The following is a 227,801-nucleotide window of genomic DNA, read 5'->3' as shown; positions in this document are numbered from 1 at the left end:
GTGACCTTGCGGGACTCCCGGTCGATGGTCGCGGCCCTGCGGCCGATCCGGAGGTCGACGAGGGCGTCGTCCGGGTAGTCGTTACCCGCGAGCGCAAGCTCCTTGGGATCCCACGCCCCCACGTAGGAAGACAGTCCCACCCGGTCGTACGCGGGGAGAGGCTCCTCGCAGAGCACCGTCACCGACCAGTCGTCCGACTCGTCGCGTGCCCGCAACGCCTCGACGAATCGATGTCCGACCATTCCGTGCCCGATGACCACTGCTGACTTGCGGCTCATGCCGTCGCTCCTTCTAGCTGAATTACTCGAGTTCGTGCGGTACTGCCGGAGGTCACGCCGAGACGGACACCTTTTCGTCGTCGCCGTCGGTGACGGGGAGACCACGGGTGACGGACGGGCGGCGCAGGAAGACGAACCAGGTGACGAGGATGCAGGCGAGGTAGAAGGCGAGGAACACCCAGAACGCCATGGTCGCCGACTTCGCGGTGCCGCCGTAGGACGCGCGGAGCACCAGGTTGATTCCGACGCCGCCGAGGCCGCCGATGGCGCCGGCGAATCCGATGAGGGCACCGGACATCGCCCGCGACCACGCCGCCTTGGCCTCTCGGCTGACGCCTTCGAGCCCCTGCGCCTTGGCCTCGAAGATCGACGGGATCATCTTGTAGACCGAGCCGTTGCCGATGCCGGCCAGCAGGATCAGGGTGATGAAGCCGAACACGAACGCCACCAGTACTCCTGCGGTGGCCGCGCCGGGCGTGCCGTCGTCGACGGTGCCCGCGGTCACCAGCACTGCGGCGGCGAGCGCCATGGCGACGAACGTGTACAGCGTGATCTTGCCGCCGCCGATGCGGTCGGCGAGCTTGCCGCCCATCGGGCGGGCGATGGAGCCGAGCAGCGGTCCGATGAAGGCGATCTGCGCGGCGTGCAGTGCGGCCGCGGCGGGCGTGGCGCCACCGGCGAGGAAGTTGATCTGCAGCACCTGGCCGAACGCGAAGCTGAATCCGATGAACGATCCGAACGTGCCGATGTAGAGGAAGGCGATGACCCACGAGTCGGAGAACTTCAGCGCCTTGGCCATCGCCCGGAGATCGGACTTCTGGTTGCCGAGGTTGTCCATGAACAGGGCCGCTCCGACCGCGGCGACGGCGATGAAGACCAGGTAGACGGCGCACACGATCCAGGGGTCCGTGTTGCCCACGGTGGCGATCACGAGCAGACCGACGACCTGGATCACCGGGACACCGATGTTGCCGCCGCCCGCGTTGAGACCGAGTGCCCAGCCCTTGAGCCGCTGCGGGTAGAACGCGTTGATGTTCGTCATCGACGAGGCGAAGTTGCCGCCGCCGACGCCGGCGAGTGCCGCGACGAGGATGAACGTCGTGTACGACGCCCCCGGGTTCATCATCAGGTAGAGGGTGAACAGCGTCGGGACGAACAGGACGAGGGCGCTGAAGACGGTCCAGTTGCGGCCACCGAAGCGGGCCGTCGCGACCGTGTACGGGATCCGCAGGATCGAGCCGACGAGAGTGGGGACGGCGACGAGGAAGAACTTGCCCGCCGCGTCGATCCCGAAGACGTCGGTCGGCATGAACAGCACCATGACGGACCAGATCGACCAGACGGAGAAGCCGACGTGCTCAGCGACTACCGACCAGATCAGGTTCCGCTTGGCGATGTCCTTGCCGCCCGCCTCCCAGGCGTCGACGTCTTCCGCGTCCCAGTGCTCGATGTAGTGCTTCTTCACCCGGGCCTCCTCGTTGTGTGGGAGACCCAAAGGTAGAAAACCGGTGTTGCGGCGGTGCTGCGGTCGGTGACCGCAACGTCAACTGATCCTCACTTTTCAACTGGGGCGATGTGAGGTTTCCTGCATGTTTCCTAGACGTGTCGAAGAGCGTCCACAGGCTCCGATTCGACGTGCCAGCTGTCCTCGAGCATCCGCGGCTTGCACGCCTGGAACGCCGCTATGAGCAGGATCACCACGCCGAACGTCAGGAATGCGAACGATACGGTCCATCCGCCGGAGGCGTCGTGGAACACCCCGAACAGCAGCGGTCCCAGGCACGCGACGGCGTAGCCCACCCCCTGGGTGAAACCGGACAGCGTCGCCGAGCCGAGGTGGCTGCGCGTGCGGAGATTGATGAGCGTCAGAGACATGGGGAACGTGCTCGGTCCGAGACCGAGCAGCACGATCCACAGGATCGGTGCGCTCATCGGGGCGAACAGCAGTCCGCTGAAGGCGACCAGGTAGCAGATCGCGCATCCGATCACGATCGGGAACGGGTTGCGCATGCGGGCGCACAGCGTGGGGGCGCCGAACGCGGCGACGAGACCCATGAACGAGAACAGTCCCACCATGGCGCCGCCGAACGCCTCGCTCGCCCCGGCGTCGGAGAGGATGTCGGGAATCCAGGTGAACATCGAGTACGTGATCATCGACGTCATTCCGAACATGCCGGCCATCCCCCAGCCGACGGGCGACCGCCAGGCCTTCCCGTGCGGGCGATCGGCCTGCACACCCGCGGGCGGTTCCGCCGCGACGACCACGGTGCGACGTCGTTCCCGGGCGAGCAGGAGGATCCACGGCAGCGCCGCGGCGAAGCCGAGGAACGCCCAGACTCCGATCGAGAACCGCCAACCGAACGCCTCGGCGAGTGGGACGGCCACGAAGGCCGGCGCGATGGTGCCGATCTGCACCCCGACGATGTACACCGAACTCATCACGGCCAGCCGGTCGGAGAAGTACCGCTTGACCAGCGGCGGAATCACCACGTTGCCGATTCCCATGCCGGCCAGCGCGAGCGCCGACAACGCCAGCAACGACCAGGTGTCGCTCATCAGCGCCCTCGTGAGCATGCCGACTCCGGCCATCACCATCGCCACCAGCGCGGTCCGCTCCAGACCCCACCGCTTGGCGATGAGCGGCGTTCCCAGGCCGAACAGCGCGAACATCGCCGTCGGCACCATCCCGAACACTCCCACCACGGTGGGCGAGAATCCGATGTCCTCCCGGATCTGCGAGGCCAGCGGGGTGAACGAGGTCACCGCAAGTCTCAGTACGAGAGCCGACATGGCGATCGCGCAGAAGACGAGGAGGCGGCCGCGTAGAAGAGTCACGAGAGAAATCATAGGATGACAGGATGACCTTTGGAAAACCCGTGCGCCGCTCGAGTCTCATCTCACAGGTGACCGAGCAGCTGCGCGACGAGATCTGCAGTGGACGGTGGGCGGTGGGCGCGAAGATCCCCACCGAGCCGGCGCTGTCCGAACTCACCGGAACGGGACGCAACACCGTCCGTGAGGCAGTGCAGGCCCTCGTCCACACAGGGCTGCTGGAACGGCGGCAGGGATCGGGCACGTACGTCGTCGCGACCTCCGACGTCGGCGGCACGCTCGGCAAGTACTTCGCAGGCGCGCACGAGCGCGACGTCACGGAACTGCGGCAGGCACTCGACGTCACCGCGGCCGCCCTCGCCGCCCGGCGACGCACCCCGGACGACATCACCCGACTGCAGAGCCTGCTCGACGAGCGGTTCCGATGCTGGGCCGAGTCCGACACCGAGGCCGCCGTCGAGGCCGACGTCACCCTGCACCGCGCGATCGTCGAGGCGAGCCACAACGCCGTGTACCTCGAGTTCTACGACTCGCTGTTGCCGTCGATCGCCCAGACCGTCGACCGGCACGTGCACGCGACGGGGGCCGGATTCCACGACGAGCACCGGCACCTGATCCAGGCGATCGTCGACGGCGACGAGTCCGCGGCGACCACCGCCGCTCGCGACCTGTTCGCCGAACTGCTCACCAGCTAGAGCAGAAGGCGCACCACGTCGGCGGTGCGGGCGAGTCCGGGGAACGCCTCCGCGGTCGACCGCGGGTGCAGCACGTGGACGGCGAGCCGGAACAGGACCGCCCGCAGCAGCATCTGCGGCCACTCGGGCAGGTCTTCCCACCGCCCGATGAGGGCCTCGTCGGCCCCGCCCCAGGAGATGGCGTCCACCACCGCCACCGCCGCCGCCCAGGACGCCGGGCGCCAGTACGGCGTGATGTCGGTGATCCCCGGCGCCAACGCACCGGCGAACAGAACGGTGCCGAACAGGTCGCCGTGGACAAGCTGATCCGGGCACGTGACGGGCTTGCGCAGCGTCGCCAGCCCGGTGATCAGCTCGAGACTCTTGCGGCCGTCCGGGGACGGGGTCTCGAGCTGTTCGGCACCCTTCGCACTGCGCAGCGGGATCTTCTCCCACGCCGCCCGGTCCGCCGCCACGAACACGTCGACCTCCGCCCACGGCGCGACCGGGGGCTGCACCAGGAACCGGGGACGGTCGAGTTGCGAGGTGGCGGCGTGCAGCCGCCCCGACATCGACACGACCTCGTCGTGACGCGGTTCGGGTGTGCCCTCGATGAACGTGTCGGCGCGCCACCCGGACACCACGTACCTGCCGTCGGTGGAGCGCACGGGACGGGCGAGCCGCACGCCTTCCACCTCGAGCGTCTCGCGGACCTTGGCGGACCACGCGGCGCGCGCGTGGTCGGCGACGGCTGACAGGACTACGTCTCCACAGAGCCACCCGCCGTCCCAGTCCGCACCGAGTGGGATGGGCTCGACTTCCCGGAGGCCGAACGTGGAGCACACGTGCTGAGGGGGTTGGCCGGTGCTCACGTACTCAACGCTACCGCCGGGTGGGCCGGTGACAGCGCAAGGCGCGCTGGCCCGGCGACGTCAATCACGCCACCACCGGGCCGGCCGACGGGCAGGGGTCAGTAGACGGGCAGGCTCGTGTCCACCTGCTTCGCCCACGCGATCACGCCGCCCTGCAGATGGGTCGCGTCGGAGAACCCGGCCTTCTTCAGCGCGGCCAGCGCTTCCGCGGACCGGACGCCGGTCTTGCAGTGCAGCACGATCGGCTTGTTCTGCGGGAGCTCCGACAGCGCCTCCCCCGACAGGATGCGGTCCTTGGGGATCAGCACCGCACCGGGCAGGTGGACGATGTCCCATTCGACGGGCTCGCGCACGTCGATCAGTTCGATCTCCTTGCCGGAGTCGAGGAGGTCGCGCAGCTCCGTGGCCGTGATCGTCGAACCGGCCGCCGCGGCCTGCCCCTCGTCCGACACCACCCCGCAGAACGCGTCGTAGTCGATCAGTTCGGTGACGGGAGTCCGCGCCGGATCCCGGCGCAACGCGATGGTGCGGTACGTCATGTCGAGCGCGTCGTAGACCATCAGCCGTCCGAGCAGCGATTCGCCGATGCCGGTGATCAGCTTGACCGCCTCGGTGGCCATGATCGAGCCGATCGACGCGCACAGCACACCGAGCACGCCGCCCTCGGCGCACGACGGCACCATCCCCGGCGGGGGCGCCTCCGGGTACAGGTCGCGGTAGTTGAGTCCGCGGCCGTTCGGCGCGTCCTCCCAGAACACGGACGCCTGGCCTTCGAAGCGGTAGATCGAGCCCCACACGTACGGCTTGTGCGCGAGGACGGCAGCGTCGTTGACGAGGTACCGGGTGGCGAAGTTGTCGGTGCCGTCGAGGATCAGGTCGTACTGCTCGAACAGTTCGACGGCGTTGTCGGGCTCGAGCCGGAACTCGTGCAACCGGACGTCGACGTTGTCGTTGATCTCGCGGATCGAGTCGAGCGCACTCTCCCCCTTGGGGCGGCCGACGTCGGAGCGTCCGTGGATCACCTGGCGTTGCAGATTCGACATGTCGACCTCGTCGAACTCGACGATGCCGAGCGTCCCGACCCCCGCGGCGGCGAGGTACAGCAGCGCCGGTGAGCCGAGGCCGCCCGCGCCGATGACGAGGACCTTCGCGTTCTTCAGACGCTTCTGGCCGGCCATGCCGACGTCGGGAATGATCAGGTGCCTGCTGTACCGCGCCACCTCGTCGCGGGAAAGTTCGGCGTCCGGTTCCACCAGCGGCGGCAGCGCCTCGGTGGTCTTCACAGAACGGTCAAGCGACACGGCCCACTCCTGACGATTGCGCGACGGCTTCCGATGTGTCGGACAGCATTGACTTCAACGCCCCGACAAGGTCCATTCTTCCCCTCCCGCCCGCAGTCGCGCGGGACCGGTCCAGACTCATGCCCGTGGGAAGGGCCAGGGATTGAAATGGCAGGTCAGCCCATTCATCGGCACGACACCCTCGGGGTCGAGCTGGGCGATGTCGTTGTTGGCCGTCCCGAACGTCTGCTGCATCATCACCGGCGCGAGGCCGCCCTCGGTCTCGCACGGCTGATGGTCCTGATAGCCGATGGCGTGCCCGACCTCGTGGTTGATCTGGTACTGCCGGTACGACCCGATGTCGCCCTGGAACGCGATGGCGCCGCGCACCCAGCGCGGCTCGTTGAGGACGACACGGTCGATGCCCGGGTTGTAACAGGACACCTCCAACTGGATGTCGTAGCCACACGCCTCGCGAATGGTCATCTGCGACGTCAGCGACACCCGGAAGTCGGGATCCCCCTGGTCGACGCGCCGGAACGCGAAACGTGGGTCCTTCGTCCAGCTCTTCGGATTCGACAGCGTCTGGTCGACCATCCGGCCGAACGACTCGTCGCCGCCGAATCCGGACGTGTCGACGCCGTCCTCGATCTCGACGCTGTACGTGAATTCGCGTTCGGTCCCCTGCCCGACCTTGGTCCCGTTGCCGGGAACCACGTGCCAGGTGCCGGCGCCCACCGCCGTGAACGGACCGCCCTCGGGCAACGCGCCCGAGGGAAGTTCGGCGGCGAAGTTTCCGTCGGCCTCCGGCGGGACCCCGATGACGCTGGAACCGTCGGTGTCGCGGGACAGGGTGCCGAATCCGGGGGAATCGGTCTCCGCTGTCGTCTCGCCGCCGCCGGTGTCCCGGACCGCGTCGAACACGACGAGCACGGTGACCACCAGCAGGATCGGAATCGCGTACGCCCGCCAGCCGTAGGTGGAGACGAACCGGCCGACCCGGCTCTGCTTCCGGGCCTGCCGTTCGGGGCGCGGGTTGCGGGGACGGCCGACGTCGCGGCTGGTCGGGTCCCATTGCGCGCGGAGCGGCTGATGCGACTGCGCCTCCGGTGCCGACTGGGAGGCGCGGGGACCGACGTCACGTTGGTCGATGCTTCGCGGTCGTCGCTCCCCGTCCTCGGAACTCTGGGGAGCCCGGCCGCGAACACGCGGTCCTCCTCGGTCAGTCACGCAGCCCAGAATCTCACAGTCCGGCACCGCCTCGTCCCAGTGCACCGTCCCCAGGTCATTCGGCGTGTCACGGGAACGCGACCCGCAACGTCGCGGCTACCCGGGTCACCAGGTGCCCCGAACCCCTGGGGTACCCCAGTTACCGGGCAGGCAATATCCTTGACCGGGCGAGTCCTGCGAGTCCACCATGAACGGTTCACTACGCGCGGGTATCGTTCACACAGTTACACAGAATGTGACGCGGAATACTTGTGCAGATTGGAAGCGCTATGACTGAACTCGCGGATCGGACGAACTCCGATCGCGATGCCAACACCGGAAAGGGCACCGGGGCCCGTCGCAGCACGCGACTCCCCCGCGACGCCCGGCGACTGCAGCTACTCGCCGCAGCCAGCGAGGTCTTCGTCACACGCGGATACCACGCTGCCGGTATGGACGAGATCGCCGAGTGCGCCGGTGTGAGCAAGCCCGTCCTCTACCAGCACTTCCCCGGCAAGCTCGAGCTGTACGTGGCCGTGCTGCAGAGCTATGTCGACAGCCTGATCTCGGGTGTCCGGCAGGCGCTGCGCTCCACCACCGACAACAAGCAGCGTGTCCGCGCCGCGGTGCAGGCGTTCTTCGACTTCGTCGACAACGACTCGCAGGGCTTCCGGCTCGTGTTCGAGTCCGACCTCATGGGTGAGCCGCAGGTGCAGAGCCGCGTCGAGCAGGCCACCGAGGCGTGCGTCGACGCCGTGTTCGACCTCGTCAGCCACGACTCCGGTCTCGACCCCTACCGGGCCCGCATCCTCGCCGTCGGCCTCGTCGGCGCCAGCCAGTTCACCGCGCGGTACTGGCTCGAGGCGGCGCGCCCGATCCCGAAGGAAGAAGCGGTCGACACGACGGTCACGCTCGCGTGGGGCGGTCTGTCCCGCGTGCCGCTGCATCCCGAACAGCGCTGATATCCCACGAGAAAGGGCCCGCAGTCGATTCGACTGCGGGCCCTTTCCCGTGTGTTCACGTGGTCGGAGCGACTCCGACTGCGTTCACTTCGTCGGTGCGAACCCGACCTTGCGGATATCGGACGGGCCGATCTCCACGTAGGCGATCTTGCTGGACTGGATGAGGTACTTACGCCCCTTGTCGTCTTCCAGAGACAAGATCCCGTCGCCACCGGTGAGGGCGCCCGAGACCAATGTCTCGACCTCGTCCGGGGTCTGCTCGCTGCTGACGATGAGCTCACGCGGGCTGTCGATTACACCGATCTTGACCTCCACGGTCAACCTCCGAACTCTCCGAGAAACATCAGCTGTCCTGGCCAGGCTAATGCAGTGGCCGCCGCCGGTGCGCGTCTGTGGGCTGTGCCCTGAGCGAACACGCCCGACGGCGGTGCCGTCCAGACCAGGCCCGACGGCGTGCCGTCTAGACGAGCCCCAGCACGGCCATGCGTTCGGCGTGCATCTCCTGCATGCGGTCGAACAGTGCGACGACGCCGTTGAGGTCGCCGGACGCGGAAATGACGAGTTCGGTCAGCGCCTCCCGCTGCGCCAGGACGAACTGCGCCTGGGTGATGGCCTCGCCGAGCAGTCGCCTGCCCCACAGCATGAGGCGGTCCTTGTCGCGGTTGCTGGCCTTGATCGCCTGCTGCACCTCATGGACGACGAACTCGGAGTGGCCGGTCTGCGAGAGCACCTCCTCGATGGTCCGCGAGACCTCGGCGGGCATCGAGTGGCCGATCTCGCGGTAGAAGTCGGCAGCGATCCCGTCGCCGACGTACGCCTTCACCAGTGCCTCGAGCCACGTCGAGGGGGTGGTGGACGCGTGGTAGTTGTCGAGGGCGCGGACGAACGGATCCATCGCCTCGAAGATGTCGAAGCCGAGTGCGGTCAGCGCCTTCTCGAGCATCTCGAAGTGGCCCATCTCGGCGGCCGCCATGCTTGCGAGCGCCACTTTGCCCTGCAGGGTCCGCGCCATCTGCGCGTCCTCGGACAGCCGGTAGAACGCGGAGATCTCGCCGTATGCGAGGACCGCGAAGAGTTCACTGACACCGGGGTGATCAGCGGGAATAGTGGAATCAGTGGATGCAGGGGTGTTGGGCTCCATGGCGCCACAGCCTAGTGCGTCGGGCAGTGATGTTTGCCATGCGTAACCAGTTGTGGAGCGTTCTCCGGCTACAATGAACGTGGGCAACCGCTCGTCACCACGTTCGTCTCCATAGAGAACGCGGTTCGAGTGATGATCTATCACGATCCGATCGGCGGTTCCCACCGATAATGTGCGCGCACCTGATCGACGGTCCCAGCCGCGCCTCGCCGAAATCGTCGATTTCTGCGCTGAGGCAGAGGCAGGATCGACTCGGAAGAGGACATCGACGAGCGTCGACTGGGAAATCGGGCCGACCAGCGGCCTGGCCCTTACCTCGTGCGTGCGTGCAGCTACGAGGAAGGCCAGACCCCTGAGCAAGATCACTGTCGACCATGAAGACGACGCCACCGAGACCACGCTGTCGGCGCAACTCGACTCCACGCACGTCGCCCCCACTTTCGCCGAACTCGGAGTTCGCGACGAGATCGTCCGCGCTCTCGACGAGATCGGCATCGAGCGGACGTTCGCCATCCAGGAGCTGACGCTCCCCCTCGCCCTCGCCGGCGACGACCTGATCGGTCAGGCCCGCACGGGCATGGGCAAGACTTTCGGTTTCGGCGTCCCGCTGCTCCACCGCATCTCCACCGGCACCACCGGGACGGCCGCACTCGACGGCACTCCCCGCGCGCTGGTCATCGTCCCGACCCGCGAGCTGTGCATCCAGGTCACCAAGGACCTCGAGGGTGCCGCGAAGTACCTGAAGGGCGAGAAGAACAAGCCGCTCGAGGTCCTCGCCATCTACGGTGGCCGCCCGTACGAGACCCAGATCGCGACGCTCCAGAAGGGCGCCGACGTCGTCGTGGGCACCCCCGGCCGTCTGCTCGACCTCGCCAACCAGGGTCATCTGATCCTCGGCAAGGTGGAGGTGCTCGTTCTCGACGAGGCCGACGAGATGCTCGACCTCGGCTTCCTGCCCGACATCGAGCGCATTCTGAACATGGTGCCGGACAAGCGCCAGACGATGCTGTTCTCGGCGACCATGCCGGGACCGATCATCACGCTCGCCCGCACGTTCCTCACCCAGCCGACGCACATCCGCGCCGAGCAGGCCGACGACTCGGCGGTCCACGACCGCACGAGCCAGCACATCTACCGGGCGCACGCGCTCGACAAGGCGGAGATGGTGGCCCGCGTGCTGCAGGCCGACGGCCGCGGCGCGACGATGATCTTCACCCGCACCAAGCGGACCGCGCAGAAGGTGTCGGACGAACTCGCCGAGCGCGGTTTCGCCGTCGGTTCCGTGCACGGCGACCTCAACCAGGTTGCCCGAGAGAAGGCCCTCAAGGCGTTCCGGTCCGGCAAGATCGACGTGCTCGTCGCGACGGACGTCGCGGCCCGCGGTATCGACATCGACGACGTCACCCACGTCATCAACTACCAGTGCCCCGAGGACGAGAAGACGTATGTCCACCGGATCGGCCGCACCGGTCGCGCGGGCCGCACCGGCATCGCCGTGACGCTCGTGGACTGGGACGACATCCCCCGCTGGCAGCTCATCGACAAGGCTCTCGGCCTCGGTATCCCGGATCCGGTCGAGACGTACTCGAGTTCCCCGCACCTGTACGAGGAACTGTCGATCCCGGCCGAGGCGACCGGCACGATCAAGCGCCCCCGGGTCGAGAAGGCCGCGCCCGCGCAGAGCGAGAACACCGATACCGAGCAGGGCGAGAAGGCCGAGCGCACGGAGCGTCCGGCACGCACCCGCACCCGTCGCCGCACGCGTGGTGGCCGTCCCGCGGATTCCGTGGGCCCCAAGTCGCCGGAGCCGACGGCACCCGAGTCCGCAGCGCCGAGCACGGACGCCGACGGCGAGGGTTCCAAGCCCCGCCGGCGCCGGCGCCGCCGGACCACGAAGGTCGGCGCCGCCGCGACGAACGCGGAGTAACCAACCACCGTGCTCGCACCTGAGCGGCGCTCGCGCGCCGATCTCGTCGTCGCTGCCGGAATCGCCGTCGCGGTCGTGGTCGCCCTCACCGTGGTGTGGTTCCGCAGCGATGCCCGGGGCACCACCTCGGTCACCGCCGCCGAGCCGCCGCCCGCGCTCGTCACGGCCCTGACGGTCCCGGAGACACTGAGCCCGATCTGGGACTCCGCCAGTTCCGCCACCACCGCGCCTCTCGTCGTCGGCGGTGCCGTCGTCACCGCCGAGGGCGGCGACGTCGTGGGCCGGGACCGGATGTCGGGTACCGAGCTGTGGCGGTACGAGCGTGACCTCGACCTGTGTGGTGTGACGGCGTCGTGGGAGAAGGTCGTGGCCGTCTACCGCGACGACCGCGGATGCTCCCAGGTCACCGAACTCGACGGCGGCACCGGTGAGCGTTTGGCGCAGCGGAACAGCGACGCCGATCCCGCGGTGACGCTGACGGCCGACGGAACCTATGTGGCGTCCCTCGGCGACCGCCGTCTGGAACTGTGGCGCTCCGACCTCGTGCGCACCGTCGAGTACGGGCGGGTGGACGCGCCGGTGAACCCCAAGAAGCAGCCCCGCAGCGGATGCACGCTGATCGACGCCGGTTCGAGCAGCAGCAAGCTGTCCGTGCTCGAGCGCTGCCCCGGCGAGGTGGCCGATCGGCTGACGGTCATGAATCCCTCGCCGAAGGACAATCAGGAACCCGAGGAGTACGGGTCCAGCGTCCTGGCGGGTGTCGACGCCGGCGTCCAGGGTGCGCGGATCCTCGGGGTGTCGGGCGAGACCACGGCCGTCTATCTGCCCGCGGGCAGGACGACCGGACCACGGATCGGCTTGTTCGACGGCACCGGCAACGCCGTGTCCGAATACGCGCTCGCCCTGAAGATCGGACCGGATCCGGTCACGTCGGCGAGCAGTTCGATCGTCACCTGGTGGACCGGTTCGGATGTCGTCGCGCTCGGCGCGTCCGATCTCGTTCCCCGCTGGACCTTCCCCGGCGCTCTCGGCCCGGGCGCCGTGATGGCCGGGAACCTGCTGGTTCCGGTGGAATCCGGGATCGCCGTGCTCGATCTGTCGAACGGCGCGTTGCTGCGCACGATCCCCGTCGCGCGGGATACCACGACCGGGCCGATCACCACGACCGTGGCGGGCGACGTCGTGCTCGAACAGCGCGGCGACGGTGTGGCGGCGCTGCGCTGAGCTCGTCGCTCAGGCGGGTTCGGCGAACACCACGAGGTAGCCGTCGAGATCGCGGAGCCAGATCTCGCGATGTCCTGCATTGGGATTGACGTGCACGTCCGTGACCACGTCGGCTGCCGCCTTCCGCACCCGCGCGACGGTGCCGTCGAAGTCGGTCGTCTCGAACCAGATCGCCACTCCGTTTCCCCGCGCAAGCGACGGATCTCCGATGGTGCCGTGGTGGTGGCCCTCGTCGAGTCGGTGCAGTTGCAGGATCATGTGCCCGTCGACGATGAGTTGCTCGTAGTCCTGTCCACCGTGGCCGCTGCGCGCGTTCAGGACCTTCCGGTACCACTCGCCTGCCCGTTGGACGTCGTCGACGGCGAGGAGCGGCTGAGCGCGCATCGTCAGGGTGTTGTTCCGAGGCGTGTCCGTCATGGGCCCGACGTTAGCGCCGGGCACCGCGCCGCACTTGGACGAATGGGCACACCGCTCTCCCGTCAGCGGAAGGTGGCGCGGTACGCGGAAGGTGAGACGCCGACGGTGCGCGCGAGGTGTTGCCGCAAGGAGGTCGCGGTGCCGAATCCCGCGGCCCCGGCCACGTCGTCCACCGGCAGGTCGGTGTTCTCCAGCAGTTCACGGGCGCGGATGATCCGCTGCTCGAGAATCCACTGCGTCGGCGACATCCCCGTCTCGGCGCGGAATCGCCGGGTGAACGTGCGCACGCTCATCGACTCCCCCGCGGCCAGTTCCCGCAGCGACAGCGGCTGATCGAGCCGGGCCAGCGCCCGAGCCCGCGCTCCCGACGTCGACGCACCGTCGGCCTCCGGGACGGGCGTGGTGACGAACTGCGCCTGGCCGCCGCTGCGATGAGGCGGCACGACCGTTCCGCGCGCCACCTCGTTGGCCACCGACGCACCGTGGTCGACACGAATCATGTACAGGCACAGATCGATTCCGGAGGCGACGCCGGCGGCGGTGAGTACGGGGCCGTCGTGGGTGTAGAGCACGCCGGGGTCCAGGTGCACGTCCGGGTAGAGCCTCCGGAACGCGTCCGCCGACTTCCAGTGCGTCGTGGCACGCCGGTTCTCCAGCAGGCCGGCGGCCGCGAGGACGAACGAACCCGTGCAGATCGAGGCCACCCGGGTGCCCGGCCGGATGTGTGCGAAGGCGTCCGCGAGGTGGCGGGGCAGCCCGCCGTCCGCCGGCGGGTCGTAATCCTGGTCGGATGCCGGGACGACGACCGTGTCGGCGGTGCCGAGCAGCGCCGGGCCGTGCTCGACCGACAGCGTCACGTCGGTGTCGGTCCGGACGGGGCCGGGAGCGAGGGCGCACGTGAGGACCTCGTACAGCGGTTCGCCGTCCCGCGATCGCGCTTCGCCGAACAGTCGGTGGACGATTCCGAACTCGATCGGGAGCAGGCCGTCGCGCACGAACACGACGACGCGATGCCGTCGCCCGGCCCGTTCGTCTGCCGTTGTGGACATGGCCCGATTATTTCACATAGTGTCTCACCGGCCACTGGTGCGGCGACGTACGCGGATCCATGATCGGAAGGGTCGAAGGCGACCGAGCGAAAGGTGGACCATGAAGATCCTGTGGGTATCGGCACATCCCGAACCGAAGTCCCTGAACGCGGCACTGCGCAGTGATGCCCTCGTGGCTCTGCGCGGCGCCGGCCACGAGATCCGGACCTCCGACCTGTACGAGATGCGATGGAACCCCGTCGTGACCGCGGACGACTTCGCGCACGATCCGACCGGCCGCCTCCTGGTCGGGGCGCGGTCCGGGCGGGCACTGGCCGAGGGCACCCTGGCTCCCGACATCCTCGCCGAGCAGCGCAAACTCGGGTGGGCCGACGCGGTGATAGTGCAGTTCCCGCTGTGGTGGTACGGCATGCCCGCGATCCTCAAGGGCTGGTTCGACCGGGTGTTCGTCGAAGGCTACGGATACGGGATGCGCCGAGAGGACGGTTCCACCCGGCGGTACGGCGAGGGGACCCTGGCCGGCAAGCGGGCGATGACCGTCGTCAGTTTCGGCGGCAGCGCCGACAGCGCGGGCCCACGCGGAATCAACGGCCCGATGGACGAGGTCCTGTTCCCCATCCACCACGGAATCTTCTGGTACACGGGGATGTCCGTGCTGCCGCCCGTCCTGATCGACAGCGCGGACCGGTTGCCCGCCGAGCACTACCCCGGCGTCGCGGCCCGCCTGATCGAGCGCCTGTCCGGCCTGTTCACCGACACGCCGCTGCCCTTCCGCTCACAGAACGGCGGCGACTACGACGACCGGTTCGTGCTCCGCGAGGACCGGGCACCCGGCGTCACGGGACTGCGCGCCCACTACGCCGACGCGGAATCCGGGACGTGCGGACCGGAGGCCGAACTCCCCACCCACTGCGCGGTGTAACGTGTTCTAATTCACGGCATGGCAACCTACGTGATCACCGGCGCGGCCTCGGGCATCGGGGCGGCGAGTCGCCGCACCCTCGAGGCCGGCGGCCACACCGTCATCGGCGTCGACCTCGCACACACCGACGTGACAGCCGACCTGTCGACCCCCGGCGGCCGGGCCGCGGCGGCCGCCGCCGTGACCGAAAGGAGCGGCGGCGTCGTGGACGGCCTCGTCTGCTGCGCCGGACTCGGATCGCTGTCCCACGTCCCCGGCGGCAAGCTGATCGCCGTCAACTATTTCGGGGCCGTGGAACTCGTGATGTCCCTGAAGCCCGCGCTCGAACGCGCCGACGGCGCCTCGGTGGTAGTGATCTCGTCGAGCAGCACCACCACCCAGCCCGGAGTTCCCGAAGATCTGGTGACCGCGTGCCTGCGCGGCGACGAGGCGGAGGCGGTGCGGATCGGCGACGAGGTGACCGCCATCCCCGCGTACCCGGCGTCCAAGCTGGCGCTGGCCTGGTGGATCAGGCGAGAAGCGGTGCGGCCCGACTGGATCGGCAACGGAATTCGACTCAACGCGATCGCGCCGGGCATGATCGACACGCCGATGACCAACGGGGACGACCTCGACCCCGAACTGGCGAAGGCCCTCGACTTCTATCCGGTGCCGCTCGGCAGACGCGGCCGCCCGGACGAGATCGCCGCACTCGTCGAATTCCTGCTCGGACCGGGGTCGACACTGTTCTGCGGAAGCGTCGTGTTCGCCGACGGAGGCACGGATGCCCAACTACGCCAACAGGATTGGCCCGCCGCGTGGAATCCCACGCCGGACGAACTTACTCGGCACTTCCAGGCGAAAACGTAGCGAGTTCGGATCCCGCCCAGTGCTTGGCGAGGTTCTCGGCGAGGTCCCGGTACGCCTGGGCACCCTTATTCTTGCGCCCCGCCAGGACCGTGGCACCCGACGCCGTCGCCTCCGCGAACCGCACCGTCCGCGGGATCGGCGGCGCGAGGACCGGCAGGTTGTAGCGATCGGACACATCGGACAGCACGTCCCGGCTGTGGGTCGTGCGCGCGTCGTACAGCGTCGGCAGCGCGCCGAGCAGCACCAGGTCGGGGTTGGTGATCTGTTGCACCTCGGTGACCGTCCGCAACAACTGCCCCACACCACGGTGGGCGAGCGTCTCGCACTGCAGCGGCACCAGTACCGACTGCGCCGCCGTGAGCCCGTTGAGCGTGAGCACACCGAGCGACGGCGGACAGTCGATGATGACCGTGTCGTAGTCGTCCAGCAGCGGCGCCAGAGCGCGCTTGAGCGCGAACTCACGACCGGGACGCATGAGCAGCAACGCTTCCGCGCCCGCGAGGTCGATCGTCGCGGGCAGGAGCGCGACCCCGTCCTCGGTGTCGATCACCGCTTCGCGCGCCCCCAGATCACCCGTCAGCACCTCGTGGACGGAGGCGTCCAGGCGGTCCGGGTTGTGCCCCAGGGAGAAGGTCAGGCACCCCTGCGGGTCGAGATCCACCACCAGAACCTTCTGGCCCAGCCCGACGAGCGCTGCGCCGAGAGAGGCGACCGTGGTGGTCTTCGCGACCCCACCCTTCTGATTTGCCACTGCAAGAACCGTTGTCACGGCTCGATCCTTACCTACTTCGCTGCCGGAGGCGAGCCATACACGCAGATTGACTGACATGATGGATGGATGCCACCCAGTGATTCGCCGCGCGGCCGCCGGATCGTCCTCCTCCGGCACGGCGAAACGGAATGGGCCCGTTGGGGCAAACACACCGGCCGGACCGACGTCCACCTCACCGAACTGGGTGAAGCCCAGGCGCGGCAGGTGGGCCCGGCAATGGATGCCCTCGCCCTGCGCGACCCCCTCGTCATCGTCAGCCCGCGGCAACGCGCCCAGGAGACGGCGCAGCTGGCGGGTTTGAAAATTCAGCGCACCTGGGACGCGCTCGCCGAATGGGACTACGGCATCTACGAAGGCATGACGACGCCCGAGATCAGGCAGCAGGTGCCGGACTGGACCGTGTGGACGCACCCGTGTCCGCGCGGCGAACAGGCCGAGCAGGTACATACCCGCTGCGACCTCGTCCTGTCCGTCGCGCATTCCCAACTCGTCGACCGCGACGTGATCCTCGTCGGGCACGGCCACTTCTCCCGCGCGCTCATCGCCCGCTGGGCGGAGCTTCCCATCAGCGAGGGGCGACGGTTCGCCATGTCACCCGGCGCGTACTCCGTCCTCGGCTTCGAGCACGGGGCGCAACAGGTGGTCAGCCACAACGTGACGACGGAAGGTGCCCGATGATCAGACGCGCTGTACCCGAGGACGTCTCCGCGATCACCGCGATGATCTACGAACTGGCCGAACACCAGCGGGCCCGCGACAAGTGCACCGTCACCGACGACCAGATAGACGACGCCCTGTTCGGTCCGCAGCCGTCCACGTTCGCCCACGTCGCGACGAACGACGACGACCGGGTCGTCGGGATCGCGGTGTGGTTCCGGAACTTCTCCACCTGGGACGGAACGCACGGCATCTACCTCGAGGACCTGTTCGTCAGCCCGTCCGAACGCGGTTCCGGTCACGGCAAGGCTCTGCTCGCCACGCTCGCGAAGGAGTGCGTCGACAACGGCTACACGCGGCTGTCGTGGTCGGTGGTCAACTGGAACAAGCCGTCGATCGCGTTCTACGAGTCCCTCGACGCGCACCCGCAGGACGAGTGGACCACGTACCGGCTCACCGGGGATCCGCTCGGCCGCCTCGCGTCCGAGGTGAGTTAGCGCTCCGCGCGAGGTGAGTCAGCGCTCCGACGGGTTGTCGGCGTCGGCTTCCTCGCCGTACTCGGCCGCCATCCATTTCGACGTCGGGCTGCTGAACAGGCACCCGAGGGCTCCCACCACGACGACGCCGAGCAGCACACCGAAGAACGGCTGGTGCGAATCGGTGAGCAGCGACCACGCCACGGGAAGCAGAAGCAGTTGGGCGACGATCGCGATCGCCCGCCCCCAGCGCCTGCCGAAGATCAGGGCGAGCCCGGCAGCGAGCACGGCGCCACCGAGAATGGCGAACCAGGCCGCGGTGCCGTATCCGCTGCTGACGCTCTGGTCGTGCCCGAGCAGCCCCCGGACGACCAGCACCACGGCGACACCGACCGCCACCGCGCCCTCGAGCGACACCAGGGCGCCCGCCGCGCGGACCGTGGTGGGCGTGGACTTGCTGAGAGACGGCTTCGGCACGTCGGCCAGCCTAGAACACCCAGCCGCCGGCGGCCTCGGACGGTGACTCGTGCCGCCCCGGCTAGGCTTGGGCCCCGTGCGCGCGCTGCTGATCGTCAACCCCAATGCCACATCGACGACCCCGGCCGGGCGGGACCTGCTCGCGCACGCGCTGTCGAGCCGGGTGCGGTTGACAGTCGCGCACACGACGCACCGTGGGCACGCCGCCGAACTGGCGCAGCAGGCCTGCATCGACGGGATGGGCCTGATCATCGTCCACGGCGGCGACGGCACCGTGAACGAGGTGGTCAACGGGCTGCTCGGCACCCCGGACCCGAAGTCGATGAGCGCGGTGACGGTGGGGCCGATCCCCCCGATCGCCGTCGTCCCCGGCGGGTCGGCGAACGTGTTCGCCCGCTCGCTCGGCATCGCGCCCGACCCGGTGGACGCCACCAACCAGCTCATCGATCTCCTCTCCAACAGGCAGCGTCGCCGGATCGGACTCGCCCACTGCGACCACCGCTGGTTCACGTTCAACGCGGGCGTCGGCTGGGACGCCCAGGTGTGTGAGGCCGTCGACATGCACCGCAAGAACGGGCGCCCCGCCACACCGGCGCAATACGTCCGCGCGGCGGTGCGCGTGTTCTTCCGGTCGAAGTACGCGGAGCCGACCCTCACCGTCGAGGTTCCCGACCGCGATCCGGTCGAGGGCGTTCATTACGCCTTCGTGTCGAACGCGAGTCCCTGGACGTATCTGAACAAGCGGGAAGTCCACACCAATCCCGACACCACTTACGACACCGGCCTCGGTGTGTTCGCGATGCGGTCCACCGCGATCCTCACCACCCTGCGGGTGGCCCGCCAACTGCTGTCGCCCGGCACCCGCCCGAAGGCGAAGAAACTCGTCCGGGTCGACGACGTTCCGTGCGTGCGGATCTCCGCGTCGGAGCCGATCGGACTGCAGATGGACGGCGACTACATCGGACTTCGGAACGTAGTGGAGTTCGTTTCGGTGCCCGACGCGCTGGATGTCGTCGCGCCGCCGCGACCCTGAGCAATTCTCGAGAATCCCCGTTTTCACCTAGCGGGAAGCACCGGCGCAGGGTAAAAAGGACGGCGCGCCTCGAAGGGCAGCCTAACTACGTGAGCTCCCCCACGGTGCGGCGGTTTTCTATTGACATCCCGCCAGTTCGTGAAAGCATTCACAAGCAACAGTGCGGAAACATTCTCTACGCACACATGAACTCATGAAGACGAAACGGTGCACGACGCACCCAGTTAAGGAGCAGAAGGATGGACTGGCGCCACAAGGCAATCTGTCGCGACGAAGACCCCGAGTTGTTCTTCCCTGTGGGCAACAGCGGTCCGGCTCTCGCGCAGATTGCTGATGCCAAGGTTGTCTGCAACCGCTGCCCGGTGACCGCCGATTGCCTCTCGTGGGCACTCGAGTCGGGCCAGGACGCCGGTGTGTGGGGCGGCATGAGCGAAGACGAGCGTCGCGCACTCAAGCGCCGCAACGCTCGGACGCGTGCCCGCACCACCGTCTGATACTTCAGAAGGAGACGGGCCCGGCACCACATGGTGCCGGGCCTTTTGCTTGCCCGCCGGTCAGTACCGCGGTCCACGACGGCCCAGCGGTACGCGTAACACGGCATCCGTTCCACCCTCCGCCCCCGGGTGCAGCCCGAGCGAACCGTTCAGCTCGGCGGCCACCAGGGTCCGGACGATCTGCAGACCGAGCCGGTCGGACCGCTCGAGGCTGAAACCGGGCGGCAATCCCCTGCCGTTGTCGTGGATCACGACGTCCAGCCAGCGCGCCGACCGCTCAGCCTTCATGGTGACCGTGCCGGCCGCGCCCGGCTCGAAGGCGTGCTCGATCGCGTTCTGCACGAGTTCGGTCAGAACCATCACCAGCGGGGTGGCCCGCTCCGCGGAGAACACCCCGAAGCTGCCCTCCCGGCGGACCTTGATCGGCGTGCTCACCGTCGCCACGTCGGACAGGATCGGCACGAGCCGGTCGACGACCTCGTCGAGGTCCACCTCCTCGTCCACCGACATCGACAGCGTGTCGTGCACGAGGGCGATCGACGTGACACGTCGCACCGATTCGCTGAGCGCCTGACGGGCCTCCTCGTTGTTGGTACGGCGGGCCTGCAGCCGCAGCAGCGCCGCCACGGTCTGCAGATTGTTCTTCACCCTGTGGTGGATCTCGCGGATCGTCGCATCCTTGCTGAGCAGGGCACGATCCCGCCTCTTCACCTCCGTGACGTCCCGCACGACGACGGCGGCGCCGACCCGCTTCCCGCCGGGCTTGAGAACCAGGGCCCGCAGCAGGACGGTCGCTCCCCTGGCCTCGATCTCCATCCGGCGACCCGGCTTGTCGGCGATCGTGTCGCGGATGTACCCGGCGACCTCCTGCGACTCGAACGGATCCGTCACGAGTGATCGCGTGGTGGCGGCGAGGTTCTGGCCGATCAGGTCCGAGCTCAGACCCATCCGGTGGTACGCAGACAGCGCGTTGGGACTGGCGTAGACGACGCTGCCGTCGGTGTCCAGGCGGATGAAGCCGTCGCCGGCGCGGGGGCTCGAGTTGGTGTCCGAGCGGGCCTCACGGATCGGGAACGTGCCGTCGCTGATCATCTGGCACAGGTCCTCGGCGCAGTCGAGATACGCGACCTCGAGCGGACTCTGCGCCCGCTGGTGCGACAGGTTGGTGTCGCGGCTCAGGACGGCGATCACCTCGCCGTTCCACCGGACGGGGACCGCTTCGCCGCGGGGCGGCAAACCCGCGTGCCCGCCGCCGTCCTCGGGGCGCACGACGTTGCCCTCGAGCAACGCCTGCAGCACCTGCGGGTGTTCCGACTCAGACACGACTGTCCCGACGACGTCCTCCGGGAACGCGGTCGACGCAGTGGTGGGCCTGCAGTGCGCGACGCAGATCACGGTGCCGGCCGGGTTGGTGGCCGCGGAGTCCGCGCCGACCCACAGCAGAACGTCCGCGAAGGAGAGGTCGGCGAGCAACTGCCATTCGCCGACGACGCGCTGGAGGTGGTCGACGGCCTCGCCGGGCAGGTCGGTGTGTTCGGCGAGGAGATCGCTCAGGGTCGACATCGTGGGGTGTGTCAGTCAGCTCAGGAGATGACTGCGATGAGGTCACCCTGCTGGATCACGTCCCCGACCTTGACGTCCACCGAGGTAACCGTGCCGGGCTCTTCGGCGATGACGGGGATTTCCATCTTCATCGACTCGAGGATGACGAGGGTGTCGCCTTCCTTCACCTCGTCACCCGCGCTCACCACAACCTGATACACCGTCGAAACCATTTCGGCGCGCACGTCTTCTGCCATTGTGATCCTTCACTCCCGGGTGTCGAGAAAGCCCTGTTGCAAGGACACCCAACCACACGTGGAAGACTGTGGTGAAAAGAAGGGAGATCTACTCATGGGTAAGCGTGGTCGTAAGAAGCGCAGTCGCAAGGGCAACGCCGCAAACCACGGCAAGCGTCCCAACGCCTGACGCGCCGTAGAACGCACCAGGGGCCGGAAAGCAGCGATGCTTTCCGGCCCCTGATTGCTGTTCTGGCGGGTTACGACTCGGGTTCGGTATTCGTGATGAGGATCGTCCGCCGCAACTCGATGGAGAGCCTCTGACGCAGGCTCTCCGGTGCGTGCTCGCCGCCGCACTTGCGGTTCACGAGGCTCTTGACCTTCTCCTCGATCCCGTACGCCTCGAGGCACGACCCGCACTCGTCGAGGTGCCGCTGCAGCCGCGCCCGCGAGGCCTCGTCGCATTCGCTGTCCAGCATCAGCCAGACGTCCGCGATGACGGCGGAGCAGTCGAGCTGCTCGAATTCGTCCTGCTCGCTCACCGAGAAACCTCCTGCTCCGCACTCACTACACTGTCGCCGGCCACGTCGGTGCCGCCACGGTTGAAGCCTCGTTCGCGTGCGACGTCGGCGAGCAGACCCCGGAGCTGCTTGCGCCCGCGGTGCAGTCGCGACATCACGGTCCCGATCGGGGTGCCCATGATCTCGGCGATCTCCTTGTAGGGGAAGCCCTCGACATCGGCGTAGTAGACGGCCATCCGGAACTCCTCCGGCAACGCCTGAAGGGCTTCCTTGATGTCGTCGTCGGGAAGCGCGTCCAGTGCCTCGACCTCGGCGGACCGCAGCCCGGTCGACGAATGCTCCGCCGTCGCCGCCAGCTGCCAGTCGGTGATCTCGTCGGTCGGGTACTGCGCGGGCTGGCGCTGCTTCTTGCGGTACGAGTTGATGTACGTGTTCGTGAGAATCCGGTACAGCCACGCCTTGAGGTTGGTGCCCTCACGGAACGAACGGAACGCCGTGTAGGCCTTCACGTACGTTTCCTGCACGAGGTCCTCGGCGTCCGCCGGGTTCCGGGTCATCCTCAGAGCAGCGCCGTACAGCTGATCCAGAAGTGGGAGCGCATCCCTTTCGAAACGCGCGATCAACTCGTCCTGAGGCTCGGCCTTCTCTGCCGTCGGACGGTCATGTTCCTGCACGCTGATCCCTTCGGTCGCCGTGGGCGTCAACGTTACCGCCAACTGCAGACGCGACGTGGGCTCGATTACCGAGGACATCACGATACGGACCACTCCCTTCGATGTACGGGTCTTCTGCAGGTACCAACACGACTCCCGCCCGTGGTGTTCCCGCACCGCGTGGCAGAGTGTTCGTCCATGGCCGGAACTGCCACTCCCGCGACGAAACTGCTCGTCACACAGCGCATCGACCACACCGTGCACAGCTATGCGCACGACGAGCGGGCGGAGTCGTACGGTTCGGAGGCCGTCGACGCGCTGGGCGAGACGGTCGGCGTCACCGCTCATCAGGTGTTCAAGACGCTCGTGATCAAACTCGACACGGGCAAACTGGCGGTGGCGGTCCTGCCGGTGCCGGAGAAGCTGTCCCTGAAGGCGGCGGCCGCGGCGCTGGGCGCGGGCAAGGCCGTGATGGCGGACCGCACCGAGGCCGAGCGCTCCACCGGGTACGTGTTCGGCGGTATCTCCCCGCTCGGACAGCGGAAGGCACTTCCGACGGTCGTGGACGCGTCGGCGCTCGACTGGGACCGGGTGCTGTGCAGCGCGGGCAGGCGCGGACTCGAGATCGAACTCGCACCCGCCGATCTGGTGCGGCTCAGCGGAGCCGTCACCGCGGCGGTCACAGCAAGCTGATCTGCTCCCCCACCTGCGCGTCGTCGCACCCTGCGGCGTCGGGGTCGAGGAGTTCCGGACCGTTGTTCTTCACGCTGTTGACCAGCGTGGACACCCGCCGGACGGTGATGTCGGCGATGGCGTCGGGTGACACCTCCAGCAGGTCCGTGGACGCGGGGTGCTCGGGGTCGAGCCAGGCGGCCCAGCGGTCGCGGGGCATCACGAGCGGCATCCGGTCGTGCACGTTCTCGAGCTGGGCGGCGGAGTCGACCGTGATGATGCTGCAGCTCAGGACGGGAGGCGACTCCTCGACCGCGGGATCGTGCCAGACGGACCACAGCCCGGCCATGTACAGGCGCGAACCGTCCTCCGGCGACATGTAGTACGGAATCTTCCTCGCCTTGCCCGCCTTCTTCCCGGCGGCCGCCGGCTCGGTCTCGGTCTGCCACTCGTACCAGCCGTCCATCGGCACGAGGCAGCGCTTGTACTTGAACGAGGTCCGGAACGCGGGTTTGTTGTCGACCGAATCCGCGCGGGCATTGAACAGCACCGGGCCCTTGCCGAGTTCCTTCGTCCAGGACGGCACGAGACCCCACCGCATCCGCCGGATCCGCCGGGCGTCGTGCCGGTCGACCACCGTGAGGACCTGCGTGGTGGGCGCCACGTTGAAGTCGGGCGGACTCTCCTCCTCGCCCGCCTCGTTGATCGCGTCGAGGTCGGCCGCGAGTGTCGCCGGATTCGCAGTGGTCGCATACCTGCCGCACATGCCCACCAGAGTGGCACGAACCACCGACACCCGCGACACGCCGCCCACCCCGCCCGGCCACCCGCCCGATAGGCGAAGATGGAGACCGTGAGCCTGAGCCTGTGGAACGCCCCCCGTGCCGAAGCGCCCGTCGTCGCGACGGTCGCCCTCCCCGGATCGAAGTCGATCACCAATCGCGCGCTGATCCTCGCCGCACTCGCGGACGGTCCGTCCACCCTCACCGGGGCACTGCGCAGCCGGGACACCGACCTCATGATCGACGCGCTCCGGACGCTGGGAATCGGCATCGAGACGGCCGGCGACGACACGACGCTGCGGGTCACCCCCGGACCCCTCCGGGGCGGTGCGGTCGACTGCGGCCTGGCAGGCACCGTCATGCGGTTCCTTCCGCCGGTCGCGGCGCTCGCCGACGGAACGGTCGACTTCGACGGCGACGAACAGGCGCGCACCCGCCCCCTCGACACGATCCTGAACGCGCTGCGCGGTCTCGGCGCGGACATCGACGGCGACTCCCTGCCGTTCACCGTCCGCGGCGCGGGCTCCCTGCGCGGTGGCCGCGTGACGATCGACGCGTCCGGTTCTTCGCAGTTCGTGTCCGGGCTGCTGCTGTCGGCGGCCGCGTTCGACGAGGGCGTCACGGTCCATCACGACGGCAAGACGGTCCCGTCCATGCCGCACATCGACATGACGGTCGAGATGCTGCGCGAGTCCGGTGTCGAGGTCTCCACTCCGGCGACGGGCGGGGAGGCCGACACGTGGCGGGTGAGCCCCGGTCCGGTGCGGGCCGTCGACAGGGTGATCGAGCCCGATCTGTCGAATGCCACCGCCTTCCTCGCCGCCGCCGCCGTCACCGGCGGTGAGGTGACCGTTCCGCTGTGGCCTGCCGAGACGACGCAGCCCGGCGACGCGATCCGCGAGATCCTGCTCGCGATGGGCGCCGACGTCCGGCGGGACGGGGCGAACCTCACCGTCCGCGGCCCACAGCAGCTGACCGGCATCGACATCGACCTGCACGACGTCGGCGAACTCACCCCGACCGTCGCGGCGCTCGCCGCACTCGCGGACGGCCCGTCCCACCTGCGCGGCATCGCGCATCTGCGCGGACACGAGACCGACCGGCTGGCCGCGCTCGCACACGAGATCAACTCACTCGGCGGAAACGTCACCGAAACCGAGGACGGCCTCACCATCGTCCCCACCGACCTGCATGGCGGAACGTGGCGTTCCTACGCCGACCACCGGATGGCGACGGCGGGAGCCATCGTCGGCCTGCGGGTCGACGGCATCGAGATCGAGGACATCGGCACCACGGCCAAGACGCTGCCCGGTTTCGAGAACCTGTGGGCCACAATGCTGTCCGCGGCTGCGGGCACCGGTCGGAAGGCGAGCTTCTGAGCCGCAGGCAGTACGACGAGTCCGACGTCCGGGTGCGCCCGGGCCGAGGAACGCGCCCGCGCACGAAAACCCGGCCGGAGCACCTCGCCGCGGAGTCGGCGATGGTCGTCGCCGTCGACCGCGGCCGGTGGGGTTGCGTTCTGGGCGGCGACCCCGAGCGTCCCCTCGTCACCATGCGCGCCCGCGAACTGGGCCGCACCCCCATCGTGGTGGGCGACGAGGTGAGCGTCGTCGGCGATCTGTCCGGCAAACCCGACACCCTGGCGCGGATCGTGCGGGTGGCCGAGCGCGCCACCGTGCTGCGGCGCACCGCCGACGACACCGACCCCTACGAGCGGATCGTGGTGGCCAACGCGCAGCAGTTGCTGATCGTCGTGGCGCTCGCCGACCCGCCGCCGCGGACGGGATTCGTCGAACGCGCGCTCGTGGCAGCGTACGCGGGCGGGCTGAGCCCCGTCGTGTGCCTGACGAAGAGCGACCTCGAACCGCCCGAGGAGTTCGCGAGCACGTTCGCCGACCTCGACGTCCCCGTGGTCGTGGCGGGCCGCGACGATCCGGTCGACGAGGTCCTGTCGATGCTGTCCGGCAGGCTCACCGCACTGATCGGGCATTCGGGGGTCGGGAAGTCGACTCTCGTCAACCGCCTCGTGCCCGACGCCGACCGGGCCGTCGGCGTGGTGTCCGGCGTGGGCAAGGGCCGGCACACGTCCACGCAATCGGTCGCGCTGCCGCTCCCGTCGGGCGGCTGGGTGATCGACACCCCCGGCATCCGGTCGTTCGGGCTGGCCCACATCTCCCCGGAGAACGTGGTGGCCGCGTTCTCCGACCTGGCCGCGGCCATCGAGGACTGCCCGCGGGGGTGTACTCACCTCGGCCCGCCCGCGGATCCGGAATGCGCGCTCGACCACCTCGAGGGCAAGGCCGCCAAACGCGTCGACGCGGTCCGTCACCTCCTCACGGCCATCGCGTCCAACGAGGCCTGGTGAGGGACGAACCGCGCCGTGGCGGAACTCTCTAGCGGGAAAGCAGCGCGCGCAGACCGCCACGCTTGCGGGTGCGCTTGATCGCGGAACCCAGCCCCTGACGGCGGCCGGTCACGGGATCGATTGTCGCCGTGGTGTTTCCACCGAACTTGCGCTCCGACGCCGTTTCCGGGGCGTCGTCCGCGGTCGCCTTGAGGTACTTGTTCGGCAACGACAGCTTGGCGATGGTGCGCCACGACTTCGCGTACTGCACCAGGAACGGGCCTGTCGTGTACGGCAGGTCGTACTTCTCGCACAGCTCCCGCACCCGCACGGCGATCTCCGCGTACCGATTGCTCGGCAGGTCGGGGAACAGGTGGTGCTCGATCTGGTAGCTCAGGTTGCCGGACATGAAGTCCATCAGCCTGCCGCCGTCGATGTTCGCGCTACCGAGCATCTGCCGGAGGTACCACTGCGCGGGCGTCTCCTTGTCGATGTCGGCCTTGGTGAACTTCTCGGCGCCGTCCGGGAAGTGCCCGCAGAAGATGATCGCGTTGGTCCACACGTTGCGGATCATGTTCGCGGCGATGTTGGCGGTGAGCGTGCTCTTCCACGCAGGACCGGTGACCGCAGGGTGGATCACATAGTCCTTGAGGATCTGCTTGCCGACCTTCTCGCCGACCTCGCGGAGCTTGCGCTGGGTTTCCTCGCTCGGCACGCGCCCCTTGGCGACCTTGCCGAGCTCGAGGTGCTGCGCCGCGATGCCGTACTCGAAGAACAGCGCGAGCAGGGTGTTGTAGAGGAGATTGCCGGTATTGAACGGCTTCCACCGCTGGTCACGCGTGACGCGCAGCAGTCCGTATCCCACGTCGTCGTCCATGCCGAGGACGTTGGTGTACTTGTGGTGAATGTAGTTGTGCGTCTGCTTCCAGTGAGCGGACGGTCCCGTCACGTCCCACTCCCACGAGGTGGAGTGGATCTCGGGATCGTTCATCCAGTCCCACTGGCCGTGCATGACGTTGTGGCCGAGTTCCATGTTCTCGATGATCTTCGAGAGCGAGAGCAGGGCCGTGCCCGCCAGCCAGGCGGGACGCCGCTTGCTCGCGAACAGCATTGCGCGGCCACTGATCTCGAGTCCACGCTGCAGCCTGATGGTGTTCCGGACGTAGCGCGCGTCGCGCTCCCCGCGAGATTCTTCGATATCGCGGCGGATCGCATCCAACTCGCGCCCGAGCGCCTCGACATCGGCTTCGGTGAGATGTGCGTATTCCTTGACATCTGCAATCGCCATGGGGGACCTCCTCCTGGCTGGGTCGACAGTTCACACCGGATAGGCGCTGACATGACCTACCGTACCGTAAGTTACGGCACCGTAGGTTACTTGAGTGTAGGTGTGAGTGAAATCACCGACGACGGCGCGAGATCTTGGCCTCCGCGTGGGCGCGCAGCGCCGACAGCAGACCCCGGCGCTGCCCCGTGACGGGATCGGTGCGCAGCGTCTCGACCATCGCGGCACCCGCGTCGCGGGCATCGCGGAACTTCCGCTCCGAGGACGTCTCGGGGGCGTCGTCCGCCGTCGCGCGCAGGAAGCGGTCGGGCAGGGCGAGTTTGTGGATCGTGCGCAGGGCCAGCAGGTACTGCTTGGCGAGCGACCCCGTGGTGTACGGGAGGTCGTACTTCTCGCACAGCGCCCGCACCTTCACGGCGATCTCCGGATACCGGTTGCTCGGGAGATCGGGAAACAGATGATGCTCGATCTGGTAGCTGAGATTCCCGCTCATGAAACCCATGATCTTGCCGGAGTCGAAGTTGGCGCTGCCGAGCATCTGCCGGAGATACCACTCGTGCCGGGTCTCGTTCTCGTATTCGTCCACGGTGAACTTCTCGGCACCGTCCGGGAAATGCCCGCAGAAGATCACCACGTACGCCCACAGGTTCCGCACGAGATTCGCTGTCGTGTTCGCCGTCAGCGTCGACTTCCACGCCGGCCCCGCGAGCACCGGGAACAGGAGAAAGTCCTTGCCGACCTGACGGAAGATCTTGCGGGCGAAATCCTTGTTGGCCTGCGAGTTGAGCTGCCCCTTCTCGGCGCCCTCCAACTCGGCCGCGAACGTGAGGTCGTGGAGCGCGATCCCCCACTCGAACGTGGCAGCCAGGACGATGTTGGCGAACGGCTGCAGAAGATTGATCGGCCGCCACTCCTCGTCGCGGGTCATCCGGAGGATGCCGAAACCGACGTCGGAATCCATTCCCACGATGTTGGTGAACGTGTGGTGGGAGTAGTTGTGGGCCCGCTTCCAATGCTCCGAGGGGCCCGTTTGATCCCATTCCCACGACATCGAGTGGATCTCCGGATCGTTCATCCAGTCCCACTGGCCGTGCATCACGTTGTGGCCGAGTTCCATGTTCTCGATGATCTTCGAGAGGGAGAGCATCGCGGTGCCCGCGAGCCAGGCCGGCCTGTACCTGCTGCCGAACAGCGCGAGCCGGCCACCGAGTTCCAGCAGTCGTTGCGCCCTGATGGCCCGGCGGATGTATCGGGCGTCACGGACGCCGCGCGAATCCTCCACGTCGAGCCGGATCGCATCCAACTCACGTCCGAGCGATTCGATGTCCGCTTCGGTCAGATGCGCGAACTCTTTGATGTCGGTGATCGCCACCGTGCTCCTCCGTCTGGTGAGAGTCCGAGAATAGCGGAGTCAGGTGAACAACACGCTCACGCTCATGCGTCGAGCGTGCAGTCCCCTGCCGCCGCCGAGATACAAGTCTGGACTCGGTCACCTTCGGCGTGCTGCTTGCCGGACCTCAGGTCGATGGCGTGCCCGGCGAGAATCGGCACGACACAGGTCTGGCAGATCCCCATCCGGCAGCCGAACGGCATCAGTGCCCCGACCTGCTCACCTGCCTCGAGGAGAGTGGTGGCACCGTCGATCGTGACGGTCTTGTCGGCCTTGGCGAACGTCACCGTTCCACCCTCGCCGGACGTGTCCGCGCGGGAGACGGCGAAACGCTCGAGGTGCAGCTTGTCCTCGATGTTCTCGTCGCGCCACAGCGTCTCGATCTCGTCGAGCATCGGCAGCGGCCCACAGGCCCACGTCTGCCGTTCGCGCCAGTCCGGGCACACCTCGTCGAGCGAGGACAACGCGAACTTGCCCTGGCTGCGGGTGAGCTGGATCTTGCACCGGAAGTCGTCGTGCTCCTCGTGGAGCTGGGTGAGTTCGTCGGCGAACATCACGTCGGCATCGGTGGGCGCCGAGTGGACGTGGAAGACGTCGGGAAGCTGGCCGCGCCGGTTCATCGTGCGCAGCATCGCCATGACGGGAGTGATGCCACTGCCCGCGGTGAGGAACAGGATGCGCTGCGGCGGCGGATCGGGCAGCGCGAAGTTGCCCGTGGGCGTCGCGAGCCGGACGATCGTTCCCGACGGCACACCGTTGACGAGGTGACTCGACAGAAATCCCTCGGGCATAGCCTTGACGGCGATGGAGATGAGTTTGTCGTCCCAGTTCGGGGGCGAGGTGAGGGAGTACGAACGCCAGTGCCAGCGTCCGTCGATGTGCAGGCCGATGCCGATGTACTGGCCGGGCTCGTAGTCGAAGTCGAATCCCCAGCCCGGCTTGATGACGATCGTGGCGGAGTCCGCCGTCTCCGCGCGCACCTCCACGATCTGTCCGCGCAGTTCGCGGGCCGACCACAGCGGGTTGGCCAGGTGCAGGTAGTCGTCGGGGAGCAACGGCGTCGTCAGACGTGCCGCCGCACCGCGCAACCAATTGAGCTTGGACCGCTTGGCGGGCACGACCGCTGCTGCGGGCGCCTCGATCCAATCCTTCAGACCCATCCGACCTCCACCTTTTCCGTCACGACCTACGCTACCGTAGGTTTTTAAGTTACGGTACCGTAGGTTACCCCAAGGTAAGAGGACGTACCGGTCAGAGCAGTTCGAGCAGGAACGGAAGCTCCTGAGTGGCGTACCACGCCAGTACGTGATCCTCGGCGTCACCGAGAACGAACTCGGCGTCCGGATCCCCGAGATCCGCCTCGTCGATCGCCGACACGGCCCGTTCGATGTCGGGCTCGGCCTCCGCGAGGTCTACGTGTACCGATGCGACCCGGCCGATCGTCACCGGACCGGGCAACCGCACCACGGCGTCGTCGAGGTCCGGGCGGGGTGTCACGTCGTCGATGTCCGCGGCGACCACCGCTCGGCGGAAGCGGACCCCGTCGCTCCCGCTCTCCCCCACCCGGCCCGCGATCAGACGCAGCGACGCCCGGGCGGCCTCGGCCATCGCGACCTCGGCCAGTTCGTCCTCGTCGCCCGAGGAGTACGCCTCGCGGAGCGTGGCGGTGACGGCGAAGGCGGTCCGGCTCATCGGATCGAACTCCTGGTCGGCGACGAGCCGCTGGAGGATCTCGATCGTCGCGGGAACGTACACCCTCGTCATGCGTCACCCGTCATTCGCACCGCGGACTTCTCACCGGCTGGCATCCAACAACTCCTCGAGAGATTCGTACAGCAGCGCCGCCACCACGTCCACGTCGGCCATGGCGTCACGGTCTGCATTCAAACCGTAGTAGACGTTGCCGTCGTAGGACGTGAGGCCGATGCTCAGAGTCTGGTTTTTCAGCAGGGGCGACACCGGATACATCTCGAGCATCCGCGCTCCCCCGACGTACAGCGGCATCTGCGGTCCCGGCGCATTGGTGATCATCAGGTTGAACATGCGCTGCGAGAAACTGCTCGCGACACGGGCACTCATCGCGTGCAGCGTGGCGGGCGCGAACCCCGACAACCGCACCAGGGTCTCCGCGGTGACCCGCTGACTCTGCTTCGCGTGCGCCTCCATGGCGTGCGCCACGTGCGACAGCCGCACCACCGCGTTCGGTTCCCCGACCGGCAGGTCGATGAGGAAGGACGACACCATGCTCCGCGGGTCCGCCCACTCGCCGCGGCGGGACGCCTCGTCGTCGGCGTCGGGGTCCGTCGCGTACACGGACATCGGGACCATGGCCCGGACCGTGGTCGACTCGGCCACCGGTTCGCCGCGGGACAGCAGCCAGTACCGCATCGCGCCCGACACGACGGCGAGGATGACGTCGTTGACCTCGCACCCGTACTGTGCGCGGATCTTCCGGTAGTCGCCCAGTTCGGTCTTGACCACCGCGAAGCGCCGGTTGCGGGAGATCGTCGCATTGAGCGGACTCGACGGCGCCACCTGCGTCGCGGTGCGGACCACGGCGGCGAGCTTGCCGACGGTGCGCACGGTCTCACCGAGCGCAGACGCCATGTCACCCAACGTCATCCGCAGCGCCGCCAGACCCTCCCCCGGCCTCGACACCAACTCCGCCAGCGCCCCCGCGATGAGAGTGGACTCACTGGGGGCGGGGCTCGGCATCCACAGTTCCTCCGCCATCGGCCGCCGGGTCTTCGCCGGGTCCAGGATCACCTGACCGATCTCGAGCGCCGTCTCGCCGTCGACCAGCGAGGAATGCGACTTCGTGAAGATCGCGAAGCGGTTGTTCGACAGCCCCTCCACCAGGTACATCTCCCACAGCGGCCGCGTGTTGTCGAGGGGCCGGGACGTGAGCCGTGCGACCAGGTCGTGCAACTGGGCGTCCGATCCGGGCTTCGGCAGCGCCGACCGCCGGACGTGGTACTCGATGTCGAAGTCCTGATCGTCCACCCACACCGGACGCGACAGTCCCAGCGCCACCTCCCGCACCTTCTGCCGGTAGCGCGGCACCAGGCTCAGCCGTTCCTCGACGAGGCTCAGCAATTCCTCGTAGGACAACCCGTTTCGCGGCTTCCGGAAGATCGCCAGCGATCCCACGTGCATCGGCGTACTGCTCGCCTCGAGAAAGTAGAACGATGCATCCTGCGTAGTCAGTCTCGTCACCATGTCGGCGCCTGTCCCCCTTGCATCCCGTCTCGATCCACCTCGAGAAGTATCGCTATCTCGTCCGCCGTGGCCGCGCCGTCGACGTGGTGGATGCCCACCATCCCGACGGCCACCGCACCCCGGACGTTGACCGGCAGGTCGTCGACGAAGATACAGTCGCCCGGGTCCAGACCGAGCGCGTCGGCCGCCAGCCGGTAGATCCGCGGATCAGGTTTGGCGACACCGACATCCCCGGACAGCACGACCTGATCGACCAGCCGGCCGTCGCCGAGTTCCCGCAACCACTGCGCGCCGGGACCGCCGGGATCGTTGCTGAGGATCGCGGTCCGCACACCACGGGTCCGGGCACCGGCGAGGACGGACGACAGGCCGTCCATGTCCGAACCGGGACCCGCGAGAACGCCGCCGAAGTCCAATATCAATCCCCGCACGTCCCCACCCTATGGGCCACTCCACGGTTCGGCGACACGACGACGGGATCCGTGCGATCATGACCGCTACGACGGCCGTCTCATGCCGAAACCGGGGGGTAAGAAATGAGTGAGTCCTACACGTTCCTGTCGCGGGTGCCGCGCTTCGAGCCGGCGGCCGGCGACGACGCCGAGCCGATCCTGCCGGGGCGTTCGGGGGCACGGCACACGCGCGGGCGCGGCAGACATCGGTCGTCGCCCCACTCGGGGGCGTCGCCGCGCAGCGCCGCGACGCAGCCGGGAACGCTGCTGCTTCCGTCGCCGGACGTTCAGCGGTTCACGGAGCAGGCGTTCCGCCTCGTCCTCGAGGTGCTGGATCGGCGCCGCAACGTCCGGCAACTGCGGCCGCTGGTGACGCCGTCGCTCGTCGACGTCGTGCGCACACACGCGCTCACCGAGTCGCCTGCCCGGCGACTCGGTGTCGCGACACTGGTCCGCGTGCACCTGCGCGCGGTGGAGCCCTGCGCGTTCGAGGCGTTCGGCACCTACGGCCGAGGACCCCGGATCTTCGTGATCGCAGCCCGTGTCGAACAGCAGTCCGACACGGGCTGGACCGTCACCTCGCTGGTGATCGGCTGATCGGCTCGCCTGTGATCAGCGCTTGCGCTTGGTCCGCGGGGCCTTCTTGCTCTTCGACTGCGACCGCGCCGCCTCCCGCCGCTGGCGACGGGTTCCGGCGTCGGCGGCATCGTCCGATTCGGCCGCTCCGCGGCGGCTGAGCTGGGCGTTGCCGTCCTCTGCAGGCCCGGAGTATGTGAGCCCGCGGGGCTCGCCGTCGTCCAGTCCCTTCGCGCGGAGGGCGGACGGTGCCGCCGTGCCCTGCGCCTGCTGCGCCGCCTCCTGGGTGGGTAGCGGTCGCGGCGCCGCCGGAGCGGGTGCGGCCGACGCCGTCGCTGCCGCGGAAGCCGCGGTGACGCTGACGCCCGGGGCCTGCGCCGCCTGCGGGGCGGCCGCCTCGACCTGGAGGTTGAACAGGAATCCGACCGACTCCTCCTTCAGACCCTCGAGCATGCCGCCGAACATGTCGAAACCTTCGCGCTGGTACTCGACGAGTGGATCGCGCTGGGCCATCGCCCGCAGGCCGATACCCTCCTTGAGGTAGTCCATCTCGTAGAGGTGCTCACGCCACTTCCGGTCGAGGACGCTCAGCAGGACCCGGCGCTCGAGTTCGCGCATCGATCCCTCGCCGGCGACGCCGTCGATCTCGGCCTCACGCCGGGCATAGGCGTCGTGCGCGTCCTTCAGCAGGGTCTCGCGAAGTTCGTCGGCGGTGATGTCCTTCGTCTCGTCGTCGCCGTCGCCGACCAGTTCCTTGTAGTCGACACCGATCGGGTACAGCGTCTTGAGCGCCGTCCACAGTTGCTCGAGATCCCAGTCCTCGACATAGCCCTCCGCGGTGGCGCCGTCGACGTAGGCGGTGACCACGTCGGTAATCATCTTCTCGACCTGGCCCTCCATGTCCTTGCCTTCGAGGATCTGACGGCGCTCGTTGTAGATGACCGTGCGCTGCTGGTTCATCACCTCGTCGTACTTGAGGACGTTCTTGCGGATCTCGAAGTTCTGCTGCTCCACCTGCGTCTGAGCGCTCTTGATGGCCTTCGAGACCATCTTCGCCTCGATCGGAACGTCGTCGGGCAGGTTGAGCCGGGTCATGATCGATTCCAGCGCCGCACCGTTGAACCGGCGCATCAACTCGTCGCCGAGGGACAGGTAGAACCGCGACTCACCCGGGTCGCCCTGACGGCCGGACCGGCCGCGCAACTGGTTGTCGATGCGCCGGGACTCGTGCCGCTCGGTGCCGAGGACGTACAGCCCGCCCGCCTCGCGCACCTTGTCGGCGTCGGCCTTCACCTCGGCCTTGACCTGGTCGAGGACGTCGTCCCACGCCGCCTCGTAGTCGTCGGGGGTGTGGACGGGGTCGAGTCCCTGCTTGCGCAGCGCGATGTCCGCGATGATGTCGGGATTGCCGCCGAGCACGACGTCGGTACCACGACCGGCCATGTTGGTGGCCACGGTGACCGCGCCCGACCGGCCGGCCTCGGCGATGATCTGAGCTTCCTGCTCGTGGAACTTCGCGTTCAGCACGTTGTGCGCCACACCGCGCTTGGTGAACTGCTTCGACAGGTACTCGGACCGCTCGACGCTGGTCGTGCCGATGAGGACCGGCTGGCCCTTCTCGTGCCGCTCCACCACGTCGTCGACGACGGCGTCGAACTTGGCTTCCTCGGTCTTGTAGATCAGGTCGCCGTTGTCGACGCGGACCATCGGCCGGTTGGTGGGAATCGGGATGACGCCGAGGTTGTAGATCTGGTGCAGCTCGGCGGCCTCGGTCTCGGCCGTACCCGTCATGCCCGACAGCTTGTCGTACAGCCGGAAGTAGTTCTGCAGCGTGATCGTGGCGAGGGTCTGGTTCTCGGCCTTGATCTCGACCTTCTCCTTGGCCTCGATCGCCTGGTGCATGCCCTCGTTGTAGCGGCGGCCGACGAGGACGCGGCCGGTGAACTCGTCGACGATGATCACTTCGCCGTCGCGGACGATGTAGTCCTTGTCCTTCGTGTACAGCTCCTTGGCCTTGATGGCGTTGTTCAGGTAGCTCACGAGCGGCGAGTTGGCGGCCTCGTACAGGTTGTCGATACCGAGCTGGTCCTCGACGAGCTCGACGCCGGCCTCGTGGACGCCGATGGTGCGCTTGCGGATGTCGACCTCGTAGTGGACGTCGCGCTTGAGCAGCGGCGCGATACGCGCGAACTCCGCGTACCACTTGCTCGACGCGTCGGCGGGGCCGGAGATGATGAGGGGGGTCCGGGCCTCGTCGATGAGGATGGAGTCGACCTCGTCGACGACAGCGAAGCTGTGCCCGCGCTGGACCAGGTCGTCCAGGGAGTGCGTCATGTTGTCGCGCAGGTAGTCGAACCCGAACTCGTTGTTGGTGCCGTATGTGATGTCCGCCGCATACGCCGCGCGACGCTCGGCGGGCGACATACCGGACAGGATCACGCTGGTGTCGAGTCCGAGGAAGCGGTGGACGCGGCCCATCCACTCGGAGTCGCGCTTGGCGAGGTAGTCGTTGACCGTGACGACGTGCACGCCGTCCCCGGCGATCGCGTTGAGATACGCGGGCAACACGCAGGTCAGGGTCTTGCCCTCACCGGTCTTCATCTCGGCGATGTTGCCGAAGTGGAGGGCGGCGCCGCCCATGATCTGCACGTGGAAGTGCCGCTGGTCGATGACCCGCCAGGACGCCTCGCGGGCGACGGCGAACGCCTCGGGCAGCAGCTCGTCGAGCGTCTCGCCGTCACGGTAGCGGGCGCGGAACTCCTCGGTCTTCGCGCGGAGTTGCTCGTCGGTCAGGTCTTCGACCTCGGGCGACAGCGAGGAAACGTGGTCGGCGATGTGCTTGAGCCGCTTGACCATGCGACCTTCACCAACACGGAGCAGCTTCGATAGCGACAGCGACGGCACAGTCTTGTTCGTCCTCAATCTTCGGCAGTGGATGGGTGACACACAAAATCCGGCCGGAGGTCCGAGAACCCCGGCCGGATTCCATGGTAGGCGCTTCCGCGATCGGACGAGTAGACCGACCGCTCGGATCGTCAGGCGGAACGGGAGTGCGTCACGCCAGGCGGATCAATCCGTAGTCGAACGCGTGCCGCCGGTAGACGACGGACGCCTTGTCCGACTCCTTGTCGTGGAACAGGAAGAAATCGTGTCCTACCAGCTCCATCTCGTACAAAGCGTCGTCGATGGTCATCGGCGTGGCCGTGTGTTCCTTGGTCCGCACGACGTGACCCGGTGTGTGTTCTTCCGACACCTGACCGTCCAGGGAGATGTCAGGACTGATGCCGAGACTGTCGTCCTCGGCGAGTGCGGCGGTGGCTTCCGCCACCGACACCGGGGTCTTTTCCCCGTAATGGACCTTCTTCCGGTCCTTGGTGCGGCGGAGCCTGCTCTCGAGCTTGGCGGTCACCGACTCGAATGCTGCGTAGAAACTGTCGGCGCATGCCTCGGCTCGGGCTACCGGCCCCTTGCCTCGGGCAGTGATCTCGACGCGCTGGCAGTTCTTCCTCTGGCGTCGATTGGGTTCGTGTTGAAGTTCGACATCGAACAGAAATATGGAGGGATCGAAGCGCTCGAGGCGCGACAGCTTCTCGGAGACGTACACGCGGAAGTGGTCGGGTACCTCGACGTTGCGTCCCTTGACGACGATCTCGGCGGTGGGGGTATCCGTCTTCTCTTGTGCTTCCGTAGTGCGGTCGTCGACGAAAACCGAGGCTTGCGAAGGGGTCGTCACTCGTACCTCCCGATTACGGCCCCGCCCCTTGATGGGCGGCGGCGAGTTTGAGCAATGCCGGAAGGGGGTCCGCCCGGCACCAGGTTCGAAGTTCCACCTCCTACCTGTGTTTTCGGGTGTGTCCGCGACGCTAGTACGTAACGCGCGCGAGTGCCACTGTTCGGCAGAATTTCATCCAACACCTGCCACGACGACCACCGCACTCACCCGGATACCCACCTTCGACAGCACCCGGACCGACTCGGTCGCGGTCGCGCCGGTGGTCGACACGTCGTCCAGCAGCACCACTGAAACCTGTTGCAGTGAGGACGATTCCGACTCGAGCCGTCGCGCGAATGCAGCGCCGCTGCGCGTCAGCCGGACGCCACCCTCTAGGTTTACTCGACGTTGATCTGCGTTCAGTCCGACCGAATCACGCACGGCGCGCCGCATCACGAGTGCAGGACACACGCGCCTCTCCCCCACCGCGGCGACGGCGATCCGGGTGACGGGGTCGCCACCGCGTGCGCGGGCCGCCCGCGGGCGCGTCGGAGCCGGCACGAGAACCACCGGAGCGACGTCCGGCGGGTCGAGTTCACCCCACTGTTGCAGACGGCTCAGAGCGCCCGCGACCCCGGATCCGAGCGGCGCGGCGAGATCGCGCCGGCCACGCTCCTTCACGGCGATGACGGCCCTGCGGCGGGCACCCGAGTACGGCCCGAGCGCCCACACCCCGACGCCGGGATCCACGCGCGGCCGGAGCAGCACGGGATCGTCGGCCACCTCCGCGGCGCAGCGGACACACCACTGGGTGCCCGGCACCCCGCAGCCGCCGCACTCGGCGGGCAGGATCAGGTCGAGCAGGGTCCGGAGACCGGGCAGGGCGCGCATGCGGGCAGTATCCGGGCCCGCACCGACAGCCTCAGCCCGGCAGGACCGGGATCGCCTTCACACCCGTCAGCCCGGGGACCTCCCGCCAGTACCGGTCGCCGGCCGGATCGTTGTTGTTCAACTGGAACACCGCCCGGGAGTCGGCGACGAACTCCGTGGTCGTCGACGCGTCCACGGCCACCACCGGCGCGGTCAGGTTGCGGCTCGGCAGCGCGTCCATCCGCGAACCGTCGACGGCCACCTGTACCACCGGGATGTCCGACGCCGCACGCGCGACGACGATCGTGTCGCTCGTGCTCCAGTCCAGGGACAGCGCCGGGCTGCCCAGTCCGATCGCGACCGCACGGGGATTCGTCAACGCGTACTGACCACCCGGCATCTGGGTGACGATAGCGAGATAGACCTTGCCGTCGACGATCAGTGCCGCACGCACCCCGTCGCGGGACAGGCGCAACTCGGTGATCGTGGCGCCCAGTGCGGTGACGGCGCCGGCGTCGACGTTGACCACCGACGTCCGGCCGGTGCCGGGCTCGCGCAACACCCGAATGACCGTGTTGCCGTTGACCGCTGCCCAGATCGCCGAGTTGTCGGGTGCCCACGTGGGGCGGGTGATCGCGCCGCCCTCGAGCACCGATGCGGCACCGTCCTCGTACGCCCCGACCATCAGCGAACTCGCGGGTTCCGGCGCGGGACGCCCGGTGTCGGCGACGGCGGCGACCAGCTTCCCGTCCTGCGACAACGCGAGCGAACGCATGTTGCGGGCCGAACCGAAGTACCCGGGCACCGGGGTGACACCGGTCTCGGTGACGCTCACCATCGACCCCTCGCGCAGCGCGTGCAGGCCCACGGTGGCGCTGGACGTCGCGAACGGGTTCATGGACGCGACATCGGCGGTGGTCCACCCGTTCGGGAACCGCTCGTCGAACGGCTCGCCGTCGGCGAGCAGCACGTAGGGGCCCGAGATCTCCGCGTTGGCCAGCGTCCAGATCACCTGCGCCGCGAACAGCTGCTTCTGCTGCGCGTCCATCGGCGGCACGCCGGCGAAGTCGATCCGGATCCCGCCGAGACCCACCCCGACCTGCGCGGTGCGGCCGTCGGCCTTCGTGATCGGGCCGCGCACCGAGACCCCGTTACCGAGTTCGTTGCGCACGGCGGGGGCGAGCGCGACCTTGGGCCCGTCGATCAGCAGACCGATCAGCTGCGACGCCATCTGGTCCTGGGCGCCCGACACCCAGCGCGGGTCCGGCACGACCGTCGTCCCGGCCGGGTCGAGGAAGTACAGTGACTTGCGCTGGTAGGTGTTCAGGAACTGCGCCCGGTCGAGGATCACGCCCGCGGGGAGTTCGGAGATCCGCCATTCACCGCCCTGCAGCTCGAGACTGATCTTCGTCTCGAAGCTGCCCTCTTCCGCCACATACAGCCCGCCGGGCTCGAGCTGACCCACCTTGTTGGCGCGGATCGTGTACGTCGCCTGGTCGGCCGACCGGGTCTCCGGGAGGACGTCGACCTTGTCGACGATGGTGGCGCTGGCCGCGTCGTCCCACCGGCCGGACACACCGGGCGTGAGGAACTGGCGGGCCGCGATGTGCCGGTCGGTCGGATCGGTGCTGGCCTTGAAGAAGTCGCGCAGCAGCAGGTCGGGTTCGCGTCCCGGTGCCGGTGCCGCGACACTCGAACCCGGTGAGTCACGGCTGATCGTGCCGATCGCCTGCGGGGTGGACGAATCCGGAAGGCTCGCGCACCCGCTGACGGTCACGAGCACCGCAAGGACGATCGCACCGCACACCGACCGCAACAGCAGGGCGGATCGCCGGGCGGGCGTCACAGGTCCGACTCCGGCACGTGGGCACCGTCGCGGTCGCCGACGTGCGCACGCTCACGCTTCTGGGGAACCGTGTGGGACTCCTCGACCGCCGCCTCCGGGCTCTCGTTGCGCACCGGCAACGTGTCGTCGCCCGGAACCGGCTGCCCTTGAACGTATTTCGCGGTCCCCGGTTTCAGAGGCAGCGGGCTCGACACGACCTTGCGTCCCCGCACCCGGGGCAGCGTCAACCGGAAGCAGGCGCCCTGGCCGGGTTCACCCCAGGCCTCCAGCCTGCCGTCGTGGAGATTCGCGTCCTCCACGCTGATCGCGAGTCCGAGGCCGGTACCGCCCGACCGTCGCACGCGCGACGGATCGGACCGCCAGAACCTGTTGAACACCAGCTTCTCCTCGCCAGGCCGCAGGCCCACGCCCTGGTCGCGCACGATGAACGCCGCAGCGCTGTCGTCGGCGCGCACGCGCAGCAGCACCGGTTTGCCCTCTCCGTGGTCGATCGCGTTCGCCAGCAGGTTCCGCAGGATGCGCTCCACGCGACGCGGGTCCACCTCGGCCATCACCGCCTGGTCGGGCAGGTCCACGATCAGTTCGGTCCCGCTCTCGCGCGCGAGGTGCCGGACGGTCGAGATCGCCGCGCGCGCACACATCCGGACGTCGAGTTGCTCGGCGGCCAGTTCCGCGACGCCGGCGTCGTGCCTGCTGATCTCGAGGAGGTCGGCCAGCAGCCCCTCGAACCGGTCGAGTTCCGCGACCAGCAACTCCGAGGACCGCCGCAGCACGGGGTCGAGGTCGTCGCTGCCGTCGTGGATGAGATCGGCCGCCATCCGCACCGTCGTCAGCGGTGTCCGCAGCTCGTGGCTCACGTCGGAGGTGAATCGCTTCTGGAGGTTTCCGAACTCCTCGAGCTGGGTGATCTGCTTGGACAGACTCTCCGCCATCTCGTTGAACGACATCGCCAGCCGGGCCATGTCGTCCTCACCGCGCACGGGCATGCGTTCCTTCAACCGGCCGTCCGCGAAACGCACCGCGATCCGTGACGCCGACCGGATGGGCAGGACCACCTGCCGGGCGACGAGGAGCGCGATGGCTGCGAGCAGCACGGCGAGGACGGCGCCACCCACCAGCAGCGTGCCGCGGACCAGCGACAGGCTGCGGTCCTCACTGGCCAGCGGGAACACCAGGTACAGCTCGAGCGTGGAGATCGCCGACGCGGTCGGGCTCCCGACGATCAGCGCCGGCCCCGAATAGCCTTCCGGATCGTTCACGGTAGCGAATTGGTACGCCACCTGACCGGCCTGGACGAACGCCCGCAGCGATTCCGGGATCTGGTCCGCCGGACCACTCGACGTCGGCGCGCGCGGGCCGTCACCGGGCACGATCAGCACCGGGTCGAACGTGCCCGCCGAGCCCGACGCCTGCCCGGCGTCGGGCTCGCGGTTCGTCAGGGCGGCCCTGGCGCCGTCGAGCTGCGTGGTGGGCGAACTACTGTCGTCCGCGCCTGCCAGCTGCCCCTCCACCGTGCTCCGCGCACGGTCCATCTCCTCGGTGGCCGCATTGATCTTCGTCTCGAGCAGACGGTCGGTGATCTGACTCGTCAGCACGACGCCGAGCACGACGATGACGATGAGCGACAACGTCAACGTCGAGACGACGACTCGCAGCTGCAGCGAACGACGCCACGTGTGCGCAAGGGTATTGCTCAGTGAGTGACCCCACCGAAGGATCGGCGAAACGCGTCGGTTGACACGACGCCGCCATCGGGAAACACCTGTCACGGCGGTCCGGCCTTGTAGCCGACCCCCCTGACCGTCAAAACCACTTCGGGATTCTCGGGATCAGTCTCGACCTTGGCACGCAGACGCTGCACGTGCACGTTGACGAGTCGGGTGTCGGCCGCATGTCGGTAACCCCACACCTGCTCGAGCAGCACCTCACGGGTGAACACCTGTCGCGGCTTGCGCGCCAGCGCCACCAGCAGGTCGAACTCGAGGGGGGTGAGGGAGATCAGTTCTTCGCCCCGGCTCACCTTGTGGGCGGGGACGTCGATGACGATGTCGGCGATGCTGAGCAGCTCGGCCGGCTCGTCCTCGGTCCGGCGAAGCCGAGCCCGGACCCGAGCCACCAGCTCCTTGGGTTTGAACGGCTTCATGATGTAGTCGTCCGCGCCGGATTCCAATCCGAGGACCACGTCGACGGTGTCCGTCTTCGCGGTCAGCATCACGATGGGAACACCGGAATCGGCCCGCAGGACACGGCACACGTCGATGCCGTTCATGCCGGGCAGCATCAGGTCGAGCAGCACCAGGTCGGGGCGTGTCTCCCGGACCGCGGTGAGCGCCTGGGTCCCGTCCCCCACCACATACGGATCGAATCCTTCGCCGCGGAGCACGATCGTGAGCATCTCCGCGAGCGCAGTGTCGTCGTCGACAACCAGAATCCTTGGCTTCATGTCCCTATCGTTGCATCTTCGGAGGCCGTAACAGCCCGTTCGCCGTTACGGCGTGCCGTGTTCTTTCTCGTCACGGCGTGCCGTGTCGTCACTCAAGAGTGCCAGGTTTTCGGCGAGCGTGACCGGATCGGTGTCCGGGGTGAGCACCCACCACGGCGAAATCCAGTCCTTCACGGCCAGCTCGCGGTACACCTCACCGGTGCGTTCCTGCAGGCCGCGGTCGCGTTCGTAGAAGTCGAGGGACCGGCTGGCATCCGCCGATTCGCGGCCACGGGCGCGTTCCGCGGCGAGCGCCACGGGGACGTCCAGATACAGCTGCAGGTCGGGTCGGGGCAGCCCCAGCCGCTCGAATTCGAGGTTCTCCACCCAGCCCACGAACTCCCCGTCCGCAGCCTGGTGCAACCGGGCCGCGCCGTACGCCGCGTTGGACGCCACGTAACGGTCGAGGATCACCAGGTCGTGGCCGGCGAGCAGTGCGGACAGCTCGCCGACGGCACCGGACCGGTCCAGGGCGAACATGACGGCCATCGCGTGCACGGACTCGGCGAGGTCCCCGTGCGCGCCCTTGAGCGCCTCGGACGCCAGATCGGCGTGCACGGACCTGCCGTACCGCGGAAAGTCGAGGGTGCCGACCGTCAGACCCCGTTCGGCGAGGCGAGTCACGACGGCTCCGACCAGTGTTCGCTTGCCCGCGCCGTCCAGGCCTTCCAGCGCAATCAGTGTTCCCACGGGGAGCAAGGCTATCCCCCGGCCCGCACGCGACGGACCGGGGGACGCCGCGGCCTCTAGTACCGGTAGTGCTCGGGCTTGAACGGGCCCTCGACGTCGACGCCGATGTACTCCGCCTGCTCCTTGGTGAGCTTGGTGAGCGTGCCACCGAGGGCCTCGACGTGGATCTTCGCGACCTTCTCGTCGAGGTGCTTCGGGAGGCGGTACACCTCGTTGTCGTACTCTTCCGGCTTCGTCCACAGCTCGATCTGGGCGATCACCTGGTTGGAGAAGCTGTTGCTCATCACGAACGAGGGGTGGCCGGTCGCGTTGCCGAGGTTCAGCAGGCGGCCCTCGGACAGCACGATGATCGAGTGGCCGTCCTTGAACCGGAACTCGTCCACCTGCGGCTTGATGTTGATGCGGGTGATCTCACCGGACCGCTCGAGGCCGGCCATGTCGATCTCGTTGTCGAAGTGACCGATGTTGCCCAGGATGGCCTGGTGCTTCATCTGCTTCATGTGATCGAACGTGATGATGTCCTTGTTGCCCGTGGACGTGATGATGATGTCGGCCCAGCCGATGGCCTGCTCGACCGTCTTCACCTCGAAGCCGTCCATCAGTGCCTGCAGCGCGTTGATGGGGTCGACCTCGGTGACCGCGACGCGGGCACCCTGTCCGCGCAGCGCCTCGGCACAACCCTTGCCGACGTCGCCGTAACCGCAGACGAGTGCGGCCTTGCCGCCGATCAGCACGTCGGTGCCGCGGTTGATGCCGTCGAGCAGCGAGTGGCGGGTGCCGTACTTGTTGTCGAACTTGCTCTTGGTGACCGAGTCGTTGACGTTGATCGCAGGGAAGACGAGCTCACCGGCAGCAGCGACCTGGTACAGACGCAGGACACCGGTCGTGGTCTCCTCGGTGACGCCCTGGACCGACTCCGCGACCTTCGTCCACTTGGTCTTGTCCGCTTCGAGGGACTGACGCAGCAGGGCGAGGAACACCTTGTACTCGTCGGAGTCCTGGTCGTCGTCGGTGGGCGGCACGACGCCCGCCTTCTCGAACTGCGCGCCCTTGAGGACGAGCATCGTGGCGTCGCCGCCGTCGTCGAGGATCATGTTCGCGGGCTTGTCGGCGTCCGGCCAGGTGAGCATCTGCTCGGCGGCCCACCAGTACTCCTCGAGCGACTCGCCCTTCCACGCGAACACCGGGGTGCCCTGCGGCTCCTCCGGCGTGCCGTGCGGGCCGACGACGATCGCGGCGGCGGCGTGATCCTGCGTCGAGAAGATGTTGCACGAGGCCCAGCGGACCTCGGCGCCCAGCGCGGTGAGCGTCTCGATGAGCACGGCCGTCTGGATGGTCATGTGCAGCGAACCGGAGATGCGAGCGCCCTTGAGCGGCAGCACCTCTGCGTACTCGCGGCGGAGCGCCATCAGTCCCGGCATCTCGTGCTCGGCGAGCCGGATCTCCTTGCGGCCGAACTCGGCGAGCGAAAGGTCCGCCACCTTGAAATCGATCCCGTTACGGCTCTCGGCCACGGGCGTGGTTGAAACTGAGGTCGTCATCTGCCTCTCCTGGTTGACTGCTGTTTCGGTCAAGGCTATCGGTACTGCGGCCCGGCGGTCACACTCACGTGACACGGCGCGACCGGGCGATCACTGCCGATCGGCTCCACCGACGGCCTCGTCCACGAAAGGCCCCAGAAGAGCGCCCAGATCCTCGGCGACGTTGGCCTCGGATTCGGGAGGCATCGAGATGTAACTCATAGCGAGACGCACGATGGCGCGGCTGAGGATCCCCGCGTCCGACGGGTTCGCCCGCACCCAGCCCCGCTGGAACACCTCGGCGAGCCGCGTCGACGCCCGCTCGATGATCGGCGCGCTCTCGGTCGTGATCAGCCGCAGCAGGTCGGGCTTGGTCTCGCCGCGCAGAAGTGACTGCACCAGAGGGTCGGACAGGCTGGCCGCGAAGAACGCGGTGAAACCGGCGAGCAGCGCGGCGCGGCCCTGCCCGACGTTCGTCACCAGCGCCTCGTCGACCGCGTCGACCAGTTCGTCGGCGAGCCGGAGGGCGTACGCCTCCGCCAGGCCCTGCCGGGACTTGAACTCGTTGTAGAGCGTCTGCCTGCTCACCCCGGCGCCGGCCGCGACATCCGACATCGTGATGTCGGACCAGTCCTTCTCGAAGAGGAGATCCCGCATCGCGTCCAGCACCGACTGACGCAGCAGCAGCCGCGCAGCCTCCTGATAGGGCACCCGGACACGCGACGAAGTCATGGCGACGACCTTAGTGCCCCGCTTTCGCCGCACCGTAATCCGGGCGGCTCCGCTCGTCCGGGGAGTCGTCCCAACGAATTACGGCGCCGCGCCGGCGCGAGGCGCCGAATTCTACTGCACCCCAGCCGGACAACCTTCAGCGCCTCAGACCTCGCCGCGGCTGCGCCGCTCCATCATGGAGTGACGGCGGCTGTAGGCGAAGTAGATGATCACACCGATCACCATCCACACGACGAACCGGATCCACGTCTCGACGGACAGGTTGACCATCAGCCACAGGCAGGCGAGAACCGCGAGGATGGGCACCACCGGCACGAACGGGACCCGGAATCCGCGGGGCAGGTCCGGGCGGGTGCGACGCAGCACGATCACACCGATCGACACGAGGACGAACGCGAACAGCGTTCCGATGTTCACCATCTCCTCGAGGGTGCCGATCGGGAAGACACCCGCCAGCACGGCCACGACGACACCGACGAGCACGGTGATCCGAACGGGGGTGCCGTGCTTGCCGGTCGGCGCCAGCCGCCTCGGCATCAGCCCGTCCCGGGACATGGCGAACAGCACACGGGTCTGCCCGAGCATCAGCACCATCACCACGGTGGTCAGGCCGGCCAGTGCACCGAACGAGATCAGGTTCTTCGCCCACGTGATCCCGTGGATGCCGAAGGCGGTGGCCAGATTGGAACTGTCCCCGGCCAATTCGTGGTAGTCGACCATGCCGGTGAGCACCAGCGTCACCGCCACGTACAGGATCGTCACGATCAGCAGCGATCCCAGGATTCCGCGGGGCAGCGCCTTCTGCGGATCCTTCGTCTCCTCGGCGGTGGTGGCGACGATGTCGAACCCGATGAACGCGAAGAACACCAGGCTGGCCGCCGCGAGCAGCCCGTACCAGCCGAACGTGCTGCCGCCCGCGCCCGTGACGTAGGAGAACAGGGACTGGTGGATGCCCTCGCCCGTGCTGCCCGCCTCGGACGGCGGAATGTACGGCGAGTAGTTGTCGGGGTCGATGTAGAACGCGCCGACGACCACGACGACCAGGACGACGGCCACCTTGATCGAGGTGATCACGAGTGAGACGCGCGACGACAGCTTGGTGCCCGTCGCCAGCACGACGGTGATGATCGCGACGATGAGGACCGCACCCCAGTCGAATTTGACGGAGCCGATCTGCGCGATCGGCGAATGGTTGCCGATCACCTCACCGAGATAGAGCGACCAGCCTTTCGCCACGACCGACGCGGCGAGCGCGAATTCGAGGATGAGGTCCCAGCCGATGATCCACGCGACCAGTTCACCGAACGTCGCATAGGAGAACGTGTACGCGCTGCCCGCGACCGGAACGGTCGAGGCGAACTCCGCGTAGCAGAGCGCGGCGAGGCCGCACGCGATGGCGGCGATGACGAACGCAGCCGACACGGAGGGACCCGCGACGTTGCCCGCGGTGCGCGCGGTGAGCGTGAAGATGCCGGCACCGATGACGACGGCGACACCGAACACGGTCAGGTCCCACGCCGTCAGATCCTTGCGGAGTTTGGTTTCCGGTTCGTCGGTGTCACGGATCGACTGCTCGATCGACTTGGTGCGGAACAATCCGGTCGGCCTGCCGCCGATATCCGGTCCTCCGCTGCCTTTGTCCTGGATGGCCACATCAGCCTCCTCAATCGAAAGTTGCCGTTCAGCCTATGCCTTCGGTCGCCCGGAACAGGTCGGGTTCGATGTAGATGCGGCGAGCCGCCGGGACGGCGCCCCGCACCCGCGCCTCGGCCTCGTCGATGGCCTCGGCGATCGCACCGATGTTCGAACCGGGGGCCATCGCCACTTTCGCCGCCACGAGGATTTCCTCGGGCCCGAGGTACTGCGTCTTGCAGTGGATGACGCGCTCGATCTTCTCGCCGTCGGCGAGGGCGGCGAGAATTTTCGCCTCCTCGTCGGCGGTGGCGCCTTCACCGATCAGCAGGCTCTGCATCTCGACGATGAGGATGATCGCGATGACGCCGAGCAAGGCGCCGATGCAGAGGGTGCCGACCCCGTCCCACACCGGATCGCCGGTGAGCATCGTCAGTCCGACACCGCCGAGCGCGAGGACGAGACCGACCAGTGCGCCGGTGTCCTCGAGCAGCACGACGGGTAGTTCCGGGCTGCGCGACGTGCGGATGAATCCCCACCAGCTCGCCTGCCCCTTGAGCGGACGCGACTCCCGCATGGCGGTGAGGAAGCTGAACCCCTCGAGCGCGATGGCGATCACCAGGATGACCACCGCCACGAGTGGCGACGACAGTTCCTCGGGATGCTGGATCTTGTGGATGCCCTCGTAGATCGCGAACAGCGAACCGAGGCTGAACAACACGAGCGCGACGACGAAGGAGTAGAAGTAGCGGCTGCGCCCGTAACCGAACTGGTGCAGATCGTCGGCGGCGCGTTCGGCCTTCTTCTGGCCGAGCAGGAGCAATCCCTGATTGGAGGTATCGGCCACCGAGTGCACGGATTCCGCCAGCATGGACGACGAGCCGGTGATCAGGAAGCCGGCGAACTTGGCCACCGCGATACCGGCATTGGCGCCGAGCGCGGCGAGAATCGCCTTCTTTCCCCCATGAGCCGACAACTGACTCCTCCTCTCGGTCGCACACGACCCTCACGGCGGGCCGCGGAGGCCTTCCCGGATCGCAGGGCGCTCACAGGCTACGCGATCGGGGAGCCGACCCTCGCACTGAACAACTGGGCGCACTCGGTGCCTGCCGTCACCACCACTTCGGGGTCCTCGGCCGCGATCCAGACGGCGTTTCCCTGGGAGAGTTCGAGGCCGTCGGTTCCACACCGCAGCTCCACCGAACCCGAGGTGCACAGCAGAATGTGCGGCCCCTCCGAATCGAGCCGGTGCTCCGCCGGGCCGTCCGGTGACAGGTCGATCCGCGCGAGGACGAATTCCGGCGCAGGCGTCGAGTACACGAATTCGCCACCGCCAGGACGCACCTGCGCCTCCAGGATGGGAATATCGACGGTGTCGAAGTCGAGGACCCGCAGCAACTCCGGAACGTCCACGTGCTTCGGCGTCAGTCCCCCGCGCAGCACGTTGTCGGAGTTGGCCATGATCTCGACCGCCATCCCGTGCAGGTAGGCGTGGAGGTTGCCGGCATCGAGGTACAGACCCTGCCCCGGTTCGAGGGTGACCCGGTTCAGCAGGAGCGCGGCGAGCACACCCGCATCCCCCGGGTACACCTCGCTCAGTTCGAGGGCAGTGCGGACCTCGGCCGCGAATTCACCGTCCCTGGTGTTCGACAGGTAGTCGACGCATCCGTCGAGCACCCTCGGCATCAGCGCACCGAGCACGGGCTGCGGCAACGTGATCCACGTGGTGAACAGCGCGCGGAGTCCGTCCGAGTCGGGTTGGCCGGCGATCAGGCCGGCGTAGGGCTGCAGTTCCGGAACGGCGATCGCCTCGAGCAGTTTGACCGTGCGCTGGGGGTCGCGGAAACCGGCGAGCGCGTGGAACCTGCTGAGGGCCACGACGAGTTCGGGTTTGTGGCTGGCGTCCTTGTAGTTGCGCACGGAGGACTCGAGGGGGATTCCCACCTCGTTCTCCCGGGCGAATCCCTCCCACGCCTGCTCGGCGCTCGGATGCGCCTGCAACGACAGCGGTTCCTCCGACGCGAGCAGCTTCAGGAGGAACGGGAGGCGTTCGCCGAACGCCTCGACACTCCGCTTGCCGAGCTGGCGTTCGGGCTCCGAGTGCACCAGATCGAGAAGAGACCGGGGCCCCTCGTCGGTGATGACACGGGCCGGGTCACCGGGGTGCGCGCCCAGCCACAGTTCCGCCTCCGGATGTGCCGTGGGAACCGGAAGTCCGCGCAGCTGTGCGATGGCGGTGCGCGATCCCCACGCGTAGGACCGGAGTGCACCTTCGAGTCGGTGCACTAGATACCGCCGATCAGCTGTAGATACGCGGCCGTCATGTCGAGCCTGCCGACCAGGACCGCCGCCTGTTCCAATTCGGGGCGCTGCGAGGGGACCGGCCCCTCGTCGGACGACGCGACGACGAGGTCGACGTCGCCGAGGACCGCGATCCGGCGTTCGACGAGCATCCGATCGGCATCGGCCGACAGCACGAATGTGCGGACCGGGCTCGCCGGCGGCGGACCGTCCAGTTCGGGATCGTGGAAGATCGAGTCGTGCGCGGAAAGCGCCTGGTCGACGCGGAACGTGCCCGCCGCACTCAGCACGTCCGGAAGCTCCGACGCCGTCGCCACGCGCCCGGCGTGCAGCAGCGCCTCGGCGCCGTGGCGGGCCAGCTCCACCGTGCTCTCCGTGTCTCCCGTGAGCACGATGCGGCGTCCCTGCATGCGGGAGGCCAGTGATTTCGCGGGGTTGTGGAACACCTCGCTGTCCGGCCGGTCGCGGAGCGCCTCACCGTCGACCGCGTCGGCGAGTTGCTCGAGGTCGGGAACCTCGTCGCCCCAGCGTTCCGAACCGACCACCCGCAGGACGGCCAGCAGAACCGCGAAATACCGCAGCAGACCGTGCCGGGTCAGTGCCCGGACCCGCGGCGCGAACATGACCACGCGGCCCGCCCCTGCCGCCTGTAAAGGTCCCTCGTCCGGTGCCGCGACCACCACTTCGGCGCCGCGGCGCACCGCCGCGTCGATTGCCTGCACGAGCCTGGGGTCGCCCGCGTCGTCGCCGGCCACCACGACCACGTCGAGCGGGCCCACCCAGACGGGCGTCCGGGTGGCGCGCACCAGCGGGAATCCGATCCGTTCGGCGAGGACCGCCGTCAGGATCCCGGCCCCGCGGCTGGCCCGCCCCGCGCCGGTGACCACCACCACGCTGCGCGGACGCAGCCCCTGCAGTCGTTCGAGAGCCCCTTCCTCGACAGCGGACCGGGTGGCCCTGATCTGGGCACCCCCCATTGCGGCGGAACGTAGTACGCCCTCGGTGTCGGCGGAAACCAGTGCGTCCCCGTCGTCCAGATCGAGCAGGGGCGTCGGCGCTGTCATGACACCGCACCCCCTTTCCTCATCAGTGCAAGCCACATTCGCAGCACGAGCAGAACCTTGTTATTCCAACTATGGCAGTCAGGCTCGGACGATGCCCAATATCTCGGTAACGAGTGCATCTACGTCTGCCGTCGTGGGCGCTTCGACGTTGAGTCGCAGCAGCGGTTCGGTGTTGGAGGCGCGCAGGTTGAACCATGAGTCGCCGTTCAACTCGACCGTGACCCCGTCGAGCCGGTCGACGCCCGCGGTGCGATCGGCGAACGCCGCCACCACCGCGTCGGTCCGCTCGGCGGCGTCCGCGACCGTCGAATTGATCTCCCCCGACGCCGCGTACCGCTCGTACTTGGCCATCAGTTCGGACAGAGGATGGTCCTGCTCCCCCAGCGCCGCGAGGACATGCAGCCCGGCGAGCATGCCGGAGTCGGCGCCCCAGAAATCGCGGAAGTAGTAGTGCGCGGAGTGCTCGCCACCGAAGATCGCGCCCGTCTCGGCCATCTGCTGCTTGATGAACGAATGCCCGACCCGGGTGCGCACCGGGTGTCCACCCAGTTCGGTGACCAGTTCCGGCACGGCGCGGGAGGTGATCAGGTTGTGGATGACGGTGGCGCCCGGCTCCTTGGCCAGCTCACGCTCGGCGACGAGGGCCGTCACCGCGGACGGCGACACCGGGTTGCCGAGCTCGTCGACCACGAAGCAGCGGTCGGCGTCGCCGTCGAAGGCCAGACCGATGTCGGCACCGGTCTCCCGGACATACCGCTGCAGGTCCACCAGGTTCGCCGGGTCGAGCGGATTCGCCTCGTGGTTCGGGAACGTGCCGTCAAGCTCGAAGTACAGCGGCTGCAGTTTCACCGGCATCGGCTCGAACACCGCGGGGACGGTGTGCCCGCCCATGCCGTTGCCCGCGTCCACGGCCACCGTCAGCGGCCGGAGGTCGGACAGGTTCACCAGGCCGCGGACGAAACTCGCGTACTGATCGAGCACGTCCTCCTCGGACACCTCGCCCACGGCGCCGTCGTACTCGGGAACCCCGTCGACCACCTCCGCGGCGATCGCGGCGAGGCCCGTCTCCTGCCCCACCGGCTTGGCGCCCGCGCGGCAGAGCTTGATGCCGTTGTACTTCGCCGGATTGTGGCTCGCGGTGAACATCGCACCGGGGCAGTCGAACAGTCCCGAAGCGAAATACAGCTGATCGGTGGACGCGAGTCCGATGAGCACGACGTCCAGGCCCTGCGCGGTGACACCGTCGGCGAACGCGCGGGCGAGTTCCGGGGACGACGCACGCATGTCGTAACCGATCACGACCTTCGTGGCGCTCTCCTCGCGGACGAGTCGTGCGAATGCGCCACCCACGTCCTGCACGAACGCGGCGTCGATGAGTTCACCGACGACACCCCGCACGTCGTAAGCCTTGATCACGGCATGTACGGACTCGGCTGATCGCGCCACTTCTGTTTTCTCCTTTACGAGCACCAGTGCTGGCGCAAGCCTAATGCCTGCCCGTCGCGGGCACGGCACGCAACGGACCGCAGGCCCGGGACGAGCTGGGACGTCAGTTGGCAGGGTCGGGAAGAACCCGCAGGTGGCCACGCCGCCCAGTACGGGCCGGGCCGGGCGAGGTGCCGGTTTCGGCGCGCTCCTCGGTGGACACGGCCCGCTCGGACCGTCCGCGATCGCCGAGGCCCGCCTCCCGCACGGCCTCCGCCAGCGCGGTCAGATCGTCCTCGTCCGGGGTGCTCGACGAAAATCCACCCTCGTACCGAACCAGTTCCCAGCCCTTGGGTGCAGTGATCCTCGACGCGTGCGTTTCGCACAGATCCCACGAGTGCGGTTCGTCGACTGTCGCGAGAGGGCCGACGACGGCGGTGGAGTCCGAGTAGACGTACGTGAGCGTCGCGACAGCGGGGTTCTTGCACCCGGGGCGGCAGCATCGACGCAGAGATCTCACAGCTAGAAAGCCTAGCCCCACGAAGGCCCCACACCTACTCGGACACACCGACAGTGTCCGGCTGTCGTAATGTCCACTCCATGTCCAGAGCACGACGCAGGCGTCCCGTCACCACCCGATCCGTCGACCGACGGGGACGTGGGATCCGCGGGTCCGTGTTCCCGCCCGACGCGCCGGCGCGACGCAGCCGCGCGGAGAAATTCGATCTCGTGGTTCTGGAGGCGTTCGCGCCGATCGACTCACGCTGGCGTGAACGCCTCACGAAGTTGGACATCGCCGTCGACGAAGTCCCGAAGATTCATGCGCTCGACCCGGATTCGGTCAACTGGCCCGCCGAGGTCGTGGCGGACGGGCCCGTGCCACTGTCCCGGTTGATCCCGGCAGGCATCGACCGGCACGGATCCACGACGCGGGCGCGAGTCGTCCTGTTCCGGCGACCGCTGGAACAACGCGCCAAGGATCCGGACGATCTCACCGACCTGGTGCACGATGTGCTCGTACAGCAGGTGAGTACATACCTCGGAGTCGAACCCGAGGTCATCGACCCGGACTTGCCGGGCGATGAGGACTGACTAGACGATCCCCCGCTTCAGGCGCCGGCGCTCACGCTCCGACAGGCCACCCCAGATACCGAACCGCTCGTCGTTGGCCAGTGCGTAGTCGAGGCATTCGTCCCGCACCTCACAGCCGAGGCAGATGCGCTTCGCTTCCCTGGTGGATCCTCCCTTTTCGGGGAAGAAGGCCTCAGGGTCGGTCTGCGCGCACAGCGCGCGTTCCTGCCACTGGTCCTCGATGGTGTCGAACAGTTCGTCGAAACCGGTCACCAGACTCAACGCCGGGCGGGGGCCCGCCGTCTCGACTTCCTGCGCGACGAGTTCCGGCACAGGAATTTCTTTCACACTGCTTTCTTGCACACTGATTTGTTCAACGCTGATTTGTTGCACACCGTCTTCTTGCACACAGACTTCTTGAACACAGACGCCGTCCGCTGCGCCTGCTTCGGAATTGGTCTGCGGTTCGTCGCTTACTGTGCTCCAGCGAGTCTCCGACTCGAGCTGCTCATTGGGCATCGTTCCGCCTCCTCACCTGTGATAGCGCAGAAAATTTCGATTGATCATGTACCCCGAACCGAACACCCCTGCCACCCCGTTCGAACATCCGTTCGAATTGATCCCCGCTGCAAGTGATTCCACGCCCGCAACGTTGGAATGACATATTTGTGATTAGACACGCCCAGCGTGTCGCGGTCAAGCTAACCGCAAAAAGTCGATTACTATTTCGCGCCCTCGAATCACCCTGGGGAAGCAGCCCACCGGACGCCGGCGGCCACCGCCTAGGCTTACACCGTGAACGTGACTGTATTGGTTGGCGGGGTCGGTGGGGCCCGGTTCCTGCAAGGGGTGCGGCGGTTTCTCGGCGTTGATGCACCGGATGGTGCGGGTTCGTCGCATCGGATCACGGCGGTGGTCAATGTCGGTGACGATGTGTGGATGCACGGGTTGCGGATCTGCCCGGACCTGGACACCTGCATGTACACCCTCGGCGACGGTATCGACCCGGTCCGGGGGTGGGGTCATGCCGGTGAAACCTGGAATGCGAAGGAGGAACTCGCCGCGTACGGGGCGAAGCCGGAGTGGTTCGGGCTCGGGGACCGGGACATCGCGACCCACCTGATCCGCACCCAGATGCTGCGGACGGGGTATCCGTTGTCGGCGGTCACCGAGGCGCTCTGCAACCGCTGGCAGCCGGGTGTGACGTTGCTGCCGGTCACCGACGATCGTAGTGAAACTCACGTGGTGATCACCGACCCGGAGGACGGGGAGCAGCGGGCGATCCACTTCCAGGAGTGGTGGGTTCGGCACCGCGCGCAGGTCCCGACGCACAGTTTCGCGCACATCGGCGCCGAGCAGGCGGCCCCCGCCCCGGGGGTGCTGGAGGCGATCGAGGGCGCCGACATCGTGTTGCTGGCGCCGTCGAATCCGGTGGTCAGCGTCGGCGCGATCCTGGCGGTGCCGGGGATCCGGGGGGCGCTGCGCACCACCACCGCGAAGGTGGTCGGGGTGTCCCCGATCATCGGCGGGAAACCGTTGCGCGGCATGGCCGACGAATGTTTGGACGTGATCGGGGTGGACACCTCGGCGGAGGCGATCGGGCGCTGGTACGGGGCGCGCAGCGGGACGGGGATCCTCGACGGGTGGCTGGTCCACGACACCGACACCGCCGACGTCCCCGGGGTGGCGGTGCGGGCGGTGCCGCTGCTGATGAGCGACCCGGACGCGACCGCCGCGATGGTGCAGGCGGCCCTGGACGTGGCCGGGGTGACGCTGTGAGCGCACCGACCGGCGGGGAACGGGTCGATCACGCGCCGGGCGGGGCGATCGAGATCCTGCCGGTGACCGGGTTGCCGGAGTTCCGGCCCGGCGACGACCTGGCCGCCGCCATTATTGCGGCGGCCCCGTGGCTGCGGGGCGGTGACGTGCTGGTGGTGACCAGCAAGGTGTTCTCGAAGGTCGAGGGCCGGATCGTGACCTCCCCCACCGATCCGGAGGAGCGGGACGCGGCCCGCCGGCGGCTGGTAGAGCAGGAAGCGGTCCGGGTCGTCGCCCGGAAGGGCCGGACGTTGATCACCGAGAACCGGTTGGGGATCGTGCAGGCCGCGTCCGGGATCGACGGTTCGAATGTGGAGGGCTCGGAACTGGCGTTGCTGCCGGAGGATCCGGACGGCAGCGCCCAAAGGTTGCGGGACGCGATCGGGGTGGCGCTCGGCGTCTCGGTGGCGGTGGTGGTCACCGACACGATGGGGCGGGCGTGGCGCAACGGGCAGATCGACGCCGCGATCGGTGCGGCCGGGGTGCCGGTGCTGCACGGGTACGCCGGGGCCCGGGACTCGCAGGGCAACGAACTCATGGTGACGGAGGTCGCGGTGGCCGACGAGATCGCCGCGGCCGGGGATCTGGTGAAGGGCAAGCTCGGTGGGGTGCCGGTCGCGGTCGTGCGGGGTCTGGGCCTGGTCGACGACGGGTCCCGGGCGCGGGATCTGATCCGGGCCGGTGAGGAGGACCTGTTCTGGCTCGGTACCGCCGAGTCGATGGAGCGGGGGCGGGCGGAGGCGGTGCTGCTGCGCCGCTCGGTCCGGGACTTCGCCGACGATCCGGTCGACCCGGGTGCGGTGCGGGCGTCGATCGCCGAGGCACTGACCGCCCCGGCGCCGCATCACACCCGGCCGGTGCGGTTCGTGTGGGTCCGCACCCGCACCGTCCGCGAGGAGTTGCTGACCGCGATGCGGGAGCGGTGGCAGGCCGACCTGACCGCCGACGGCATGAACGTGGAGGCGGTGGCGGCGCGGGTGGCGCGGGGGAACATCCTGTTCGACGCGCCGGAGGTGATCGTCCCGTTCTGCGTGCCCGACGGTGCGCACCCCTATCCCGACCCGCGTCGGCGGGCGGCGGAGGCGACGATGTTCACCGTCGCGGTCGGTGCGGCCGTGCAGGGGCTGCTGGTGTCGTTGGCGACCAAGGGAATCGGCAGCTGCTGGATCGGTTCGACGATCTTCGCCGCCGACACCGTGCGCGGTGTCCTCGACCTGCCCGACGACTGGGAACCGCTCGGCGCGATCGCCGTCGGCTACCCCCTCGAACCACTCACACCCCGCAGGCCCGTCGACCCCGGCGACGCCCTCATCGAGAAATGACCCCCACACGATGAGCGCCGAATCACTGCACCGCACCGCGACTGCCGCACTCGAGGGCTGGAAGACGCTCGACGAGAACGACGAATCGTTGCGGCACACCATGCTTGCGTTCCTCGCATCCGCGCCGCTCGGGTGCCTACGCGAATACGCGCCCGGGCACATCACGGCCTCCTCCCTCGTCCTGGACGAGGGAGGATGTCACGTGCTGCTCACCCTGCATCCCCGGGTCGGCCGGTGGATCCAATTGGGTGGGCACTGTGAGCCTTCCGACGACACCGTCGTCGACGCCGCACTGCGGGAGGCGTGCGAGGAATCGGGGATTCCCGACCTGCGGATCGACCCCGAACTGCTGTCGGCGCACACCCACCCGATCACGTGCTCACTCGGGCAGCCCACCCGGCACCTGGATCTCCGGTTCCTCGTGCGTGCGCGTGCCGGCGCCCACATCGTGCGAAGCTCCGAATCGACGGATCTGCGCTGGTGGCCGGTGGACGCACTGCCTCCGAACGCGGAGAAGTCCACGATCGACCACCTCGTGCACCTGGCCGGACTGCGCTAGGGGCGCTGCACCTCTCACACGTCCGTGCTGAACCGCACCCCGCCGTCGGGCAGCGTCACGCCCGGCCACACCCGGGCCCCGCGCAGCAGTTCGCATCGGGCACCGATATCGGCCCCGTCACCGATCACCGCGTCCCGCACGAGGGCCCGCGGACCGATGCGCGCACCGAATCCGATGATGGACCGTTCGACGGTCGCACCGGCCTCCACGACGGCACCGTCGAAGAGCACCGCGCCGTCGAGTCGTGCGCCCGCACCCACCTCGGCGCCGCGGCCGACGACGGTGCCGCCGATCAGCAGTGCGCCGGGGGCGACGCCCGCACCCGGATGGACGAGCGATTCGCCGCGGGGACCGTCGAGCGCCGGCGAGGGAGCGATGCCGCGCACCAGATCCGCCGAACCGCGCACGAAGTCCTCGGGAGTGCCCATGTCGCGCCAATACGACGAGTCCACGTGTCCGTAGACGCGGGCGTCACCGGCGAGCAGCGACGGGAACACCTCACGCTCCACCGACACCGGACGGCCCTCGGGAATCTGTTCGATGATCTCGCGCTTGAAGACGTAGCAGCCGGCGTTGATCTGGTCGGTCGGCGGATCCTGCGTCTTCTCCAGGAAGGCGGTCACCCGGCCGTCGGAATCGGTGGGCACACAGCCGAACGCCCGCGGATCGCCCACCCGCACGAGGTGCAGCGTGACGTCGGCCTCGCGCGTCCGGTGCGTGTCGAGGATCGCTCCCAGATCGGTGCCGCCGAGGACGTCGCCGTTGAAGACCATCGCGTGGTCCCCGCGTAACTTCGGCAGAACGTTGCGGATGCCGCCACCGGTGCCGAGCGGTTCGGTCTCGGTGACGTAGTCGATCTCCAGTCCCAGCTTGGAACCGTCCCCGAAGTACTCCTCGAAGACCTCCGCCTTGAAGGACGTGCCGAGCACGACGTGCTTGATCCCGGCCGCCTCGATCCGCGCCAGCAGATGCTGGAGAAACGGCAGACCCGCCGTGGGCAGCATCGGCTTGGGCGCCGACAACGTCAGAGGGCGAAGCCTCGTTCCCTTACCGCCGACCAGCACCACGGCATCGGTCGTCTTCTCAATTGCCATCTGTCTTTCCCCCCTCGTTATGGTTTCTGCGTCGTTCCCGGACCGCGGCAGCCACGGCGATCTTCGACCGCACCGCCAATCCTCCCCGAAGTGCCCACCGCAGCGGCGCCTGCCACCAATGGGGATGGCGATCGGCCTGGAACCGGTACGCACTCTGATGGTGGGCGGGCAGCATCAGTTCCGGATGCTTGCCCGCGGCGTGCCCCTTCGCGTGGGTGACCTCGGCCGAGGGCACGTAGACGTTGAGCCACCCCGCCTTGCCCAGGCGGTCGCCGAGGTCGACGTCCTCCATGTACATGAAGTAGCGGGAATCGAAGCCGTTGATCGAGTCGAAGGCGACGCGCCGCATCAGCAGGCACGAACCGGACAACCAGCCGACGGACCGCTCGCTGACGGACTCATTCTCCTGGCGGTAACCGGCAGTCCACGGGTTGGACGGCCACACCGTGCCCAGCACCGCATGTCCGGCACCCGACACGAGGTCGGGGACCTGGCGCGCCGACGGGTAGATGCTTCCGTCGGGTTCCAGAACGAGAGGTCCGAGCGCCCCCGCCCGCGGCCAGCGCTCGGCGGCCGCGAGGAGAACGTCGATCGATCCGGGCGCCCAGCGAACATCCGGATTGGCGATGACGACGAACTCGATGTCCTCGTCGATCTCCGCCACAGCCCTGTTGATGGCACCGCCGTAGCCGATGTTCCCGCCGGTGCGCAGCAGGCGCACGTGCTCGTGGGCCGCGTCCGCGGCCTCGGGGGCGCCGTCCGTCGAACCGTTGTCGGCCATCACGACCTGCGGATCTTCTTTCGTCGCCTCGGCGAGAGTGCCCAGGAATTGCTCCAGATGCTCACCTGGCGAATAGGTCACCGTCACCACGGCCAGCTTCGAACTCACGCGGGCAAGCGTAGCCGTTGAAAGGGGGTCCCTCTCACACCGCGGCATGCAGAGCGGCGCGCAACGCGTCTCGCCACGGCCGCAACGGGGTCAGCCCGGCGTCGGCCCACGCGCGGCCGGACAGCACCGAGAACGCCGGTCGCGGGGCGGGGCGCACGAACTGGGCACTCGTGCACGGGTGCACGCGCTGCGGGTCGGCACCCGCCTCCTCGAACACGGCGCGCGCCAGGTCGAACCAACTCGCCCGGCCCGAGTTGGTGGCGTGCAGCACCGATGCGTCGATGTCGCTGCGCCCGGCCAGTTCGAGCAGCCCGTCGGCCAGGTCGCCGGCGAATGTGGGCGAGCCCACCTGGTCGTCGACGACGTCGACCGTGTCACGTTCGCGCTCGAGTCGGCGCATGGTGGAGACGAAATCGGAACCCACCCCGCTGTACACCCAGGCGGTGCGCACCACGTGCGCGGACGGAAGCGCAGCGTGGACGGCGCGCTCGCCGGCCAGTTTGGTGCGTCCGTAGGCCGTCGCGGGACCGGTCGGGGCGTCCACCTCGTACGGCGTGTCGCCGTCCCCGGCGAACACGTAGTCGGTGGAGACGTGGATCAGCCGGGCACCCACCCGGGCGCACGCCGCCGCCAGGTTCGCGGGACCGTCCTCGTTCACCGCCCGCGCGGTGTCCTCGTCCGACTCCGCCGCGTCGACCGCGGTGTACGCGGCGCAGTTGATCACCACCGAACCGGCCTCGACCTGGGCGAGCACCGCGTCATGGTCGGTGATGTCGAGCTCGTCCGACCCCACACCCCGGGCCGGAATCCCACTTGCCTCGGCTCGTCGGAGGAGGTGTCCACCCAGCTGCCCCCGGGCGCCGGTCACAAGGATGTTCGTCACGGCGCCCAGTCTGGCACGCCGATCCACGCCTCCCTGCTCCAGCCGCGGCGACCAGTAGCCTGGTTTCCGTGTCACACGAGCAACCCGCACCAGACGCACCCCCGAGCACCGCTCGGCGGCCGATCCACATCGCTGTCGCGGTGCTGTCGGTGCTCGCACTCGTCGTCACGGGATTCGCGTGGCGGAGCATCGACTCGCTGCGCAACAATCTGGCAACCGCGGGGGGTCTCGGACTCGGCGGAAGCGCCGACGGCGCCGTCGACATCCTCATGGTCGGCACCGACAGCCGCACCGACGCCCACGGCAACCCCCTCTCCCAGGAGGAACTCGACTCGCTGCGCGCCGGCGAGGAAGTGGCGTCCAACACCGACACCATCGTCCTCATCCGCGTCCCGAACGACGGCAGTTCCGCCACCGCCATCTCCATCCCCCGCGACTCCTACGTCGACGTGCCGGGCATCGGCATGTCGAAGATCAACGCCGCCTACGGGGCCACCAAGGAAACCGAGAGGCTTAAGCTCGTCGAGGACGGAGCCACCGACAAGGAGGCCGAGGAGGAGTCGACGAAGGCAGGCCGCGAGGCCCTCATCCAATCGGTGGCAGACCTCACGGGCATCACCGTCGACCACTACGCCGAGGTCGGGCTGCTCGGGTTCGTCCTCCTCACCAACGCGGTCGGCGGCGTCGACGTCTGCCTCAACGAACCGGTGGACGAGGACATGTCGGGCGCCCACTTCCCCGCCGGTGAGCAGTCGCTGAAGGGTGCGGACGCACTGAGCTTCGTCCGCCAGCGCCACGACCTTCCCCGCGGCGACCTCGACCGCATCGTGCGCCAGCAGGTGTTCATGGCGTCCCTCGTCGGCAAGGTGCTGTCCGCGAAGACCCTCAGCGACCCGGGCAAGCTGAACGAACTCAGCGGCGCGGTGCAACGCTCGGTCGTGCTCGACGACGACTGGGACATCATCGAATTCGCCACCCAACTGCAGGACCTCGCCGGCGGCAAGGTGCAGTTCGAGACCATTCCGGTCGCGGACCTCAACGGCATGACCGACTACGGCGAGTCCATCGTGGAGGTCAAGCCGAAGGACGTGAAGAAGTACGTGGCCGGTCTCGTCGGCGAGGAGCCCGCCGACTCGGAGGACACCACCACCACCACCAAGTCCGAGACGCCCGACATCGACACCTCCACCGTCACCGTCGACGTCGCGAACTCGAGCGACGTCGGGGGTCTCGCGAACGGTGTGGCCGACGCCTTGACGTCGCTCGGCTACGGCCAGGGTGAGATCGGTAACTACACCGGCAAAGCGGTGAGCGAGACCACCGTCTTCGCGCATTCCGCGGACGACGACAGCGCCAAGGCGGTCGCGGCCGCACTCGGCGGGCTCCCCACCGACACCGACTCGACGCTGCCCGAAGGCTCGGTCCGGGTGGTGCTGGCCGGTGACTATCAGGGGCCGACGTCCGCCGAGACCATCAGCACCACCTCGTCGTCCGAGTCCTCGGAGACAGGCCTCGAGCCCGTGTCCACGGGAGGAACGACCCCCACCCCGGCACCGCCCGGCCCGCCCATCGATGCCGGCTCGTCGGGCCCGCGTTGTGTGAACTAGAAAACGAGAGACGGACTGTGTCCATGAACCATGCGTCCCGCACGCTGACCGACGCCCTGCTCGACCCGATCCTGAAGAACGACCCGGCCGGACCGCGCGTCACGTTCTACGACGACGCGACGGGCGAACGGGTCGAACTCTCGGCCCTCACCCTCGCCAACTGGGCGGCCAAGACCGCCAACCTGCTGCGCGACGAATTCGCCGTCGAGCCCGGCGCCCGCGTCGCCGTGCTCCTGCCCGCGCACTGGCAGACCGCCGCGGTACTCCTCGGCGTCTGGTGGGCCGGCGCCGACGTCGTACTCGAACCCGACGCGGACGCCGAGATCGCCCTCGTCTCCGCTGCGCACCTGAGCGACGTCGAGGACGTCCCGGAGGTCGCGGCGCTGTCGCTGGACGCGTTCGGCCGCCCCGTTCCCGACCTTCCTGTCGGCATCACCGACTACGCCACCTCGGTGCGCGTTCACGGCGACCAGTTCCGGCCGACGGTCGCGGGACCCGCACTCGCAGGCAAGAGTGTCGACGACGTTCTCGCCGCGGCACTGGCCTCCGCCGAGACGCATGGGATCACCGGCTCCGACCGGGTGCTGTCCGTCGAGGCGTGGGACTCCCCCGACGCCCTGATCGACGGTCTGGTGGCCGTTTTCGCGGCCGGCGCGTCACTGGTGCAGGTCACCAACCCCGACACCGCGGCTCAGGCGAGGCGCGTGGACACCGAGAAGATCACCCGTCAGCTGTCCCGGTAGCCACCGTCCGCGAGGCCCGCGGCGATCTCGAACCTGTTCCGGGCACCGCGGTGTCTCGACTCCTCGAACAGGTACCGCAGCGCGAAGGTCCATCCGTACGTCGCCCACTGGTCGGCGTGGACCGCTTCGTGTCGCAGCAACGATCTCGCCGGTTCCTTGCCGGTGAGAAACGCACCGCCGATGGTCGTCCCGCCGCGCGCGTACCCACCGCGCATGCCGCTGCACACGAACAGGCCGAACTCGTCGTCGAACGCAATGCGCGCACCCCACAGCCGGGCATACGCCAACGCCAGCCGGGTGATCGCCGCCGACTGTGGATTCCCCCGCGAAGCGCGGATCATCGGCACCCCGTGGCTACGTTTCATGTGCGCAGGATAAGCGCTCGCGGCAGGGTTCATCCACAACCTCACGCCGCGGGAATCCCGCGCAGCACCATCGCCTCCCGGTGCCGGAGCGGCCGCTGGCTACGGCTCTACCGCCGCGACCTCGCACCGCGTTCGGTGTCGACGGCGACTCTGCTTCCGACGGTGTCCCCCGCCCAGGCGCTCTTCGACTGCGCCGTCGTCATGCCCGAGCGAGATGTCGCATCACTCGTCGACGCCGAGCTGAATCGAAGCGTCGATCCCGACGAGTTCCGTGACCTCTGCCTCACCCACCGCGGTCGGCATGGGACGCCCGCAGCGCAGCGACTCCTGCGGCACGCTTCCCTCCGCGCGGCGTCGGAACCCGAGCGCGTACTCGGCCGCGAGCTCAGCCTTCGCGGATTCGCACTCGCACCCAACCTGCCGATCGGTCCGTACGTGGGTGATTTCGTGGACGAACGTGCGCGGATCGTCGTCGAGGTCGACGGCCGCGAATTCCACAGTGAGCCCGACGTGTTCAGAGACGACCGTCGGCGTCAGAATTGGCTCGTCCGGGAGGGGTGGATGGTGCTCCGCTTCGCGGCCTACGACGTGCTTGCCCATCCCGATACGATCGCCGACGAGATTACCGCCGCCGTGAACTGAGCCGCCACTCGTTGGACTCCGAGGACTGTTCCGGCCCCGAGAGAGCGAAGAGTGGCGGCTCAGTACGAAATCAGCCCAGCAGTTTGTCGCGGAGGGCCTGATCCTTGCCCAGGACCATCTTCTCGAGCCCGTCCTGGAATGAAACCATCTGCTGCTGCAGGGCGGGGTCGGCGGCACCGAGGATGCGGACGGCGAGGAGGCCGGCGTTGCGGGCGCCGCCGATGGACACGGTCGCGACGGGGACGCCTGCGGGCATCTGCACGATCGAGAGCAGTGAGTCCATGCCGTCGAGGTACTTCAGCGGGACGGGTACACCGATGACGGGCAGCGGGGTGGCCGATGCGACCATGCCCGGCAGATGGGCGGCGCCACCGGCGCCGGCGATGATCACCTGGATGCCGCGGCCTGCGGCGTCCTTCGCGTAGTCGAGCATGCGCTGCGGTGTGCGGTGCGCGGAGACGACACCGACCTCGAAGCGCACCCCGAATTCGGCGAGCGCCTCGGCGGCGGCCTCCATGGTGGGCCAGTCGGAGTCGCTGCCCATGATGAGCCCGACCTGTGCGCCCTGCCGTGCTGCCGTGTCACTCACCGTGTACATCCCATCCGTCGGTCCATTCAGCGTGCGAGAGCCAGTGTGCGGCGCGTTCGGCCCGCTCACGGACGCGTGCCACGTATTCGCGGTCGTCGATCGAGCCCGGCCCGCCGACGATGTTCACGTGACCGATCTTCCGGTCCTCACGTTCACCCTTGCCGTACAGGTGGATCTTCGCGTCGGGCATCCGCGCGAAGAGGTGGTGGACGCGTTCGTCCATGCTCATCTCGGGCGCGGTCGGCGCGCCGAGGACGTTCGCCATCACGGTGATCGGTGCGAGGGGTGTGGTGTCGCCGAGCGGGTAGTCGAGGACGGCGCGCAGGTGCTGCTCGAACTGTGAGGTGCGGGCGCCGTCCATGGTCCAGTGACCGGAGTTGTGCGGACGCATCGCGAGTTCGTTGACGACGAGCGTGCCGTCGGTGGTCTCGAACAGTTCGACGGCCATGGCTCCGACCACACCGAGTTCGGACGCGACGCGGAGCGCCAGTTCCTCGGCGGCCTCGGCGACCGAGTCGGGCAGCGCGGGGGCGGGGGCGAGGACCACGGCGCACTGTCCGTGGCGCTGCACGGTCTCCACCACCGGCCACGTGGCGCCCTGGCCGAACGGTGACCGCGCCACCATCGCGGACAGCTCACGCCGCATCTCGACCTTCTCCTCGACCAGGAGGGAGACCCCCTTGTCGAGTTGCTGGGTGACGATGCGCTCGGCCTCGTCGGAATCGTCGGTGATCCACACACCGCGGCCGTCGTATCCGCCGCGGACGGCCTTGATGACGACGGGCCAGCCGTGTTCGGCGCCGAACTTGACGACGTCCTCGGCCCAGGTAACCTCCGCGAACGCCGGGACCGGTGCGCCGAGTTCGCCGAGCTTGCGGCGCATCGCGAGTTTGTCCTGCGCGTAGATGAGCGCCGTCGGCGGCGGCTGCACGTTGACGCCCTCGGCGACGAGGACGTCGAGGTGCTCGGTGGGCACATGCTCGTGGTCGAAGGTCAGCGCGTGTGACCCGACCGCGGCCCTGCGGAGCGCGTCGAGGTCGGTGTGGCTCCCGAGGACGACGTCGGGGCTCACCTGCGCTGCGGGTTCGTCGGCGGTGCCGGAGAGCACCCGCAGTGTCTGGCCGAGCGCGATTGCGGCCTGGTGGGTCATTCGCGCGAGTTGGCCGCCACCGATCATCGTCACGACGGGTTGCCCGGCGGTCAGATCGCGGGGTGTCGTGGGACGCGGTGTGGAGTCAGAGTTGCCGGTCACGGGTCACTAGTTTGTCACGTCCGGTGCCGGGTTCCGCCGCCGAGGTCGCCGGGCCGGAGTTTCTGTGATTCTCCTGATGATCTCGCCGCCAATTGGTGGTATCCGGTCCGACTTTCGTAAACTCATCCGTTGTGTCATTTGTCGACGGCGTCCTTGCACGCGTTCCCCAGCCTTTCCGGGCTCTCGCGTTGCGCCATCACGAACTGATCAAGTTCGCGATTGTGGGCGGCACCACCATGATCTTCGACCTCGCGATCTTCTATTCGCTGAGCCTCACGATCCTCGAAGAGAAGCCGGTGGTCGCCAAGGTTCTGTCCGGAATTCTCGCGACGGTCCTGAGCTACATCCTCAACCGCGAATGGTCGTTCAAGAACCGCGGCGGACGGGAACGCCATCACGAGGCCCTGCTGTTCTTCACGATCAGCGGAGTGGGTGTACTCCTCGCCGCCGCGCCCCTGTGGATCGCCAACAACGTGTTCGACATCCGCGAGACGCAGGACAACCTGACCACGCTGGTGATCGTCGACTTCGTGCTCAACTACATCATCGGCAACCTGCTGCAGATGGTGTTCCGTTTCTGGGCCCTGCGACGGTTCGCGTTCCCCGACGAGAACGTGCATCTCATCGATCCGGATCTCGTCGACCCGGATCTCGTCGACGAGGCCGCCGAGGAAGAAATCGGCCAACCCTGACCGTCAGCGCGGTTCCCGGATCCCGGTGACCCGCGTCGGCACGTGCTCGCGGGCGATGGGAACGAAGATCGCGAACAGGGCCGGACGGCGACGCTGCAGTTCCAGCCGGCCACCGTCGGCCTCGATGAGCGCACGGGCCAGCGCCAGGCCCACACCGGTCGAACCGGCCCCCGAGAAGCCGCGGTCGAAGATGTGCGGCGCGAGGTCGTTGCTGACGCCGACACCCTCGTCCGACACCTCCACGCACACCATTGCCTCGCGCGGCGACAATTCCTTGCCCGGCGCCCTCTGATTCTGTCCCTGGATCAGGCGCACCGAGACCGTGCACGTCCCCGCCCCGTGCATGAGCGCGTTGTCGACGAGGACCGCCACGGCCTCGCGGAGCCGGGAACCGGTAGTCGACGCCATCACGTTCGTGTCTCCGCGCAGCAGCAACTCGCGGTCGACGTCCTCGAACGGCCGTTTCCAATCCGCGATGACCACGCTGAGCTCCCGGATCACCGACACCTGGGTCTCGGTGCCGCTGCTGCGGGAGGAGCGGACCAGTTCGTCGATCGCGACGGTCAGCCGGTCCACCTGCGCCATCGCCTCGTCGGCCTCGACGACGACGGCCGGATCCGGGTGCACGGACAACTCGTCGAGCCGGAGGCGGACGGCCGTGAGTCGGCTGCGGAGCTGATGGGAGACGTCGGCGACGAGTGCGTGCTCGCGCTGCAACCGTCCCGCGATCTCCACGGTCGCCGAGTCGAGGACGTCGGAGACGCGGTCGAGTTCGGGGATGCCGTGGCGCCGGACGTCCGGCCGGAAGTCGCCCTCCGCGAGCCGGGCCGCCCGGTTCGCGACGTCCCGCAGCGGGTCGGCGAGCCGCTTCGCCGTGACGTACGCCACGACGGTGCCTGCGGCGATGGACACGAGCACCAGGAGCGCGACGGCACCGACGGCCTGGCGTTGCTGGGTGCGCATCTCGTCGGACGGCACCTCGAGGCGGAGCGAACCGGACGTGCCCATCGCGAGAGATTCCACGAGCGGCGACTGCACGGACGATTCGCCGATGTCCACCCGCGCGGCGCCGTCGTCGATCGTCGGATATACCACGACCAGGCGGCCCCCGGCGGGCGTCAGCAGTCGCAGGGAGTTCGTGTCGAGGTCGCCTTCGACGACGCCGTTGACGCCCTCCTGCGTGATGATCTCCGTCGCCATGCGATCCAGCCGGACCTGCAGGTCGCTCCGGTTGAAGTCCTCGACCCACAACCAGGCCGTGTAGATCAGCGGCACACCGAGCAGCAGCGCCGTGAGGATCACGACTGCGAGGATCGACTGGAGAATTCTGCGGCGCACTACCCCGCCTAGTCGGTGTTGATGCGGAAACCGACGCCGCGGACCGTCGCGATGCGACGCTCGGCGGCGGGGCCCTCGTCGCCGATCTTCCGGCGAAGCCACGACATGTGCATGTCGAGGGTCTTCGAGCCACGCAGTTCCACGTCGCCCCACACTTCCGCGAGGATGGTGTCGCGCGACACCACCTGTCCCGCGTGTTCGAGCAGCACCCGCAGAAGCTCGTACTCCTTGTTGGCGAGGGCGATCTCGGTTCCGTTCACGAGCACCCGGCGGGCCGCCGGCTCGAGCCGGATGCCCCCGACCTCGACGACGGAATCCTCGCCGCCGCCGCGACGGCGCAGCAGGGCACGCACCCGGGCCATCAACTCCGCCAACCGGAACGGCTTGCCCACGTAGTCGTCGGCTCCGGCGTCGAGTCCGACGACGAAGTCGACCTCGTCGGTGCGCGCGGTGAGCATGAGCACCGCCAGTTCCGAACTGTGGGCACGCACTTGCCTGCACACCTCGAGCCCGTCCATCCCCGGGAGTCCGAGGTCCAGGATCAGCAGGTCGTAGGCCCCGTCGAGCGCCTGCTCCAGCGCTGCCGGGCCGGTCTGCTCGATGGTGACGTCGTATCCTTCCCGGCCCAGTGCCCGCGACAGCGGGGCGGCGATGGCTTCGTCATCTTCGGCAAGCAATACAGCAGTCACCTCCACAGCGTACGGAGGTGCGGAGAAGGCCGTGACCGGTTACCAGCCTTTGCCGGTGTCGGCGTCACCGCGCGGGTCTTCCCGCTCCCGTTCGCGGTGGAGATCCATCGCGTCGAACACCTGGTGGTAGAGCAGCGAGTGGACGCGCTGAACGTCGGGGATGTCGTCGAATTCCAGCGGGTCGTCGGAAGAGGACACGATGACCAGCGTTCCGGTGCGGAGCATCCTGTCGAGGAGGCCGTGCCGGAACTGCACGTTGCTGATGCGTCCCATCGGAATGTCGATCCCCGTGTGCGTCATCACACCCTGGCGGATGAGGACGCGTCGGTCGGTGACGATGAAATGGGTGAACTTCCAGCTGAGAAACGGCGCGACGCAGCGCCATCCGACGAGTCCCAGCCACAGCACGAGGACGACGACGAGCACGACGGTGAGTGCGGAGCCGTCGAGTTTGTTCTCGGCGAAGCCCGCCGCGAAACCCGCGACCGCGGTCGCCAGCAGAAAGGTGACGGCGGGGAGCAGCAGCATCTTCCAGTGCGGATGGCGGTGAAGCAGTAGTTCCTCGTCCTCGGCGAGCGCGTCCTCCGGATATCCCATGCGAAGAGTGTGCGCCTAACGCATGCGGCTGAGCACGATCGGGGTGATCACGATGATGATGCCGTACAGCACCATCCACACGCCGACCACGATCACGAACACCTCGAGCGACAGTTCGGGCTGCAGGAGCACGAATGCCCCGGCGACCACGCTGATCACTCCGAGCACGATGGTGAGGCCACGGTTCGCGACCGAACCGGAGGCGCCCTCGACGATGTCGAGGACACCCCGGAACACCCACCACGCACCGATGAGGAGCGCGATGATGACGACGGTCTGGAGCGGGCTCCTCAGGACGAGGAACGCGAGAAGAATTGCCAGGGCGCCGGATACGCCCACGAGGGTGCGCGCGCCTCCACTGGCCTCGACGTCGGCGAACGCCCGGATGATCTGGACGATCCCGAATCCGAAGAACTGGATGGCGATCAGGACGGCCAGCACCGTGAGGGTCACGTGCGGCCACACGAGCACGGCGATGCCCAGGCCCAGGGTGAGCAGACCGAGCACCACCGTGAGACCGGTCAACGTGCGCCGGGCTGCGGTGACGGAGGACTCCGGAATTGAGGTACTCATGTACCACAGTGTGGCACTACTCGGTGCGCACGGGGCGTAAATGTGTGATGTCACCTGCGGCGACGGCGACCGTGCCGGGCTGTCCGTCGGGGGCGATCACGACCCGGCCCTCGGTGTCGACGTCCGTTGCGATGCCGATCAGTTCACGCCCGCCGGGCAGTTCGGCGCGCACCCGCTGGCCGAGTGTGCCGCAGCGCTCACGGTAGGCCGCGGCGAGTTCCGTGACGTCCCAGTTCGCGTCGTGCCACTGCTGCCAGCGATCGGCCATGGCACGCAGCACTGCCCGCACCAGGGTGTCGCGGTCACTGACCTCGGCGCCCTCGAGGACGAGCGACGTCGCGTGCTCGACGGGCAGTTCGTCTCTGGTGAGGCTCACGTTGAGTCCGATCCCCACGACTACCGCGGGATCCGGTGCCGTGGCGGACACCTCGGCGAGGATGCCGGCGACCTTGCGTCCGTCGATGAGCACATCGTTGGGCCACTTCAGTTCCGCCGGCACCTTGGCGGTGGCGCGCAGCGCGTCGACGACGGCGACGCCGGTCAGCAGCGGCAGCCACCCCATGTCCTGGACGCGCATCCCCGGCATCGTCAGCAACGCCGAGACGGCGATCTGCGCCTGCGGCGGGCTCACCCAGGCGCGGGAGTGGCGGCCCCGGCCGCTGCCCTGGAACTCGGCGAGCAGCACGTGGCGGTCGCAGTCCGACGTCGCGGCGCGCGCGAGAAGGTCCGCGTTGGTGGACCCGGTCTCCTGCACCACGTCGAGCCGAGACCAGAACTTGCGGGTGTCGCTGTCGTCGTCACCGCGGACGAGCGCCGCCCGCAGATTGTCGGCGTTGAGAGGGGGTCGGTTCAGGTCGGTCCACATCACCACAGCCTAGGACGAGCAGGAAAAGGTACTGGTCAGTAGCCGGGTCCGGGCAACCCGCCGCCTGACCACCTCCCTTGGCAGAAGCTCGCCGGCTCTCGTTAAGCTGACCTGTCATGACCACTGTTCAGGAGCCGAGCGCGGCGGAGTCGGCGAGTACGCCCGATATTCACACGACGGCGGGAAAGCTCGCCGACCTGCGTAATCGTCAGGCCGAGGCGCAGCACCCGAGCGGTGAAGCCGCGGTCGACAAGGTCCACGCCAAGGGCAAGCTCACCGCCCGCGAACGCATCACCGCGTTGTTGGACGAGGGCTCCTTCGTCGAACTCGACGCCCTCGCCCGCCACCGCAGCGTGAACTTCGGCCTCGCCGACAACCGCCCCGTCGGCGACGGCGTCGTCACCGGCTACGGCACCGTCGACGGCCGCGACGTCTGCGTCTTCTCGCAGGACGCCACCGTCTTCGGCGGCTCCCTCGGCGAAATCTACGGCGAAAAAATCGTCAAGGTCATGGACCTCGCCCTCAAAACCGGGCGCCCCCTGATCGGCATCAACGAAGGCGCCGGCGCCCGCATCCAGGAAGGCGTCGTCTCCCTCGGCCTCTACGGCGAAATCTTCCACCGCAACGTCCAGGCCTCCGGCGTCATCCCCCAGATCTCGCTGATCATGGGCCCCGCCGCCGGCGGCCACGTCTACTCCCCCGCCCTGACCGACTTCGTCGTCATGGTCGACCAGACCTCCCAGATGTTCGTCACCGGCCCCGACGTCATCAAGACCGTCACCGGCGAAGACGTCACCATGGAAGACCTGGGTGGCGCGCACACCCACATGGTCAAATCCGGCGTCGCCCACTACGTCGCCTCCGGCGAACAGGACGCCCTCGACTACGTCAAGGACCTCCTCTCCTACCTGCCCAGCAACAATCAGGCCGCCGCCCCCCGGATGCTGCCCACCGACCCGATCACCGGCGCCATCGAGGACTCCCTCACCGCCGAGGACCTCGAACTCGACACCCTGATCCCGGACTCGGCGAACCAGCCCTACGACATGCACGAGGTCATCCGCCGCATCCTCGACGACGACGAATTCCTCGAGGTCCAGGCCGAACGCGCCGGCAACATCGTCGTCGGCTTCGGCCGCGTCGACGGCCGCTCCGTCGGGATCGTCGCGAACCAGCCCACCGTCTTCGCCGGCTGCCTCGACATCGACGCCTCCGAAAAAGCCGCCCGCTTCGTGCGCACCTGCGACGCGTTCAACGTCCCGATCATCACCCTCGTCGACGTCCCGGGGTTCCTGCCCGGCACCGACCAGGAATACAACGGCATCATCCGCCGCGGCGCGAAACTGCTCTACGCCTACGGTGAGGCCACCGTCGGCAAGATCACCGTCATCACCCGCAAGGCCTACGGCGGCGCCTACGACGTGATGGGCTCCAAGCACATGGGCGCCGACGTCAACCTGGCCTGGCCCACCGCCCAGATCGCCGTGATGGGCGCCTCCGGCGCCGTCGGGTTCGTCTACCGCAAACGCCTGCTCGAGGCCGCCAAAAACGGCGACGACGTCGACGCCCTGCGTCTGCAACTGCAACAGGAATACGAGGACACCCTCGTCAACCCGTACGTCGCCGCCGAACGCGGCTACGTCGACGCCGTCATCCCCCCGTCCCACACCCGCGGACAGATCGTGGCCGCCCTGCGCCTGCTCGAACGCAAAATGGTCACCCTCCCGCCCAAGAAGCATGGGAACATCCCGCTATGAGTGTCGGCGAATCATTGGACAGAGTGACGGATCTCCCCGAGGACGACATGCGCACCGAGACCGGTCCGGATGCGTCGTCGTCCCTCAACGGGTCCGCAGCGAACACGACGCTCCCGGACAGCACGGCCACCGACCTGCCCGCTGACGTGGACGGTGCAGCCGATGCGGCCCGCGAGCCGTTCCTGAAGGTGGTCAAGGGGTCCCCGTCCGACGGGGAGATCGCAGCACTCGTCGCGGTGCTGTCCGCGGTCGCCGCCGCAGGCAGCGGCGATCCCGACTCGGGCATCCCGCCCGAGTCCTGGGGTGCCCCCACCCGGATGCACCGGAGCATCGCCCCGTTCTCGCCGTACGCGTTCCCGAACGTGTCGGCGTACCGGCGTTGATCCGGGCCTCGTGACGTCCTTCGTTCTCGCCTCGGCGTCCCCGGCGCGGCTGGCTGTGCTGCGCAGCGCCGGGGTGGAACCGGTGGTGCGCGTCTCCGGAGTCGACGAGGACGCCCTCATCGCGGCACTCGGTGCCGACGCCGCCCCCGAGCACGTCGTCACCGAACTGGCCCGCGCCAAGGCGAAGGATGTCCTCCCCGTTCTCGCACGGGACGGGATCTCGGATGCCGTCATCGTGGGATGCGACTCCATGCTGCTGATCGACGGCGCCCTGCAGGGCAAGCCCGGGAGCGTCGACGTCGCGCGCGAGCGCTGGTCGTCGATGGCCGGCCGTAGCGCGACCCTGCTCACCGGGCACAGCGTCCTGCGGATCGCCGAGGGCGCGGTGGTGGGTGACGCACACGATCACAGCGCCACCGTGGTCCATTTCGCAAGCCCACCGGACGCCGATCTGGAGGCCTACCTGGCGACCGGGGAACCGCTCCAGGTCGCGGGTGCGTTCACCCTCGACAGCCTCGGCGGATGGTTCGTGGACCGTATCGAGGGCGACCCGTCCAGCGTGATCGGGATCGGTCTGCCACTCGTCCGGAGGTTGCTCGCGGACGTCGGCGTCGGCATCGCCGAGTTGTGGGCGACGTCAGGCCGCGGCGACTGACCGGTCGTCGACCAGCTGGTTCCGGCGCGGCAGGGTCAGCGACGCCAGCCCGATGGCCGCGGCGACCGCCGCGATGATCCAGAGGATGCGGCGTTCCGCCTGCAGGAACGCCTCGCCTGCCGCACTGCGGGTCGATTCCCGGGCCGCGACCACCGCGGAGTCGGCGATCTGCTGCTGGGCAGCACCGAGCGGGGCCCCTCCCGATACCGGTGAACGGCACTCGTCGGGCACCTTCATCGGGGACGTGGACCCGAGTTGTTCCGACGCGCAGCGCACGAACGTCTCCTCCGCACGCGGGATCAGCCCCGGCGGCACACCGACCTCGGCGAGCTGAGCGGTGAGCGCCGGCCGCTCGGCCTGCACCGCGTCCGCCGACTGCGTCGCGACGAGGTTGAAGAACACCACGCCGATCACCGCGAGCCCGATCGAACTGCCCACCTGCTGGACCGTCGGCAGCAGCCCGGACACCGAACCCGCGTTCTCCGGTCGCACGGTCGCGAGGATCGCCGTCTGGAGCGGCGCCACGAACAATCCGAGCCCGGCTCCCCCGATGAAAAGGGGCCCGGCCAGCGCCGACCACCTCGGGTCGGTGCCCTCGTGCTGCAGTTGCGCCGCCAGCACGACGAGGGAGCCTGCGAAGAGCACCATCCCCGACGGCAGGACGAGGTTGCCGATGCGCCGGTAGACGGCCGCGGAGGCCAGTGCGGCGAGACCGGTGCCGAGCGCCCACGGCAGCGTCATCATCCCAGCCCGCAGCGGTGAGAACCCGAACCCGAACTGCAGGGTGAGGGAGATGGTGAAGATCAGTGACGTGAGCGTGCCGAAGAACACGAACGCGATGGCGGCGCCCAGCGAAAACGCGCGGTCGGTGAACAACTCCAGGCGCAGGACGGGGTCGCCGCTGCGGCGCCCGAGCCGCCACTCGTAGACGACGAAGGCGATCAGCACCGGCACCGAGCACAGCAGCATCACCACGATCGACGTCGGCCAGCCCCGTTCGCGTCCTTCCGCGAGCGGAAAGATCAGGAGGAACAGCCCGACCGCCGACAGCACGACGCCGCCCAGGTCGAGTTGGCGAACACCGTCCGGCTTCGCGTCGACGAGATAGAAGTAGCCGAGGACCAGGGCGGCGAGACCGAGCGGGAGGTTGACGAAGAAGATGAGCCGCCAGCCCCAGCCGAAGAGGTCCCACTGGATGAGAAGTCCGCCGACGAGCGGGCCGCAGATCGTGGCGAGCCCGATGGTCGCGCCGTAGATCCCGAACACCCGCGGGTGGGCGCGTTTCGGGAAGAGTCCCGAGATGATGGCGAACGTCTGCGCCGACATCGACCCCGCCGCGAGTCCCTGCAGCGCCCGCGACACGACGAGAGCGGTCGGCGTCTGGGCGAGCCCGCAGAGCAGTGAGGCGACAACGAAGACGGCCAGTGCGGTGAGGAAGACGCGTCGCCGGCCGAGGAGATCCCCCAGTCGCGCCGCTGTGATCAGCGAACACGCAAAGGACAGCGTGTAGACGCTCACCATCAGCAACTGCGCCGACACCGAGGCGCCGAGATCGACCGCGATGCTCGGCAGCGCGACGTTGACGATGGTCGCGTCCAGGAGTTGCATGAACACGGCGGCGAGACTGGTGGCCAAACCCAGCCAAGGGACCCACCGACCGAGTTCGCCCCGATAGAGTGCGGCACGCTGCGTCACAGGCATCCGGACAGGCTAGCGGCTCGAACCTCACGGGTTGCTGTGAGGTTGTTCCGAAGTTGCTGCATGCTACGCGAAGAACTTGCAGCGTAGAACCCCTTTGCCCGACACTTGACTAAACTGGGACCGGCCTGTAATCAGTCTCATACTTCTTTACCTCTCGCGGTAAGGCACTCGGTGCCGCATCCTGTTGCGAGAAGGCCGTGCCACACCCGACCGATCTCGCAACCTCGATTCGACACCAGGAGCCGCTCGATGGACTTGAACTTGATCACCCACTGGAAGCCGGAACCTGGGCGGGTCGTCGAGTGGAAAGTCACGGACGCGAGTGCACGTGCGGCTGCCGAAGCTCCGGTGGATCCGGCTCTGCCGACGACGATGCAGGAGCGGCACCTGCGGCGGGCCCGGCTGGCGGCGAACAACGGCGAAACTCAGTCGCCGTGGATCGGCATCGCGTTCGACTTCCCGGGCAGGCTCGACCGCGCGGCGATGACCCGGACCCTCGAGCGCTACGTGCTGCGGCACGACACGCTGCACAGCTGGTTCTCGTTCGAGCACGCGGACGCCGACCCCACGGACACCGGCAACGCGGTTCGGCGGCACGTCGTGCCCGCCGACGCCATCGCGCTCACGGCACACGAGGGCGAGACGCTCACCACCCCCAAACAGGTCCGTGACCACATCGCCGCGCGCTTCGCGAACGACACGAGCGCGCTGGCATGGCCCGCGTTCGTCTTCGGTGTGGTGGAGCACTACGACGCGGAGGCGCCCCGGACCGAGGACAGCTTCACCCTGTTCCACGCCGTCGATCACGCGCACACCGACATGCAGTCGATGATTCTCACGTTCGCCGAGACGCGGATCATCTACCAGGCCGAACTCGACGGCGCCGCGCCCGAACTTCCCGATCCGGGGAGCTACGTGGAATACAGCAGGCAGGAACGGGAGAAGGCGGCGACGCTGACACTCGCGTCCCCCGAGGTGCACGGCTGGATCGGTCACCTCACACGCAACGGGGGCAGCTTTCCGAGCTTTCCGCTCGACCTCGGGGCGTCCGACGCACCCAAGCCGGCCATCGGCAGCCGGTTCGACCTCGCCGACGCCGACGAGTGCGAGCGGTTCGGCGCCGTGTGCAAGGCACACGGTTCCAACTTCATCGGCGGGGTGTTCGCGGCCCTCGCCATCACCGAACACGAATTGGTCGGACGCGACCGCTACATGGCGCTCTCCCCCGTCACCACCCGCAACGACCCGCAGTTCTACTGGTCCCAGGGGTGGTTCATCAATCTCATCCCGGTCGGATTCGCCCTGGACGAGGCCGCGACGTTCACCGGGCTCGCCGGGCGCGCGCAGGACGCCTACCGTTCGGGGAAGGCTCTCGGTGAGGTGTCCGTGCAGCAGGTGATCGACACCGTTCTCGCCGAGGCGGGCCCCGCGGCGACGTCGCAGCACACCACGCTCGCACCGCCGCCGATCGTGTCGTACATCGACGGGCGGCGATTGCCGCAGACCGAGAGTTTCGTGTCGGCCCGGGCGACCGGCATCGTCGGCGGCAAGGCCACCCAGATCGCGTCGATCTGGATCAACCGCGTTTTCGAGGGCACGTGGATGGCCATCTCGCATCCGGACACGGAGGAGGCGCACCGGTCGGTGACCGTGTATGCCGAACGGTTGTCGACGATCATGAAAACCGTGGCCCACGAGGGCGATTACACGGTGACGCCGTTCGCGCCGGTGGCCGCGGAATCCGTGACTGCCGCAGGGGTGGAGTAGTGCACGTCACGTCGATCGACCGGTACATGCTCGAACCCGGCCTGGTGACGGAGTGGTCCGTCGCGCCGGGTGAGGTGTCGGCCTCGGCGGTGCCGCCGTCGTACAACCAGCAGTTCCACCTCGACACCGCCCGCACGCACGGGGTCGGCCGAAGTGTGTGGATGGCAGCGGCTTTCGACCTCCCCGGCCGACTCGACCGGGACGCGCTCGCGCAGGCACTGGTGCATTTCGTCCGGCGTCACGACACGCTGCAGACCGGCTTCGACGTGAGCCCGGACGCGATGGCCCGGGTGGATCTCGACCCCGACGACATCACCGTCGTCGCGTCCGAGTCCTCGCTGACGACGTCACCGCACGAACTCCGCGACCATCTGCGGTACCGGTTCACCGAGGCGTGCGATCCGCTGACGTTCCCCGCCTACCTGTTCGCGACCATCGAGCGCGACTCGCACTACACCGTGGTCAGTGCGTTCGATCACACGCTCGTCGACGGGTATTCGCTCGTCATCGCGCTGGGCGAACTCCGGCAGATCTATCAGCGAATCATCGGGCTCGGCCGCTCGGGTGTGCTCACCGAGGCGGAACTGACGGAGGAACTCGGCGATCCGGGGAGCTTCCTTCGGTACTGCGAACTCGAGGCCGAGGCGCCGGTCACCGAGATCGGCGACCCCCGGGTGCGGGAATGGGCCCGCTTCTACCAGCGCTGCGGCGGCACCGCGCCCAGTTTCCCGCTCGATCTGGGCGTCGAGGCCGGCAGGCCCGCCCCGCAGGGCGCCGATGTGCGTCCCCTCCTCGACGCCGCGGGCACCGACCGGTTCGAGGAGATCTGCCTGGATTCCGGGGGAAGTCTGTTCACGGGGACGCTCACCGCGATGGGTCTGGCCGTGCACTCGATCAACGGCGCCGACCGGATGCCGTTGCAGTTTCCGCTGCACATCCGCCAGGACCCGCAGTGGGCCAACGCGATCGGGTGGCTCACGACGAGCGCGCCGCTGACCGTCGAACTGACCCCCGACTGCGACTTCCAGTCCTCGCTGGCGCACACCCACGCCTCGTTCCGCACGGCGCTCACGCTCAAGGGCGTGTCGATGGCCCAGGTGCGGGAGGCGCTCGGTGACGGATATCGCCGCACCCGCACCGATGTGTTCATGGTCTCGTACATCGACTACCGCAAGCTGCCGGGCACCGACGACCACGACGAATTGAACGCCCACCACATCAGCAACGTGACGGTCGCGGACGACGCCCAGTTCTGGATCTCACGCACCCAGCGGGGTCTCGCGCTGCGGTCGCGGTTCCCCGAGACGCCGACGGCGCGGCGTGCGGTCACGGAGTTCCTGGTGCGGCTGCGGGAGATCATGCACGACGTCTGCGAGAACGGTGTCACTCCCATCGCGGAACTCACCAGTCAGCTGAACCTGGAGGGCACTCCGGTCGTCTGACCGCGGGAGGGCTCGAACAGTTGTCGCCGCATCCCGACGGCGATCCTGGCCGCCTCGTTCTTGGCCTGCTGCGCGACGTCGCCGACGAACAGTTCGTCGACGCTGGACGTCCACAGCTCGACCCAGCGGTCGAAGTGCCGGCCGGTGAATCCGTGCCTGCCGTGCAGCGCCCGGTGCACGGCGCCGACGCTGCCGCGGTAGACGCCGGTGCGCAGCAGGATCGTCTCCCAGAAGTCGCACATGACGGGCAGGTGGTCGTCCAGGCCGATCACGGCGAGCGTCTCGAAGGCTGGTTCGAGGACCGGGTCGGCGAATGCCCGGCCGTAGAAGTGGCGGAGCAGCAGTTCCAGGTCGGCGCGCGTCGCGATGTCGGGCATGGGGCCTCCGTTCGGGTGCGAATCTACGCGCCCGCGCTCACCGTCCTCACCGTGCGCGGAAGGTAAGTGTGAACGCCGGTCGGAAGAACTTCCGGCGTCCGCCTAGAATTGATCCGTCCCCGTCGCATCTGCCCCAGGAGCCCACTCGTGCCCGTAGCGCCAGATCCCACCCAGTCCTTCGCCGAGTACGCCAATCCCGGTCGGCTCGTGTCGACGGAGTGGCTGTCCGCGAATCTGGGCACACCCGGCCTCAAGGTCGTGGAGTCGGACGAGGACGTGCTCCTCTACGACGTCGGTCACATTCCCGGCGCCGTCAAGGTCGACTGGCACCTCGACCTCAACGACCCGGTGACGCGCGACTACATCAACGGGGAGCAGTTCGCCGAGCTGATGAGCCGCAAGGGCATCAGCCGCGACGACACCGTCGTGATCTACGGCGACAAGAGCAACTGGTGGGCGGCGTACGCCCTGTGGGTGTTCACGCTGTTCGGACACGAGGACGTCCGCCTCCTCGACGGCGGCCGCGACGCGTGGATCGCCGAGAACCGGGACACCGCGTTCGACGTCCCCGAGACCTCCCCCACCGACTACCCGGTGGTCGAGCGCAACGACGCCCCGATCCGCGCGTTCAAGGACGACGTGCTCGATCACCTCGGCAAGGGACCGCTGATCGACGTGCGGTCGCCGCAGGAGTACACCGGCGAACGCACCCACATGCCCGACTACCCGGAAGAAGGCGCACTCCGCGGCGGCCACATCCCGAGCGCGCAGAGCATTCCCTGGGCCAAGGCCGCCGCACCCGACAGCCGTTTCCGTTCGCGCGGTGAACTGAACGAGATCTACGGCGGGGTGTCCGCCGACGACGACATCGTGGCGTACTGCCGGATCGGTGAACGTTCCAGCCACACCTGGTTCGTCCTCACCCACCTGCTCGGTTACCCCAACGTCCGCAACTACGACGGTTCGTGGACGGAATGGGGCAACATGGTTCGCGTTCCGATCGTCAGGGGTGAAGAGCCGGGAGATGTTCCCGGCGCAACGTCATGACCGAACTACCCGATTCGCTTGCCGAGATCGTCGACGACTTCGCCGCCGTCGACGGCTCGGACAAGCTGCAGTTGCTGCTGGAGTTCAGCCGCGAATTGGCGCCGCTGCCTGCCGAACTCGAGCAGGACGCGATGGAACCGGTGCCCGAGTGCCAGTCGCCGCTGTTCCTGTCGGTCGACGACTCCGATCCGGAGCACGTGCGACTGCACTTCAGCGCGCCCGCGGAGGCACCGACCACGCGGGGTTTCGCGTCGATCCTGCACCAGGGCCTCGATGGGCACAGTGCCGTCACCATCCTCGGCATTCCGGACGATTTCTACTCCGCGCTCGGGCTCGCCGACGCCGTCAGTCCGCTGCGGCTGCGCGGCATGTCGGCGATGCTCGCGCGAATCAAGCGGCATCTCCGCGGCTAGGCAGGGTCTGAACACATACCGATGGAATTCACCGAACTTGCCGACTACCCCGTTCCGGTGGGTGCGCTCACCGAATGGCTGCCGTGCGCCCGCTCGGAGTGGGTGGACGACCCCCGTCCTGCGTCGTACATCCACGAGGCACATCTGCGCCGGTGCGCCGACGCCGACGGTCGCGAATCCTGGCTGGGCACCGCATTCGAGATCCACGGAACGCTGAACGTCACCGCGTTCCGTACCGCGCTGGAGAAGTGGACCGATCGTCACGAGGTGCTGCGCTCGCACACGACGTTCGACACGGAGACCGAGCGGGTCTGCAGGCGGACCGTGCCGCAGGGCGGGCTGCACGTGGGGGTCGTCAGCCACGGTTACGACGCCGCCGGTGGCGACAACTTCGCGCACCTGCAGCAACTGTTCGACGAGTACGCCTCGCCGCACAGTTGGCCGTCGTACGTCTTCGCGACGCTCGAGACCGTGCAGCGCGACCGGTTCACCGTGTTCTTCGCGGCGGATCACTCGATCATCGACGGGTTCTCCATCGTGCTCGTCGCCCACGAGTTGACCGCCCTGTACGAGGAGGCGCTGTCCGGTCGCACGGCCAACCTGTTCCCCGTCGGCAGCTACATCGACTTCGGCCGCGAGGAGCGCGAGATCTCCACCGACGCCGAGGTCAAGCGGGAGGCGCTCGACGTGTGGCGGTCCGCACTCGAGGGGCCGGGACTCCCCGAGTTCCCCCTCGAAGTCGGCCCGCGCACGACGTACGCGCAGCAGAACCTGTCCGCCTGGATACTCGACGCCGATCAGGCCGCGGCGTTCAACTCGGCGTGCCGGGAGGCGGATGTGGGGTTCTTCCCCGGCCTGCTCGCGTGCCTCGGCCTGGCCGGTGCGGAAGTAACGGGCGATGACCGCTTCCGGACCGTTACCCCGGTGCATACCCGGCACTCCCCGCAGTGGGCGTCCGCGCTGGGCTGGTTCGTGGGGCTGAGCCCGATCGACTTCGAGGTGACGTCGGACGATTTCGCCGCCGTCGCCCGCGAGGCCGCGGACAGCGTGGCCCGGACCAAACCGATCTCGGTGGTGCCGTTCGACCAGATCGAGAAGGAACTCGACATCCCCATCCGGCCGCGTTTCGTCGTCTCTTACATGGACGTCCGGTTCGTGCCCGAAGCGGGCCGCTGGCACGAACGTAACGCCCGGGCGCTGCGGAGCCGGCAGTACACGCACGACGTGTACGCGTGGATCAACCGCACCCCCCGCGGCGTCAATCTGGCGGTCCGATATCCGGGCAACGACATCGCCGCCGCGAGCGTCCACACGTGGGTCGCGAGCCTCCGCCGGCAACTGGAACAGGTTTCAACCAGCTACCCTTCGGTAGGGTTGCGCAGCGTCGGACAGGCCTGACGGCAATATTCGGTCCGGTGGCAACACCGATCGGTTCGGTGCCTAGACTCCGAAGAGATGCCGTAACCCACCGCCGGTGAACACCCCCGGGGACCACCGCGGTGACAGACCATGCGAACCACAGGAGGCTCAGTGCCCAGTCATGCCAGCGCGCACATCACGAAGGTGCTCGTCGCGAACCGCGGTGAGATCGCAGTGCGGGTGATCCGGGCCGCCGCCGACGCCGGCCTGGCCAGCGTCGCCGTCTACGCCGAACCCGACGCCGACGCCCCGTTCGTGCGCCTGGCCGACGAAGCCTTCGCCCTCGGCGGACAGACCTCCGCCGAGTCCTACCTGGTGTTCGACAAAATTTTGGACGCCGCCGCCAAATCCGGTGCCGACGCCATCCACCCCGGCTACGGCTTCCTCTCCGAGAACGCCGACTTCGCCCAGGCCGTGCTCGACGCCGGCCTGATCTGGATCGGCCCGTCCCCGCAGTCGATCCGCGACCTCGGCGACAAGGTCACCGCCCGCCACATCGCCGAAAAGGCGAAGGCCCCGATGGCCGCCGGCACCAAGGACCCCGTCAAGAACGCCGACGAGGTCGTCGCCTTCGCCAAGGAATACGGCGTCCCCGTCGCCATCAAGGCCGCCTTCGGCGGCGGCGGGCGCGGCATGAAGGTCGCCCACACCATCGAGGAAATCCCCGAACTGTTCGACTCCGCCACCCGCGAGGCCGTCGCCGCGTTCGGCCGCGGCGAATGCTTCGTCGAACAGTATCTGGACAAGGCCCGGCACGTCGAAGCGCAGGTCATCGCCGACCAGCACGGCAACGTCATCGTCGCCGGCACCCGCGACTGCTCCCTGCAGCGCCGCTTCCAGAAACTCGTCGAGGAGGCCCCCGCCCCGTTCCTCACCGACGACCAGCGCGCCCGGATCCACTCCTCCGCGAAGGCCATCTGCAAAGAGGCCGGATACTACGGCGCCGGCACCGTCGAATACCTCGTCCAGGGCGACACCGTCTCCTTCCTCGAGGTCAACACCCGCCTGCAGGTCGAACACCCCGTCACCGAGGAAACCGCCGGCATCGACCTGGTGCTGCAGCAGTTCAAGATCGCCAACGGCGAACACCTCGACCTCACCGAGGACCCCACCCCCCGCGGGCACGCCTTCGAGTTCCGCATCAACGGCGAGGACGCCGGCCGCGGCTTCCTGCCCGCCCCCGGACCGGTCACCAAGTTCGTGCCCCCCACCGGCCCCGGCGTCCGAATGGACTCCGGCGTCGAAACCGGCTCCGTCATCGGCGGCCAGTTCGACTCCATGCTCGCCAAGCTGATCGTCACCGGCGCCACCCGCGACGAGGCCCTCGCCCGGGCCCGCCGCGCCCTCGCCGAATTCCAGGTCGAAGGCCTGGCCACGGTCATCCCGTTCCACCGGGCCATCGTCTCCGACCCCGCCTTCATCGGCGACGGCACCGGCTTCGACGTCTACACCAAGTGGATCGAAACCGAATGGGACAACCAGGTCGAACCGTTCACCGGCGGCGCCCCGCTCGACGACGAGGAGAACCTGCCCCGGCAGAACGTCGTCGTCGAGGTCGGCGGCCGCCGCGTCGAGGTGTCGCTGCCCGGCCAGTTCACCCTCGGCACCGGCGGCGCCCCCGCCGGCCCGGCCCGCAAGAAGCCCAAGGCCCGCACCCGCGGCGGCGCCCACGGCGGCGCCGCGTCCGGTGACGCCGTCACCGCCCCCATGCAGGGCACCGTCGTCAAGGTCGCCGTCGAAGAAGGCCAGCAAGTCGCCGAGGGCGACCTCATCGCCGTCCTCGAGGCCATGAAAATGGAAAACCCCGTCAACGCCCACAAGGCCGGCACCGTCACCGGCCTCGCCGTCGAACCCGGCTCCGCCATCACCCAGGGCACCGTCCTCGCAGAGCTCAAGTAGCTCCCGTGAGTACTTGTTAACCGCCCGCGCTGGCTGTCAGCATGGTCGTGAGACACCTGGCAGTCAGCGTGGGGAGCGGAGTTCCCTGTGACCGACATCGACAGCTTTCCGATCGGGCGTGGTCCGACGGGTAGGCGTTCGTTTCCGATCGCGTTCCGGATCGAGGTGCTGCGCCGGTGGGACGAGTGCACCGAGCACGGCGCCAAGACGCGCCTGCTGCGTGAGTTGAACCTGAGCAAGAACCACGTCACTGCGTGGCTTCGCGCGCGGGAGAGCGGACAATACACGCAGGCGATGGTCGCCGCGGCAGAGAAGTCGAGGAATTGGATGGACAGTCGGGATCGGGCCGAGCTGGCGCGGCTGCGCCGGGAGAACACACGGCTCAAGGCCCAGGTGGAACAGGCGGAGACCGCCCAGGAGATCCTGGGAAAAGCGTTCGAGCTCTTGCAGGGGATCACCAAGCGCTCGAACGAGGACCCATCTGCGATCCCACCGGCGTTGATGAGCGCGAACGAGTACGCGCAGTGGCTCGAGCGAGAGAAGCTGTCCTGATCGACACCGTCGGGGTGTTGGTCCGGGACGCGGCGATGCCGGTCACCGCGGCGTGCGCCCTGCTCGGTGTGCCGCGGTCGAGTTACTACCGGCGCACCCGCGGTTACCGGCACTACGTTCCGGTCACCGAGCCGGTCCCGCACGTTCAGCGGCGGCAGCCCGCCGCGTTGTCCGACGACGAGCGCGCCCGGATCGTCGAGTTGATCCTGGCCGAGGAGAACACGGATCTGTCTGTGGTGCAGGTGTATTGGCGTTCTTTCGACGCCGGGTTCGTCGCGTGTTCGGAGTCGACGTTCTACCGGGTGGCGCGTGCGCAGAACTTGACCGGGGACCGTCGCCGCACCCGGCGGGCCACGGCCGCGGCCCGCCGGGCACCGGTCGCCCGGGCCGGTCGGGCCGGGCAGTTGTGGTCGTGGGACATCACGATGTTGCACGGTCCCCGCAAGCAGGACAGGTATCTGCTGTACCTGGTGATGGACGTGTTCTCGCGGTTCCCGGTGGCCTGGCGGATCGAGTACGCCGAGGTTCCCGAGTTGGCGGTGCAGATGTTCGCCGAGGCGTTCGAGGCGTTCGGGGTGCCCGAGGTGGTGCATGCCGACAATGGTCCGTCGATGCGCTCACATGCCCTGATCGCCGCCCTCGACGAGGCGGGCGCGTGCCGGACCTACTCACGACCGAGGGTCAGCGATGACAACCCGTTCTCCGAGTCGCTGTTCAAGACCATCAAGTACGACTTGTCGTGCCCGCTTCGGTTCGACGACATCGACCACGCGCGGCGATGGACCGAGACGTTCATGACCCGCTACGCGCTCGAACACCGGCACAGTGCCCTGGGCCGGCACACCCCCGCATCGGTGTTCCTCGGCCTCGACACCGAGGAACACCGCCGCCGACAGCACCGGCTGGACCAGATCTGGGCCGAACACCCCGAACGGTTCCGCGGCCGACCCCTGGCACCACACCCGCCACAACCGACAGGCATCAACATCAACCAGAACCTGTCTCAGACAGGTTGACAACTACCGCCCGCGGTTAACAAGTACTCACGGGTGGCCGTGCCACACTGTACGCATGTCTGACGTTCCCGAGATCCGTATCGGCACAGCCGAACGCGAGCAGGCCCTGAACTCGTTGAGCGAACACTTCGCCGCGGGCCGTCTGACGGTCCCCGAGTTCGACGAGCGCAGTCTCGCGGTCACGAATGCCACCACCCGCGGCGAACTCGATCGAGTGTTCACCGACCTCCCCGCGACCACCGCGGCCGCGCCTGCCAAGGCCGTGGCAGCGGACACCGACCGCGACCAGAACTGGCGTCGCATCGTGATGTCGGTGATCCCGCTCGTCGCCCTCGTGCTGTTCTTCGTCGTCCCCGTAGACAACAGCTGGCTGTTCTTCCTGATGATCCCTGCGGCCGGCGCCATCCTGTTCGGCACCCGCGACGACCGGCACGATCGCGATCGCCGCCGCGGCCGCCGGGACCGCTGACATGGAACCGGTGGAGGTCAATGCAGGCGGCTGGTATCTGCGCGCGCTGCGCGAGGACGAGCGGGTCAATGACCGTCCGGCGCTCGCGGACGGTGGAATAACCGAACCCGGCTACATCGCCCGCCGCACGGCGCAGTGGCTGAGCGACGAGCACTATTCGTGGGCGATCTGCCAGCCCAACACCGGCGAACTGCTCGCCGAGGTGGGGCTCACTCCGTCCGGGGAAACCGCGACACTCACCGGCTGGGCACGGGCCGGTCACGAGGACGCGCTCGCGAGCGGATCGGATGCGGTGCAACGGTTTGCGGAGGGCGCACTGGGGTTCACGGTCCAGCGGTGAGTATGCGTTCCGTTCCGGTGGCGGCCCTCACCGTGCTGGCGATGGTCATGTTGCTGTCCCCGGCGTCCGCGACGCCGTCCGGCCCCGAACATGCCGACAAGGTGGTGCATGCCGTGCTGTTCGCGGCGCTGGCGGCCGCCTCCCGGTATGCCCTTCTGACACCACGGATCACGGTGCTCTGGCTCGCGGCGTTCGCGGTGATCACCGAGATACTGCAGGGCGTGCTGCCGATCGGCAGGCACGGTTCGGTCTGGGATCTCTGCGCGGACATGGTGGGTGTGGCGATCGGGTTGTCCGCTCAGTCCGCGATCATGCACTCCCGCAGCAGAGTCTGAACTCCGGCGTCGAGGCCGAGTCCGTCGGAGAAGTACCGTTCGATCGTCCCGTACTGCTCGCGCATGGCGGCGAGCGATACCTGCAGATACTGCTCGCGGACCCCGAGCACGGGCTCGAGCAGCGCCGGATCTCCCCCTGCGTCGACGAATTTCTCGAACACGCCCGCGAACGCCGGCAGCAGGAGTTCGTTGGTCAGCAGATAGTCGTGGAACACGTCGTCTTCGGCGACCCCGAGGAGCAGCAGCAGCGCCGCCGTGGCCCATCCCGTCCGGTCCTTCCCGGTCGTGCAGTGCACGAGGGCGGGCGTGTTGCCGTTGGTCGCGAGACCGCCGAACAGTTCCCGGTACGAGGACACCGCGCTGGGCATCTCGACGAAATCGCGGTAGCTGCCCTCGAAATACTCGATAGCGCGTCCGCCGCCGAGTTCGCGTTCGGCGATCATCGGGTCGGCGATCACCTGCAGCATCTGCGCGGGGATCGAGCGGATCCCCTTGTCGGCGAGCACGTCCAACGCGACCGCGCGGGCCCCGTTCGGGAGAATGTCGGGGGCCGCGGCGCGCTCGTCCGCGGTCCGCAGGTCGTACACCATCCGGATCCCGAGGCCGTCGAGCGCCGGCATGTCGGTGTCCGCGACCCGGCTGAGATCGGTCGAACGGTAGAACACACCGGTGCGCACCTTCGCGCCGTCCGCGGTCCGGTAGCCGCCGACGTCTCGCAGATTGGGCACGGACGTGAGCGGAATCGGCGTCATGCGTCGACGGTACCGCCCAGCACCCGGGCCAGTGCATCCACGGCGGCGTCGAGTTCCGCGGTCGTCACCGTCAACGGTGGACGGAACCGGATCCCGCGCTTTCCGGTCGGCAGGATCAGCACCCGCTCCCGGTCCCTGAGGTCCGCGACCACCCGGTCCCGCCGCTGCGGGGTGGGAAGCGTGATCGCACACATCAGGCCACGCCCCCGCGGTTCGGTCACGTCGGCGTTCGCCCGCGCGAGTTCCCGTAGCCGTTCGAGAAGGTGTGCCCCCGTCATGCGGGCCCGGTCGACGAGCCTGTCCTCCTCGACGATCTCGAGGATCCGGCGGGACCGCACCATGTCGGTGAGGTTGCCGCCCCAGGTCGAGTTGATCCGCGAGCTGACCGCGAACACGTTGTCGGGGATGTCGTCCACCCTGCCGCCGGCCATGATTCCGCAGACCTGGGTCTTCTTGCCGAACGCGACGACGTCGGGGTGCACCCCCAGTTGCTGGTACGCCCAGGCGGTGCCGGTGAGACCGCAGCCGGTCTGCACCTCGTCGAACACGAAGAGGGCGTCGTTCTCGCGGCAGAGCGCCTCCATCGCCTGGAAGAATTCCGGGCGGAAGTGATGGTCTCCACCCTCGCCCTGAATCGGCTCGGCGATGAAACAGGCCACGTCCGAGGGGTTCTCGGCGAACGCTTGCCGCGCCTGGTCCAGTGCGTGCCGCTCGGCGTCCTCGACGTCCCGCCCGTCCGTGAGGTACGGGGAGTCGATGCGCGGCCAGTCGAACTTGGGGTACCGCGCCACCTTGCCGGGCTCGGTGTTGGTGAGCGACATGGTGTATCCGCTGCGCCCGTGGAAGGCCTCGGTCAGGTGGAGCACCTTCGTGCCGAGCGCCGGGTCGAGGCCACGGCTCTCGTTGAGCCTGCTCTTCCAGTCGAACGCCACCTTCAGCGCGTTCTCGACGGCGAGCGCACCACCGTCGATGAAGAAGAGATGCGGTAGTGCGGGATCGCCCAGCACCCGGGCGAACGTTTCGACGAACCGTGCCATCGGAACGGTGTAGATGTCGGAGTTGCTCGGTTTGTTGATCGCCGCCGCCGCCAGTTCCCGGCGAAACGCGTCGTCGTCCGCCAGTGCGGGGTGGTTCATCCCGAGGGCCGACGACGCGAAGAATCCGAACATGTCCAGGTAGCTGATGCCGTCCCGCAGGTCGACGAGATGGGTGCCGCGTGAGCGGTCCAGGTCGAGTACGAGATCGAACCCGTCGACCAGAATGCGCTCGCGCAGCACGTCGTGCACCTGGCTCGCCGGCAGCTCGCCCCCATTTCCGGTAAAACGAATCGCTGTGCTCATACCGAGAGATTACGTCAAAATTCCTGTCTATCGGCGACGATTCGGCAACATATCCGGCACAGAGCTCACTTGTCGTAAAATGTTTGCAAGATGATGGTGCTGCGCGTATGTACGTTGGCGGTGGCACGGATCTCCTGCAGAAGGTGTTCCAGCTCCCGCGGCGAGGCGACGCGCACCAGCAGCACGTAGCTCTCCTCCCCCGCGACCGAGTGGCACGCCTCGATCGCGGGGAGAGTCCGCAACCGGGCGGGCGCGTCGTCGGGCTGCGACGGATCGAGAGGGGTGATCGCGACGAATGCGGACAGACCGTGCCCGAGCGCATCCGGATCGATCTTCGCGGTATACCCGCGGATCACTTTGCGGGCCTCGAGCCTGCGCACCCTGGACTGCACCGCGGAGATCGACAGCCCGGCCTTCTCGGCGAGTGTCGCCAGAGTCGCCCGGCCGTCGGCCACCAGCTCCTGCATCAGTACCCGATCGATGTCGTCGAGAGGAGTATGGGGTGCGTCGCTACGGAAAGATTCCACCACCAGCGCAGGCTAGCCCAGCGGAGGTGCATCATGGTTGAAACGTGGGAGCTCCGCGCCCGCTTCGCCCGCGCACTGGGCGCGGCGTACGGCCGGACGCTGCCCGCCTACGACACGCTGGTCGAGGTGGCCGACGAGGTCAACGCGGACTTCGCGGCGAGAAACCCGGCCGATGCCGAACGCCGGGGTGGCCTCGCCCGGGTCACCGTGGAGCGCCACGGCGCGATCCGCCTGGGTGGGCCCACGGAGCTTCGTCAGGCCGCCATCCTGTTCTCGGGTTTCGGGATGCACCCCGTCGGCTGCTACGACCGGCGCGACGCACCCGATCCGAAGCCCGTCGTCTCGACGGTGTTTCGTCCCGTCGACCCGATCGAACTGGCCCGCAACCCGTTCGGGATGCTCGCATCGATGCTCACCACGGACGATCGCCGGTTCTTCGACAGCGATCTGCAGCACCGCCTCGAGAATGTCCTCGCCGCCCGCAGCGTGTTTCCCACGGAGCTGTTGCACCTGGCCGCGCTCGCGACCGAGGAGGGCGGGCTGACGGCGCCGACGGCGGAACGGTTCGTCGCACTCGCGGCCACGGCCTTCGCACCGTCGGACACCGCGGCCGACCGATCCTGGCTCTCCGCGCTCGAACGCGTCGCACCCGTCGCCGCCGGCCTCGGTGGGCGCACGGGCGTGCGGGTCGTGCACCTCGCACCGCGGGTCTTCGACCTCGACGAACTGTGCGGGCGGGCGGCGCGGCACGGACTCAGAAGGATCGACGGCACCGACCATTTGCGCGCGGGTGGCCCGGACGTCCTCGTGCGGCGGGTGTCGTTCGGCGCCGCCGGCACACCGGGCGGCGTCCTGGTGGCGGAATCACGCGGCATCGCACTGACACCCGAGGGACGGGCGCTGTACGCCGCCCACGGGGCGGACGAGTTCCCGCAGACGGAAGCGGAACTGGAGGCGCAGGGGCTGGCGTACTTCGCCCACCGCCGCACCGGGGACGGCCACGTCGTGGAGCCCATCCTCTACGAGGACTTCCCGCCGATACCGGTCGACTCCGGCCCCGACCACCTACCGTGGCTCTCCGAGACACTCGGCCGGGCCGTGCACGACCCGTTCACGCTCTACCGACAGCAGCAGCACCATTCCCGAGAGAGGACAGTATCGTGAACCTTCCCGCCCCCGAGGAGTTGTGCCGACGTGCCGAGGAAGCGCTGATCAGGTGCGGCGCCGAGATCACCGACGGCGGTGGACCGCTCGTCGCGCGCACACCGATTACCGGGACCGAACTGCGCACGGTGACGGCGAGCAGCGCGGAGGACGTGGATCGCGCGATCACCGCGGCCCACGAGGCCTTCCTCGAATGGCGTTCCGTCCCCGCCCCCCAGCGCGGAGCCGTGGTGCGCCGTCTGGGTCAGCTTCTGACGGAACACAAGGCCGATCTGGCGGAACTGGTCACGCTCGAGGCAGGCAAGATTCCGTCCGAGGCGCAGGGCGAAGTGCAGGAGATGATCGACATCTGCGAATTCGCGGTCGGCCTGTCCCGCCAGTTGTACGGCAGGACGATGGCGTCGGAACGTCCCGGACATCGGCTGATGGAGACGTGGCATCCGCTGGGAGTCGTCGGAGTGATCTCGGCGTTCAACTTCCCGGTGGCCGTGTGGTCGTGGAACACCGCTGTCGCGCTGGTCTGCGGCGACACGGTGGTGTGGAAGCCGTCGGACCGGACGCCGCTGACGGCGATCGCCTGCGACGCCCTGCTGGCGCGCGCCGCCCGGGACGTCGGTGCACCCGCCGGCATCCACGCCCTGATACAGGGGTCGGGGGACGTCGGCGAACGACTCGTCGACGACGCACGCGTCGCGTTGCTCAGCGCCACCGGTTCGGTGCGGATGGGGCGCGCCGTGGGGCCTCGCGTTGCCGCGCGCTTCGGCAAATGCCTGCTCGAACTGGGCGGCAACAACGCGGCAGTGGTGGCACCGTCCGCCGATCTGGACCTGACCGTGCGGGGCGTCGTGTTCTCCGCCGCGGGTACCGCGGGACAACGCTGCACGTCCCTGCGACGGCTGATCGTGCACTCGTCCGTCGCCGACGAACTGGTAGAGCGCATCTCTTCCGCGTACGGCCAGTTGAAGGTCGGGAACCCGTTCGACGACGGCGTCCTCGTCGGCCCGCTGGTGAACCGCTCCGCCTTCGAGGCGATGCAGACCGCGTTGGACAAGGCCCGCGCCGACGGCGGGACCGTCGTCTGCGGCGGCGAACGCAGCGGTGGCAGCGACGCCGCGTATTACGTCTCGCCCGCCCTCGTCCGGATGCCCGCGCAGACGTCGGTGGTGCGGGAGGAGACGTTCGCACCGATCCTCTACGTGCTCACCTACGAAGACTTCGACCAGGCGATCGCGTTGCACAACGAAGTGCCCCAAGGACTCTCGTCGTCGATCTTCACCACCGATCAGCGGGAGGCCGAGAGGTTCCTGGCGGCAGACGGTTCCGACTGCGGCATCGCGAACGTCAACATCGGCACATCGGGGGCCGAGATCGGCGGGGCGTTCGGCGGCGAGAAGGAGACGGGAGGCGGACGCGAGTCCGGATCCGACGCGTGGAAGGCCTACATGCGCCGTGCGACGAACACCGTCAACTACTCCGATCGACTCCCGCTCGCGCAGGGGGTGGAGTTCACCTGATCGGCGGCGTCGACCGGCTACTCTCGGGGCGTGAGCAACTGGACCGAGATGGCGCGTGAGATCGCGGAGAACGTGCTGTTCCCGGTGGCCGACAGCGTCGATGCCGACGGCGAGATTCCCGACAGTCACTTCGAGACTCTCGCCGCCGACGGCTTCTACGGACTCGCGGCACCCGGCGAAGAGGGTGTGCCGCCGTCGGTACTGGTCGACGTGATGGAGACGTTGTGCGGCGGCTGCCTCGCAACGGCGTTCACGTGGATGCAGCATCACGGCGTCGTCGCCGGTCTCGCCGGTTCGCCGAACACGACCCTCCAGGATCGGTACCTCGACGGACTCGTCGACGGCACGGTGCGGGCCGGCGTCGCTCTGGCCGGAGCGATTCCCGTCCCGCCCACCCTGTGGGCACGCAGCGTCGACGACGGCTACGTGCTCGACGGGGTGTCGCCGTTCGTCACCGGCTGGGGCATCGTCGATCTGCTCCAAGTGTCGGCGCGCGACGAATTCGACGACTCCATCGTGCACGTCATCATTCCCGCACAACCACTTCGTGGACTCACTGCCGAGGAACTTCCGCTGATCGCGGCACGCGGGTCGAACACGGTCCGGCTGAAATTCGACGGGCTCGCCGTACCGCGGGATCTGGTGAGCGCCGTCGTCTCCCCCGAGGACTTCGCGAAGAGCCAACTGTTCGGGTCGTGGATCAACGGGTGCATGGCGATGGGAATCACCCGGCGGGCGATCAGCGAACTGCACGCCCTCGGCGTCGACGCGGACCCGTTCGAGGAGCAGGCCGCCCGGGCACGTCTCGACCTGAACGCGGCACTCGAAGGCCGCGCGGAGATCGCCGAAGCGCGGGCCCGCGCTTCGGAACTCGCCATCCGCACCGCCACCGCCCTCGTCACCGCGAAGGGCAGTTCCGCACTGCTCGCGGGAAACACGGCGGAACGACTGATGCGTGAGGCCACCTTCACCCTCGTCGCAGCGGGACGTCCGGCGATCAAGTCCGCGTTGCTGGACCGCCTCGGCCGCGACTAGCGCGTCGTTTCGGGTATCCCGACAGTTCCCAGAGCTGAAAGTGGGTTTCGTCCATGGCATGCCGCATCAGTGAACTCGTGCTCGGTTGCCGCGACCCCGAGGCGCTGGCCCGGTTCTGGTGCGAGGTCCTGGACTTCGTGGTGCTCGACCGCGAGGACGACGGAAGCATCGAGATCGGGCCCCGCGAAGGGTTCGGCGGCCCGCAACCGACGATCATCCTCAGCCGCCGAGACGAACCGGAACCCGGGAAACCGCGGCTGCACATCGACGTCAACGCCACCGACCGCGATCAGGACGCCGAACTCGAACGCCTCCTGAACCTCGGAGCGCGCTCGGCCTACATCGGCCAGACCGGGGACGAGCCCTGGCACGTCCTCGCCGATCCCGAAGGCAACGAATTCTGCCTGCTCCGGGCCCGCCTCGCTCCCCTCTGACGGTCCTGGCCGCTGCGGGATCCCGTACACCGGCGTCGAGTTCGTGGCCGTCGAGGTGCCGTCGCCGTCGTTCGCTCCGGCAGCAGTACCCGCCGCGGATCTCGCGACGGTGTGAACACAGGCCTCGGTTACGGCACTCGGTCCTCGGCGCGCACCCGGTCGCGGAGCCTCCGGCGGGCACGGTCGATCAGCTCACCGGAGTGGTGCCGGTGATTGATTCGCGGTTTTCTGTCCGGGTCTATGTGTGGTGGCGGTATCCATTCGGTGCGTCCCGCGTACGCGTCACCGGGTGACGCACTGATGGTCGCCCAGCCTGCAGGCCCGTCGTGCACTCGGGCATGGCAGGCATCGCACACGAGCGTCAGCGAGTCGATGTCGGTGCGCCCACCGTGGCGCCACTCTTCTACGTGGTGGACCGCGCAGATACTGGCCGGGGCCGCGCAGCCCGCTCGCGTGCATCCACCTTCGGCGGCGATGAGAGCGAGGCGTTGGTCCGCGCTCGCCACCCGTCGGAGCCGTCCGAGATGCAGGGGCCTGCCGTCGTGGTCGAACAGGACGAGCACCGGGTGGGCGTTCTCCGCGAGTGTCAACGCGTCGTCGAGGGGAAGCAGACCGCCGGTGGCCGTGGTCGCTACGCCGCCCGCCGCTTTCTCGAGTTGATCGAGCGTCATGGTGATGATCGCCGTGACGGGCAGACCCCGGTGCCGACCCAGGATCTGAGATTCGAGCACGACCCTGAATATCGCACCGAGGGCGTCGTGGTTGCGTTGCGCCGCGGTGCGCGTGTCCCGCGCCGCGGCCGCAACCAACGCTTCACGGTCGATCGACGGATCCTCGGCGTCGCCGCGTGGCGACTCGGGGTCGTCCGGGTTGTTCATGCCGGGGCGGGCCCATTTCGCGAGGATCGGGTCGAGGAGGGCGCGCGCGGTGGGGTCGAGTTCACCGGAAATCTTCGACATCAGTTCGGTGTCCTGTCGACCGAGTGTGATGCCGCGTCGGCGTGCCCGATCGCGATCGTCCGTGAGACGACCGTCTGGATCGAGGTAGGCGAGCAGTCGGTGACCGGCACTCTCGACGTCCTCCGGGGTGCCGCCACGCGCGCATTCGGCCAGGATCGCTTCGACTGCGGCGACGTCCGCATTCGAGACGGCGTGCGGGATCTTGCGCATGATCTTCGAGACCGCCCGGGCGTGATCGGGGCCGATGGCACCGTCGCGTTGCGCAGCCGCCGTTTCCGGCAGTGCCGCCGGCAAGTCGTCGCCCGACAGCGTGTGCCAGGCGCCGAGGTTGCGGGCAGCCGACACCCGCGCCGAAGCATCCGACGCCGACACGCGCAGCACGTCGACCAGGAGTTTGTTCGGCGAGTTGTGGCCGAGCGCCGCGGGCAGCGAGCGTTCGACACTCTCGACGATAAGCCGCTGCGAGACCGCGCCTGCGCGGCGGAGGGACTTCTCGAGTTGCTGCATCATCAGCATCACGTCGGAATCCGATACACCCGTGAGATCGGCGTCGAGCAGTCCCGTGACGGCAGCAGCCAGCGCAGTCAGGTGTTCAGTCACCTGATCCGCCGCCAACCCCCAGGTCGAACTCATGTTCGAATCATACTGCGCCCCACCGACACATTCGACGGACCGCACACCATGTCCCCGCCGCCTGTCGGACCCCCGGTGCACTATGGAACGGTGACCGACGTCCTGGGCAGGTTCTCCGCTGCCACCCGCGAGTGGTTCGACGGTGCGTTTCCCGCGCCGACGGCCGCGCAGCTCGGTGCGTGGGAGTCGATCGCCAGCCGAGCGCACACGCTGGTCGTCGCCCCGACCGGTTCGGGCAAGACGCTGTCGGCGTTCCTGTGGTCCCTCGACCAACTCGCGGCCACGGACGGGAAGGACCGCAAGACCAAGGTTCTCTACATCTCCCCACTCAAGGCACTCGGGGTCGACGTCGAACGCAACCTGCGGGCCCCGCTCGTCGGGATCACGCAGACGGCCAAGCGGCTCGGGCTCACGCCGCCGGAGATCTCGGTGGGTGTCCGCTCCGGCGACACACCGGCCGGCGACCGGCGCGCGCTGATCAAGAATCCGCCCGACATCCTCATCACCACCCCCGAGTCGCTGTTCCTCATGCTCACGTCCGCTGCGCGCGAGACGCTGACGCAGGTCGACACGATCATCGTCGACGAGGTCCACGCGGTGGCGGGCACGAAGCGCGGGGCGCACCTGGCGTTGTCGCTCGAACGCCTCGACCGGCTCCTCGACACCCCGGCACAGCGCATCGGACTGTCGGCGACGGTGCGGCCGCACGAGGAGGTGGGCCGGTTCCTGTCCGGCTCGGCGCCGATCCGGATCGTGGCACCGCCGTCGCCGAAGACGTTCGACCTCACCGTGCAGGTTCCGGTGGAGGACATGACCGAACTCGGTCTCGCCGAGCCCGCCGAGGGTTCGGCGTCGGCGACCCCGCAGGCGGGGTCGATCTGGCCGCACGTCGAGGAGCAGATCGTCGACCTCGTCCTGGCGCACCGGTCGTCCATCGTGTTCGCGAACTCGCGGCGGCTCGCCGAGCGGCTGACCGCGCGGCTCAACGAGATCTACGCCGAACGTGCCGGGACCGCCGTCGACAAGAACCCGAAACCGGCCTCACAGATCGGCACCCCGTCCGAGGTCAACTTCGGTGCCGACCCGCTGCTCGCCCGCGCCCACCACGGGTCGGTCAGCAAGGACCAGCGGGCCCTGATCGAGGACGACCTGAAGTCGGGGCGGCTGCGGTGTGTGGTCGCGACGAGCAGCCTTGAACTCGGAATCGACATGGGTTCCGTCGATCTGGTCATCCAGGTGGAGGCGCCCCCGTCCGTGGCGAACGGTCTGCAGCGCGTCGGCCGCGCCGGACACCAGGTCGGTGAGATCTCGCGGGGTGTGGTGTTCCCGAAGCACCGCACCGATCTCGTGCACTGCGCCGTCACCGTCGAGCGGATGGTCACCGGCAAGATCGAGGCACTCGCGGTCCCCGCCAACCCGCTCGACATCCTCGCCCAGCACACGGTGGCGGCCACCGCCCTCGAACCGCTCGACGTGGACGACTGGTTCGAGACGGTCCGGCGCAGCGGTTCCTTTGCGACGCTGCCGCGGTCGGCGTACGAGTCCACCCTCGACCTTCTCGCGGGCCTGTACCCGTCCGACGAGTTCGCCGAACTCCGGCCCCGCCTCGTCTGGGACCGCGAGGCCAACACGCTCACCGGACGTCCCGGCGCGCAGCGGCTGGCGGTCACGTCGGGCGGCGCCATCCCCGACCGCGGTCTGTTCACGGTCTACATGGTCGGCGAGAAGGCGTCCCGCGTCGGCGAACTCGACGAGGAGATGGTGTACGAGTCGCGGGTCGGTGACGTCTTCGCGCTGGGGGCCACCAGCTGGCGGATCGAGGAGATCACCTTCGACCGGGTGCTGGTCAGCCCCGCCTACGGCCAGCCGGGGCGGCTGCCGTTCTGGCACGGTGACGGTCTGGGCAGGCCTGCGGAACTGGGCGAGGCGCTGGGGCAGTTCCTGCGGGAGATCTCGCTGGGGTACGAGACCGAAGTGCAGGAGCGCTGCCGGACCGGTGGGCTCGACGAGAACGCCACGAACAATCTCGTTCAGCTCGTCACCGAGCAGAAGACGGCCACCGGGCAGGTCCCCACCGACCGCACCCTGGTGGTCGAACGGTTCCGCGACGAACTCGGCGACTGGCGGCTCATCTTGCACTCGCCGTACGGCCAGCGTGTCCATGCGCCGTGGGCGCTGGCGGTCAGCGCCCGGCTGAGCGAGCGTCACGGCCTCGACTCGAACGCGACGGCATCCGACGACGGCATCATCGTGCGCCTCCCCGACACCGAGGACACCCCGCCGGGAGCCGATCTGTTCGTCTTCGACACCGACGAGATCGAGGACATCGTCACCGAACAGGTCGGCGGGTCGGCGCTGTTCGCGTCCCGGTTCCGTGAGTGTGCGGCCCGGGCGCTGCTGCTGCCCCGACGAACCCCGGGAAAACGCGCGCCGCTGTGGCAGCAGCGGCAGCGGTCCGCCCAGTTGCTCGACGTGGCCCGCCGGTATCCGACGTTCCCGGTTCTGCTCGAGACCGTCCGCGAGTGCCTGCAGGACGTGTACGACCTACCGGCGCTGAAAGATCTGCTGCGCAGGCTCGCACGACGGCAGATCCGGATCGTCGAGGTGGAGACGCAGTCGCCGTCACCGTTCGCCGGCGCCCTGCTGTTCAACTACGTCGGCGAGTTCATGTACGAGGGCGACAGCCCGCTCGCCGAACGCCGGGCCGCGGCCCTGTCCCTGGACTCGACGCTGCTCGCGGAACTGCTCGGCCGGGTGGAACTGCGCGAACTGCTCGACGCCGACGTCATCGCCCGCGCCGAACTCGAACTCCAGCGACTGCTCCCCGACCGCAAGGCGAAGGACCTCGAGGGCGTCGCCGACCTGCTGCGCCTGCTGGGGCCGCTGACCTCCGACGAGGTCGCCGCACGGTCGACCGCCGATCCCGCCCCCTGGCTCGACGAACTCGTGCGCGCGAAGCGGGCGCTCGGCGTGTCGTTCGCCGGTCACGAGTGGTGGACGGCCATCGAGGATGCGGCGCGCCTGCGCGACGGGCTCGGGGTGCCGCTGCCCATCGGTGTTCCCGCCGCGTTCATCGAACCCGTCGACGATCCGCTGGCCGATCTGATCAGCCGGTACGCCCGCACCCACGGCCCGTTCACGGTCACCGACGCCGCGGCCCGTTTCGGTCTCGGTTCGGCGGTGGCCCGCGACGTGCTGCAGCGGCTCGCGCAGGGCAAGCGAGTGGTCGAGGGCGAGTTCCGCCCTGGCGCGACGGGCAGCGAATGGTGCGATGCCGAGGTCCTGCGACGTCTGCGCAGGCGCTCGCTTGCCGCGGCGCGCCAGGAGGTCGAGCCGGTCAGCACGGCGACACTCGGCCGCTTCCTCCCGGCCTGGCAGCACGTCGGGGGCACGCTGCGCGGTATCGACGGCGTCGCGACCGTCGTGGAACAGCTTGCCGGCGTTCCCGTTCCCGCGTCGGCACTCGAGTCACTGATCCTGCCGTCCCGGGTGGCCGACTACTCCCCCGCCATGCTCGACGAACTCACATCCACCGGTGAGGTGCTGTGGTCGGGGGCGGGCAGCATCTCCGGCAAGGACGGGTGGGTGTGCCTCCACCCCGCCGACACCGCACCGCTCACGCTGACCACGCCCGCGGAATCGGACCTCACCGACGTGCAGAGCCGGGTGCTCGACACGCTGTCCGGCGGCGGCGCGTACTTCTTCCGGCAACTCGCGGATACCCTCGAGATGCCCGACGACACCGCGCTGGCCACTGCGTTGTGGGATCTGGCGTGGCTGGGTCACATCGGCAACGACACCCTCGCCCCGGTGCGTGCCCTGCTGTCGGACACGTCGAGGACCACCACGAGCCACCGGTCGCCGCGACGTCCCCCGCGCGCCCGCGCGTATCGCAGTCTGACGGTGCCGGTGCGCACGGCCCCGCCCACGGTCGGGGGACGGTGGTCGATTCTGCCCGCCGCCGAATCCGATGCCACGCTGCGGGCCAGCGCCACGGCCGAACTGCTGCTGGAGCGGTACGGGGTGGTGACCCGCGGGTCCGTGATGACCGAGAACGTTCCCGGTGGCTTCGCGCTGATGTACAAGGTGCTGGGCACGTTCGAGGACAACGGCCGCTGCCGGCGGGGGCATTTCGTCGAGTCGCTCGGCGGTGCCCAGTTCTCCACTCCGCCCGTGGTGGACCGGCTCCGGAGCTACGGCGATTCGCTCGAGGGCAGGCACACCACGCTGCCCGCCGTGACGCTCGCCGCCAGCGATCCCGCCAACCCCTACGGTGCGGCGCTGCCGTGGCCGCGGCGCGGCCACGACGCGCCCGCGCACCGGCCGGGACGCAAGGCCGGCGGACTGGTGGTGCTGGTGGAGGGCGAGCTGATCCTGTTCGTCGAACGTGGCGGGCGCACCGTCCTCACGTTCACCGACGACCCGGGTGTACTCCGCACCGCGGCCGTCACGCTCGCCGGGGTCGTCAAGCGCGGTGGGATCGACAGGATCGTGGTCGAGAAGGTGGACGGCGACACCATCCACGGCAGCGACTTCGCACCGATCCTGACCGAGGCCGGGTTCTCGCCCACTCCACGCGGATTCCGGTCGCGGGCCTGACATGCCCGAAGGCGACACCGTCTGGCGCACCGCCAACTCGCTGCGCGACGCCCTCGAAGGCAAGGTCCTGACCCGGTGCGACGTGCAGGTGCCACGGTACGCCACCGTCGACCTGTCCGGTGAGGTGGTCGACGAGGTGGTCAGCCGGGGAAAGCACCTCCTCATCCGGGTCGGCGACCACTCCATCCACACGCACCTGAAGATGGAGGGCGCGTGGCACATCTACGCGCCGGACTCGAGGTGGCGGCGTCCGGCGCACCAGGCGCGCATCGTGCTGGCCACCGAAGACCGGGTGGCGGTCGGATTCTCGCTGGGCATCACCGAGATCCTCCGGCGTGACGACGAGGAGTCCGCGGTCGGACACCTCGGACCCGATCTGCTGGGGCCGGACTGGGATGCCGGCACGGCGATCGAAAATCTGCGGGCGGCCGGCGAACAGCCCATCGGTCTCGCCCTCACCGATCAACGCAATCTGGCCGGTCTCGGCAACGTGTACCGCAACGAAGTCTGCTTCCTCCGCGGCGTCCACCCGTACACTCCGGCGGCCGAGGTGACCGACCTGCCCGCCATGGTCACGCTCGCGCATCGCATGATCCACGCCGACAAGAACAACTCGATCCGTCACCGGCCGTGGGTGTACGGGCGGGCCGGACAACGGTGCCGCCGCTGCGGGACGGTGATCGAAGGCCACGACCTCGGCCGCCAGGAGATCTTCTTCTGCACGTACTGCCAACCGCCGAGGGTGGATTAGCGAAGGACCGTCGTCGGCGGCCCGAGCGGCGGAGGTCGCCGCGTGCGCCTGCGGCCGAGCAACCAGGCGGCACCGTCGGGCACCCACAGCACCGCGGCGGTGCCGATCGTCAGCAGATACGTGGGCGCGATCAGAGGCAGCAGGACGCACCCGAGCAGGGCGACGGGAAAATCTCTGCGCCACACCAGCGACAGCACGACCGGCAGCACGAGCAGCAGGGCGGCCAGGCCGAAGTGCGAGGTCGCCACGGCCCACGGCAGGCCCACCACCCAGCACAGCATCCCGAGCACCTGGTGCGTGATCAGCAGGAACCGGGCGACATCGGTGAACGTCCAGAACCGGCCGACCTCGACGCCGACCCAGAAGATGCGGCTGCGGAACGGTCCGACGCCCTCGTCGAGCAGGGCGAGCCGGAACAATTCGTCTGCGTGGCGTCGCAGCGTGTTTCCCTCCGGCCCCAGCGCGCTCGCACGCTTGCAGAGGTCGTCGTGCATGATCGCGGGAAGCAGTTGCCGGCCGTATGGGGTGAGCAGGCCCTGCAGCGGCGCCGGGATCGAGGCGAGATCCGTGCGGAGCAGGCACGGCATCGGGGCGCAGCCGGGCACCGTCACCACCGTGTCGCCGTGGACGTAGACGAACTCGCCGACGAGTTGGAAGAACTTGCGGTCGAGTACCCGGAGCTCGGGTTGCGGGCGAGTCGGATCGTCCACGGACACCTGGAACGGCATGCGCACCTCACTCGTGGCCGGCCTTGTTTGCCTCCACCACCAGAGTGACGCAATGCGCGACGAATTGCTCGCGCGACGCGGCAACAGTTCCGTCGAGATATCCGATGAACAGGGTCGTGAGGGCGCCCACCACCCCGACGGCGACGAGTTGTTTCTCCACCTCGTCGTCGACGGCGGAGAGCTGGTCGTGCACGAGTCCGACGAAGCCGGGCATCAGCTCGATGCCCCGCCTGCTCAGCGCGGGTTCGGACAAGGGCGCGAGCAGCAGGACGCGGCCCATGGCGGGATCGTCGACCATCAGCTTCACGAACGCGTCCACGGCCGCCTCGGCGCGCTCACGTGCAGTCTCGGTGGACGCCACCGCCGCCACGAGAGCGGCCTGCGCCTCGTCTCCCACCGCGGTGTAGACGGCGCGCACGAATTCGTCCCGGTCCCGGAACGACTCGTAGAAGTACCGTTCGGTCAACGATGCGGCGCGGCAGACGGCGCGCACGTTCACGGCGGGCCCGTCTGCCGCACCGAGCAGCGCGACGCCCGCCCGCAGCAGCGAAGTCCGCCGCGCTTCCCGCCGGTCCTCCAGCGTCACTCTTCTCGCCCCGATCCTTGACTACGCGTGTTGTCAAATCCTAGTCTGACAACGTGCGTAGTCACCTGAACGCGGACGGTACGCCCGTCCCGGCCTCCGCCCCCCTCGGCCCCGATTCGCTGACCTGGAAGTATTTCGGCGACTGGCGCGGAATGCTGCAGGGCGTGTGGGCCGGGTCGATGCAGAACATGCACCCCGGTCTCGGCGCCGGCGTCGAGGAACACTCCCGCTTCTTCGACGAGCGGTGGGAGCGGCTCTACCGGTCGCTGTACCCGATCGGCGGCGTCGTCTTCGACGGCGACCGCGCCCAGCAGACCGCGGAACAGGTCCGGGGATACCACGACAACATCAAGGGGATCGACAAATACGGCCGCAGGTATCACGCCCTCGACCCCGACACGTTCTACTGGGCGCACGCCACGTTCTTCATGGGCACCATCCTCACCGGCGACAATTTCATGGGTGGCCTCACCGAGGACCAGAAGCGCCGCCTCTTCACCGAGCACATTCAGTGGTACCGCCTGTACGGGATGAGCATGCGCCCCGTCCCGGAAACCTGGGAAGCGTTCTGTGAGTACTGGGATCACATGTGCCGCAACGTGCTCGAGGACAACAAGGCCACCCGCGACGTCCTCGACCTGTCCGGGCTCGGCGCTCCCCCGTTTCTGTCGTGGCTGCCCGGCCCGGTGTGGGCGATCCTCCGCATCCCGGTGGCGAGGGGCTTCGTGTGGCTGACGGTCGGCATGTACGACCCACCGGTCCGCAACCTCCTCGGCTACCGCTGGACCACCCGCGACGAGCGCCTGCACATTCTCGTCGGCCGCGCCGTGAACGCCGCCTTCCGCCTCGTCCCCTGGCGGTACCGCTACCACCCGCGCGCCCGCGCCGGCTGGGACCGCGAGACCGGCCGCGCCCCCGCGCACGCACCGCTCGTCCACACGCCCCGGCGCAACCTTCCCCCGGTCAACCGGCGCGACGACCCCCAGCACTACAGCCCGAAAGTCTGAGTTCCCAGGGAGCTCACAGGCAACGCCCACATTGCTCACGGGTTCCGGGACGACGCTGAATCACATGGAATTCATCGCTGTTTCAGCCCTCCTCGTCATGGCGCTCTCCGGGATCGTCGCCGCACACGCACCGAAAACGCTCGTCCACACTCGCTGACCGCGTGCGCGTGGAATGCTCGGGGCCATGGAGTGGGACCTTCCGAAGCTCTTCAACCGCCCCGCGCAGCTGACCGACGCCCCGATCGACACCGAGCGTGTCGCCCGGCGCATCAGCGCCTACATCTACGGCAACATCCTCGTTCTCGCCGCGCTGATCCCCGTCACCAAGGCACAGGAGACCGTCGGCATCGCGATCGTCGTCGGAGCGGCGCTGTCCACCTTCCTCGCGCACATCTTCGCCGAGTCCGTCGGCCAGACACTACGACTCGACCGCACCCTCACCCGAGCCGAACGCAGCAGCGAACTCCGCGACAGTCTGCCCATCCTCACGTCGGCCGTCGTCCCCAGCGTCATCCTGTGCACCGCACTGATCGGCTGGCTCGAGCCGAGGACGGCGCAGTTGATCGCCGAGTTCGCGATGATCACCCGGATCGCGTCGATCAGTTACGTGATCAGCCGTCTCCGCCGCGAGAAGGTCACGTCCGGCACCCACTGGGCGGCGATCGGCCTCGCCGCCGTCGCGGCGGCCATCGTGGTGATCAAGGTATTTCTGACACACTGACCGGCGGTTCGAGCAGTTCGATCCGCGATTCCGGTGCCGCCGCCCGCAAGGCGTCGGCAGACAGGTCGTCCGGCTGCGCCTGCGACTGCACCTCCGCCTCCACCCGCGCCTGGTACGTCTTCACCTCGCGGTCGATATCGTCGGCGTCCCAGCCGAGGACCGGGGCCACCAGTTGCGCCACCTGCTCGGCGCAGTTCACACCCCGATGCGAGTACTCGATCGCGATGCGGGTGCGCCGGGCGAGGATGTCGTCGAGATGCAGCGCGCCCTCGGCCGCCGCCGCGTACACGACCTCGACCTGCAGGTAGGCGGGTGCGTCGGTGAGGGGCTGGAGTAGTTCCGGCTTGTCGGCCGCCAGGTCGAGGACCTCGCCGATCAGCGAGCCGTACCGGTCCAGCAGGTGCTTCACCCGGTACGGGTGCAGCCCGTACAGCTGGCCGAGGTGCACGGTCTGGTTGACCAGCGCGAAGTAGCCGTCCGCACCCACGAGCGGCACCTTCTCGGTGATGGACGGCGCCATCCGCGCCGGGATGTCCTCGGCCGCGAGATCCACGGCGTCTTCGGCCATCACACGGTACGTGGTGTACTTGCCGCCCGCGATGGCGATGAGTCCCGGCGCCACGCGCGCGACGGCGTGCTCGCGCGACAGCTTCGACGTCTCGTCGCTCTCCCCGGCGAGCAGCGGACGCAGCCCCGCGTAGACACCGTCGATGTCGTCGTGGGTCAGCGACGTCACCAGCACCTTGTTGACGTGACCGAGGATGTAGTCGATGTCGGCCTTGGTGGCCGCCGGGTGCGCGAGGTCGAGGTTCCAGTCCGTGTCGGTGGTGCCGATGATCCAGTGACTGCCCCACGGAATGACGAACAGCACAGACTTCTCGGTACGGAGGATGATCGCGGCGTCGCTGACGATCCGGTCTCGGGGCACCACGATGTGGACGCCTTTGGACGCGCGGACGCGGAACCGGCCGCGTTGCCGCGACAGCGCCTGGATCTCGTCGGTCCACACCCCGGTCGCGTTGATGACGACGTTCGCCTTCACGTCCGCGGTGCGCCCGTCCTCGCAGTCCCGGATCCGTACCCCGGACACCCGGTCCGCCTCCCGCAGGAAACCGACCACCTGCGTCGACGTCCGCACGACCGCACCGTAGTGGGCGGCGGTGCGGGCGACGGTCATGGTGTGCCGGGCGTCGTCGACGACGGTGTCGTAGTACTGGATGCCGCCGGTCAGCGAGTTGCGCTTGAGCCCGGGCGCCATCCGCAGCGCACCCGCGCGGGTCAGATGCTTCTGCGGCGGAACCGATTTGGCGCCGCCCATCCGGTCGTAGAGGAAGATGCCTGCCGCCATGTAGGGCCGCTCCCACAGCCGGTGGGTGATCGGGAACAGGAACTTGAGCGGCTTCACGAGGTGCGGCGCGAGGGTGGTCAGCGACAGCTCACGTTCCCGGAGCGCCTCCCGCACCAGTCCGAACTCGAGCTGCTCGAGATAGCGCAGCCCGCCGTGGAACATCTTCGACGAGCGACTGGACGTTCCGGACGCGTAGTCGCGCGCCTCCACCAACGCCACCTTCAGCCCACGGGTGGCCGCGTCCAGGGCCGCACCGGCCCCGACCACACCACCGCCGATCACGACGACGTCGAACTGTTCGGTCTGCAGCTCGTCCCAGGCGGCATCGCGCTGCCGGGGACCGAGGAACTGCACACCAGGCTGACTACTCAACTCGGGCTCCTGTGAGATGACGACGGATTCATGCCCAGGCTAGTAGCTTCATGCGTGTGATTCAGTACATCGCCGCGATAGACCAGGGCACCACCTCCAGCCGCTGCATGATCTTCGATCACGACGGCGCCGTGGTGAGCGTCGCCCAGAAGGAACACGAGCAGTTCTTTCCGCGGGCGGGCTGGGTGGAGCACGACCCGAAGCAGCTGTGGATCAACACCCGTGAGGTGGTGGCGTCCGCGCTCGCGAAAGCCGATCTCACCAAACGCGACATCGCCGCGATCGGGATCACCAATCAGCGCGAGACGGCGGTCGTGTGGGACCGGAACACCGGAGAACCCGTGTACAACGCCATCGTCTGGCAGGACACGCGCACCGACGAACTGTGCACGCAACTCGGCGGCGACGAGGGCCCGGGCCGCTACCAGAAGCGCACCGGCCTGCCGCTGTCCACATATTTCTCGGGGCCGAAGGTCCGCTGGATTCTCGACAACGTCGACGGTGCGCGCGAGAAGGCGGAGGCGGGCGAACTCTGCTTCGGCACGATCGACAGCTGGATTCTGTGGCACATCACCGAGGGCACCCACGTGACCGATGTCACCAACGCGTCCCGCACGCTGTTGATGAATCTCGAGACCCTCGACTGGGATCCGGAGATCTGCGCCGATTTCGGCATCCCGATGTCGATGCTGCCGAAGATCCGCAGCTCGTCGGAGATCTACGGCGTCGGACGCGAACGGGGCACGCTGCCGGGTGTGCCCGTCGCGGGAATCCTCGGCGATCAGCAGGCCGCGACGTTCGGGCAGGCCTGCCTGTCCGAAGGCGAAGCGAAGAACACGTACGGGACGGGGAACTTCCTGCTGCTGAACACGGGGACCACTCCCGTGCACAGCAAGCACGGCCTCCTCACCACCGTCTGCTACAAGATCGGCGACGCGCCTGCCGTCTACGCGCTCGAGGGCTCCGTGGCCGTCACCGGTTCGCTGGTGCAGTGGCTGCGCGACAACCTGGGAATCATCAGTTCGGCCAAGGACATCGAGGATCTGGCGAAGTCGGTCGACGACAACGGCGGCGCCTACGTCGTGCCCGCGTTCTCCGGGTTGTTCGCCCCCCGCTGGCGGCCCGACGCCCGCGGGGCGATCGTCGGGCTCACCCGGTTCGTGAACAAGGGCCACATCGCCAGGGCCGCCCTCGAGGCCACCGCGTACCAGACCCGTGAGGTGATCGAGGCGATGCGCGCCGATTCGGGTGTCGAACTCGCCTCCCTCAAGGTGGACGGCGGCATGGTCGTCAACGAGACGCTCATGCAGTTCCAGTCGGACATTCTCGCGGTGCCCGTCATCCGGCCCGTCGTCAACGAGACGACGGCGCTGGGCGCCGCGTACGCCGCGGGCCTGGCCGTCGGATTCTGGGAGAGCGAGGACGACATCCGCGCGAACTGGGCCGTCGACAAGACCTGGGAGCCCGGGATGGACGAGGCCGAGTCCACCCGGCTGTACGCCGAGTGGAACAAGGCGGTCGAGCGGACCTACGACTGGGCGTGATCGGCGTACGCGTCGCCGAGCCTCGCCGCCGCGCCCGTCAGCACGTCTTCCGAACAGGTCGCGAAGCACAGCCGCAGAGCGCTCCGGTGTTCCGCGGCGACGCCGAACGCCGATCCTGGGACAAAGGCCACACCGTGCTCGACGGCGGTCTGCAGCAGCGCGGCTGTGTCCAGGCCCGAGTCGGCAAACTCGGTCCAGCAGAACATTCCGCCCACGGCCGAGGACACGCCGGCGCGGTCGCCGAACGTCGAGGCGACACCGTCGGCAAGCGCCCTTGCCCGGGACCCGTAGCGGGCGCGCAGCATCTCCAGGTGCAGATCCAGCCACGGCTCGTCCGACAGCAGTCCGGCGGCGATCTGGTGGGTCAGTGACGAACCGCAGAGGTCCGCACCCTGTTTGAGCAGTTCGACGGCCTCGCACACCCGCCGGTCGCCGTGCAGCCACCCGACCCGCAGCGCGGGTGCCAGGATCTTCGAGGCGCTCGACAGCCGGATCACCCGGTCCGACAGGGCCGCGACTGGCGCGGGCGGCGGTCCGTCGAAGAAGAGTTCGCCGTACGGGTCGTCCTCGATCACCCAGAAGCCGTAGCGGTCGGCCAGTGCGGCGAGGTGTTCCCGGCGGCCGGCCGACAGGACGACGCCGCGCGGGTTGTGGAAATTGCTCACCGTGTGGACGACCGCGGGCCGCAGTCCGGACTGGAGCAGGCCCTGCAGGGCGGCGGTGTCCATGCCGTCGGCGTCGAGTGGGACGGACCGGACGTCGGTCTCCGCGGCACGGAACACCTGCAGCGCGCCGGTGTAGGCGGGTTCCTCGACGATCACGACGTCGCCGGGGTCGAGCAGCACCTGCGCGAGCAGGCTCAGCGCCTGCTGTGAGCCGTGGGTGACGACGACGTCCGCGGCGTCGAGCGGGCGGCCGATCTTGGCGCCCTCGCGGGCGGCGAGCACGTCGCGGAGCTTGCGCAGCCCGGTGGTCTCACCGTACTGGACGGACGCCGGATCCGCCAGCGCGAGTTCGGCTTCCTTCCGGATCCGTTCCCGCGGAATGAATTCGGGGTCCGGCAGCCCGCCCGCGAGGCTGACCACGTCGGGCCGGGCAGTGAGGGTGAGAAGGTCACGGATGGCGGAGCTGTGCAGACCATCCATGCGGCGGGCAAGTGATTGCGGCATGTCGACTCCCGGGAGGCACGTCAAAGCGGAGATCAGGTGAGGAACACCCTGTCCGTCCTGGGTCTGCGGGGCGGGAGAGCGCCGAGGCACGGCCGATGATTTCGGACCGTGCCTCGACTATCTCACCGCTGGAGCCACTATGTGAAATGCAATTCTCACATTTCGGGATCAGTCCAGATCGTCGTGCCGCATCAGCTGGCGAGCCGCCTCGGTGATCGACCCCGTCAACGACGGGTACACCGAGAACGTCGCGGCGAGATCGTTGACGGTGAGGTTGTTCTGCACGGCGATGGCGATGGGCAGGATCAGCTCCGACCCGTTGGGGGCCACCACCACGCCGCCGATCACCACACCGGTGGCCGGACGGCAGAAGATCTTCACGAAACCGCGGCGCAGTCCGGACATCTTCGCGCGCGGGTTGGTGTTGAGCGGGAGCATGACGGTGCGGGCAGGCACCTCGCCGTCGTCGATCGCGGCCTGGCTGACGCCGACGGTCGCGATCTCGGGGCGGGTGAACACGGCCGACGCCACGGTCTTCAGCTTGATGGGGCTGACGCCCTCGCCGAGCGCGTGGTACATCGCGATGCGGCCCTGCATGGCGGCGACCGACGCCAGCGGCAGCAGACCGGTGCAGTCGCCCGCCGCGTAGATCCCCGACACCGGCGTGCGCGACACCCGGTCCACCCGCAGGTAGCCACCCTTGTCGAGTTCGATGCCGACCTTCTCCAGCCCGAGACCCTGCGTGTTGGGGACCGAACCGACGGTCATCAGGGCGTGGCTGCCCTCGACGGTGCGGCCGTCCGCGAGGACGACGACGATGCCGTCCTCGGTGCGCTTCACGGCGTCGGCCCTGGCGTGCTTGACGAGGGTGACGCCGCGTTCGGCGAGGACGTCCTCGAGGACGAGGGCGGCGTCGGCGTCCTCACCGGGCAGGACGCGGTCGCGGCTGGACACCAGGGTGACCTTGACACCCATCTCGGTGTAGGCGGACACGAACTCGGCACCGGTCACACCGGAACCGACGACGACGAGGTGCGTGGGCAGCTCGTCGAGGTCGTAGAGGTCGCGCCACGTCAGGATCCGCTCGCCGTCCGGCTCCGCCCCGGGGATCACCCGGGGGCTCGCGCCGGTGGCGATGAGGACGACGTCGGCGTCGAGCGTCTTCTTCTCGCCGTTCTCGAGGGTCGCACACACCTGGTGCGAGGCCATGCCGAGCCGCTGGTCGGTGAGCTCGGCGGTGCCCGACAGCAGTTCGACACCCACGGTCTGCAGCCGGGTGCGGATGTCGGAGGACTGGGCCTGCGCGAGGCTCTTCACACGGGCGTGGATCTTCGGCAGGGCGACCGTGGCCTGCTCGGGGTCGAGCGCAATCCCCAGGTCGGTGGCGCGCCGCATGTCGGTGCGCACTCCGGTGGAGGCGATGAAGGTCTTGGACGGCACGCAGTCGAACAGAACGCAGGCGCCGCCCACCCCGTCCGAATCGATCAAGGAGACGGAGGCGCCGTGCTGTGCGGCCACCAACGCTGCCTCGTATCCGGCAGGCCCGCCACCAATGATCACGATTCGGGTCATCTGTCCTCCAATTCACCTGTCGACCGGGGTCTCCGGCCGGCTGTTCCTACGATCGCAGCGCGGCGTGTCGTGCACTGCATGCAACAGATTACTAGCCACCGTTTAGGCTTGCCGCCGTGTCGATCTATGCCGCCTACGGGTCCAACATGCATCCCGAGCAGATGTTGCAGCGCTGCCCTCATTCGCCGATGGCGGGGACGGGCTGGCTGCACGGCTGGCGACTGACGTTCAGTGGCGGGGACATCGGCTGGGAGGGCGCACTCGCCACCGTGGTCGAGGACCCCGATTCCAAGGTGTTCGTCGTGCTCTACGACGTCCCCGAGGAGGACGAGGTCAGCCTCGACCGATGGGAGGGCTCAGAACTCGGCATCCACCGCAAGATCCGCGTCCGTGTGGACACCGTCGGCGAACCGGAACTCGCGTGGTTGTACGTGCTCGACGCGTACGAGGGCGGACTGCCGTCGGCCCGCTACCTCGGGGTGATGGCCGACGCCGCAGAGATCGCCGGGGCCCCCGCCGACTACGTGCGCGACCTGCGCACCCGCAACAGCCGCAACGTCGGTCCGGGCACCGAATAGCACCGCCTAACGCTGCGCCTCAGCCAGCACCAGGCTCGACAGCACCCGCACGCCGACGCCGAGCGCCCGCTCGTCCAGATCGAACGTGGGCTGGTGGATGTCGAGTTGCTCGCCGACGCCCGACCAGACGCCGAGCCGGGCCATCGCGCCGGGAACCTCTTCGAGATACCAGGAGAAGTCCTCGCCGCCGCCCGACTGCGGCGTGTCGGCGAGGGCGTCCGGCCCGACGGAGCGGATCGCGTCCTCGAACATGCGGGTCGACACCTCGTCGTTGACGACGGGCGGCACGCCACGGCGGTAGTTCAGCTGATACCGCACCCCGGTGGGCGCGAGTAGTCCGTGGACGATCTCCCGGACGAGGGGTTCGAGCATCTCCCACGTCTCGTGATCGCCGGTCCGCACGGTGCCGGTCATCATGCCGGTCTGCGGGATGGCGTTGGGGGCCCGGCCTGCGCTCACGGCGCCCCACACCATGACGGTGCCGGTGCGCGGGTCGATCCGCCTGCTGAGCATGCCCGGCAATCCGGTGACGACGGTTCCCAGCGCGAACACCAGGTCGGTGGTCAGGTGCGGACGCGACGTGTGGCCGCCCGGTGAGTCGAGCACGACCTCGACCGTGTCGGCCGCGGACGTGATCGCGCCGAGCCGTACCCCGACGCGTCCGGCCGCGAGTCGTGGATCGCAGTGGAGGGCGAAGATCCGCGACACGCCCTCGAGCCGTCCGGCCGCGACGACCTCCAGCGCACCCCCGGGCATGACCTCTTCGGCGGGCTGGAAGATCAGCCGGACACCCACCGGCAGGTCGGGGATCTCACTGAGGGCCAGACCGGTTCCCAGCAGGATGGTGGTGTGCGCGTCGTGCCCGCAGGCGTGCGACACGCCCGGCACCGTCGACGAGTACGTGGCGCCGGTGAGTTCCTGGAGCGGGAGCGCGTCCATGTCGGCGCGCAACGCGATGCGGGGACCGTCCGACGGCCCGAGATCGCACGTGAGCCCCGTTCCCCCGGGAAGCAGGTCGGGTGACAGTCCCGCCGCGGCCAGGCGGGTCGCCACGAATTCCGTCGTCGCGTATTCGTGTCGCGCGAGTTCGGGATTGGCGTGGATGTGCCGCCGCCACTGGGACAGTTCGTCGGTGTGAGCGAGAATCCATTTGTCGACTGCCGCGTTCACCGGCGATCAGCTCCTTCCAACAGCCGCACCCGCTGTTCGTCGTCCGTTGCAGCGCGAACTGCCGTGCGAGCCAGCGCAATCGCTCCGTCGATCACGGCCAGGTCGGCGGATTCGGTGATGCACGCCGCCGCGAACTGCGGCTGATGCGTCACCGCACCTCCTGAATCGAGGCCGATGATGGGGTGAATTCCGGGCAGGACGTTGGTGACGTTGCCCATGTCGGTGCTGCCCAGCGGGCGGACGCCCTCCCATTCGAGCGGCAGCGGGGTCCGTCCCATGTCGATGATCTGCTCCCGGTACGTCGCCACCAGCCAGGGGTCCGGCGTCAGTTCCGTGTACGTGGGCGACACCGTGCGGATCTCGTGGGTGCACCCGGTGGCGAGTGCCCCGGCCGCGAAGCACGCTTCCGCGCGGGTCGTCAGCTCGGACAGCGCCCACGCCGTCTCGGCGCGCAGGTAGTACAGCATTTCGGAGCGTGCGGGGACGATGTTGGGCGCGGTGCCGCCGTCGGAGACGATGCCGTGGATCTGCTGTCCCGGCGAGAGATGCTGGCGCAGCAGGCCGATTCCGACCTGTGCGACGGTCGCGGCGTCGGCGGCGTTGCGCCCGAACTCCGGCGCAGCCGACGCGTGCGCTTCGCGGCCGTTGAACGTGACCGCGATGTCGGCCAGTGCAAGCGACGTCGCTCCCGTGATGTCGATGGGACCCGGATGCACCATCAGGGCGGCCGCGACCCCGTCGAAGACACCCTTCTCGAGCATGGCGATCTTCCCGCCGCCGCTCTCCTCCGCGGGCGTCCCGATGACCCGTACCGTGATCCCGAGTCGCTCGGCCACCGTGGCGAGCGCGACTCCGGCGCCGACCGCGGACGCCGCGATGATGTTGTGCCCGCACGCGTGCCCGATCTCCGGCAGCGCGTCGTATTCGGCGCAGATACCGAGGACGAGGTCGCCGCTGCCGAACGTGGCGTCGAACGCCGTCGGCAGGTCCGCGATGCCCGTGCGCACGTCGAACCCGCTGCGTTTGAGCAGTTCGGTGATCTTCGCGACGCTCCGGAACTCCTCGAACGCGAGTTCCGGTTCGCTGTGGATCGAATGGGACAGCGCGATCAGATCGGTCTCGATTGACCTGACCGCCGCCTCGACATCCGCATTCACGTGCTCATTCTCTCACCCGAAGCTGAAGTTGCTCTTGTCCGTCGCCGTGGCGAGCGCGGCGAGGGCGTCGTGATGGATTCCGCGCTTGATCCCGGCCAGGTTGGCGCCGCGGGTCGCGGTGAGCGCGGCGGCCCGTGTCACGGCGGCGGAGAGGACGGCGTCCCCCTCCTCGATCTGGTCGACGATGCCCGCGGCGAGCGCGTCGGAACCGCCGTAGCGGCGACCGGTCGTCATCGCCTCGACCGCGGTCTGCTTGGGCAGGCGCGTGTTCAGGAGCGCCGACATCCCGACGGTGAACGGCATGTTCAGCGACACCTCGGGAAGGCAGTAGAAGCCGCGGTCGGCGCGCATCACCCGGAAGTCGTGCGACGTGGCGAGCATTGCGCCGGCACCGAAAGCGTGCCCCCGGACGGCGGCGACGGTGGCCATCGGGAACGCGAGCAGGCGGCTGTAGATCGTGTGCACGCGGTCGAGGTATTCCGGGAGCTTGTCCGTGTTGGCGAAGATCCACGTGGTGTCCAGACCGTTCGTGAAGAACTTGCCCGTCGCGGTCGTCACCAGCGCTGCGGGACCCTCGTGGGATTCGACCTCGTCCAGCGCGGCGTGGGTGCCGGCGATCCAATCCGGATGGAAGCGGTTCTCGTTGTCCGTCTCGCCCTCGGTACCGAGGTACAGGATGAATACGTCTCCGTCGCGATCCAGATAGGGCATGAGTGGAAGACTATCGCCTCATGGGAACGCCAGACGCCGCGGCCGCCGCGCTCGCCGCGCACACGAACTGCGCCGAACACTCGATCGCCGTCGTCCTCGGATCGGGGTGGAATGCCGCCGCCGACCGGTTCGGCGAATCACTCTGCACCGTCCCGATGGCCGACCTCCCGGGGTTCACCCCGCCGTCCGCCGCGGGACACGCCGGAACGATCCGGTCCGTGGAGGTGGGCGGCAAGCGGATCCTCGTCCTGCTCGGCCGTACCCACGCCTACGAGGGCCATCCGCTGTCGTCGGTCGTCCATCCGGTGCGCACGGCGATCGCCGCCGGGGCGTCGACCGTCATCCTGACGAACGCCGCCGGGGGGATCCGCGAGGACTTCACCGTCGGACAGCCGGTGCTGATCAGCGATCATCTCAACCTCACGGCCCGGTCCCCACTGGTGGGCGCGGAGTTCGTGGACCTCGTCGACGCGTACGACCCCGAGCTGCGGGCCCTCGCGCGCGACATCGACGGATCGCTCAGCGAAGGCGTCTACGCCGGTCTGCCGGGCCCGCACTACGAGACCCCGGCCGAGATCCGCATGCTGCGGACGATCGGCGCCGACCTCGTCGGCATGTCCACGGTCCACGAGACGATCGCGGCGCGGGCGCTCGGCGCGCGGGTACTCGGGATCTCGATGGTGACGAACCTCGCGGCAGGTATGACCGGCGAGCACTTGAACCACGAGGAGGTCCTCGCCGCGGGCCGGGCGTCCGCCGATCGCATGGGCGGGCTCCTGCGAGAACTGGTGGAGCGCTTGTGAACGATCCGATCGCGGACTGGATCGACGCCGACCCCGACCCCGGCGCCCGGGCGGAACTCGCGAACCTGTCCGAAGGCGAACTCGCCGACCGGTTCGCCGCGCCGCTGAGTTTCGGGACCGCGGGACTGCGCGGCCCGGTGCGGGCGGGCCCGAACGGCATGAACCTCGCCGTCGTGATCCGCACGACGGCCGGGCTGGGCGCGTGGCTGAAGGATCGCTGCCTGGGCGGCTCCACCGTCGTCGTCGGGCGCGACGCGCGCCACGGATCGGAGAAGTTCGCCGTCGCCGCCGCGGAAGTGCTGGCGGGCGCGGGATTCTCGGTCGTCCTCCTCCCCGGCCCCTGCCCACCCCGATCGTCGCGTTCGCGGTCCGCCGCCTCCGGGCCGCGGCAGGCGTGCAGATCACCGCCTCCCACAATCCCGCCGCCGACAACGGGTACAAGGTCTACCTCGACGGCGGCGCCCAGTTGATCTCGCCGTCCGACCGGGAGATCGAGGCGGCGATCACCCGGATCGGGCGGGCGGACCTCGTGCCCCGGACCCCGGTGACACCGGCGTCCGAGGACCTCCTCGACCGCTACGTCGACCGGGTCGCGTCCCTGCCGAGGGGCGAGTCGCGGTCCGTGCGGATCGCGCTCACCGCCATGCACGGCGTCGGCGGCGAGACCGCGCTCGCCGCACTGAAATCCGCCGGGTTCACCGACGTCCACACCGTCGCCGCGCAATTCGACCCCGACCCGGACTTCCCGACCGTCGAGTTCCCCAATCCCGAGGAGCCGGGCGCCTCGGACGCCGTACTCGCGCTCGCCGCGGACGTCGACGCCGACCTCGCGCTGGCCCTGGACCCCGATGCGGACCGCTGCGCGGTCGGTGTCCGCGGGCCGGACGGCTGGCGGATGCTCCGCGGGGACGAGACGGGGGTGCTGCTCGGCGACCACGTCCTCGCATCCGCCCCGGCGGATTCACTCGTCGCGACGACGATCGTCTCGTCGGCACTCCTCGGGAAACTCGCCGCGGCCCGCGGCGCCCGTTTCGCCCGCACCCTTACCGGCTTCAAGTGGCTCGTCCGGGCGGGTGAGGGTCTCGTGTACGCGTACGAGGAAGCGATCGGTCACTGCGTCGACCCGGAGTCGGTGCGCGACAAGGACGGTATCTCCGCGGCGGTGGTGGCCGCCGACCTCGCGGCGACCCTGCGGGCAGAGGGGTCGACACTCCTCGACCGACTGGACGACTACGCGCTCGAATTCGGGTTGCACGCCGGCGACCAGGTGTCGCGCCGCGTCACCGACCTCGCGGACATCACCGCGATGATGCGACGGCTGCGGGCGGAACTGCCGACCGAACTGGCCGGCGAGCCCGTCGAGGCCACCGATCTGGCGGAACTGCGCGGGCAGTCCCGCACCGACGCCGTCGTCCTCGCCGGGTCGACGGTCCGGGTGGTCGTGCGCCCCTCCGGGACCGAACCCAAACTCAAGTGCTACCTCGAGGTGCTCGTCCCGGTGCCGGACCGGTCGGCGCTACCCGCGGCACGAGAGGCGGCCGCGACGCGGTTGAACCTGTTGCGGGAGTTCGCCGAAGCCCTGTAGCCGAGGCGTCAGCGCGGTCCGAACTGCCGGTCGCCGGCGTCGCCGAGGCCGGGGACGATGAACGCGTCCCCGTTCAGTCCCTCGTCGACCGCCGCGGTGACGAGTCGCACGGGATGACCGGACGCGGTGAGGGCCGCAACACCTTCGGGCGCCGCGACGACGCACACGGCGGTGACGTCCGTGGCGCCGCGGGCGACGAGCAGGTCGATCGTGTGCACCATCGAACCGCCGGTCGCCAGCATCGGGTCGAGGACGTACACCGGGATGCCGGACAGGTCCGCCGGGAGCGACTCGAGATACGGCACCGGCAGATGCGTCTGCTCGTCGCGGGCCATGCCGACGAAACCGACTCGCGCCTGCGGGATCAGGCTGCTGGCCTGCTCGACCATGCCCAGCCCGGCACGCAGGACCGGGACGAGCAGCGGCGGATGGCTGAGCCGCACCCCGTCGGTGGTCGTGATGGGGGTGACCACGTCGAACGTCTCGACCGGAGCCTCACGCATCGCCTCGTACACCAGCATGTGGGTCAGTCTTCGCAGGGCGGCACGGAATGTGGCATTGTCGCTGCGCGCATCGCGCATCGTGGTCAGGAGGACCGCTGCGAGCGGGTGGTCGACGACGTGCGTGTTCATGCTCGAAGAATAAGGGGGCGCGCGTCGAGATTTCGCAGGAGCGCGATTCTCGGCGAATCGGGGGGTGGAACCGGATCGGTGTCCCCCGCGTCCAATATGGTGACCGGTATCAAATCCGACTGGGGGGATGAGGATGAACGACTTGAGGGCGGATACCGCGAGTATCGCCGAGTTCGCGGCCACGGCCGCGACCATGTCCGTGGAGATGCAGGCCGCGGGTCTCGGGGCCGCCGCCGCAGGACCGCTGCTGCTCGGACCGGTTTTCGGGGTGATCGGCGGCGATTTCGTCGCCGCCTTCGCCACGGCGCACGCCGCGCATCTGGCTTCCATCGAGAAGCTGTCGGGTGTGCTCGGCGGAATCAGCGCGACCGCGCTCGCGAATGCCGCCGCGTACGAGGGCACCGAGGTGGCCACGACGGCCGCGCTCGCCGCCGGCGCGGTCGGGCTGGAGGCCTGACCGTGATCCCCATCGATCTCCTCACCCGCCCGATCCTCGATCTGCTCGGCGCGTTCGGCAGCGGAGTCCTCCCCGCGGGCGGTCCCGCCGACGCCCTCCGCGCGTCCTCGGTCGCCATCGACGCGGTGCACGACACCGGACGCGCCGGCATCAGCTCGATCTACGGCGACTGGCAGGGCAAGGGCGGCACCGGTGCGATCGTGAAGACCGAGGAGGCGCAGCGCGCGACGGTCGCGGTCTCCGATCGCGGCAACGACATGGCCGCCGTCGTCGCCGAGGCATCCGAGATCGTCCGGGCCGGAATGCTGCAGTTGCAGGAGATCCTGCAGTCGTTCATCTCGCTCGCGGTCGCGGCCGGACCCGCCCTGGCCACCCCGCCCGGTCAGGCGATGATCGTCGCGGCGGCACTCGACCACCTCGGCCGGGCCACCGCGGTCGTCGCGAAGGTGCGGGCCGAACTCGCCGAGCAGACCGGGAAGATGGTCACGCTCACACCGGCCGAAGACGTCCCGTCCGCGCCCGCCGCCACCGCGCCCGCGAGCACGACCGCCGCGGGCACGGCGCCCGCTTCCGCGGCTCCCGTCGCACCCGCTGGCTCCGAGGCGGTGAGCCGCGCCGCGTCCGGGTTCGCGAGTTCCTCGGGGACGTCGCCGATGTCGGGCCTGACGAACATCGCCGCCCCGGCCGCGCACTCGCCGGGCGGACGCGCGGCCAGCGGATCCCGGGCGGATTCCCTCACCGGCAGGTCGGGAGGCACCGGTCACGGTCCGTCCACCTCGGACCCCGCGCACGGCGGCGACGGCGTCGAGGTGGTCCTGCCCGACGGCAGCACCGCCGTCGCCCCCAACAAGGAGGCGGCCGACGCCGTGCGCAACGCGCTGTCGCAGCAAGGCGTCCCGTACGTCTGGGGCGGGACGTCGCCCGGCGAGGGCCTCGACTGCAGCGGACTGACGCAGTGGGCGTACGGCGAAGCGGGCGTGGGTCTTCCGCGCCTGGCGCAGGAACAGAACGTAGGCACCGCCGTCGACCCGGGCGACCTGATGCCCGGCGACCTCGCCGTGTGGGACGGCCACGTGGCGATGGTGATCGGCAACGGCCAGCTCGTCGAGGCCGGTGATCCCGTGCAGGTCGGCCCGATCCGAACCAGCAACAGCGGCATGGGCTTCTACGGCTTCTACCGACCCACGGAATGACAGGAATCATGTTTCCCCCCACCCCGCCCCCGGCCGGCACCACGGCCGCAGTCAGCAATCGGTCCGGCACCGTTTCCGTCCGGACCACCGAGCAGGGTCTGCCGCTCGAACTCCGCATCGATCCGCGCGAACTCCGGTACGGCGGCCAGCGGCTCGCGGACGAGATCCTGACCCTGTGCCGGCGCTCGGCGATGGAGGCCGGGGCGCGCCGCCGCGACGAACTCGCCCGTGACGGCATGCCCGCCGACATCCTCGACAAGCTCGGCCTGCCCACCCGCGCCGACGTCGCCGCCGCGCAGGCGATCGAGGACGAGGAAGAACCCACCCCGACGAGCTGGATGCGACCACTGTGAGCGAACACGACATGGATGCGATCGTCGGCCGGGCCACCGAGCAGGTGAACCTCCTGGAAGAGGCCCTCGCCGGGCTGCAGTCGATCACGGCGCGGGCGTCGAGCGAGTCCGATCAGGTGACGGCCGAGGTCGACGGGAACGGCACGTTGACCGGTCTGTGGATGGACGACTCCATCTCGAGCCTCGACGCCCGCACCCTCGCGGCGATGATCACGAGCACCACCCAGGAGGCGGCCCGGCTCGCCACCGAACAGCGCACCCGGGTCATGACGGCGCTGCAGGACGGGTTCGGGAACGTGTGACGGTCATTCGCCGACGACGTCGCGGCCGCCGCGGCACGGTGGCGACGGGGGCCGGAAACGGTCTGCACACAGCCCGGGTATAACTTTGGCCGCGGGGTCGATAGGCTTCGCGCCATGGCTGGAGACATCGTCCCGATCGAACTCGGTCTCACCGACGGCGACCTCGTGACACTGTGGGCACCACGGTGGCGTGAGGGCGACGACGAGTGGGAAGCATTCCTTGGTCACGAGGAAGACCTGTACGGGTTCGAATCAGTGGCAGAACTCGCTGCCTTCATCCGGACCAATACCGACAACGACCTCGTCGAGCACCCCGCGTGGAGTGTGGTGTCCGGGCTCTCCGCTGCCGAGCTCGAGCCCGACGAGAACTTCTGCTTCGACCTGATCGGTGTGCCCGAGTTGGCGGCGAGCGACCCCGAGGCCGTCGTCGTGAGCGAACTCGAAGACACGCTCAACATGGTGCGCAACATCGGTGAGGTCTGCGAACTGGACGTGGTCACCAAGTTCTTCAACGCGAACCCCATTCTCGGTGCGCTCCCCGCAGGCGCCAGCGCGTTCGAGGGACGCGAGGGCGAGGAACTGTGGGCGCAGATCGGGACCGCGATCGCGAAGGGCTGGGATGACGTCCTCGACGCCGTCGACAACATCGTCGCCACCCCCGAGGTGGACGCCGAGGCAGTAGCTGTGGCCGAGGCCGAACTGGTGGCCGCCGACGAGAACACCGTCGACGTGGACGACGTCGCCGAGGAGGCGGAGGAAGACGAGGAGTTCGTCGCGCTCGACCTGAACACCGAGGATGACGAGGAGGAAGACGACTCGTTCTGGGGTGCGGTCGGTGTCGACCCCGTGAAGATCATCACGTCCGGGGAGACGTACTTCACGCTCCGGTGCTACCTCGACGACGACGCGATCTTCCTCGGGCGCGATGGTGCGATCTTCGTGTTCACGTCCGAGCGGGCACTGGCCCGGTACCTCGCCGACAACCACGAGCACGCCCTCGCGCAGGTCAGCACGTACGAGGAGATCCAGGTGGCGGCCGTCGACGGATCGCTCGAGGTCGAGGTCACCGACGAGAACGTGTACGTCCTGCCCGGCCTCGCCGACGACCTGGCCGCCGGCCCGGAGTCCGTCGACGCGGATCAGCTGGACCTCGCCGTCGAATTGTTCACCGATGCAGCCGATTTCGCGGACGATGATTCTGTGGAAACCGCGCTCGCGTCGTCCGACCCGCTGGGCTGGTACGTCTCGTTCGTCCTCAACCCGGACCCGACCCGGATGGCGCCCAGTGCGCCCTTCGACACCGAGGCCGAGGCGTGGCGGAAGCTCGAGCGGGAGTTCGAGGCCCGCCTGCGGAAGGTCTGACAGGCGGTCAGCCCACCAGCACGGCGAATCCCGGCTTGATCACCTCGTCGATCAGCTGCAGCCGCTGATCGAACGGGATGAAGGCCGACTTCATCGCGTTGATGGTGTAGCGCTCGAGATCCGTCCAGCCGTAGCCGAACGTCTCGACCAGGCGGAGCATCTCCTGGCTCATGCTGGTATCGCTCATCAGCCGGTTGTCGGTGTTGACGGTGACGCGGAACCGCAGCCGGGCGAGCAGGTCGAACGGATGGTTCTCGAGCGCGTCCACGGCCCCGGTCTGCACGTTGGAGCTGGGACACAGCTCCAGGGGAATCCTCTTGTCCCGCACATAGTTCGCGAGCTTGCCGAGCACCGGGACGCCGTCGGTGCCGATCGTGATGTCGTCGGTGATCCGGACCCCGTGACCGAGGCGGTCCGTGCCGCAGAACGCGATGGCCTCGTGGATGGACGGCAGACCGAACGCCTCACCCGCGTGAATGGTGAAGTGCGCATTGCTGCCCCTCATGTACTCGAAGGCGTCGAGGTGACGGCTGGGCGGATTGCCGGCCTCGGCGCCGGCGATGTCGAATCCGACGACCCCGCGGTCCCTGAACCGGATCGCCAGTTCCGCGATCTCCCGGGACCGCGCCGCGTGCCGCATCGCGGTGAGCAGGACGCCGATCCGGATGTTCTGGCCGCGCACCTCCGCCGCGGACTCCCCCGCCTCGAATCCGAGCAGGACCTGTTCCACCACCTCGTCCAGGGTCAGCCCCTCTTCGAGGTGCTGTTCCGGGGCGAACCGGACCTCGGCGTAGACCACGCCGTCGGCGGCGAGGTCCTCGGCGCATTCGCGGGCGACGCGTTCGAGCCCGACGGGGGTCTGCATGACGGCGACGGTGTGGGCGAACGTCTCGAGGTACCGCTCGAGCGAACCACTGTCCGCGGCCTCCCGGAACCACTTCGCGAGCGCGGGCGCGGTGTCGGCAGGCAGCGCGTCGTAGCCGCAGTCGCGGGCGAGTTCGAGAACCGTCTCGGGCCGGAGGCCCCCGTCGAGATGGTCGTGCAGCAACACCTTCGGCGCTCGGCGCAGGGCCGACAGATCCAGTGCGGTCATGGGACGACGTTAGCGTGAGGGATCCTCTATCCGCTCGATGACGAGCGGTGTGATCACCGGCGGCGCGTCGGCCACGACGGTCCAGGCTTCGGAAAGGGCGGCTTTCGCGGCGGCGAACCGTTCGGGCGTGTCGGTGTGCAGCGTGACGAGCGGGGTGCCGACGGACACGGTCTCCCCCGGCTTCACGTGCAGTTCGATGCCCGCCCCCGCCTGCACCGGTTCGCCCTGCCGTTCGCGGCCCGCGCCGAGCCGCCAGGCGGCGAGCCCGACGGCCATGGCGTCGAGCCCGCACACCACACCGTCCGACTCGGAGAGCAGCACCTCGGTGTGCCGGGCCGTGGGAAGCGCAGCGTACGGGTCGCCACCCTGGGCGGCGATCATTCTCCGCCAGCGGTCCATGGCGGAGCCGTCCCGCAGCTTGTCGGCCGGGTCGACGCCGTCGATTCCGGCTGCCTTCAACATTTCTCGCGCGAGCTCGAGGGTCAGTTCCACGACGTCGGACGGGCCGCCACCGGCGAGCACCTCCAGCGATTCCCGCACCTCCAGCGCATTGCCCGCGGTGTGGCCGAGTGGCGCGTCCATCGCCGTGAGCAGTGCCATCGTCCGCACTCCGGCGTCGTTCCCGAGGTCGACCATCGTCTGGGCCAGCTCGCGCGCGTCGTCGAGCTTCTTCATGAACGCGCCCGAACCGACCTTCACGTCGAGGACCAGCGCGCCGGTGCCCTCCGCGATCTTCTTGCTCATGATCGAGCTGGCGATCAGGGGAATCGACTCGACGGTCCCGGTGACGTCCCGCAGTGCGTACAGCCGCCGGTCCGCCGGGGCCAGGTCCGAGCTCGCGGCGCACACGACGGCGCCGACCTCGGGGTCGGACAGGATCTCTGCCATCTCCGACGTGTCGAGGTCGGCGCGCCAGCCCGGGATCGACTCGAGCTTGTCGAGGGTCCCGCCGGTATGGCCCAGCCCGCGTCCCGACAGCTGCGGCACGGCGGCGCCGCACGCGGCGACCAGCGGCGCGAGCGGGAGCGTGATCTTGTCGCCCACACCACCGGTCGAGTGCTTGTCCACGGTGGGGCGGCCGAGGTGGGTGAAGTCGAGGCGGTGACCGGACGAGATCATCGCCGTGGTCCAGCGGCTCACCTCGTCGCGCGTCATCCCGCGGAAGAAGATCGCCATCGCCAGGGCCGACATCTGCTCGTCCGCCACGACACCCCGGGTGAATGCCTCCACCACCCAGTCGATCTCTGCACCGGACAATTCTCGGCCGTCGCGTTTGGCGGCGATGATCGACGAGGCGTCATGCATGGCTGATTCTCCCCTTCTCCTCCGGACCGAAAGCATCCGGCAGCAGCTGTTCCAATGGGCGCACGCCGGCCCGGTGGTCGACGAGCAGTCCGGGGCCGCCGTGCTCGAAGAGAATCTGCCGGCAGCGTCCGCACGGCATGAGTATGTCGCCACTCGCGTCACAGCAGGTGAAGGCGATTAATCGCCCGCCGCCGCCCGCAAACAAGTTACCGACCAGTACGCACTCGGCGCAGAGCCCCAAACCGTATGAGACATTTTCCACATTGCATCCGACGACGATTCGCCCATCGTCCACCAGCGCCGCCGACCCCACGGCGAACCCGGAGTAGGGCGCGTAGGCCCTCCCCATCACCTCATGCGCGTTGGCGCGCAACAGTTTCCAATCGATCTCGACCATGGTTACCCATCCAATCACGTGGCCTGAATGGATGCAGAGAATCGCCCGGGACGGCCCGATCCGTATTGGAGAGGCAAACCTAAGTTCATTTGCAGGGGCGGTACGAACCCCGACTCGAATTAGTTCCCCCGTTTCTGTTGGGTTTAGAGTTCAGAGAAGTCGGTTCAGGATCACGTCGGGTCCCCAGTTGTGGTATGTCCGCAACGCTGCGCAGACTCGACACGTCCACCAATGACGTTGGAGGCACAGCACTCGATGAGTACTACGACTGAAGCCGCTCCGGCCAAGGAGCGCACACGGTCGCTTTACCGGGGCGACCCCGGAATGTGGTCCTGGGTTTTGCACCGGATCACAGGCGTAATGACGTTCTTCTTCCTATTCGTGCACGTGCTGGACACCGCGCTCGTGCGGGTGAATCCCGACACGTACGACAGTGTCATCGAGACCTACAAGAACCCGATCGTCGGGCTCATGGAGCTCGCGCTCGTCGCCGCGGTGCTGTACCACGCACTGAACGGTGTCCGGGTGATGCTGGTGGACTTCTGGTCCAAGGGACCGCAGTACCAGCGCCTGATGCTCTGGGTAATCCTCGCGATCTGGTTCCTGGTGATGATCCCGGGCGCAGGCCGCATCTTCTACAACATGTTTGCGGGGCACTGACATGACGACAGAAGCCAAGAGTCTCGGCAAGACCTACGACCGTCCCGCCAGCCTGGACAACCCGCGCTCTCCGCGCCGGACCTCGAAGAACAACTTCGAGCTGTACGCCTGGCTGTTCATGCGGTTCTCCGGTCTCGCACTGATCTTCCTCGTGCTCGGCCACCTCTTCATCATGCTGATGCTCGACGACGGTGTGCACCGCATCAACTTCGCGTTCGTCGCAGGCCGCTGGTCCAGCCCGTTCTGGCAGTTCTGGGACCTCACCATGCTCTGGCTTGCCCAGCTGCACGGCGGAAACGGACTCCGCACGGTCATCGCGGACTACTCCCGCAAGGACTCCACGCGCTTCTGGCTGACCACGATCCTCGTTCTCTCGATGATCCTGATCATGGGCCTCGGCACGTACGTCATCTTCACCTTCGACCCCAATATCTCGGCGAGCTAGGGGAGCACAGATTTCATGCAGGAACACCGTTATGACGTGGTCATCGTCGGTGCCGGCGGCGCCGGCATGCGCGCAGCGATCGAGGCCGGTCCCCGCGCCCGCACCGCGGTACTGACCAAGCTCTACCCCACCCGCAGCCACACCGGCGCGGCCCAGGGCGGCATGTGCGCCGCGCTGGCGAACGTGGAGGAAGACAACTGGGAGTGGCACACCTTCGACACGGTCAAGGGCGGCGACTACCTCGCCGACCAGGACGCCGTCGAGATCATGGCCAAGGAGGCCATCGACGCGGTGCTCGACCTCGAGAAGATGGGTCTGCCGTTCAACCGCACGCCCGAGGGCAAGATCGACCAGCGTCGTTTCGGTGGTCACACCCGCGATCACGGTAAGGCCCCCGTGCGCCGCGCATGTTATGCCGCGGACCGCACCGGTCACATGATCCTGCAGACGCTCTACCAGAACTGCGTCAAGCACGACGTCGAGTTCTTCAACGAGTTCTACGCCCTCGACATCGCGATCACCGAGACGGAGAACGGCCCCGTCGCCACCGGTGTCATCGCCTACGAGCTGGCCACCGGCGAGATCCACGTCTTCCACGCGAAGTCCATCGTGTTCGCCACCGGCGGCTCGGGACGCATGTACAAGACGACGTCCAACGCGCACACCCTCACCGGTGACGGCATGGGCATCATCTTCCGCAAGGGCCTCCCGCTGGAGGACATGGAGTTCCACCAGTTCCATCCGACAGGCCTGGCCGGGCTCGGCATCCTCATCTCCGAGGCCGTGCGCGGTGAGGGCGGCATCCTCCGCAACGCGGACGGCGAGCGGTTCATGGAGCGCTACGCCCCCACCATCAAGGACCTCGCACCCCGTGACATCGTCGCGCGGTCGATGGTTCTCGAGGTGCTCGAGGGACGCGGCGCGGGACCGAACAAGGACTACGTCTACATCGACGTGACCCACATCCCCGAGGAAGTCCTCGACGAGAAGCTCCCCGACATCATGGAGTTCTCCCGCACCTACCTCGGTGTGGACCCGGTCAAGGAGCCGGTGCCGGTGTACCCCACCTGCCACTACGTCATGGGCGGCATCCCCACCAGGATCAACGGTGAGGTCCTCCGCAACAACGACGAGATCGTCCAGGGCCTGTACGCCGCCGGCGAGTGCGCCTGCGTCTCCGTCCACGGCGCGAACCGTCTCGGCACCAACTCGCTGCTCGACATCAACGTCTTCGGACGCCGCGCCGGCATCGCCGCCGCCGAGCACGCCAACAACAGCGAGTTCGTCGCCCTGCCGGAGACGCCCGAGAAGATGGTCGACGAGTGGATGGAAACCATCCTGTCGGACCACGGTCACGAGCGGGTCGCGGACATCCGCACCGAGCTGCAGCAGTCGATGGACAACAACGCCTCGGTGTTCCGTACGGAAGAGCGCCTCACCCAGGCACTCAAGGACGTGCGCGCTCTGAAGGAGCGCTACAACCACATCACGGTGCAGGACAAGGGCAAGCGCTACAACAGCGACCTGCTCGAGGCCGTCGAGCTCGGCTTCCTCCTCGAAATGGCGGAGGTCACCGTCGTCGGCGCGCTGAACCGCAAGGAATCGCGCGGCGGCCACGCCCGCGAGGACTTCCCGGACCGCAACGACGCCGAGTACATGAAGCACACGATGGCATACAAGGAGGGCGACGGCCTGCTCTCCGACATCCGTCTCGACTACAAGCCGGTAGTCCAGACCCGCTACGAGCCGATGGAGCGTAAGTACTGATGAGCGCACCTGCAGTCGACAAGAGCGAGAACAAGTCGGATCTCCCTCCCGTTCCCGAGGGCGCCGTCATGGTCACCCTCAAGATCGCGCGGATGAACCCCGAGTCCGGCGAGGGTCAGCACTGGGACAGCTTCCAGGTTCCGGCGCTGCCGACGGACCGCATGCTGAACCTGCTCCTGTACGTGAAGGGCTACCTCGACGGCACCCTGACGTTCCGCCGCAGCTGCGCCCACGGCGTGTGCGGTTCGGACGCGATGCGGATCAACGGCGTCAACCGTCTGGCCTGCAAGCTCCTCATGAAGGACATGCTGCCCAAGGACGGCAAGCCGGTCACGATCACCGTCGAGCCCATCAAGGGCCTGCCGGTGGAGAAGGACCTCGTCGTCGACATGGAGCCGTTCTTCGACGCGTTCCGCGCCGTGAAGCCGTTCCTCATCACCACCGGCAACGAGCCCACCCGTGAGCGTATCCAGTCGCAGCACGACCGGGCCCGTTTCGACGACACCACCAAGTGCATCCTGTGTGCCTGCTGCACCACGTCGTGCCCGGTGTACTGGAGCGACGGCAGCTACTTCGGTCCCGCCGCCATCGTCAACGCGCACCGCTTCATCTTCGACAGCCGTGACGAGGGTGCGTCGGAGCGTCTCGACATCCTCAACGACAAGGACGGCGTCTGGCGTTGCCGGACCACGTTCAACTGCACCGACGCGTGCCCCCGCGGCATCCAGGTGACGAAGGCGATCCAGGAAGTCAAGCGCGCGCTGCTCTTCGCACGCTGACCCGAGGTCTTTCGAGCACGTTCCAGGGCGCCCCCGGCCACTTCGGCCGGGGGCGCCCTGCGTCGTGTCCAAGCTCACCGTCCGAGCCGTCCCACGGTGAGATCCCCGCGCTAGTGTCGAGAACGGATGCTCCCGACGAACAGCGAGGTTCACACATGACGCAGTCGCCCACTCCCGCGGTGGTCACGGTCACCGGGGCGGCAGGCAGTATCGGTTACGCGGCGCTGTTCCGGATCGCCGCGGGCGCGATGCTCGGCCCCGACACCCCGATTCGACTGCGGCTCTTGGAAATTCCGTCCGCCGTGTCCGCGGCCGAAGGCACCGCGATGGAACTCGACGACAGCGCATTCCCGCTTCTTCACGACGTCGAGGTCCACGACGACCCGAAGCGGGGTTTCGACGGCACCGATGTGGCCCTGCTCATCGGATCACGTCCCCGGTCCAAGGGGATGGAGCGCGGCGACCTGCTGGCCGCGAACGGGCAGATCTTCACCGTGCAGGGCCGCGCGATCAATCAGGTTGCCGCGGAAGGTGTCCGGGTGCTGGTCGTGGGCAACCCGGCCAACACCAACGCACTCGTCGCCGCGAACAACGCCCCCGACGTGCCCGCGGGGCGGTTCACGGCACTGACCCGGCTCGACCACAACCGCGCGATCGCCCAGCTCTCACGGCACTCCGGCGCCGCGGTGAAGGACATCAGCCGCGTCACGATCTGGGGCAACCACTCCAGCACCCAGTACCCCGACATCTTCCACGCGCGGGTCGGGGACCGGTCCGGCGCCGAGTTCGCCGCGGACCGCGACTGGCTCACCGGCGACTTCATTCCCACCGTCGCGAACCGGGGCAGCGCGATCATCGAGGCCCGCGGCGCATCGTCCGCGGCCTCCGCCGCCAACGCCGCGATCGACCACGTGCACGACTGGGTGCTCGGCACCCCCGACGACGACTGGACGTCCGTGGCGCTGCCCTCCACCGGCGCCTACGGGGTGCCGGAGGGGCTCGTCAGCTCGTTCCCGGTCCGCTCGGTCGACGGGGCCTGGCAGGTCGTGGAGGGGCTGGAGATCGACGACTTCTCGCGGAAGCGGATCGACGCGTCGGTGGCCGAACTCGAATCCGAACGCGACGCCGTCCGGGGCATGGGTTTCATCTGACCCGGCCACCCTCGCCCCGGCATGGCGCGCCGACGTCACGAATGCGTGTCGACACGCGTCCGTTTTCGGAACCGGCCCGGTCATCGCATACGCTGCCTTTTCGATGATGTGGCGTCGAGTGTGTACCGCGGTCGTGTCCGGAACCCTGCTGGCCGGACTCTCGGTGAGCGCTGCCGGGGCGATCCCGCCCCCGGTCCCCTCCTCCCCCACCTCGGCGCCGTTCACCACCCCCAACACCGACGACTGCCCGCACCGCTCGGCGCCGGCCCCTGCGATCGACCTGTCAGAGGTGCCGCAGCCGGGCGATCCGGCACCGACCGCCGTGTCCGTGCCCGACCAACCAGTGGGCGGGCCGAAACTCGCCGAGTGCGGAGTGACGCTCCCCGACGGCGCCCCCGCGCTGCCCGCCGACATCGCGGCGTCCGGCTGGGTGCTGGCCGACATCGACACCGGCGACGTGCTCGCGGCGAAGGACCCGCACGGCCGGTACCGGCCGGCCAGCACCATCAAGATGCTGCTCGCGCTCGTCGCGCTGGACGAACTGGATCTCGACAAGACCGTGACCGCCACCGCCGAGGACGCCGCCGTGGAGGGCAGCGCGGTCGGGATCGGCAAGAACGGCCAGTACACGAACCGGCAGCTGATGCAGGGCCTGGTCATGGCGTCGGGGAACGACGCCGCCCACCTCCTCGCCCGGCAACTCGGCGGCGACGCCGCGACGGTCGAGAAGATGAACCGTCTCGCCGACACCCTCGGCGCTCACGACACGAGGACCGCGACCCCGTCCGGACTCGACGGTCCCGGCATGAGCAGTTCGCCGTTCGACCTCGCGCTGATCTTCCACAACGCGATGAAGAACCCGACGTTCGCGGAGCTGATCTCCACGGAAACCGTTCAGTTCCCGGGCTTCCCGAAGGATCCCGCGATCCCGGAGGACCAGGACCGGCCGCCGTTCGCACTCGCCAACGACAATCAACTGCTCTACAACTACCCGGGCGCGCTGGGCGGCAAGACCGGATTCACCGACGATGCGCGCCACACGTACGTCGGCGGCGCCGACCACGACGGCCGCCGACTGATGGTGACACTGATGGGAGCCGAGGCGCAGCCGATCCGAACCTGGGAACAGGCGGCGCGACTGCTGGACTACGGGTTCGCCCTCGACCGCGATGCCCGGGTGGGGTCGCTCGAGGACCTGTACCCGGCCGAGGACGGGTCCGACGCGGTCCTTGCCGCACCGCCGCAACAGGATTCGGCCGCCGCTACGAGTTCCGTCGTCGCCTCCGGTTCCGACCACCCCGACAACACGCTGGCCCTGCGGGCGGGTGTGGGGATCGTCGGGGCGGCCGTCGTCGTCGTGCTGGTTCTCTGCGCGCGCCGGCTGTCCCGCAGGCGCTGACGCTCCCGGATCAGCGCTTGTTGCGGGTGACCAGTCCGGACAGGCCGAGCGCGGCGAGGGCCCCCACACCGACGAGGGCGAGTCCCCCGCGCACCCCCGGACCCTCGCGAACCTCGATCCGCGGCGTGATGACGGCCGGATCCGGCGGCGGCACGAACGCGAGCGCCATGCTGGCCTTGGTTGTCGCGGCCCACGCCGTCGAGAAGAGCAGCATCCGGCAGGTCAGGTAGATGAACACGAGCAGACCGATGATCGGGCCGAACGCCACGCCTGCGGGACCCGCGGTGACCGCGGTGAGGTAGATGGCGCCGACCTGCTTGAAGATCTCGAACACCACCGCCGCGAGCAGGGCCGCCTTGATCGCACTGCGGAACGTCACGGGCTCCCGGGGCAGTCGGGCGATCACCCAGGCGAACACCGCCCACGTCGCGACCAGCGAGAGCACGGTCGACAGTGCGCGCAGTCCGGCGTCGACGCCGGTCACCTCGTCGAGGTTGAGCACCTCGACCACCGTGCGGGCCACCGGACCGCTGCTCAGCGCGGACGATCCGATCGAGACGATCATCGCCAGGCCCAGCCCGAGCAGAGCGCCCGCGTCGCCCAGCTTGGTGCGCACGAATCCCTTCGATTCGCGCTGGCTCTCCCACATCGCCGTGAGCGCGTCACGCAGGTTCGCCATCCACCCCAGTCCGGCGTAGGCGGCACCGAGCAGACCGAGGATACCGACGCTGGCGCGGGACGCGATCGCCGAATCGATGATGGTGTTGAGCGTGTCACCGAGACTTCCGGGCACGTTCTTCGTGATGCCGTCCTGCAGTTCCTGCAGCAACTCCGGCTGCCCGGCGAGCACGAAACCGGCGATGGCGAACGCGACCATCAGGATCGGAATCAATGCAAGCACACTGAAATACGTGATACCCGCCGCGTAGTAGTCACCCTTCTGATTCTGGTACCGCTGTGCGGCCCGCATCAGATGGTCGAACCAGGGGCGCGCTGCCCGCTGCTTGTCGAGAAAACTCGGTTCGTCAGCCACAGTGCTATCCCTTCGGTGTCAAAAACCCTACCTTCTCGTACACGGCCGCCAACGTCTGCGACGACACTTCACGGGCCCGGTGGGCACCGGCCGCGATGACACGATCGAGTTCCGCCTCGTCCGAGAGGTACCCCTCCACTTTCGCTTTCAACGGTGTCACGAATTCGGCGAGAACGTCGGCCGTATCGGTTTTCAGGTCGCCGTAGCCCTTGCCCTCGTACCCAGCGACCAACGTCTCGACGGGGGTGCCGGACAACGCCGACTGGATGGTGAGCAGGTTGCTCACACCGGGCTTGGCCTGCGGGTCGTACCGGATCTCCCGCTCGTTGTCGGTGACCGCGGACTTGATCTTCTTCGCCGACACCTTGGGGTCGTCGAGCAGGTTGATCAGGCCGGCCGGGCTCGGACCGGACTTGCTCATCTTCGACGTCGGATCCTGCAGGTCGTAGATCTTGGCGGTGCCCTTGATGATCTGAGCCTCGGGAATGACGAACGCCTTCCCGAACCGGGTGTTGAACCGCTGGGCGAGATCGCGGGCCAGTTCGAGGTGCTGGCGCTGATCCTCGCCGACGGGGACCCGCTGCGGGCGGTACAGCAGGATGTCGGCGGCCATCAGCACCGGATACGTGAACAGCCCGACGCTGGCGTTCTCGCTGCCCTGCTTCGACGACTTGTCCTTGAACTGCGTCATGCGGCTGGCCTCACCGAAACCGGTGATGCAGTTGAGAACCCACGCCAGCTGCGCGTGCTCGGGGACCTGGCTCTGGACGAACAGTGTGGCGCGGTCGGGGTCGATTCCCAGCGCCAGCAACTGTGCCGCCGCGATCTTCGTGCGGCGGCACAGTTCCTTCGGGTCCTGCGCCACCGTGATCGCGTGCAGGTCCGGGATGAAGTAGAACGCGTCGAAGTCGTCCTGCAGAGGCACCCATTGCTGCAGAGCACCCAGGAAGTTGCCGAGGTGGAACGAGTCGGCGGTGGGCTGGATGCCGGAGAGCACCCGCGGTTTCGCGGTGGGTTTCTGAGCTGCAGGGGTCGACATGAGTATTGATCTTTTCACGTGTGCCGTGACGACACGAATCAGATACCGCCCGTCACCGGTACTGGACGGTGACCGGCGCGTGATCGGACCACCGCTGGTCGTAGGTTTCGGCGCGCTCGACGACGGCCTGCTTGGCGCGCTCCGCCAGTTCGCGGGTGGCGATCTGGTAGTCGATGCGCCAGCCGGAGTCGTTGTCGAACGCCTTCCCGCGGTACGACCACCACGAGTAGGGTCCTGCGACGTCCGGTTCGAGCAGGCGCACGACGTCGGACCAGTGCGCGTCCTCCGCGAAGAGCGCGGACATCCACTCCCGCTCGTGGGGCAGGAACCCGGAGTTCTTCTTGTTCGTCTTCCAGTTCTTCAGGTCGAGTTCGGTGTGGGCGATGTTCCAGTCGCCGCAGACCACCACGTGCCGACCAGCCGCGACGGCGGTCTCGGCCGTAGCGGTGAGGTACCGCGCGAAGGAGTCCATGAACCGCTCCTTCTCCTCCTGCCGGGGTGTCTGAGCCTCCCCCGAGGGCAGGTACAGGCTCGCCACCGTGAGGTCGTCGAAGTCCGCCTCGATGTAGCGGCCCGCGGCAGCGAACTCCTCGTCGCCGTGGCCGACGCGGACGGCGTCGGCCGGTTTCCGGGACAGGATCGCGACGCCGTTGCGCCCCTTCGAGGACGGTTCCGCCGACGCCAGGTTCCACCCGCCATCCAGGGCGGGCGCGAGGGTCTCGGCGAGCTGATCGTCGGACGCCCGCGTCTCCTGCAGGCAGACGACGTCGGCCTCCGTGCGCTCCATCCACTCGGTGAGTCCCTTGCGGGCGGCCGCGCGGACTCCGTTGACATTGACGGTGGTGATGATGTGTGGCACGGCAAGCACCGTAGCGGACGCGTACGACAGCGCGGCTACCGAGACGAGCGGGCGCTGCGGCGTTCCATCGCGACGGCCACGGTGAGGACCACGAGGCCCGCGACGGCGAGCAGCGCACCCACCGCGGCGGGCGCCGTGTAGCCGTAACCGGCGGCGATGACGACGCCACCGATCCACGCCCCGAACGCGTTCGCGATGTTGAGGGCCGCGTGGTTGAGCGACGCGGCGAGGGTCTGGGCGTCGGCGGCGACGTCCATCAACCGGGTCTGCAGTCCGGGAACCATCGACGCGCCGGCAGCACCGACGAAGAACACCAGCAGAAGCGCCGTGTACGGATTGTGCGAGGCGATCACGAAGATGCCGAGCACGACCCCGAGCGCCGTCATCGCGGCGAACAGACCGGGAATCAGCGCCCGGTCGGCGAGCGTGCCGCCGATCAGATTGCCCGCGACCATGCCCAGCCCGTAGATCATCAGGGCCAGCGGCACCAGCGACCGCGACAGCCCGGCGACGTCGGTGAGGGTCGTGCTGATGTAGGTGTAGACGGCGAACATGCCACCGAATCCGACCATGCCGATGATCAGCGTCATCCACACCTGCGCGCGCCGCAGCGCACCGAGTTCGGTGAGGGGGTTCGTCATCCGCATGGCGGCGAGCGCGGGCACCCACGACCAGATCGCGCCCAGCGTCACGACACCGATCAGCGCAACGAGGGCGAAGGCGCTGCGCCAGCCGAGCGCCTGTCCCAGCCACGAGGCGGCGGGCACACCGATGACGTTGGCCACCGACAGGCCCATCATGACGAGCGCGACCGCCCGGGCGCGCTGTCCGCGCTCGGCGAGGTGCGCCGCCACCAGGGCGGCGACGCCGAAGTACGCGCCGTGCGGGAGGCCCGCGACGAACCGCGCGGCCATCAGCACCCCGTAGTTCGGTGCGAACACCGTGGCGGCGTTGCCGATCGTGAACGCCGCCATCAACGCGATCAGCAGCGTCTTGCGGGGCACCCGCGCGGTGAGCGCGGCGATGAGCGGCGCGCCCACGACCACACCCAGGGCGTACGCCGAGATGACGTGCCCGGCCGTCGGCTCGGTGATCCCGAGGCTCGACGCCATCTCGGGAAGCAGGCCCATCGCCACGAACTCGGTGGTGCCGATCCCGAAGCCGCCGAGCGCGAGCGCGATCATGGCGAGCTTGCGGACGGACGGATGTTGAGCGATGACACCGAGGTGCTCGGGGCGGACGGGGGTGGAAGTGCTCACAGCAGGACTTTCGACTAGGCAGAAATGCGACTACGCGGCGCACGGCGCCTCGTTGCGCAACGACCCACACCGGAATTCTCTTCCCCGGATTCCGCTTTTCGCGCCGCGAGCGGCCGTGAGATGACTCACCCGGCCCCGGAGACGCGAAACGGGACACCCTCGCGAGGACGTCCCGTTTCGTACTGCTGCGGCTCGAGTGCCTACTGCTCGGCGATGGCCTTCTGGAGGTTGATGTCCAGCGCACCGAGGAATTCCTCGGTGGTCAGGTAGCCCTGGTCGCCGCCGACCAGCATCGCGAGGTCCTTGGTCATCTGGCCACCCTCGACGGTCTTGATGACCACGTCTTCGAGCTTCTGGGCGAAGCCGATGACGTCGGGGGTGTTGTCCAGCTTGCCGCGGTGCTCGAGTCCACGGGTCCACGCGAAGATCGACGCGATGGGGTTGGTGGACGTCGGCTTGCCCTGCTGGTGCTGACGGAAGTGTCGCGTCACGGTGCCGTGTGCGGCCTCGGCCTCGCACGTCTTTCCGTCCGGGGTCAGCAGCACGGAGGTCATGAGGCCGAGCGATCCGAAGCCCTGCGCGACGGTGTCGGACTGGACGTCGCCGTCGTAGTTCTTGCAGGCCCAGACGTAGCCGCCCTCCCACTTGAGCGCCGACGCGACCATGTCGTCGATGAGGCGGTGCTCGTAGGTGAGTCCGGCCGCGTCGAACTCCGGCTTGAACTCGGTCTCGTAGACGTGCTGGAAGATGTCCTTGAACGCGCCGTCGTACGCCTTGAGGATGGTGTTCTTGGTCGACAGGTACACGGGGTAGTTCTGCTGCAGGCCGTAGTTGAGCGAGGCGCGCGCGAAGTCCTCGATGGACTTGGTGAAGTTGTACTGACCCTGGACGACGCCGCCGCCTTCGGGGAAGTTCACCAGTTCGTGCTCGATCGGCTCGCTGCCGTCCTCGGGCGTGTAGGTGATCATCACCTTGCCGGGGCCGGGAACCTTGAAGTCGGTGGCGCGGTACTGGTCACCGAAGGCGTGACGGCCGATGATGATCGGCTTCGTCCAGCCCGGAACCAGTCGCGGAACGTTGGAGATGATGATCGGCGCGCGGAAGATCGTGCCACCGAGGATGTTGCGGATGGTGCCGTTGGGCGACCGCCACATCTTCTTGAGGCCGAACTCCTCGACGCGTGCCTCGTCGGGGGTGATCGTCGCGCACTTGACGCCGACGCCGTGCTTCTTGATGGCGTTGGCCGCGTCGACGGTGACCTGGTCGTCGGTCTCGTCCCGGTACTCGATACCGAGGTCGTAGTACTCCAGGTTCACATCCAGGTAGGGATGGATCAGCTTGTCTTTGATGAACTGCCAGATGATGCGTGTCATCTCGTCGCCGTCGAGTTCGACGACGGTGCCCTCAACCTTGATTTTGGACATGGGTGCTTCGCGTCCTCCTAGGAAGATTCCCTGGTTACACGGTTGCGGGCGCACTTCGTGAGTGGGTCCGCGAACGGTTCGCTTATCAAACGTAGACGTCGATGCGGCCGCCGGGGAGACCGCACTTAAACAAGACAAGCGTACTGCTATAGCCGGGCCGCGCAAGATGTGGGTGCGAAATCCCACTCCCTACCAGCGGGTAACTTTTTCCTGCCAGCGGGCCTGATCGGTGCCGTTTCCGGTCGTTCCACCCCAGCCGCTAAGATTCGACAGAGGTCATGAGTGCCAGCAACGAGCCCCGGCTAGCTGGCCGGCAACCCTCCGCCGCGGTGGGGTGCCCCGGGTGATGACCTGGTTCCCTGATTCATACAACAGTCGGGTGACAAGCGCGGGTCCGACATCGGAGGTTCATGATGCGTTGTTGTTGTCGTAGATAGAGCCCAGACAAGCCCTGTGCGCGAACGAACCAGATTGTCGTCCGCGCCTCGTCAGACCACTGGAGTAGACAGCACATGACCGAGAACTGGTCGTTCGAGACCAAGCAGATCCACGCCGGGCAGACGTCCGACGCGACCACCAAGGCGCGGGCGCTGCCGATCTACCAGACCACCTCGTACACGTTCGACAGCACCGACCATGCTGCCGCGCTGTTCGGTCTGGCCGAGCCGGGCAACATCTACACCCGCATCATGAACCCCACCCAGGACGCGGTCGAGCAGCGCATCGCCGCCCTCGAAGGCGGCGTCGCCGCCCTGCTGCTGTCGTCCGGACAGGCCGCCGAGACGTTCGCGATCCTGAACCTCGCCGAGGCGGGCGATCACATCGTCTCCAGCCCGCGCCTCTACGGCGGCACGTACAACCTCTTCCACTACACGCTGCCCAAGCTCGGCATCGAGGTCTCGTTCGTCGAAGATCCCGACGACCTCGAGCAGTGGAAGAACGCGGTCCGGGACAACACGAGGGCGTTCTACGGCGAGACCATCTCCAATCCCCGCAACGACGTGCTCGACCTGCCCGGCATCTCCGGCGTCGCGCACGAGCACGGGATCCCGCTGATCGTCGACAACACCGTGGCCACCCCCTACCTGATCCGCCCGCTCGAGCACGGCGCGGACATCGTGGTGCACTCGGCCACCAAGTACCTCGGCGGTCACGGCACGGCCATCGCCGGCGTCATCGTCGACGGCGGCACGTTCGACTGGACGCAGGGCCGCCACAGCAGCTTCACCACCCCGGACCCGAGCTACCACGGCGTCGTCTACTCCGAACTCGGGCCGCCCGCGTACGCCCTCAAGGCGCGCGTGCAGTTGCTGCGCGACCTCGGTTCCGCGATCTCCCCGTTCAACGCGTTCCTCATCGCGCAGGGTCTCGAGACGCTGAGCCTGCGGATGGAGCGGCACGTGTCCAACGCGACCGCCGTCGCCCAGTACCTGGAGGCGCGGCCGGAGATCGTGTCCGTCGGATACGCCGGGCTCCCGTCGTCGCCGTGGTACGACCGGGCAAAGCAGATCGCGCCGAGGGGCGCGGGCGCCATCGTGACATTCGAACTCGCCGGCGGCATCGACGCGGGCAAGAAGTTCGTCAACGCACTCACCCTGCACAGCCACGTCGCGAACATCGGCGACGTCCGCTCGCTGGTGATCCACCCGGCATCCACCACACACTCCCAGCTGACCCCGGAGGAGCAGGCCGCCAGCGGCGTCACCCCCGGGCTGGTCCGCCTGGCAGTAGGCATCGAAGGGATCGACGACATCATCGCCGATATCGAAACCGGAATTACGGCGGCGGCATCTTGACCGTGAGCGCAGTACAGAACCTCCCCGTGGCAGACGGACGTCTCGGCACCGTCGACATCGGATCGCTCGAGCTCGAGAACGGCGCGGTGATCCCGTCCGTGACCCTCGCCGTGCAGCGGTGGGGCGAGCTGTCCCCGAACCGCGACAACGTGGTGCTCGTCGAGCACGCCCTGACCGGCGACTCCCACGTCACCGGCCCCGTCACCGACGAGCACCCCTCCCCCGGCTGGTGGAGCGGAATGGTCGGCCCGGGTGCGCCGATCGACACCGACGAGTGGTGCGTCGTCGCGACCAACGTCCTCGGGGGGTGCCGCGGCACCACCGGTCCCGGTTCGATCGCCGAGGACGGGCGCCCGTGGGGCAGCCGCTTCCCGGAGATCACCATCCGCGACCAGGTCGCGGCCGAGAAGAAGTTCACCGACCTCCTGGGGATCGACAAGCTGGCGTCCGTGGTCGGTGGTTCGATGGGCGGCATGCGCGCGCTCGAGTGGGCCGTCACGTACCCGGAGCAGGTGGCGTCGGCGCTCGTTCTCGCTGTCGGCGCCCGCGCGACCGCGGACCAGATCGGCACGCAGACCACCCAGATCGAGGCCATCATTAGCGACCCCGACTGGCTCGGCGGCGACTATCACGGCACCGGCCGGACCCCCCGGGCCGGACTGCGCATCGCCCGCAGGATCGCGCACCTCACGTACCGCACCGAGAGCGAACTCGACTCCCGGTTCGCGAACTCGCCGCAGGACGGCGAGGACCCCTGGCGCGGTGGGCGGTACTCCGTCGAGAGCTACCTCCAGCACCAGGCCGACAAGCTGGTCGGCAGGTTCGACCCGGGCACGTACGTGCTGCTGTCCGAGGCCATGAACCGGCACGACGTGGGTCGCGGCCGCGGGGGTATCTCGGCTGCGCTCGGGACGATCACCGCACCCGTCATCGTGGGCGGCGTCGACTCCGACCGCCTGTACCCGATCCGCCTGCAGGAGGATCTGGCCGAGGACATCCCCACCTGCGACGGCCTGCGGGTGCTCAACTCGCGGGACGGCCACGACGGGTTCCTCACCGAGGCTGCCGCCGTCGCCAAACTGCTGTCCGAAACGATGCAACTGGCCCGCGCCGGACGCTGATCCCGCGCGTTGTGACGCCCGCTCGGACCGTCAGTCGGTTCCGAGCGGGTCGATCGACACGGCCAGCCACACGATCGCGCCGCCGACGGCCACGAGCGCACCCACGTCGAAGGCCCTGCTGCGCACCGCGAGCAGTCCGACGCGCTCCGACGGCATCGTCAACCGGAACACGGCCGCCAGCAGGGTGGCGACACCGAACACGAACGCTCCTCGCCGCCACCGGTCCGCGAGCACGAACACCACGGCCACGACGATGACGACGAGGACTGCCAGCATGGGCAGGTTCTTCTTCGCGAACTGCCCCCAGTCGGCCATCTCAGCCGAGAGACGCTGCGACACGCTCAGCCCGCTCCACGACGTTGGTCAGCAGGAACGCGCGGGTCAGCGGTCCGACCCCACCGGGGTTCGGGGACAGGAAACCGGCGACCTCGGCGACGTCCGCCGCCACGTCGCCGCGCAGTCCGTCCTCGGTGCGGCTCACACCCACGTCGAGTACCGCGGCGCCGGGCTTGACCATGTCGGCCGTCACCAGCCCGGGAACACCTGCCGCCGCGATGACGATGTCGGCGCGCCGGACCTCCGCACCCAGGTCCCGCGTCCGGGTGTGGCAGAGGGTGACGGTGGCGTTCTCGCTGCGCCGGGTGAACAGCAGACCGATCGGGCGGCCCACGGTCACGCCGCGACCGACCACGACGACGTGCGCCCCCTCGATCGGGACCTCGTAGCGGCGCAGCAGGTGCAGGATGCCGCGCGGCGTGCACGGCAGCGGCGCTTCCTTGCCGAGCACCAGGCGGCCGAGGTTGACCGGGTGCAGGCCGTCGGCGTCCTTGTCGGGGTCGATGCGCTCGAGGGCGGCGTTCTCGTCGAGTTGCTTCGGCAGCGGGAGCTGCACGATGTATCCGGTGCAGTCCGGGTTGGCGTTGAGCTCGTCGATGGTCGCGTCGAGCTTCTCCTGCGTGATGTCGCCGGGCAGGTCGCGGCGGATCGAGGTGATCCCGACCTTCGCGCAGTCGTTGTGCTTGCCGCGCACGTAGGCGGCCGACCCCGGGTCGTCCCCCACCAGGACGGTGCCGAGACCGGGCGTGATGCCCTTGTCCTTCAGGGCGCTCACCCGCACCTTCAGGTCTTCGAAAATCTCGTCGCGGGTCGCCTTGCCATCGAGGATCGTTGCAGTCACGTGCCCCATTCTCTCAGGTTCGGATAACCAGTGTCAGGTCGGTTCCACCACGAGCCCGTTGGCCGTCGCGTACGCGATGGCCTGGGTGAGTTCGATCTGCGCCTCGTCCAGTGAGGCCGCCGTCCACAGGTTCGCGTCGACCTGCGCCCCACGCAGGTCCGCGCCGTCGAATTTCGCGCCCCCGGTGCGGGCTCCGGACAGGTCCGCCGAACGGAGCACGGCCCGGCGGAGATCCGTGCGGACGAGATTGGCCTCCCGGAACCGGCAGTCCGTGAAATCGAGTCCGCGCAGGTCCGCACCGCCCAGCGACACGAGCGTGAAGTCGCACTCGTCGAAGACCATCGGGCGCAGCCGGCAGTTGTCGAACTCCGACCCGAGGAAGCTGCAGTTGCGGAACTCGCTGTGCCACAACGTGGTTCTGGTGAACGAGCACGAGCGGAACGCCGTCCCCACGTGGTGCGACTCGGCGAGGTCGGCGCCAGTGAAATCGCAGTCGGTGAAGATCACCGACTCGGTGCGGAGTTCACTCAGGTCGGCGTCACGGAAGTTGCATTTCGTGTAGTGCCGCCGCTGCCAGTTCTGCGCGGGGAGGCGTGCGTCGCCGTAGTCCTCACCCACCACCTCTTGGACCGGATCCATGCGTCCATCATGCCGCCCCCTGGTGTGGCCCTAAGCTGTGCGGGTGTTCCGAGTGATGTTCCACGAACCCCGAATCCCACCCAACACCGGCAATGCCATCCGCATGGTGGCGGGCACCGGGTGCGAACTGCACCTCGTGGGACCGCTCGGGTTCGACCTGTCCGAGCCGAAACTGAAGCGGGCCGGGCTCGACTACCACGACCTGGCGTCGGTGACCGTGCACGAGAACCTGGAGGCGGCCTGGGCGGCGGTGGAACCGGCGCGGGTGTTCGCATTCACCGCGCACGCCACCGTGTCGTACGCCGACATCGCCTACCAGCCCGGCGACGTCCTGCTGTTCGGTCCCGAACCCACCGGGCTGTCGGCGGAGGTGCTGGCCGATCCGCACGTGACGGAGCGGCTCCGCATCCCCATGCTGCCCGGCAGGCGGTCGCTGAACCTGTCCAACGCCGCGGCTCTCGTGACGTACGAGGCGTGGCGCCAGCACGGATTCAGCGGGGCTGCGCTGTAGCGCCGGCAGCCAGGGCCCCGACCCCCGCGGCTGCGCCGGCACCGAGTGCGATGTCGAGGAAGTCCCGGGCCGCGCCCTGCACCCCGCGCACCGGGTCCCAGACGGCGGACAGCCGCCGCGGCAGCGTCAGCCCCTCCACCTGGACGGAGGCGAGCCTGCCGTCCGTCAGGTCGGCGGCGACCGCCAGCGAGGACAGCACCGCCGGAGCGTTGCCCGCCACGACGGCCGCCTTCACGGCCGTGCACGACGTCAGCTCCAGCAGCGGCGGGACGCACTGCGGGACCGCGTTCTCGAGGGTGGTACGCGTTCCGGACCCGGATTCGCGCTGAATCATCGGGGTCGCGGCGAGTTCGGACACCGGAATCGGCGATCGCCGCACCCATTCGTGGTCCGGCGGCACCACAACCACCAGGTGGTCTCGGCCGATCTCCCGCACCTGCAGTCCCGCCGGAATGTCCGGGCCCTCGACGAACCCGAGGTCGGCCTCGCCCGACAGCACCCGGGCGGTCACCTCGGACGAGTTGAGCAACCGCACGTTCGTGACCACGTTCGGATACTTGCGCCGCATCGCGACGGTCCATCCGGGAACCAGGTACTCGGCGATCGTCATGCTGGCCGCGACCGTCAGACCGGCCTGCCGTTCCCCTCGCAGCGCCGCGACTCCCGATGCCAGCTCCTCCGCGGTGGCGAGGATGTGACTCGCCCATTCGAGGATGAGCGCGCCCTCCGACGTGGGCCGCACCCCGCTGGCGCCGCGGCTGAACACCTTGATGCCGAACTGGCGCTCGGCCGACCGCACCCGGGCGCTGACGGCCTGCTGGCTGAGCCCGTGCTCGCGCCCCGCCGCACCCATGCTCCCAAGCCGCTCGACGGACAGCAGGACGTCGAGGGCACTGAGTTCGGGTACTCGGGGAGACAGCGGCACAACCCAAGGCTAGTCCCACAAACGTGATTTGTGGGCATTCAACGACAAGCCTTCTACCGGCCACGACGATGCGGCGGCAAGCTCTGGGTATGACCCCGAATTGGTTCGCAGCAGTGATGGGCACCGGCATCCTCGCAGTCGTCGCCGCCGCATTTCCGGCCGGCGTTCCGGTGGTCCGGACGGCCTCCGAGGTCTTCTGGCTGATCGCCGTGACGCTGCTCGTGCTGCTGACGACCGCCATGGTTCGGCACTGGATCCGCCGCCGCGACGACGCCCTCGCCGACGCCCGCAGCCACACCATGTTCCCGTTCTACGGCGCCGTGTCGATGGCGGTGCTGACCGTCGGCGCCGGCACCGGATCCGCGGGTCACGCACTTCTCGGCGACGTCGCCGTCCCCGCGTCGGCCACCCTGTGGACGATCGGGACCGGCATCGGGCTCGTCACCTACGCCGTCATGGCCCGCAGGCTGACCCGGCCCCACCAGGTGACCCCGGTGCCGTCCTGGCTCATGCCCGTCGTGCCGCCCATGGTGTCGGCCGCCTCCGGAGCCGCACTGGTGAGGCACCTCCCCGAGGGCGCACCGCAGATCGCGATGCTGGTGGTCTGCTACTCGCTGTTCGCGCTGGCGCTGAGTGCCGCACTGACCGTCGCCGTCGTCGTCGGCCGCCATCTGCTGGGCAACGGACTCCCCGCCACCCCGCTCGTGCCGACGCTGTGGATTCCGCTCGGCGTGATCGGGCAGTCGGTGGCGGCGATCAATCTGCTCGGCGCGGCGTCCGGCCACGCCTGGCTCCACAGTGTGGGCGTCGCCTACGGGACCACCGTCGGCGCGCTCGGCGTCCTCGCCCTCGCGACCGTGGTCACCGTGACCGCCAGGGCCTTTCGCCGCGGGTTGACGTTCACACCCGCCTGGTGGAGTTTCACGTTCCCCGTCGGCACCTGCGCACTCGGCGCGAACTCGCTCGGCCTGGCGACGGACTCCGTCGTGATCGTCGGCGCAGGCGTGACCCTGTGGTGCGCGCTGGTCGCCATCTGGGGCACCGTCGCGGTCCACACGCTGCGGCACGCCGCCGGGCGACTGGGCGAACGCGGCACCCGGGACGGCGTCCTCGCCTACAGCGTCAGCCGCTGACCGGACTTAAGCGCCGGACTCGATGGGGCGGCCGGACTGCATCCACGCGGACGTCCCGCCCGCCACCGACACGGCGTTGATCCCCCGCGCATTCAGGTACTCGGCCGCCTGCAGGCTCCGGCCGCCGACCGCGCAGATCACGTAGACGACGTCGGCTTCCGGGATCTCGTCCACGCGCGCGACGAACTCGCTGAGCGGAATCAGCGTCACCCCGGGAACCCGGGCCTGGGCGTACTCGTCGGCCTCGCGCACGTCGATGACGGGGGCGCCCGACGCCAATGCGCCGTCCAGGGCATTCAGGTCGACTTCGATCATGGGGTCTTCGCCTCTTCTCGTTCCGGCGCCGGGCCCGACGGGGGGCTGGGCGGCCTGTTGTACGTCCGGCGCAGACGGTACGCGCCGTACACGACCAGTGCGATGACGGCCACGAATCCGAACCAGGGAATCAGCGCCCCCACGACCACGGCGCCGCCTGCGATCGCCGACAGCAGGGCGTTCCAGCCCGCCACGACGCCTTCCCAGAAGTTGTCCGGGCCGGTGCTCGGACGTTCGGCGTCCGTGGTGGTGACGTCGATCATGATCGTGGCCAGTGCCACCTGGTCGCTCAGCGACCGCTTCTGGGCGGTGAGGCTGTCGAGTTCGCCCTGCCGCTCCGACAACGCCTTCTCGGCCTCGATCAGGTCCGCGGTGTTCGCGGCCGACGTGATGAGTCCCTGCAGGCGGGTGACGGACGCCGTCAGGGCGCCGATCCGGGCGTCGAGATCCTGCGACTGCATCGTCACGTCGCTCTTCGTGATGCTGACGCTGGTGACCTTGCCCAACTCGCGCAGATCGTCCAGCGTCCGGGTGAGCGAGTCGGCGGGCACCCGGATGGTCAGGGAACTGCTCGCGTCCTGGTCGTCGGAGCCCGGCTGTTCGGTGAGCTGGTCGATGCGTCCGCCCAGATCGTCGACCTTGTCCACGATCTGCCTGCCGACGGCCACCGGGTCGCCTGCGGTGAGCGCGACCTGCCCGGTGATGATCTCCTGACGCTCGGTGGGCGCCTGGTCTTTCGCGGGTTGCTGCACCGCGCCACCGATTTCCATCCGGCTCGAGTCCCCCGGCGAGGGAGCGGGCGACGACTGGGAGGAGCCGCTGTCCGAACCCCCACACCCCGCGAGCGCCAGCGTGGCCACGACGATCGCCGACAACACGTATCTCCTCATGACCAGATGCTAGCGGTGCGCGCGCTCATCGGAAGTCCCTCGATTTGGCGGACACCCGCAAATCCATCAGCTGCAACCGATCCGCCACCACCGTCACGGCGCCCTCCGCGTTCTGCACCTTGCCCCGGACCAGCAGTGCGGGTGCCGTATTGGCGAGTTTGCGGTACTTCGCCCACAACCCCACCGAACAGACGACGTTGACCATCCCGGTCTCGTCCTCGAGGTTGATGAACGTGACCCCCGCTGCCGTCGCCGGGCGCTGCCGGTGCGTCACCGCCCCACCCACCAGAACCCGGTCGCCGTCGGGAACGTCGAGCAGGTGCGCCGCCGGGATCACCCCGAGCGCATCGAGTTGCGGGCGCAGGAACTCGGTGGGATACGTGTCCGGTGACACCCCGGTGGCCCACACGTCCGCCGCTGCCAGTTCGAGATCGCTCATCCCCGGCAGGGTCGGCGCGCGGGTGGACGCCCCGATCCCCGGCAGCCGGTCGCGGCGCTCCCCCGCCGCGGCCCCCGCCGCCCACAGCGCCTCCCGCCGGGACAACCCGAAACTGTCGAGAGCGCCTGCGGTGGCCAGCGATTCGGCCTGCGCCGTGCTCAGTTCCACCCGTCCGGTGAGGTCGAGGAACGACGTGTACGGCCCGCCGGCGCCGCGAGATTCGACGATCCGCTCGGCCAGGGCGGTCCCGATGTGCCGCACCTCCCCGAGCCCGAGACGCACCTCCGTCCCGCCCGCTTCGACGGTGGCGTGCGCGAGGCTCGCATTGACGTCCGCGCCGTGCACCCGCACCCCGTGCCTGCGGGCGTCGGCCACCAGCGACTGCGGCGAGTAGAACCCCATCGGCTGAGCCCGCAGCAGACCGGCGCAGAACGCCGCCGGGTGATGCAGCTTGAACCACGACGAATAGAACACCAGGGCCGCGAAACTCTGCGAGTGACTTTCGGGGAAACCGAAATTCGCGAACGCGTACAGCTTCTCGTAGATCCGGTCGGCGACGTCCTCGCCGATCCCGTGCAGGTCCCGCATACCCTGGTAGAGCCGCCCCCTCAGCCGTTCCATCTTCTCGGGCGACCGCTTGGACCCCATCGCCCGGCGGAGCTGGTCGGCCTCGGCCGGGCTGAAACCCGCCACGTCGACCGCCATCTGCATCAACTGTTCCTGGAACAGCGGCACACCCAGCGTCCGCTTCAGCGCCTTCTCCAGGGACGGATGGTCGTACGTCACCGGTTCGAGTTTGTTGCGGCGGCGGATGTACGGGTGCACCGATCCGCCCTGGATCGGGCCGGGGCGGATGAGCGCCACCTCCACCACCAGGTCGTAGAAGTTCCGCGGTTTCAGCCTCGGCAGGGTGGCCATCTGCGCCCGCGACTCCACCTGGAACACCCCCACCGAGTCCGCCCGCTGCAACATCTCGTAGACAGCCTCCTCGGACAGGTCCAGCTGCGCCAGATCGACCTCGATCCCCTTGTGCTCGGCCACGAGGTCGATCATGTAGTGCAGCGCGGAGAGCATGCCGAGGCCCAGCATGTCGAATTTCACCAGACCCACCGCGGCGCAATCGTCCTTGTCCCACTGCAGAACACTGCGGTTCGCCATGCGCGCCCACTCCACCGGGCACACGTCGGCGATCGGCCGGTCGCAGATCACCATGCCACCCGAGTGGATGCCGAGGTGCCGCGGAAACCCCTCGATCTGAGCGGCCAGTTCGAGGACGGCGGGCGGAATGTCGGTGCCGGCCTCCTTCCCGATCCCACCCCAGCGGCTGACCTGCTTGCTCCACGCGTCCTGCTGCCCCTGCGAGAAACCCAGCGCCCGGGCCATGTCCCGCACCGAGGACTTTCCGCGGTACGTGATGACGTTCGCCACCTGCGCCGCGTACTGGCGTCCGTACTTGGTGTAGACGTGCTGGATGGCTTCCTCCCGGCGGTCGGATTCGATGTCGACGTCGATGTCCGGGGGGCCGTCGCGTTCGGGTGAGAGGAAACGTTCGAACAGCAATTTGTTTCGGACGGGATCCACGTTGGTGATTCCGATGGCGTAACAGACGGCGGAGTTGGCCGCCGAACCCCTTCCCTGGCAGAGGATGTCGTTGTTCTTGCAGAACGACACGATGTCGTGGACCACCAGGAAGTAGCCCGGGAAGTTCAGTTCGGTGATGATGCCCAGTTCGTGCTCGATCTGCCGGTAGGCCTCCGGCCGGTCCGCAGGCGCGCCGTAGCGGCGACGGGCCCCGTCCATCGTGAGACTGCGCAACCAGCTGGCCTCGGTGTGCCCGTCGGGAACGTCGAACGGGGGCAGTTGCGGCGCGATGAGCCGCAGGTCGAACGCACACTCCAGGCCGAGTTCCGCGGCGCCGCGGACGGCGTCCGGGTACGCGGCGAACAGGTGCGCCATCTCCTCGCCGGACCGGAGGTGCGCTCCCCCGGCCGGCGCCAGGTGCCCGGCCGCGTCGTCGAGACTCTGACGGGCCCGGACCGCGGCCATCGCCATGGCCAGTCTCCGGCGCGGCGGTCCCGCGAAGTGCGCCGCCGTGGACGCGATCACCCGAAGTCCGTGCTGCTGCGCGAGTTCGGCGAGGCAGGCGTTGCGCTCGGCGTCCTCCGCGACGCCGTGATGGGTGAGTTCCACCGTGACCCGGTCGGCACCGAATCGGTCGGTCAGTTCCCGGAGCCGGACGGCCGCGGCGTCCGGGCCGCCGCCGGCCAGCGCCTGACGCACGTGCCCCTTCCGGCAGCCGGTCAGGATCTGCCAGTGCCCGCCGGCCGCATCGGCGAGACCGTCGAGGTCGTAGCGCAGTCTGCCCTTCTCCCCTCCCTCGAGATGCGCCGCCGCGATCTCCCGGGAGAGCCGCCGGTAACCCTCCTGACCTCGCGCCAGCACCAGCAGGTGCGCGTCGTCCAACGTCAGTTCGGACCCGAACACGGTGCGCATGTTCAGTTCCTTCGCCGCCTCCGCGAACCGGACCACACCGTAGAACCCGTCGTGGTCGGTGAGCGCGATGGCCTCCAGACCGAGCCGGACGGCCTCCTCCACCAATTCTTCCGGCGGGGAGGCGCCGTCGAGGAAGCTGAACGCCGAGTGCGCGTGCAGTTCGGCGTACGGCACGGTGAAACCGGGACGCTCCTGACGACCTGCCCGGTACTCCCCCCGTTTGCGCGACCACGCGGGACTGTCGCCGCCGTCGCCCGGATACATCGACTCCGGGTCGACCCGCCCCGGCCTGCCCGACAGGACGCGTTCCATCTCGGACCACGTCGGCGGACCGTTTCCCCAACCCATCGGGCACACCTCTTCATGTCGTGCACGTGCCGTGCCTGAACACGCCGTGCCTGAACACAGGGAAGATGCCGCCGGGGAAGACGCATCATTCGAACTGGAGTTCGACTACGTCAGTCTGCCATCCCACTCACGGGCCGGTCAACGCAGGTCACGTCACGAGCGCGGCCAGACCTCTCAGACGGTCCTCGGCAGGCCTTCGCGGACAGCTCACGCACTTGCCCGAACCCGGGGTCTCGTAGATCAGGCAGCACGACGCCCGTTGCGTGAACCGGCGCGACAGCGTCCCGGCCCGGACGTCGACGAACCGCGGGTCCGGCAGCACGACACCGGCGTGGCGTAGTGCGTCCACCAGACCGCGGGCGAAGATGCTGCCGCGTACGCGGTCGCCGCACGCCGTTCCCGCGTCGAGGGCCCGGTTGGCGATCGAATCCGTCGTGATCGCCCACATCGCGGCGTACCGCACCCCGGATACGGCGGCAAGCGCATCGACGATCGGCGTCAGTGCCGCGGCCATTTCCGCCGCGAGTTCGGACAGTCCCTCGGTGACCGGCAGCCCCGACGACGCGATGATGCCGCCGAGGTACCCGTCGTCCCGCAGGAATGCCACGGCGTCGCCGAGCCCCGGGTGAGCGGCGACACCCGTGACGAGCGCGGTCGCGATCGGGATCCCGGTCAGCGTCGAACTGGCCGAGTACCACCACAGGGTGCCGTTGACCCGGGGGTCGTCACTGCCCCACCGCGCCGCCGTGTCCGCGACCCGGTCCGCGAGCCAGCCGGGATCGGTCAGCAGCGCGGCCGGGAACGAGGCGGCACCGGGGTGTGCGATCTGGTCGGCGATCATCGGGACGCGGCGGGCGGTCAGCTCGTACACGCGCCGCAGTTGCTCATCCATCGGCCGGCCCCAGGATCTCCATCGACAGCCGCGGACTCGACCGCACGACGGCGCGGATGCCGAACACCCCGCCGAGTACGGTGTCGTCCAGGACGTCGGCGGGTGGACCGGTACTGATCACCCGTCCATCGTGCAGCACGGCCAGCGTGTCGCAGTACTCCACGGCCAGCCGGAGGTCGTGCATGGTCACGACGATCGCGAGACCGTGGCCGGCGAGGTCGCGCAGCAGGTTCATCACCGTCAGCTGATGCCGCAGGTCGAGGTGGTTGGTGGGTTCGTCGAGCAGCAGCACCCGCGGCTGCTGCGCGAGAGCCCGGGCGATCGACACCCGCTGCCGTTCCCCGCCGGACAGCGCCTGCACGTCGCGGCCGGCGAGTTCGGCCAGCCCCACCTGCCGTATGCACGTCTCCACGATCTCGCTGTCGACCCCGTTCGCCCGTTCGAACCAGCCCCGGTGCGGGACGCGTCCGAGCGACACGGATTCGCGCACGGTCAGTCCCGCGGACACCCGCGGTTCCTGGGTGCTCGCGCCGATCGTGCGGGCAAGTTCTCGCCTGCCCAGGTCGGCGCTGTCCGTTCCGTCGACGACGACGGCACCCGCGGTCGGGGTGAGCGCGCGGTAGCAGCAGCGCAGCGCCGTGGTCTTCCCGGAACCGTTGGGCCCGACCAGCGCCAGCACCTCACCGGGACGCACGGCGAGGTCGACGCCGCGCAGCACTTCCCGCGACCCGAGTTCGGCGCGGACCCGGTGCAGACTCAGCGCGGTCACCGCTCGGCCCTCCCGTACTGCCGGTACAGCATCCACACGAAGATCGGCGCTCCCACGAGGGCAGTGACGACGCCCACCGGGACCTCGATGCTCCGCGCGACCGACCGCGCGGCCGTGTCCGCCGCGACCATCGCGATCGCGCCGAGGAACGCGGCGACGGGCAGCAACCGGACGGCGCGGGCACCCGCGACATACCCGGCCAGGTGTGGCACGAGCAGCCCGATGAAGCCGATGCCGCCCGCGACGGACACGGCCGCCCCGGCCAGCATCGACACCCCGAGCAACTGCACGACGCGGAAGCGCCGCACGTTCATCCCCAGAGCGGCGGCGCCGTCGTCTCCCGCCTGCAGCAGGTCGACACGGCTCGCGCTCAGCATCATCGCCGCCCCCACCGTCGCGAGTGCGGCGGCCGGGAAGATCGCCGTCGACCAGCGTGAGTCGCCGAAACCGCCCGCCAGCCAGTGCATCACCGAACTCAGTTGGTGCTCGTCGGCGACGACCAGGATCGAGAAGGTGATGAGAGCGGAGAACACCTGCGCCGACGCGACACCCACGAGGATGACCGCGGTCGGCTGCGGATACCGGCCGCCGATCGCCAGTGACAGGAACAGCGGCACCATCGCGCCCAGGAACGCCGCGACGGGAATCGTGAACGCGCCGAGCGCCCCCACCCCGAGCCCGAGCACCGTCACCACCACCACGCCGAAACCCGCGCCCGAGGACACCCCGAGCAGATACGGATCGGCCAGTGGATTACGGGTCACCGCCTGCGCGACAGCGCCGGCCAGGGCGAGCGCCGCCCCGACGACCGCCGCGGTCAGCGCCCGCGGCAGCCGGGAGTCGAGGACGATCGATTCCCGCGCCTGCGACCACCAGGAATCGAACGCGCCGGGCGCCACCCGGTGCGCGACGATCGCCCAGACGTCGCCGATCGGGATGCGCACCGAACCGAACGACACCGCGAGGCCGAGGACGAACAACGTCGCCAGCGCGAGCAGCATCATCAGGCCCGCGAAACCGCGGCGGGCGCGGACCGGGTGCGGCGCCGCTACCGGCGGCGCCGCACGTTCAGCGGTCGTGGTCATCGCGCGCCGACGGCGTCCGGATGCAGCGCCCGCGCGATCGTCTCCACCGACCGCACCAACCGCGGGCTCTCGAAGAAGTCGTCGAGCGGCACCACCACGAAACGGCCGGCCTTCACGGCGGGCGTCGTCGACATGATCGGATGCGACGTCAGGAAGTCGATCTTCGCCTGCGCGCTCGTCGTGCCGTAGTCGAGGACGACGATCGCCTCCGGGGCGCGCTCACCGATGATCTCCCACGTGGACTTCGAATACGGCTTCTCCCCCTCGGCGAAGAGGTTGGCCGCACCCGCGTGGTCCGCGATGATCTGGCCGACACCCACACCGCCGATCGTCAGCGGAACGTCCTCGCCGGAATCGTAGAAGAACGTCGGAACCGGGGTGGTGCCTGCGATCCGGTCCCGCACGGCCTGCAGCCCGGACGTCACCCGGTCGGTGACGGCGCTCGCCTCGTCCGGGACGCCGAGGATCTCACCGAGCTGCGTGTAATCGCTGCGCAGCAGCCCGATGTCGGGAAAACCCTGCCCGCAGTACTCGGAGAACAGGAACGTCGGAATGCCCTGTTCGCCCAGGGATTCGCGCGAGCGCCCCTCCTTCTCGTCGAACGCGCTGCGCATGCCGCCGACCACCAGGTCGGGGTCGAGGTCCAGGATCTGTTCCCGGGTCGGATATTCCTTCGCGAGTTTCGGGATCTTCGCGAACGCCTCCGCGAACTCCGGCAGCGGCGTCGCGTCGCCGTAACCCGTGCCGACGATGCGATCGCCCGCCCCCATCTCGATCAGCACCTCGGTGACGTGATCGTTCATGCTCACGATGCGCTGGGGCGGCGCGTCGAACGTCTCCGTTCGCGCGCAGTTGGTGACGGACACCGGTTCGGCGAAGGATTCGGTGGAAGCGCTCTGCCCCACGGACTCCCCGCGCGAACATCCGGCGACCACCAGCGCGGCCACGGCGAGCGTGACCAGAGCGGAACTTCGGAACAACTGACTGTGCATGTAAACCTCATTGCGGCTCAGAGCCACGAATGAGAAGCCGGCAGACGCCCCCGTGGAGGCGCGCCTGCGGGACTCCGCTTCGTAGACCACGACGAAAAGGATGTCGCACACCACACGCCGGGTAATCGGGCTCGCCACCGAAATGCTCTGGTGGCCTACCGTTGCGGGTCAGCGCCGGATTCGGACCGGCTTCCCCCGTGCGTGTGACTGCAAGTGCACTGCCGAGTATGCACGATTTGCCGGGACCCGCGTCACACCCCCACCGGCATTCCCTCGATCCGCACTACAGTCGGCAGTCGCAGCCGACCGCCCCCGACCACCCGGAGTTGACGCATGACACGTTGGGCCTCGACCGTTGTTTCACGCAAATGGTGGGTCCTGACCCTCGCCGTGTTCGCCGTCCTGGTGAGCGGCGTATGGGGCACCGGTGTGTTCGCGAAGCTCAGCTCGGGCGGATTCATCGACCCCGGTAGCGAATCCGCCGAGGTGGCACGGATCGTCGAGGCCAATCTGGGTCCGCAGACGCCGGACATCATCGCCATCTACACCGCACCCGACGGGAAGACCCTGGGTGACATCGGCCCCGAGGTCACCGCGAGTCTCGACCGGTTCGCCGCCGAGGTGCCGACGTATTCGGTGACGTCGTACTGGACGGCGGAGGCGACGCGGAAGCAACTGATGGTGTCGGAGGACGGCACCAAGGCGTCGGCGGCGATCACCGTCGACCCGGATGCCGGGATCACCGCCGCCACGTTCAACGACCTGCTGCCGAAGCTCGAGGTGGAGGGTATCGACACCGAGTTCGCGGGTAACTCGGTGTTGGGGGTGGCGTTCAACAACCGGCTGCAGCAGGACCTGGTGCGGGCCGCGGCGATCGCGCTGCCGATCACACTCGTGTTGCTGGTCTTCATCTTCGGCGGACTGGTCGCCGCCGCCGTGCCGGTGTTCGTCGGGCTGCTCTCGATCTTCAGCGCCCTGGCGACCCTGCGCCTGCTGACCCTGTTCACCGACGTCAGTTCGTTCGCGATCAACGTGGCGTCCCTGCTCGGCCTGGGGCTCGCGATCGACTACGGACTGTTCATCGTCGGCCGTTTCCGCGAGGAACTCGAATCCGGCGCCGACGTGGCCGAGGCGACCCGGCGCACCGTCCTGACCGCGGGCCGCACCGTACTGTTCTCCGGACTGCTTCTCGTGTGCGCGTTCTCGGGAATGCTGGTGTTTCCGCAGGACGTGATCAAGTCGCTCGGGTTCGGTGCGATGGCCGCCGTCGCGAGTGCGGCGCTGCTGTCCCTCACCGCGGTACCTGCGCTGCTCGCGATCCTCGGTCACCGCATCAACGCGCTGAGCTGGCGCAAGGACGCGGCGCAGCGCGGTGAGGTGCGCGCCCGCAAGTTCTGGGGCTCCGTCGTCACCGCGGTGATGCGGCGGCCGGTCGCCATCGCGGTCGGGATCGTCGCGGGCCTGATGGTCCTGGCCGCGCCTCTGCTCAGCGCCTCGCTCGGCGAGGTCACGTACACGGCGCTGCCCGAGAACGATCCCGCCCGCATCGCCACCGACACCCTCACCACCGAATTTCCCACCACCGGAAACGGCGCCACCCTCATCCTCCGGGGCACCGACGGCACCGCGCCGACTGCCGCCGACGGGGCCGCGGTGGCCCAAGCCGCCGGCCAGGTGCCGGGTATCGGCGCTGCCACCGTCGTCGCATCCAACGGCGACCTGGTGGCGGTGCAGGCCGTCTACTCCGAGGGAGTGACCACCGACGATCAGAGTGCGGCCGTGGACGGTCTCCGCGCCATCTCCGTCCCCGAGGGAACCGAACTGCTCGTCGGCGGCGGCCAGGCGACCGTCGACGACGGCAACGCGGCGATCGTGCACTGGATGCCGGTCATGATCGCGATCATGGTGGGTTCGACGCTGGTCCTGCTGTTCCTGGCGTTCGGCTCCGTGGTGCTGCCGATCAAAGCGGTCGCGATGGCGGGGCTGAGTCTCGCCGCCACGTTCGGGGTGCTCACCTGGATCTTCGAGCTCGGTCACGGCGCGGGCCTGCTCGGGGTCAGTCCGGCACCGCTCGAGGCGACGTTCGTGGTCCTCATTCTCGCCGTCGTCTTCGGCCTGTCCACCGACTACGAGGTGTTCCTGATGTCGCGCATGGTCGAGGCGCACGAGGCGGGCGCGACCACGGAGGAGGCGGTGCGTTTCGGCACCGAGCGCACCGGCCGGATCGTGACGGCCGCCGCGCTGCTGCTCGTGGTGGTGACCGGGGCATTCACGATCTCCGGTCTGTCGATCATGCGGTTCCTCGGCGTGGGCATGATCGTCGCGCTGCTCGTCGACGCGACGGTGGTCCGGATGCTCCTCGTTCCGTCCCTGGTGAAGCTGATGGGCGAGGCCAACTGGTGGGCTCCGGCCTGGATGAAGAAGGTGCACGCCAAGGTGGGTCTCGGCCACTAGTGCATCATCTTACTTTGGAGTAAGTTCGGGGCATGGCCACCTACCTCGTCACCGGCGGTACCGGATTCCTAGGCCGGCACGTGCTGCCCCTGCTCCTCGACCGCGATGCATCAGCCGAGATCCACGTCCTCGTCCGGCGCGCGTCCGTCGCGCGGCTGGAGGCGCTCGTCGACGGCATGCCCGGCGGCGAACGGGTGCATCCGCTGATCGGAGACCTGACGGAGCCCGGTCTCGGACTCGAGTCCGCACCCGCGGCCGACCACGTCCTGCACCTCGGCGCGATCTACGACCTCACGGCCGGTGACGAGCAGGCCGCCACGAACGTCGACGGCACTCGTTCGGTGATCGCACTGGCGCGGGAACTGGATGCGACCCTCCACCACGTCTCCTCCATCGCCGTCGCGGGAGATCACGAGGGGCCGTTCGGGGTAACCGATTTCGATCTCGGCCAGGGCTTCCCCACCCCGTATCACCGCACCAAGTTCGAGGCCGAGAAACTGGTCCGCGACGCCGAGGGCCTGCGCACACGCATCTACCGCCCCGCCGCGGTGGTCGGCAGTTCCGTCACCGGCGAGATGGACAAGATCGACGGCCCGTACTACCTCTTCCCTGCCATCGCGGCGCTCGCGAAACTCCCCGCCGCCCTGCCGGTGGCGGTCCCGCGGATCGGCGCGACCAACGTCGTGCCCGTCGACTACGTGGCGGCGGCCGTCGTGGAACTGATGACGGCGCCCGGACGGGACGGCCAGACGTTCCACCTCGTCAATCCGCGCCCCCAGCCGGTCCGCGAGATCTACGCCGCGCTCGCCGAGGCGGCGGGCGCACCGCATCCCGCGATCGGACTGCCCGGCGAACTCGTCCGCCCGTTCCTCACCCCCACCCCCGACTCGGTCCTCGACGCGGGACGCAAGGCGGTGCTCGGTGCGCTCGGCATCCCGCCGGTGCTCGTCGAGAACCTGACCCTGCCCACGGTGTTCGACGACCGCGGCACCCGGGAGGCGCTGCGCGGCACCGGCATCGAGGTGCCTCCCTTCGCCTCGTACGCCGGCAGGCTGTGGTCGTATTGGCGCGAGAACCTCGACCCCGACCGGGCACGCAGGCCCCACCCCGCCGGACCGCTCGTGGGCAGACACGTCGTGATCACCGGGGCGTCGTCCGGGATCGGCCGGAGTTCCGCGATCGCGACGGCCCGCAAGGGCGCGAAGGTCATCCTGCTCGCCCGCCGCACCGCGGAACTCGATGCCGTGGTCGCCGAGATCCGCGTGGCGGGCGGCGAGGCGTACGGCTACCCCTGCGACATCACCGACGACGAGTCGGTCGAACACACCGTCAAAGCCGTTCTCGCCGAACACGATCACGTCGACATGCTCGTCAACAACGCGGGCCGCTCGATTCGCCGGGGCCTGTACCACTCGACGGACCGGTTCCACGATTTCGAACGGACCATGGCCGTCAACTACTTCGGCGCGGTCCGGCTGATTCTCGCCTTCCTCCCGCAGATGCGCGAGCGGCGGTTCGGCCACATCGTCAACATCAGCAGCGCCGGGGTCCAGGGCGCGACCCCGCGATTCGCCGCGTACGTCGCCAGCAAATCGGCCCTCGACGGATTCACCGACGTTGCGGCATCCGAAACCCTCTCGGACGGAATCACGTTCACCACCATTCACATGCCGCTGGTCGAGACGCCGATGATCGCACCCACCGGCCGGTACAACATCGGGCCGATCACGTCCCCGGAGAAGGCGGCCGCCATGGTCGTCCGGGCGCTGATCGAACGCCCCAAACGCATCGACGTCCCGACCGGCACGCTCGGTGAACTCGGCCACGTCTTCGCACCGGCGGTCAAGGATCGCGTGCTGCACCAGATGTACCGCATGTTCCCCGATTCACCGGCCGCGAAGGGAACGAGCACGGACGACGCGACACCGGCCCCGCGGCGCACGCCGGAACCCCGGCACCACACGTCGTCGGTGCTCGGGCGCGCCGCCCGGAAGGTCGGAAGGCTGGTGCCCGGCACCCACTGGTGACCGTCTCAGGGGGCGAGGGCGCGGACTCCGGTGGCGACCACGGGTCGCACCGGCTTCGGCGCCGCCCCGCAACTCGCCGGCCGCGGCGGCAGTTCCCGCTGTTCGAGGTCGACGACCCAGCGACGCCCGTCGCGGTGGGTCACAACCGAATTCGCGTCCACCGTCAGCTCGTCCGCGGCGGCGTCCACCAGATCGCGGACGGCGAGTTCCGCCACCTGCCCCGGGGTGTCCCAGCAACTGCGGCCGCGCAGCCCGGTCCGGTACACCTCGCCCCGGGCGGCGGCGCGGACTGCGTCGACACTCTCCTGCGCCGACAGCCGGCCGTACGTGTAGCCCGTCGGCAGCAGGATCAACGACGGCGCGAACCGATGACCGCCCGTGTGCGAGCACTCCCACACCGCGTCGCCGAACTCCGCGGTCAGGCCGGCCGCGACCGGCCGCCCGAGCACGGCGCAGCACTGGTCCCTCTTCCCGTGCGCGCACACCAGGGCGACGGGGTCCGTCACGGGCGCGCCCAGACCGGGTGCCGACCCCGCGACCAAACCGAGGTCCAGGTCGAGCAGGTCTTCCGGGTAGCCGATCTCGAGCCGCTCGCACCACGACCGCGCGGGGTGCGACTGTGCCAGCAGCACCGTGCGCCGATCCGGCGGCGCGGTGCCGCGGCCGGGCCGGCGGATGAACATGACCCGCACCCCGGCGGCGTCGGCGCGGGCGTCGAGTTCGCGGGCCAGATCCGGGCCGAGCGCCGCGCCGTCGAGCACGTCCCGGCCCCACGCTCCGGGGAATTCCAGACACACCCAGCCCCTGACGTGCGCAGCGGTGCCCGCGAGGGGTTCGTCGGTCGCGGACATGGCGGAACAGGTGGCGGTGATCGTGTCAGGCACGCTGCCATTGTGTCAGTCGCGGAAATCGGTCAGTCGTGGAACTTCCTGCGCTCCGCCAGCTGCTGGACGAACTTCTCGATGCGGCGGGCACGCGTCTCCGGGCGTTTGGCGTCCTGCAGGCGGTAGTAGACGGCGTACCGGTTGTGGCTGTCGAGTGTCGCGTAGAAGGCCTCGGCCTCGGGATTCCGCGCGAGGGCGTCCAGGAAGTCCTGCGGTATCTCCGCCGCCTTCTGCCCCGCGTACGCGCGGTCCCAGCGGCCGTCCGCCCGGGCCCGCTCGACCTCCGCCACGCCTGCCGGCTCGAGGAGACCGGCGTCGGCGAGTTTCTCCGCGAACTCCCGGTTCCGCTTCGACCACGGACTCCGTGCCGAGCGTGGGGTGAACCGCTGCACGAAGAAGTCGTCGTCGACACGGCGCACCTGGCTGTCGATCCAGCCGTAGCACAGCGCGACCTCGAGCGCCCGGTCGTAGTCGATCGACGAATGCGCCGACCCCTTCTTCGCCATCTTCAGCCAGATACCGGGCGAGGAGGCGTGATGAGCGGCGAGCCACTCCCGGAACTCGGCCTGTCCGGTGAAGTACTCGACGCTCAGCTCGGCAGCACCCATGCGCCTGAATCTAGCGGGAGAACAACTTTCCCGCCCAGACCCTCACGAATCCCTGGGACAGGTATCCGAGCGCCCCGAGCGCCAGCACCCACTTGGTGACGCTGACCACGCTGGTGGTCCGCACGGTCGCGTCGGTGATGTGCTCACGGTGCGACAGCAGGTACAGCCCGACGAGGTTCTCGGCGTAGTCGCCCGCCGCCGAGATCACCGGCGCCGCCGCCAGCACCTTCTGCGTTCCCGGCGACAGCGGGGTAAGTTCCGCCAGCCGCCGGGCGCCCGTGCGCAGCGCGACGGCATAGATCAGCGGGTGGACGAAGTCCGGGTAGTAGTGGCTGCGGTAGCGCGCCGTGTCGGAGTCGGTCATCCCGTCGAGGATCGCGGTGTAGTCCCGTGCGGAGCGGGCCGTTTGGATCTCGGCGAGCCGGGGTGCCACGGGACCGAGCAGGCGGATGATGTTCGCCTGCGAGATCACGAATGCTGCGGACCAGCCGAGGAGTCTGCGGTCGAGTGCGGTGAGCGCCATGGGCCGATCCTGCCACTGCCACCGCCGGGTGCGCCTCAGCCGGCGGCCTCGGACATCGCCTCGGCGTCCTCCTCGCCGAACTTCTCCTCGAGCGCCTCGGGTGAGTAGTCCAGGTCGATCTCCTCGACCGGGCGTCCACGCGCGGATTCGATCGCCCCCAGCCGGCGCTGCGCCCGGTCCGCGGCGTACGCGATGAACTCCTGCGGGTCGAGCCCGTACGGCTGGACCTCGAATTGCTTGTTCACCCAGTCGATCATGCCCAGTGCCATCGGCATCAGCTCCGCCATCCGCTCCTGGACCACGCCCCAGTTGCCGTCGTCGGCGGCGACGTGCCTGCGGCACGTGAACGTCCCCCACGCCATGTGGCGTCGTTCGTCGTCGCCGATCCTGCGGACGAGTTCCTGCATTCCCGGCAGGATTCCGCGCGTCGTGCACACCTTCTGCCACGCGTAGTACCCGGTGAGCGCGAGGCTGCCCTCGATGACGTGGTTGTAGGTGACGCTGGCCCGCACCTGATTGGCCGGGCTGGGATCGGTCTCGAGGACCTTCAGCGATCCCGGCAATTCCTCGTAGAACAACTGCCGGTAGAACGGGTTGTCGGCGACGAACGGGTGCAGGTCCCGGGTCAGGCCCACCGCGTCCATCCACAACCGGAACACCTGGGTGTGCTTGGCCTCCTCGAAACAGAACTGCGTGAGGTACATCTCGTCGCCGAAGCGCCCCTCGGCTGCCATCGCCTTCATGAACGGCTGGATGTCCTCGGTGACCGCTTCCTCACCGGCGATGAACTGTGCGACCAGATACGTGGAGTTGCGCTGCTGCTCCGAGTTCAGCCCCTCCCAGTCCTCCGCGTCCCGGCTGAAGTCGAGGTCCGTGGGGTTCCAGAACTTGGCGTTGCCCTTCGTGAACAGCCGCAACGGGAACGCGTCCCAGTTGAGTCCCCCGTCGCGAAGTGAGCTGAACCCTTGCCTGCCGGACGTGTAGTGACGTCCGGGCGTGAGTGTCGACATCGTGGGTCCTTCTTCCTCGTTCCGAGCCCCCTCTTTCCGCTTCCACGGTAGTCCTGTCGAGGCCGCCGCGGTTTACATCTTCGGACTTTTTGTCAGCTCGTCTGAGGCTGCATGAGAAACGGCAGGACCTCCGCCGCGAACTCGTCGTACCGGTCGCGGTGAATGCTGTGCCCGCCGGGAAACACCACCACCCGGCACTTCGGTATCGCCGCGACGGCGGATTCGAGCTTGCGCGGGTCGACCATCCCGCCCGGTCCGCCGCGCAGGATGAGCGTGTCGGCCTCGATGTCCGGCAATCGGTCCCACCACAACGGATCCGGGCGGCGGAACTGCTCGATCGCGGAGCCCGTCATCGACCGGTCGAAGGCGAACACGGCCCGCGGATGCCGGATGACGCTCGTCGTCGCGTGCCAGAGTTCCGGCAGCGACGGCAACCGGTTCGCGAATACCTGTTCCGGGTCACCGGGACGCAACGGGAGCGGGGCCTCCTCGATCACCAGCCGGCGGACCAGCCCGGGTCGGGCCTGCGCCGCGAGCGACGCGGCATGACCGCCGAGCGAGTGTCCCACGAGGTCCACCCTCGTCAGCTCCAGGTTGTCGCACACCTCCACCACGTCGGCGCCGAACTCCTCGAACAGATACGACCCGGCGCGGGCACTGCGACCGTGCCCCCGCAGATCCGGGACGAGGACGCGTCTCCCCTGCGCGACGAGTGCGCGAGCGAAACGGTCCCAGGTGCCGCCGTCACCGCCCATCCCGTGCACCAGCACCACCGGCACGGGAGGGACGTCCGCCGGCACCGACGGCTCGCCGCTGTCCCGGTAGGCGATCTCGATGCCGGTGCGCGTCGGGGTAGTCCTGCTCGTGTCCACGACAATCCAGACTAGCGAGCACCGGCACCCCGGCCGCGGACTACCGGCCCGACCCGTACGGGCGGGTGATGATCTCCAGGTAGTGGCCGGACGGGTCGAGGAAGTAGACGCCCCGGCCGCCGTCGTTGGTGTTGATGGTGCCCGGCAGCGTCTGCCGCGGATCCGCCCAGTGGTCGAGACCCCACTCGACGATCAGGCCGTAGATCCGGTCGAAGTCGTCCTCCCCGACGAGGAACGCGTAATGCTGCGGCTGGAATTCGATCGGTGGTTCCGCGAAGTCGAGGGACACCCCGTTGTCGAGGGCGACCGCCAGGAAATGTCCGGCGGGCACGGCGTCCGGCAGCCCGAACAGCGTGGTGAAGAACGTCGCCGACTCCTGCTTGTCCTTGGCGGCGACGATGGTGTGGTTAAAGGAAATGGTCACATTCGACCCTTTCGGGATATGCCACGAGCCGACGACGCGACTGTGGCCGGCCTCCATGCCTGACGCTGTCCGCCACCGGCACGCGACCCTCTGCACAGCAAAGCATTTCGGACGGCCGGTCCGCAAGCGATGCCTGCGCGCGTCCTGTGCCATTCATGGATGTGTCACTCGTAGATTCCCTCCACCGACCAGCGGCCTGCCGTGCAGATCACCAGCAGCGCCCGCGACTCCTCCAGCAGCACCTGCGCCCTGGCCGCCGTCCGCGCCGCCGGAGGGTCCCACCACCGCTCGTCCACCGGCCACGGTCCGGCCCATCCGCACACCGCCCACTCTCTGCTCCCCCACCGCAGCCGCGCGGGAGGCGCGCTGAACACACCACGTTCCGTGACCGTCACAGCCGTACCCCGCTCGTCCGACATCCACACCTCCGGATACGCGGTCAGCACCGCGGCGGGGGCAGGTTCCGGCAACGTGCCCGGCCACGGCTCCGACGGATCGTTGCGAGGAATCAACTCGTCGCCCAACGGCAGCAACGTGATGCGTTCCGCCGGTCCCCGCCCGCCGCTGAGGACCCCCACCTGCACGGCTTCCCCGCCGAGCAGGCCCTGCACCCGCACCAGGGCCCGCCGGGCCCGTTCGTCCTGATCGCCGACTCCACCCCACAGCCCCAGCTGCAGGGCGCCTGCCGCCACCACCTCCACCGGCTCGAGCCGCAGGACGGCGATACCGGCGGTGGGCCGCTTCTCGCTGCGTCCGGTGAGCCACCCGTCCAGCTGCCACCGCACCCGGTCCGCTGTCGCCTCGGGTGTCAGCGGTTCCGCGCACCTCCAGATCCGGGACAGTTGTTCACCGTTGCCGGTGCTCGCCGAGATCGACAGCCGGGTGCAGGCCACCGCGGCGTCCGACAGCGTGCGATGAAGCTTCTCCGCCAATGCCCGTCCCGCGAAGGCGGCGGCGTCGACCCGTTCGATGACGGGATCGCACCGTTCCTCGACCTCCAGATCCGGGGGCAGCGACCGCCCGGACGGCGGACGCTCCGGCTCCCCCCGCGCGGCCCGGTGCGCCAGCACCGCATCGGTTCCGAACCGCGACGCCACGTCGCCCGCCGACAGCGCGGCGAAACTACCGATCGTGCGCAACCCGAGCCGGTGCAGCAGATCGACCAGCTCCCCGCGATGCGGCGCCGCGAGGCTCGGCTCCGCGGCAAGTTCCCGCATCGGGAGCGGCGCCAGGAAGGCCGCCCCCTCGCCGGGTGGCACGAGAGTTGCTCTGCGCGCGGCGATCACGGCCGTGGACAGCTGATCGGCGATACCTACCTGGCATTCCACCCCCACCGCCGACACCTGGTCCACGAGCCGTTCCGCGGCGGCTTCCTCCGAACCGAAATACCGGGCGACGCCGCGAGCGGACAGCACCACGAGACCGGGCCGCAACACCTCGACGCCGGGTGCCACCGCGTCGACAGCCGAGGCGACCGGCTCGAACAGTCGCGCGTCGCGGTCGGGATCGGCTGCCACCACATGCAACCGGGGGCACCGGGCCTGGGACTCGCGGCGGCGCAGACCTCGCCGCACCCCGTCCGCGCGGGCCGGCGCCGAGCAGGCGATCACCCGGTTGCCCGACGTCACCGCCACCGGATGGGTGGGCGGGAGATCCGCGGCGGCGGCCGCCGCGACCGCGGGCCAGTCGGGGCACCACAACGCCAGCACCCGGCTCACAGGCCCACAACCTCCACCGGCTCGGGGAAGGGGACGTTCCCGAGAGGCACCACCGGTTCCGGGGCGCCCACCCATTCCACCCGGCCCTGCGCCGACCGCACGTCCAGCCGGGTGGTGCGCGGCTGGAACGACCGCCCCCGGGCGCACACCGCCAGGCTGAGGGACCGCAACCGCCCGCAGCCCCGGTCCTGAGATCCGTTGCCCAGCCCGGCATAACCGTGCACCCGCGCCTCCAGCCGCATCTCCGCGCCGTCCCAGTGCCCGTCCGTGACGACCAGGGTCGCCCCCTTGCTCCGGGCGCGGGCCACCACCGCACGCGCACGGGACGGCGCCACCGACGCCCCTCCCAGCCCGAGCACCACCAGATCCATTCCGTCCAGCAGCACCGCGGCGATCTCCACCGGATCGGCGCCCGGGTCCGGGATCAGGGCCAGCCGTTCCAGCTGCGCGCCCATCTCGACCGCGGCCAGCACCCCGAGCCGGGGATGCCCGATCACCGCGACGTGACCGCCCCCCGCGGTCACGGATGCGACCAACCCCAGCAGGAGCGAGGTTGCACCCGACACCGACACCACCGAACCGCGCACCAGCCCGCCCCGGGGAAGGAGGCCGGCCAGCGCAGCCGGAACCGGAAGCACCCCGGCGGCATGGGAATCGGGAGCCGTGGACGTGCCCGTCGCAGGAAACCCGCCGTCCACCGGGGCCCGGCCCGCCACCGATTCACCGCGCGCGGGAACAGCGGCCATTCGCCGCCGGAGGTAGTCCAGACGCTCCTGCCGGGACAGCCCGGACAACTCGGGAGACCCCGGCACCGGAAACCCCGGCTCGCCGGCCACTTCAGCCAACTCGACACCCCTGACACTCGACACCAACAGCGGTCGGCAACCACGGGGAAGACGCGGCTCGAACAGACGCTTTGTTCGAACGTATTTTCGAACCCGTTTCCAGTAAAGCCGGTCCGTGAATGCCCGTCAAGTGGACCCAGAACGACCAGGTCAGGACGGCCGCGCGTCCCGTGTCCCCACAATCCTCTAACCTGAACGCGTGATGGAGCAGGAGCAGAGCGAAAGGGGCATCGGACCCGAATACCTGGTGGCCGGAAGGTACCGCCTGCGGTCCAAACTGGGCGGCGGCGGAATGGGCGCGGTCTGGCTCGCACGGGACACCCTGCTGCACCGCGACGTCGCCATCAAGCAGGTCACCACGACGGCCGGACTCGACCCCGACGAGGCCCGCCGGGTCCGCGACCGCACCATGCGGGAAGGCCGCAACGCCGCCAAACTCGCGCACCGGCATTCCATCGCGATGTACGACGTGGCGCTCGAGGCCGGGGAGCCCTGGCTGGTCATGGAGTACCTGCCGTCCCGCAGCCTCGCCCAGGCGATGAACATCGCCGACACCCTGCCCCCGCTCGAGGTCGCCCAGATCGGCGCGCAGGTGGCCGACGCGCTCACCGCCGCTCATGCCGCGGGGATCGTGCACCGGGACATCAAGCCGGGCAACATCCTCGTCGCCGACCGCGGCCGGGAACTCGGCACCGTCAAGATCAGCGACTTCGGTATCGCCCGGGCCAAGGGCGATTCCGCGGACACCGCAAACGGGGTCATCACCGGCACGCCGGCGTACTTCTCCCCCGAGGTCGCCCGCGGTCAGGACCCCACCGAGGCCAGCGACGTCTTCTCGCTCGGGTCCACGCTGTACACCGTCGTCGAAGGACAGCCGCCGTTCGGGATCGACTCCGATTCCATCGCACTCCTGCACCGGGTCGCGAAGGCCGAGATCTACCGTCCGAGCAAGGCCGGACCGCTCACCGACACGCTGCTGCACCTTCTCGAACCCGACCCGGCGCGTCGCCCGACGATGGCCGAGGCCCGCGACGCCCTGGCCCGGGTGGCCATGGCCGGGGACGGCAACGTCGCGCACCTCGTCGGCTCGCCCGTCTATTCCGCGGACGGCACCATCCCGGCGTGGGCACACCGCTCGACCCCGTTGCCCGACTCACGGCGCCGCGGCAAACTGGTCGGTTCCACCCAGGCCGGGCTGCCCGCCGTCCATCAGAGCACGCCGTTGAAGAATGTTCCGCGTCCGCTCGGCCGGTTGCAGTGGCCTCCGCGCCCGGCGAAACCCGCTCCGGGCTCGCCGGCTCCCACGGTCCGCGACCAGGTGGTCGCGTGGGCGCCGATCGCCATGGGTGTCATGGTCGCGATCCTGATCCTGGCCGTGCTCGTCGCCGTGATCGTCCTGCTCGCGCAGCCCTGACCCCCGGCGACGTCAGTCGATCCGCCTGCGGTGCGCCCACCTCGTGAGCGCATTCCGGTTGGACTGCTGCGTCTTCCGCAGCACGTTCGACGCATGCGTTTCGACCGTCTTCACCGAGATCACCAGTTCCTCGGCGATCTCGCGGTACGTGTAACCGCGGGCGAGGAGGCGCAGCACTTCCAGCTCTCGCGGTGTCAGCGAATCCAGCTCCGGATCCAGCTGCGGCTCAGGAGCATTGGACCGTCCGGTGAAGGAGTCCAGCACGAAACCCGCGAGTCGCGGACTGAACACGGCGTCACCGCCGGCGACCCGGCGTACGCCGTCGGCCAGCTCGGCGCCCGAGATCGTCTTGGTGACGTACCCGCGGGCGCCCGCGCGAATCACGGCGATCACGTCCTCGGCGGCGTCGGACACACTCAGCGCCAGGCACACCGGACCCGACTCGATGCCCCGCAGCACGGCGACACCGCCGCCGTCGGGCATGTGGACGTCGAGCAGCACGACGTGCGGCGAGGTGGCGTTGATCCCGGACACCGCCTCCGCGACACCGCCCGCCTCGCCGACCACCTCCATGTCCGCTTCCCTGCCCAGCTCGGCGCGGACACCGGAGCGGAACACGGCATGATCGTCGACGAGAAAGACACGGTACGGGGGTGTTTCAGGCAAAGTCACTGCGGCTGTTCCTCGGCGTGGGCGGTGGTGTCATCCCACTGTAGAGCGTGTCGCACGATTCACGTGCTCACGCGCCCTGACTGAACGGCACGTCCTCGACCCCGGTGTCCGCGCTCTCGGCGGTCCCCGCTCCCGCGCGCGCCCGGCCGTTCCGCGGCATGTGGATTCGCACCTCGGTGCCCTTGCCGGGCGCGGACCGCACGTCGACGTGTCCGCCTCGCCGTTCGATCCGCCCGCGAATCGATTTCGCCAGCCCCTGCCGGTCCGGGGACACCTCGTCGACGTCGAATCCGACGCCGCGGTCGCGGACGAACACGCTGACCTGCTCGCGCTCGGCCTCGGCGAACAGGTTGATGTCGGTCTCCCCGGAATGCTTGGCGGCGTTGACCAGAGCTTCGCGCGTCGCGCCGAGCACCGCCGTGAAACTCTCCTTCGACAGTCCCTCGCCGGTGCCGTCGACGTCGAGCGCCACGTCGCCGACCGTCACCGGCCGCACGGTGACGCCGTGGTGGTCCTCGACCTCGCCCGCGATGATGCGCAACGCCTCCGCCAGACTCGAATGGTCGGTGTCTCCCCCACCGAACAACCACTTGCGCAGTTCCCGTTCCTGCCCCCGCGCGAGCCGCGCGACCTCCTGCGGATGGTCGGCCTGTTTCTGGATCAGCGCCAGGGTCTGCAGGACGGAGTCGTGCAGGTGCGACGCGATCTCCTCACGCTCCTCGTTGCGGATCCGGGCGGCACGCTCCGCCCCCAGCGCCCGCCACAGCCGCAGCCACAGGGGCACGGTCAGCAGTCCGGCGCCGACCAGGGTGACCACGACCGCCAGCAACGACGAACGCAGCGCGGCGAAGTCGACCTGCGCGAGGATCACCACACCGAGACCGGACACGATGAGCGTCACGCCGCCGAGGACCCGAGCCCAGGTGAGGACGGTGGGGCGCTGCGGCAGCCCGATGACGGTGCGCGGCCCCTCCGAATCGAATTCGCGCCACACGAGGGCCGCGCCGACCGCCACCACGATGATGGGTGCGATCACCGAACCGACCCGGCCGCTGAACAACCACGACAACGCGGACGCGCCGGCCAGGCCGATCGCGATCAGCCCGTACGCTCTGCGCCGCTCGGACGCACTGGGCTTCTCGGTGTCCGAACCCGCGGCCGTGAAGATCCACAACAGCCCGTAGCCGACGATGCCCGCGCCGGCGAGCGCGGCGAGACAGGCGAACGCGACCCGCACCTTCATCACGTCGACACCGAGCTGGTCGGCGATACCACCTGCGACGCCGCCGACGATGCGGCCACCGGTCCGGCGTTCGAGCCGCGGCATGGGAAGACCGCCGGGCGGTACCGGCGCGGTCACGGCGCCCGCATACCGGTCGCCGCCCGCGGACGTGTTCACAGGTTGCACACCTTCGATACTGGCACGATCCCGGGGCCGCGGCATCAGGGTCCGACCCTGACTTCGGGCCGCGTTCCGGCCCACCCCGACCGGAAAGATCAGGGTACTTCCCGATGTACGGGCGATGCGGCGACCGGAACGATAGTCGTATGAGCAATGGGAGCTTCCAAGAGCAGATACAGGATCTGTGGCGGACCCGACCGGTGCGGTTGCCCGGCCGTGGCCACGTCGCCGGTGTCTGTGCGGGAATCGGCTACCGCTACGGCGTCGATCCCGTACTGATACGAGTCGCGTTCGTCGTGTCCACCATTTTCGGCGGCGCCGGTGTGCTCCTCTACCTGGCGTGCTGGCTCGCCCTCACGAAGTCGGGCGACCCGGCCTCCCCCGCGGAGTCGCTGATGGGACGCGGTCACAGTTCCGACTCGGGCACCAAGACCGTCGTCCTTCTCGTCGCACTGGCGATCGCGGTGAGCACCGTCGGCCCCTTCGGCGTCGGCCTCGGCGGCTCCGGGCTGATCAGCATGGCGCTGATGCTCGGCGGCCTGTGGCTGCTGTACCAGCGGCAGCCGATCCCCCCGCCGTCGCCCGTCGGAGCCGTCGCCCCCGGTGTCGGCACCGGCTATCCCGGGACGAGTTTCTCGCCCGGACAGTTCGGCGCCAACCCGTTCGGCCCGGGCACGTACGGTTCGGGGGCGTACGGTCCGTACACGAAGCTTCCCGACTCCTACATGCCGAGCCCACCTCCCACGACTGGGCCGCCGGCGGACGCGACCGGCGAGGCCCCGACCGAGGCACTGAAACCCGAAACCCCTGCCGGGCAGACCGATCCGGTGTCGTTCGAGAAGTCCCCGACCGCCGGCCCGCGGGTCGACACACCGTCGGCGCCGTTCGCGCCGCTCGAGCCACGGCCTCCTGCATGGGACCCGCTCGGTGTCGCGCCGTTCGCGTGGGACCTACCCGAGCCGGCCAGGACCACCGCTCCCGCAGTGCAACCGGAGCGCACGCATTCCCGCCTGACCACCATGGTGATCGGACTGGCCATCCTCGCGGCCGCGGCGGCGACGGCGCTGGCGGTCGCCACCGGATCCGACTGGCTCAACCCCGGTCGGATCGGCGCGGTCGCGCTCGCCGTCATCGGAGTGGGGCTGCTGATCGGCGGCTTCCTGCGCAAGGGCTACGGGCTTCTCGTCGTCGCAGGCCCCCTGGCCGGTTTCGTGATCCTCGCCTCGCTCGTCGGGTCATTCGACCTGAACAGCGAGAACATGGGCGACCGGACCTGGGTGCCCCTGACGGCGGCCGACATCGACCCCGCCTACTCCGGTGGGTTCGGCAGTTTCACGCTCGACCTCCGGAACGTCACGCTCACCGAGGACAAGACGGTCGACGTCAGCGGTCAGTTCGGTGAGGTCGTGGTGCTCCTGCCGCCCGGCATGAACGTCGAGAACCACTGCACCGCACAGTTCGGCGACGCGCAGTGCCTCCCCGACGGTCTCGACGGCGGTGCCGACGGCACGGACGGTCACGTCCTGACCCTCAATGCAGATATCCGGTTCGGAAGTATGGAGGTGCGCCGTGGATGACGTCGACGACACTCAGGACGGCGAGCAGACCCGGACACGCAAGCGGCCGTCACCGCTCCTGCTCCTCGCGGGGGTGGCAGCACTGCTGGTCAGTGGATGGGCGCTCGCGGGGCCGTTCTCGCTGGAGCCGCTCGCGAACGTCGAATTCCGCTGGCTGTTCGTGGTGGTCGCAGTGCTGGTCGGCGTGGTACTCGTGTTCGCACCCAACCGGCGACGATAGGCGCTGACGCGCACAGTGCGTCACTCCCACTCGATGGTGCCCGGCGGCTTGCTCGTGATGTCCAGCACGACCCGGTTGACGTCGTGAACCTCGTTGGTGATCCGGGTGGAGATCCGCTCGAGAACGTCGTAGGGCAGTCGCGTCCAGTCCGCGGTCATCGCGTCCTCGCTGGACACGGGGCGGAGCACGATCGGGTGCCCGTAGGTGCGTCCGTCGCCCTGCACGCCGACGCTGCGGACGTCGGCGAGCAGCACCACCGGGCACTGCCAGATCTGGCCGTCGAGCCCGGCGGCCGTCAACTCTTCGCGCGCAATGGAATCCGCGTGACGCAGCAGGTCGAGCCGCTCCTGGGTGACCTCGCCGATGATGCGGATGCCGAGCCCGGGGCCGGGGAACGGCTGGCGTCCCACGATCTCCTCGGGCAGACCCAGCTCGCGGCCCACTGCGCGGACCTCGTCCTTGAACAGCAGGCGCAGCGGTTCCACGAGCGTGAACTGCAGGTCTTCGGGCAGGCCGCCAACGTTGTGGTGGCTCTTGATGTTGGCCGTGCCGGTACCGCCGCCGGATTCCACGACGTCCGGGTACAGCGTGCCCTGCACGAGGAATTCGACCGTGTCGCCGTGCGCAGCGTTCTCGCCGAGCACGTCGCTGACGGCACCCTCGAAGCTGCGGATGAACTCGCGGCCGATGATCTTGCGCTTGGTCTCCGGGTCGGACACCCCGGCCAGTTCACCGATGAAGGTGTCGGCGGCGTCGACCGTGATGAGCCGGGCGCCGGTGGCGGCGACGAAATCCTGCTCGACCTGCGCACGCTCGCCGGCCCGCATCAGACCGTGGTCGACGAACACACACGTCAGGTTGTCGCCGATCGCGCGCTGCACGAGCGCCGCCGCGACAGCGGAGTCGACACCGCCCGACAGTCCGCAGATCGCCTTGCCGTCGCCGACCTGCTCGCGGACCTGCTCGACAAGGGCGTCGGCGATGTTCGCGGCCGTCCACGCGGGGGGAATGCCGGCGATCTCGTGCAGGAACCGGCTGAGCACCTGCTGGCCGTGCGGCGAGTGCAGGACCTCCGGGTGGTACTGCACACCGGCGAGCCTGCGGGCCCGATCCTCGAATGCGGCGACGGGTGCGCCCTCGCTGGTGGCCGTCACCGTGAAACCTTCGGGGGCCTCGGTGACCGCGTCGCCGTGGCTCATCCACACGGGCTGGTTCGACGGCAGCCCCTCGTGCAGCAGACCGCCCTGCACCTTCAGGTCGGTGCGGCCGTACTCACGGGTGCCGGTGTGGGCGACCGTCCCGCCCAGCGCACCGGCCATGGCCTGGAATCCGTAGCAGATGCCGAACACCGGGACGTCCAGATCGAACAGGGCCGGATCGAGCTGGGGCGCCCCGTCGGCGTAGACGCTCGACGGCCCGCCGGACAGCACCACGGCGAGCGGATTCTTGGCCGCGATCTCCTCGACGGTCGCGGTGTGCGGGACCACCTCGGAATAGACCTTGGCCTCACGCACCCGCCGGGCGATCAGCTGCGCGTACTGCGCGCCGAAGTCGACGACGAGGACCGGTCTCTGTTGCTCGATATCTGCCACCGGGTCAGTCTAATCGGCGCAGCTCTGTGGTCTGCGCGACCCCACGACCCGGCCCTTGCGGGCGCTATGCAACGCCGTGCTTCTGGGTGTCGGGCAGCACCGAGCCGTTTCGGATCTCGACGATCGGCAGCACCAGCGCGGCGGGCGCGCCTTCCGGGACGACCGGCTTGATCGGCGCGACCGGGTTCAGCCGCCGGTAGCCCTCCACCTGCGCAGGACGCAGGTCCGCTTCGCCCTTGTTCGGCCACAGCGACGCCGCGCGCTCGGCCTGCGCCGAGATCGTCAGCGACGGGTTGACGCCCAGGTTCGCGGACACGGCCGAGCCGTCGACCACGCTCAGCGTCGGGTAACCCCACACCCGGTGGTACGGGTCGATGACGCCGTGCGACGGTTCCGCCGCAATCGTGCAGCCGCCGAGGAAGTGCGCGGTGAGCGGGATGTTGAACACATCGCCCCAGGTGCCGCCTGCGCGACCGTCGATCTTCTCCGCGATCCGCCGGGTCGCCTCGTTGCCCGCCGGGATCCAGCTGGGGTTCGGCTGACCGTGGCCCTGCTTGCTGGTGACCTTGCGCCGGCCGAACAGGCCCTTCTTCGTGTAGGTGGTGATGGAATTGTCGAGGTTCTGCATCACCAGCGCGATGATGGTGCGCTCGCTCCACTTGTACGGGGTGAGGACCTTCAGTGCCGTCGGGTCCTTCACGAGTTCCCGGAGGAACGTCATCCACCGCCTGCCGCCGCCGTCGGTCAGCAGCGTCTGCAGCATGGCCATCGAGTTCGACCCCTTGCCGTAGCGCACCGGCTCCACGTGGGTGTCGGACGTCGGGTGGAACGACGACGTGATGGCGACGCCCTTCGTGAGCTCGAGCGCCGGGTCCACCTTGTTCTTGGCGGCGCCGAGGATCGATTCCGAGTTGGTGCGGGTCAGCACACCCAGCCGGTCGGAGATCTTGGGCAGCGCGCCCGACTCCTTCTGGTCGAACAGCAGATGCTGAGTGCCCCACGTGCCGGCGGCCAGGACGACGTTCGCGGCGGTGTACGTCTTGCGGTTCCGGTTCTTTCGCGGCCCGCTGCGCCGGGTGAAGACGTCCCAGGTGCCGTCGGACGCCTCGCGCAGCCCGCTGACCGTCGTCATCGGGATGATCTCCGCGCCGGCCTTCTCCGCGAGGCCCAGGTAATTCTTGAGCAGGGTGTTCTTGGCGCCGTGCCGGCATCCGGTCATGCATTCGCCGCATTCGATGCATCCGGTGCGGTCGGGGCCGACGCCGCCGAAGTACGGGTCGGGCACGGTCTTGCCCGCTTCGCCGAAGAACACGCCGACCGGGGTCTGGATGAACGTGTCGCCCACACCCATGTCCTCGGCGACCGACTTGATGATCTCGTCCGCGGGGGTCATGTGCGGATTCTGGACGACGCCGAGCATCTTGCGGGCCTGCTCGTAGTACGGCGTGAGCTCGTCGTGCCAGTCGGTGATGTGCGACCACTGCTTGTCCTGGAAGAAGGAGGCAGGCGGCTTGTAGAGGGTGTTCGCGTAGTTGAGTGAACCGCCGCCGACTCCGGCGCCGGCGAGGATGAGGCAGTCGCGGAGCAGGTGGACGCGCTGGATGCCGAAGAAACCGAGGGCGGGCGCCCAGAGGAACTTCTTGAGATCCCAGCTGGTCTTCGCGAAGTCCGCGTCGGCGTAGCGACGGCCCGCCTCGAGGATGCCGACCTTGTACCCCTTCTCGACCAACCGGAGCGCGGTGACACTGCCACCGAATCCGGAACCGACGATGAGGACGTCGTAATCCGTTGTGCGCTGCTTGCTCATCACTCGACCTCCAACGAACCTGAGTTTATTACTCGCCAGTATGCACCCGGCAGTTGTGACAGCTGCCACAAGGGTTACCTTAACTGTAACGAGAGGTATCAGGAACGGTCGCGATACCCGCAAAAGCACGTCGCCCGATGCCTCATCAGCGCAGTTGAACTGCACCGATGACATCGGGCGACGAGAGAAGCAGTGGCGGCGTTCGCCTCAGGCGCGAACCGTCAGGCCCACCTTCTGGAATTCCTTCAAATCGGAGTATCCGGCCTTCGCCATCGAGCGGCGCAGTCCGCCGACCAGGTTCAGGGAACCGAACGGGTCGTCCGACGGGCCGGTCAGGACCCGGTCCAGCGACGGGCGGTCACCGAACGAGACCGGCAGCATCGTGCCGCGCGGGACCGACGGGTGCGCGGCAGCCGACGGCCAGTACCAGCCGCCGCCGGGAGCCTCCGCGGCAACGGCCAGCGGCGCGCCCAGAACTGCGGCGTCCGCTCCACAGGCGATCGCCTTCGCGAGGTCGCCCGAAGACGTGATGTCGCCGTCCGCGATGACGTGGACGTAACGTCCACCCGTCTCGTCGAGGTAGTCGCGGCGGGCCGCGGCGGCGTCCGCGATCGCCGTCGCCATCGGGAGACCGATACCCAGCACCTCACCAGTGGTCGTGGCGCCCTCGGTGGAGCCGTACCCGACGATCACCCCGGCCGCGCCCGTGCGCATCAGATGCAGAGCGGTGCGGTGATCACTCACCCCACCGGCCACCACCGGAACGTCCAGTTCGGAGATGAACGTCTTCAGGTTCAGCGGCTCACTGTCGCCGTGGACGACGTGCTCTGCGGAGATGATCGTGCCGTGCACCACCAGCAGGTCGATGCCCGCCTCCAGCAACTGCGGGGTCAGCGCCCGCGCGTTCTGCGGACTGACCCGCACGGCGGTGGTGACACCAGCGTCGCGGACCTGCGCCACGGCGGCGGCCAGGAGACCCGGCTGCAACGGCGCCGCATGCAGTTCCTGCAGCTTCTTGATCGGCGCCTCGACGTCGACGTCCGACTCCGCCAGCGCGACGAGTTCGGCGAGCTTGGCCTCGACGTCCGCGTGCCGGCCCCACAGACCCTCACCGTTGATGACCCCGAGGCCACCGCGCTTGCCGAGTTCGATCGCGAACGACGGCGACACGAGCGCATCGGTCGGATGCGCGAGCACCGGAATGTCGAACCGGTACGCGTCGAGCTGCCAGGACGTCGACACCTCCTTGGAGGAGCGGGTCCGGCGGGAGGGGACGATGTCGATGTCGTCCAGCTCATAGGTTCGTCGGGCTGTTCGGCCCATGCCGATCTCAACGAGGTCGCGCACGCGCGCCCCTTTCTCGTGAATCGTGACTGGTTGCTAGCGAGCGGTGTAGTTGGGAGCTTCGACCGTCATCGTGATGTCGTGCGGGTGGCTCTCCTTCAGACCCGCAGCGGTGATCTGCACGAACTGCGCGTTCTGCAGTTCCTCGATCGACGACGCTCCCGTGTAACCCATGGCGGCCCGCAGACCACCGGTGAGCTGATGTGTGACCTGGGACAGCGGACCGCGGAACGCGACCCGTCCCTCGATGCCCTCCGGGACCAGCTTGTCCTCGGACAGAACGTCGTCCTGGAAGTAGCGGTCCTTGGAATACGACTTCGCGGCCCCGCGGCTCTGCATCGCGCCGAGCGAACCCATGCCGCGGTAGCTCTTGTATTGCTTGCCGTTGACCAGGATCAGCTCGCCCGGCGACTCCGCGGTACCTGCGAGCAGCGAACCGAGCATCGCCGTCGACGCACCTGCCGCGAGGGCCTTCGCGATGTCGCCGGAGAACTGCAGTCCACCGTCGGCGATGACCGGCACACCGTGCGGCTTGGCCGCGGCGACCGCTTCGAGGATCGCGGTGATCTGCGGGGCGCCGACACCGGCGATGACGCGGGTGGTGCAGATGGAACCGGGACCGACACCGACCTTGACCGCGTCCACACCGGCCTCGATGAGGGCCGCCGCACCGCTGCGGGTGGCGACATTGCCGCCGATGATCTGCACACGCTCGTCGACCTCGGCCTTGAGCTTCGAGATCATGTCCAGCACACCGGCCGAGTGACCGTGCGCACTGTCGACGACGAGAACGTCGACCCCGGCGTCGGTGAGAGCCATTGCGCGGCTCCACGCCTCGTCGCCCACACCCACGGCGGCACCGACCAGGAGCCGGCCGTCGCGGTCCTTGGTGGCGTCCGGGTGCTGTTCGGTCTTCACGAAGTCCTTGACCGTGATGAGTCCGGTGAGCTTGCCCTGCCCGTCCACGATCGGCAGCTTCTCGATCTTGTGGCGGCGCAGCAGGCCCAGCGCCACCTCCGCGGTGACACCCTCCTGGGCGGTGATCAGCGGCGCCTTCGTCATGACCTCGGACACGGCGCGGTTCTGGTCGACCTCGAAACGCATGTCGCGGTTGGTGATGATGCCGACGAGCTGCCCGGCCGCGTCGGTGACCGGAAGTCCGGAGATCCGGAACCGGGCGCACTTGGCGTCGACCTCGGCGAGCGTGTCGGACGGCTTGCAGGTGACCGGGTCGGTGACCATTCCCGCCTCGGACCGCTTGACCGTCTCGACCTGACCGGCCTGCGCCTCGACCGACAGGTTGCGGTGCAGCACGCCCATGCCGCCTGCGCGGGCCATGGCGATGGCCATCCGTGCCTCGGTGACGGTGTCCATCGCGGAACTGACGAGCGGCACCCGAAGCCGGATGTCCCTGGTCAGCTGGCTGGACGTGTCGACCTGGCCGGGGATGACATTCGACGCCGCCGGCAAGAGCAGGACGTCGTCGTACGTGAGACCCAGCATCGCGACCTTGTTCGGGTCGTCACCGCCGGTGTGTACATGCCCTGCTGAACTTGTCATGCGGTTCGGGCCCTCCATGGAACATAGGTGCAGCGCCGGTGGCGCCGTCTGCGGACATCAGATCTGAAACTGCGGGAATACGGATACAAGGAAAAGTCCGGAGGGACGATCGATATTCCCAGCTCCGCACACCATGATATCGGCTCGACGCGATCGCCACGGAGCCCACCCACGCTGGGCGTACGCCGAACGGCTGGCGCAGACCGGGCTGACCTGCGTACCGTGGTGCTGTGCGCGATCAACTGCCTCCAGGTCTGCCCCCGGACCCCTTCGCCGGCGACCCCGCCGACCCGTCCGCAGCTCTCGATGCGATCGAACCGGGCCAGCCACTCGACCCCCACGAGCGTCTCGCCGTGGAGGAAGACCTGGCCGACCTCGCCGTGTACGAGGCGCTGCTGGCGCATCGTGGGATCCGCGGTCTCGTCGTCTGCTGCGAAGACTGCCAGCAAGATCACTACCACGATTGGGACATGCTCCGTGCCAACCTCCTCCAGCTTCTGGTGGACGGCACCGTGCGCCCCCACGAGCCCGCCTACGATCCGACACCCGAGGCCTACGTCACCTGGGACTACTGCCGCGGATACGCGGACGCCTCGATGAACGACGCTCTGCACGGAGACGGCTTCGACGCCTGATCCGGCACAACCCGATACGAACTCTGTATTCACAGACTCCTGAATTCACAGACAACTGTGGCCCGACACGCGAAGTGTCGGGCCACAGTTGTGTGTGCGGGTGGGCCGCCGAGCCGCTAGCTGGTAGGCGGCAGCACCGGGACGGGGGTCGTGGTGGTCGGTAGCGGTACCGTCGAGGGCTGCTGCTGCTGAGACGGCTGCTGCTGAGTGGGCGGCAACGTGGTCGGATTGTCCGGCGGCAGTATCGGCAACTGCATGATCGTCGGATCCGGGCTTGTGGACGGCATCGTCTCGGGCGGAAGCGGCGGCTGCGGTGGGATGGTGGGGAGCTGCGGCAGCGGAATCGGCGGCAACCCCGGAATTTGCAGATCCGTGGGCAGCTGGGTTCCCGGCAGCAGTTCGGCTCCCGGCACCGTCGTCGAACCGGGTGTCCCCGGCACCGTGGCAGGCAGTTCAGCGGTCTGTGACGGCGCGCCGGTGGTCATGGTTCCGGGTGTCGTCGTCGCGGCCGGCGGTGTGGTCGGGGCGATCTTCTCGACCTCCGCGGCCAGCTTCGCCCGCCACACGTCGAGTTCGTTGCGCATGTCGGCGTCGCGCACCCCGCCCGAACGGTCGGCGGCACCGTCGAGCAGGTTCTTCGCCGACTCCGCGTCGCCCGCGGCGATCAGCCGTTCGGCCTCCTGCAGCTGCGACGTGGTGTCGATCTGCGCGACGGTCGAATCGGCCTGCTGGCTGAACACGACCGATTTGACACTCCACAGCGGATCGCCGGGTTCGGCGTCGTACGAGAAGATGGTGGCGCCGCCCATGACGACCGCGATTGCGGCCGCAGCGCCCGCGATGGGTCGCAACAGTCGGAGCTTGCCGCGGGCGGCGCTGCGTGCGGAACGAACGTTGTCGGAGGCGTCGATCGCCGCGATCACGTCGTCGAGCAGCGGCCCGGTCGGCATCGGCGTCGACACGATGTCGGCACGCCAATTGGTCAGCAGAAGCGCGAGCTCGTACTGCTCCGGCGAATCCGTTGCGACGGGACCGCCACCGGCGATCGCATCGATCAGCGCGTCGTCGCGGCGCACAGCCGTGACGTCCACCGGTGCGTCGTCTCCTGGGAGATCGGCATCGGGATTGCCGTTGCGCTTGATGCCCCTAGCCAAACCTCTCACCTGCCCTCGTCACTTCTTTTTTCAGTTTCGCGATGGCTCGGTGTTGAGCCACGCGGACAGCTCCCGCGGTACTACCCACGGCCGCGGCCGTCTCCTCTGCCGACATACCGACCACGAGCCGGAGGATCAAGATCTCCCGGTGCTTCTCCGGCAGCGTGCTCAGCAGTTCGTTCATCTGCCTGCTCGCTTCCGAGTCCAGCGCCCGTTGTTCGGGTCCGTCATCGTTGGCTACGACATCAGGTACTTCGGCGACGGGCTCCGACTTGTTACGTGCGGAGTTCCGATGCGCGTCGGCGACCTTGTGCGCGGCGATCCCGTAGACGAATGCCATGAACGGCCGGCCCTGATCCTCGTAGCGAGGTAGGGCCGTCATCACGGCGAGGCACACTTCTTGTGCCACGTCGTCCGCGGAGAGTTGTCCCCTCTCCGCAGCACCGACCCTGGCTCTGCAGTAACGCACAACCAGGGGCCGAATGTTTTCCAGGACCAGAGCTAAAGCGGCCCGGTCACCCTGCGTTGCAGCGGCGACTGCGGAGTCCAACTCCTCGCTCGTGTTAGTCATCGTTGCTGAATATCCTGGCGTTACAGTGGCACCTCCCCCGATGGGTGTGCTCCCGCTCTCAGCGGAACACTCCAAGAGTAACGGTGCGGACCGAACGGTATTCGCCCGCATTCGCGCCGATTCGTGATCAACCCGGCCCCGCGGTGCCCGACCAGCGGAGTCAGATTCGGAAGCGCCCACCTCGCGCCCTGATGAGGGCTTCGCACTCCTTGCACACCGCCTGCGCACGTGAGTCGGACGTCACACCACCGAGCAACATCGCAGCCGCCCACTTCAGAGGTATCAGGCCGTACCGATCGCAGCGGTCGAGCACATCCGCGGCGAGCCGCGCCGCCGCACCGGAATCGGAGTCCCCCGTCATCGACGCACTCCGCAGCAGATCCGATTTGACGTGGTGCCGCACCGATCCGGCGGCCTCCGAAATCTCTGCCGCGGTCTCGGCGTGGCGGCGCGCCGAGGCGAAGTCCCCAGCCGCGAGAAACAACTCTGCGCGCACCCAGTGCCTCCGGACGTGCGGCCGCCACAGTTCGCCGGGGGCGTGCGCGTCCAGGTGCTCGGAGCACCGATCGAGCAGCCGCCTGCCCAGCGCGAGCCGGCCGCACCCCAGTGCGTCGGCGGCGAGTCCCGTCAGTGCGTCGCATCGCGCCTCCACGGTGAGAACACCGTCGTCGGGACCCGTCCCGGCGACGGCCAGGGCCCGGCCGTCGAATCCCGACGCCACGGCGTGCCAGCCGAGTTGCCTCGACAGCGACGCCTGCGTGCTCCAGGCGAGCGAGACGACCGCGGGTTCGACAACCCCTCCGCGTGTCAGGGCGTCCAGTTCGGCGCGGGACCGGCTGTAGTGTCCACGGGCGCCCCACGCCACCGCCCGCATCCAGCGTTCGACGGGAACGTCCGACTCCGGCAGGGGGCCTGCACTCGGATCGGCGCCGAACGCCGCGCGGATCAGTGAATTCGTGACGTCGGATCGGAGAGAGGAGTCGGGCACGCCGAGATCATCGCATCGCCCGGCCTGCGCGGCGGTCAGGTGACCGCAGCGACGGCGTCCACGGCCGCATCCAGGGTGCCCAGGGCCGCGATCGTCCGAGGTAGCGACTGTGTCCGGCCGCCGGGACCGCCCGCGAGCATGGTCAGCCCGGTGCGCCTGCGGCGGATCGCCCGCAGCAGGGACGCGACGTCGCATCCGGCGGCAGGCAACCAGAGCACGATCACGTCCGGTTCGGCGTTGGTCACGGCGGCGAGCAACGCCGACCGGCACAGCGGTAGCGCGATCCGCGTGTCCACCGAGGCGGTGGCCAGGGCGGCGCCCAGGGCACGGAACTCGAGACCGTACGGGTCGGCGGGAATCGTGTCCGGCGTGTTCGCGGGCACCTGCACGAGCAGGACCCGGCCGCCGCCGCCGATCGGTGCATCCAGCGTCATCGTGGACAGGATCCCCGCGACGCATTCCGCGAAGACACGAACACTCGCCGCGGCGGCGTCGGAGTTCCTGCCCTCGTCCGCCCACTCGAGCACCGGAGCGACCACCGTCGTCCACATCGAGCTGAATCCTCGCTCCGCGACGGCGCGCACGACGATCCGGCGGACGGTCACGACGTCCCGCGCCAGCAATGCGCCCGACAGATTGCGGACGGCGGCGTCGGCGGCAACGAGGCCGGAAAAGGGTGACAAAAGGTTCGACGAGCCTGTTTTCGTCCCGTTCACCGAGTTGTCATCCAGATTTTCGCCACCCGGCCGGAGGCCGCTTTCTGACGAATATGTAGCCATTGCGTTAATCGCATATCTCGCGGCCTCCGCGGAGTTTGCACCACCGTCCAGAGCCTGTTGCATGCATTCGAGCCGGGCGACGTCGCGCGGCGTGTACCGCCGGTGACTTCCCTGCGGGTGGACGGACGGGCCGATGCCGTAGCGGCGGTCCCAGGTGCGAAGCGTCGACGGGGCCACCCCGAGCCTTCTGGCCAGCGCAGATACCGACATCGTGGGTCCCTCGTCCGGAGATCCGGAGGGGGTCTGCGTTTCAGGCTCCGCGGGCTGGGGCACCCGCACATCGTTACCCGTGACCCATGGTCTTTCAACCCGAAACGGAAACACGGAACCGCGGGAAAGTAAATATTTTCCAGGTTAACTTTCAGCTCGTGGGATATGTAAATTCCCACTGTGAACAACTATTGACGCGATTTCCGAACCGACTCTACGGTTAGCAACGTGAATGATTCAGCGGCTTGAACGTCGAGCCCACGGTCCGCTCGCCGCCCGAGGCGAGCTTGCAGCTAAGGAGTCCACATGCCTGCACCCAACCACCTTCCCGGCCCGAACGCCGATATCTGGGATTGGCAGATGCACGGACTGTGCCGCGGAGTCGACTCCTCGATGTTCTTCCATCCCGACGGGGAGCGCGGCCGTGCCCGCGCACAGCGGGAAACCCGTGCGAAGGAAATGTGCCGGCGCTGCCCGGTCCTCGCCCAGTGCCGCAATCACGCGCTGAGCGTGTCCGAGCCGTACGGGATCTGGGGTGGAATGTCCGAAACGGAACGCGAGATGCATGCCCGGCACAGACGCGGCCGGATCGCCGTTTGACCGCTCGCCCACACTCACCGAGGAACCCTCGCCGCCTGGCGAGGGTTCCTCGCGTCACTCCGATCCCCTCGCCACCCATCCACGGCGACTCGGTCTCCGAATGCCTACCGGCTGGAGGAGATGAGCGGACATGCACGCTACCGTGGTTCTCGATGAAGCGAGACGAGCGCTGGTGACGAACCACGAGGGCAATACCCCGGCAGAAGACGTGTGCTCGGCGGACGCGGCGAGGGCGCACAGCGCCCGAGCCACCGAATCCGCGGAACTATCCGACACCATGGCCTGCGTGGCGAACGGGGACGCCGACGCGTTCGCCGAACTGTACGACCGGACGAGCGCCCGAGTCCACGGCATGGTCCTGCGGGTCCTGCGCGACCCCGGGTACGCGGAGGAGACGACGCAGGAAGTCTTTCTCCAGGCATGGCGCACCGCGTCGAACTTCGATCCGGCCCGAGGTTCCGTGCTGTCCTGGCTGATGACACTCGCGCACCGCCGGGCCGTCGACCGCGTGCGCTCGGAGCAGGCAGGCACCGACCGCGAGGCACTCTACGAGACCACCAACATCGCGGGGCCGTTCGACCACGTCACCGAGGAGGTGACCCGCCGGCTCGAGCATCAATCGGTGCTCGCCTGCCTCGACTCGCTCACGGACATGCAGCGTGAGTCCGTTGCGATGGCGTATTACGACGGCCGCACCTACCGGGAGGTCGCCTCCCAGCTGGGGGTCGCGCTGTCGACGGTGAAGACGCGCATCCGTGACGGACTGACGCGTCTTCGCGGCTGCCTGGGAGGTCTCTGAACATGAACGACGAACTCTTGGGCATGGCCTACCCGTATGCACTCGACGCGCTCGACGACAGCGAGCGCCGCGAACTCGGCATCGATCTCGCCGGCACCGACGAGGACACCCGATCGACGTTCACCGACGAGGTCCGGCGGATCCGCGAAGCGTTCGCGGTGGTGAGCGCTGTGGGCGCCGTCGAACCGCCACCACGGGTGCGGACCCGGGTACTCGACGAGATCAGGCGTCCCGCACCGGCGCCGACGTCGCTCGCCGAGCGCCGCTCCCGTAGGCGGCGCTGGCAGATCGCCGTCGCCGCCGCCGCGGCCGTCGGTGTGCTCGCCGGCGGAACGGTGATCGTCCGGCAACTCACGGAAGGCCCGGCGCCCACCGTGGCGGAGCAGGTACTCGACGCCGCCGATATGCATTCGTCGACGAGTGCGATCGCGGCAGGCGGGTCCGCGACCGCCAACTACTCGAAGTCGCAGGACGCCGTGGTGTTCGTGATGGACGGAGTCGCCCCGCCCAGCGCGGACACCGTGTACCAGCTGTGGCTGATGCCCGAATCCGGGGATGCGCCCGTGCCCGCCGGCACCGTGTCGGCCGGCGACGTGCAGCCGACCACGACGATCGTCCTCGACGACGTGGGGTCGATGTCGAAGCTGGCCGTCACCGTCGAACCGCCCGGCGGGTCACCCCAGCCGACGTCGGAACCGTTCGCGGTGCTGCAACTGAGCTGATCCGGCCGCCTCCGGACAGAGAAAACCCCCGTGCGGTGATCCGCACGGGGGTTTTCGTTCGACCGATCGGAGCCCGATCGGTCGCGACGGCAGAGCCTAGTGGCTGTGCCCGTGACCGGCCGGCTGCTCTTCCTCTTCCGCGGGCTTCTCGACCACGGCGCTCTCGGTGGTGAGGATCATCCGCGCGACCGAGGCCGCGTTGACGACCGCGGAGCGGGTGACCTTCACGGGGTCGACGACACCGTCGGCGAGCAGGTCGCCGTAGGTGAGGGTCGCGGCGTTGAAACCGTGTCCCTTGGGCTGCTCGGCAACCTTGCTGGTGACGACGGCCCCGTCGAGACCGGCGTTGCTGGCGATCCAGAACAGCGGCGCCAGCAGGGCTTCGCGCACGACCTTGACGCCCGTGGCCTCGTCACCGGTCAGGCCGAGGTTGTCGGCCAGCTCGGTGCTCGCCTGGACGAGGGCGGAACCGCCACCGGGGACGATGCCCTCGGCGACTGCGGCCTTCGCGGCGTTGACGGCGTCCTCGACACGGAACTTGCGCTCCTTGAGGTCCGTCTCCGTGGCCGCACCGACCCGGATGACGGCGACGCCACCGGCCAGCTTCGCCAGGCGCTCTTCGAGCTTCTCGCGATCCCAGTCGGAGTCGGTGTTCTCGATCTCGCGGCGCAGCTGCGCGACACGACCCTTGATGTCGTCGTCGGTTCCGGCGCCGTCGACGATCGTGGTCTCGTCCTTGCTGACCACGACGCGGCGGGCACTGCCGAGCAGGTCCAGTCCGGCGTCCTTCAGCGTGAGGCCGACGTCGGAGTTGATGACCGTGCCACCGGTGACGACTGCGAGGTCGTCCAGGAACGCCTTCCGACGGTCACCGAAAAACGGCGCCTTGACGGCGACGGCCTTGATCGTCTTCCGGATGGAGTTGACCACGAGCGTCGAGAGAACCTCGCCCTCGATGTCCTCCGCGATGATGAGGAGGGGCTTGCCGCTCTCGGCGACCTTCTCCAGCAGCGGCAGGAAATCGGGCAGGGACGTGATCTTCTCGCGGTACAGCAGCACGAGTGCGTCCTCGTACACGGCCTTCTGCGCGTCGAGGTCCGTGACGAAGTACGGCGACAGGTAGCCCTTGTCGAACTGGACGCCCTCGGTGATCACGAGCTCGGTCGCCAGGGTCGAGGATTCCTCCACCGTCACGACGCCGTCGGTGCCGACGCGGGTGAGCGCCTCGCCGACCATCTCGCCGATCTCTTCGTCACGCGAGGAGACGGTCGCGACCTGGGCGATGGAGTTCTTGCCCTCGACCGGCTTCGCGACGGCGAGCAGTGCCTCGACGACCTTATCGGCCGCGGCGTTGATGCCGATGCCGAGCGCCATCGGGTTCGCACCCGCGGCGATGTTCTTCAGACCGCCCCGCACGATGGCCTGAGCCAGCACGGTCGCGGTGGTGGTGCCGTCGCCTGCGACGTCGTTGGTCTTGGTGGCGACACTCTTGACGAGCTGCGCACCGAGGTTCTCGAACGGGTCCTCGAGCTCGATTTCCCGGGCGATGCTGACACCGTCGTTGGTGACGGTCGGGCCGCCGAAGGCCTTCGCCAGCACTACGTGGCGGCCACGCGGACCCAAGGTCACCTTGACCGCGTCGGCAAGCTTGTCGACTCCACGCTCGAGAGACCGGCGTGCGATCTCGTTGAACTCAATCTGCTTGGACATGTGTTCTGTCTTCTCCTGGATCTCAGGGTTACGCGCGTGAACGCACTCCGCCCCGGGATCCTGTGGGGACTCCGGGGCGGATCACGTATGGCTTACTTGGAGACGACAGCCAGCACGTCGCGTGCCGACAGGATCAGGTACTCCTGGCCGGCGTACTTGATCTCGGTTCCGCCGTACTTGGAGTAGATGACCGTGTCACCCTCCTTGACGTCGACCGGGATGCGGTTGCCCTGCTCGTTGACGCGGCCTTCGCCGACTGCGACGACAGTGCCCTCCTGGGGCTTCTCCTTGGCCGTGTCGGGAATGACCAGGCCGGAGGCAGTCGTCGTCTCAGCCTCGTTGGCCTGGACGAGGATCTTGTCCTCGAGCGGCTTGATGTTGACGCTCGCCACGATGAGCCCTCCACTTTGGGGTATGCGGATCCGGAGACTTCTCCGGACTCCTGTTTGAGTGTTCCGTTTACGGCACTTCACACAGCCCCGTCGTCGCGGGTGCCGGAGCTCGATCGGCGCCACTTGGCACTCTATACGTGAGAGTGCCAACCCTCAAGGAGAAGGGGGTGGTAGATCGCGCCGCGCCGAATATCGTCCTGTCTCAGGGGTCGTCACCTAAGGTTCCTCTGGTGTCTGACATGAATAGGCGTAAATTCCTCACGTTTGCCGGGCTCGGGGCGATCGGGACGGTGGGGTTCGGAGCACGCCCGTGGGGGTTGCAGTACGCGGGCGCGGCCCCGCTCCCGACCTCCGGGGCAGGCACCACCCTCGAAGCGGTGGCCGTCCCCCTCGGAAGCTCCGGCTACCGCAGGCTCGGCGCGGGACCGGGGTGGCCGACGATCGTCCGCACCGAACTCGCCGAGGCCCGCAGTGGGCGCGAGGACCGGCGCACCGCACTCGCCTCCCTCGTCCAGCTCACCGACGTCCACCTCGTCGACGCCCAGTCCCCGATGCGCTTCGAATACGTGCACCCCTTCACCGGTTCCGCGTTCCGCCCGCACGAGACGCTCACCGCGCAGGGTCTCGTCGCCCTGGTCGCCCGCGTCAACGCGCTCGCGTCCGGCCCGCACACCCGGCGCGCGTTCGATGCGGTCGTGAGTACCGGCGACAACACCGACAACAAGGAGTTCGCCGAACTCGGCTGGTTCCTCACCGCGCTCAACGGCGGCACCATCGTCCCCAACACGGGCGCCCCCGGCCGCTACGAAGGCGTGCAGAACTCGGGGGCGGACCTGTACTGGAACCCGGAGTCCTCCATCCAGGACATGTACAAGAAGGCCGGGTTCCCCGAGATTCCCGGCCTGCTCGGCGCGGCGATCGCCCCCGTCACCAGCCCCGGTCTGAACACCCCCTGGTACTGCGTCTTCGGCAACCACGACGACTCGGTGGAGGGCACCGTCCCGAGCGGCATCCCCCCGCTCGAAGCCATGTACACCGGTTCGCTGAAGTTCGAGGTCCCCGGCTCGCCGGAACAGGCGAAGGCCGTCGACATCGCCACCAAGTTCGACCCCGGCGCCATTCCCGCTGCGCTGTCCGCGTTCACGACACCACCACGGGTCGTCACCCCCGACCCCGCGCGGGCACCGTTCACTCCCCGCCAGTTCATCGCCGCACACCTGGACCCGGCCAACACCGGCCCCGGGCCGGCCGGTCACGGCTTCGCGCCCGACGCCGGCGAGACCGGAATCGGCTACTACTCGTTCGAGATCGCACCCGGCGTCGTCGGAATCAGCATGGATTCCACCAACCGGGCCGGGTTCGTCGACGGCTCGCTCGGCGCGGCGCAGTTCCGGTGGATCGAGGACACCCTGGCGGCAGGCAGCAGCCGGTACTACGACACGGCGGGCAACCCTGTGTCGCAGGCACGCAGCGACACCTGGTTCGTCCTGTTCAGCCACCACACCAGCGGCAGCATGGACAACGTCGTCCCCGACCCCGCCGCCCCGGCGGAACCCCGGATCCGGGGTTCGCGACTGGTGGACCTGCTGCACCGATTCCCGAACGTCCTCGCCTGGGTGAACGGACACACCCACGAGAACCGGATCACCCCGTGGCCCGGATCCACTCCGGAGCAGTCGTTCTGGGAGATCAACACGGCCTCGCACATCGACTTCCCCCAGCACGGGCGGATCATCGAGGTGGTCGACAACGTCGACGGAACAGTGTCGCTGCTCACCACGCTGTTCGAGGCCGACAGCCCGTACGCCGTGGACCACGCCGACCTCTCACCGCTCGGGCTGGCGTCGCTGTACCGGGAGTTGTCGTTCAACGACATTCACGCCGACCCCGACCTGGGCGGCGGGACGGCCGACCGGAACGTCGAACTGGTGCTGGCGTCGGGTCGTTAGACCCGGCGCTTGCGGGCCCAGTCGACGGCCGCGACGACCGCGCGGATGCCGACGCCGAGCAGGATCAGATTTCCGATGATCTGCACACTCACGACGGCTCGCGACGCATCGGTCGTCGCGGCGATGTCGCCGAACCCGACGGTGGAGAACACGGTGAGCGAGAAGTACAGCGCACCCATCCGAGTGAGGGGTTCGGTGAAGAAACCCGGATCGCTTTCGGACATCAGGCAATATCCTGTCGCGAACCCGAGCAGGTAGAGCGGCAGGATCAGGGAAAGTGCCTCGATCGCCTGGAGCGCAGGCACGACGGACCGGAAGATCCGGCGGATCTGCCAGACCGCCGCCGAGCCGACGACCAGCAGGCCCCCTGCCAGGAAGAGCAGAGCGGACATGTTCCCGATCGAGGTCCACGGCAGGGCGAAGTAGACCACCGCGCACAGGACGACGGTGCCCAGCGGGCGCACGAATGCGCGCACCAGAAGCCGTCGGCGCTCGCGTCTCGTGAGGTTGCGAAAATCGCTGGCGCGTCCCATGAGATTCCTTTGGACAACTGTGCAGGTGAGACCGGATATCGAGCGCCATCTTCGTCTTCGGAGGCCGGAAGTCGGGAGCGAAATCCGTTTGTTTTCTGTAACGTTCAGATAACAGTCGCCGATTCAACGGGCAGGGAATACCCGCTGAACAGGGCGTTCCGGCAGAGACAGCAGGTCACGCGTCGAAAACGTGAGGGGGTGTGTGTGATGGGTATGTCCCTGGGGATGTCGACCGGCGCGGCAGGTGTCAGTTCCGCGCTCGTCACCACCGCCTCCAACGGCGCGCAGAACGTCGAGTTCCGTTACCTGTCCGCCGATCAGGCCCACACCGACCTCGGCGACCTGGTCCGGTCGTCGATCTCGTTGATGACCACCCAGGTTCCCGCCGATCCCACCACGCCCGACGCGTTCGCCGTCGCGTATCGGACGCAGGAGCAGGCCCACTCGATCCGCAGCGCCGTCAGCAGGCAGCGCCATCGCGTGCACCTCGTGCCCGAGACCGCGGCCACCCTCACCTACCTGCGCCACACCGGCGAGGTCGCGCAGCATGCCACCGTCGCGATCGTCGACTTCGGCGAGTCCGGGTTGTCCGTCGCCGTCGTCGATCAGGTGGACGGCACCGTCCTGCACGCCGACCGCACGAGCCACGTGAGCGGCACCGGATTCGACGACCTGATCTTCCACCATGTCGTCGGCAGCCTCACCACCCCGCATCCCCTGCGGCACCTGGACCGGGATCTGCTCTCGGCGCGGTGCCGCGTCGCCAAGGAGCAGTTGTCCTCGGAGCCGAAGTCGCACGTCGACATCGATCTGCAGGGCATCCGCCCGATCGAGATCAGCCGCACCGGGTTCGACGAGATCGCCGCACCGACCGTCCGGGTCGCGGTGGAGTTCATCCGCGCCACGATCGCCGACTCCCCGCGCCGACCCGAGGCTCTGGCCCTGGTCGGTGGCGGCGCGAACATTCCCGCGATCACCGCCGCCGTGACCGGGGCCTTCACCGCACGGGTCATCGCAGTGCCCGAGCCCGACACGGCGACCGCGAAGGGGGCGGCGCTGCTCGCCGTGTCCTCCGCCATCCGCGACTACCCGCCCACCGAGTCGAACCGCCCCGGTTCCGCCGCGAAGGTGTCGGGGGCTCTCGTCGGCGCGCTCGTGGTCGGCGGCCTCGTTCTCGGTTACGGCGTCAAGGAACTCGCGCCCGCACCCGATCCCAACGTCTCCCCAGCGGGCACCGACATGTTCCAGACCACCGAGCAGGTCGCGACCACGACGACCGACGAACCTCCCGCCACGCGGATCCCGTCGTACGATCCGACGCCGACGTCGGAGTACTACCCCAATCAGGTCGCCCCGCCCACGTCCGAACCGCAGACGGATCGGACTCCCGCGCAGGCGCCCGATTCGACGACCGAGACGACGCCCCCGCGTACCACCACCCCGCTACCGACCCCCACGGCTCCCGCACGTCCGACGCTGCCCGGAACAGAGCCGCCGCAGCCCTCGTGGCCGCACATCGAGTGGCCCGCGATTCCGCCGCTGTGGCCGCAGGTTCCCGGTGAGTCGACGCCGAACGAGCCGAGCCCCGTCGCGCCCGCACCCGGCGGTCCCGAAGCGGCACCGCCGCCGAACGGGGCGCCCACTGCACCCGCCGAATCCACCGCGCCCGCGGCACCCCCGCGCCTGCGGCGCCGACCGCGCCCCCGGAGTCGGTGCCCGCCGCCCCCGAAGGGCTGTTCCCGATGATCCCGGCGCCGGGCACGGTTGCTCCGAGTGCTCCCGCCGGGGCGCAGCCGAGCGGCGCTCAGCCCGGTGAGGCGCTGACTCCCCCGGCCACGCAGACCGTCACCATTCCGGTCAGCTGAACACCTGGCTGGTCGCCACCGACAGTCCGGGGTCACTGGCCACGGTCAGCAGGGAAGGCGCGGCGCCACCGGCGATCAGATGCGCGCCGAGCGAGGCGATCATCACTCCGTTGTCGGTGCACAGACGCGGTTTCGGGACCCGCAGGGTCAGACCGGCTTCGGCGCAGCGTTCCTCGGCGAGCGCCCGGATGCGTGAGTTGGCGGTGGCGCCGCCACCGAGCACCAGTGTGTCCACGCCGACGTCGCGGGCGGCGCGTACCGCTTTCATCGTCAGCACGTCGGCCACGGCCTCCTGGAAGCTCGCGGAGATGTCCGGCACCGAGTACGCCTCGTCCGCCCGCTCCTTCGATTCCACGTACCGCGCGACCGCCGTCTTCAGGCCGGAGAACGAGAAGTCGTGCCGTGCGTCCCGGGGTCCGGTCATGCCGCGCGGGAACGGAATCGCGTTCCGGTCGCCGTCCTGCGCCGCGGCGTCGAGGGCGGGGCCACCGGGGAATCCGAGTCCGAGGAGACGGGCCACCTTGTCGAACGCTTCGCCTGCGGCGTCGTCCACGGTGGTGCCCAGTTCGACGATGGGCTTCGCGAGGTCCTCGACGTGCAGCAGGTGGGTGTGCCCACCGGACACGAGCAGCGCCACGCAGGGCGGCATCGGTCCGTGCTCGAGGGTGTCCACCGAAACGTGCCCGCCGAGGTGGTTCACCGCGTAGAACGGGACGTCCCATGCCGCCGCATACGCTTTCGCGGCCGCGACACCGACGAGCAGGGCCCCGGCCAGACCGGGTCCGATGGTGACGGCGAGTGCGTCCGGCTTGACGATCCCGGCGACGGCGAGCGCCCGCCGCATCGTCGGGACGATCGCCTCGAGATGCGCGCGGGACGCGACCTCCGGCACCACGCCGCCGTAGCGTGCGTGCTGGTCGACGCTGGATGCGACCTCGTCCGCGAGGAGCTCGCAGGTTCCGTCGCCGTTCCACCGGACGATGCCGACTCCGGTCTCGTCACAAGAGCTTTCGATCCCCATGACGATCATTGCAGCGGCTCCTCACCCGTTCCGGGGCGACGCATCGTGAAGGCGTCCGCACCGCTCGGTTGGTAGTACTTCTTACGGGTTCCCACGATCTCGAATCCTTCACGTCGGTACAGGGCGATCGCCGCGTCGTTGTCGGTGCGCACCTCGAGAAACACCGGGCCGCCCCTTGTGTCGGCCACCCGCAGCAGTTCGTCGAGCAGGGCCCCGCCGATCCCCCGCCGCTGGCACGCCGGGTCGGTCCCGATCGTGTGGATCTCGGATTCGGGGTGCGAACCGTTGCCCAGCAGCGCGATTCCGGCGTATCCCACGACGTGGCCGGTGTCGTCGCGCGCCACGGCGTAGTGCACGTGCGGGGCGGCGAGTTCCGCCCTGAACGCCTGCGCGCTCCAGGGGCCGTCGCCGGCGAAGAGGAGGGTCTCGAGCTCCGCGCACCGTTCGGCGTCGGCGGCCGCCATCGGTTCGATGCGGAACGTCATTTCTTCCGGTCCGCCAGTTCCACCGCATCGGGGCGTCGCAGATAGAGTGGGACGAGCGCCGCCGGGGCCGCACTGCCGAACAGCGCATCCGCGGCCACCGCGACCAGCCCTGCGGGCGAGGGGGTTTCCACCGGTTCGACCGGCAGATCGAAGAAGTCGACGTGTGACGGCGATCCCGCCACCACCTCGGACGGCATCGGCTCGAGCTCGCGCGGCTTCACCACCGCGGGACCCTCCACCCGGACGCCCGCCGAATAACGCGCCCAGTACACCTCGCGCCGGCGGGCGTCCGTGACGACGAGCAGATTCCGGTCACCGTCCACCTGCGCCGCGATGGCGTCGAGGCTGCACACCCCGTGCACCGGAATGCCGAGGGCGTCGGCGAACGCGGCGGCGGTGGCCATCCCCACGCGCAGACCCGTGAACGGACCCGGCCCGGCCCCGACGACCACCGCGTCGAGGTCCGCGGGGACGTGCCGCGCCTCGGCGAGGCACTCCAGGATGTGCGGGGTGAGCACTTCCGCGTGCGCGCGCGGGTTGACCGTCACCCGCACCGCGAGCGTGTGGACCGACTCCACCGATGCGGAGCCGGCCGAAACCCGGACGACTCCGGCGGTCACGGCAGGCGTGGACGTGTCGATGGCGAGAACAAGCACGGTAACTGAGGGTACTCGCACGTCAGAACCGCTCCCGACACCCGACCCGTCAGGAAATCCACTCCCAGTGGGCCGTGCGGACATCCGACTCCGGTTCGCGGCGCAGGCGTACCCGGAGATGACGATCGACCAGCTGCTCGACGATGCCCTCACCCCATTCGACGACGACAACGGCTGCGGCCAGGTCGGTGTCGAGGTCGAGTGCGTCGAGTTCGTCCAGCGCGTGCGGGCCGCTTCCGCCCAGTCGGTACGCGTCCACGTGCACCATCCCGACCGGCGCACCCCCACCCGGACGGGTGCCCGCCCGGTGCTCCCGCGCGATGACGAATGTGGGCGAAGTCACTCTCCCCTGTACGCCGAGGCCGGCACCGATTCCCTTCGTCAGTGCGGTCTTCCCCGCACCGAGAGGTCCGTCGAGCACCACGAGATCACCGGCGACGAGTCCCCGGGCCAGGTTCCGCCCGAACTCCTCGGTGTCCTCCGCCGTCGCCAGCACCACGGTCCCGCTCACGGGCAGTACTCCTTCCTCAGCCGACATCGGACTGCTCACGCGATTCGAATGTGGCCAGGCCGCGATGCAACAACCGGTCGACCGCGTCCGACACCACCGACGGGAACTCGAGCTGCACCAGGTGGCCGGCGCCGCGCACCCGCACCAGTTCGGACTCCGGCAGGTCCGCCGCCAGTTTCCGGGAACTGCCGAACGGGATCGTCATGTCGCTGTCGCCGCACACCACGACGGACGGGGTGTGTTCGAGCGCCTCGAGTGACGCGGACTCGTCGTGCAATTCGAGCGTGCGCAGGAAGTTCACGATGGTGACCACCGACGTCCGGTCCAGCATGGAGTCGGAGAACTTGTGCAGCCGCGGACTCACGTCCGTGCCGTACGACGCCGCCCGCAGGATGGGGGTGATCAGGACGCGGGCCGCGCCGCGCGCGTGCTGGACGAGTTCGGGCGAGGTCCGGACAGCGAGCCGGAAGCCGTCGATGACCGGGTTCTGCAGGTTCCGCGTCAGTCCGGTCTCACTGAGCCCGGCCGCAGCCGTGGCCACCAGACCGGCACCGATCACCCGCTCCGCCACCAGCTCGGGCCGCTGCCCGGCGAAGGCGAGCACCGTCATCCCACCCATCGAATGCCCCACCAGCACAATCGGTCCGGTGGGGGCCTTCGCCTCGACGACGGTCGCGAGATCGGCGCCGAGCTGAGCGATGGTGCAGCTCGCGGCGGACGGCACACCCGAATCGCCGTGCCCGCGTTGGTCGTAGAACACCATCCGCACGTCGTCGCCCCACCGCTCGGCGAGCTGACGGCGCTGGAAGTGCCACGACGTCATGTCCAGGCAGTATCCGTGCACGAACACCGCCGTCACCGGGGCGATCTCCGGGCCCACCTCGCGGACGGCGAGCGCGACGCCGTCCTCTGCGACCACCACGCTGCGCCGGTCCCGCGACATCAGGGTGAAGTCCTCGTCGCCGTAGATCTCACGCCCCGGCCGGGTCGCACTGCGCACCGCGTTGACACCCGCCACCGAGCCGAGCGCCAGCGCGCTCAGCACACCGCCGACGAGTCCCAGCCGCTTCGACACACCCATGCCTACGTGCCCGTCCCACCGACGTAGCTGCGCACCGTGCGTCCGCGCACCCCCGTCACCACCTCGTAGTGGATGGTGTCGAGCTTGTCGGCCCACTCCTGTGCGATCGGCTCGCCGAGGTCCCCGTTGCCGAAGAACACCGCGGTGTCCCCCTCCCGGACTCCCCCACCGTCCGGGCCGAGATCTACGACCACCTGGTCCATGCAGACACGTCCGATCCCCGGACGTCGCTCCGCACCCAACTGGACCTCGAATCGGCCGCTCAGCGAACGCGGGAGCCCGTCCGCGTACCCGAACGGCAGCAACGCCACCGTCGTGTCCCGGGGTGCCACCCACTGGTGCCCGTAGGACACGCCTTCACCTGCCGCCACCTTCTTCACCAGAGCCACCCTCGATCGCAGTGTCATCGCCGGTCGCAACCCGAACTGACCGAGTTCGGGAACGGGCGACAACCCGTATATCGCGATTCCCGGGCGAACCATGTCAAAACGCAGGTCGGGGCGGGTCAGGGTGGCCGCGGAATTGGACAGGTGCACCACTTCGGGGACCAGCCCGTGACGCTTGGCGTCCGCGATCGCACCGACCAGTCGATCGCGCTGGGAATCGATCCACGCGTGGTGCGGCTCGTCGGCGTGGGCCAGATGCGAGAAGATGCCGCGCAGCCGCACCGACCCCTCGGCCTGCGCGCGCGCCAGGTCGACGAGGACCTGCTCCAGTTCGTCGGGCGCCACCCCGTTGCGGTTCAGGCCGGTGTCGACCTTCATCGTGACGATCGCCGTGGTGCCGACGCTCCGCGCCGCAGCCACCACCGAGGCGAGGTGGCGTGGCGAAGAGACGCCGAGTTCGACGCCGGCCGCGATCGCGGGGGCGAAATCGGCGTCGACGGTGTGCAGCCACGCGAGGACGGGCGCGTCAATTCCCGCCCGACGCAGCGTCAGCGCCTCCGACACCGTCGTCACACCCAGTTCCGACGCTCCCGCGGCCAGCGCCGCGCGGGCCACGGCTACCGCACCGTGGTTGTAGCCGTCCGCCTTCACGACGGCCATCATCGCCGCGCCCCGAGCGCTGTCGCGCAGGATCCCGACGTTGTGCGCAATCGCGTCCAGATCCACCACTGCCTCGGCCTGCGGTGCCGGCGCCGCCTGCGCGGGCGCTACGGGTTCGCTGTGTCCGTGATCGTCGGCCGGTACTGCTTCAGCAAGCGTCATATGTTCGATCCTGCCATTCACGAGGTGGCCGGCATTTCCTCGGGTGACACCCCCGCACGGAGAACCCTGATCGACTCCCTGAGGTGCGCGAGCAGCGTCCCCGCGGAGATCGGTGCAGTTCCGCGCCCCGCGGAGAGGTCGGCGCCGCCGCCTCGCGCCGCCAGATTCGCGGCCAGGGAGTGTGCGCGCGCACCCACCGCGGCGGCCCGGTCCGGGGTGAGGCCCGCGGCCATGAGTGCGCCGATGATCCCGGCGAGCACGTCCCCCGCCCCCGCCGTGGCGGACCACGACCCGCCCGCCTCGTTGACGAACACAAGGCCGGAGGGTCCGGCGATCACCGTGGCACGCCCCTTGAGCAGCACGTGCGCGTTCCAGTCGGCCGCGAGCGTGCGCACCGACGCCACCCGGTCGGGACCCGGATCCTTCCCCGTCAGCCGGGCGAACTCCCCGGCGTGCGGTGTCAGCAGCGTCGCTGCCGTCCGCGAGCGCACCAGGTCGGGGTCCTCGGCGAGCAGGGTCAGTCCGTCCGCGTCGACCAGTACGGGCACGTCGGCGTCGAGCACCGTCCGCAACGTCCGGCGGGCGGCGTCGTCGGTGCCCATGCCCGGCCCGACCACCCACGACTGGACGCGTCCGGCCTTCGCGAGTTCGGCGGTCGCGATCACCTCCGGCGCATGCGCGAGCACCTCGCCCGTGCACGGCCCGGCATAGCGGACGAGCCCCGACGTGGCGGTGACCGCCGCTCCCGTGCACAGGACCCCGGCTCCGGGGTAACCGTCGCTGCCCGCGACCACCCCCACCACGCCCTGCGAGTACTTGTCGTCCTCGGCTCCCGGCACCGGCCACGCCGCGCCCACGTCGGCGGCGTCGAGCGAGGTGATCCCGGCGTCGCCGAGCGACAGTCCGACGCGCACCAACTCGACTCGGCCACACTTCGCCGCGCCGAGCGCGTGAACCGGTTTGAGGGCGCCGAACGCCACGGTGACGGCGGCGCGCACGGCGGGCCCGTCGACAGCGCCCGTGTCCGGATCCACACCACTCGGCAGATCCGCCGACACGATCGGCGCCTCGATCCGGTCGACCAGCGCAGCGGCATCGGGCCGCAGCGGTCCCCGGCCGGAGATTCCGACGATCCCGTCGATCACCAGATCGGGCAGACCGAGGTCGTCGGACGGGGCGGCCACCCGTCCGCCGGCCGCGGTGAACGCCGCCAGGCCGGCCGCGTGCGCCTTCTCCGGTTTCAGCAGCACCGCGGTGGCGGCGACACCGCGCTTCCGCAGCATCGCCCCCGCCCACAGCGCGTCCCCGCCGTTGTCGCCGGACCCCACCAGCACCGTGATCGTGCGGCCGGCGACACCGCCGGTCCGCGCCCGCAGTTCCGCCGCCACCACCGTGGCCAGTCCGTGTGCGGCGCGTCGCATCAGTGCGCCGTCGGGAAGGGACGCCAGCAACGGCGCCTCCGCGGCTCGAACCTCGTCAGCGGTGTAGTAGCCCCGCATGGGAACTCCTCGTCGAGCCGGCCCCACGGCCGGCCGCTGTGCAGTGAAGGGTCGGTACCGGGTCAGACTACGCTCGACGTCATGCGTGGACGTGGAAGCTCGTGGATCGCCGGAGTGGCTCTCGCCGCGAGCATTTCGATGACAGCCGTCGTATCCGGGTGCAGTTCGCCCGCCGAGGAGGCACCCGAGGCGACGACCGGACCCGTCGTGCAGGTCGCGAACATGGCGTATGCGCCCTCGACGATCACCGTCCGGGCCGGAGACACGGTCACCTGGAATTTCGACGACCGGGGCGTCACCCACGACGTGGTGGGTGTCGGGGCCGCGAAGAGCGTGCTGCGGAGCCGGCTGATGCAGACCGGCACGTTCACGTACACGTTCACCGAACCGGGCACCTACGAGTACACCTGTTCGCTGCACCCGGACATGACGGGCACCGTCGTCGTCACTCCGTAGGGCGCGGCCGGGCCGCGCCCTGCGGAGCGTTATTCGACGGTGACGGACTTGGCGAGGTTACGCGGCTTGTCGACGTCGTAACCCCGTGTCTGCGCGACCTCCGCCGCGAAGACCTGCAACGGCACCGTCGACAGCAGCGGCTGCAGCAGCGTCGGCGCCGCCGGGATCTCGATCAGGTGGTCGGCGAACGGCCGCACGGCCTCGTCGCCTTCCTCCGCGATCACCACGGTCCGCGCACCGCGGGCCTGGATCTCCCGGATGTTGCTGAGCAACTTCGAGTGCAGCACCGCGCGCCCCTTGGGCGACGGCATCACCACGATCACCGGCAACCCGTCCTCGATCAGCGCGATCGGCCCGTGCTTGAGTTCGCCGGCCGCGAAGCCCTCGGCGTGCATGTACGCCAGCTCCTTGAGCTTGAGCGCACCCTCGAGTGCAACCGGGTAGCCCACGTGGCGGCCCAGGAACAGCACCGTCGACGACGACGCCAGCTCCCGCGCCAGCGCCCGCACCGGTTCCACCGTCTCGAGTACCCGGCTCACCAGAGCGGGCATCGCCTCGAGATCGGCGTACTCGCGTGCCACCTCGTCCGGATACTTGGTGCCGCGGGCCTGTGCGAGAGCCAGACCGACCAAGTAGTTCGCCGTGACCTGCGCGAGGAACGCCTTGGTCGACGCGACACCGATCTCCGGACCGGCCCGGGTGTAGAGGACGGCGTCGGCCTCGCGGGGAATCTGCGCACCGTTCGTGTTGCAGACCGCCAGCACCCGCGCCTTCTGATCCTTCGCGTGGCGCACCGCCTCGAGGGTGTCGGCCGTCTCACCGGACTGCGAGATGGCGACGACCAGCGTCGACCGGTCCAGGACCGGGTCGCGGTAGCGGAATTCGCTGGCCAGCTCGACCTCGACAGGCAACCGGGTCCAGTGCTCGATGGCGTACTTCGCGAGCAGCCCCGAGTGGTAGGCACTGCCGCAGGCGACGACGAAGACCTTGTCGACGTCGCGCAGCTCCTGATCCGACAGTCGCTGCTCGTCGAGAACGATCTTCCCGTCCGCGAAGTGACCGAGCAGGGTGTCCGCGACCGCGCCCGGCTGCTCCTCGATCTCCTTGAGCATGAAGTAGTCGTGGCCGCCCTTCTCGGCGGCGGCAAGGTCCCAGTCGATGCGGAACGGGCGGCCCTGCGCCTCGGATCCGTCGAAGTTCAGAATCGAGTACCCGTCCGCGGTGATCACCACGACCTGGTCCTGTCCCAGCTCGACCGCGTCGCGGGTGTGCTCGATGAACGCCGCGACATCGGACCCGAGGAACGTCTCGCCCTCGCCGACACCGATGACCAGCGGCGTCGAGCGACGCGCCGCGACGATGGTGTCCGGGTGATCGGAATGCGTGAAGACGAGCGTGAACGCACCCTCCAGCCGGCGCAGCACGCTCAGCGCGCTCGCGACGAAGTCGCCTGCCGTCTCGCCCGACGCGTAGGCCCGCGCGACGAGGTGCACCGCGACCTCGGTGTCGGTGTCGCTGGCGAAGTCGATTCCGTCGTGCTCGAGTTCGGCCCGCAACGGGGCGAAGTTCTCGATGATGCCGTTGTGGACGACGGCGACCGTGTTCCCCGCATCACGGTGCGGGTGCGCGTTGCGGTCGGTGGGCCGGCCGTGCGTGGCCCACCGGGTGTGCCCGATCCCCGTGCTCCCGGTGAAGTGCTCGGCCCCGACCTCGTCGAGTTCGGCCTCCAGATTCGCGAGACGCCCCGCCTTCCGCTCGACCGCCATTCCGCCCTGCCCGTCGAGCACGGCGATGCCGGCAGAGTCGTATCCGCGGTATTCCATTCGCCGCAAAGCCTCCACCACAACAGTCAGAGCCTGCCGGTGGCCGACGTATCCCACGATTCCGCACATGGTTCATCAGGGTACTTGGACCGGCCGACGCCGCGAAGTCGGAGTGTGGGCCGCATCGGCTCTCTCGCCGGGCCGCGAATCGGATAACGTTCTCCCCGTGGCGCCGAAACCGAAGACCCTGGCCCGTGAACTGTCCAAGCGGGGACCGCACCGCGTGCTGCGCGGTGACCTCGCCCTCGCCGGACAGCCGGGCGTCGTATACACGCCCGCATCAGGCTTCAACCTGCCCGCCGTCGCGTTCGCGCACAGCTGGATGGCAGGTGCCGACCACTACCGGAAGACGCTCGAACATCTGGCGTCGTGGGGAATCGTTGTGGCCGCCCCCGACAGCGAACGCGGTCCCGTGCCCTCTCACCTGGGCCTCGCCACCGACCTGCGGGCCACCCTCGACATCTGTGTCGGTGTGCGTCTCGGTCCGGGACAGATCAGCGTGCGGCCCGACCGCGTCGCTTTCGCAGGCCACGGCATGGGTGCGGGTGCGGCAGTGCTCGCCGCCGCCCAGCAGGACGTGGCTGCGGTCGCCGCCCTGTTCCCGGCGCCGACAGCGCCGAAGGCCGAGAGGTATGCGTCCAAGATCACAGCGCCGGGGCTCGTCGTGGCCGGTGCCGACATCGACACCATGAACAGCAACGCCAAGGCGCTGGCCGAGGCGTGGGGCGGCGAGCACGTCCTGCGCGCCGTCAACGGCGCCTCGGAGTCCGGGCTCACCGAAGGTCGCCGCCTGCTGGGCGCACTCGGCATCGGCGGTTCGGAACGCAAGACGCAGCAGATCACCCGCGCACTGCTGACCGGCTTCCTGCTCTACCACCTCACCGAGGACAAGAAGTACGACGTGTTCGCGGAGGCGGACGCCGAACTTCCCCACACCACCCTCGTCGATCCGCACGAGGAGCACACCAAAGCCGGGTTCCAGGGCGTGCTCCCGCACATCTGAGCTACTCCCTCACACCAGCCAGCTGCGGGGACGGTAGTACTCGTCGTCATCGTCGAGGGTTCGCGGTCGCGGCGGCAACACCGGCGACACTGCAGCCGCGGGCTCGCTGCGGCTCGCTGCGGTTGCCTCGTCTCTCACTCTGCGTTCGTCGATCCGCTCCCGGAACAGTTCCAGGTCGGCGCGCATCTGTGCCCGTTGTGCCCGCAGCTGGGCGGCGCGGTGGCTCACAGCGGACCGGCCTCGGCCAGCTCGGCGCCGCTGTCGAGTCCGGCGACCGGACCGGTCGCGAGTTCGGGTGCAGACCGCGGTTCCTGCGGCGGGGCCGGTTCGGCAGGCGCCGCGGGGACCGGCTCCGGCTGCATCGTCACCACCTGCGGCGGCGGGACGGTCGCGGCGTCCCCGGCGGGTGCAGGGGTCGGTGCATCCTCGTGGTCCGGCACGGCGTCCCCGACAGGCGGCCCGTCTTCGGTGGTCGTTGCCGATGCGCCCTCTGCTCCAGCGTCGACGTGCGATTCCGGGTCCGGCTCGGCGGGCGCGCAGTCGGCACCGCCGGGGTCTCCATCGGCCGCAGCGTTTTCGGCGAGAATCTGCGGCAGGCCGTCCGGGCCGATCTCGATCCCGAATCTGGCCGTCCCGCCGTGTCCGTCGCTCATCTCGAGATGAATCCCCTGACCGTCCGCATCGACGGCCAGCGTCCACGATTTCCCGTCGAGGTCCAGTTCGAGACTCTTGCCGTGAGCCGGCTCGCCTTCGTCCGCAGGCGGATCGTCGAGTTCGTCGGGGTTGCCGTCCTCGTCGGCCCTGTCGGTGAGGCCCGAGAGGGTGTCCTCGATCAACGGGCGCAGGATCGACCCGAGATCCGCCAGCCCTCCCGCCAGTCCCTGCCGCACAATATCGCCAAGGCCGGGCACGTTTCCCGCGCCCGGGACGGCGCCCGGTGCCGGCACGAGCGACCCGGGAATACCAGGAATACCAGGAATCCCGGGCATCGCGGGCATCGCGGGCATCGCGGGCACGACCGGAGCGGTCGCCATAGGTGCCGCGGACGCCGGCGGTGCGGCTCCGATCGGAGATGCCGCGGCGATCGGAGGTGCGGCGATCGGAGGTGCGGCGGCCGCCGGACCGGTGTTCGCGTCGCCTCCACCGGATCGAGGCGGGACGTAGGCGGGGCCGTCGTTCGCGGGTGCCGCGGCCGGTCCGGCCGGCCCAGCAGGTGCGGGACCCGGTCCCGGTGCCGCGGCCGGGACGGTGCCCGCGTTCTGCGCCTCGGGTGCACTCGGTGCGGGCGCCGGTTCGGGTGTGTCCTCGGGCCGGAACCCGGGCGGCACCTCGATCGACCGTGCCTCGGCGACGACGGCGTCGTAGGCGGCGTGCACCGCTTCGGCGCAATCCGCGCAGGCAGCGGTGAACTCCTGTTGCTTCTCCTCGTACACGCGCCGGAAGTTCGCGTCGAGCCAGTCCTTGGTGATTCCAGCGGCCCGCCGCACCACGTCATCACGATCGAGGCGACGCAGGGCACCGGCGCCCCCGTCCTTGTACAGGCCGTTCACGTGCCGGTAGTCGTCGTCGGCGAGTTCGGGGAACCAGTAGGACGCGTCTTCCATGCAATCCTTCGCGACGGAATTGTCGCCGTCCTTGCCCTCGGCGTAGATCTGCGCGAGGACGTCGATCTGCGCGGCGCTGTACCCCCCGACCGTCGGCTGGTGCAGCGACACCACCTTGTACGCCTTGTTCGTCACGGCGGCGCTCAGGGTGAGGTTCGCTTCGAACAGCACCTCGGCGAGGTCTCGGAGCCGATCGACGGTGGCGGCGGACTCGACGTTCCGGCGATCAGCGGCATCGATCGCCGCCGACGCCGCGATTCCGCTCCACCCGGTTCGCACCGCGGTGACACATTTCTCGTTGTCGTCGAGTTCCGCGCGGGCCGCGTCGATGCTGCGTCCGAGGGTGTCGACGTCGCGGGCGAGCGCGTGCAGGCGCATCCCCCGCTCGGCGTCGAACCGCGCGTAGTAGTCGGTGAGCTCGAGGGATTCGTATCCCAGTCTTCTCGCGGCGGGCAGGAACAACTCGAAGAATTCGAGCCCGCGAGCGCCGAGATCGAGCATGTCCTCGGGATCGTTGAGCGAATCCGGGCGCAGGTGCTCGCCCAGCGCGAGCCGGGATGCGTTGGCGGCCTGGGCGTCGCTGCCGTGCTCGAGCAGCACCGCGTACCGCTGGTCGGCGGACGGCGTCCGGTCACGTGAGCCGAGTCCGTACTCGTCGAGGTACGGCTGAAAAGACGACTTGTCTTCCTCCCGGGAGGCGGCCCACGCCTGGAGGAGTTGCTCCTTGAATTCGCGGCTCAGGTTCGGGTCTTCGATCAGCGTTCTGGGATCGGTGGTCACCACTGCACCCCGTTCACGTCGGCGGCCACGTCGGCGTCCGTTCCGGAGTAGCGCGCCGCGGCGGCCCGGAACGTGTGACCGAACGATTCCGCGTCTGCGGCCCACTGCTCGAGCGCGACTCCGACTACGTCGAGCGCATCCCGCACCGCGTCACCTTTCGCGGTGTAGTCGCGGCCCGCCTGCGCCCCGGCGAACTCCAGCCGGCCGGTCTCGACGGCCTGCTGTCTCAGGACCTCCGCCGACCGCAACAGCCTGGTGCCCGCGTCCGTCACCAGCGCGACGTCCACCTCGAGTCCCTCGCCCATTGCCCCACCCTCTCTTCGCGACCTACTGCATTAGACGCGACAGCGCACCGATCGGTTCCCCCGGCCGATCGGTGCGCTGTGTCCGTTCACACGGAGGCGACGGTGCCCGCCAGTTCGTCGGCGAGTTTACGAGCCACTTCGAGGTCGGAAGCCTCGACCATCACCCGCACGAGTTGCTCGGTGCCGGACGGCCGCAGGAGCACCCGGCCGTTCTCGCCGAGGCTGCGCTCCGCGGCCAGTACCGCGTCGAGCACCACCGGTGAGGCGGCGACGGCACGTTTGTCGGCGACCTTCACGTTGATCAGGACCTGCGGGAGCGTCGTCATCGCCGACGCCAGTTCCGCGATCGGCTGCCCGGTTTCCGCCATCCGGCCCATCAGCCGCAGCCCCGTCAGCACTCCGTCGCCGGTGGTGCCGAAGGCGGGGAACACGACGTGACCGGACTGTTCGCCGCCCAGGCTGAAGCCGCCGGATCGGAGTCCCTCGAGGACGTAGCGATCACCGACAGCCGTCGTGACCAGCGAGATTCCGGCCTCGCGCATGGCGATGTGCAGGCCGAGATTGCTCATGACGGTCGCGACGAGGGTGTCGTCGGCAAGTTCGCCCGCATCGCGCATGCCGAGGGCGAGCACGGTCATGATGGCGTCGCCGTCGATGAGGGAACCGCCTGCGTCGACGGCGAGGCATCGATCAGCGTCCCCGTCGTGTGCGAGCCCCAGGTCGGCGCCGTGCTGGACGACGGCCTTCTGCAGGCCCTCGAGGTGCGTCGATCCGCAGTTCTCGTTGATGTTGAGCCCGTCGGGTTCCGCGTTGATCGCGACGACGGTGGCGCCGGCGGCCCGGTAGGCGGCGGGTGCGACGTCCGAGGCCGCGCCGTGCGCACAGTCGACCACCACGGTCAGTCCGTCGAGGCTGTTCGGGAGCGCGGTCGTCAGGTGCTGCAGGTACCGGTCCGCGGCGTCCGGCACCGTGCGGACACGTCCGATCCCGGCCCCGGTGGGCGCCCGCCGGGTCGCGGTGCCGGTGGCGACGGATTCGATCCGATCTTCGACCTCGTCGTCGAGTTTGTGTCCGCCTGCCGCGAAGATCTTGATGCCGTTGTCGGGCATCGGATTATGCGAGGCGGAGATCATGACACCGAGAGCCGCGTCCAGTTCCGCGGTCAGGAACGCCACCGCGGGTGTCGGCAGCACCCCGACGTTCAGGACGTCGACACCGGCAGACGTCAGGCCCGCGACGACCGCCGCCTCGAGCATTTCGCCGCTGGCTCTCGGGTCACGGCCGACCACAGCCGTCTTGCGTCCGCCCGAACCCGGCGCCGCCAGCACCGTCGCGGCAGCGGAGGCCACCTGCAACGCCAACTCGGCGGTCAACTCGGTATTCGCGAGACCACGAACCCCATCCGTCCCGAACAATCGACCCATAGACCAGACCCCTCGCACCTAGAAAACCCATTACATCTCGGATAAAGCACGAGAGCAGGCGTCCGGTAACGATGGACGCCTGCTCTCGGGAAGAACAGTGCCGAAGCCGACCCCGGAGGGCGGCTTCGGCGACACATCAGCGCTTCGAGTACTGAGATGCCTTGCGGGCCTTCTTCAGGCCGTACTTCTTGCGCTCGACGGCGCGGGCGTCACGCGTGAGGAAGCCGGCGCTCTTGAGAGCCGGACGGTCCTCGGGGGTGACCTCGATGAGCGCGCGGGCGATGGCGAGACGCAGTGCGCCGGCCTGTCCGGACGGTCCGCCACCGTGCAGCAGCGCCACGATGTCGAAGGACTCGGCACGCTCGACCGTGACCAGCGGAGCCTTGATCAGCTGCTGGTGCACCTTGTTCGGGAAGTAGTCCTCGATGGTGCGGCCGTTGAGCTTGAAGTCGCCCGAACCGGGGGTCAGACGGACGCGGACAACCGCTTCCTTACGACGACCGACGGTCTGGATGGGGCGATCGATCACGATCGGGGCCTGCGGCGCAGCAGCGGCCTCGATGTCCTCGGCGACCTCGGGCTCCTCGACGGACACGTACTCGTCCGCCGCGACCTCGACAACCTCGGTGATCTCTTCGGGGTTGGACACGTTCTGCTCCTCCGGCGCCGTCACTGGGCCACCTGCTTGATCTCGAATGGCACCGGCTGCTGCGCGGCGTGGGGGTGGTTCGGGCCCGCGTAGACCTTCAGCTTGCTGCTGATGGCGCGACCCAGCTTGTTCTTGGGGAGCATGCCGACGATGGCCTTCTCCACGAGGCGGTCGGGGTTCTTGTCGAGAACCTCACCGACGGAGCGGGACTTCAGACCACCGGGGTGTCCGGAGTGGTGGTAGAGGAACTTGCCCTCGCGCTTGTTGCCGCTGATCGCGACCTTCTCGGCGTTGATGATGACGACGAAGTCGCCGCCGTCAACGTGCGGTGCAAAGGTGGGCTTGTGCTTGCCGCGCAGCAAGTTGGCTGCCTGGACGGCAAGGCGGCCGAGCACCACGTCAGTGGCGTCGATGACGTGCCACGTGCGGGTCACATCTCCGGCCTTCGGGGTGTACGTAGACACAGAACTTCCTCGTCTTGTTCAATCCGCTGCTGGCCATTGCGTATCGTCGAGCGATTCCCGGCGGCCAGTTGAGACCCGAGAACCGCCAGCCACTGCGACACGGAGACGCAGCGGCGCACGGCACGCCAACGGAGAACAATACCGGTCAGGGCGCCCCAGGGTCAAAACTCACTCGGCGAGCGCATCGGCGAGCTGTTCGACCGCCCATGTCAGCTCGTCCCGTTCGATCACCAGCGGCGGGGCGATGCGGATCGTGCCCTCGTGCGCGTCCTTCGCGAGGACCCGGCGGGCCAGGAGTCTTTCACAGATCGTCCGGGCGGCCGGCATACCGTCGGCCAGCTGGACGCCGGCCCATAGTCCGCGCCCCCGCACCTCCGACACGTGCTCGGGCGGCAACTGCGACAGCATCTCGTGCAGGTAGGCGCCCAGCTCACGGCTCCGCTGCTGATATTCGCCCGTCTCGAGCAGGTCCACCACCGCACTGCCCACCGCGCATGCGAGCGGGTTGCCCCCGAACGTGCTGCCGTGCTGTCCGGGGCCGATCACCGCCATCACCGGCCAGTCGGCGACGACGGCGGACACCGGCATCAGGCCGCCGCCGAGCGCCTTGCCCAGCACATACACGTCGGGGGTCACGTTCTCGTGGTCGCACGCGAACGTCTCGCCGGTCCGCCCGAGCCCGCTCTGGATCTCGTCGGCGATCATCAGGATTCCGCGCCGGGTGCAGATGTCCCGGACCGCCGCGAGGTAGCCCGCGGGCGGCACCAGGACTCCGGCCTCGCCCTGGATCGGCTCGAGGAGCACGGCCACCGTGTTCTCGGTGATCGCGGCCTCGAGCGCGTCCGCCTTCCCGTATTCGACGGACGCGAATCCTGCCGGGTAGGGTCCGAACCCCGTGTACGCGTCCGGATCGGACGAGAACCCGACGATCGAGATGGTGCGGCCGTGGAAGTTCCCGGCGCACGTGATCACCTCGGCGCGCCCCGGCGGCACACCCTTGACGTCGTACCCCCACTTGCGGGCCAGTTTCAGCGCGGTCTCGACGGCCTCGGCGCCCGTGTTCATGGGCAGCACCGCTTCCTTGCGGCACAGCCTGCTCAGGTCTTCGCAGAAGGACGCGAAACGGTCGTGCTGGAAGGCGCGGCTGGTCAGGGTGAGCCGGCCGAGTTGTTCGCGCGCCACCCGCACGAGCGCGGGGTGTGCGTGGCCGAAGTTGAGCGCCGAGTATCCGGCGAGAACGTCCAGGTAGTCGACGCCGTCGATTCCCTTCACCCACGCGCCTGCACCCGATTCGATCACCACAGGAAGCGGCGAGTAGTTGTGGGCGCTGTGCTCCTCGGCCCTGCTCAGCTGCTCACGCGTGGCATCAGTCACGGAAACGGCACCGTCCGACATTGCTGGTCACCCCTGACTTTCGTCCCGGATCCCGCGGAACCCGCGGAGCTCCAAAGTGCTGCACTTGATTCCGCCACCGGATTTGAGGAATTCCGAATAGTCGACCGGAACGGGCTCGTACCCACGGTCCGACAACTGTTCGGCCAGGTGTGAAGCCTGCACGGGCAATACCACATTGGCGCCGTCGCTGACCAGGTTGAGGCCGAGCCAGTCGGTGTCCGTCTCCGCCGCGATCACCGCATCGGGGAACATCCGCTCGAGAACTGCGCGACTGTCGGGCGAGAACGCGGCGGGCAGGTACGCGATGGTGCTGTCGTCGAGCACGCCCAGCGCCGTGTTGAGGTGGTAGTAGCGGGGATTCACCAGGTTCAGGGTGATCACCGGACGACCGAGGTGCGCCGACGCCTCGGCGTGCGACCGTCGGTCGGACCGGAACCCCGTTCCGGCGAGGATCACGTCGCCGACGACGAGGAAGTCGCCCTCCCCCTCGTTGACGTACCGCGGCAGGGTGGGCCTGATCAGCCCGTTGTCCCGAAACCACCGGAACACGTGTTCGGCCTCGGCGCGACGCTCGGCGGTCCGGTACCGGGCGCCGAGGGCGACGCCGTCGACGACGAGTCCGCTGTCGGTGACGAACACCATGTCCGGGAGACCCTCGACGGGGTCGATGGTCAGCACCTCGTGGCCGAGCCGCCGGTAGGTGTCCGCGAGTGCACACCACTGCGACATCGCACGGTCCCGGTCCACGGGTTCACCGGGGCGCATCCAGTCGTTGATGGCGTAGACGACGTCGAAATATGTGGGCGGGCACATCAGGTACGTCCGCGGGTGCGCCTGGCGGACGGCGCGGACGGCGTCGCCCGGCGCTACCGCCGGATCCTCGTACGGGTTCTCGGACTCGATACCAGCAGTGGGCGCCATCTCCACTCCCCCTCGATCGGTGTCGGTGACATCAGTATCCACCCACCAAAAGGCCTGATCAATGCGCTAGCGTTCCATCACATGGATGATTCGTTGCGTCTGGACGGGCTCGATCGGCGGATCGTTGCGCGGCTGGAGCGCAACGCACGGTCCAGCTTCGCCACGATCGGCGCCGAGGTCGGACTGTCCGCACCCGCAGTGAAGCGCCGGGTCGATCGACTGGTCGAGTCCGGAGTGATCACCGGATTCCATGCGGTGCTCGATCCCCGCGCCCTCGGCCCCGGCGTCGAGGTGTTCGTCGAGTTGTACTGCAGCGGTCGCACGTCGGCCGTCGAGATCGCGCGGATCGTGTCCCGTCACACCGAGGTTCAGGAGGCGTACACCGTCACCGGCGACGCCAACGCCCTGCTCCGCGTCCGGACCACCGACACCGCGCACCTCGAACGAACGCTGGAGAACCTGCGGTCGGAGCCGGCCGTACTCCAGACCAAGAGCAGTGTCGTCCTCAGCCGCCTGATTCCGCCCGCCGACTGATCCCCCGTCACCAACCACCGAGACGACAGTGCCCCAGCAACCGTGGATTGCTGGGGCACTCGGGTGTGTCACGCGAAGATCAGAGCCACGCCGTGGCGTTCCGGTCTTCCGCAGTCTGCATGTCGATGGCGCCGTCCTGGACGACCTTCGAGATCGTCTGCAGGACCTGGAGCAGATCCTCGTGAGAGCTGTCCCACTTGGCCTGCACAGCCTGGTAGTTGTCCCGCGCACCGCTCTGCCACTGCGCCACGAGGCCGTTCACGTAGCCCTTGAGCTCGTCGTGCGTCTCGCGCAGCTTCGCTTCGTTCGACTTGATGTCGGCCGCCAGCGCCTGCAACTCGGCAAATCCGTACTTCAACATTCGGTGCTCCCCTCGAGCTTCGTAACTGTTCTCGGTGCCGGCGCTAGATGTCGAGCGATCCCGAGGCTCCGGCCGAATGGATCGCGTCCTGGTTGGCCTGCTCGGCGGCGTCGTAGCCCTTGCCGTTCTCGCGGATCTTCACCGCAATCTCGTCCAGCGACTCCTGCATGCGGCGCGAAGCATCTCCGTACCGTGCCATCAGGTTCATGAACGCCGTCTGGGCTCCACCCTGCCAAGCCGACGACGACTCCTCGCAACGGCCCTTGAGGCTGTTGATCGTGCCCTGCAGCTGGCTGTTCACCGTCTGCACGTGATTGGCCGCGACCTCCATCTGGCCGACATCGGTAATAACACCCGCCATGTGTGACTCCTTCTGCTCTCGGTGCGGCGGCCCCCACTGGACTGCCCGAATTCACCCCTACACAAGATTGGACGCGTCATCCGCCCAATCGGTTCCACCTCTGTGGAAGATTTTCCGGCGAAGAGAACTGGGTCACTGGACGATCACCAGCGACCGCACGACGTCTTCGCACACGCTCTCGATCGATTCCCACTCCTCGGCCAGGAACTGGCAGCCGACGCTCACCTGGAGGTCGCGTTCGACGAGGACGTGCCATCGCACCGCGGAACTCTCGTCGGGGAACTCGCTGTACGCGATGCCGGGTCGACCTCCGAACACGACGTCGCGCTCGAGTTCGCCGAACAGTTCGGGTCGGCCGCGCTGCGCAATCTTCGACGCGAGCGTCGCCGCCACCTCGTCGTATCCGGAACCCTCTCGAACCGCGGTCTGCGTGATGATGATTCGCCTGTCTGCTCCACCCGCAGGCACCAACTCCAGCCGTGGCACGGAGGAGGTCGACGCGGCGGGCGCCCGTTCCTTCCATCCGCGCGGCAGCGTCACGCGAATGCCGCCCACCTCGAGGTCCGCGTCCGCCGTGGTGGTGGTCGGCACCGCGGACCGAGTGAGAGTCGGGGTCGGGGCCGCCGGGGCCGCGCTTCCGTCGAGTGCGCGGACCGTTTCGGTGCCGGCATCGGGGTCGCGAAGTGTGAAGACGAGGACGGTTCCGACGACCACTGCCAGCACCGCAGCCACCGCGAGGAACGTGGGCCGCACGTTCCGCCGATAGCCGCGATCCGATCCCTGCAGTGCCGGTTCGAGCCAGTTCGCCTGCGGTACAGCCATCGTCGGCGCCGCTGCATCGACGTCGACCACGCCGGCGGCGAGTGCCCGGGCAATCTCTTCGCCGGTGACGATCCGGACATCGGTGTTCGGGGACGCGACCGCGGTCACGGCGTCCCGCATCGATGCGCGCTCCTGCGAATCTCCGACTCCCGTCAGGATCAGTCCGTCGACAGGGCGATCATCGAATGCCCGCGCGCCGAGTTCCACTATTGCCGCAGCCCACTCGTCGATCCCCTCGTCGGCGCAGAGCGACGGGTCGTGCTCGCATGCGACGACCCGGTATCCGCCGACCTCACCGACCACGTAACTGGCCGTGGCTCCCATCGTCCGGCTTTCGAGCACAAGCCATCGACCACCGGAAGAAACAGCACTCTCGGCCGCCGCAACGGCGACCGGAACCAGCACAGTGTCGGCGGCGATTCGTGAACCCGCGGCGGCGAGCACGTCCCGACGCGCGGAACCCCACTCCGTCGGGTGCGACAGGACCGCCGTCGCGACCGGCGACGCCTTCCCCACACCGCCGATCACAGACCGGAACACCGCGGTCAGTGCGTCGGACACCGCGAGAACACCACCGTCGACGTCGATGTACTCGTCGTCGACGAAGCAGAGCGGTGTCGTCTCGTGTACCGCCCTCGTCGCGCCCTGCACGCAGGACCACATGCCGGATTCAGTGAGGTGAATCGCGACCGTTGACATCACAGCGGGGGCATCCACGCGAGCTGGATCAGGCCGGTACCCGCACGGTTGACCAGCGTTCCGCGTCCGGGAGGCATCGCACTCGGACGAACGGTGCCGATGAGGTTGCCTTCCTCCCGGTTGCCGCTCATCACGAGGCCCGTGGATTGCAGATCGCGCAGGCGTGCGATGACCGGTTCGTACATTGCCCGTGCGGCACCGCCGGAGCGTCGCGCGATGATCAGGTGGAATCCGATGTCACGGGCGTGCGGCAGGAATTCGACGATCGCGGAGACGGGGTTGCCGCTCGAAGTCACGACGAGGTCGTAGTCGTCGATGACGACGAAGATCTCGGGGCCCGACCACCAGGACCGGTCGCGCTGCTGCTGGCGGCTGAAACCGGGACCGGGCATGCGCTCCTTCAGCAGCAACGCGAGATCCCTCATGTTCGTCCCCAGCACGTCCTCGGACGGTGCGTACGAGGCGAGGTGCTCCGTTTCGACGACACCGAGCATCGTGCGCCGGTAGTCGCCGAGAATGATCTTCGCCTGTTTGCTCGTGTTCGACGCCATGATGCCCTCGCAGATGTTCCGCAGGAGCGTCGTCTTACCGCATTCGGTGTCGCCGAACACCAGGAAGTGGGGCTGCTCGGCAAAGTTGAGGAATGTCGGGGCCAACTCGGCCTCGTCGAGGCCGATCGGAATCTGCAGACATGCCTGCGCGGGGTCGAGGTAGGACGGCCACCCCCCAGCAGCGTGGAGCAGATCTTCGCGCGCGATCTGTGCGGGCAGCATTCGCACTGCCGGAGCGGGTCGACCGTGGGTCGCGGCGGCGACGGCCGACACCGCGTGCGCCACCCCGGTTGCCAGGTCGGTCGGATCCGAGTTCCCGTCGAACCTCGGCAACCCGACCAGCAGATGCAGGCTGTCGCGGATCATGCCGCGTCCGGGCCTGCCTTCGGGAACGAGTGCCGCGGTCTTGCGACCGAGGTCGGAATCCGAGGGATCACCGAGCCGCAACTCGATGCGCGTGCCGAGCTGATCCTTGAGCGCGGGCCGGACCTCGCCCCACCGTGACGCGGTGAGGACGACGTGCACGCCGTACGACAACCCCTGCGACGCAAGGTTGGTGATCTGCTGTTCGAGAGCCTCGAAATCCTGACGGATGCTGCCGAACCCGTCGATCACCAGGAAGACGTCGCCGAACGGGTCCTGCGCGAGCCCCGCAGCCGGGCCGCCACTAGCGGGGTCGGACGCGCGCAAACGGCGGAACTCCGCCATCGACTCGACACCGAGTTCGCGGAAACGCTCCTCGCGTTGACGCACGATGGTGTTCATCTCGGCGATGGTGCGCCGCACCCGGTCCACGTCGAGGCGGTTGGCGACCGAGCCGACGTGCGGAAGTCCCGACAGTCCGGCGAGCGTGCCGCCACCGAAGTCGAGGCAGTAGAACTGCACCTGCTCCGCGGAATGGGTGGCGGCCAGCGACGTGATGAGCGTGCGGATCGCAGTGGACTTGCCCGATTGCGGTCCACCCACCACCGCCATGTTGCCGGTGGAGCCGGACAGATCCACGACGAGCGGGTCGCGCCGCTGGTCGTAGGGCCTGTCGATGATCCCGATCGGTGCACGCAGCGAGCTCAGCGCGGGAACCGGTTCGGTGAGAACGGACCTCGGCAGCATCTGGTCGAGGGTCGGCGCGGCGTCGAGGGGCCGCAGCCACACCTCGTGGGCGCGCGGTCCGCGGTCCTTGATCCGCTCGACCACGACGTCGATGGTGGTGCGGGTCTCCGCAGCCTCCTCGGTCAGGTGGAGCGACTGTGGTTCGTCGAGGATCTCGACGACGTCGACGGCAACGGGCGCGGCCGTGAAGATCTTCGGCCGCAGTTCGACCGCCGCCTCACCCGGCCGCCGCACGGTGTCGACCCGACTGCCCTCGTAGGTGCCGGACACGTACGATGCCTGGAAACGGACGATCTCCGCGGAATCGCATTTGAGGTATCCGGCGCCCGGAGTCGCGGGCAGGTGGTAGGCGTCCGGCACGCCGAGCACGGTGCGCGATTCGTTGGCCGAGAACGTCTTGAGGCCGATCCGGTACGACAGGTGGCTGTCGAGGCCTCGCAGTTTGCCTTCTTCGAGCCGCTGACTCGCCAGGAGCAGGTGAATGTGCAGCGAGCGGCCGAGCCTGCCGATGGCGACGAAGAGGTCCGCGAACTCGGGCTGTTGACTGAGCAGTTCGGAGAATTCGTCGACGACGATGAACAGTGCGGGCAGCGGGTCGAGGTCGGCGCCGGCCTGGCGGGCCTTCTCGTATTCGGTGACGTTCGCGAAATTCCCGGAGGAGCGCAGGAGTTCCTGGCGTCGGTTCATCTCACCGGCGAGGGCGTCCCGCATCCGGTCGACCATCGCGAGTTCCTCGGCGAGGTTGGTGATCACCGCGGCGACGTGCGGCGCGTCCTCGAGACCGAGGAACGTGGCTCCGCCCTTGAAGTCGACGAGGACGAGGTTGAGCGCGTCGGGCGAATGCGTCGAGATCAGCCCGAGCACCAACGTCCGCAGGAACTCCGACTTACCGGAACCGGTGGCACCGATGCACAGGCCGTGGGGCCCCATTCCGTTCTCGGCCGACTCCTTGAGGTCGATCTCGACGGGGTGACCGTCGACTCCCACACCGATCGGGACACGCAGGCGGTCGCGGCCCTGGCGGGGCAGCCACGCGTGATCCGGGTTGAGACGGCCGACGTCGCCGATCCCCAGCATCTGGCTCCACGTCTGTACCGGCTGGTCGTCGTCGCCGGCGTCCACCGCCGTCTGCGACGCCGTCCGGTACGGCGCGAGCCGCCGGGCCAGTGTTTCCGCCTGGTGAGCGCTGACGAGGTCCGCTGTGGCGAACATCTCCACTCCGGCCCCGCTGCGGGCGCCGAGGGATCCGTCCTGCGCGACGAGCTGGAGGCCACGCGTAGCCGTCAGTCGCGGGCAGAAGCCGCTGATGTCGAGAACGGAGACCGAGTCGACGCCGCCGTCGGTGATCATCCCCGATTCGCCCTCGAGAATCCCACCGTCGACGACAATGACGAACTGCGGAACACCGGGCGCGGCGGGCGCGTTGCGCGAGAACCGGTTTCGCATCGACAGCTGCGGGCCGAGCGCGGATTCGAGTTCGAGGATCGAGCCGTAGATCATGCGGGACGAACCGACACCGTCGGACGAGTCCGGGTGCTGCGCGTGCGGCAACCACTTCGCCCAGTCCCACTCGTGCTCCGTGTCCGGGCCGCACACGACGGCGACCAGGAGATTGTCCGGGCCGTGGAATGCGCACAACTGCATGAGCATCGACCGCACCAGGGACCGTGCGGTACCCCGGTTCCCTTCCACGGAGATGGCCGCGAAGCCGCGCAGCGACACCGCGGTGGGCAGATCCTGAACGACGGAGTGGGCGCGGACGAAGCGACGAAGCGACACCGCTGCAACCGGTTCCAGGTCCTCTACCGGTCCGGTCTCCGGCGCGATCAGGCGGGTCGCGAGGCGCTGGCTTCCCCGGCCGACGCGCACGTGGCAGTAGTCGGGGTCGGTGATGCGGCGTTCCCACATGCGCGCCGTGCCTGCGAGGGTCCAGAGCAGGCCGGGTTCGGGGTGACTCCAGTCGAGCGCTTTTCGCTGCTGCTCGCCGGTCTCGCTGACGTCGCGCCGCAGCTGATCGAGGTAGCGCAGGTAGTCCTTGCGGTCTTCGTTGGCCTCCGCCGCTTTCGGGCCGCCACGGCCACCGCCTGCCAGCATGCCGAGCATCGACACCATCATCATGACGGGAAAGAGCATCGACATCGGATTACGGGCCATGCCCGACGAGAACATCAGGGCCATCATCCCGACCATGGCGACGACCATGACCACGGGAAGGAGCTTGGTCAGAAGGTTTCCGGGAACCAGACGTGGAATCTCGGGCGGAGCCTGCAGGCTCACTTCGCCGCCCGGAATGCGTGGTACTTCCCGTCGCGCTTTGCGCACGAACCGAATAGTGCTCACTACTCGCCCCCCATGACTACAACCGCCCCGAAAAAACCGTGCAGCCGATCCGATCCCGAAACTCCGGGTCCGCCCCCCTGGGCTCGATCCGCGAAGTCAGACACTAACCCATGGAGGGCGATCGGGCATATAGGAGGTCCGGGCCCTGGAGGACACTGGAGGCGCCGCCTGCAGTGTCGTAAGGTCACCGGTGATCAAATCGGACGACGATCCGTGACCGGTCGTCGATCGGTGTCGTAACGGCGCAGATGGGGTTGTGCGTCGGAAGAGTTGGGGGAATTCGCAGTGTCCATCACCCATGACGAATCGCGGGGATCCGCCTCGTCCACCCGTCCCGGTGCCGCGGCAGATCTGTGCCGCATCACCGTCCTGTCGACGCATTCGCAGGTCGACATGGCCGTACCGTTCGGTGTGCCGCTCGCCATCCTCGTCCCGGGGATCGTCGACACCATCCGCACCCATCGCAGTACCAACGATTTCGACGACTCCCTCGAACAGTACGAACCGAGCGAATGGGTTCTCGCGAAGATCGGGCACTCGCCGCTCTCGACCACGTTGACGTTGCACGAGCACGGAATCCGCGACGGCGATCTCCTCGTGCTCCAGAGCGTGCACGCCGGCGCACCGCCGCCGCTCTTCGACGACATCATGTACAACGTCGCGATCGCGGACGCCGAGGGCGACCGCGAGTGGACCCGGGGTTCCGCGCGGGTCGTGGGCTCCGTCGCCGCCGTGCTCGGCACCGTCGTCGGTTCGTTCGCGCTGTTGTGGTCCGGGGCGGGGACGGAAGGATTTCTGGGGGCGGGTTGTGCCCTCGCGACGGCCCTGCTGTTCCTGATCGCGGGAGCGGTCACCGGCCGCGTCTACGGCGACGCGCCCAGTTCCGTGGTCCTCAGCGGGTGCGCCGTTCCCCTCTCGTTCGCTGCGGGAATGCTGTTCGTGCCCGGCGATCTCGGCGCTGCGCACGTGCTCCTCGGGCTCGCACTGGCCGGCACCACCGCCGTTCTGGCGTTGCGGCTGGGCGGTGTCGGACTGCGATTGTTCACGGCACTGTCGGTGACGTCGCTGTTCGGATCGATCGCCGCGCTCGTCGCCACGCTGTTCGGCAGCCCGATCGCCGCGGTCGGCGCGGGCGTCGTGGCGGCGGCGCTGATCGGACTCGCCTTCTCGGCCCGGGTGTCGATACTGCTGGCGAAGCTTCCGCTGCCTCCCGTCCCGGCGCCGGGCACGTCGGTCGATCCGTCCGAGGACGACCCGGACGACGAGGTCACGATGCCCTCGTTCGACTCCCTCGCACAGCGTGCGGCACGTGCCCGCAAGTACCTCACGGGCCTAGTGGGAGCGATGACGGCACTCGCCGTGATCGGCGCCCTCGTCGCGGCGCATCCCGGCGTGCACGACGGAATCTTCTGGCCCGGGCTCTCTCTCGCAGTCGCCACCGCGACCGTTTTGATGTTCCGGGGACGCACGTACAGCAGCGCCGAGCAGGCCGTTCCGCTGATCGCGGGCGGGGTGACGACACTGGTTCTGCTGCTCACCGCCGCGGCCGTCGCCGTGCCCGACTTCGCGATCGCGTCGTTCGCGGTCGCGATCCTGTTCGCCGTCGGGGGGCTGGTGCTGGGAATCCTCGCCCCCCGCCAGACGTTCTCGCCCGTGATGCGGCGCGTGGCCGAGCTCATCGATCTGGCGGTGATCGCGTCGATCGTCCCGCTGGTGTGCTGGGTGACCGGTCTCTACTCGCTGATGCGTGGACTGTGAGGCGCCGGCTCACCCGCGTCGTCCTGGCCACCGCGATAGTGGCGGTCACCGCCGCCGTGGGTCAGGGCGGCGCCTCGGCCGTGGTGCCCGCTCCCGTGGACGTCGGACTCGTTCCACCGGCGGACCGCCAGAAGGCCGAGCTACGCCGCAATTGCAAAGATGCCGTGCGCGTACCGGACGGCCCCGACGTCCCGGCGGCCCAGCGTGATCTCGACTTCCAATCGGTCTGGCCGATCACCAGGGGTGCCGGTCAGCTCGTCGCGGTGATCGACACCGGCGTCTCGCCGCACCCCCGACTCCCCGGACTCATGGACGGCGGCGACCTCGTGGGGACGCAGACCGGGACGGTCGACTGCGACGCGCACGGCACGCTCGTCGCCGGGTTGATCGGTGCCTCGCAGGTGCCCGGCTCCGGTTTCTCCGGCGGCGCACCGGATTCGCGGATCCTGTCGATCCGGCAGTCGAGCAAAGCGTACAACCCCGCCGGCCAGGCCGACGAGGTCGACAACGCGGGCAACGCGGTCGGCGGATACGGAAATGTCGTGACGATGGCGACGGCGATCCGGCGTGCGGCCGACCAGGGTGCGACCGTCATCAATATCTCCGAGGTCGCGTGCAAGACCGCTGCGGAGGGGATCGGCAGCGGCGACCGGTACGTCGGGGCCGCCGTGAAATACGCGGTCACGGTGCACAACGCCGTGGTGGTCGCGGCGGCAGGCAACTTCGGTTCCGGAGACTGCAAGATTCAGAATCCACCGGTCGACCCCCTCCGGCCCGGCGCCGATCTGTCGGACTCCGTGGGCACGATTGCCAGTCCCGCGTGGTACGACGACTACGTGCTCACCGTCGGCTCAGTCGACACGAACGGGTCGGCGAGCGACTTCAGCCTGGCCGGTCCATGGGTCGACGTCGCTGCTCCGGGAACCGGTCTGACGTCGCTGCACCCGACCACCGGCGACCTGACGAACACGACCTACGGCCCGGAGGGCAACGCCGAGCCGGTGCAGGGAACCAGTTTCGCCGCCCCGTTCGTCTCGGCGACCGTCGCCCTGGTCCGTTCGCGGTTCCCGCAACTCTCCGCACAACAGGTCATGGCCCGTATCGAGGCCACGGCGCATGCCCCGGCAGAGGGGTGGAATCCGTCGGTAGGACACGGCATCATCGATCCGCTGGCTGCAGTCACCGCCGACGTTCCCCTCGACGATGTCACCGTCGATCAGTCGAATTCCGTCGCGATCGACGCGCTTCCGGCCGCTGCTCCCCCGGATCATCGGCCGCGCAACGTCGCTGTGGCGGCCACCGGAACACTGGGTGCACTGCTCGTGCTCGGCGTCCTGGCGTCGTTTCCGCTCCGCCGCCGGTTCCGCTCGGCGACCGACCGGCACTGACCCGATCCGCTCCGCCGGGGAGGATGCCGGCCGCTTGCGCGCGCCGGCATCCTCCCCGCGAACTCCTACTTGGATCCTGACGCGACAGCGGCAGGGTCGAGATCCGGCGCGACACCGTCGTGTGCGACGAGCGCCGACGACTTTCCGAGCGAGGGGCCCTGCGCCAGGAGGCCCAGTATCTGCCAGGGCGCGAGAGGCTGGGCGCCGTCGAGACCCAATGCCTTGGCGGAGTCCTTGTCCGCGTCCTTGTCCGGGATGCCGAACCGAACTCCCGTGTCCGCGACGAAGAACCAGCTGTCGCGTCGTGTGCTCGTGGGCTCGATGCCGGTGGACTGCACGAAACCGCTGGTCCCCGGTTGTACGTAGACCGTGTCGGCGTTGTCGCCCGCGTCGTCCGCCTGGGCCAGTTCGACCGCGCGGGCGTCGCCGGGGATCGGAAGGGTCCGGCCCGCGACCAGCGACAGTTCGGCCGCCGGACCACTCGAGCCGGTCTCGTCCGGCGCACGGAGAGGCTGCCAGGTCAGGCAGCTCACGGGACTGTCGGAGGCATCGACGATCGTGGGTGCCGACTCCGGGAAATTGTCCACCGCAAGCTGTTCCACGGAGGGGATTCGCTTGGTGGCGTCCGGCGGGACGCTCGACATCTCGGTCTCGCCGTGCGAGTCCGACAGGAAGATCAGGTTCGCGACAGCCGAGCTGATCTTCTGGATGCCGTCGCGAAGGACCACGTAGTGGGCGGTCTCGGAGCCGATGAGCGCCCTGAACACCGATCCCACGACCTTGTCCTGCAACGGATACCGGGGGCTGCTCCCGGCCCCTGGAATGACGGGTGCCGTGAGTGGCGGCACTTCGGGGATGGCGTTGATGAGACCCTTGCTCACCGGGCGCGGCCGGGCGCCTTCGAGGCCCAGCGCACGGGTGACAGCAGGGTCGTCCAGGTCGACCCGAGCCCGCTTGCCGCCGTAGATCAGGTACGACGCGTCGGAAGTCGACGCGAGCAGTGCCTGATCTCCCGTGAGGGTCCCGCCACCGTTGGAGGCCTCCGGCTGGCCGACGATGACCGATGTTGTGACGGAATGACTTCCGTCGGCTGCGATCGAATCGCACACGGTCCACGGGGTCTTCGCCGCGGGATCTCCGGTCGGCAGTGCCGACGGCGCGCCGGGAATCCCGACGAGGGCACCGCGCGGGCGGGTGTCGAGTTCGGATTCCTTGACGATCACCGGATTCTCGGACTTTCCGACGATGAGCCGGGCGGACGCGAGATTCAGGACGGGACGGAGTGTGTCGCCCATGACGACGAACATTGCGCCCGAATCCTTGCCGACGACGATCGACGCGTCGCCGATCTTGTCCTGCGGACGGAACAGCGCCAGCGCTGCGCACCCGGCGAGGCCGAGCGACGCGATCACGACCCCCACCGCGAGTGCGCGTGACTGCGACCGCATGGGGTCGTGCAACATTCGGACGTCGCGACGCACCAGGGCGTGCTCCATCCTTCTGACCAGAAAGCGATACCCGTTGACCTGCCACCGGGTGGTGGGTGTTACAGCCATTGTTCCTCCCCCGTGCTGCACAGCGCTCGGGGTGACACAGTACAGTTCCATCGACAATCTTCACGGCGGACGGGTACTGGTCTGCTGGGGTTCAGGTATTCGGGGGAGGAACCATGGACCGTTCACGCGTCACACGTCGGCCGTCGTCTCTTCGGTTCTCGGCGGCCGAGGTGATCATCGCGCAACTTCTGGGGGTGACCGGCGGCGTCGTGGCCTCGCTGTGCGGGCTGGTCTGGTGGGGCGCCGTCGCGCTTACCGTCCTTCTCGTCGTCGCCGCGCTCGTCCGGGTGGGCGGCTGGTCGAGCCTGGACTGGGCCCGGACGTACTGGCGGTACTGCACCGAACCCGGCCGGACGGAGTCCCGCACCGTCGGTTTCCAGGCCCCGACCGGCCAGTCCGTCGGGCTCCGCTGGGACGGGGGGAACGTAGTCGCCGTCGTCGAGGTCCTTCCTCCCGCGGGCAGTCTCACCCAGATCACCCGTGACGGCTTCCAGACGACGCACGAACTCCCCACCGACGCGCTCGCCGCGTGCCTTGTGCAGCACGACATCTCGCTGACCGGAATCGACATCGTCAGCCACGGCTATCGCGCCGCGGCAGGCACACCCGCGACCGATGTGTACGACAGACTGGTCGGACCGCTCCCGGCGACGGCGACCCGGATGGTCTGGCTCGCCCTGCGATTCGACGCCACCGAGAGTGTCGCGGCTGTGGCGCGGCGAGGAGGCGGCGAAGAAGGCGCTTCCCGCGCGATCACGATCGCGGCCGGCCGGGTCGTGCGCGCCCTCGCCGATTCGGGCTGCCGCGCGCGGATTCTCACGGCCCCCGAGATCGACTCTGCCGCGCTGCAGATCAGTCGCGGCGTCGACCCGAAAACCTTCACGCAGACGTGGAAGCAGGCGCCGCTGCCCGGAGTGTGCAACACCGGCTACGGCGTCGACCCGCGGTACCTGACGAGAGATCTGCTCGCGAAGCTGTGGGTTCCGTCGAGCCTCGGCACGACGGTGACGATCCGTCTCCGTCCCAGCGGGTACGACGGCCAGGTGAAGATCGGTGCGGCCTGCCGGGTGACCACCCGGACGATGCCCGAGCCGCTCGCGATTCCCGGGCTCGTCTCGATGCAGGGCAGGCACAAGGACGGGCTGCTGTCCAATCTCCCCCTCGCGATGTCGGACCTCGACGACGTGATGCCGTTGACCGACATGTCCGTCGAGGAACTGCGCGGCCTGCAGTTGCCACCGGCGGGGTGCGGCCAGCTCATCGGCTCCGACGACTACGGCCACGGAATCACCGCCCGCATCGCAGGTCCCGGCGTCGGCATGGTCTATGTGGCGGGCGAGCTGTACCTCGCCCAGCAACTGGTGTTCCGCGCCGTTGCAACAGGTGCCCGGGTGCTCATCCACACCGATCGGCCCGACGCATGGTCGTCGTTGATCGACTCCATCGCCACGCCCGACCGGTTGCGCATCGCGGGTCACAACCCGCAGTCCGACAACAGGTTCAACACGGTGGTGTTCGACGGCGTCAACGCACTGCCGCCCCGCGCCGGCGTCACGGCGATCTACCTGTACGGGGAGCCGAGTCAGTGGCCCGGCGCCGAACCGGACCTGTCGATCGTCCAGCCCAATGCGATGGGCGACCGGATTCTTCTGTCGACGGGAGGGACGAGCATCGAACTGATGCTGGTGACGATCTCGTCCGAGACGGCCTTCATCGGCCGCCCGCGCGCGGTGGAGGAGTACTCGCCCGCCTACCAGCACTAGCCGGGGTACGGCGTCGCCTCGCGCTGAACCCGGACCGCGTCGGCCCACCACACCAGCTGGGCCAGCATGCGGTCCGCGGAGTCGATGGCGGCGCCGTCGGTGGTCTGCCCCTGGTCGTCGAATCTCTTGCGCACGCGGTGGAAGCTCACGCTCTGCCGGACCGACACCATGTGCAGTTCCGCCACAACCTGGCGTAGCTGTTCGGTGGCCCGGAGCCCGCCGGCCAGCCCGCCGTACGACACGAAACCGATGGGCTTCGAACGCCATTCGTGTTTGAGACTGTCGAACGCGGTCTTCAGCGCCGCTGGGTAGCCGTGGTTGTATTCGGAGGTGACGGCCACGAATCCGTCGGCTCGGCCCACCCGCTTGCGGAATTCGTCCGTCACCGGGGAATCGCCGAGATCCTGCGGCAACGGCGTGTCTGCGAGGTCGATGACCCCCACGTCCAGTCCCGGGTAGGCGCGCGCACGTTCGGCGAACCAGCCGGCGACGACGGGAGCGATCCGGCCCACTCTGACGGACCCGATGATGATCTCGAGTCGGACGGGCTCGACTGCGGTCATGAACACGCTCCTTCTTTCCGGGGCAATCCTGGAGGTCGTCGACCCGGCTTCAGTCGCCGCAGCAGCCGCCGGGCACGGTCCGAACGTCCCGGGTGATCTGGTTGCGTGCCGCCAGATCCGCGTCTTCGGGGTAGTCGACCCGCACCAGGGACAGTCCGTGCGCGGGGGCCACCAGAATCGAACTCGACCGCGACTTCTCACGGAGGAGACCCTCGATCCAGCCGAGATCGCGTCTGCCCTCCCCCACGGCGAGAACCGCACCGACGAGACTGCGCACCATCGACCAGCAGAAGGCATCGGCGCTGACGAAGGCGGTGAACACGTCGCCGTCGCGTTCCCAATCGAAACGCTGGAGATCGCGGACCGTGGTGGCCCCTTCGCGGCGTTTGCAGAACGCCGCGAAGTCGTGCAGTCCCAGCAGCATCGCGGACGCCGAGCGCATGAGTTCGAGGTCGAGGACCTTCGGATACGACACGGTGTCCCTCGCTCGGAGCGGGTCGGCACCGTAGACCGCCGATGTCAGACGGTACTCGTAGTGCCTCCGCATCGCGGAGAACCGTGCATCGAAGTGTTCGGGCGCGAAGGAGATCCGCTTGATCCGCACGTCCTTCGGCAGAAACCGCGCGAGCCTGCGGACCAGCCGGGACGGGTCTTCCGGCAGGGCGTCGACCGGAACGTCGACGTGCGCGACCTGACCGGTGGCGTGGACGCCGGCGTCGGTCCGCCCTGCCACCGTGAGCTGCAACGGCGTGCGCAGGACGGCGCCGAGCTTCTCTTCGATCTCGCCGCACACCGTGCGCAACGCGCTCTGGCGGGCCCACCCGGAGAAATCGGTTCCGTCGTACGCGATGTCCAGGCGCAAGCGACGGGTCTCATACGAAACGGGCCCGCCGTCCCCCGGGGGGACGACGGGCTCGTTCGATTCAGCGTGTGCCGAAACCAAGTGGACTAGTCCTTCTTGGCCTCTTCGGCCTCGGGAGCGTCGGCCGCGGTGGCGGTCTCGTCCTCGATGGCCTCGACGACGGCGTCAGCGTTCTCGACCTCGGCGTCGGTTGCCTCGGCCTCGACGGCCTCGACGACGTTCTCCTCGGCGGGAGCAGCAACCGGCGCATCCTTCGATGCCTTCACGCGACGAGCGCGGTCGGCCTCGGAGGTGACGGTCTTCTCCTTGACGAGCTCGATGATCGCCATCGGCGCGTTGTCGCCCTTGCGGGGGACCGTCTTGATGATGCGGGTGTAGCCGCCGTCACGATCGGCGTAGAACGGGCCGATCTCCGCGAACAGGGTGTGCACGACATCCTTGTTGCGGATGACCTTCAGAACCTCGCGACGGTGAGCCAGGGTTCCGGCCTTGGCGTGCGTGACGAGCTTCTCGGCGTACGGGCGCAGGGCCTTGGCCTTGGACTCCGTGGTGGTGATGCGGCCGTGCTCGAAGAGCGCGGTAGCCAGATTGGCGAAGATCGCCTTCTGGTGCGAAGCCGACCCGCCGAAGCGAGCACCCTTCTTGGGCTTGGGCATGATGATCTCCTAGTAAAGGACCGTGAGCTACAGCTGTTCGGTCTCGGCGTAGTCCTCGGTGCCCTCGGCATCACCGAAGGAACCGGCGTCCGTGTCGCTCCACGTTCCGGTGGCGGCGTCGTAGCCGGCAACGGTGGTGGGATCGAAGGACGCAGGGCTGTCCTTGAGGGCCAGGCCGAGCGAATGCAGCTTGACCTTCACCTCGTCGATGGACTTCTGTCCGAAGTTGCGGATGTCGAGCAGATCGGACTCGGTACGGCCGACAAGCTCACCGACGGTGTGAACACCCTCGCGCTTGAGGCAGTTGTAGGAACGGACCGTCAGGTCCAGGTCCTCGATGGGCAGTCCGAACGAAGCGATGTGATCGGCCTCGGCGGGCGAGGGTCCGATCTCGATGCCTTCTGCTTCGACGTTCAGCTCACGGGCCAGGCCGAAGAGCTCAACCAGGGTCTTGCCCGCAGAAGCGAGCGCGTCCCGAGCGGTGATGGAGTTCTTGGTTTCCACATCGAGCACGAGCCGATCGAAGTCGGTGCGCTGCTCGACACGGGTGGCCTCCACCTTGTAGGTGACCTTGAGCACCGGCGAGTAGATCGAGTCGACCGGGATACGGCCGATCTCGGCGCCGGACGCCTTGTTCTGGACGGCGGGGACGTAGCCGCGACCGCGCTCGACGACGAGCTCGATCTCCAGCTTTCCCTTGTCGTTCAGGGTGGCGATGTGCAGATCCGGGTTGTTCACGGTGACGCCGGCCGGGGGCACGATGTCGCCTGCGGTCACAGCGCCGGGGCCCTGCTTGCGGACGTACATGGTGACCGGCTCGTCCTCTTCGGAGCTCACGACGAGACCCTTGAGGTTCAGGATGATGTCGGTGACATCTTCCTTCACACCGGGAACTGTGGTGAACTCGTGCAGAACGCCGTCGATGCGGATGCTGGTGACAGCAGCGCCGGGAATCGACGAGAGCAGCGTACGGCGGAGCGAATTGCCGAGTGTGTACCCGAAGCCTGGCTCGAGGGGCTCGATGACGAACTTCGAGCGGTTGTCAGCGATGACCTCTTCGGTCAGCGTGGGTCGCTGAGAAATGAGCATTGGATTTCCTCCTGTACGGGCGTCCGCTATTTGACGCCCACGATGGGAAAGGCACTTCGTGCCCGTGCGCCTTTCCGGTAGTCGGAACTACCGGAAAGACGCACGGGCCGTCAGGCCTACTTCGAGTAGTACTCGACGATGAGCTGTTCCTGCAGAGGAACGTCGATCTGCGCACGCTCGGGAAGCTGGTGAACCAGAACCCGGAGACGTCCACCGACAACCTGCAGCCAACCCGGGATCGGGCGATCGCCCTGGGTCTCGCGCGCAACCTGGAAGGGAAGCGTGGACAGCGACTTCTCCTTGACATCGATGATGTCGTACTGGGAGACGCGGTAGCTGGGGATGTCGACCTTCTTGTTGTTCACGAGAAGGTGACCGTGCGTGACCAGCTGACGGGCCTGGCGGCGGGTGCGAGCCAGTCCGGCGCGGTACACGACGTTGTCGAGACGCGACTCCAGGATGCGGAGCAGGTTCTCACCGGTCTTACCGGGGCGGTTGTTCGCCTCCTTGTAGTACAGGCGGAACTGCTTCTCCATGACGCCGTAGGTGAAGCGAGCCTTCTGCTTCTCCTGCAGCTGGAGCAGGTACTCGCTCTCCTTGATCCGCGCGCGGCCGTGCTGGCCCGGCGGGTAGGGACGACGCTCGAACGCCTGGTCGCCTCCAACGAGGTCGACGCGCAGACGACGCGACTTGCGGGTGATGGGTCCGGTATAACGTGCCATTTTTTTCTACCTATCCTTCCCGCTAGACCCGACGCCGCTTGGGCGGACGGCAGCCGTTGTGCGGCTGGGGGGTGACATCGGAAATGGTGCCGACCTCGAGGCCTGCAGCCTGAAGCGAGCGGATCGCGGTCTCACGGCCGGAGCCGGGGCCCTTGACGAAGACGTCGACCTTCTTGACACCGTGCTCCTGCGCCTTGCGAGCTGCATTCTCTGCGGCCAGCTGGGCGGCGAACGGCGTCGACTTACGCGAACCCTTGAAGCCGACGTGTCCCGAGGACGCCCAGGAAATCACGTTTCCGGCGGGGTCCGTGATGGACACGATGGTGTTGTTGAACGTGCTCTTGATGTGAGCGGCGCCGTGCGGGACGTTCTTCTTGTCCCTGCGACGCGCCTTCTGGGTCTTCTTCGGACCGGTGCTACGTGACTTGGGGGGCATTACTTCGCCTTCTTCTTGCCTGCAATGGTGCGCTTCGGACCCTTACGGGTACGGGCGTTGGTCTTGGTGCGCTGACCACGCACGGGCAGACCACGACGGTGGCGCAGGCCCTGGTAGCAGCCGATCTCGATCTTGCGTCGGATGTCGGCCTGGACCTCGCGGCGAAGGTCACCCTCGACCTTCAGCGACTCCTCGATGTACTCGCGGAGCTTGGCCAGATCCTCGTCCGAGAGATCCTTGCTCCGCAGATCCGGGCTGACGCCGGTGGCGTCCAGGATCTCCTTGGAGCGGGTACGGCCGATGCCGTAGATGTAAGTAAGTGCGATCTCCATCCGCTTTTCACGGGGAAGATCGACACCTGCGAGACGTGCCATGTCGGCATTTCCTATCGGTGTGCGGAGGTCTGCTCCCAGTCCATCCCCTGTGCCTCTTCAAACGTCGGCGGTCTCGCGACCGGCAATGCTTCAACTAACTCAGTGGGGCCCCGGCCTCCGTGCCGGGGGTGAACCAGTACCTGCTCGAGAGCCGTGAGTACTGGCTGGTGCTGGGAGGTCATCTTTGCTTGTTGCCAAGCAGATCCTCGAAAAGCGGAGATCTAGCCCTGACGCTGCTTGTGGCGCAGGTTCTCGCAGATCACCATGACCCGGCCGTTACGACGGATCACCTTGCACTTTTCGCAGATCTTCTTGACGCTCGGCTGAACCTTCACGTCTTCTGATCTCCTGTTTTGTGGCAGCCCACTACGCAGATCCGCAGCGGACGTACTTCTCCCCGACCTGGTCGGGCGGGGAAGCTTTTACTTGTACCGGTAAACGATGCGTCCGCGCGACAAGTCGTAGGGCGACAGCTCCACGACAACGCGATCTTCCGGGAGGATGCGAATGTAGTGCTGACGCATCTTTCCGCTGATGTGGGCGAGAACCTTGTGGCCGTTCTCGAGCTCAATGCGGAACATCGCATTGGGCAGCGGCTCGACTACTCGTCCCTCGACCTCGATGGCCCCGTCTTTCTTAGCCATATCCTCCGCGATCCATGTGGTTTGGCGTGCTTATTGCATCTGTTTCCGTTACCGTGGCGCCCAATGGGATCTTCACCGGCCGAAACATGAACAATCCGGATCGAATCCGGCACTGGGCACGCAGACAACCGGCACGCATAGCGCACCGTTGATCCATGTTACGGGAAATTGCTCACCAGGCCAAATGCGGTCCCCGGAGGACCCGCCCGCCCGGCGAGAATTCCGCTTCCGAACCCACCGGTCACGACTCTCGAAGGATGGTGTGCGTGCGCGCCCTGGTACAGCGAGTGACGTCCGCGTCGGTCCGAGTGGACGGCGACGAGGTGGGACGGATCACTCCCCCGGCCGGCGGCCACGGGCTGCTCGTCCTGGTCGGCGTCACCCACACGGACGACGCGGCGAAGGCGGCGGTGCTCGCGAAGAAGGTGTGGACCATACGCATCCTGGAGAACGAGCAGTCCGCTGCCGACCTCGACGCCCCGGTGCTCGTCGCCAGTCAGTTCACGCTGATGGCGGACACCCGGCGGGGCAGGCGACCGTCCTGGTCCGCCGCGGCGCCGAGGCCCGTGGCGGAACCACTGGTGGACGAGTTCACCGGCGCCCTGCGCGAGCTGGGCGCAACTGTCGAGACGGGCGTGTTCGGCGAACACATGGAGATCAGCCTCGTCAACGACGGCCCGGTGACGTTGCTGATCGACGTGTAGGCCTGTACCCGCCGGCGACCGCTACTCCGGACGCAGGGTGAGGATGCGCGGTCCGTCCTCGGTGACGGCGACCGTGTGCTCCCAATGCGCCGCACGGGTGCCGTCCGTGGTGACGACGGTCCAATCGTCCTCGAGGACAACGGTATCCGTGGTCCCGAGGGTCAGCATCGGCTCGATGGCCAGAACCGAACCGACCACCAGTTGAGGCCCCTTGCCGGGGGCTCCCTCGTTGGCGAGGAACGGCTCCATGTGCATTTCCCGGCCGATGCCGTGACCGCCGTAGCCGTCGACGATGCCGTACTTGCGGTCGTGCGCGACCTCGGCGGCGCGGGTGCCGAGTTCGATGGCGTGCGAGATGTCGGTGAGCCGGTTGCCGGGCAGCATCGCCGCGATCCCCGCCTCCATCGACAGCCGGGTGGCCTCGCTGAGCTGCTGGTCCGCTTCGATGATGTCGCCGACACCGAACGTCCACGCGGAGTCGCCGTGCCAGCCGTCGAGAATGGCGCCGCAGTCGATGGAGACGAGGTCTCCCTCGGCGAGAATGTCTTCTGCCGAGGGAATCCCGTGCACCACGCGATCGTTCACGGACGAACAGATCGACCCGCTGAACCCGTGGTAGCCCTTGAACGACGGCACGGCGCCGGCGCCACGGATGACCGACTCGGCCACCTCGTCGAGTTCGAGCGTGCTCACACCCGGCTTCGCCGCTTCGCGGACCGCGACGAGAGCCGCACCGACGATGGCACCGGCGGCCGCCATCGCGTCCAACTCTCCCGCGGTCCGGAACGGAACGACCTTGCGCTTACGCCCGAAGCCCATTACTTACCCAGCGCTGCCAGTGCGCGAGCGTTGACCTCGTCGACCTCACCGAGGGCGTCGACGGTCACCAGCTGCTCCTTGTAGTGATCGAGCAGCGGCGCGGTCTCCTCGCGGTACACCCGGAGCCGGTTGCGGATGACGTCTTCCTTGTCGTCGGCGCGGCCACGGGCCAGCATCCGCTCGACGACGACGTCCTCGTCGACGATGAACGACAGCACGGCGTCGAGCTTGGTGTTCAGCTCGGCCAGGATCGCCTCGAGCGCCTGAGCCTGGTCGACGGTCCGGGGGAAACCGTCGAGGAGGAACCCGTTGGCGGCATCCGGCTCGCCGACGCGGGCCTTCACCATGTTGTTGGTGATCTCGCTGGGAACCAGGTCCCCGGCGTCCAGGTACTTCTTCGCCTCGAGGCCGAGAGGGGTGGCCTGGCCGATGTTCGCGCGGAACAGGTCGCCCGTGGAGATGTGCGGGACGCCGAGCTTCTCGGACAGGATCGCGGCCTGGGTGCCCTTGCCTGCACCGGGAGGACCAAGGAGGACAAGTCTCACTTGAGGAACCCTTCGTAGTTACGTTGCATCAATTGACTTTCGATCTGCTTGACCGTGTCCAGGGCGACGCTGACGAGAATCAGCACGGCCGCACCACCGAAGATGCTGCTGGAGGTCTGGCTTCCGGACAGGAAGAAGTGGGGCAGCACCGCGATCAGGCCGAGGTAGATCGAGCCGGGAACGGTGATGCGGTTGAGCACGTAATTCAGGTAGTCCGCGGTGGGGCGACCCGGGCGGATACCGGGGATGAAGCCACCGAACTTCTTCATCTCGTCCGCGCGCTCTTCCGGATTGAACGTGATCGCGACGTAGAAGAACACGAAGAACACGATCAGCGCGAAGTAGATGACGATGTACACCGGGTTGTTCGGATTCACCAGGTATTCGTTGATGATCCGCTGCCACCAGCTGGGGTCGGCGGCCGACGTAGCGCCGGTGAGCTGCGCGATGAGGTTCGGCAGGTACAGCAGCGACGACGCGAAGATGACCGGGATGATGCCGGCCTGGTTGACCTTGAGCGGCAGGTACGTCGACGAACCGCCGTACATCTTGCGGCCGACCATGCGCTTGGCGTACTGCACCGGGATGCGCCGCTGGCCCTGCTCGACGAAGACCACGCCGGCGATGATGGCGAGCGCCGCGACGCAGATGATCGCGAAGATCAGTCCACCGCGACTGTCCAGGATGGCCTTGCCCTCGGACGGCAGGCGGGACGCGATACCCGAGAAGATCAGTAGCGACATGCCGTTGCCGACACCGCGCTCGGTGATGACCTCGCCAAACCACATGACGAGTGCAGCACCCGCGGTCATGACCAGCACGATGATCACGAGACCGAAGATGCTCTTGTCTGCGATGATCTCTTCCTGACATCCCTGCAGCAGCTGGCCGCGGGACGCGAGCGCCACGATGCCGGTGGCCTGCAGGATCGCCAGGGCGATCGACAGATAGCGCGTGTACTGCGTCATCTTCGCCTGGCCGGACTGGCCTTCCTTCCGGAGTTCCTCGAACTTCGGAATGACAACCGTCAACAGCTGGACGATGATGCTGGCCGTGATGTACGGCATGATGCCGATCGCGAAGATCGACAGCTGCAGCAGTGCACCGCCGGAGAACAGGTTGATCAGCGAGTAGATGCCCGCGGTATCGCCACCCGACAGCTGATCGACACACGATCGGACGTTGGCGTAGTCCACGCCCGGCGACGGGATCACGGCACCGATGCGATACAGCGCAACGAGACCGAGCGCGATGAGGATCTTCCGCCTCAGGTCCGGGGTCCTGAGGGCCGAGACGAAGGCGGAAAGCAAAGATCCTCCTGGCACGACGGTGGGGAGACGAAGTCGTAAGCAGACTTGTCCGTGAATGAACTCTAGAACTCTAACAGTGGCAACTGAACGCACAGTTGGGAGACCTGCGGCAGTGCTGCCCGTACAGCCGCAAATGGCCGCAGTACAGCGCGGGGCTGTACTGCGGCCATCTACTGGCTAGCGGTGATAGCTCACAGCTCGGTGGCGGTACCACCGGCAGCAGCGATCTTCTCCTTGGCGGAGCCGGTGAACTTGTCGACCGTCACCTGGACGGCGACAGTCAGGTCGCCGTCGCCGAGAACCTTGACGAGCTGGTTCTTGCGAACGGCACCCTTGGCAACGAGGTCCTCGACCGTGACCTGTCCGCCCTCGGGGAACAGACGGGCGATGTCGCCGACGTTGACGACCTGGTACTCGGTGCGGAACGGGTTGGTGAAGCCCTTGAGCTTGGGCAGACGCATGTGCAGCGGCATCTGTCCACCCTCGAAGGCGGCGGGCACGTTCTTGCGGGCCTTGGTGCCCTTGGTGCCGCGGCCTGCGGTCTTGCCGCGCTTGCCGCCTTCACCACGACCGACGCGGATCTTGTCGGACTTGGCTCCCGGCGCGGGGCGAAGGTGATGCAGTTTGATGGTCATGGTTAGACCTCCTCAACTGTGACGAGGTGGCGCACCACGTTGATCAGACCGCGGTTCTGCGCATTGTCCTCGCGGACAACCGTCTGACGGATGCCCTTCAAGCCGAGGGTGCGCAGCGAGTTCCGCTGGTTCTGCTTGGTACCGATGGTGCTCTTGATCTGAGTGACCTTGAGTTCGGCCATTACTTCACGCTCCCAGCCTGTGCGCGCGCACGCAGCATGCCGGCGGGGGCAACGTCCTCGAGGGCGAGACCGCGGCGAGCGGCAACTTCCTCGGGGCGCTGCAGGCCCTTGAGCGCAGCGACGGTCGCATGCACAACATTGATGGCGTTGTCGCTACCGAGCGACTTCGACAGAATGTCGTGGATGCCGGCGCATTCCAGCACGGCACGCACCGCGCCACCGGCGATGACACCGGTACCGGGGCTTGCCGGACGCAGCATGACGACGCCCGCTGCGGCCTCACCCTGAATCGGGTGCGTGATGGTGCTGCCGATCATCGGAACGCGGAAGAAGCTCTTGCGAGCCTCCTCGACGCCCTTCTGGATGGCCGCAGGAACTTCCTTGGCCTTCCCGTAGCCGACGCCGACCAGTCCGTTGCCGTCGCCCACGATCACCAGAGCGGTGAAGCTGAAGCGACGACCACCCTTGACCACCTTCGACACGCGGTTGATCGTGACGACGCGCTCGATGTGGTTCGACTTCTCGGCCGACTGTCCGCCGCGACGATCGTCGCGACCGCCACCACGACGGTCGCCGCCGCCGCGGTTGTCCCCGGTGTTGGGGCCATTCTGTCCGGCGGGTCCGCTTCCGCCGTCACGCCTCTGACGTCCCGGCATCAGGCTGTCCTTCCGTTCATGTACTCGGTCTTGGTCATCAGAACTTCAACCCGCCTTCGCGAGCTGCGTCCGCAAGGGCCGCGATGCGACCGTGGTAGCCGTGTCCGCCGTGGTCGAACACGACGGTCTCGACACCGGCTGCCTTCGCGCGCTCGGCGATCAGCTGACCGACCTTCGCACTGAGGGCCTTCTTGTCGCCGTCCGCTGCACGCACGTCGGCCTCGGTGGTCGACGCCGCAGCCAGGGTGTGGCCTGCGAGGTCGTCCACGAGCTGGACGTGGATGTGGCGCGAGGACCGGTTGACGACCAGGCGGGGACGCTCGGGCGTGCCGGAGACCTTCTTGCGGAGACGGAAGTGACGACGCACCTTCGACAGGCGACGCTTCGTGGACGCATCCTTGCCGAGCGGAATCCGCTTGGCTTTCTGGTTTGCAGTCTGGCTCATATCACTTACCCGTCTTTCCGACCTTGCGGCGGATCTGCTCACCCTCGTAACGCACGCCCTTGCCCTTGTACGGGTCCGGACGACGGAGACGACGGATGTTGGCCGAGATCTGCCCGACCTTCTGCTTGTCGATGCCCGACACCGAGAACCTGGTGGGCGACTCGACCGCGAAGGTGATGCCTTCCGGAGCCTCGATCGGGACCGGGTGGCTGTAGCCGAGTGCGAACTCGAGGTCCTTGCCCTTGAGCGCGACGCGGTAACCGACGCCGTGAATCTCCATCTTGGTGGTGTAACCGTCGGTGACACCGGTGATGAGGTTCTGAACCAGGGTGCGAGACAGACCGTGCAGCGCGCGGCTGCGACGCTCGTCGTCCGGACGGGTCACGCTGAGCGTGCCGTCGTCGTTCTTCGCAATGGCAATCGGCTCGGAGATCGTCAGGGCCAGCGAGCCCTTGGGTCCCTTGACCGTGACGTCCTGGCCGTCGATCGAGACGTCGACGCCGCCGGGGACGGTGACGGGAATCTTTCCAATACGCGACATTGTGGTGGCCTCCCTTACCAGACGTAGGCGAGGACTTCCCCGCCCACTCCTTGATTGGCCGCCTGGCGATCGGTGAGCAGGCCGGTGGACGTGGAAATGATCGCCACGCCGAGGCCGCCCAGAACCTTGGGCAGGTTGGTGGACTTCGCGTACACACGCAGACCCGGCTTGGAGACGCGGCGCACGCCGGCGAGGCTGCGCTCACGGCTCGGGCCGTACTTCAGGTCGACGATGAGGGTCTTGCCGACCTCGGCGTCTTCGGTGCGGTAGTCGGCGATGTAACCCTCGCGCTTGAGGATCTCGGCGATGTTCGCCTTGATCTTCGAGTGGGGCAACTTCACCTCATCGTGGTACGCCGTGTTGGCGTTGCGCAGACGCGTCAAGAAGTCTGCGATGGGGTCGGTCATGGTCATGAGGTTGACCTCTACCTTTCTCACAACGGTTCCCTCTGCCGTTTCCGGCGCAGGCCTATCGCGAAGTAGGTCTTACGTTTCCCGGTCCGAGGTTACGAACCGGAAGTCTGTGGGGGTGACGCCGTCGCCGTTGCGGCGACGGCGTCACCGGCTCACCAGGAGCTCTTGTGAACGCCGGGCAGCTCGCCGGCGTGCGCCATCTCACGGACGCAGATTCGGCACAGGCCGAACTTGCGGAACACCGAGTGCGGACGGCCGCAGCGCTGGCAGCGGGTGTAGGCGCGCACCGCGAACTTGGGCTTCTTGTTGGCCTTGTTGACCAATGCCTTCTTAGCCATTAGCTCAGTTCTCCTTGAACGGGAAGCCGAGGTGCTTCAGCAGGGCACGGCCTTCTTCGTTGTTGGTCGCGGTGGTCACCACGGTGATGTCCATGCCGCGCGGGCGGTCGATCTTGTCCACGTCGATCTCGTGGAACATCGACTGCTCGTTCAGGCCGAACGTGTAGTTGCCGTTGCCGTCGAACTGGTTGCCCGACAGGCCGCGGAAGTCCCTGATGCGGGGAAGCGCGACGGACACGAGACGGTCCAGGAACTCCCACATGCGGTCGCCACGCAGCGTGACGCGGGCACCGATCGGCATTCCCTCGCGGAGCTTGAACTGCGCGATGGACTTGCGTGCCTTGCGGATCTCGGGCTTCTGACCGGTGATCAGAGCGAGATCGTTGACGGCACCGTTGATCAGCTTGGCGTCGCGCGCGGCGTCACCGACACCCATGTTGACGACGACCTTGACGACGCCGGGGATCTGCATCACGTTGGCGTAGTCGAACTCGGTGTTCAGCGCAGCCTTGATCTCCTCGCGGTAGCGAGTCTTCAGGCGCGGCTGGATCTTGTTCTCAGTGGAGGTCATGTCAGATGTCCTTCCCGTTCTTCCGGGAAATCCGAACGCGCTTGCCGGACTCTTCGTCGGTCCGGTAGCCCACGCGAGTGGGGTTGCCGTCCGAGTCGACGACCGCGACGTTGGAAACGTGGATCGGGGCTTCCTGCGTGACGATGCCGCCGGAGGAAGCTCCGCGCTCGTTCGCGGAAACCGCGGTGTGCTTCTTGATGCGGTTCACGCCTTCGACGAGGACCTTGTTGGTCGCGGGGTAGGCCTGGATGACCTTGCCCTTCGCGCCCTTGTCCTTGCCGGCGATGACCAGCACGGTGTCACCCTTGTGCACCTTCATCACAGCACCTCCGGGGCGAGCGAGACGATCTTCATGAACTTCTTCTCACGCAGCTCGCGGCCGACGGGGCCGAAGATGCGGGTGCCACGGGGATCGTTGTCCGGCTTGATGAGGACGGCGGCGTTCTCGTCGAACTTGATGTACGACCCGTCCGGACGGCGGCGTTCCTTGGTGGTGCGGACGATGACGGCCTTGACGACCTCGCCCTTCTTGATGTTTCCACCCGGGATGGCGTCCTTGACGGTGGCGACGATGATGTCACCGATCCCGGCGTAGCGGCGAGACGAACCACCGAGAACGCGGATGCAGAGAATCTCCTTGGCACCCGTGTTGTCGGCGACGCGCAGCCGCGACTCCTGCTGAATCACTTACTTCTCCTTGACCTGGACTGTTGCACGGCAGATTTCCGACCCGACGTGCGCGGTCTGCACCCGTGCCCTGCGAGAGGGGCCGCCCGGGTGGGCGGCACAACGGTGGGGTTGCCGTGCGTCTGCCGCAAGGCAACCCCACCATCGTACTGGATGCATTATTCGGTTTCTTACTTGGCCTTCTCGAGGACCTCGACGAGACGCCAGTGCTTGGTCGCGGACAGCGGACGGGTCTCCATCAGCTGCACGCGGTCACCGATGCCTGCGACGCCGTTCTCGTCGTGCGCCTTCACCTTGCTGGTGCGCCGGATGATCTTGCCGTAGAGCGGGTGCTTGACCCGGTCCTCGAGCTCGACCACGATCGTCTTCTCCATCTT

Annotated in this window: 228 protein-coding genes, 4 pseudogenes and 2 riboswitches (2 of these 234 cut by a window edge); of the genes and pseudogenes, 82 read left to right on the top strand and 150 right to left on the bottom strand. The window is 68.5% G+C overall.

The genetic code is table 11. The features are described 5' to 3' along the window. From nirB to I1A62_RS42135, 3 genes are all read right to left on the bottom strand, one after another. Positions 1-278: the 5' end (the start) of a nitrite reductase large subunit NirB gene (nirB, locus tag I1A62_RS42145; RefSeq protein WP_124390353.1), read on the bottom strand. The gene continues 2,233 nt to the left of window position 1, outside the view; 278 of the gene's 2,511 nt are visible here — the first part of the coding sequence; its start codon is at positions 276-278; its stop codon lies beyond the left edge, outside the window. Between the two features lie 52 nt (positions 279-330). Next, positions 331-1,743 (bottom strand): MFS transporter, encoded by a 1,413-nt coding sequence (locus tag I1A62_RS42140; protein ID WP_206005372.1) that lies wholly within the window; start codon positions 1,741-1,743, stop codon positions 331-333. 131 nt (positions 1,744-1,874) lie between these two features. Next, complete coding sequence (locus tag I1A62_RS42135) at positions 1,875-3,125, bottom strand: MFS transporter (RefSeq protein WP_124390355.1); 1,251 nt, start codon at positions 3,123-3,125, stop codon at positions 1,875-1,877. Positions 3,126-3,136: 11 nt separating this feature from the next. Here I1A62_RS42135 and I1A62_RS42130 point away from each other — a divergent pair, with 11 nt between their 5' ends. Beyond that, on the top strand, positions 3,137-3,805 hold the full coding sequence (locus I1A62_RS42130) for a FadR/GntR family transcriptional regulator (protein ID WP_124390356.1): 669 nt from the start codon (positions 3,137-3,139) through the stop codon (positions 3,803-3,805). On the opposite strand, the gene I1A62_RS42125 is transcribed toward I1A62_RS42130, so the two are convergent. The 3 genes from I1A62_RS42125 to I1A62_RS42115 form a co-directional block, all read right to left on the bottom strand. Beyond that, positions 3,802-4,656, bottom strand: a complete 855-nt coding sequence (locus tag I1A62_RS42125) for a TIGR02569 family protein (protein ID WP_072937656.1) — start codon at positions 4,654-4,656, stop codon at positions 3,802-3,804. The two genes, I1A62_RS42130 and I1A62_RS42125, sit on opposite strands and share 4 nt — an antisense overlap. 98 nt (positions 4,657-4,754) lie before the next feature. Then, a complete protein-coding gene (gene moeZ, locus I1A62_RS42120) occupies positions 4,755-5,939 on the bottom strand; it encodes an adenylyltransferase/sulfurtransferase MoeZ (protein ID WP_219461716.1) in 1,185 nt (394 codons plus the stop codon). Between the two features lie 135 nt (positions 5,940-6,074). Continuing rightward, entirely contained in the window at positions 6,075-7,211 is a 1,137-nt protein-coding gene (locus tag I1A62_RS42115; protein ID WP_124390357.1) for a DUF3152 domain-containing protein, read from the bottom strand. 224 nt (positions 7,212-7,435) lie between these two features. Here I1A62_RS42115 and I1A62_RS42110 point away from each other — a divergent pair, with 224 nt between their 5' ends. After that, a complete protein-coding gene (locus tag I1A62_RS42110) occupies positions 7,436-8,107 on the top strand; it encodes a TetR/AcrR family transcriptional regulator (protein WP_015890120.1) in 672 nt (223 codons plus the stop codon). Between the two features lie 84 nt (positions 8,108-8,191). Here I1A62_RS42110 and I1A62_RS42105 read toward each other — a convergent pair whose 3' ends face one another. Further along, positions 8,192-8,422, bottom strand: a complete 231-nt coding sequence (locus I1A62_RS42105; protein ID WP_015890119.1) for a DUF3107 domain-containing protein — start codon at positions 8,420-8,422, stop codon at positions 8,192-8,194. A gap of 145 nt (positions 8,423-8,567) precedes the next feature. Further along, entirely contained in the window at positions 8,568-9,248 is a 681-nt protein-coding gene (locus I1A62_RS42100; protein ID WP_124390358.1) for a ferritin-like fold-containing protein, read from the bottom strand. Between the two features lie 322 nt (positions 9,249-9,570). On the opposite strand from I1A62_RS42100, the gene I1A62_RS42095 reads away from it, so the two are divergent. Continuing rightward, complete coding sequence (locus I1A62_RS42095) at positions 9,571-11,175, top strand: DEAD/DEAH box helicase (RefSeq protein WP_124390359.1); 1,605 nt, start codon at positions 9,571-9,573, stop codon at positions 11,173-11,175. A gap of 9 nt (positions 11,176-11,184) precedes the next feature. Beyond that, positions 11,185-12,399, top strand: coding sequence for a hypothetical protein (locus I1A62_RS42090; RefSeq protein ID WP_124390360.1), 1,215 nt, complete (start codon positions 11,185-11,187; stop codon positions 12,397-12,399). Between the two features lie 9 nt (positions 12,400-12,408). On the opposite strand, the gene I1A62_RS42085 is transcribed toward I1A62_RS42090, so the two are convergent. After that, complete coding sequence (locus I1A62_RS42085) at positions 12,409-12,783, bottom strand: VOC family protein (RefSeq protein WP_219461713.1); 375 nt, start codon at positions 12,781-12,783, stop codon at positions 12,409-12,411. A 95-nt stretch (positions 12,784-12,878) separates the two neighbouring features. Further along, complete coding sequence (locus I1A62_RS42080) at positions 12,879-13,865, bottom strand: GlxA family transcriptional regulator (RefSeq protein WP_124390361.1); 987 nt, start codon at positions 13,863-13,865, stop codon at positions 12,879-12,881. A gap of 100 nt (positions 13,866-13,965) precedes the next feature. Here I1A62_RS42080 and I1A62_RS42075 point away from each other — a divergent pair. Then, positions 13,966-14,797: pseudogene (locus tag I1A62_RS42075) on the top strand (NAD(P)H-dependent oxidoreductase). A gap of 8 nt (positions 14,798-14,805) precedes the next feature. Further along, positions 14,806-15,636 (top strand): SDR family oxidoreductase, encoded by an 831-nt coding sequence (locus tag I1A62_RS42070; RefSeq protein ID WP_219458014.1) that lies wholly within the window; start codon positions 14,806-14,808, stop codon positions 15,634-15,636. Here the strand turns inward: I1A62_RS42070 and I1A62_RS42065 are convergent. Further along, positions 15,608-16,405 (bottom strand): ParA family protein, encoded by a 798-nt coding sequence (locus I1A62_RS42065; protein WP_124390364.1) that lies wholly within the window; start codon positions 16,403-16,405, stop codon positions 15,608-15,610. The two genes, I1A62_RS42070 and I1A62_RS42065, sit on opposite strands and share 29 nt — an antisense overlap. A 69-nt stretch (positions 16,406-16,474) precedes the next feature. On the opposite strand from I1A62_RS42065, the gene I1A62_RS42060 reads away from it, so the two are divergent. Together I1A62_RS42060 and I1A62_RS42055 are read left to right on the top strand one after the other, a co-directional pair. Continuing rightward, entirely contained in the window at positions 16,475-17,086 is a 612-nt protein-coding gene (locus I1A62_RS42060; RefSeq protein WP_124390365.1) for an acid phosphatase, read from the top strand. Next, on the top strand, positions 17,083-17,562 hold the full coding sequence (locus I1A62_RS42055; protein WP_124390366.1) for a GNAT family N-acetyltransferase: 480 nt from the start codon (positions 17,083-17,085) through the stop codon (positions 17,560-17,562). Before I1A62_RS42060 ends, I1A62_RS42055 begins: the two co-directional genes overlap by 4 nt. An 18-nt stretch (positions 17,563-17,580) precedes the next feature. Here the strand turns inward: I1A62_RS42055 and I1A62_RS42050 are convergent, their stop codons facing one another. Beyond that, complete coding sequence (locus tag I1A62_RS42050; protein ID WP_124390367.1) at positions 17,581-18,018, bottom strand: hypothetical protein; 438 nt, start codon at positions 18,016-18,018, stop codon at positions 17,581-17,583. Between the two features lie 76 nt (positions 18,019-18,094). On the opposite strand from I1A62_RS42050, the gene I1A62_RS42045 reads away from it, so the two are divergent. Beyond that, entirely contained in the window at positions 18,095-19,051 is a 957-nt protein-coding gene (locus tag I1A62_RS42045) for a diacylglycerol kinase family protein (protein ID WP_219458012.1), read from the top strand. Between the two features lie 239 nt (positions 19,052-19,290). Beyond that, positions 19,291-19,545 (top strand): WhiB family transcriptional regulator, encoded by a 255-nt coding sequence (locus I1A62_RS42040; RefSeq protein ID WP_073359278.1) that lies wholly within the window; start codon positions 19,291-19,293, stop codon positions 19,543-19,545. 60 nt (positions 19,546-19,605) lie between these two features. Here the strand turns inward: I1A62_RS42040 and I1A62_RS42035 are convergent, their stop codons facing one another. Continuing rightward, complete coding sequence (locus tag I1A62_RS42035) at positions 19,606-21,108, bottom strand: sensor histidine kinase (RefSeq protein ID WP_124390369.1); 1,503 nt, start codon at positions 21,106-21,108, stop codon at positions 19,606-19,608. A gap of 20 nt (positions 21,109-21,128) precedes the next feature. Beyond that, complete coding sequence (locus tag I1A62_RS42030) at positions 21,129-21,344, bottom strand: biotin/lipoyl-binding carrier protein (RefSeq protein WP_005240095.1); 216 nt, start codon at positions 21,342-21,344, stop codon at positions 21,129-21,131. A 94-nt stretch (positions 21,345-21,438) separates the two neighbouring features. On the opposite strand from I1A62_RS42030, the gene I1A62_RS47360 reads away from it, so the two are divergent. After that, complete coding sequence (locus tag I1A62_RS47360; protein WP_022597109.1) at positions 21,439-21,513, top strand: 50S ribosomal protein bL37; 75 nt, start codon at positions 21,439-21,441, stop codon at positions 21,511-21,513. A gap of 70 nt (positions 21,514-21,583) precedes the next feature. Here the strand turns inward: I1A62_RS47360 and rsrA are convergent, their stop codons facing one another. Together rsrA and I1A62_RS42020 are read right to left on the bottom strand one after the other, a co-directional pair. Next, a complete protein-coding gene (rsrA, locus tag I1A62_RS42025) occupies positions 21,584-21,865 on the bottom strand; it encodes a mycothiol system anti-sigma-R factor (RefSeq protein WP_072937642.1) in 282 nt (93 codons plus the stop codon). Further along, positions 21,862-22,596, bottom strand: coding sequence for a sigma-70 family RNA polymerase sigma factor (locus I1A62_RS42020; protein ID WP_124390409.1), 735 nt, complete (start codon positions 22,594-22,596; stop codon positions 21,862-21,864). The genes rsrA and I1A62_RS42020 overlap by 4 nt, the downstream gene beginning before the upstream one ends. Positions 22,597-22,695: 99 nt before the next feature. On the opposite strand from I1A62_RS42020, the gene ybaK reads away from it, so the two are divergent. Continuing rightward, entirely contained in the window at positions 22,696-23,190 is a 495-nt protein-coding gene (gene ybaK / locus I1A62_RS42015) for a Cys-tRNA(Pro) deacylase (protein WP_124390371.1), read from the top strand. Here ybaK and I1A62_RS42010 read toward each other — a convergent pair. After that, entirely contained in the window at positions 23,177-23,935 is a 759-nt protein-coding gene (locus I1A62_RS42010; RefSeq protein WP_124390410.1) for an SOS response-associated peptidase, read from the bottom strand. The genes ybaK and I1A62_RS42010 overlap by 14 nt on opposite strands. 78 nt (positions 23,936-24,013) lie before the next feature. Here I1A62_RS42010 and aroA point away from each other — a divergent pair, with 78 nt between their 5' ends. Then, positions 24,014-25,330 (top strand): 3-phosphoshikimate 1-carboxyvinyltransferase, encoded by a 1,317-nt coding sequence (aroA, locus tag I1A62_RS42005; protein ID WP_219458011.1) that lies wholly within the window; start codon positions 24,014-24,016, stop codon positions 25,328-25,330. Next, positions 25,276-26,316, top strand: a complete 1,041-nt coding sequence (gene rsgA, locus I1A62_RS42000) for a ribosome small subunit-dependent GTPase A (protein ID WP_219458009.1) — start codon at positions 25,276-25,278, stop codon at positions 26,314-26,316. The genes aroA and rsgA overlap by 55 nt, the downstream gene beginning before the upstream one ends. 28 nt (positions 26,317-26,344) lie before the next feature. Here the strand turns inward: rsgA and I1A62_RS41995 are convergent, their stop codons facing one another. The 6 genes from I1A62_RS41995 to I1A62_RS41970 all read right to left on the bottom strand — a co-directional run bounded on the left by I1A62_RS41995 (position 26,345) and on the right by I1A62_RS41970 (position 32,620). Beyond that, positions 26,345-27,583 (bottom strand): acyl-CoA desaturase, encoded by a 1,239-nt coding sequence (locus I1A62_RS41995; RefSeq protein WP_124390374.1) that lies wholly within the window; start codon positions 27,581-27,583, stop codon positions 26,345-26,347. A gap of 112 nt (positions 27,584-27,695) precedes the next feature. Then, a complete protein-coding gene (locus I1A62_RS41990) occupies positions 27,696-28,952 on the bottom strand; it encodes an acyl-CoA desaturase (protein WP_072937638.1) in 1,257 nt (418 codons plus the stop codon). A gap of 62 nt (positions 28,953-29,014) precedes the next feature. Continuing rightward, complete coding sequence (locus I1A62_RS41985; RefSeq protein ID WP_124390375.1) at positions 29,015-30,130, bottom strand: ferredoxin reductase; 1,116 nt, start codon at positions 30,128-30,130, stop codon at positions 29,015-29,017. Positions 30,131-30,221: 91 nt separating this feature from the next. Continuing rightward, the gene (locus tag I1A62_RS41980) at positions 30,222-30,734 is read right to left on the bottom strand and encodes a hypothetical protein (RefSeq protein WP_219458006.1); all 513 of its coding nucleotides are present in this window, start codon (positions 30,732-30,734) and stop codon (positions 30,222-30,224) included. Positions 30,735-30,764: 30 nt separating this feature from the next. Continuing rightward, positions 30,765-32,189, bottom strand: a complete 1,425-nt coding sequence (locus I1A62_RS41975) for a wax ester/triacylglycerol synthase family O-acyltransferase (protein WP_124390376.1) — start codon at positions 32,187-32,189, stop codon at positions 30,765-30,767. Further along, positions 32,183-32,620, bottom strand: coding sequence for an HAD-IA family hydrolase (locus I1A62_RS41970; RefSeq protein WP_124390377.1), 438 nt, complete (start codon positions 32,618-32,620; stop codon positions 32,183-32,185). Before I1A62_RS41970 ends, I1A62_RS41975 begins: the two co-directional genes overlap by 7 nt. A 105-nt stretch (positions 32,621-32,725) precedes the next feature. On the opposite strand from I1A62_RS41970, the gene I1A62_RS41965 reads away from it, so the two are divergent. Continuing rightward, a complete protein-coding gene (locus tag I1A62_RS41965; RefSeq protein ID WP_124390378.1) occupies positions 32,726-33,238 on the top strand; it encodes an Rv3235 family protein in 513 nt (170 codons plus the stop codon). A 15-nt stretch (positions 33,239-33,253) separates the two neighbouring features. Here I1A62_RS41965 and secA read toward each other — a convergent pair whose 3' ends face one another. The 15 genes from secA to I1A62_RS41890 all read right to left on the bottom strand — a co-directional run bounded on the left by secA (position 33,254) and on the right by I1A62_RS41890 (position 52,011). After that, positions 33,254-36,121 carry a preprotein translocase subunit SecA gene (gene secA, locus I1A62_RS41960; protein ID WP_219461712.1) on the bottom strand — a complete coding sequence of 956 codons (2,868 nt, stop codon included), beginning with the start codon at positions 36,119-36,121 and terminating at the stop codon, positions 33,254-33,256. A gap of 151 nt (positions 36,122-36,272) precedes the next feature. Further along, entirely contained in the window at positions 36,273-36,950 is a 678-nt protein-coding gene (gene hpf / locus I1A62_RS41955) for a ribosome hibernation-promoting factor, HPF/YfiA family (protein ID WP_124390379.1), read from the bottom strand. A 171-nt stretch (positions 36,951-37,121) separates the two neighbouring features. Further along, a complete protein-coding gene (locus I1A62_RS41950; RefSeq protein WP_124390380.1) occupies positions 37,122-37,820 on the bottom strand; it encodes a ComF family protein in 699 nt (232 codons plus the stop codon). 31 nt (positions 37,821-37,851) lie between these two features. Then, positions 37,852-39,645: an MtrAB system accessory lipoprotein LpqB gene (gene lpqB, locus I1A62_RS41945; protein WP_219458005.1), complete on the bottom strand. Its 1,794-nt coding sequence runs from the start codon at positions 39,643-39,645 to the stop codon at positions 37,852-37,854. Then, positions 39,642-41,414 (bottom strand): MtrAB system histidine kinase MtrB, encoded by a 1,773-nt coding sequence (mtrB, locus tag I1A62_RS41940; RefSeq protein ID WP_206005389.1) that lies wholly within the window; start codon positions 41,412-41,414, stop codon positions 39,642-39,644. Before mtrB ends, lpqB begins: the two co-directional genes overlap by 4 nt. After that, on the bottom strand, positions 41,411-42,088 hold the full coding sequence (mtrA, locus tag I1A62_RS41935) for an MtrAB system response regulator MtrA (protein WP_005240059.1): 678 nt from the start codon (positions 42,086-42,088) through the stop codon (positions 41,411-41,413). Before mtrA ends, mtrB begins: the two co-directional genes overlap by 4 nt. A 45-nt stretch (positions 42,089-42,133) precedes the next feature. Beyond that, entirely contained in the window at positions 42,134-42,817 is a 684-nt protein-coding gene (locus I1A62_RS41930; protein ID WP_124390383.1) for a dTMP kinase, read from the bottom strand. A 56-nt stretch (positions 42,818-42,873) separates the two neighbouring features. Then, positions 42,874-44,358 carry an adenosylhomocysteinase gene (gene ahcY / locus I1A62_RS41925; protein WP_206005391.1) on the bottom strand — a complete coding sequence of 495 codons (1,485 nt, stop codon included), beginning with the start codon at positions 44,356-44,358 and terminating at the stop codon, positions 42,874-42,876. A gap of 90 nt (positions 44,359-44,448) precedes the next feature. Next, a complete protein-coding gene (locus I1A62_RS41920; protein ID WP_124390385.1) occupies positions 44,449-45,069 on the bottom strand; it encodes a TetR/AcrR family transcriptional regulator in 621 nt (206 codons plus the stop codon). A gap of 144 nt (positions 45,070-45,213) precedes the next feature. Beyond that, positions 45,214-46,722 (bottom strand): amino acid permease, encoded by a 1,509-nt coding sequence (locus I1A62_RS41915; RefSeq protein WP_124390386.1) that lies wholly within the window; start codon positions 46,720-46,722, stop codon positions 45,214-45,216. Between the two features lie 28 nt (positions 46,723-46,750). Next, positions 46,751-47,677, bottom strand: coding sequence for a cation diffusion facilitator family transporter (locus tag I1A62_RS41910; RefSeq protein WP_124390387.1), 927 nt, complete (start codon positions 47,675-47,677; stop codon positions 46,751-46,753). A gap of 77 nt (positions 47,678-47,754) precedes the next feature. Next, a complete protein-coding gene (gene manA / locus I1A62_RS41905; RefSeq protein WP_124390388.1) occupies positions 47,755-48,987 on the bottom strand; it encodes a mannose-6-phosphate isomerase, class I in 1,233 nt (410 codons plus the stop codon). Further along, positions 48,987-50,066: a tobH protein gene (locus I1A62_RS41900; RefSeq protein WP_206005395.1), complete on the bottom strand. Its 1,080-nt coding sequence runs from the start codon at positions 50,064-50,066 to the stop codon at positions 48,987-48,989. Before I1A62_RS41900 ends, manA begins: the two co-directional genes overlap by 1 nt. A gap of 78 nt (positions 50,067-50,144) precedes the next feature. Further along, entirely contained in the window at positions 50,145-51,512 is a 1,368-nt protein-coding gene (locus I1A62_RS41895; RefSeq protein WP_219458003.1) for a phosphomannomutase/phosphoglucomutase, read from the bottom strand. Positions 51,513-51,615: 103 nt separating this feature from the next. Beyond that, positions 51,616-52,011 (bottom strand): DUF3499 domain-containing protein, encoded by a 396-nt coding sequence (locus tag I1A62_RS41890; RefSeq protein WP_087556708.1) that lies wholly within the window; start codon positions 52,009-52,011, stop codon positions 51,616-51,618. Between the two features lie 80 nt (positions 52,012-52,091). Here I1A62_RS41890 and I1A62_RS41885 point away from each other — a divergent pair, with 80 nt between their 5' ends. After that, positions 52,092-52,583: a metallopeptidase family protein gene (locus I1A62_RS41885; RefSeq protein WP_015890079.1), complete on the top strand. Its 492-nt coding sequence runs from the start codon at positions 52,092-52,094 to the stop codon at positions 52,581-52,583. Here the strand turns inward: I1A62_RS41885 and I1A62_RS41880 are convergent, their stop codons facing one another. Next, positions 52,584-52,844, bottom strand: coding sequence for a WhiB family transcriptional regulator (locus tag I1A62_RS41880; protein WP_167372239.1), 261 nt, complete (start codon positions 52,842-52,844; stop codon positions 52,584-52,586). A gap of 513 nt (positions 52,845-53,357) precedes the next feature. Here I1A62_RS41880 and cofD point away from each other — a divergent pair. The 3 genes from cofD to I1A62_RS41865 are packed head-to-tail and all read left to right on the top strand — an operon-like array spanning position 53,358 to position 56,261. Continuing rightward, entirely contained in the window at positions 53,358-54,341 is a 984-nt protein-coding gene (gene cofD, locus I1A62_RS41875; RefSeq protein WP_219458001.1) for a 2-phospho-L-lactate transferase, read from the top strand. Further along, a complete protein-coding gene (locus tag I1A62_RS41870; RefSeq protein WP_219457999.1) occupies positions 54,338-55,702 on the top strand; it encodes a coenzyme F420-0:L-glutamate ligase in 1,365 nt (454 codons plus the stop codon). Before cofD ends, I1A62_RS41870 begins: the two co-directional genes overlap by 4 nt. 10 nt (positions 55,703-55,712) lie before the next feature. Further along, on the top strand, positions 55,713-56,261 hold the full coding sequence (locus tag I1A62_RS41865; protein WP_015890075.1) for an NUDIX hydrolase: 549 nt from the start codon (positions 55,713-55,715) through the stop codon (positions 56,259-56,261). A 14-nt stretch (positions 56,262-56,275) separates the two neighbouring features. Here the strand turns inward: I1A62_RS41865 and I1A62_RS41860 are convergent, their stop codons facing one another. The 3 genes from I1A62_RS41860 to rfbD are packed head-to-tail and all read right to left on the bottom strand — an operon-like array spanning position 56,276 to position 59,127. Then, positions 56,276-57,355 carry a sugar phosphate nucleotidyltransferase gene (locus tag I1A62_RS41860; protein ID WP_124390393.1) on the bottom strand — a complete coding sequence of 360 codons (1,080 nt, stop codon included), beginning with the start codon at positions 57,353-57,355 and terminating at the stop codon, positions 56,276-56,278. Continuing rightward, positions 57,345-58,244: a glycosyltransferase family 2 protein gene (locus I1A62_RS41855; protein WP_219457997.1), complete on the bottom strand. Its 900-nt coding sequence runs from the start codon at positions 58,242-58,244 to the stop codon at positions 57,345-57,347. Before I1A62_RS41855 ends, I1A62_RS41860 begins: the two co-directional genes overlap by 11 nt. Positions 58,245-58,278: 34 nt before the next feature. Continuing rightward, positions 58,279-59,127: a dTDP-4-dehydrorhamnose reductase gene (gene rfbD, locus I1A62_RS41850; RefSeq protein WP_124390395.1), complete on the bottom strand. Its 849-nt coding sequence runs from the start codon at positions 59,125-59,127 to the stop codon at positions 58,279-58,281. 122 nt (positions 59,128-59,249) lie between these two features. Here rfbD and I1A62_RS41845 point away from each other — a divergent pair, with 122 nt between their 5' ends. Further along, positions 59,250-60,734: an LCP family protein gene (locus tag I1A62_RS41845; protein ID WP_219461709.1), complete on the top strand. Its 1,485-nt coding sequence runs from the start codon at positions 59,250-59,252 to the stop codon at positions 60,732-60,734. A gap of 23 nt (positions 60,735-60,757) precedes the next feature. Beyond that, positions 60,758-61,477 carry a TIGR03089 family protein gene (locus I1A62_RS41840; protein ID WP_124390396.1) on the top strand — a complete coding sequence of 240 codons (720 nt, stop codon included), beginning with the start codon at positions 60,758-60,760 and terminating at the stop codon, positions 61,475-61,477. Here I1A62_RS41840 and I1A62_RS41835 read toward each other — a convergent pair. Beyond that, complete coding sequence (locus tag I1A62_RS41835) at positions 61,462-61,842, bottom strand: hypothetical protein (RefSeq protein ID WP_124390397.1); 381 nt, start codon at positions 61,840-61,842, stop codon at positions 61,462-61,464. The genes I1A62_RS41840 and I1A62_RS41835 overlap by 16 nt on opposite strands. Before the next feature lie 162 nt (positions 61,843-62,004). Between I1A62_RS41835 and I1A62_RS41830 the strand changes: the two genes are divergently transcribed. After that, the gene (locus tag I1A62_RS41830) at positions 62,005-62,484 is read left to right on the top strand and encodes an endonuclease domain-containing protein (RefSeq protein WP_257890673.1); all 480 of its coding nucleotides are present in this window, start codon (positions 62,005-62,007) and stop codon (positions 62,482-62,484) included. Between the two features lie 70 nt (positions 62,485-62,554). Here the strand turns inward: I1A62_RS41830 and purE are convergent, their stop codons facing one another. Then, on the bottom strand, positions 62,555-63,082 hold the full coding sequence (gene purE / locus I1A62_RS41825; RefSeq protein WP_219457995.1) for a 5-(carboxyamino)imidazole ribonucleotide mutase: 528 nt from the start codon (positions 63,080-63,082) through the stop codon (positions 62,555-62,557). Next, positions 63,066-64,325: a 5-(carboxyamino)imidazole ribonucleotide synthase gene (locus tag I1A62_RS41820; RefSeq protein ID WP_124390399.1), complete on the bottom strand. Its 1,260-nt coding sequence runs from the start codon at positions 64,323-64,325 to the stop codon at positions 63,066-63,068. The genes purE and I1A62_RS41820 overlap by 17 nt, the downstream gene beginning before the upstream one ends. Before the next feature lie 131 nt (positions 64,326-64,456). Between I1A62_RS41820 and I1A62_RS41815 the strand changes: the two genes are divergently transcribed. Beyond that, entirely contained in the window at positions 64,457-65,017 is a 561-nt protein-coding gene (locus I1A62_RS41815) for a GtrA family protein (RefSeq protein ID WP_192581743.1), read from the top strand. A gap of 3 nt (positions 65,018-65,020) precedes the next feature. On the opposite strand, the gene I1A62_RS41810 is transcribed toward I1A62_RS41815, so the two are convergent. Genes I1A62_RS41810 through I1A62_RS41790 form a run of 5 tightly spaced genes read right to left on the bottom strand, consistent with a single transcriptional unit; the run spans position 65,021 to position 69,079 of the window. Next, complete coding sequence (locus I1A62_RS41810) at positions 65,021-66,355, bottom strand: HAMP domain-containing sensor histidine kinase (protein WP_124390400.1); 1,335 nt, start codon at positions 66,353-66,355, stop codon at positions 65,021-65,023. Positions 66,356-66,363: 8 nt separating this feature from the next. Further along, a complete protein-coding gene (locus I1A62_RS41805; RefSeq protein WP_025432276.1) occupies positions 66,364-67,044 on the bottom strand; it encodes a response regulator transcription factor in 681 nt (226 codons plus the stop codon). 39 nt (positions 67,045-67,083) lie between these two features. Next, entirely contained in the window at positions 67,084-67,641 is a 558-nt protein-coding gene (locus tag I1A62_RS41800) for a PH domain-containing protein (RefSeq protein WP_124390401.1), read from the bottom strand. 15 nt (positions 67,642-67,656) lie between these two features. After that, positions 67,657-68,214: an HdeD family acid-resistance protein gene (locus I1A62_RS41795; protein ID WP_124390402.1), complete on the bottom strand. Its 558-nt coding sequence runs from the start codon at positions 68,212-68,214 to the stop codon at positions 67,657-67,659. Positions 68,215-68,230: 16 nt separating this feature from the next. Beyond that, on the bottom strand, positions 68,231-69,079 hold the full coding sequence (locus tag I1A62_RS41790; RefSeq protein ID WP_124390403.1) for a biotin--[acetyl-CoA-carboxylase] ligase: 849 nt from the start codon (positions 69,077-69,079) through the stop codon (positions 68,231-68,233). A gap of 116 nt (positions 69,080-69,195) precedes the next feature. Here I1A62_RS41790 and I1A62_RS41785 point away from each other — a divergent pair, with 116 nt between their 5' ends. Genes I1A62_RS41785 through I1A62_RS41775 form a run of 3 tightly spaced genes read left to right on the top strand, consistent with a single transcriptional unit; the run spans position 69,196 to position 71,874 of the window. Further along, positions 69,196-70,836 (top strand): acyl-CoA carboxylase subunit beta, encoded by a 1,641-nt coding sequence (locus I1A62_RS41785; protein ID WP_074933736.1) that lies wholly within the window; start codon positions 69,196-69,198, stop codon positions 70,834-70,836. A gap of 23 nt (positions 70,837-70,859) precedes the next feature. Continuing rightward, positions 70,860-71,219 carry an acyl-CoA carboxylase subunit epsilon gene (locus I1A62_RS41780; RefSeq protein WP_124396538.1) on the top strand — a complete coding sequence of 120 codons (360 nt, stop codon included), beginning with the start codon at positions 70,860-70,862 and terminating at the stop codon, positions 71,217-71,219. A 10-nt stretch (positions 71,220-71,229) separates the two neighbouring features. Next, positions 71,230-71,874: a nucleoside triphosphate pyrophosphatase gene (locus I1A62_RS41775; RefSeq protein WP_219457993.1), complete on the top strand. Its 645-nt coding sequence runs from the start codon at positions 71,230-71,232 to the stop codon at positions 71,872-71,874. Here I1A62_RS41775 and I1A62_RS41770 read toward each other — a convergent pair. Next, positions 71,857-73,575: an MFS transporter gene (locus tag I1A62_RS41770; protein ID WP_219457991.1), complete on the bottom strand. Its 1,719-nt coding sequence runs from the start codon at positions 73,573-73,575 to the stop codon at positions 71,857-71,859. The genes I1A62_RS41775 and I1A62_RS41770 overlap by 18 nt on opposite strands. Before the next feature lie 249 nt (positions 73,576-73,824). On the opposite strand from I1A62_RS41770, the gene I1A62_RS41765 reads away from it, so the two are divergent. Then, on the top strand, positions 73,825-75,342 hold the full coding sequence (locus tag I1A62_RS41765) for a condensation domain-containing protein (RefSeq protein WP_219457990.1): 1,518 nt from the start codon (positions 73,825-73,827) through the stop codon (positions 75,340-75,342). Beyond that, entirely contained in the window at positions 75,342-76,784 is a 1,443-nt protein-coding gene (locus tag I1A62_RS41760) for a condensation domain-containing protein (protein WP_124396534.1), read from the top strand. Before I1A62_RS41765 ends, I1A62_RS41760 begins: the two co-directional genes overlap by 1 nt. Here the strand turns inward: I1A62_RS41760 and I1A62_RS41755 are convergent. After that, on the bottom strand, positions 76,751-77,161 hold the full coding sequence (locus tag I1A62_RS41755; protein ID WP_124396533.1) for a group III truncated hemoglobin: 411 nt from the start codon (positions 77,159-77,161) through the stop codon (positions 76,751-76,753). The two genes, I1A62_RS41760 and I1A62_RS41755, sit on opposite strands and share 34 nt — an antisense overlap. Positions 77,162-77,308: 147 nt before the next feature. Here I1A62_RS41755 and I1A62_RS41750 point away from each other — a divergent pair, with 147 nt between their 5' ends. From I1A62_RS41750 to I1A62_RS41710, 9 genes are all read left to right on the top strand, one after another. Then, the gene (locus I1A62_RS41750) at positions 77,309-78,208 is read left to right on the top strand and encodes a sulfurtransferase (protein WP_072951493.1); all 900 of its coding nucleotides are present in this window, start codon (positions 77,309-77,311) and stop codon (positions 78,206-78,208) included. Beyond that, on the top strand, positions 78,205-78,621 hold the full coding sequence (locus tag I1A62_RS41745; RefSeq protein ID WP_124396532.1) for a SufE family protein: 417 nt from the start codon (positions 78,205-78,207) through the stop codon (positions 78,619-78,621). Before I1A62_RS41750 ends, I1A62_RS41745 begins: the two co-directional genes overlap by 4 nt. Before the next feature lie 21 nt (positions 78,622-78,642). Further along, positions 78,643-80,019, top strand: a complete 1,377-nt coding sequence (locus I1A62_RS41740) for a condensation domain-containing protein (protein ID WP_219457988.1) — start codon at positions 78,643-78,645, stop codon at positions 80,017-80,019. Positions 80,020-80,151: 132 nt separating this feature from the next. Next, positions 80,152-81,939: an acetyl/propionyl/methylcrotonyl-CoA carboxylase subunit alpha gene (locus I1A62_RS41735; RefSeq protein ID WP_219457986.1), complete on the top strand. Its 1,788-nt coding sequence runs from the start codon at positions 80,152-80,154 to the stop codon at positions 81,937-81,939. A gap of 87 nt (positions 81,940-82,026) precedes the next feature. After that, positions 82,027-82,491, top strand: coding sequence for a hypothetical protein (locus tag I1A62_RS41730; RefSeq protein ID WP_307720204.1), 465 nt, complete (start codon positions 82,027-82,029; stop codon positions 82,489-82,491). Continuing rightward, entirely contained in the window at positions 82,464-83,507 is a 1,044-nt protein-coding gene (locus I1A62_RS41725; protein WP_257890617.1) for an IS3 family transposase, read from the top strand. Before I1A62_RS41730 ends, I1A62_RS41725 begins: the two co-directional genes overlap by 28 nt. A 55-nt stretch (positions 83,508-83,562) precedes the next feature. Further along, the gene (locus I1A62_RS41720; protein ID WP_219457984.1) at positions 83,563-83,976 is read left to right on the top strand and encodes a DUF1707 domain-containing protein; all 414 of its coding nucleotides are present in this window, start codon (positions 83,563-83,565) and stop codon (positions 83,974-83,976) included. 1 nt (position 83,977) lies between these two features. After that, positions 83,978-84,316: a hypothetical protein gene (locus I1A62_RS41715; protein WP_124394681.1), complete on the top strand. Its 339-nt coding sequence runs from the start codon at positions 83,978-83,980 to the stop codon at positions 84,314-84,316. Positions 84,317-84,318: 2 nt separating this feature from the next. Continuing rightward, positions 84,319-84,651, top strand: coding sequence for a VanZ family protein (locus I1A62_RS41710; RefSeq protein ID WP_124394689.1), 333 nt, complete (start codon positions 84,319-84,321; stop codon positions 84,649-84,651). On the opposite strand, the gene I1A62_RS41705 is transcribed toward I1A62_RS41710, so the two are convergent. The 3 genes from I1A62_RS41705 to I1A62_RS41695 form a co-directional block, all read right to left on the bottom strand. Then, complete coding sequence (locus tag I1A62_RS41705) at positions 84,615-85,403, bottom strand: tyrosine-protein phosphatase (RefSeq protein WP_219457983.1); 789 nt, start codon at positions 85,401-85,403, stop codon at positions 84,615-84,617. The two genes, I1A62_RS41710 and I1A62_RS41705, sit on opposite strands and share 37 nt — an antisense overlap. Beyond that, positions 85,400-86,743, bottom strand: a complete 1,344-nt coding sequence (lat, locus tag I1A62_RS41700) for an L-lysine 6-transaminase (protein WP_219457981.1) — start codon at positions 86,741-86,743, stop codon at positions 85,400-85,402. The genes I1A62_RS41705 and lat overlap by 4 nt, the downstream gene beginning before the upstream one ends. A 65-nt stretch (positions 86,744-86,808) precedes the next feature. Further along, positions 86,809-87,273, bottom strand: a complete 465-nt coding sequence (locus tag I1A62_RS41695; protein ID WP_124394678.1) for an Lrp/AsnC family transcriptional regulator — start codon at positions 87,271-87,273, stop codon at positions 86,809-86,811. 30 nt (positions 87,274-87,303) lie between these two features. Between I1A62_RS41695 and I1A62_RS41690 the strand changes: the two genes are divergently transcribed. The 4 genes from I1A62_RS41690 to I1A62_RS41675 are packed head-to-tail and all read left to right on the top strand — an operon-like array spanning position 87,304 to position 91,417. Then, complete coding sequence (locus I1A62_RS41690) at positions 87,304-88,434, top strand: 2-oxoadipate dioxygenase/decarboxylase family protein (protein WP_219457980.1); 1,131 nt, start codon at positions 87,304-87,306, stop codon at positions 88,432-88,434. Continuing rightward, positions 88,431-89,948, top strand: a complete 1,518-nt coding sequence (locus I1A62_RS41685) for an aldehyde dehydrogenase family protein (protein ID WP_219457978.1) — start codon at positions 88,431-88,433, stop codon at positions 89,946-89,948. The genes I1A62_RS41690 and I1A62_RS41685 overlap by 4 nt, the downstream gene beginning before the upstream one ends. Before the next feature lie 30 nt (positions 89,949-89,978). After that, positions 89,979-90,983 carry an acyl-CoA dehydrogenase family protein gene (locus I1A62_RS41680; protein ID WP_124394675.1) on the top strand — a complete coding sequence of 335 codons (1,005 nt, stop codon included), beginning with the start codon at positions 89,979-89,981 and terminating at the stop codon, positions 90,981-90,983. 53 nt (positions 90,984-91,036) lie between these two features. Next, positions 91,037-91,417 carry a VOC family protein gene (locus tag I1A62_RS41675; RefSeq protein ID WP_124394674.1) on the top strand — a complete coding sequence of 127 codons (381 nt, stop codon included), beginning with the start codon at positions 91,037-91,039 and terminating at the stop codon, positions 91,415-91,417. Between the two features lie 128 nt (positions 91,418-91,545). On the opposite strand, the gene I1A62_RS41670 is transcribed toward I1A62_RS41675, so the two are convergent. Next, positions 91,546-93,009 carry an HNH endonuclease signature motif containing protein gene (locus I1A62_RS41670; protein WP_219457977.1) on the bottom strand — a complete coding sequence of 488 codons (1,464 nt, stop codon included), beginning with the start codon at positions 93,007-93,009 and terminating at the stop codon, positions 91,546-91,548. A 90-nt stretch (positions 93,010-93,099) separates the two neighbouring features. Here I1A62_RS41670 and I1A62_RS41665 point away from each other — a divergent pair, with 90 nt between their 5' ends. Then, complete coding sequence (locus I1A62_RS41665) at positions 93,100-97,608, top strand: ATP-dependent helicase (protein WP_219457976.1); 4,509 nt, start codon at positions 93,100-93,102, stop codon at positions 97,606-97,608. Position 97,609: 1 nt separating this feature from the next. Continuing rightward, on the top strand, positions 97,610-98,359 hold the full coding sequence (locus I1A62_RS41660; RefSeq protein WP_219457975.1) for a DNA-formamidopyrimidine glycosylase family protein: 750 nt from the start codon (positions 97,610-97,612) through the stop codon (positions 98,357-98,359). Here the strand turns inward: I1A62_RS41660 and I1A62_RS41655 are convergent. Both I1A62_RS41655 and I1A62_RS41650 read right to left on the bottom strand, forming a co-directional pair. Then, a complete protein-coding gene (locus tag I1A62_RS41655) occupies positions 98,356-99,087 on the bottom strand; it encodes a DUF1353 domain-containing protein (protein WP_124394670.1) in 732 nt (243 codons plus the stop codon). The genes I1A62_RS41660 and I1A62_RS41655 overlap by 4 nt on opposite strands. 7 nt (positions 99,088-99,094) lie before the next feature. Beyond that, positions 99,095-99,673 (bottom strand): TetR/AcrR family transcriptional regulator, encoded by a 579-nt coding sequence (locus tag I1A62_RS41650; protein WP_124394669.1) that lies wholly within the window; start codon positions 99,671-99,673, stop codon positions 99,095-99,097. Positions 99,674-99,726: 53 nt separating this feature from the next. Here I1A62_RS41650 and I1A62_RS41645 point away from each other — a divergent pair, with 53 nt between their 5' ends. After that, a complete protein-coding gene (locus I1A62_RS41645) occupies positions 99,727-100,680 on the top strand; it encodes an oxygenase MpaB family protein (protein WP_219457974.1) in 954 nt (317 codons plus the stop codon). Positions 100,681-100,864: 184 nt separating this feature from the next. Then, complete coding sequence (locus I1A62_RS41640) at positions 100,865-101,401, top strand: hypothetical protein (RefSeq protein WP_206005430.1); 537 nt, start codon at positions 100,865-100,867, stop codon at positions 101,399-101,401. On the opposite strand, the gene glpD is transcribed toward I1A62_RS41640, so the two are convergent. Then, positions 101,379-103,121, bottom strand: a complete 1,743-nt coding sequence (gene glpD / locus I1A62_RS41635) for a glycerol-3-phosphate dehydrogenase (protein WP_124394666.1) — start codon at positions 103,119-103,121, stop codon at positions 101,379-101,381. The two genes, I1A62_RS41640 and glpD, sit on opposite strands and share 23 nt — an antisense overlap. A 50-nt stretch (positions 103,122-103,171) precedes the next feature. Here glpD and glpK point away from each other — a divergent pair, with 50 nt between their 5' ends. Next, on the top strand, positions 103,172-104,665 hold the full coding sequence (gene glpK / locus I1A62_RS41630) for a glycerol kinase GlpK (RefSeq protein WP_219457973.1): 1,494 nt from the start codon (positions 103,172-103,174) through the stop codon (positions 104,663-104,665). Here glpK and I1A62_RS41625 read toward each other — a convergent pair. Both I1A62_RS41625 and I1A62_RS41620 read right to left on the bottom strand, forming a co-directional pair. Then, positions 104,650-105,834, bottom strand: coding sequence for a PLP-dependent aminotransferase family protein (locus I1A62_RS41625; RefSeq protein WP_219457972.1), 1,185 nt, complete (start codon positions 105,832-105,834; stop codon positions 104,650-104,652). The two genes, glpK and I1A62_RS41625, sit on opposite strands and share 16 nt — an antisense overlap. A 168-nt stretch (positions 105,835-106,002) precedes the next feature. After that, positions 106,003-107,406 (bottom strand): NAD(P)H-quinone dehydrogenase, encoded by a 1,404-nt coding sequence (locus tag I1A62_RS41620; RefSeq protein WP_072949022.1) that lies wholly within the window; start codon positions 107,404-107,406, stop codon positions 106,003-106,005. Positions 107,407-107,522: 116 nt separating this feature from the next. Here I1A62_RS41620 and I1A62_RS41615 point away from each other — a divergent pair, with 116 nt between their 5' ends. Continuing rightward, complete coding sequence (locus I1A62_RS41615) at positions 107,523-107,984, top strand: gamma-glutamylcyclotransferase (RefSeq protein WP_015890025.1); 462 nt, start codon at positions 107,523-107,525, stop codon at positions 107,982-107,984. A gap of 6 nt (positions 107,985-107,990) precedes the next feature. Here I1A62_RS41615 and I1A62_RS41610 read toward each other — a convergent pair whose 3' ends face one another. Genes I1A62_RS41610 through I1A62_RS41600 form a run of 3 tightly spaced genes read right to left on the bottom strand, consistent with a single transcriptional unit; the run spans position 107,991 to position 111,022 of the window. Further along, complete coding sequence (locus I1A62_RS41610) at positions 107,991-109,154, bottom strand: M20 family metallopeptidase (RefSeq protein ID WP_124394663.1); 1,164 nt, start codon at positions 109,152-109,154, stop codon at positions 107,991-107,993. Next, the gene (locus I1A62_RS41605; protein ID WP_206005436.1) at positions 109,151-110,311 is read right to left on the bottom strand and encodes a M20 family metallopeptidase; all 1,161 of its coding nucleotides are present in this window, start codon (positions 110,309-110,311) and stop codon (positions 109,151-109,153) included. The genes I1A62_RS41610 and I1A62_RS41605 overlap by 4 nt, the downstream gene beginning before the upstream one ends. Before the next feature lie 12 nt (positions 110,312-110,323). Next, complete coding sequence (locus tag I1A62_RS41600; RefSeq protein ID WP_219457971.1) at positions 110,324-111,022, bottom strand: enoyl-CoA hydratase/isomerase family protein; 699 nt, start codon at positions 111,020-111,022, stop codon at positions 110,324-110,326. A 20-nt stretch (positions 111,023-111,042) separates the two neighbouring features. On the opposite strand from I1A62_RS41600, the gene I1A62_RS41595 reads away from it, so the two are divergent. Together I1A62_RS41595 and I1A62_RS41590 are read left to right on the top strand one after the other, a co-directional pair. After that, positions 111,043-111,825: a purine-nucleoside phosphorylase gene (locus tag I1A62_RS41595; RefSeq protein WP_124394660.1), complete on the top strand. Its 783-nt coding sequence runs from the start codon at positions 111,043-111,045 to the stop codon at positions 111,823-111,825. Then, positions 111,822-113,410, top strand: a pseudogene (locus I1A62_RS41590) (phospho-sugar mutase). The gene I1A62_RS41595 and the pseudogene I1A62_RS41590 overlap by 4 nt, the downstream one beginning before the upstream one ends. A gap of 8 nt (positions 113,411-113,418) precedes the next feature. Here I1A62_RS41590 and upp read toward each other — a convergent pair. Next, a complete protein-coding gene (gene upp, locus I1A62_RS41585) occupies positions 113,419-114,042 on the bottom strand; it encodes a uracil phosphoribosyltransferase (protein ID WP_219457970.1) in 624 nt (207 codons plus the stop codon). Positions 114,043-114,175: 133 nt separating this feature from the next. Here upp and I1A62_RS41580 point away from each other — a divergent pair, with 133 nt between their 5' ends. The 5 genes from I1A62_RS41580 to I1A62_RS41560 all read left to right on the top strand — a co-directional run bounded on the left by I1A62_RS41580 (position 114,176) and on the right by I1A62_RS41560 (position 117,709). Beyond that, positions 114,176-114,499 (top strand): type VII secretion target, encoded by a 324-nt coding sequence (locus tag I1A62_RS41580; RefSeq protein WP_192582038.1) that lies wholly within the window; start codon positions 114,176-114,178, stop codon positions 114,497-114,499. Positions 114,500-114,501: 2 nt separating this feature from the next. Then, a complete protein-coding gene (locus I1A62_RS41575) occupies positions 114,502-115,692 on the top strand; it encodes a C40 family peptidase (protein ID WP_124394657.1) in 1,191 nt (396 codons plus the stop codon). Positions 115,693-115,700: 8 nt separating this feature from the next. Then, positions 115,701-116,045, top strand: coding sequence for a hypothetical protein (locus I1A62_RS41570; protein ID WP_087558383.1), 345 nt, complete (start codon positions 115,701-115,703; stop codon positions 116,043-116,045). Then, positions 116,042-116,347 carry a YbaB/EbfC family nucleoid-associated protein gene (locus tag I1A62_RS41565; protein ID WP_124394656.1) on the top strand — a complete coding sequence of 102 codons (306 nt, stop codon included), beginning with the start codon at positions 116,042-116,044 and terminating at the stop codon, positions 116,345-116,347. Before I1A62_RS41570 ends, I1A62_RS41565 begins: the two co-directional genes overlap by 4 nt. 114 nt (positions 116,348-116,461) lie before the next feature. Further along, positions 116,462-117,709 carry a primosomal protein gene (locus I1A62_RS41560; protein WP_219457969.1) on the top strand — a complete coding sequence of 416 codons (1,248 nt, stop codon included), beginning with the start codon at positions 116,462-116,464 and terminating at the stop codon, positions 117,707-117,709. A gap of 7 nt (positions 117,710-117,716) precedes the next feature. Here the strand turns inward: I1A62_RS41560 and I1A62_RS41555 are convergent, their stop codons facing one another. From I1A62_RS41555 to I1A62_RS41545, 3 genes are read right to left on the bottom strand one after another with little or no spacing between them, the layout of a single operon-like run. Then, positions 117,717-118,802, bottom strand: coding sequence for an adenosine deaminase (locus tag I1A62_RS41555; RefSeq protein WP_219457968.1), 1,086 nt, complete (start codon positions 118,800-118,802; stop codon positions 117,717-117,719). Positions 118,803-118,811: 9 nt separating this feature from the next. Then, positions 118,812-120,107 (bottom strand): thymidine phosphorylase, encoded by a 1,296-nt coding sequence (locus I1A62_RS41550; protein ID WP_124394653.1) that lies wholly within the window; start codon positions 120,105-120,107, stop codon positions 118,812-118,814. Next, on the bottom strand, positions 120,100-120,504 hold the full coding sequence (locus I1A62_RS41545; protein WP_124394652.1) for a cytidine deaminase: 405 nt from the start codon (positions 120,502-120,504) through the stop codon (positions 120,100-120,102). Before I1A62_RS41545 ends, I1A62_RS41550 begins: the two co-directional genes overlap by 8 nt. Positions 120,505-120,759: 255 nt before the next feature. Between I1A62_RS41545 and sdhC the strand changes: the two genes are divergently transcribed. The 6 genes from sdhC to I1A62_RS41515 all read left to right on the top strand — a co-directional run bounded on the left by sdhC (position 120,760) and on the right by I1A62_RS41515 (position 126,705). Further along, positions 120,760-121,164, top strand: a complete 405-nt coding sequence (sdhC, locus tag I1A62_RS41540; protein ID WP_005239889.1) for a succinate dehydrogenase, cytochrome b556 subunit — start codon at positions 120,760-120,762, stop codon at positions 121,162-121,164. Between the two features lies 1 nt (position 121,165). After that, positions 121,166-121,609 carry a succinate dehydrogenase hydrophobic membrane anchor subunit gene (locus I1A62_RS41535; RefSeq protein WP_005239887.1) on the top strand — a complete coding sequence of 148 codons (444 nt, stop codon included), beginning with the start codon at positions 121,166-121,168 and terminating at the stop codon, positions 121,607-121,609. 15 nt (positions 121,610-121,624) lie between these two features. After that, positions 121,625-123,376 (top strand): succinate dehydrogenase flavoprotein subunit, encoded by a 1,752-nt coding sequence (sdhA, locus tag I1A62_RS41530; protein ID WP_124394651.1) that lies wholly within the window; start codon positions 121,625-121,627, stop codon positions 123,374-123,376. Then, complete coding sequence (locus I1A62_RS41525) at positions 123,376-124,155, top strand: succinate dehydrogenase iron-sulfur subunit (RefSeq protein WP_005256985.1); 780 nt, start codon at positions 123,376-123,378, stop codon at positions 124,153-124,155. Before sdhA ends, I1A62_RS41525 begins: the two co-directional genes overlap by 1 nt. A 155-nt stretch (positions 124,156-124,310) precedes the next feature. After that, positions 124,311-125,306 (top strand): malate dehydrogenase, encoded by a 996-nt coding sequence (locus I1A62_RS41520; protein ID WP_124394650.1) that lies wholly within the window; start codon positions 124,311-124,313, stop codon positions 125,304-125,306. Between the two features lie 118 nt (positions 125,307-125,424). After that, on the top strand, positions 125,425-126,705 hold the full coding sequence (locus tag I1A62_RS41515; protein ID WP_124394688.1) for a D-alanyl-D-alanine carboxypeptidase family protein: 1,281 nt from the start codon (positions 125,425-125,427) through the stop codon (positions 126,703-126,705). 10 nt (positions 126,706-126,715) lie between these two features. On the opposite strand, the gene yhjD is transcribed toward I1A62_RS41515, so the two are convergent. From yhjD to I1A62_RS41490, 5 genes are all read right to left on the bottom strand, one after another. Beyond that, positions 126,716-127,738: an inner membrane protein YhjD gene (gene yhjD, locus I1A62_RS41510; RefSeq protein ID WP_206005446.1), complete on the bottom strand. Its 1,023-nt coding sequence runs from the start codon at positions 127,736-127,738 to the stop codon at positions 126,716-126,718. 4 nt (positions 127,739-127,742) lie between these two features. Further along, on the bottom strand, positions 127,743-128,777 hold the full coding sequence (trpS, locus tag I1A62_RS41505; RefSeq protein WP_219457966.1) for a tryptophan--tRNA ligase: 1,035 nt from the start codon (positions 128,775-128,777) through the stop codon (positions 127,743-127,745). 52 nt (positions 128,778-128,829) lie between these two features. Next, complete coding sequence (locus I1A62_RS41500; protein ID WP_124394648.1) at positions 128,830-129,636, bottom strand: exodeoxyribonuclease III; 807 nt, start codon at positions 129,634-129,636, stop codon at positions 128,830-128,832. Between the two features lie 35 nt (positions 129,637-129,671). Beyond that, positions 129,672-130,895 carry an MFS transporter gene (locus I1A62_RS41495; protein ID WP_192582037.1) on the bottom strand — a complete coding sequence of 408 codons (1,224 nt, stop codon included), beginning with the start codon at positions 130,893-130,895 and terminating at the stop codon, positions 129,672-129,674. A 200-nt stretch (positions 130,896-131,095) separates the two neighbouring features. Beyond that, complete coding sequence (locus I1A62_RS41490; RefSeq protein WP_005560536.1) at positions 131,096-132,319, bottom strand: NADP-dependent isocitrate dehydrogenase; 1,224 nt, start codon at positions 132,317-132,319, stop codon at positions 131,096-131,098. A gap of 274 nt (positions 132,320-132,593) precedes the next feature. Further along, positions 132,594-132,714, top strand: a riboswitch (SAM riboswitch). Positions 132,715-132,831: 117 nt separating this feature from the next. Here I1A62_RS41490 and I1A62_RS41485 point away from each other — a divergent pair. Both I1A62_RS41485 and I1A62_RS41480 read left to right on the top strand, forming a co-directional pair. Then, positions 132,832-134,115: a bifunctional o-acetylhomoserine/o-acetylserine sulfhydrylase gene (locus tag I1A62_RS41485; RefSeq protein WP_124394647.1), complete on the top strand. Its 1,284-nt coding sequence runs from the start codon at positions 132,832-132,834 to the stop codon at positions 134,113-134,115. Further along, positions 134,112-135,236, top strand: a complete 1,125-nt coding sequence (locus I1A62_RS41480; protein WP_219457965.1) for a homoserine O-acetyltransferase — start codon at positions 134,112-134,114, stop codon at positions 135,234-135,236. The genes I1A62_RS41485 and I1A62_RS41480 overlap by 4 nt, the downstream gene beginning before the upstream one ends. Positions 135,237-135,266: 30 nt before the next feature. Here I1A62_RS41480 and I1A62_RS41475 read toward each other — a convergent pair whose 3' ends face one another. From I1A62_RS41475 to I1A62_RS41465, 3 genes are read right to left on the bottom strand one after another with little or no spacing between them, the layout of a single operon-like run. Then, on the bottom strand, positions 135,267-135,551 hold the full coding sequence (locus tag I1A62_RS41475; protein ID WP_124394686.1) for a DUF3017 domain-containing protein: 285 nt from the start codon (positions 135,549-135,551) through the stop codon (positions 135,267-135,269). 1 nt (position 135,552) lies between these two features. Further along, positions 135,553-136,413: a bifunctional methylenetetrahydrofolate dehydrogenase/methenyltetrahydrofolate cyclohydrolase gene (locus I1A62_RS41470; RefSeq protein WP_005239862.1), complete on the bottom strand. Its 861-nt coding sequence runs from the start codon at positions 136,411-136,413 to the stop codon at positions 135,553-135,555. Positions 136,414-136,446: 33 nt separating this feature from the next. After that, positions 136,447-137,052: a pentapeptide repeat-containing protein gene (locus tag I1A62_RS41465; protein ID WP_219457963.1), complete on the bottom strand. Its 606-nt coding sequence runs from the start codon at positions 137,050-137,052 to the stop codon at positions 136,447-136,449. 43 nt (positions 137,053-137,095) lie between these two features. Here I1A62_RS41465 and I1A62_RS41460 point away from each other — a divergent pair, with 43 nt between their 5' ends. Then, positions 137,096-137,563: a tRNA (cytidine(34)-2'-O)-methyltransferase gene (locus tag I1A62_RS41460; RefSeq protein WP_073359894.1), complete on the top strand. Its 468-nt coding sequence runs from the start codon at positions 137,096-137,098 to the stop codon at positions 137,561-137,563. Here I1A62_RS41460 and I1A62_RS41455 read toward each other — a convergent pair. Beyond that, a complete protein-coding gene (locus I1A62_RS41455) occupies positions 137,544-138,488 on the bottom strand; it encodes a LysR family transcriptional regulator (RefSeq protein ID WP_124394628.1) in 945 nt (314 codons plus the stop codon). The two genes, I1A62_RS41460 and I1A62_RS41455, sit on opposite strands and share 20 nt — an antisense overlap. An 89-nt stretch (positions 138,489-138,577) precedes the next feature. Here I1A62_RS41455 and I1A62_RS41450 point away from each other — a divergent pair, with 89 nt between their 5' ends. Then, positions 138,578-139,621: a TDT family transporter gene (locus I1A62_RS41450; protein WP_124394627.1), complete on the top strand. Its 1,044-nt coding sequence runs from the start codon at positions 138,578-138,580 to the stop codon at positions 139,619-139,621. A 6-nt stretch (positions 139,622-139,627) separates the two neighbouring features. On the opposite strand, the gene I1A62_RS41445 is transcribed toward I1A62_RS41450, so the two are convergent. The 7 genes from I1A62_RS41445 to I1A62_RS41415 form a co-directional block, all read right to left on the bottom strand. Continuing rightward, positions 139,628-139,936, bottom strand: coding sequence for a rhodanese-like domain-containing protein (locus I1A62_RS41445; protein ID WP_124394626.1), 309 nt, complete (start codon positions 139,934-139,936; stop codon positions 139,628-139,630). Further along, entirely contained in the window at positions 139,933-140,826 is an 894-nt protein-coding gene (locus I1A62_RS41440; protein WP_124394625.1) for a DUF4349 domain-containing protein, read from the bottom strand. The genes I1A62_RS41445 and I1A62_RS41440 overlap by 4 nt, the downstream gene beginning before the upstream one ends. Positions 140,827-140,851: 25 nt before the next feature. Then, entirely contained in the window at positions 140,852-144,106 is a 3,255-nt protein-coding gene (locus I1A62_RS41435) for an error-prone DNA polymerase (protein WP_124394624.1), read from the bottom strand. Between the two features lie 148 nt (positions 144,107-144,254). Then, the gene (locus I1A62_RS41430) at positions 144,255-144,998 is read right to left on the bottom strand and encodes a (2Fe-2S)-binding protein (protein WP_124394623.1); all 744 of its coding nucleotides are present in this window, start codon (positions 144,996-144,998) and stop codon (positions 144,255-144,257) included. Then, positions 144,991-145,767 carry an ABC transporter ATP-binding protein gene (locus I1A62_RS41425; RefSeq protein WP_124394622.1) on the bottom strand — a complete coding sequence of 259 codons (777 nt, stop codon included), beginning with the start codon at positions 145,765-145,767 and terminating at the stop codon, positions 144,991-144,993. The genes I1A62_RS41430 and I1A62_RS41425 overlap by 8 nt, the downstream gene beginning before the upstream one ends. Next, a complete protein-coding gene (locus I1A62_RS41420) occupies positions 145,764-146,852 on the bottom strand; it encodes an iron ABC transporter permease (RefSeq protein ID WP_124394621.1) in 1,089 nt (362 codons plus the stop codon). The genes I1A62_RS41425 and I1A62_RS41420 overlap by 4 nt, the downstream gene beginning before the upstream one ends. Then, on the bottom strand, positions 146,849-147,844 hold the full coding sequence (locus tag I1A62_RS41415; RefSeq protein ID WP_219457962.1) for an ABC transporter substrate-binding protein: 996 nt from the start codon (positions 147,842-147,844) through the stop codon (positions 146,849-146,851). Before I1A62_RS41415 ends, I1A62_RS41420 begins: the two co-directional genes overlap by 4 nt. A 98-nt stretch (positions 147,845-147,942) precedes the next feature. Next, positions 147,943-148,085, bottom strand: a riboswitch (cobalamin riboswitch). A 92-nt stretch (positions 148,086-148,177) separates the two neighbouring features. On the opposite strand from I1A62_RS41415, the gene I1A62_RS41410 reads away from it, so the two are divergent. Together I1A62_RS41410 and I1A62_RS41405 are read left to right on the top strand one after the other, a co-directional pair. Continuing rightward, entirely contained in the window at positions 148,178-150,298 is a 2,121-nt protein-coding gene (locus I1A62_RS41410; protein WP_219457960.1) for an MMPL family transporter, read from the top strand. A 32-nt stretch (positions 150,299-150,330) separates the two neighbouring features. Further along, positions 150,331-152,325 (top strand): SDR family oxidoreductase, encoded by a 1,995-nt coding sequence (locus I1A62_RS41405; protein WP_124394618.1) that lies wholly within the window; start codon positions 150,331-150,333, stop codon positions 152,323-152,325. Positions 152,326-152,330: 5 nt separating this feature from the next. Here the strand turns inward: I1A62_RS41405 and I1A62_RS41400 are convergent, their stop codons facing one another. The 8 genes from I1A62_RS41400 to I1A62_RS41365 all read right to left on the bottom strand — a co-directional run bounded on the left by I1A62_RS41400 (position 152,331) and on the right by I1A62_RS41365 (position 159,200). Beyond that, positions 152,331-153,209, bottom strand: coding sequence for a sucrase ferredoxin (locus tag I1A62_RS41400; RefSeq protein ID WP_124394617.1), 879 nt, complete (start codon positions 153,207-153,209; stop codon positions 152,331-152,333). A gap of 29 nt (positions 153,210-153,238) precedes the next feature. Then, the gene (locus tag I1A62_RS41395) at positions 153,239-153,817 is read right to left on the bottom strand and encodes a YdeI family protein (RefSeq protein ID WP_124394616.1); all 579 of its coding nucleotides are present in this window, start codon (positions 153,815-153,817) and stop codon (positions 153,239-153,241) included. Between the two features lie 10 nt (positions 153,818-153,827). Further along, complete coding sequence (locus I1A62_RS41390; protein ID WP_219457958.1) at positions 153,828-154,340, bottom strand: hypothetical protein; 513 nt, start codon at positions 154,338-154,340, stop codon at positions 153,828-153,830. 35 nt (positions 154,341-154,375) lie between these two features. Then, entirely contained in the window at positions 154,376-155,350 is a 975-nt protein-coding gene (locus tag I1A62_RS41385) for a R2-like ligand-binding oxidase (protein WP_124394614.1), read from the bottom strand. 92 nt (positions 155,351-155,442) lie between these two features. Continuing rightward, positions 155,443-156,222, bottom strand: a complete 780-nt coding sequence (locus I1A62_RS41380; RefSeq protein ID WP_219457956.1) for an alpha/beta fold hydrolase — start codon at positions 156,220-156,222, stop codon at positions 155,443-155,445. A gap of 40 nt (positions 156,223-156,262) precedes the next feature. Further along, entirely contained in the window at positions 156,263-156,646 is a 384-nt protein-coding gene (locus tag I1A62_RS41375; RefSeq protein WP_015889979.1) for a VOC family protein, read from the bottom strand. A 164-nt stretch (positions 156,647-156,810) separates the two neighbouring features. Then, positions 156,811-158,364 (bottom strand): DNA polymerase Y family protein, encoded by a 1,554-nt coding sequence (locus tag I1A62_RS41370; protein ID WP_219457954.1) that lies wholly within the window; start codon positions 158,362-158,364, stop codon positions 156,811-156,813. Beyond that, entirely contained in the window at positions 158,361-159,200 is an 840-nt protein-coding gene (locus I1A62_RS41365; RefSeq protein ID WP_160101597.1) for a hypothetical protein, read from the bottom strand. The genes I1A62_RS41370 and I1A62_RS41365 overlap by 4 nt, the downstream gene beginning before the upstream one ends. A gap of 211 nt (positions 159,201-159,411) precedes the next feature. On the opposite strand from I1A62_RS41365, the gene I1A62_RS41360 reads away from it, so the two are divergent. Continuing rightward, on the top strand, positions 159,412-160,623 hold the full coding sequence (locus I1A62_RS41360) for a serine/threonine-protein kinase (protein WP_072945797.1): 1,212 nt from the start codon (positions 159,412-159,414) through the stop codon (positions 160,621-160,623). Between the two features lie 12 nt (positions 160,624-160,635). Here the strand turns inward: I1A62_RS41360 and I1A62_RS41355 are convergent, their stop codons facing one another. Beyond that, entirely contained in the window at positions 160,636-161,295 is a 660-nt protein-coding gene (locus I1A62_RS41355) for a response regulator transcription factor (protein ID WP_015889975.1), read from the bottom strand. A gap of 67 nt (positions 161,296-161,362) precedes the next feature. Continuing rightward, entirely contained in the window at positions 161,363-162,739 is a 1,377-nt protein-coding gene (locus I1A62_RS41350) for an ATP-binding protein (protein WP_124394609.1), read from the bottom strand. 68 nt (positions 162,740-162,807) lie between these two features. Between I1A62_RS41350 and I1A62_RS41345 the strand changes: the two genes are divergently transcribed. Then, positions 162,808-164,274, top strand: a complete 1,467-nt coding sequence (locus I1A62_RS41345; RefSeq protein ID WP_219457953.1) for a PspC domain-containing protein — start codon at positions 162,808-162,810, stop codon at positions 164,272-164,274. Further along, complete coding sequence (locus I1A62_RS41340; protein WP_072945785.1) at positions 164,267-164,494, top strand: hypothetical protein; 228 nt, start codon at positions 164,267-164,269, stop codon at positions 164,492-164,494. Before I1A62_RS41345 ends, I1A62_RS41340 begins: the two co-directional genes overlap by 8 nt. 20 nt (positions 164,495-164,514) lie before the next feature. Here the strand turns inward: I1A62_RS41340 and guaA are convergent, their stop codons facing one another. From guaA to guaB, 4 genes are all read right to left on the bottom strand, one after another. Then, entirely contained in the window at positions 164,515-166,086 is a 1,572-nt protein-coding gene (guaA, locus tag I1A62_RS41335; RefSeq protein ID WP_124394607.1) for a glutamine-hydrolyzing GMP synthase, read from the bottom strand. A gap of 64 nt (positions 166,087-166,150) precedes the next feature. After that, the gene (locus tag I1A62_RS41330) at positions 166,151-167,893 is read right to left on the bottom strand and encodes a GMC family oxidoreductase N-terminal domain-containing protein (RefSeq protein ID WP_219457951.1); all 1,743 of its coding nucleotides are present in this window, start codon (positions 167,891-167,893) and stop codon (positions 166,151-166,153) included. A 207-nt stretch (positions 167,894-168,100) separates the two neighbouring features. Next, complete coding sequence (locus I1A62_RS41325) at positions 168,101-169,240, bottom strand: GuaB3 family IMP dehydrogenase-related protein (protein ID WP_087558425.1); 1,140 nt, start codon at positions 169,238-169,240, stop codon at positions 168,101-168,103. 33 nt (positions 169,241-169,273) lie between these two features. Beyond that, positions 169,274-170,797: an IMP dehydrogenase gene (guaB, locus tag I1A62_RS41320; protein WP_005239781.1), complete on the bottom strand. Its 1,524-nt coding sequence runs from the start codon at positions 170,795-170,797 to the stop codon at positions 169,274-169,276. Between the two features lie 230 nt (positions 170,798-171,027). Between guaB and I1A62_RS41315 the strand changes: the two genes are divergently transcribed. Continuing rightward, positions 171,028-171,432, top strand: coding sequence for a DUF5319 domain-containing protein (locus tag I1A62_RS41315; RefSeq protein ID WP_005239778.1), 405 nt, complete (start codon positions 171,028-171,030; stop codon positions 171,430-171,432). Between the two features lie 116 nt (positions 171,433-171,548). On the opposite strand, the gene I1A62_RS41310 is transcribed toward I1A62_RS41315, so the two are convergent. The 5 genes and pseudogenes from I1A62_RS41310 to I1A62_RS46715 all read right to left on the bottom strand — a co-directional run. Beyond that, complete coding sequence (locus I1A62_RS41310; RefSeq protein ID WP_219457949.1) at positions 171,549-172,595, bottom strand: anti-sigma-D factor RsdA; 1,047 nt, start codon at positions 172,593-172,595, stop codon at positions 171,549-171,551. Then, positions 172,579-173,157, bottom strand: a complete 579-nt coding sequence (locus tag I1A62_RS41305; protein ID WP_005239770.1) for a sigma-70 family RNA polymerase sigma factor — start codon at positions 173,155-173,157, stop codon at positions 172,579-172,581. The genes I1A62_RS41310 and I1A62_RS41305 overlap by 17 nt, the downstream gene beginning before the upstream one ends. Positions 173,158-173,317: 160 nt before the next feature. After that, positions 173,318-174,145 (bottom strand): hypothetical protein, encoded by an 828-nt coding sequence (locus tag I1A62_RS41300; protein WP_219457947.1) that lies wholly within the window; start codon positions 174,143-174,145, stop codon positions 173,318-173,320. 35 nt (positions 174,146-174,180) lie between these two features. Continuing rightward, a complete protein-coding gene (locus tag I1A62_RS46720; protein WP_257890997.1) occupies positions 174,181-174,828 on the bottom strand; it encodes a transcriptional regulator in 648 nt (215 codons plus the stop codon). Positions 174,829-174,948: 120 nt separating this feature from the next. Continuing rightward, positions 174,949-175,134 (bottom strand): annotated as a pseudogene (locus I1A62_RS46715) (MerR family transcriptional regulator); the annotation flags it as partial. A gap of 306 nt (positions 175,135-175,440) precedes the next feature. On the opposite strand from I1A62_RS46715, the gene I1A62_RS41290 reads away from it, so the two are divergent. From I1A62_RS41290 to I1A62_RS41280, 3 genes are all read left to right on the top strand, one after another. Further along, positions 175,441-175,734 carry a WhiB family transcriptional regulator gene (locus I1A62_RS41290; RefSeq protein ID WP_005239766.1) on the top strand — a complete coding sequence of 98 codons (294 nt, stop codon included), beginning with the start codon at positions 175,441-175,443 and terminating at the stop codon, positions 175,732-175,734. A gap of 130 nt (positions 175,735-175,864) precedes the next feature. Further along, positions 175,865-176,533: a sigma-70 family RNA polymerase sigma factor gene (locus I1A62_RS41285; RefSeq protein WP_219457945.1), complete on the top strand. Its 669-nt coding sequence runs from the start codon at positions 175,865-175,867 to the stop codon at positions 176,531-176,533. A gap of 2 nt (positions 176,534-176,535) precedes the next feature. Beyond that, the gene (locus I1A62_RS41280) at positions 176,536-177,255 is read left to right on the top strand and encodes an anti-sigma factor domain-containing protein (RefSeq protein ID WP_124394601.1); all 720 of its coding nucleotides are present in this window, start codon (positions 176,536-176,538) and stop codon (positions 177,253-177,255) included. 96 nt (positions 177,256-177,351) lie between these two features. On the opposite strand, the gene groL is transcribed toward I1A62_RS41280, so the two are convergent. Together groL and groES are read right to left on the bottom strand one after the other, a co-directional pair. Next, positions 177,352-178,965, bottom strand: coding sequence for a chaperonin GroEL (gene groL, locus I1A62_RS41275; protein WP_087558431.1), 1,614 nt, complete (start codon positions 178,963-178,965; stop codon positions 177,352-177,354). A gap of 92 nt (positions 178,966-179,057) precedes the next feature. Continuing rightward, on the bottom strand, positions 179,058-179,357 hold the full coding sequence (groES, locus tag I1A62_RS41270; RefSeq protein ID WP_003940763.1) for a co-chaperone GroES: 300 nt from the start codon (positions 179,355-179,357) through the stop codon (positions 179,058-179,060). A 230-nt stretch (positions 179,358-179,587) separates the two neighbouring features. On the opposite strand from groES, the gene I1A62_RS41265 reads away from it, so the two are divergent. Further along, positions 179,588-181,306: a TIGR03767 family metallophosphoesterase gene (locus I1A62_RS41265; RefSeq protein ID WP_219457944.1), complete on the top strand. Its 1,719-nt coding sequence runs from the start codon at positions 179,588-179,590 to the stop codon at positions 181,304-181,306. Here the strand turns inward: I1A62_RS41265 and I1A62_RS41260 are convergent. After that, complete coding sequence (locus tag I1A62_RS41260; RefSeq protein ID WP_219457943.1) at positions 181,303-181,839, bottom strand: potassium channel family protein; 537 nt, start codon at positions 181,837-181,839, stop codon at positions 181,303-181,305. The genes I1A62_RS41265 and I1A62_RS41260 overlap by 4 nt on opposite strands. Before the next feature lie 207 nt (positions 181,840-182,046). On the opposite strand from I1A62_RS41260, the pseudogene I1A62_RS41255 reads away from it, so the two are divergent. After that, positions 182,047-183,704 (top strand): annotated as a pseudogene (locus I1A62_RS41255) (Hsp70 family protein). Here the strand turns inward: I1A62_RS41255 and tsaD are convergent. The 7 genes from tsaD to I1A62_RS41220 are packed head-to-tail and all read right to left on the bottom strand — an operon-like array spanning position 183,697 to position 190,165. Next, entirely contained in the window at positions 183,697-184,734 is a 1,038-nt protein-coding gene (tsaD, locus tag I1A62_RS41250; RefSeq protein WP_206005491.1) for a tRNA (adenosine(37)-N6)-threonylcarbamoyltransferase complex transferase subunit TsaD, read from the bottom strand. The pseudogene I1A62_RS41255 and the gene tsaD sit on opposite strands and share 8 nt — an antisense overlap. Further along, the gene (gene rimI, locus I1A62_RS41245; RefSeq protein ID WP_124394596.1) at positions 184,731-185,210 is read right to left on the bottom strand and encodes a ribosomal protein S18-alanine N-acetyltransferase; all 480 of its coding nucleotides are present in this window, start codon (positions 185,208-185,210) and stop codon (positions 184,731-184,733) included. The genes tsaD and rimI overlap by 4 nt, the downstream gene beginning before the upstream one ends. Next, entirely contained in the window at positions 185,207-185,866 is a 660-nt protein-coding gene (gene tsaB, locus I1A62_RS41240) for a tRNA (adenosine(37)-N6)-threonylcarbamoyltransferase complex dimerization subunit type 1 TsaB (protein WP_124394595.1), read from the bottom strand. Before tsaB ends, rimI begins: the two co-directional genes overlap by 4 nt. Before the next feature lie 49 nt (positions 185,867-185,915). Further along, the gene (gene tsaE, locus I1A62_RS41235) at positions 185,916-186,404 is read right to left on the bottom strand and encodes a tRNA (adenosine(37)-N6)-threonylcarbamoyltransferase complex ATPase subunit type 1 TsaE (protein ID WP_087558438.1); all 489 of its coding nucleotides are present in this window, start codon (positions 186,402-186,404) and stop codon (positions 185,916-185,918) included. After that, positions 186,394-187,458 (bottom strand): alpha/beta fold hydrolase, encoded by a 1,065-nt coding sequence (locus I1A62_RS41230; protein WP_219457942.1) that lies wholly within the window; start codon positions 187,456-187,458, stop codon positions 186,394-186,396. Before I1A62_RS41230 ends, tsaE begins: the two co-directional genes overlap by 11 nt. A gap of 2 nt (positions 187,459-187,460) precedes the next feature. Continuing rightward, positions 187,461-188,666: an alanine racemase gene (gene alr, locus I1A62_RS41225; protein WP_124394593.1), complete on the bottom strand. Its 1,206-nt coding sequence runs from the start codon at positions 188,664-188,666 to the stop codon at positions 187,461-187,463. Between the two features lie 17 nt (positions 188,667-188,683). Then, on the bottom strand, positions 188,684-190,165 hold the full coding sequence (locus tag I1A62_RS41220) for an NAD(P)H-hydrate dehydratase (RefSeq protein ID WP_219457941.1): 1,482 nt from the start codon (positions 190,163-190,165) through the stop codon (positions 188,684-188,686). Positions 190,166-190,246: 81 nt separating this feature from the next. Here I1A62_RS41220 and I1A62_RS41215 point away from each other — a divergent pair, with 81 nt between their 5' ends. Further along, positions 190,247-190,621 carry a cupredoxin domain-containing protein gene (locus I1A62_RS41215; RefSeq protein ID WP_124394591.1) on the top strand — a complete coding sequence of 125 codons (375 nt, stop codon included), beginning with the start codon at positions 190,247-190,249 and terminating at the stop codon, positions 190,619-190,621. A 29-nt stretch (positions 190,622-190,650) separates the two neighbouring features. On the opposite strand, the gene glmS is transcribed toward I1A62_RS41215, so the two are convergent. Next, on the bottom strand, positions 190,651-192,513 hold the full coding sequence (glmS, locus tag I1A62_RS41210; protein WP_087558443.1) for a glutamine--fructose-6-phosphate transaminase (isomerizing): 1,863 nt from the start codon (positions 192,511-192,513) through the stop codon (positions 190,651-190,653). Between the two features lie 97 nt (positions 192,514-192,610). Here glmS and I1A62_RS41205 point away from each other — a divergent pair, with 97 nt between their 5' ends. After that, positions 192,611-193,447: a dienelactone hydrolase family protein gene (locus I1A62_RS41205; protein WP_219457940.1), complete on the top strand. Its 837-nt coding sequence runs from the start codon at positions 192,611-192,613 to the stop codon at positions 193,445-193,447. Between the two features lie 9 nt (positions 193,448-193,456). On the opposite strand, the gene I1A62_RS41200 is transcribed toward I1A62_RS41205, so the two are convergent. The 8 genes from I1A62_RS41200 to ddaH form a co-directional block, all read right to left on the bottom strand. Continuing rightward, on the bottom strand, positions 193,457-193,675 hold the full coding sequence (locus I1A62_RS41200; RefSeq protein WP_124394588.1) for a hypothetical protein: 219 nt from the start codon (positions 193,673-193,675) through the stop codon (positions 193,457-193,459). Then, positions 193,672-195,831: a hypothetical protein gene (locus I1A62_RS41195; RefSeq protein WP_257890671.1), complete on the bottom strand. Its 2,160-nt coding sequence runs from the start codon at positions 195,829-195,831 to the stop codon at positions 193,672-193,674. The genes I1A62_RS41200 and I1A62_RS41195 overlap by 4 nt, the downstream gene beginning before the upstream one ends. Beyond that, positions 195,828-196,136 carry a type VII secretion target gene (locus I1A62_RS41190; protein WP_124394586.1) on the bottom strand — a complete coding sequence of 103 codons (309 nt, stop codon included), beginning with the start codon at positions 196,134-196,136 and terminating at the stop codon, positions 195,828-195,830. Before I1A62_RS41190 ends, I1A62_RS41195 begins: the two co-directional genes overlap by 4 nt. Positions 196,137-196,222: 86 nt before the next feature. Continuing rightward, positions 196,223-197,560, bottom strand: coding sequence for a phosphoglucosamine mutase (gene glmM / locus I1A62_RS41185; RefSeq protein ID WP_124394585.1), 1,338 nt, complete (start codon positions 197,558-197,560; stop codon positions 196,223-196,225). A 136-nt stretch (positions 197,561-197,696) separates the two neighbouring features. Next, on the bottom strand, positions 197,697-198,233 hold the full coding sequence (gene rpsI / locus I1A62_RS41180) for a 30S ribosomal protein S9 (RefSeq protein ID WP_043825651.1): 537 nt from the start codon (positions 198,231-198,233) through the stop codon (positions 197,697-197,699). Next, positions 198,230-198,673 carry a 50S ribosomal protein L13 gene (gene rplM, locus I1A62_RS41175; protein ID WP_005239728.1) on the bottom strand — a complete coding sequence of 148 codons (444 nt, stop codon included), beginning with the start codon at positions 198,671-198,673 and terminating at the stop codon, positions 198,230-198,232. The genes rpsI and rplM overlap by 4 nt, the downstream gene beginning before the upstream one ends. 168 nt (positions 198,674-198,841) lie before the next feature. Continuing rightward, entirely contained in the window at positions 198,842-200,068 is a 1,227-nt protein-coding gene (gene rocD, locus I1A62_RS41170; protein WP_219457937.1) for an ornithine--oxo-acid transaminase, read from the bottom strand. Positions 200,069-200,074: 6 nt separating this feature from the next. Next, entirely contained in the window at positions 200,075-200,989 is a 915-nt protein-coding gene (ddaH, locus tag I1A62_RS41165) for a dimethylargininase (protein ID WP_219457935.1), read from the bottom strand. 81 nt (positions 200,990-201,070) lie between these two features. Here ddaH and I1A62_RS41160 point away from each other — a divergent pair, with 81 nt between their 5' ends. Then, a complete protein-coding gene (locus tag I1A62_RS41160; RefSeq protein ID WP_124394582.1) occupies positions 201,071-201,523 on the top strand; it encodes an Lrp/AsnC family transcriptional regulator in 453 nt (150 codons plus the stop codon). A 79-nt stretch (positions 201,524-201,602) separates the two neighbouring features. Here I1A62_RS41160 and I1A62_RS41155 read toward each other — a convergent pair whose 3' ends face one another. The 4 genes from I1A62_RS41155 to eccCa all read right to left on the bottom strand — a co-directional run bounded on the left by I1A62_RS41155 (position 201,603) and on the right by eccCa (position 207,767). Then, on the bottom strand, positions 201,603-201,884 hold the full coding sequence (locus I1A62_RS41155) for a WXG100 family type VII secretion target (protein ID WP_219457933.1): 282 nt from the start codon (positions 201,882-201,884) through the stop codon (positions 201,603-201,605). A gap of 43 nt (positions 201,885-201,927) precedes the next feature. Then, positions 201,928-202,245, bottom strand: coding sequence for a WXG100 family type VII secretion target (locus I1A62_RS41150; RefSeq protein WP_124394580.1), 318 nt, complete (start codon positions 202,243-202,245; stop codon positions 201,928-201,930). 132 nt (positions 202,246-202,377) lie between these two features. Next, positions 202,378-203,784 (bottom strand): type VII secretion-associated protein, encoded by a 1,407-nt coding sequence (locus tag I1A62_RS41145; protein ID WP_257890670.1) that lies wholly within the window; start codon positions 203,782-203,784, stop codon positions 202,378-202,380. After that, a complete protein-coding gene (eccCa, locus tag I1A62_RS41140; protein WP_219457932.1) occupies positions 203,766-207,767 on the bottom strand; it encodes a type VII secretion protein EccCa in 4,002 nt (1,333 codons plus the stop codon). Before eccCa ends, I1A62_RS41145 begins: the two co-directional genes overlap by 19 nt. A gap of 285 nt (positions 207,768-208,052) precedes the next feature. On the opposite strand from eccCa, the gene eccD reads away from it, so the two are divergent. Both eccD and mycP read left to right on the top strand, forming a co-directional pair. Further along, complete coding sequence (gene eccD / locus I1A62_RS41135) at positions 208,053-209,525, top strand: type VII secretion integral membrane protein EccD (protein WP_219457930.1); 1,473 nt, start codon at positions 208,053-208,055, stop codon at positions 209,523-209,525. Then, entirely contained in the window at positions 209,522-210,913 is a 1,392-nt protein-coding gene (gene mycP / locus I1A62_RS41130) for a type VII secretion-associated serine protease mycosin (protein WP_219457927.1), read from the top strand. Before eccD ends, mycP begins: the two co-directional genes overlap by 4 nt. A 65-nt stretch (positions 210,914-210,978) precedes the next feature. Here mycP and eccB read toward each other — a convergent pair whose 3' ends face one another. Then, on the bottom strand, positions 210,979-212,469 hold the full coding sequence (eccB, locus tag I1A62_RS41125; protein ID WP_219457926.1) for a type VII secretion protein EccB: 1,491 nt from the start codon (positions 212,467-212,469) through the stop codon (positions 210,979-210,981). Between the two features lie 113 nt (positions 212,470-212,582). Here eccB and eccE point away from each other — a divergent pair, with 113 nt between their 5' ends. Next, on the top strand, positions 212,583-214,232 hold the full coding sequence (gene eccE, locus I1A62_RS41120) for a type VII secretion protein EccE (protein WP_124394575.1): 1,650 nt from the start codon (positions 212,583-212,585) through the stop codon (positions 214,230-214,232). Here the strand turns inward: eccE and I1A62_RS41115 are convergent. The 9 genes from I1A62_RS41115 to infA form a co-directional block, all read right to left on the bottom strand. Next, positions 214,229-214,795, bottom strand: a complete 567-nt coding sequence (locus I1A62_RS41115; RefSeq protein ID WP_219457924.1) for an NADPH-dependent FMN reductase — start codon at positions 214,793-214,795, stop codon at positions 214,229-214,231. The genes eccE and I1A62_RS41115 overlap by 4 nt on opposite strands. Before the next feature lie 49 nt (positions 214,796-214,844). Then, positions 214,845-215,738: a tRNA pseudouridine(38-40) synthase TruA gene (truA, locus tag I1A62_RS41110; RefSeq protein ID WP_192582033.1), complete on the bottom strand. Its 894-nt coding sequence runs from the start codon at positions 215,736-215,738 to the stop codon at positions 214,845-214,847. Between the two features lie 5 nt (positions 215,739-215,743). Next, a complete protein-coding gene (gene rplQ, locus I1A62_RS41105) occupies positions 215,744-216,313 on the bottom strand; it encodes a 50S ribosomal protein L17 (RefSeq protein WP_124394572.1) in 570 nt (189 codons plus the stop codon). A 27-nt stretch (positions 216,314-216,340) separates the two neighbouring features. Further along, complete coding sequence (locus I1A62_RS41100) at positions 216,341-217,402, bottom strand: DNA-directed RNA polymerase subunit alpha (protein ID WP_005239684.1); 1,062 nt, start codon at positions 217,400-217,402, stop codon at positions 216,341-216,343. Between the two features lie 116 nt (positions 217,403-217,518). Next, positions 217,519-218,124 (bottom strand): 30S ribosomal protein S4, encoded by a 606-nt coding sequence (rpsD, locus tag I1A62_RS41095; protein WP_005253863.1) that lies wholly within the window; start codon positions 218,122-218,124, stop codon positions 217,519-217,521. 22 nt (positions 218,125-218,146) lie between these two features. Next, positions 218,147-218,560: a 30S ribosomal protein S11 gene (gene rpsK, locus I1A62_RS41090; protein WP_005239680.1), complete on the bottom strand. Its 414-nt coding sequence runs from the start codon at positions 218,558-218,560 to the stop codon at positions 218,147-218,149. Then, complete coding sequence (gene rpsM / locus I1A62_RS41085; RefSeq protein ID WP_005239677.1) at positions 218,560-218,934, bottom strand: 30S ribosomal protein S13; 375 nt, start codon at positions 218,932-218,934, stop codon at positions 218,560-218,562. Before rpsM ends, rpsK begins: the two co-directional genes overlap by 1 nt. 221 nt (positions 218,935-219,155) lie before the next feature. Continuing rightward, positions 219,156-219,269, bottom strand: a complete 114-nt coding sequence (gene rpmJ / locus I1A62_RS41080) for a 50S ribosomal protein L36 (RefSeq protein WP_003938068.1) — start codon at positions 219,267-219,269, stop codon at positions 219,156-219,158. Positions 219,270-219,356: 87 nt separating this feature from the next. Next, positions 219,357-219,578, bottom strand: a complete 222-nt coding sequence (gene infA, locus I1A62_RS41075; RefSeq protein ID WP_003418601.1) for a translation initiation factor IF-1 — start codon at positions 219,576-219,578, stop codon at positions 219,357-219,359. A gap of 266 nt (positions 219,579-219,844) precedes the next feature. Here infA and dtd point away from each other — a divergent pair, with 266 nt between their 5' ends. Further along, positions 219,845-220,282, top strand: a complete 438-nt coding sequence (dtd, locus tag I1A62_RS41070) for a D-aminoacyl-tRNA deacylase (RefSeq protein WP_124394571.1) — start codon at positions 219,845-219,847, stop codon at positions 220,280-220,282. A gap of 21 nt (positions 220,283-220,303) precedes the next feature. Here the strand turns inward: dtd and map are convergent, their stop codons facing one another. The 14 genes from map to rpsQ all read right to left on the bottom strand — a co-directional run. Further along, complete coding sequence (gene map / locus I1A62_RS41065) at positions 220,304-221,101, bottom strand: type I methionyl aminopeptidase (RefSeq protein WP_160103638.1); 798 nt, start codon at positions 221,099-221,101, stop codon at positions 220,304-220,306. Continuing rightward, a complete protein-coding gene (locus I1A62_RS41060) occupies positions 221,101-221,646 on the bottom strand; it encodes an adenylate kinase (protein WP_015889923.1) in 546 nt (181 codons plus the stop codon). The genes map and I1A62_RS41060 overlap by 1 nt, the downstream gene beginning before the upstream one ends. Beyond that, on the bottom strand, positions 221,643-222,956 hold the full coding sequence (gene secY, locus I1A62_RS41055; protein ID WP_087558460.1) for a preprotein translocase subunit SecY: 1,314 nt from the start codon (positions 222,954-222,956) through the stop codon (positions 221,643-221,645). The genes I1A62_RS41060 and secY overlap by 4 nt, the downstream gene beginning before the upstream one ends. Positions 222,957-223,147: 191 nt before the next feature. Then, positions 223,148-223,591, bottom strand: a complete 444-nt coding sequence (rplO, locus tag I1A62_RS41050) for a 50S ribosomal protein L15 (protein ID WP_005239667.1) — start codon at positions 223,589-223,591, stop codon at positions 223,148-223,150. 2 nt (positions 223,592-223,593) lie between these two features. After that, positions 223,594-223,773 (bottom strand): 50S ribosomal protein L30, encoded by a 180-nt coding sequence (gene rpmD, locus I1A62_RS41045; RefSeq protein ID WP_005253859.1) that lies wholly within the window; start codon positions 223,771-223,773, stop codon positions 223,594-223,596. Then, entirely contained in the window at positions 223,773-224,429 is a 657-nt protein-coding gene (rpsE, locus tag I1A62_RS41040) for a 30S ribosomal protein S5 (protein WP_072945703.1), read from the bottom strand. Before rpsE ends, rpmD begins: the two co-directional genes overlap by 1 nt. 37 nt (positions 224,430-224,466) lie before the next feature. Next, entirely contained in the window at positions 224,467-224,874 is a 408-nt protein-coding gene (rplR, locus tag I1A62_RS41035; protein ID WP_015889921.1) for a 50S ribosomal protein L18, read from the bottom strand. A 1-nt stretch (position 224,875) separates the two neighbouring features. Continuing rightward, positions 224,876-225,415 (bottom strand): 50S ribosomal protein L6, encoded by a 540-nt coding sequence (gene rplF, locus I1A62_RS41030; protein WP_087558461.1) that lies wholly within the window; start codon positions 225,413-225,415, stop codon positions 224,876-224,878. Between the two features lie 14 nt (positions 225,416-225,429). Next, positions 225,430-225,828, bottom strand: coding sequence for a 30S ribosomal protein S8 (rpsH, locus tag I1A62_RS41025; protein WP_005239657.1), 399 nt, complete (start codon positions 225,826-225,828; stop codon positions 225,430-225,432). 152 nt (positions 225,829-225,980) lie between these two features. Beyond that, positions 225,981-226,166 (bottom strand): type Z 30S ribosomal protein S14, encoded by a 186-nt coding sequence (locus I1A62_RS41020; protein ID WP_005239644.1) that lies wholly within the window; start codon positions 226,164-226,166, stop codon positions 225,981-225,983. Between the two features lie 4 nt (positions 226,167-226,170). Continuing rightward, the gene (rplE, locus tag I1A62_RS41015; protein WP_005239642.1) at positions 226,171-226,737 is read right to left on the bottom strand and encodes a 50S ribosomal protein L5; all 567 of its coding nucleotides are present in this window, start codon (positions 226,735-226,737) and stop codon (positions 226,171-226,173) included. 1 nt (position 226,738) lies between these two features. After that, entirely contained in the window at positions 226,739-227,056 is a 318-nt protein-coding gene (gene rplX / locus I1A62_RS41010) for a 50S ribosomal protein L24 (RefSeq protein WP_005239640.1), read from the bottom strand. Beyond that, positions 227,056-227,424 carry a 50S ribosomal protein L14 gene (gene rplN / locus I1A62_RS41005; protein ID WP_005239639.1) on the bottom strand — a complete coding sequence of 123 codons (369 nt, stop codon included), beginning with the start codon at positions 227,422-227,424 and terminating at the stop codon, positions 227,056-227,058. Before rplN ends, rplX begins: the two co-directional genes overlap by 1 nt. A gap of 170 nt (positions 227,425-227,594) precedes the next feature. Next, on the bottom strand, positions 227,595-227,801 hold the 3' portion of the coding sequence (rpsQ, locus tag I1A62_RS41000; RefSeq protein ID WP_005239638.1) for a 30S ribosomal protein S17. It continues 75 nt past the right edge of the window; the window shows 207 of its 282 coding nt (coding positions 76-282); its start codon lies off the right edge, out of view; it ends in the stop codon at positions 227,595-227,597.

It is taken from the genome of Rhodococcus sp. USK10 (genome assembly GCF_019378875.1).
GTDB lineage: Bacteria > Actinomycetota > Actinomycetes > Mycobacteriales > Mycobacteriaceae > Rhodococcus_F > Rhodococcus_F pseudokoreensis.
This window is presented reverse-complemented; position numbering and strand designations above follow the sequence as displayed.

Excerpts from the sequence above, each read along its gene's own strand:
- rplO (WP_005239667.1), bottom strand. The coding sequence starts at position 223,591 with ATGACCATCAAACTGCATCACCTTCGCCCCGCGCCGGGAGCCAAGTCC.
- I1A62_RS41535 (WP_005239887.1), top strand. The coding sequence starts at position 121,166 with ATGACGACAGAAGCCAAGAGTCTCGGCAAGACCTACGACCGTCCCGCC.
- rplX (WP_005239640.1), bottom strand. The coding sequence starts at position 227,056 with ATGAAGGTGCACAAGGGTGACACCGTGCTGGTCATCGCCGGCAAGGAC.
- I1A62_RS41360 (WP_072945797.1), top strand. The coding sequence starts at position 159,412 with ATGGAGCAGGAGCAGAGCGAAAGGGGCATCGGACCCGAATACCTGGTG.
- I1A62_RS41625 (WP_219457972.1), bottom strand. The coding sequence starts at position 105,834 with ATGCCGCAATCACTTGCCCGCCGCATGGATGGTCTGCACAGCTCCGCC.
- I1A62_RS41445 (WP_124394626.1), bottom strand. The coding sequence starts at position 139,936 with ATGATCGAAGTCGACCTGAATGCCCTGGACGGCGCATTGGCGTCGGGC.
- glpK (WP_219457973.1), top strand. The coding sequence starts at position 103,172 with ATGCGTGTGATTCAGTACATCGCCGCGATAGACCAGGGCACCACCTCC.
- rpsM (WP_005239677.1), bottom strand. The coding sequence starts at position 218,934 with ATGGCACGTCTCGCAGGTGTCGATCTTCCCCGTGAAAAGCGGATGGAG.
- I1A62_RS41280 (WP_124394601.1), top strand. The coding sequence starts at position 176,536 with ATGAACGACGAACTCTTGGGCATGGCCTACCCGTATGCACTCGACGCG.
- glmM (WP_124394585.1), bottom strand. The coding sequence starts at position 197,560 with ATGGGTCGATTGTTCGGGACGGATGGGGTTCGTGGTCTCGCGAATACC.
- upp (WP_219457970.1), bottom strand. The coding sequence starts at position 114,042 with ATGAACACGCACGTCGTCGACCACCCGCTCGCAGCGGTCCTCCTGACC.
- rpsD (WP_005253863.1), bottom strand. The coding sequence starts at position 218,124 with ATGGCACGTTATACCGGACCCATCACCCGCAAGTCGCGTCGTCTGCGC.
- I1A62_RS41555 (WP_219457968.1), bottom strand. The coding sequence starts at position 118,802 with ATGACCGCACTGGATCTGTCGGCCCTGCGCCGAGCGCCGAAGGTGTTG.
- I1A62_RS41595 (WP_124394660.1), top strand. The coding sequence starts at position 111,043 with ATGGGAACGCCAGACGCCGCGGCCGCCGCGCTCGCCGCGCACACGAAC.
- I1A62_RS41525 (WP_005256985.1), top strand. The coding sequence starts at position 123,376 with ATGAGCGCACCTGCAGTCGACAAGAGCGAGAACAAGTCGGATCTCCCT.
- eccB (WP_219457926.1), bottom strand. The coding sequence starts at position 212,469 with ATGGCTGTAACACCCACCACCCGGTGGCAGGTCAACGGGTATCGCTTT.
- I1A62_RS41465 (WP_219457963.1), bottom strand. The coding sequence starts at position 137,052 with ATGGATCCGGTCCAAGAGGTGGTGGGTGAGGACTACGGCGACGCACGC.
- I1A62_RS42100 (WP_124390358.1), bottom strand. The coding sequence starts at position 9,248 with ATGGAGCCCAACACCCCTGCATCCACTGATTCCACTATTCCCGCTGAT.
- I1A62_RS41545 (WP_124394652.1), bottom strand. The coding sequence starts at position 120,504 with ATGGTCGAGATCGATTGGAAACTGTTGCGCGCCAACGCGCATGAGGTG.
- I1A62_RS41395 (WP_124394616.1), bottom strand. The coding sequence starts at position 153,817 with ATGGGTGCTGCCGAGCTGAGCGTCGAGTACTTCACCGGACAGGCCGAG.
- I1A62_RS41785 (WP_074933736.1), top strand. The coding sequence starts at position 69,196 with ATGACCACTGTTCAGGAGCCGAGCGCGGCGGAGTCGGCGAGTACGCCC.
- I1A62_RS41675 (WP_124394674.1), top strand. The coding sequence starts at position 91,037 with ATGGCATGCCGCATCAGTGAACTCGTGCTCGGTTGCCGCGACCCCGAG.
- I1A62_RS41670 (WP_219457977.1), bottom strand. The coding sequence starts at position 93,009 with ATGAGTTCGACCTGGGGGTTGGCGGCGGATCAGGTGACTGAACACCTG.
- rpmD (WP_005253859.1), bottom strand. The coding sequence starts at position 223,773 with ATGGCCGAACTCAAGGTCACTCAGATCAAGAGCACCATCGGTACCAAG.
- I1A62_RS41840 (WP_124390396.1), top strand. The coding sequence starts at position 60,758 with ATGAACCATGCGTCCCGCACGCTGACCGACGCCCTGCTCGACCCGATC.
- I1A62_RS41550 (WP_124394653.1), bottom strand. The coding sequence starts at position 120,107 with ATGCATGACGCCTCGTCGATCATCGCCGCCAAACGCGACGGCCGAGAA.
- I1A62_RS41385 (WP_124394614.1), bottom strand. The coding sequence starts at position 155,350 with ATGTCGACACTCACGCCCGGACGTCACTACACGTCCGGCAGGCAAGGG.
- trpS (WP_219457966.1), bottom strand. The coding sequence starts at position 128,777 with ATGTCGACCCCTGCAGCTCAGAAACCCACCGCGAAACCGCGGGTGCTC.
- I1A62_RS41755 (WP_124396533.1), bottom strand. The coding sequence starts at position 77,161 with ATGCCCGACATCGCGACGCGCGCCGACCTGGAACTGCTGCTCCGCCAC.
- purE (WP_219457995.1), bottom strand. The coding sequence starts at position 63,082 with ATGTACACGGTGAGTGACACGGCAGCACGGCAGGGCGCACAGGTCGGG.
- guaB (WP_005239781.1), bottom strand. The coding sequence starts at position 170,797 with ATGACAAGTTCAGCAGGGCATGTACACACCGGCGGTGACGACCCGAAC.
- I1A62_RS41765 (WP_219457990.1), top strand. The coding sequence starts at position 73,825 with ATGGACTTGAACTTGATCACCCACTGGAAGCCGGAACCTGGGCGGGTC.
- sdhA (WP_124394651.1), top strand. The coding sequence starts at position 121,625 with ATGCAGGAACACCGTTATGACGTGGTCATCGTCGGTGCCGGCGGCGCC.
- I1A62_RS42085 (WP_219461713.1), bottom strand. The coding sequence starts at position 12,783 with ATGCGCGCTCAGCCGCTCCTCGCCGTCGACGACGTCCAACGGGCAGGC.
- I1A62_RS41865 (WP_015890075.1), top strand. The coding sequence starts at position 55,713 with ATGAGCGCCGAATCACTGCACCGCACCGCGACTGCCGCACTCGAGGGC.
- I1A62_RS42060 (WP_124390365.1), top strand. The coding sequence starts at position 16,475 with ATGCCACCCAGTGATTCGCCGCGCGGCCGCCGGATCGTCCTCCTCCGG.
- I1A62_RS41285 (WP_219457945.1), top strand. The coding sequence starts at position 175,865 with ATGCACGCTACCGTGGTTCTCGATGAAGCGAGACGAGCGCTGGTGACG.
- glmS (WP_087558443.1), bottom strand. The coding sequence starts at position 192,513 with ATGTGCGGAATCGTGGGATACGTCGGCCACCGGCAGGCTCTGACTGTT.
- I1A62_RS41230 (WP_219457942.1), bottom strand. The coding sequence starts at position 187,458 with ATGGGTGTGTCGAAGCGGCTGGGACTCGTCGGCGGTGTGCTGAGCGCG.
- I1A62_RS41795 (WP_124390402.1), bottom strand. The coding sequence starts at position 68,214 with ATGAGTACCTCAATTCCGGAGTCCTCCGTCACCGCAGCCCGGCGCACG.
- I1A62_RS41835 (WP_124390397.1), bottom strand. The coding sequence starts at position 61,842 with ATGAAACGTAGCCACGGGGTGCCGATGATCCGCGCTTCGCGGGGGAAT.
- I1A62_RS41560 (WP_219457969.1), top strand. The coding sequence starts at position 116,462 with ATGGCTGGAGACATCGTCCCGATCGAACTCGGTCTCACCGACGGCGAC.
- rplF (WP_087558461.1), bottom strand. The coding sequence starts at position 225,415 with ATGTCGCGTATTGGAAAGATTCCCGTCACCGTCCCCGGCGGCGTCGAC.
- infA (WP_003418601.1), bottom strand. The coding sequence starts at position 219,578 with ATGGCTAAGAAAGACGGGGCCATCGAGGTCGAGGGACGAGTAGTCGAG.
- I1A62_RS42070 (WP_219458014.1), top strand. The coding sequence starts at position 14,806 with ATGGCAACCTACGTGATCACCGGCGCGGCCTCGGGCATCGGGGCGGCG.
- I1A62_RS41100 (WP_005239684.1), bottom strand. The coding sequence starts at position 217,402 with ATGCTCATTTCTCAGCGACCCACGCTGACCGAAGAGGTCATCGCTGAC.
- I1A62_RS41965 (WP_124390378.1), top strand. The coding sequence starts at position 32,726 with ATGAGTGAGTCCTACACGTTCCTGTCGCGGGTGCCGCGCTTCGAGCCG.
- lat (WP_219457981.1), bottom strand. The coding sequence starts at position 86,743 with ATGAGCACAGCGATTCGTTTTACCGGAAATGGGGGCGAGCTGCCGGCG.
- I1A62_RS41020 (WP_005239644.1), bottom strand. The coding sequence starts at position 226,166 with ATGGCTAAGAAGGCATTGGTCAACAAGGCCAACAAGAAGCCCAAGTTC.
- I1A62_RS41860 (WP_124390393.1), bottom strand. The coding sequence starts at position 57,355 with ATGGCAATTGAGAAGACGACCGATGCCGTGGTGCTGGTCGGCGGTAAG.
- I1A62_RS41995 (WP_124390374.1), bottom strand. The coding sequence starts at position 27,583 with ATGGCGATTGCAGATGTCAAGGAATACGCACATCTCACCGAAGCCGAT.
- ahcY (WP_206005391.1), bottom strand. The coding sequence starts at position 44,358 with ATGACGACCTCAGTTTCAACCACGCCCGTGGCCGAGAGCCGTAACGGG.
- I1A62_RS42135 (WP_124390355.1), bottom strand. The coding sequence starts at position 3,125 with ATGATTTCTCTCGTGACTCTTCTACGCGGCCGCCTCCTCGTCTTCTGC.
- I1A62_RS41740 (WP_219457988.1), top strand. The coding sequence starts at position 78,643 with ATGGAATTCACCGAACTTGCCGACTACCCCGTTCCGGTGGGTGCGCTC.
- I1A62_RS41980 (WP_219458006.1), bottom strand. The coding sequence starts at position 30,734 with ATGACGAGGGTGTACGTTCCCGCGACGATCGAGATCCTCCAGCGGCTC.
- I1A62_RS41705 (WP_219457983.1), bottom strand. The coding sequence starts at position 85,403 with ATGACGCCGATTCCGCTCACGTCCGTGCCCAATCTGCGAGACGTCGGC.
- rplE (WP_005239642.1), bottom strand. The coding sequence starts at position 226,737 with ATGACCTCCACTGAGAACAAGATCCAGCCGCGCCTGAAGACTCGCTAC.
- I1A62_RS41975 (WP_124390376.1), bottom strand. The coding sequence starts at position 32,189 with ATGGTGACGAGACTGACTACGCAGGATGCATCGTTCTACTTTCTCGAG.
- I1A62_RS41985 (WP_124390375.1), bottom strand. The coding sequence starts at position 30,130 with ATGGGTCTGAAGGATTGGATCGAGGCGCCCGCAGCAGCGGTCGTGCCC.
- I1A62_RS41305 (WP_005239770.1), bottom strand. The coding sequence starts at position 173,157 with ATGACTAACACGAGCGAGGAGTTGGACTCCGCAGTCGCCGCTGCAACG.
- I1A62_RS41690 (WP_219457980.1), top strand. The coding sequence starts at position 87,304 with ATGGTTGAAACGTGGGAGCTCCGCGCCCGCTTCGCCCGCGCACTGGGC.
- I1A62_RS42035 (WP_124390369.1), bottom strand. The coding sequence starts at position 21,108 with ATGTCGACCCTGAGCGATCTCCTCGCCGAACACACCGACCTGCCCGGC.
- I1A62_RS41405 (WP_124394618.1), top strand. The coding sequence starts at position 150,331 with ATGGCCACCTACCTCGTCACCGGCGGTACCGGATTCCTAGGCCGGCAC.
- I1A62_RS42030 (WP_005240095.1), bottom strand. The coding sequence starts at position 21,344 with ATGGCAGAAGACGTGCGCGCCGAAATGGTTTCGACGGTGTATCAGGTT.
- tsaE (WP_087558438.1), bottom strand. The coding sequence starts at position 186,404 with ATGTCGGCTGAGGAAGGAGTACTGCCCGTGAGCGGGACCGTGGTGCTG.
- I1A62_RS41345 (WP_219457953.1), top strand. The coding sequence starts at position 162,808 with ATGTACGGGCGATGCGGCGACCGGAACGATAGTCGTATGAGCAATGGG.
- I1A62_RS41900 (WP_206005395.1), bottom strand. The coding sequence starts at position 50,066 with ATGACAGCGCCGACGCCCCTGCTCGATCTGGACGACGGGGACGCACTG.
- I1A62_RS41885 (WP_015890079.1), top strand. The coding sequence starts at position 52,092 with ATGTCCAGAGCACGACGCAGGCGTCCCGTCACCACCCGATCCGTCGAC.
- I1A62_RS41715 (WP_124394681.1), top strand. The coding sequence starts at position 83,978 with ATGGAACCGGTGGAGGTCAATGCAGGCGGCTGGTATCTGCGCGCGCTG.
- I1A62_RS42080 (WP_124390361.1), bottom strand. The coding sequence starts at position 13,865 with ATGTCCACAACGGCAGACGAACGGGCCGGGCGACGGCATCGCGTCGTC.
- I1A62_RS41440 (WP_124394625.1), bottom strand. The coding sequence starts at position 140,826 with ATGAGGAGATACGTGTTGTCGGCGATCGTCGTGGCCACGCTGGCGCTC.
- I1A62_RS41655 (WP_124394670.1), bottom strand. The coding sequence starts at position 99,087 with ATGCCGTTCCAGGTGTCCGTGGACGATCCGACTCGCCCGCAACCCGAG.
- I1A62_RS42130 (WP_124390356.1), top strand. The coding sequence starts at position 3,137 with ATGACCTTTGGAAAACCCGTGCGCCGCTCGAGTCTCATCTCACAGGTG.
- I1A62_RS41115 (WP_219457924.1), bottom strand. The coding sequence starts at position 214,795 with ATGACCGCAGTCGAGCCCGTCCGACTCGAGATCATCATCGGGTCCGTC.
- I1A62_RS41410 (WP_219457960.1), top strand. The coding sequence starts at position 148,178 with ATGACACGTTGGGCCTCGACCGTTGTTTCACGCAAATGGTGGGTCCTG.
- I1A62_RS41790 (WP_124390403.1), bottom strand. The coding sequence starts at position 69,079 with ATGTGGACCGACCTGAACCGACCCCCTCTCAACGCCGACAATCTGCGG.
- rplR (WP_015889921.1), bottom strand. The coding sequence starts at position 224,874 with ATGAGCCAGACTGCAAACCAGAAAGCCAAGCGGATTCCGCTCGGCAAG.
- aroA (WP_219458011.1), top strand. The coding sequence starts at position 24,014 with ATGGAGACCGTGAGCCTGAGCCTGTGGAACGCCCCCCGTGCCGAAGCG.
- I1A62_RS41215 (WP_124394591.1), top strand. The coding sequence starts at position 190,247 with ATGCGTGGACGTGGAAGCTCGTGGATCGCCGGAGTGGCTCTCGCCGCG.
- I1A62_RS41450 (WP_124394627.1), top strand. The coding sequence starts at position 138,578 with ATGACCCCGAATTGGTTCGCAGCAGTGATGGGCACCGGCATCCTCGCA.
- I1A62_RS41330 (WP_219457951.1), bottom strand. The coding sequence starts at position 167,893 with ATGAGCAAGCAGCGCACAACGGATTACGACGTCCTCATCGTCGGTTCC.
- rpsK (WP_005239680.1), bottom strand. The coding sequence starts at position 218,560 with ATGCCCCCCAAGTCACGTAGCACCGGTCCGAAGAAGACCCAGAAGGCG.
- I1A62_RS41660 (WP_219457975.1), top strand. The coding sequence starts at position 97,610 with ATGCCCGAAGGCGACACCGTCTGGCGCACCGCCAACTCGCTGCGCGAC.
- rocD (WP_219457937.1), bottom strand. The coding sequence starts at position 200,068 with ATGTCGGACGGTGCCGTTTCCGTGACTGATGCCACGCGTGAGCAGCTG.
- eccE (WP_124394575.1), top strand. The coding sequence starts at position 212,583 with ATGGACCGTTCACGCGTCACACGTCGGCCGTCGTCTCTTCGGTTCTCG.
- I1A62_RS42010 (WP_124390410.1), bottom strand. The coding sequence starts at position 23,935 with ATGTGCGGCAGGTATGCGACCACTGCGAATCCGGCGACACTCGCGGCC.
- I1A62_RS42040 (WP_073359278.1), top strand. The coding sequence starts at position 19,291 with ATGGACTGGCGCCACAAGGCAATCTGTCGCGACGAAGACCCCGAGTTG.
- I1A62_RS41415 (WP_219457962.1), bottom strand. The coding sequence starts at position 147,844 with ATGCACAGTCAGTTGTTCCGAAGTTCCGCTCTGGTCACGCTCGCCGTG.
- I1A62_RS41580 (WP_192582038.1), top strand. The coding sequence starts at position 114,176 with ATGAACGACTTGAGGGCGGATACCGCGAGTATCGCCGAGTTCGCGGCC.
- I1A62_RS41260 (WP_219457943.1), bottom strand. The coding sequence starts at position 181,839 with ATGGGACGCGCCAGCGATTTTCGCAACCTCACGAGACGCGAGCGCCGA.
- I1A62_RS41155 (WP_219457933.1), bottom strand. The coding sequence starts at position 201,884 with ATGTTGAAGTACGGATTTGCCGAGTTGCAGGCGCTGGCGGCCGACATC.
- I1A62_RS41720 (WP_219457984.1), top strand. The coding sequence starts at position 83,563 with ATGTCTGACGTTCCCGAGATCCGTATCGGCACAGCCGAACGCGAGCAG.
- I1A62_RS41490 (WP_005560536.1), bottom strand. The coding sequence starts at position 132,319 with ATGTCCAAAATCAAGGTTGAGGGCACCGTCGTCGAACTCGACGGCGAC.
- I1A62_RS41220 (WP_219457941.1), bottom strand. The coding sequence starts at position 190,165 with ATGCGGGGCTACTACACCGCTGACGAGGTTCGAGCCGCGGAGGCGCCG.
- I1A62_RS41950 (WP_124390380.1), bottom strand. The coding sequence starts at position 37,820 with ATGCGCGCCCTGCCCGGTCTCCGGACCCTGCTCGACCTGATCCTGCCC.
- I1A62_RS41350 (WP_124394609.1), bottom strand. The coding sequence starts at position 162,739 with ATGCCGCGGCCCCGGGATCGTGCCAGTATCGAAGGTGTGCAACCTGTG.
- rimI (WP_124394596.1), bottom strand. The coding sequence starts at position 185,210 with ATGACGTTCCGCATCGAACCGATGGCGGCCGCCGACGCCGAACGGTGC.
- tsaD (WP_206005491.1), bottom strand. The coding sequence starts at position 184,734 with ATGATCGTCATGGGGATCGAAAGCTCTTGTGACGAGACCGGAGTCGGC.
- sdhC (WP_005239889.1), top strand. The coding sequence starts at position 120,760 with ATGAGTACTACGACTGAAGCCGCTCCGGCCAAGGAGCGCACACGGTCG.
- I1A62_RS41160 (WP_124394582.1), top strand. The coding sequence starts at position 201,071 with ATGGATGATTCGTTGCGTCTGGACGGGCTCGATCGGCGGATCGTTGCG.
- groL (WP_087558431.1), bottom strand. The coding sequence starts at position 178,965 with ATGTCCAAGCAGATTGAGTTCAACGAGATCGCACGCCGGTCTCTCGAG.
- I1A62_RS41800 (WP_124390401.1), bottom strand. The coding sequence starts at position 67,641 with ATGGGATATCCGGAGGACGCGCTCGCCGAGGACGAGGAACTACTGCTT.
- I1A62_RS41640 (WP_206005430.1), top strand. The coding sequence starts at position 100,865 with ATGGAGTGGGACCTTCCGAAGCTCTTCAACCGCCCCGCGCAGCTGACC.
- I1A62_RS41520 (WP_124394650.1), top strand. The coding sequence starts at position 124,311 with ATGACGCAGTCGCCCACTCCCGCGGTGGTCACGGTCACCGGGGCGGCA.
- I1A62_RS41710 (WP_124394689.1), top strand. The coding sequence starts at position 84,319 with ATGCGTTCCGTTCCGGTGGCGGCCCTCACCGTGCTGGCGATGGTCATG.
- I1A62_RS41570 (WP_087558383.1), top strand. The coding sequence starts at position 115,701 with ATGTTTCCCCCCACCCCGCCCCCGGCCGGCACCACGGCCGCAGTCAGC.
- rplQ (WP_124394572.1), bottom strand. The coding sequence starts at position 216,313 with ATGCCCAAGCCCAAGAAGGGTGCTCGCTTCGGCGGGTCGGCTTCGCAC.
- map (WP_160103638.1), bottom strand. The coding sequence starts at position 221,101 with ATGGGCTTCGGGCGTAAGCGCAAGGTCGTTCCGTTCCGGACCGCGGGA.
- I1A62_RS41435 (WP_124394624.1), bottom strand. The coding sequence starts at position 144,106 with ATGGGTTGGGGAAACGGTCCGCCGACGTGGTCCGAGATGGAACGCGTC.
- I1A62_RS41745 (WP_124396532.1), top strand. The coding sequence starts at position 78,205 with ATGACCGAACTACCCGATTCGCTTGCCGAGATCGTCGACGACTTCGCC.
- I1A62_RS42055 (WP_124390366.1), top strand. The coding sequence starts at position 17,083 with ATGATCAGACGCGCTGTACCCGAGGACGTCTCCGCGATCACCGCGATG.
- I1A62_RS41390 (WP_219457958.1), bottom strand. The coding sequence starts at position 154,340 with ATGGCGCTCACCGCACTCGACCGCAGACTCCTCGGCTGGTCCGCAGCA.
- I1A62_RS41475 (WP_124394686.1), bottom strand. The coding sequence starts at position 135,551 with ATGGCCGACTGGGGGCAGTTCGCGAAGAAGAACCTGCCCATGCTGGCA.
- I1A62_RS41920 (WP_124390385.1), bottom strand. The coding sequence starts at position 45,069 with ATGACTTCGTCGCGTGTCCGGGTGCCCTATCAGGAGGCTGCGCGGCTG.
- I1A62_RS41430 (WP_124394623.1), bottom strand. The coding sequence starts at position 144,998 with ATGGATGAGCAACTGCGGCGCGTGTACGAGCTGACCGCCCGCCGCGTC.
- alr (WP_124394593.1), bottom strand. The coding sequence starts at position 188,666 with ATGACGCTTGCTGAAGCAGTACCGGCCGACGATCACGGACACAGCGAA.
- I1A62_RS41620 (WP_072949022.1), bottom strand. The coding sequence starts at position 107,406 with ATGACCCGAATCGTGATCATTGGTGGCGGGCCTGCCGGATACGAGGCA.
- I1A62_RS41150 (WP_124394580.1), bottom strand. The coding sequence starts at position 202,245 with ATGGCGGGTGTTATTACCGATGTCGGCCAGATGGAGGTCGCGGCCAAT.
- mtrA (WP_005240059.1), bottom strand. The coding sequence starts at position 42,088 with ATGAAGCCAAGGATTCTGGTTGTCGACGACGACACTGCGCTCGCGGAG.
- rpsH (WP_005239657.1), bottom strand. The coding sequence starts at position 225,828 with ATGACCATGACCGACCCCATCGCAGACTTCTTGACGCGTCTGCGCAAC.
- I1A62_RS41600 (WP_219457971.1), bottom strand. The coding sequence starts at position 111,022 with ATGCCCTATCTGGATCGCGACGGAGACGTATTCATCCTGTACCTCGGT.
- I1A62_RS41770 (WP_219457991.1), bottom strand. The coding sequence starts at position 73,575 with ATGCCTGTGACGCAGCGTGCCGCACTCTATCGGGGCGAACTCGGTCGG.
- I1A62_RS41290 (WP_005239766.1), top strand. The coding sequence starts at position 175,441 with ATGCCTGCACCCAACCACCTTCCCGGCCCGAACGCCGATATCTGGGAT.
- ddaH (WP_219457935.1), bottom strand. The coding sequence starts at position 200,989 with ATGGCGCCCACTGCTGGTATCGAGTCCGAGAACCCGTACGAGGATCCG.
- I1A62_RS42020 (WP_124390409.1), bottom strand. The coding sequence starts at position 22,596 with ATGTCCTCGGTAATCGAGCCCACGTCGCGTCTGCAGTTGGCGGTAACG.
- rpsE (WP_072945703.1), bottom strand. The coding sequence starts at position 224,429 with ATGCCGGGACGTCAGAGGCGTGACGGCGGAAGCGGACCCGCCGGACAG.
- ybaK (WP_124390371.1), top strand. The coding sequence starts at position 22,696 with ATGGCCGGAACTGCCACTCCCGCGACGAAACTGCTCGTCACACAGCGC.
- I1A62_RS41190 (WP_124394586.1), bottom strand. The coding sequence starts at position 196,136 with ATGGGCGAGGGACTCGAGGTGGACGTCGCGCTGGTGACGGACGCGGGC.
- I1A62_RS41420 (WP_124394621.1), bottom strand. The coding sequence starts at position 146,852 with ATGACCACGACCGCTGAACGTGCGGCGCCGCCGGTAGCGGCGCCGCAC.
- I1A62_RS42110 (WP_015890120.1), top strand. The coding sequence starts at position 7,436 with ATGACTGAACTCGCGGATCGGACGAACTCCGATCGCGATGCCAACACC.
- I1A62_RS41485 (WP_124394647.1), top strand. The coding sequence starts at position 132,832 with ATGACCGAGAACTGGTCGTTCGAGACCAAGCAGATCCACGCCGGGCAG.